Raw genomic sequence first — 230,686 nt, 5'->3', positions numbered from 1 at the left:
CATGGACTGTGCCCCAAGCCGGGCACGTCGCCGGAACTCCTCCGCGAGCAGATCAACGATCTCTACCGCTTCGAAATCCGCCGCCTGCGAGACCGCTGCCGGGCCGGCGAGTTCAGCATCCGCGAGCTGCCGGGGCACGTCGTCGAGTTGCGGCGCCGTTACATGCTGCTGTCGATCCCCACCCCCCAGTGGGTCGTGCTACCGTAGCCCCATGGGACGGATGACGCGTATTGTCCATCCGCTCGTTCGCGACACTCACGGCGGCCCGCTTCGGCAGGCGACGTGGGACGAAGCGCTGAAGCGCGCCGCCTCGGGACTGGATGCCGTGCGCCGCGCGCATGGCGGCCAGGCCTTCGGCCTCTTCAGCTGCTCGAAAAGCACGAACGAGATGAACTACGCCGCGCAGAAGTTCGCGCGCGTGGTGATGGGCTCGAACAATCTGGACAGCTGCAACCGCACTTGACATGCCCCAAGCGTCGCCGGTCTGGCGATGGTATTCGGGATGGGAGGCAGTACCAGCTGTTATCAGGAGACTGAGGAAACGGACTGCATCCTCCTCTGGGGTTCCAACGCCAGGGAGACGCACCCGATCTTCTTTCACCACCTGCTCACGGGCGTGAAGCGCGGGGCGAAGCTCTATGCCATCGACCCGCGCCGCACCGCGTCGGCGCAGTGGGCCGACGTGTGGGCGGGCCTCGACGTCGGCACCGACATCGCGCTGTCGAACACCATGGCCCGCGAGATCATCGCCGGCGGGCTGGCCAACACCGAGTTCATCGAGCACGCCACCACCGGCTTCGACGACTACCGCGCGCTGGTCGAGCCGTGGACGCTCGAGCGCGGCGCCGCCGAAACCGGTGTCCCCGCCGCCACCATCCGGCAGATGGCGCACGCCTACGCCACCGCGCCGCGGGCGATGATCTGCTGGACCCTCGGCATCACCGAACACCACACCGCGGTGCACAACGTGCTGGCGTTGATCAACCTGGCGTTGTTGACGGGTCACGTCGGCCGCTGGGGATCGGGGCTCAATCCGCTGCGCGGCCAGAACAACGTGCAGGGCGGCGGCGACATGGGCGCGCTGCCCGATCGCCTGCCCGGCTTCCAGCACGTCGAGAACGACGAGGTCCGCGCCAGGTTCGATCGCCACTACGGTGTCGCGGTGCCGCCGAAGAAGGGCTTCCACCTGGCGGGCATGTTCGACGCGATGGAACGCGGCGACCTGCGCGCGGTCTACGTGATTGGTGAAAACCCGGTTCAGTCCGAGGCCGACCAGCATCGGGCGACGCGGCTGCTCGAGGGGCTCGAGATGCTCGTTGTGCAGGACATCTTCCTGACCGAGACGGCGCTGCGCGCCGACGTCGTGCTGCCCGCGGCCGCCGGTGCGTTCGAGTCGGAAGGCACCGTCACCAACAGCGAGCGTCGCGTCCAGCGCGTGCGGCGGACCCTGAATCCGCCCGGTGAGGCCCGCGAAGATCTGGCGATCATCTGCGACCTGGCGCGCCTGCTCGGACACGACTGGCAGCCCGACGCCGAGGCGATGTGGAACGAGCTGCGTGCGCTGTCGCCGATGCACGCCGGCATGAGCTACCAGCGCCTCGAGGAACGGACGGGCATTCAGTGGCCCTGCTACGACGACAACCACCCCGGTGAGTTGTTCCTGCACAGCCGGCTGTGGGAGCGCCCGGTGCGCGGGCCGCGGGCGCCGTTCTCGCTGGTGCGCCACGAGCTGCCGTTCGATCAACTGAACGAGGAGTTTCCGCTGCGGCTGACCACCGGCCGCCGGCTCGCGGAATACAACACCGGCGTGCAAACCGGCTCGTACGCGTCGCCGACGCGGCGGGGCGAGACCATCGATGTCTCGCCGGAGGACGCCAATCGCCTCGGGCTGGTGGAAGGCCAGCCGGTTCGCGTCACCTCGCGGCGCGGCGCGGTCATCGCGCCCGTGCACATCGACCACGCGCTGCGACCCGGCCTGACGTTCATGACGTTCCATTTTCCGGATGACGTGCCCACCAACATGCTGACCAACGACGCCATCGACCCGCTGGTGGGCACCGCGGAGTTCAAGGCCACGGCCATACGGATCGAGCAGGCCTGACATGGACCTTCACATCGTCGGGGCCGACGCGAGCGAAGCCGAACGGGCCGCAGTCGATCGGCTTCTCGGGCCGCCCGCCACTGGATGGGGGGGCGGCGCGCGGAACATCGAGCGCGACGGCCGCATGGCCATTGGCGGCCGGCAGGTGTCGGGCGAGCGCGACCTGCTGCTGCCGGTGTTCCATGCCGTGCAGGACGCCGTCGGCTGGATCAGCCACGGCGCGCTCAACTACATCTGCACACGCCTGTCGGTGCCCCCGGCGGAGGCCTGGGGCGTCGTCACGTTCTATCACCTGCTGGCAACTGAACCGCGCCCGGCCGCGGTGGCGCATGTGTGCGACGACATCGCCTGCCGGTTGAATGGCGCGGATCAAATGTGCCGCGATCTGGAAGCGCAAATGGGAGCGGCCGTCCACCGGTCGCCCTGTCTCGGGCAGTGCGACCGCGGGTCTGCCGCTCTCATCACTCGCGCCGGTCTTGCGCCGCAACGCTTCGTCATCAGCCCTGCCCCCACCGCCAAAGCCGTGATCGATGCGCTGGCCAACGACCGGCATGAAGGTGTTGCGCCACCTGCCGCACGTGGATCGAAGATCCTCAGGCGCGTCAACCAGGCCGCGCCCGGCCGCCTGGCCGACTATCAAAAACACGGCGGCTACACCGCGCTGACCAAGGCGATCGCGATCGGTGCGGCGGCGGTGATCGCGGAAGTGACCGCGGCGAAGCTGCTCGGACGCGGCGGCGCCGCGTTCCCGACCGGCCGCAAGTGGGACGCCGTGGCGCGCGAAGCCGCGCGGCCGCACTTCGTGGTCTGCAATGCCGACGAATCCGAGCCCGGCACGTTCAAGGATCGCGTGCTGATGGAGCAGGATCCGTTTGCCGTGATCGAGGCCATGACCATTTGCGGCCTGGCCACCGGCGCCGAGCGCGGGTTCATCTACATTCGCGGTGAGTATCCTGAGGCCGAGGCGGCGATCGGCGCGGCGATGGCGCAGGCGCGGGTCGCGGGGTTGCTCGGCCCGGACGTCGCCGGGGCGGGAGCGGCGTTCGACATCGAGATCCGGCGCGGCGGCGGCGCCTACATTTGTGGTGAAGAGACGGCGCTGTTCAACTCGATTGAGGGCCAACGCGGCGAGCCGCGCTCGAAGCCGCCGTTTCCCGCCCAGGTCGGTCTCTTCGGCAAGCCCACCGTGGTCAACAACGTCGAGACGCTCGTCAACGTGCTGGACATCCTGGTCGAGGGCGGGGCGTCGTGGGCGCGGACCGGGACGCCCGGTTCCACCGGTACGCGGCTGTTTTGCCTGTCTGGCCACGTGGCCCGGCCCGGCCTGTATGAAATTGAATGCGGCCAGACACTGCGGCACGCCATCGATCTCGCCGGCGGCATTCCCGAGGGCCGGGCGCTGCAGGCCGTCCTGCTCGGTGGCGCCGCTGGCACGTTCGTGGGGCCCGACACGCTCGACATGCCGCTGTCGTTCGAAGGCGCGCGCGCGGCCAACGCCACGCTCGGCTCCGGCGTGATCATGGTGTTCGACGAGACCGCCGATCTGAGGGACACCCTGGCGCGAATCGCGCAGTTCTTCCGCGACGAGTCATGCGGACAGTGCGTGCCCTGCCGCGTTGGCACGGTGCGACAAGCCGAACTGTTAGACAGTAGATCTGCGTCATCTGTGTTATCTGCGGCCCTGGTGGATTCGTCGGCGCCATCTGTCTTGCTATCTGAGTTGGGACAGGCCATGCGAGACGCCTCCATCTGCGGCCTTGGGCAAACGGCGGCGTCGGCCATCGAATCGGCGTTCGCCAACGTGCCTTCCCTCCAAGGACGGGTGAAACCATGAATGCTGACGCGATCTGGTTCCGCCTGCCGCCGCCCGCGGCGGTGATTCCCGCGCCGCCACCAGAGCCGGCGCCCGTCATGGTGGCGCTGACCATCGATGGCCGCTCGGTGGAGGCGCCCGCCGGTGCGACCCTGCTCGACGCCTGCAAAACGCTGGGCATCGACATCCCGACGCTGTGCTATCTCGAAACGCTGACGCCGGTGAACGCCTGCCGCGTGTGCATGGTGGAAGTGGAAGGCGCCCGCGTGCTGGCGCCGGCGTGCTCGCGCAAGGTCGAGGCGGGCATGGTTGTGAAGACCCGTTCGCCACGGGTCGATCTGTCGAGAAAAGTTGTTCTTGAGCTCTTGGGATCGTCCGTCGACTTGAGTACGGCCCCTGGCCTGGCTGAGATGATGGTGGAGTACGGGGCTCGTCCGGAACGATTCCAGGAGTCCCTGAATTCTGCGTCATCTGTGTCATCTGTGGCCCCGGTATCTGTGTCCTCTGTGGCTCAACCGGTCAAGGTGGACAACGAGCTGTACGTTCGCGACTATGGCAAATGTGTTCTGTGTTACAAGTGCGTGGAGGCCTGCGGCACCGATGCGCAGAACACCTTTGCCATCGCCGTGGCGGGGCGGGGATTCGCGGCGCACATCTCCACCGAACACGACGTGCCACTGCCGGATTCCGCGTGCGTCTACTGCGGCAACTGCATCGCCGTGTGCCCGACCGGCGCGCTGATGGCGACGCCGGAGTTCGAGTTGCGTCAGGCAGGGGAGTGGCGGCCAGAGACCCAGGCCGTAACCGATACGATTTGTGCTTACTGTGGTGTGGGCTGCACGCTCACCGTGCACGTCCAGGATCAGCAGATCGTCAAGGTCACGTCGCCATTCGATAACGACGTCACCCGTGGCAACCTGTGCGTGAAGGGCCGGTTCGGCTTCGAATACGTGAACCGCACAGATCAGGAGTAAACAGGAGATTAGAAGATCAGAAGAAATCTCTTCACAAGACTTCTCCTGATCTCTTGGACTCCTGTGGACTTGGGCTCTACTTGCCGGCGGCGCCGCCGTCTGCCGGCCGCCGGTCAACCCCGCCTTCGAGCATGTTCTCTTTCTGGTTGAGCACGATCACCTGGGCCGCGCCCTGGCCGCCGCCTTCCTGCACGGTGTGGCCCATGGCCTGCAGCATCTTGATGGTGTCGGCCGAGAACCCGAAGCGCTCGATGCTGATGCGATCCGGCAGCCACTGGTGGTGCATGCGGCCCGCATCGACGGCTTCCTGCGCGTTCATCCCGTAATCAATCACGTTGAGGATCGTCGTCAGGACGGTGTTGATGATGGTGCGGCCGCCGGGCGTGCCGGTGACCATGAACAACTGGCCGTCTTTGCTGATGATCGTCGGCGCCATGCTCGAGAGCATGCGCTTGCCGGCCCGAGCCAGGTTCGGGTTGGTGCCAATCAGGCCGCGCTCGTCGGTCAATCCCGGCGCGCCGTTGAAGTCGCCCATCTCGTTGTTGAGCAGGAACCCGGCGCCCGGCACGACGATGCGCGAGCCGTAGCCGTATTCGAGGGTGTAGGTCATCGCCACCGCGTTGCGCTTGGCGTCCACGATCGACAGGTGGGTCGTCTCGGGCGACTCGCTCGTCCACGTGAACGAGTTGGTGGCCGACTTCGAGGCCTTCTTCGGGTCGATGGTCTTGCGCAGGCCGGCGGCGTAATCCTTCGAGATCAACATCGGCAGCGGGATGTCCTTCTCGAAATCCGGGTCGGCCAGGTAGCGGGCACGATCGGCGAAGGCGCGGCGCATCGCTTCAGCGGTGTAGTGGATGTTCTGGGCCGAGCCGTAGCCGCCGGCCTTGAGGTCGTAGCCCTCGAGCACGTTCAACATCTGCACGATCGCCATGCCGCCCGAGCTCGGCGGCGGCATGCCGATGATGTCGTAGCCGCGGTAGGTGCCCTTCACCACGCCGCGCTTCTTGGCCTGGTAGGCCTTGAGGTCGCCGGCGGTGATGAGGCCGCCGTTGGCCTTCATTTCCTTCTCGATCAGCGCAGCCGTCTCGCCTTCGTAGAACCCGGCGGGGCCCTGGTCGGCAATGCGCGTCAGCGTGCGGGCGAGGTCGCCCTGCTTCAGGAGTTCGCCCGCCTGGTAGGGCGTGCCGTTCTTGGAGAACTGCGCCAGCGACGCCGGGTACTTCTTGAACTCCGGAATCATCGACTCGAGCGACCGCGCCAGGCCGTGCGAAATCTCGAAGCCGTCGCGCGCCAGCTTGATGGCCGGGGCCACCAGGTCCTTCCAGGGCTTCGAGCCGTGCTCCTTCCAGGCCAGGTGCAGGCCGGCGACCGTGCCGGGCACGCCGACCGACAGGTGGCTGTTGTGGTGCGTCTCGAAGTCGTACTTGCCGTCTTTCAGCCACATCTCCGGCGACGAGCGCGACGGCCCGACTTCGCGGAAGTCGTACGACACCGGCTCGCCGGTGGCCGGCCGATAGACGATGAAGCCGCCGCCGCCGATGTTGCCGGCGGTGGGGTGCGTCACGGCCATGGCGAAGGCGGTGGCCACAGCCGCGTCGATCGCGTTGCCGCCGCCCTTGATGACCTCAAAGCCAATCTGGGATGCGATGTCACTTTGGGTGATGACCATGCCCAGCTTGGCGCGGGCGGGGGTCGAACCGGCCTGAATCGTCAGGGACGACAGGGCGAGGGCGGCGAGCAGAACGACAAATGCGCGGCGTTTCATTTCAAGAGCCTCCGCGCGGAATTATAGTGCCTTCGACACCCCAGGCACCCCAGGCACCTTCGGCACCCCAGGCACCTTAGGCACCTTAGGCACCTAAGGCACCTTAGTCTTGATAGGCGTGTCGTCGCGGTTGCCCCATTCCTCCCAGGCGCCGTAGTAGTTGCGGAGCCTGGTCAGGTCGTGGCCGATCAACGCCAGCGTGAAGATGTCGTGCGACGCTCGCATGCCCACCTGGCAATACACCGTCACATCGTCCGATGGCACGACCCCTTTGTCGCGGTAAAGCTTCGTGATCTCCGCGGCCGGCTTGAAGGCCTTGGTCACCGGGTCCAGGGTGTCTTCCCAGTACACCGGCACCGACGACTCGATGTAGCCGCCGCGCTTGATGTTGCGGAGGTCCTTGCCGTCGATCTCGCCCTGCGTGCGCGCGTCGAGCAACTTGACACCGGGCTGGTTGATGGCCGCTTTCACTTCGTCGGCGGTGGCCACCTTCACGGTGCCGGGCTTCACCTTGAACGTGGCGGCGGCCGGCGCCGGGACCGCCGCGGTGGTGGCGCGTTGTTCGGCCGTCCACTTCACCCAGCCGCCATCGAGCAGCGCCACGTTCGAGTGGCCGTAATAGTTGAGGATCCACCACAGGCGCGCCGCGAAAATGCCGCCGCGCTCGTCGTAGGCAATCACCCGGGTGGTGTTCGAGATGCCCAGCCGCGACATCAGCGCCTCGAACTCCTGCGGCGTCGGCAGGAACGTGGGCGGCGCCTTCGGATTGCGAATCCAGTTGCTGTCCACGAACACGGCGTCCGGGATGTGCCCGGCGGCGTAGCCGCGGCCGCGGATGTCCACGATCCGGACGTTGGGATCGGTCAGATGCTGTGCGAGCCAGCCGGTATCCACGAGAAGGTCGGGGCGGGCGTAGCCGCCGGCGGATTGCGCGCCGAGGAGCAGGGCAAGCAGGAAGGCCATGCCGGTGATTGTAACGTCGGCCGCCGCTATCGGCCGTGTCAGAATGGCGGGAACGTCATGACATCGGCCGTTCCCGTCACCTCCAAGCTTCCAGATATTGGGCTCAGCATCTTCGCGGTGATGACCCGCCTGGCCAACGAGCACAAGGCCATCAACCTGTCGCAGGGCTTTCCCGACTTCGACTGCGACCCGGCCCTGGTGGACGCGGTGGCCAGGGCCATGCGCGAGGGCCACAACCAGTACGCGCCGATGCCCGGCGTGCTGGCGCTTCGCGAGACCGTCGCGGCCAAGGTCGAGCAGATCTATGGCCCGCGCTACGACCCGGCGACGGAAGTGCTGATTACGTCCGGCGCCACCGCCGGGTTGTACGCGACGCTGACCGCCCTGGTGCACCCGGGCGACGAGGTGGTGCTGTTCGAGCCGTGCTACGACTCGTACGTGCCGGTCATCCGGTTGAGCGGCGGTGTCCCGGTGTTCGTCAGCCTGCGCTATCCGGATTACGCCGTGAACTGGGACGAGGTCCGCCGCGCGATCACGCCGCGCACCCGCGCGATCCTCGTCAACACGCCGCACAACCCGACCGGGGCGATGTGGTCGGCGGATGACCTGCGGCAGTTGCAGTCGATCGTGGACGGCACCGGCATCATCCTGATTGGCGATGAAGTCTACGAGCACATCATCTTCGACGGCCGCCGGCACGAGAGCTTGCTGCGCTACGAAGGCCTGCGCTCGCGTTCGCTGGTGATCAGCTCATTCGGCAAGACGTTCCACACCACCGGGTGGAAAGTGGGCTACTGCGTTGGGCCGCAGGCGCTGATTGCGGAGGTGACGCGCGTGCACCAGTTCGTGACCTTCACCGTGCACACGCCGTCGCAGATCGCGTTCGCGGAGTTCGTGCGGCGTGATCCCGGCGCCAAAGACCTGTCGGGGTTCTACCAGCGGAAGCGCGACCTGTTCCTGCAACTGACGGCCGGCTCGCGCTTCCGGCCGCTGCCGTGCAGCGGCACCTACTTCCAGTTGCTGGACTACTCGGCGATCTCCAACGAGACCGACAAGGAGATTGCGCACCGGCTGATCGTCGAGCACGGCGTCGCGTCCATTCCCGTGTCGGCGTTCCTCTACAAGGACACCGGCGGCCCGGTGTTGCGGTTCTGCTTCGCGAAGCGTGACGAGACGCTGCGTGCCGCCGCCGAGCGTCTGCTCAAGGTGTGACCAGGGTTCCCGCGCCGTAACCTCGGCGAAGCCGGGCGCGCCTGGTTGTCTTAGCCGCAGATTACGCCGATTTCGCAGATTGGCTGGGGCCCGCGGACGCCGGCGAAGCCGGCGTCGAGCCACGCAGTAGAAGACGCGAATTGAGAGAGACACTCGGTAAATCGCAGGTCTCTCTCAATTCGCGTCTTCTGCTCCGTGGCAGCGGCCTACGGCCGCTCCGCGGGCCCGAGTCTCAATGCGAGTGCGCGCCAGCCGACATGGCTGAATCGGCGCAATCGGCGTAATCTGCGGCCAAAGCATTTGTCTTTAAAGGATGCGGCGAAGGTAGTGCTCCAGGCCTCGTGACTGGTTCCATTGCTTGGGATAACCGAGCGAGACCTCCTCGAATTTGACGCCGTCAATCTCACGCGACGACCGCATGTGCAGGTGTCCCGAGACGACGGCCTCGAAGTTGTAGCGGCGATGCCAATCGTTGGTGCGCATCGTGCCGCACCAGATCGAGAAGCGGGGAATCCGCGGCAGCACCGCGAGGTCGCGTCGCAGCGGGTAGTGGTTGGCGACAATCAACCGCGCATCCGGCGGCAGCGCGTCCAGGCGCGACTCGGTGGCGGCCACGCGGGCCGCGCACCACTCGTCGCAGGTGGGATAGGGATCGGGCGCCAGCAGGTCCTCGTCGGCCGAGCGCACGCCTGACGCCGCGGCCCAGGCAACGGCGTCCTCGCGCGTGATGTGGTCGGGCCGGAACGAGTAGTCGAACAGCAGGAAGGTCGGGACAATCGCGCGCAGCGGACCATCGCCCGGCCACCGTGCGTACGGATCTTCAGGAGTGAGCACGCCGTGCTTCCGGCACAGCGCGACCAGCCGTTGGTAGTGCGCGACCCCGCGCTGTTCCACCGGTAGCGTGTTCGGCGTCCACAGGTCGTGATTGCCCGGCGTCCAGATCACCTGGGCGAACTTCGGCCCCAGCGTTCGCAACACGAAATCCAGGTGCGCCGGCGTCTCGCCGGTGTCGCCGGCGACGATCAGCCAGTCGTCCGGAAACGCCGGCACGGCTTCCACGGCGCGGCGGTTCTCTTCGTAACCGACGTGCAGGTCACTGGTGGCCCAGAGTCTCACGGCGCGGGTTGCGGCACGACCGCGCGGATGCGGATCGGGAGGTCGGCGCCGGTGCGGCGGATCGCCAGGCCAAGGCGGTGCTGGGGCGTGGGCCAGCCCTGCTCGAACTGCCACGTGGCCGGGTCGTCTTGCAGCGACGGCTCGAAGGTGATCGCCGGCGCCCGGTCCGGCGAGAGATGGAAGGCGAAGTCGCCGAGCGGGAGCGCCAGGCCGAAGCCGCGGGCCTTGATGTAGGCCTCCTTCAGCGTCCAGTAATCGAAGAACACGCGCGCCTGCTCGTCTTCCGGCAACGCCTGCAGGGCGGCCACCTCAGCGGGGGCGAAGAACCGCGCCGCCACGTCGTGCGTCAGGCGGCGGCCGGCGTGCTCGACATCCACGCCCACCTCGCGCCCAATCGTGACCGCGCACGCAATCAGGCCGTCAGTGTGGGAGATGTTGAACCGAAGGTCGGGCACGCCCGCCGGCCGGTTGAGAATCTCCGGCCGGCCGTGGATGTTGGCGGTGAACTGCCAGGCGGCGGGTGGCACCGCCGAAGCGTATCGGGACAGCATGGTCCGCACCAGCGCGCGGGTGAGGAGGAAGCGATGCCGGTCGCGCTCGAATACGAAGCGCGCCATGCGCACGTGTTCGTCAGGGTTGAGCAGGGGCAGGTACTGGTCGAGCCGGGCCAGCGCCTCGGCGTTGTCGGTCAGCACCAGGTCGATGTGAACGGACCGCAGCGGCAGCAGCTCGATCACGCTGCCGCCCGCCCCCGCCGGCGAATCAGCACCACCGCGACCCCGGCCAGCACCGCGAGCGTGGCGAGGCCGATGCCGATCTCGGCGCCGTAGGCCTTCATCAGCTCAATGGCGTGCTCGCCGTAGACCACGGCGAGGTAGCCCTGCCCGAAGTAGCGGATGCCGCGGCCGATCAACACCGCCAGCGCGAAGCGCCACGGCGCCACCGAGGCCGCGCCGGCCAGCACCACGAACACCTTGAACGGCACCGGCGGCGGCAGCAGGGCCGGGACCACCACCGCGAGCAGGCCGAACCGCTGGTAGAGCCGCAGGGCGCGATCGACGTGCGAGCCCTTGAGCCACTTGCGGATGAACACCTCGCCGCCGCGCTGCGCCACGGTGAACAGCATGAAGCAGCCGAGCAGCGAGCCGGCCGTGGTCATGCCGGCATAGTACGGCATCAGTTCCGGGAACTTCGTGCTGAGCACGATGATCAGCAGGTCGTTGACCTGCGGGAACGAGAGGAACGACGAGTCGAGCACCGCGATGACGAACAGGCCGAGGCCACCCCACTCGGTGGCCCACCCCTGGATGGCGGCGATCAGTTGCGCGAGGATCATGGCGTGTCAGCCTCGAGCGGCGGGGCCACGGTATCGCGCGGGTACATGGCCAGGCCGGCGGTGGCGAAGATCAGGCTGCGGACGCGGCGGAAGAGCGCGAGTGTCCCGCCCCCCACCAGGCCAAGCGCCTTCACCACCGCCACGTTGGACGCCTCGAGCGCGCCGAGGTTGCCCGGGATGGCGCCGCCGGCGACGCTGGCCGACCGCGTGAAGGTTTCGACGATGGTCCCGACCCATGGGGAGATGGGCTGGCCGATGGCCCAGAACACCAGGTACACCTCCATCGCCATCAGCGCGTAACACGCCACGCTGAGGGCGACGAGCAATTCGATCCGGCGGGGATCGGTCCGCGCCAGTTTCAGGAACAGGTCCTCGACGGCGCTGATCGCATGCACGGTGCGGCCGCCGGCCCAGCGCCAGCCGGTGCGACGGTGAATGCCCTCGATCAACGGGCCGAAGTAGCGGCCCGTGCGCATCAGGAAGAGCAGTGATAAGACCAGGACCACGAGCGCCGTAATCGCAATGCCGCGGAACACGCCTTGCCACGCCGCCGGCAGCATGTCGGACGACACCGCCACGGCCGCGAACAGGCCGACGCCGACCACGCTCATGATGCCCATCGCCGTGCGCTCGAGCACCGACGCCGCCGCCGACACCACGGCGGGCACCTGGCCCATGAGCAGCACCACGCGGAGCGGTTCGCTGGCCACGCCGCGAATGGTGAAGTAGCCGACGCCGTCGGCGGCCAGGCGGACGCGGAACACGCGCCAGAACGACGGCCGATGCTCGGGCGGAAAGCAGATCCACCAGCCCGTGGCGCGCAGCAGGTGCCAGCCGACGCTGGGCAGCAGCACCAGTGGCAGCGCCAGGCCGATGGCGCGCGCCTCGCTCAGGGTTTCGTCGCGATCCAGCCCCATCATCGTGATGATGAACAGGGTGAAGCCCACCACGATGGCGATGAGCGAGATGACCTGCGGAACCGTCCGTTTCATCAGCGGAGGTTCTCGGGGATGACGCGCTCCACGATCACCGCGTCGCGCCAGACCCCGTCGAGCTTGCCGTGCTTTTCGTAGATGCCGACTTCGCGGAACCCGACCCGCGCCATCAGCCGGCGGCTGGCCGTGTTCTCGATGAAGATCCGCGACACCAGCTTCCAGAAGCCGGCCTTGGCGGCGGCGGCGATCAGGGCCTCCATCGCCACGAAGCCGGCGCCCTGCCCGCGCATCGCGCGCGAGACGTAGACCGAAAACTCGGCGATGCCGGCGTAGCAGTCGCGGTTACGATAGGTCGAGGTTGACGCGAACGCGACCACGCGCCCGCCCTCGGCCTCCACCACGACGATGGGATGGACGTCGTCGAACCACGCGCGCACGTCATCCACCGTGCGCGGACGGGTCTCGAAGGTGCCGACGCGGTCTTCGATGCCTTCGTTGTAGATTTGGGCAATCGCCGGGACATCACCCGGAGATGCCGCTCGTGCGGACAACGTCATGACAATAGGGAAGCACACATGTTAACCCGGACTGCCGCGCTGGTTCTCGCCCTCTGTGTAGGTTTCGTGTCGCTGGCGGAGGCGCAGCGCCGGCACCCGGTCAGTGGCCGCGTGCTGGCGCCGGTGATGGGCGTCGGCGGCGCCCCGTGGCTCGAGCGCCCGGAGCGGGAATCCGAAGAGGCGCCCTCCAAGGCGCTGGCGGCGCTCGACCTCAAACCGGGGATGGTGGTGGCTGACATCGGCGCCGGGTCCGGCTACTACACGTCGAGGATGTCCAAGCTGGTGGGCGCGACCGGCCGCGTGTATGCCACGGACATTCAGCCCGGCATGCTGGAACTGCTCACCCGCCGCATCCAGGCCGAGGGCCTGGCCAACGTCACGCCGGTGCTGGGCGGCATGGATGATCCCAAGCTGCCGCCCGGATCGATCGACCTGGCGATCATGGTGGACGTGTACCACGAGTTGCAGTCGCCGCAGCTGTTCCTCCAGCGCCTCCGCGGGGTGTTCAAGCCGGGCGGGCGGCTGGTACTGTTCGAGTTCCGCAAGGAAGACCCCCAGGTCCCCATCCTCCAGGTCCACAAGATGAGCGTGGCCGAAGTGAAGATGGAGTTGGAGGCCGAGGGCTTCATGCTCGACAAGGTCATCGACGTGCTGCCCTGGCAACACATCATCGTGTTGAGGGCCAAAAACTAATAGAATCCCGCGCATGCTCAAAGGCACAGCGCGGGAAGCCGCGGCGGAATTCTTCGGCACCTTCATCCTGATTGCGTTCGGCGCCGGCGTCGTGGCGCAAACGGTGCTCAGCAAAGACGCGAACGGGTCCTACCTTGCCATCAACATCGGCTGGGGCCTCGGCGTGATGCTCGGCATCTACACGTCGGCGGGCGTGTCGGGCGCCCACCTGAACCCCGCCGTCACGGTCGCCCTCGCCGTTCACCGCACCTTCCCCTGGATCAAGGTCATCCCATACGCGCTGGCGCAGACGGCTGGCGCCTTTGCCGCCTCCGCCCTCGTCTTCCTCACCTATCGCGAGGCGTTCACGGCGTTCGACGGCGGCGCGCGCATGATTGAAGGCGCCACGGCCACGGCCGGCATCTTCGCGACCTATCCGCAGCCGTATTTGTCGCTCGCCGGAGGGTTCGTGGATCAAGTGGTCGGGACCATGCTGTTGATGGCGGGCGTGCTGGCGGTGACGGACCAGCGCAACGTCGCGCCGCCGGCCTGGCTGACGGCGCCGCTGGTCGGCTTGCTGGTGGTCGCCATCGGCGTGGCGTTCGGCTTCAATGCCGGGTACGCGATCAACCCGGCGCGCGACCTTGGTCCGCGCCTGTTCACCGCCCTGGCGGGTTGGGGGCCGGGCGTCTTCACGGCGGGCGGCGGCTGGTGGTGGGTTCCGGTGGTGGCCCCGTGCGTGGGGGCGATCCTCGGCGCCTGGCTCTACGACGTCTTTATCAACAAGCACCACGTCGCGCCGGAGGCGGGTCGATGAGCCCTTCGACTTCGCTCAGGGCAGGTTCCTTTGTTCTCGCCCTTGACCAGGGCACCACGTCCAGCCGCGCGATTGTGTTCGATCGATCCGGCAAGGCCGTGGCGACGGCCCAGCAGGAGTTCCCGCAGATCTTCCCGGGTCCCGGGCACGTCGAGCACGACCCCGAGGCGATCTGGTCCACGCAGTTGCAGACCGCGCGCGACGCCATCAGCCGCGCCGGCATCACCGCCGCGGACCTGGCCGCGATCGGCGTCACCAATCAGCGCGAGACGACGGTGCTGTGGGACAAGGCCACCGGCAAGCCGATCGCCAATGCCATCGTCTGGCAGAGCCGCGTGACCGCGCCGATCTGCGATCGCCTCAAGGCCGATGGTCACGAGCCCACGTTCCGCAAGAAGACGGGCCTGGTCGTCGATGCCTATTTCTCGGGTACCAAGATCAAGCACCTGCTCGATTCGCATGATGGCCTGCGGGCCCGCGCCGCCAGAGGCGAGGTGTTGTTCGGCACCATCGATACCTTCCTGATCTGGCGCCTGACCGGCGGCCAGGTCCACGTCACCGACGTGAGCAACGCCAGCCGCACGTTGCTGTTCAACATCCACACGCTGCAGTGGGACGACGAGTTGCTGAAGCTGCTGGACGTGCCGCGCGCGATGTTGCCGGAGGTGAAGTCGTCCAGCGAGGTGTACGGCCACACGGATCCGTCGTTGTTCGGCGCCGCGATTCCCGTGGCCGGCGACGCCGGCGATCAGCAGGCGGCGCTCTTCGGTCAGGCCTGCTTCGAGGCGGGTTCCGCCAAGAACACCTACGGCACCGGGTGCTTCATGCTCCTCAACACCGGCACCAAGCCGGTGCCGTCGGAGAAGGGCCTGCTCACCACCGTGGCGTGGAAGATCGGCGGCGTCACCACCTACGCGCTCGAAGGCTCGGTGTTCGTGGCCGGCGCCGCGGTGCAGTGGCTGCGCGACGGCCTCAAGGCGATTGACTCCTCGGCCGACGTCGAGCGTCTGATGGCTGAAGTGCCCGACACGGATGGTGTCTATCTGGTGCCGGCGTTTGTCGGCCTTGGCGCGCCGTATTGGGATCCACGCGCCCGCGGCGTGATCGTGGGCCTGACGCGCAACACACAGATGGCGCACATCGCCCGCGCGGCTGTTGATGCGATGGCGTATCAAACGCGCGATGTGTTGGAAGTGATGCAGTTGGAGTCGGGCCTGCCGCTCACCACGCTGAAGGTCGACGGCGGCGCCGCCGCGAACGCCACGCTGCTGCAGTTCCAGGCTGATCTGCTCAATGTGACCGTACGGCGTCCGGTGGTGGCCGAGACCACGGCGCTCGGCGCCGCGTATCTCGCGGGCCTGGCCGTGGGCTACTGGAAGGGCCTGGACGACGTGGCCGCGAACTGGGCGCTCGATCGCGAGTTCCGTCCGTCGATGGACAAGGCCAAGAGCGAGAAGTTGTACGCGGGATGGAAGAAGGCGGTGGGGCGGTCGCTCGACTGGGAAGTGTAGGGGATGGCGGCATGGGCGATCGACTGATTGCCGGTTATTGGGTGACCGCGCCACTGGGCCAGAGTCGTCCGCTTGATGTGATCTTATATATCTGTATAATAAGATATATATACTAGAGAGCGTCCTCGAGTCGTGTCGGGGCGTCCCTAGTCGTCACACGTTGACGCACTCGGGCAATCGACTCCCTATGGCAACCAGCCAGCTCCAGACGTTTAAGGCCCAGTTCTTCCGGGCGCTCGCCCATCCGGTCCGCATCAAGATTCTCGAGATCCTGGCCCGCGGCGATCGGTCGGTCCAGGAACTCCAGGAGAGCCTGGGATTGGGTCAGCCGGTCGTGTCCCAGCAGTTGACGGTGCTGCGGAATCAGGGCCTCGTCACATCGCAGAAGCAGGGCGTGTCGGTGCGCTACGCGCTGCGAGACCCAACCATCAACGACCTGCTCGACGTGGCCCGTCGCATCTTCAACAATCATCTGGTCGATACCGGAGGAAAGCTCCGCGAAATGCGGCGGGAGGCCCGCCGGGGCTGACCAGCGAAGGCCCGCGCCAGGGCCCGTCGCTGTTGATATATTCAAATATCGTATTATATTAATACAACAGAGGGCGGGAGGATCGCCCCGGGCCGGCAATTGGGAGGGAGAGCGCGATGAATGAACTTCACCTATCGGTTCCAGACACGCGACGGATCGACGCCGCCGTAATCGACGGTTGCTCCTGCGCCGCCGACCCCGTACGAAGCTGTCCCGCCGGTCACGCCCTGACCCGCGCGCGCGTGAGACACCTGCGGCAATCGGCGTGGGTCGTGTTGACGGCGGGTGCCACTCCCATTGGTCTGGCAGCCTATCGGGCGGTCGACAGCGACGTGCGCGTGGTGCACGAATTCCTCGTCGATCGGACCCTGCCCGGCGCCGGCACCGCCCGCGCCGCCGAGTTGCTGCTGGCGTCGGTCGAACGCGTGGCCCGCGCCGATGGCATCGGCTGTTTGATGTTGCTGCTTGATGGCGATGAAGCCCTGGTGCCGTTCGAGCGGCACGGCTACACCGCCGTCGTCGTCGACCCGGCGGTGGCGTGGATGCGGAAAACGCTCGACCGGCCTGGCCGCGCGAACCAGAACCAGACGCACTGACACGGACTAGCACACCGATGAAAACGCTCCGTTATCCGCCGACGTCTGGCGGGATCAACCTCGAGGACATCAAGGCGCCTGATTACCTTGCCGTCGAGCTGGCCGTGAGCCCGCGGGCCGAAAAGGAGCTACGATGTGCCTTCCGACGCGGCAGTTTGACGAGGTGAATGGTCATGACAGATCGTCACAAGTCGGCGCCCCAGCCCCTCCCGATCGATCCGACTCAACGAAAGAGGATTGCCACTGTGTTGATCCTGCTGGCCGTGCTTGCCGTGATCGCCAGGATTGTCTCGACTGTCGCTCGATGAGCCGCGAGGGGCGCCGCTAGTGGACGACGCCGGGCAGGCGAAACCATGACGCCATTCGAGCCGACGATCGGCCCGCCCGCAGTGCTTGCACTCCGGTTTGCGGTCGTCGCGGTGACTCTGCTGGTGTGGCGGCGGCGCGCCGCGGCGCGTCGGGTCGCGTTCCTTGGATCCGCTCTGGCCTCGCTCGTCACCGGCCTGATGGCGGCGGATGTGCTGCGCACCGGCGTGCCGGTGGATGGGGTGCTGTTTGTCCAGCAGGCGTCCGGGTTCTCGTCGGCATATTCGGTGGACGGGCTGGCCGCCTGGTTCCTGGCGGTTCTGTCAATCGTCGCCGCGCCGATCGCGATCTTCAGCATCGGATATGTCGGGCATCCGCATCTCAGCCGGCGTTCGGTCTTTCTCGGGGTGGCGTTCAATCTGCTCGTCGGTGCCGTGGAGGTCGTGTTCACGGCCGCCGACGTGCTGACCTTCCTGGGCGCCTGGGAACTCATGACCCTGGTGACGGCGGCGCTCGTCGCCACCGATCACGAGGAGCGTGCGAGCCGGCGCGCCGCGTACCTTTACCTGGTGATGTCGCATGTCGCCACCGGCTGCCTGATCGCCGGGTTCATGACGCTGGCCGCCGCCTCGGGGTCGCTCTCGTTCTCCGCGATCCTGTCAGGCGAGGCCACGCCGGCACCGATGCGGCACTGGCTCTTCGCCCTCTTCTTCATCGGCTTCGGCCTGAAGGCGGGCATCGTGCCCCTCCACATCTGGCTCCCCGAAGCCCACCCGGCGGCGCCGTCCAGCATCTCCGCTCTGATGTCCGCCGTGCTCATCAAGACGGGGATCTACGGCATGGTGCGGGTCTGCGCGTTCGGTTTGGGCGTGCCGCGGCTGTCGTGGGGCGTGATCGTGGTGGTCGTCGGCGGGCTGTCGGCGGTGATGGGCGTGTTGTACGCCCTCATGCAGCACGATCTCAAGCGCTTGCTCGCGTACCACAGCATCGAGAACATCGGCATCATCCTGTTGGGGCTTGGCGCCGGGATGATCGGCCTGTCCTACGGCCGCGCCGATCTGGCCGCACTGGGGATCGCGGCCAGCCTCTACCACGTCCTCAATCACGCGATCTTCAAGGGGTTGCTGTTTCTTGGGGCCGGCGCCGTGGTGATGACCACCGGCACACGCCAGATCGAACACTTCGGGGGCTTGCTGCGCCGGATGCCGTGGACGGGGTTCTTCTTCCTGGTTGCGGCCATGGCGATTTCCGGTCTGCCACCCCTGAATGGCTTTGCCAGTGAATGGCTGGCCTTCCAGGCTCTTCTCTTCGGTTTCCGCGGGTCGTCCGAACCGCTGATCCACCTGCTGTTCCCGGTGAGCGGGGCCCTCCTCGCCCTGACGACCGCGCTGGCGGCGGCGTGTTTCGTGAAGGCCTTCGGCATCAGTTTCCTGGCGCTGCCGCGGAGCAATGAGGCCGCCACCGCGCACGAAGCCCCGGCGGTGATGCTCGTCCCACAGGCCTGGCTCGCGGCCTGGTGTGTCGGCCTAGGCGTGTTCCCGGGCGCGGTGCTCGCGACGATCGAAGGCGTGATGTCGTCACTGCCGGGCCTGCGTCCGTCACCCGGCCTGGCGCCCGGCGCGCTGGGGATGTCGTCGGGGCTCGAATCGTTCGACCACGTCATGCCGATCCTGCTCGGTGTGGCGCTCTTCTCCGGGCTTGCGCTGGCGGCCCTCCTGACGTCGCGGCGAGGCCTGGTGGCACGGCGAGTGCCGACGTGGGGATGTGGAGGCGTGCTGACGGCGCGCACCGAGTACACGGCGACGGCCTTCTCGAAACCGCTAATGATGATCTTCCGGGGCGTCTATCGTCCCACTCGCGCGGTCGACGCGTTGGCCGAGGTCTCGCCGTACTTCCCTCAGGAGGTTCGCTACCGCTCCGAGATCGAGCCGACCTTCGAGCGTTTCGTCTATGGCCCCCTCGTGCGAGCGGTGCTACGGGTGGCTGACGGCATGAAGGTGCTGCAGGCCGGAAGCCTTCACGCCTACCTCGCGTACGTGATTGCCCTGGTGGTTGGACTGGTTCTCACGGTGTGGTGGCAAAGTTGAGCGTGTTCGGTGTGGTGGCGGTTGGCGTGCCGGCGGCACTCGTGATTCGCCTGGTGACGATGGCGGTGACGATCGGGTTGGCGCGCCGTCCCAGGGTCGCGCGATGGACGGCGCTGCTGGGGTCGCTGCTGGCGTCGATGCTGACGATGGGCGTGGCCCTGTACGTGATCGGGTCGGGCCGTCCCGTCGAGGGCATCCTGGTGCATCACGGGGCATCCGGCATCGTGTTCAGCTACGCGGTGACGCCGTTGTCGGCCTGGTTCCTGATGGTCTTGGGATTGATCGCGGCGCCGGTCGCGCTCTACAGCGCCGGCTATTTTGCCCACGCCGTCGCCGCCGATCGCATCGCCGTTGTCGGCGCCGCGTTCAACCTGATGCTCGGCGCCGTTGAGGTCGTGTTCGTCGCCGACGGCGTGATCGTGTTCCTGTGCGCGTGGGAGTTGATGACCCTGGCGACGGCGGCGCTGGTGGCGACCGAACACGAGGCGCGCGCCAGCCGCAGTGCCGCCTACCTCTACCTGGTCATGTCGCACGTCGGCACCGGCTGCCTCGTCGCCGGGTTCCTGCTGCTCGCGGCGGCGTCCGGCTCGATGTCGTTTCCGGTCCTGCTGTCGGGGCACGTCGTGTCGGGGCCCCTGCGTGACGGCCTGTTCGTGCTGTTCTTCCTCGGGTTTGGCGTGAAGGCCGGCGTCATCCCGTTTCACATCTGGCTGCCAGAGGCCCATCCGGCGGCACCGAGCAGCATCTCAGCCCTGATGTCGGCCGTGCTCATCACTGCCGGGATCTACGGCCTCTACCGGGTGTGCGCGTTCGGCCTTGGCGTACCGGACGTCAGCTGGGCGTTCGCCTCCATGGTCGTCGGGATGGTGTCGGCGATCCTGGGGGTGCTCTACGCGCTCACCCAGAACGACCTCAAGCGCCTGCTTGCCTACAGCACGATCGAGAACTCGGGGATCATCGTCCTGGGCCTGGGGGCGGCGATGATGGCGATGGCGCAAGGCCAGCCTGCGCTGGCCAGCGTGGCAGTGGCCGCCAGCCTCACGCACGTGTTGAATCACGCCGTGTTCAAGGGGTTGCTGTTCCTGGGCGCAGGGAGCATCGTGATGGCAACCGGGACGCGCCAGCTCGAGCAGTTTGGCGGCCTGCTGCGGCGAATGCCGTGGACCGGGCTGTTCTTCCTGGTCGGAGCGCTGGCGATTTCAGGCCTGCCCTTCCTGAACGGGTTCCCGAGCGAGTGGCTGACGTTCCAGGCGCTCTTGCTCGGATTCAGCTCAACGCCTGGCCTGATGCGATTGAACTTCCCGGTGGCCGGGGCAATGCTGGCCCTGACCACCGCGCTGGCGGCGGCGTGTTTCGTCCGCGCGTTCGGTATCAGTTTTCTGGCCCTGCCGCGGAGCGCCGCCGCGGCGAACGCGGAGGAGTCGCCCGCCGTGATGCTCGCGCCGCAGGCGTTTCTCGCGGTGCTCTGCCTTGGGTTGGGTCTTCTGCCGGGTGTCGTGCTCGGGGCGCTGCAGGGCGTGATGGCGTCGCTCCCAGGGTTGCAGCCCGCGGCGCGGATGGCCGACGGAAGCCTCGGCATGGCGTCGGGCCTCACGTCGTTCGACCACGTGGCCCCCGCGGTCTTTGGCGTGGCGCTGCTTGGTGGCCTGGCCGTGGCTGGTCTGCTGACGGCGCGTCGCGGTCTGGCGGCCCGGCGGGTGCCGACGTGGGGCTGTGGCGGCGAGCTGACGGCGCAGAGCGAATATTCGGCGACGGCGTTCTCGAAGCCGATGACGATGATCTTCCGGGCGGTTTATCGGCCCACGCGCACGGTCGACGCGCTGGGGGAGGTGTCACCGTACTTTCCGCGCGAGGTGCACTACCGCTCCGAAATTGAGCCGACCTTCGAACGGTATGTCTATGGCCCGCTGGTGCGCGCGGTCGTCCGGGCGGCGACCGGCATGAAAGTGCTGCAAGCCGGCAGCCTCCACGCCTACCTGGCGTACGTGCTGGTGCTGGCGGTCATCCTGCTGATGTGGCTTGGAGGAACGGCGTGATGGCATCGAATCCCGATGCGGTGGCGGCGATAGCCGGGGCGGTCCTGCAGATCGCAGGTCTGCTTGCCGTGGCACCACTGCTCAAGACCGCGATCAAGAAGATGAAGGCGCGGCTCCAGAACCGCCAGGGGCCGCCGCTAATGCAGGGCTACTACGACCTGGCCAAACTGCTGCGCAAGGAGACGGTCCGATCCGAGACCGCGTCGTGGGTCTTCGTGGCAGGGCCCCGCGTCTACTTCGCGGCGGCCCTGGCCGCCACCACGCTGGTGCCCGTGCTCGTCGCCGCGGCGCCGCTCGAGGCCGCCGGCGGCATCCTGCTGCTGGTCGGCACGCTTGCACTCGGGCGCTTTGCGCTGGCGACAGCCGCGCTCGACACGGGCAGCCCCTTCGGCGGCATGGGCTCGAGCCGCGACATGACCATCGCCGCACTCGCCGAGCCCGCCCTCATGCTGGGGTTGTTCGCCTCGGCGCTGGCTGCCGGTTCCATGAACCTCGGCGTGCTCGTCCGCAGCCTGGTGGAGCACGGGCCATCGTGGCATCCGAGCGACCTGCTGGCCTTCGCCGGCCTCTTCATCATCGTGATCGCCGAGACCGGCCGCATTCCCGTGGACAACCCCGCCACCCACCTCGAGTTGACGATGATCCACGAGGCGATGGTCCTTGAGTACGCCGGACCCGACCTCGCGCTGGTCGAGTGGGCGTCGGCGGTCAAGGAGTTGCTGTACCTCACACTCCTGGTGGACCTGTTCATGCCGGTGGGAATTGCGACGAACCTCGCGCCGGGGGCGGTGGCAGTGGCGTTCCTGGCGTGGGGCGGAAAGGTGCTGTTGCTGGCGGTGGCCGTGACCATCGCCGAAAGCACCAACGCGAAGCTCCGCCTGTTCCGTGTTCCGGAGCTGGTCTCCATTTCCCTGGGCCTGGCGTTTCTGGCGCTGGCGATCCGATTCCTGTGAGGCCTTGCGTATGAGCGCGAATGTGTTGATTCTGTGCGCCGCCGGCATGCTGGTGAGCGCCTACCTGATGGTGGGCCAGAAGGCCTTGTTCACCGCGATCAGGCTCTATGGCGCCCAGTCGCTGCTGCTGGGCATTGTCGCCGCGACCATGGCGATCTCCGAAGGCCGGCCCGAGCTGTTCGTCACGGCGGTCCTGACCGTGGCGCTGAAGGCCCTGCTGATCCCGTGGTTTCTGATGAGGATGGTGGATCGCATCGGCATTCACCGCGAGATCGAGCCCTTTCTCAACGTCCCGGCCTCGTTGCTGGTCTGCCTGGGCCTCACCGTGGTCGGCTACCGGGTGAGCACGGGCTTTGAAGCGGGCGCGCGCGGGGTGAGCCACCACCTGATCGGCGTCGCCATGTCGCTGCTGTTGATCGGCCTGTTCCTGATGGTGACGCGCAAGAAGGCGATCACCCAGATTCTGGCGCTGATGACGGTGGAGAACGCGGTCTTCCTGGTGGCTGTGGGCGTCACCTCCGGCATGCCTCTCATCGTCGAGTTGGGAATTTCGTTCGACGTGATTCTTGCGGTGCTGGTCCTCGGCGTCCTGGTCCAGCGCATCGTCGGCCGGTTCGAGTCGATGGACGTGAGCCGTCTGTCGAAGCTGAAAGGGTAGTTGTGAACCTTCTCGTCTGGACACTTGTCGTTCCGCTGCTCACCGCCGTCGCCGGAGGGCTCGGTGGGCCGCGTCCGCTGAAGGAAGCCACCATGGTCGGCGGCCTGGCGCTGACGTTTGGTCTGTGCCTCGGCACCGCCGCGCAGTTTCTGGCGGGCGGCATCCCGGCGGCGTTCTCGGACGCGGTTCGCGTGGACGGCCTGTCGGCCCTCGTGCTCGTCCTGTGCGGGTTTGTCGGCCTGGTCGCGAGCGCCTACGGCGTCGGCTACCTGCGACGCAACGAGTCACGGGGACTGGTGACGCCCCGGATGCGCCGCGAGTTCTACGGCCTGATCCCGGCGTATGTGTTCGCGATGCTGCTCGTCTCGGTGTCGAACAATCTCGGTGTCATGTGGATCGCCGTGGAGTTGACCACGCTCGCGTCGGTGTTCCTCATTAGCTTTCACGACCGGGACACGTCGCTCGAGGCGGCCTGGAAATTCCTAATGCTCGGCAGCCTCGGTCTGGCCTTTGCGCTGCTCGGCACGGTGCTGCTGTTCGCCTCCGGTCAGGGCTCCCTCGGTGAGGGCATGCCGGCGCTTCACTGGACGCGCTTCATGCAGGTCGCCCCGGAACTGCATCCTTTCACGCTGCGGCTCGGCGTCGTGTTCGCGCTGATCGGCTACGGCACGAAGGCCGGGCTGGCGCCGATGCACACCTGGAAGCCGGACGCGTATCGTGAGGCGCCGTCGCCCGCCGTCGCGCTCATGGCCATTGGCATGTTGAACGGCGCCTTGTACTGCATGCTGCGTATTCACCTGATTTCCAAGGCGGCCATTGGGCCAGACTTCTCGGGCGATCTCCTGCTGGCACTCGGTCTGCTGTCCGTGCTCATCGCCACGCCGTTCATCCTGATTCAGTGGAACCTGAAGCGCCTGCTCGCCTACTCGAGCATCGAGCATGTGGGGATTATGGCGATCGGCGTGGGCCTCGGCGTCGAGGCGGGAGTCTTCGGGGCGCTCCTGCACATGACGTATCACTCGCTGGCCAAGCCCGTCGCGCTGTTTTCCGCGGGCACGCTCGCACAGTTGCACAGCTCTTCGGACTTCGACCGGATCGGGAACGGGACGTTCAGTCGCGTGCCGGTCGCCAGCGCGTTCTTCGTGCTGGCGGCGGTAATGATCACGGGCTCGCCGCCGTTTGGTCTCTTCTTCAGTGAGATGACGATCCTGCAGGCCGGCTTCTCCGGATCGCACGTGATGGCGACAGCAGTGTTCCTGGGTGCGTTGATCGTCCTGTTCTGCGGTTTCGCGTATCAAGTCGGGCGCATCGTAATTGGGCCGCCGCGTGGGGCGGCCGAGGTGGTGGCGGATCCGGAGCGCTTCGACATGGGCATGGCGACAACGGCGACCGTTGCGGTACTGGCCGTGGTGTCGGCGTTCTACCTGCCGGCCCCGCTGATCGCGCTGATCCGTGCCGCCACCGGCGTGGTCTGGGGGGGCGTATGAATGCGATCGTGTCGAACGCGCTGGAAGTGGCCGCCAACGCCGTCCGCGAATTGCGCCCCGGCGAGCTGGTGATCGATGCGAGCGCAACGGCGCTGCCTGGACTCGCCGACCGTGCCATCAGCGGCCTGGATGCCCGGCTGATGTCACTGTTCGCGAGCGACGAGCGCGAGGTGGCGGGCCGCTTCTTCCTGCACCACGTCTGGTCGTTGCCGCAGCTGAAGAGGTTTCTGCGCGTCATCGCGCCGATCGATCCCGCCGAGCCGTCGTTCCCTTCGATCTCGGCGAAGCATCCGGCGGCCAACTGGTTCGAGCGCGAGGTCATGGACCTGTTCGGGCTCGTGCCGACCGGGCATCCCAATCCCGCGCGCGTCGTCCTCCATGACGACTGGCCAGAACGCGCGTGGGCGCTGCGCAAGGATTTCCCGGCTCAGGGCGCGGTGGCACGAGTGCCGGGTGACTATCATCCCTTCCGGCCGGTGACCGGCGAGGGCGTGTTCCAGGTTCCCGTGGGGCCGGTGCATGCGGGGATCATCGAGCCCGGCCATTTCCGGTTCGGCGTGGCCGGCGAACCCGTCCTGTACCTGCAGATGCGGCTGTTCTACGTTCACAAGGGCACCGAGAAACGTTTCGAGCACCTGCCGTGGCGGCATGGGGTGTTCCTGGCGGAATCGATCTCCGGCGATACGGTGGTTGGTCACGCGCTGGCGTTCGCGCACGCGGTGGAGCGTCTCGCGACCGTGACCGTGCCGCCTCGGGCGCAAGCCCTGCGCACGGTGCTGCTGGAGCTCGAGCGCATCTACAACCACACGGCCGATATCGGCGCCGTGGCGACCGACGTCGCTTTTACCGTGCCGGCCAGCCGTGCCCAGGCGCTGCGCGAAGGCCTCCTGCGCATCCAGGATCGGCTGTTCGGCACGCGGCTGCTGCGGGGAACGATCGCCCTCGGCGGGGTCCGGCATGACCTGACGTCCCAGGGCCGCCAGGTCCTCAGCGCCCATCTGCGAGTGTTCGCAACGGAGTTCGACGCGTTGATTGCGCTGCTGATTGACGCCGGCACATTCACCGACCGCGTCGACGGTACCGGCATTCTCACGCACCAGGCCGCGCGAGACCTCGGAGTTGTCGGCTTGGCCGCCCGGGCCTCTGGAGTGGATGCCGACCTCCGGCGCGACCATCCGCACGACGGCTATGCGGGGGTGCGCTTCGAGGTACCCGTGGAAGACGGCGGGGACGTCAGGGCGCGGCTGATGGTGCGCGCGCGAGAGGTGGAGCAGTCACTCCTGATCCTGCACCAGGTCCTCGACGCGATGCCCGACAGCGCCATCGCCGCGAGCATGCCCGAGCGGTTGCCCGCGTTGGCGTCGGCCCTCGGGTGGGCGGAAGCGTGGCGCGGGCCGTGCACGCATTGGGTGGCGACCGACACGCGCGGCGAAATTGCGCGCGTGAAGGTGACCGACCCCAGCTTCCTGAACTGGCCAGGGGTCATCCAGGCGGTGCCGGGCAACATCATCCCGGACTTCCCGGTGATCAACAAGAGCTTCAACCTCTCGTATTCCGGCAACGACCGCTAGGCTATCGACGCGCGGCTGTCGCGCGCGGGGGCCCGGCTACAAGTGAGGACGCGACCGCATGTTGGGAATCATCGCCAAGAGCCTGGGGACCGGAGTACTCACCGAAGCCGACCCGTTTGGCGGGCGTGCCTCCTTCGGGTTTCCGGTGGTCGACTTCAGCCGCTGCACCGCCTGTGGCGAGTGCGCGCAGTCGTGTCCGAGCGGCGCAATCCAGGCCGCGACGCCGACCGAGGGCTGCAAGACGCTCTCGTTGTCGTACGCCGCGTGCATCCAGTGCCGTGCGTGCGTCACCGCGTGCCCCGAGAAGGCGATCGGCGTCTCGGACGGCGTCGAAGTCGCCGCGTATACGCGCGAACAGCTCGCGCAGACCGCGTCGTTCACTGTCGACCCGGAGACCGGCCGAGCCACCTTTTCTCAAGATGCGGTCCACCACGGGCCCGGCCTGGCCGAATCCGCGTTTCGCTTACGCGACCGCATTCGCGGCCGGCTCGGGCGGTCGCTCCATGTGCGCCAGGTGGACGCCGGGAGCTGCAACGGCTGCGAGTTGGAGATTGCCGCGACCGCCAATCCTCTGTACGACCTGGAGCGCTTCGGGATCCACCTGGTCGCGAGCCCGCGGCACGCCGACGTGCTGCTGGTGACCGGGCCGGTGACGCGCAACATGGAGATTGCCCTGCGCCGAACCTACGATGCGGCGCCCGAACCGCGGGTCGTCGTCGCAGTCGGCACATGCGGGTGCAGCGGTGGGATCTTTGGCGAGGGTACCTATGCCGCGATCGGGGGCGTCGACCGGGTGCTGCCGGTGGACGTCTACATCCCGGGGTGTCCGCCGCGCCCACAAGCCATTCTCAACGGCCTGCTCGTGGCGATGGGGGTTCGCGAGGCGCGAATCCTACCCAGCCGGGAACAGTAACGCGCGCGCCCACTCGTTTTTCGCCGACAGGTGATACACCAGCGCGCGTGACAGGCCCGGGATGTGCGCCGCCGCGGGCACGAAGCCGGTGAACATCAGCCCGCGCTCATCATCCACGCACCACGCGCCGAGCTGGTGCGCGTCCGGCTCGAGGCACTCGTTGGCGTTGAGGCGCTGGGCCACCATCGCATCCGGATCCACCGGGAGGATCAGGCGCATCTGCAGGCCGCTGCCGAGTGCCGGGTGCCGCTCTTCAGCGTCGAGTTCCAGCCGGGCGGGCAGGTTGGTCGCAAACTCCAGGTCGGCGTCCACGCGATAGACGTCGTTGGCCGCGAGGAGCCACGGCCGCGGCTCGACGTGCACCAGTTGGGCGAGCTCCTCCGGTGTGAACGGAGATTCCGCCTCGCCGCGCTGTTGGTAGATGTCGAGAATCCCCACCATCTCATCCGGCGTCGTTCGCAGGCCCTGCCGCGGGTGCGGCGTGCCATCCACGCGACCACCAAAGGCTTCGGCCAGCTCAGTGGCCTCGGCATAGGCATCCGCCATCTGCAATGCCATCGCGTGCAGCGCGATGTTGCGGGCGAGCATCCAGTTGTCGCCGGTCAGCGACACGGACGAATGCAGCTTGATGGTGCCCGCGGCCGGGTCGGCCACGTAGGCGCTCAGCGACGCGAACCGGTTCACGCCGGCCAGCCGCGCCCAGGTGGTCACCTCCATCGGCACGTCGGCCAGCAGGTCGGTTTCCACGTGAAGCGTAATGAGTGGCACGCCCTGGAATTCTCGAGCCGGCGCCACCCACACGCGTTGCGCCAGCGTCGAGGCCCACCAGGTGAAGGAGGTTTGCTCCTGGACGGCCCACTCCGCTTCGATCTGCATGCGCGCGGTCAGAAAGCGCAGCACCTCTTCGACGAATTCCACGTTATTCCTGCCAGCAATGGTACATCGCAATCGACGCCGCGGTGGTCACGTTCAGCGAGTCGATGGCCGAGGTCATGGGAATGCGCACGCGAAAGGTCGCGGCGGCCATCGCCGCCTCGCTCAGGCCGTCGCCCTCGGCGCCCACCAGCAGGGCGAGCTTGGCGTGCCGCGAGACATCCCTCAGCGGCACCGCTTCGTGATGAGGAGTGAGGGCAGCCACGGTGAAGCCATCGGTCCTGAGGTCGGCAATCGCCCCCGGCCACTGCGGTGCGGTCACGAACGGCACGACCAGCGTGGCGGCCATCGAAGTGCGGATGGCCTTGCGGTAAAGCGGATCACCGCAGGCCGGCCCGAGCACCACCAGGTTCACACCGAAGGCGGCCGCGGTGCGAAACAGGCCGCCGACGTTGTCGGGGTTGCTCACGCCCTCCATGAGGAGGACGCGCGAGAGCGGTCCGCTGGCAATGCGATCCAGTGTCGCGGCAACGGGACGGCGCGCCAGGGCGAGGCAGCCGCGATGGATGTTGAACCCGGCGATGGCATTCATCAGGTCCTGATCGACGACGTAGACTGGCGCGTCGGTCAGGGGCAGCACGTCGCTCAGGTTGTCGGCCGCGGCTGGAGTCAGGAGGATGGAGTGGAGCGTCCAGTGCCGCAAGTCCAGCAGTTTGCGCACCACCAACCGGCCTTCGGCGACGAAGAGCGAGCGCTCGGCGAGATGCTTCGGGTTGGCCGTGTGTTGATAGTCGGCGACACGGGGGTCGTCGAGGGTGTCTACTGGGATGATCGACACCTGTTTCTACGTCCATTCGTTCTTTTGTACCACCGGCATTTGCAGCGCGCGTTCGCGATCGAGGTCCAGCGAGCCGACGTGCAGCGACAGCGGCGATTGCACCCACTTGTAGATCGACTGTGAGAAGAGGACGGTAAACCGCGTCGCGCTCTGGTCGAGTGCGGCGGGATCCATCTGCGGGAACAGCGCCTTGAGCGCGGTGCCCACTTCCGCCGGCGACATCTTCTCGCCGGCATACAGGTGCAGGCAGGCATCGAGCACGGGGAAGGGCATCAACTCGTGCTCGGCGACCTGCGCATCCGCCAGTTCGGGACCGGGATCGGTGTCGAGCGTGGCCGCCACGCCCTTGAAGGCGTAGCGCCGCTCCAGCCGTTCGAGCAGCGCGATCACCACCGTCTTGGGTACGTTGGCAATCACCGACAGCGCGCCTTCGAGGTCGCCGCCAATGGTGGTGTAGCCCACGGCCTTCTCGCTCATGTCGCCGGTCTGCAGGAACAGCGCGCCCGACGAGTTGGCCCAGTTCCACATGCGCTGCCCGCGCACGCGCGCCTGGATGTTCTGGCGCGTCAGCTCGGTCGGCGCCTGGCCGCCCAGCATCTCGGTGGTGGCGGCCACTTCGCGATCCGTCGCTTCGTCGATCGCGATGGTCTGGAGGGTCACGCCGAGCTCGTCGGCCAGCTGCTGCGCCGCCAGCTTGGTGCCCGGCTGCGAATGCCGGCTCGGCATGTAGAACGCCGAGATCTTCGCGCCGCCCGTGATCAACTGCGCCGCCCGCCACGCGACCAGCAGCGTGAGCATGGAATCGCGCCCACCCGACAACGCGATGCCGAGCGAGCTGAAGGCGCCGGTCTTCTCGTAGTAGCTCTTCACGCCGTGGGCCAGCGCCTCGAACAGGTCGTCCAGCGCGTGGTCGCGCGGGTCGGCCGCCGGACCGCGGCTGGCCGGCAGGAAGAAGCTGCCGCCCTCCGGCGACGGATAGGCGAGCGCGGAGCGATCGGCGGTGGGCGCGGTCACGCGGATGGTGGGCACGGTCTCGCGCTGCAGGCGGAACGCCTCGCAGTCGCTGCGCCACGTCGTGTTCTCCATGCGCAGGCGTCGCGTGCGGTCGAGGTCGACGACCGCCGACCACCAGCCTTCCTCGAAGCGCGGCGCCTCGAACACCAGCCGCCCGTTCTGGAAGATGAAGCCGCCGCCGTCGTAGATCAGGCCGTCCTGCCCGCCGACGGCGTTGGCGTAGAGCAGCACGGCCTGGTTGTCGGCCGCGCGGGTGGCGAGCATCTCGCGGCGGGTGGAGTCGATGCCCATCCGATACGGCGAGCTCGACACGTTGACCACGATCTCCGCGCCGGAATAGCAGCGCCGGCGCATGGGGCCATCCGGCGACCACGCGTCTTCGCAGACCTCCACGGCCACCTCGCCGAAGTCGAACGAGAACAGGTAGTCACCGAGCGGCACGCCGCCGGCGTCGAGCGCCAGGCCGGGGCCGCCGCGCGAGAACGTGCGGCCCTCGTAGAACACGTTGTAGGTCGGGAGCTTTTCCTTGGGAACCAATCCGACGATGGTGCCGCGATGGACGACGGCGGCGGAGTTGAAGAGTTGGCCGCCGACCGAGACGGCGAGGCCGAGCACGTAGACCGTGTTCGAGCCGGCGGTCTCGGCGGCGAAGCGCTCGAGCTCCCGCCGCTGGCCGTCGAGAAAGCCGCGCCACTGCACCAGGTCTTCCGGCGGGTAGCCGCCGATGGCTTGTTCCGGAAAGGCGCCAATGGTGACATCGGCCTCGCCCATGGCGCGCGCCGCCACGATCAGGCGGTCAACGTTGGAGCGTACCGCGCCCACCGTGGGGCTGACGCTGGCTACCGCCAGTTTGGCCAGACGCATATCTGAAACAGCTTAACAGACGGGGAGGCCCGTCTTGACGGGGCGGCACATCATGACGGGACGTGCACATCCTGGCGCGGAAACAACGCGGCGACTAACCCGCAAGGGGGTTTTCGCCCAGCCACCGCGAGGCGCGAGGCACCTTCCGGCGCTTGAGACCGAAGTGCTCGACCGCAAAGCGGTCGAGGTGTGCCATGGCGTCTGGCACCGAGTCGGTCACCAGCATCAGGTCCAGATCGGCGGCCGAGACCGTGCCGGCCTCGACCATGGTGTGGATCATCGCCAGGAATGGCGCCCAGTAGTCGCGGCCCATCAGGACGATGGGGAACTGGAGGATCTTTCGCGTCTGGATGAGCGTGAGGGCTTCGGACAGCTCGTCGAGAGTGCCGAACCCGCCGGGCATCACCACGAAGGCATAGGAGTACTTGAGCAGCAGCACCTTGCGCACGAAGAAGTAGTGCGACTGCACGTAGCGATCGAGGTACGGGTTGGGTTGCTGCTCCATCGGCAGCTTGATGTTGCAGCCCACCGAGCGGCCGCCGGCCTCGCGGGCCCCGCGATTGGCGGCTTCCATCACGCCGGGGCCGCCGCCGGTCATCACCGTGAACCCCAGTTTCGCCAGGCCGGCGCCCACCTCGCGGGCCATCGCGTAGTAGCGATGGTGCTCCTCGAAGCGGGCCGATCCGAACACCGTGACGCACGGCCCCACGAAATGCAGCGCGCGAAATCCCCGGATCAGGTCGCGTCCGGCCCGCAGCAACAGGAGGAGTTCCCGGCTACGGGAATGGGGACCTTCGAGCAGTACGCGATCGGCTTCAGCCATGAGGTAATGGTGTAAAGTCTACCTCCTATGATCCGACAGTCTCGCTTTGTCCTCGCCGGCAGCCTGGTGTCGGCCTTGTTCGTCGCCCCAGTGCCGGCGTTCACGCAGGCCCCCGCACCCACGGCCGCACAGGCCGCCACCACGCGTGGCAACGTCGTGGATATTTCCGGGGCCGTGATTCCAGACGCCGAAGTGGTCGTGCGGACCAGGGACGGGCGGTCGATCACCGTGCGGACCGACGGCTTCGGGAATTTTGAAGCCGGCACACTGGCCGCCCAGATCCGCGTGACGTCGGAGGGGTTCGAGCCGGTTGACGTGACCGTCAGCGGTTCCGGCCTGGTCTACGTGGTGTTGCGCCCGCTCAACTTCGCCGACTCGGTCGTGGTCACCGCCACCCGCGGCGCCGAGCGCCTGCCGAGCGCCGCCAGTTCCACCGTGATTACTTCGGCCGAATTGAGCAACATGGCTGCCGGCTCGCTGGATGACGCGCTGCGCTCCACGCCCGGCTTCACGCTGTTCCGCCGCACCTCGTCGCGGGTCGCCAACCCGACGACGCAGGGCGTGACACTGCGCGGCGTTTCCGGGTCGGGAGCGAGCCGTACGCTGGTGCTCGCCGACGGCGTGCCCCTCAACGATCCGTTTGGCAGCTGGGTCTACTGGAACCGCGTGCCGCAGGCCGCGGTTGATCGCGTGGAAGTGGTCCGCGGCGCCACCGGCGATCTCTACGGCGCCGGCGCCCTGGGCGGCGTCGTCCAGGTGCTGACCGTTCAGCCGAGCCGCACCCGCGCGCGGGCCACGTTCGACGGCGGGTCGCACGACACTTTCCGCGGGTCGTTGTTCGGAGCGGCCGAGCGCGACGGCTGGTCCGCCACCGGCGCCTACGAAGGCGTCCGCACCGACGGCGCCTACCTCGTCGCCTCCGAGGCGCGCGGCGTGGCCGACCAGAAGGCCGACAGCGACTACCAGACCGGGTTCGCCACCGTGGGCCGGCGCCGCGACAACTGGCATGTGACGCTGCGCGGCGCGGGCTACACCGAGGCGCGCGGCAATGGCACCAAGGTCCAGGTGAACAACACCGATTGGCGCCAGTTCTCGGCGGACGGCGGTGGCCTGGTCGGCGGCGGCGTCCTCCAGCTGCAGGCCGCGGCCAGCAGCCAGGACTACTACCAGACCTTCTCGTTCGTGGCGGCCGGCCGCGCCACCGAGCGGCTGACCTTCGCGCAGACCATCGATACGACGCATGGCATGGCCAACGGCCAGTGGACGCGCCCCGTCGGCCGCGTCACCATGATTGTCGGCGCCGACTATCGCCGCACCAAGTCGTCGCAGGACGAAATGCGCTACATCCTCGTCAGCGGCGTCAACACCCCGACCGGCCCGTTCGTGTCGGGTGGCACCGAGAGTGTCGCCGCCGGCTACGCCCGGGCCAGCGTGACTGCGACCGACAGCTTGACCTTCGAGCTGGGCGCGCGCGCGGACCACTGGACCTCGGATCCGCAAGACCCCGCACAGGCCACCAAGACGGTGAACTTCGTCAGCCCGCGCGGCGCCCTGGCGTGGCGCCGGGGCCGCTACCAGATGCAGGCCTCGGCTTACTACGCCAACCGCACGCCGAGCTTGAACGAACTCCATCGTCGATTTGCCGTCGGCAACGCCGTGACCAACGCTAACCCGCAGCTCGAACCCGAGACGCTGACCGGGGTCGAGGGCGGCGTGCTGACCCAGTTCGCGCGCGCCTCGATTCGCGCGACCGCGTTCTACAACGACCTGGATGGTGCCATCGCCAACGTCACGCTGTCGCAAACGCCGACGCAGATCATTCGCCAGCGGCAGAACTCCGACAAGATTCGCGCAACGGGCGTCGAATTCGAGCTCGACACGCGCCTCACGAACTCGCTGAGCTTCAACGGCCAGGTCGTGCTGACGTCGAGCCATTTCCGCGGGTCGGTTGCCACGCCGGCGTTGAAGGACAAGCACGTTCCGCAGGTGCCCGTGTTCCAGGGCGGCTTCGGCCTGACGTGGGCCGAACCGCGGTGGTTCACGGCCGCGACGCAGGTCCGCTTCAGCGGCGAGCAGTTCGACGATGACCTCAACACGGAGGCGTTCACACTGGGATCGTATGCCGTGTGGGACGCCACCGTCAGCCGCGCCATCGTCCGCGGGCTGAACGCCTTCGTGGCGGTGGAGAACATCACCGACACCGAATACGACGCCGGCCGCACGCCGATTCGCCTGGTGGGCTGGCCGCGGACGGTGCGCGTCGGCGCGCGGGTGAGCTGGCAATAAGCCGCAGAAATGCAGCCGCAGATTAGACGCAGATTTCTAATCTCTTTCTTTTCCAGTCTCGTTTGTCATCTCTGACAGTGGGGGAACCGATGATGCGTGGTGTGGTGCTGACGGCAATCCTGTTCACGGCCCAGGCGGTGATGGCGCAGCAGATCGAGCGCATCAACCCGCCTGGCCTCAGCACGCCGGCCACCTATTCGCACATCGTCAAGGCCGGTGGCATTCTCTACATCGCCGGCCAGGTCGGCGCCGACGCGCAGGGCAAGGTCGTTGGTCCCGGCATGGTCGAACAGGTCGAGCAGGTGATGAAGAACCTGCAGATTGCGTTGAAGTCACAGGGCCTGGATTTCTCGCACGTCACCAAGATCAACATCTACGTCACCGACGTCGACGCCTTCCGTGCGCCAGACGCGGCCGCCGTGCGCGCCAGGTATTTCGGCACGAACCGACCCGCCAGCACGCTGGTCGGTGTGACGCGCCTCGCCAGCCCAGACTACAAGGTCGAAATCGAAGCCACCGCACACCTGCCCGGCGGCGCCCGCCTGCTGAAGCAATAGCAGCGTTGGTCGCGAACGCCGCTCATTGCCCGCCTAATCTGCGGCGGTAATTGTGTGCGTCATCCACCTTCGCGCTGCGCGCTTCGGCGGACAAGTCTGCGACCCTATTCCCGCGCGTCAAACTTCCACGTTGTCTTGAAGTCTGCGGCCAGCAGTTGCTTGGTCAACGAAGCGCGTACCAGTTCCACCGGCATGCTGCCGGCTTGCAGCACCGCATCGTGAAACTGACGGTTGGTCATCCGTTTTGAGCCCACCAGTTCCGCCTGCATGGCCCGGAACTGGAGCCCGCCGATCATGTAGGCGAGCTGGTAGAGCGTGGGGTAGGTGCCGTTGAACGAACGGCGCACTTCGGCTTCGGCGTTGGCGCGCTCGTGGCCGACGCGGGTGACCAGGAAGTCGATGCACTCCTGCGGCGTCATCGTGCCGAGGTGGAACCGCAGCGAGAAGATGATGCGGGCCTGGCGATGCATGCGCCAGAACAGCATGCCGACGCGGTTCTCCGCTGTCTTCGGGAACCCGTCGTCCCACAGGAACATCTCCCAGTACAGCGACCAGCCTTCGGTCCAGAAGGGCGTGGCGAAGGCGCGGCGATGCGGGTTGTAGCGCGCGGTCATGAACTGCTGCAGGCCGTGGCCCGGAATCAGCTCGTGGAACACGGTCGAGCGCGAGAAGTGGATGTTGTTGCCGCGCATGCTCATCAGCTTGTCGGCCTGGTCCATGGCGTCGGTGGGGAACGACACCTGGATGACCTCGCCGCCCAGGAAGAACGGGTTCACCTTCTGCCGCTCGGGCGACATCATCGTCATGCGCCAGGTCTCGTCGGCGAGCGGCGGCACGGTGACGAGGTCGCGCCTGGTGACATATTCCACGGCCTCGCGGGCCTGGTCGCGAACCAGGTCGGTCTGCTTGCCGGGCTCGGCGTGCAAGGTCTTCACCTTCTCGAGGGCGGCGCGCCAGTCGTCGCCGAATCCCATCTCGCGCGCGGCCTTCAACATTTCGCGGTCGCACCATGCGAACTCGCGCTCGGCGATGGCGAGCAGGTCTTCCGGAGAGTAGGGGATGAACTCGGAGGCGAGGTCCTCGACCAGCGCCGCCTTGCCAATCGGGTTGCCGATGATCGGCTCGTCGTCGCCCTCCTTGTAGCCGACGATCTTCTCGCGCAGCACCTTGATGTAGGCGGCGAGGGCCTTGTCGGCTTGCGCGTACGGCTTGGCGGCCCACCACGTGAACATCGGGTCGTAGCCGCTGTAGTAGCGGTTCCAGGCGGTGAGGTCGTCGCGCAGACTGCTCAGGATTGTGGCGGCGCGATAGGCGTTGATCTGGCGGCCGCGCGCCGGGTCGGCCACGTTCGCGACGGCGCCCGGCTTGGCTGCGGCGTCCAGGGCTTTCGTTGCCGTGTCGATGTCGCGCGACAGCCGGTCGAGCGCCGTCGCGGTCTTCGCCGCGTCCATCGTCTGCAGCCGCCCTCGCGCCTCGAGCAGCCCGGTTATCGTGGGTGCGAAGGACGCCAGCGACGCCGCCTCCGAGACCCACTGTTGCTCACGGGCGAGGAGGCGCAGTTCGTACTCCAGCCTCGCACGCATCAGCGTGTAGTCGATTCGGCCTTCGGCGCTGAGCGTATCGAACTTCACGCGCGACAGGTCCTGCTGCCAGTCCTGGTAAAACCTGGTGAATCGCTGGTAGCGCTCCGGCGAGTACTCCACGTCGTAGCGGCGAAACAGGGCGCCGCGATCGACGTTGTAGCGGTCCACGAGTGACGCCAGTTCGCTGCCCGGCGCGGCCGGCGGCGGCACGGCGGCTACTTGCGTCGACACCGGCACGGTGGTCAGCGCCACCAGGATAAGGCAGGCCGTGAGCGGGAAGTAGCTGCGCATCGCATGAGAATAGCGCAATCGATGCGGCGGTCTACAGCGTGGTCTCGGCCGTGCGGGTCCGCATTGCCGGACAGTCGAACGCCTGCGAGATTCCCCCGCCCGAGATACGCGCGCGGATGATCTGAGACGTCGATGCCGCCACGGTCAGGGCCGCAGATGACACACCAGGGCCGCAGATTACGCAGATGACGCAGATCTCACAGGCTCGTCAGCGAAGAACTCGCGCCCGGATCGTGGACTGGTTCGGGGGCCCCGACGTCCACACCGCGAACAGCCCATTCGGACGCGCCGCCAGCATCGGGTAGGTGCCGGCGCCGGTGGCGAGCGTCTGGACCGGGCCAAACGTCGTCGTTCCGGCGGCCGTCACCGTCATCGATCGGATCGCGGCGCCGCGAATGCCGTTGCTGACTTCATCCCAGGCGACGTAGATCTGGCCCGTGCCGTCGATCGCGATCTGTGGATGCGACGGCTTGGCCCCCCCAGCGTCGGAATCCGTCGCCGCGGCGTGAACCGGCGCCCGTCCTTGGTGGAGGCATAGAACAACGCGCCCTCGGGATTGTCGCCGCCGATCACGGTCGGCCACACGATGTGGACGACGTTGTTCCGGTCCACCGCCATCGCCGGCCCATCGTCCGGGCAGCCATCCAGCTGCCAGCCGTCTTCGCTGATGCGCGCGGCGGCACTGAAGGTCTTGCCGCCGTCGCGCGATTGCATGAAGGCGATGTCGCGGATGTTGCCGGCGTAGACGTGGCGCCACGCCGCAAACAGCGAGCCGCCGGTGCCGGCGGCCAGCGCCGTCTTGCAGCAGTAACACACACCCTTGGTCAATTCGCGCTCGCCCGGGCCTCCCGCCTGCGCGTAATACAGTGCCGACTTCTGGGCGGTCGCGACCCCGTCGCGCTGAACCGGCGTGGAGGCGGACTGGCCATGGCCGGAATGCTCGCCGGCCCCGGCCGCCTCAGCGAGTCCCCGATGATCGAGCCAGATGGCGTGCGGTGTGCCGGCGGCGTCCACGGTGAGCGCGGGCCAGCCGCGGTCGCCGGCGGCCGATGGCGACGACAGCGTCGTGGACGGCGTGAAGGTGCGCCCGCCGTCAGTGGATCGCGCGGAGCGAATGGAGGTGCGTCCGTCCGCGCGTGCGGTCCACAACACGACGATGAGTGGATCGGCGCCGCGAGGCTGGCGGGCGAGGGCGACGCGCGGCGGCATCTCGCCGCCGAGGCGAGCCTCGCCGGCCGTTCCCGCGACGGCGACCGGCTTGGCGAACGTCACGCCGGCATCCCGGCTGACCGCGACGTAGACATCGGTGGCGCCGCCTGGCGTGCGGGCGCCCCACGCGACGGCGATGAATGACCCCTCGCTCGCCACCCACGGCGTCTGGTTGGTGCGCCCCTCAATCGCCAGCACGACATCACCACCCTGGGCCGACGGCGTCAGCGGCAGCAGGGCGATCGCGGCGATCAGGAACGGAATCTTCAAGCGTGGCATCATGACTGGACCCTTCAAAAGCGCACGCGGGCGCCGAGCTGCATCGATCGCGGTTCGCCCACGGCCGTGATCTGACCGAAGGTCGCCGACGGACTCGCCGGATAGGCGCCAGCGCCGAAGTTGGTGTTCCGTGTGACGACGTTCGCGCGGTCGGTCAGGTTGAAGCCCTCAACGAGCACCTCGAGCTGCAGGCGCTGGGTCAGCCGGAACGAACGGCTGATGCGCGCGCTCACGGTGAAGAACGCCGTGCCCTCACCGGCGTTGCGCGCGATGAAAGCGCCGTCGACCAGGGGCCGGCCGGCGGTCCCCTGGATGGTCGTCACCCCCGAGCTGATGTTGAAGGGCGGCGCCGAATACGCCTGCAGCATGCCGCCAATCTGGAACCCATGCGTCAGGTGTTCCCAGGCGGTGTCGGCCGGTTCCATGGACGTGTGGATGGATCCGTTCACGGCGAGCCGGTGCCGCTGGTCGTTGTCGGATCGCCCCCAGTCCTTCGACAGGTCCGTGGGATCGATCGGAGAGCTGAAGAAGAATTCGCCGAGGTTGTTCATCGCCTTCGACAGCGTGTACGAGACGCGATACTGCCCCCAGCGCACCGTGTGCTGCGACAGCGACACGTGCAGCCCGTGATGGGTGGACTCGCCGGCGGACGAGTACTGGCTGTTGTTGGCGTAGGTCGCATTCGGGCGGCATCCGTTGTTCGTGCCCGCGGCGACGCAGGCCGGGACGTTCCGGTTCACCGACATCAGCAGGTCGCGGCCGTCCAGGAACTGGTAGCCCACGCCGAGCGTGGTGCGGGCGCCGAGCTGCTGCTCGACCTCCGCGCTCAATTGCCGCGACGACCCGCTCTGCAGATTGCGGTCCATGGTGGTGAGGTTCGGCAGGGTCACGGCCGGCACCGCGGCCTGGAGGATGTTCGGGAACACGGGGGCGCCGGCCTGGGTGGGCGAGAGGCTCACCACGAACTGGCGGAGCGCGGTCACGTCGGTGGTGTTGCCGGCCGACATCAGCGCGTTGGCGAGGGCGCGCAGCGGCACGCGGTCGTAGAAGACCCCGGCGCTGCCGCGGACGATGGTACGGCGCGACTCGAACGGCGACCACGCCAGCCCGACCCGCGGTGAGACGTTGTTGGTGTCGGTCCGGATGGTCTCGAGGTACTGCAGGTCGTACCGCACGCCGGCGTTCAGGGTGAGGGCAGGGGTGACCTTCCATTCGTCCTGCAGGTAAGCGCCGACATTGGGATTGGTCTGTGCCAGCTCGGTGATGCCGAAGGTCTGCGAGAAGCCCGCGTTGTTGTAGGCGCCGGCCTGGAAGTTGGCGAAGGACGAGAAGGTGTAGCTCCCGCGCCGCGATCGGGGGAAGGTGATCAGGTCGTCGTTGTAGAGAATGTCGACGCCGGCCCGGAAGGCATGGGCGCCGGCCTGGTGCGACAGGTTGTTGACGATCTGGAACATCGAGTTCAGGCGGCCGGTCGGACTGCTCGAACTGGTGCCGAACGAGGCCACGCCGGCAATGCTGACCGCCGGGCCAATCGGGTCGGAGGGCAGCGCGTCGAGACGTCCGCGCGCGAACTGCGCGCGGGTTTCGAGGACCGTGCGCGATGAAAGAATGAGCGTGTTGGCGACCGCGAATGCCTGGTCGGTATTGTCCAGCCCGGACGAGGCCGACGTGGCGCTCAGGCCGCCGGCGCCGCGCGCGTTGTCGGCGGCAACGTCGTAACGGCTGTAACGGATGCTCAGCTGATCGCGGCCGTTGACCTGGTGATCGAGCTTGGCCAGGACGTTGGTGGAGTCCACGGGGTTGCGATAGATGCCGGTCGCGATCCGCGGTCCCGGGTAGCCGGCGGCATCCAGCCGCGCGTTGACCGCGCCGACGTTGGCGCCGGCAATGGTGGCCGGGCCGGTCGGGCTGAGCGCGCGGTGCTCGAGGTTGGCGAAGTAGAAGGTCCGGTTGGCCGCGATCGGCCCGCCGGCGCTGCCGCCGAACTGCGATTGGCTCATCGGCAGCTTCGTGCCGGAGAGGGCGTTGCTCGCGTTGAAGCGATCGTCGCGAACGAAGTCGTAGGCGGTGCCGTGAAGGGCGTTGGTCCCGCTCTTGGTCACCACGTTGATGTAGCCGCCCAGCGCGCGTCCGAGTTCCGCTTGCGCGCCCGAGGTGATGACCTGGAACTGCTCAATCGCATCCACTCCATAAGTCATCCCGCTCAGCCCGGCCGCATCGTCATTCGCCGACAAGCCATCGACCACGAAGTTGTTCGAGAGGTTGCGCTGGCTGCCCACGGAAATGCTGATGCCCGGAACGGCGGACGTCTCCGGGAACAGTTGCGTGCTGGCAATGTTCGTCGGCGAGACGCCCGGCACCAGCAAGGCCAGCTCGAGGAAGTTGCGGCCGTTCATGGGCAGCGCCTTGACCTCGGCTTCCGACACGGTGGCCGCGATCTGACTGCGCGCGGCCTCGAGGACGGGCGCTTCCGCCATGACCGTCACGTTCGACTCGACGCCGCTGAGCGCCAGGCTGAATGGCAGTTCGTAGGCGCCGCCGGCGGTGAGCGTCAGGCGGCGTCTGGCGTCCTGGAACCCCGACAGGCTGACGGTGATCTCATAGGGACCGATGCGCAGGTACGGGAACCGGAATCGGCCGTCCTGGTCCGTGGTGCCGCTGGCGACCACGTTGGTGTCGAGCTGCGCCGCCGTGACCTGGGCGCCGGGCACGGTGGCGCCACTGGCATCCACCACGCGGCCGCCGACGCTGGCCACGTCAACGGTTTGCTGAGCGGTAACAGGAGAAGTAAGCGCCAGGACACAGCCGAGCGCGACCGACAATCGCACGAACAAGTACATGAGACCCCCGAAACAAAGAAAGCCGAGATAGCTGTGCGCAGCCGACGGTCCATGACGGACCGGCGACGACAGGGCTGAAGGCGAGAGGGCCTAGGCTTTGGGGGGTGGCGCGTCGGGTCGGACGAGACGGCCGAGCGAGAGTGGGGGTAGTTCAGCCGCGGCGGCGCTCGACGCCGGTGGCGTGATCGACGACGAGGGCAGGTCGAGCACGCCGACGAACGAGAACAGGTTGGCGAGCGGCCGGTTGGGGCCACCGCACCCGTTGCTCATGCCGCAACAGTCGGCCGATTGCGTACGGTGCATCGGGCAGGCGGCGCCGTCTTCCTGGTGCATCGGGCAGGCATCGCCCGGCTTCGGCTCAGGAGCCTTTTCGGTTTCGTGACACGCCGATAACGCGGCCTTCTTCGCTTCGGCGATCGCCGTGTGCGTCATGCAGCAGTCTTCCGGTGCGAACGCGGACAGCGACGCCACCTGGCACAAGAGCCAGGCAACGGCAACAACGCGCAGGCGCGACCGGAAGGCCGACATCAGGCGCTAGGTTATCGGAAAGGGAGCCGTCGGGCAAATTGGGGATAGGATGGCGAACGAATGCTCAGCCGATTCGTGCTCCTGCTTTGCGCCGCCACCACGGTAGCCGCCTGCAACATCGACCAGTCGCCGACCGCGCCGACCACGACGGTCGTGCCGCCGTTGGCGCCGATTGTCGTGGCGCTGCCCACCACCGTGCCGGGCGTGCTGACCCTCGCGATGCCGGTGGATCTGGCGGACCTGGCGACGACCGCCTTCGGCCTGACGCCGTATGGCTACCACGGCGCCGATCACGCGGATGACGGGCATCCCGGTTGGGATGTTGAGTATCGCGTCGGCGGCGTCGTGCGCGCCGCCGCGGCCGGCACCGTGCAGAGCGTCTTTCCCGATCCATCGGTGGCGGGGCGGAGCACCGTTCAAATCGAGCACGTGGTTGGCACGCACTTCTATCGCACCGTCTATACGAACATCGCGACCGTGAACAGCGAGGTCATCCCGGGCGCGACGGTTCGCGCCGGCCAGTCGCTGGGCGTCGCCGGCACGGTGTCGCAGACCGTGGACACCACGCCCATCACGTATGCGATGACGCATTTCCAGTTGGACGACTTCGAGTACTACCGCGAGATCCCGAATCCCAACGCCGTCAGTCCGGAGCCGTTCCTGGGGGCCGACGCCAGGTTGTTCTTCGACCGCATCTGGACCAGCGCGGTGTTCAGCCACGAACTGGTGGAACCGTTCGCCAGCAATCCGCGCGACCTGCGCTTTCCGGCGTCGCGGACCTGGACGCGCGTGGCCGGAGACGGCCCGGCCGGCATCCGGTTCACTCGCCGGATCGCGCGTAATCCCGACTACGAGTACGCCATCCTGACCGAGTCCGGCACGGCGATCGAGACGGGCACCGTCACGCTGCGCCTGACGTCGAGGCCCTTTCCGGCGATCGACCTGGTCTCGCCGACCGGCCAGCGGCTCGGCGTCTACGACATCGTCTCGGGTCAGATGAGGCTTGCGCTGGCCAACGCCGGCGCCAGCCGGCCAACCGACCTCGGCGCCGCCAGCACGTATCGCACCTCACGTCAGTAGGACCAGAAAAGGTCAAACCTTTCTCCTGATTCTCCTGGACTTCTGTATTTGTATTGGGGTTACGGCAGCACAATCCGTGTTCGGCCCGCTCCGAGGGGCGACTGCCTCGTGTAGAAGTGGGCGTAGAGTGTCCCCGCCACGAGATCTTCCCGATCCCGTCCGCGCAAGGTGAGCGTGCCCGCGCCCGCGATCTGGTTCGGCCCCAGGAGGTGCGCGATGATCGGGCCCGGCTTGCCGCCGTCGCTGCGCTGCAGCGTCAAGGCCAGCACTCGGTCGGTTCCCAGCGGTGACGTCGTCGCGTCGTAGCGCAACGCGCCGGTGGTCCGGTCGTAGGTGAACTTCACGGCGCTGGCGCCGGCCAAAATGTCGACGCTCGTGGGCTGCGGCGCCAGGCCGTTGACGAGCGGAGGCGTGCTGAACGGCGCCCGGCGCGGCTTGGTGGACTGCTCCCATCCGTACGCGAACTTCAGCAGCGTCGCCTCGGTGAACGCGCCGCCCAGCAATTCCACGCCCACCGGCAGGCCGTCGGTGGTGAAGCCCGCCGGCATCGAGATGGCCGGCAGTCCGGTGGTGGCGCTCAACTGGCAGTTGGTGCCGCCCTGCGCCTCGCCGATCAGCGTCGGCTTGCGCCGCAGCGTCGGATAGGCGAGCGCGTCGATGCGCTGTTCCTCGAGCGAGGCCAGCACCGCGGCGCGCAGGGCGCGGCGCTTCACCAACGCCTGGCGGTAGTGCTCGCTCTCCTTCTTCTCCGGCGCGTTGCGGAGCCGGAACGTCGCGTCGAGCTGATCGTGGTGCAGGCCGCGTTCGATGATCTCGCCCAGCGACTTCACCGGGGCGTTGGGCTGTTTTGCCAGATAGGCCGCGAGATCGAACTTGAACTCATCCGCAATCACGCTGCTGTCGCGCAGCAAGTCGTCCAGGCCGGGCACCGTGACGTCCACGACCTCCGCCCCTTGCGCCTTCATCGCGTCCAGCGCCTTGCGCACCAGGTTGCCGACCTCGTCGTCTTCAGGCGCGTTGCCGAAGAGCCCTCGCAGCACGCCGATGCGCGCGCCCTTGAGGCCGTCCGCCGTCAGCGCGTCGCGATACGACTTGGGGATGCGCGACGCGCCCTCAGCGGTGATCGCATCGGTCTGGTCGGGGCCGACCGTCGCGTCGAGCATGATCGCCAGGTCGGTCACCGTGCGCGCGAGCGGTCCGGCAATGTCTTGCGTGGACGACAGCGGCATCACGCCGGTGCGGCTCGACAGGCCGTGCGTGCCGCGCAGGCCCACCAGGTTCTGGTTGGCGGCGGGAATGCGGATGGAGCCGCAGGTGTCGCTGCCCATGCCGGCGGCCGCGAAGCTGGCGCCGATGGCCGCGCCGGTGCCGCCACTCGAGCCGCCCGGCACGCGCAGCAGGTCGTACGGGTTGCGCGTCTGGTTGGTCAGCGACGAGATCGTCGTGATCCCCGCCGCCAGTTCGTGCATCGTCGTCTTGCCGAGGATCACCGCGCCGGCCTGGCGCAGCTTGCGGACCTGGAATGCGTCGGCCGCCGGTTGCATGGTCGCGAGGCCCAGGTTGCCGCCCGAGGTGGGCATGTCGGCGGTGTCGTAGTTGTCCTTGATCAGAACCGGGATGCCGTGGAGCGGACCGCGGACGCCCTTCTCGGCGCGTTCGCGATCGAGCGCGTCGGCCTCTTCGCGCGCGCGGGGGTTGATCGTCACGACGGTGTTCAGTCGCGGTCCCGCCTGGTCGTAGGCCTGGACGCGCGCCAGGTACGAGTCCACCAGCCCGCGGGAGGTGACCCGCCCCGCGGCCATCGCGGTCTGCAGATCGAGGATGGATTGTTCGTGGACCTCGAAGAACGTCAGCACCGGCGCTGGTTGCGGCCGCACGGCCGGCTTGCGCCCGCGCCCGCGCTGGTCACCGGCGAAGGGGCCGGCGCCGAGCGAACCCTGGCAGAGGAGCACGGTCAGCGTGATCGCGACCGCCACGGTGCGCGGCCGGGAAAAGGGATGAGGCGAATGCATGCGCCATATTCTAGGCGGAGCACGGCTTCACCTTGACACCCTTGTCTAACGAATGTCAGCATCACCGCCAAGTTGGAGGGTTCGTGATTGCTCCGAGGGTGGTGAGGGAACTGTCGATCGCGTTGGTGACGGCCGCCGTGGTCGCCGCCGGCTTCCTGACGACTGCGCCGGCCACCGGGCAGGCGGCCCGGCCCGCGCGCCTGGCCGACGGCAGGCCGAACCTGAACGGCGTCTGGCAGGCGCTCAACACCGCCAACTACGACGTGCTGTCGCACAACGCCAAGGCGGCGTTGGCGTTTCGCCCGGGTCCCGTCGTGCCGGTCCCCGCCGCGCCCGTGATCGCGTTCGGCGCCGTCGGCGCCGTGCCGGGTGGTGTCGGCATTGTCGAAGGCGACGCGATCCCCTACCTGCCCGAGGCCGCGAAGAAGCAGAAGGCCAACCAGGAAGACTGGTTGAACCGTGATCCCGAGATCAAGTGCTACCTGCCCGGCGTGCCGCGCGCCAACTACATGCCGCACCCGTTCCAGATCCTGCACAGCGACAAGGCGATCTTCTTCTCGTATGAGTACGCCGGCGCCGTGCGCAACATCTACCTGAAGGACCCCGGCGAAGCGCCGGTGGATTCGTGGATGGGCCAGTCGGTGGGCAAATGGGAAGGCGACACCCTCGTCGTCACCGTGACCGGCTTCAACGACCAGACCTGGTTCGACCGCGCCGGCAACCATCACTCCGAGCAGATGAAAGTGGTCGAGCGCTACACGCCGCAGGGGCCCGACCACCTGTGGTACGAGGCCACCATCGAAGACCCGCAGACCTTCAGCCGGCCGTGGAAGATTCGCATGCCGCTCTACCGGCACATCAACCCCAACGCGCGGCTCAACCAGTTCAAGTGCGTCGAGTTTGTCGAAGAGTTGATGTACGGCAAGTTCCGGAAAACCCCGGTTCAGTAAGAGGACGACATGAAGCTCGATGCGCGGCGTTCACAGTTCAGGATCGTGGCGGGCGTGCTCGCGGCCGCTGGCCTGGCGTCGGTGGCCGGCGTCCACCTGTCCGGCGAGGGGCAGCAGGCTCCGTCCGCCATCGCCAGGCCCGCGCGAACCGCCGACGGCAAGCCGGATCTCACGGGCACGTGGAGCAATGCCACCATCACGCCGCTCGAACGTCCGCAGGGCGTGTCGAACCTGGTGCTCAGCGCGGAGGAGGCCGCGCGCATGGAGAAGACGACCGCCGATCGCGTCGAGCGGCTGAACCAGGACAGCGATCCGAATCGCACCGCGCCGCCACAAGGCGGTGACGGCTCGACCGGCGCGGCCGGCAATGTCGGCGGCTACAACAACTTCTGGCTCGACCCGGGCGAGCGCGTCGCCGTGGTCGATGGCCAGTTCCGCAGCTCGCTGATCATCGACCCGCCGGACGGCCGGGCGCCCGCGCCCACGCCCGAAGCCCGGGCGCGGAACCAGGCGCGGATGAAGATGATGGAGGGGCGTGGCCAGTACGATCACCCCGAGTTCCGGCCGCTGGCCGAGCGCTGCCTGCTGTCGTTCGGCCCGACCACGCCGCTGATTCCCAACTACTTCTACAACAACAACATCCAGATCGTGCAGACGCCCGACCACGTCATGATCCTGATGGAAATGGTGCACGACGCGCGCATGGTCCGCATTGGCGGCACGCACGTGCCCACGCACATCCGCCCTTGGATGGGCGACTCGATCGGCCACTGGGAAGGGGACACCCTGGTGGTAGACACCACCAACTTCCCGCTGCAGCAGCCGTTCCGCGGATCGGCGGAAAACCTCCATGTCATCGAGCGTTTTCGCCGGGTGGACGCCACGACCATCAACTACCGGTTCACCGTCGACGACCCGACCACTTTCGCCAGGCCGTTTACCGGGGAGATTCCCTTCCGTGCCACCGACGAGTTAATCTATGAATACGCGTGCCACGAAGGCAACTACGCCCTGGCGAACGTGCTGAGCGGTGCGCGCAACGAAGAAAAACGCCAGGGGACCAAGAAATGAAGACGCGAACAACCGTTAGCGTGCTGTTACTCGGTGCAGGCCTCTTGCTGGCGGGCCGATCGGTCATCGCCCATCATGCGTTCGGCGCCGAGTTCGACCCGAACGCGCCGATCCGCCTGCAGGGCAAAGTCGTGCGGCTCGAGTGGGTGAACCCGCATACCTGGATCCACATCGAGGTCACCAACAAGGACGGCCAACCCGAGGTCTGGATGATCGAAGGCGGCACGCCGAACACCCTGCTGCGCCGCGGCGTGACCCGGGAGACCGTCAAGGTTGGCACCGAGGTCATCGTCGATGGCTACCAGACCAAAGACCACTCGCTGAAGCGCGCCAACGGCCGCGACGTGACCTTCGCCGACGGCCGCAAGCTGTTCATGGGATCGTCGGGCACCGGCGCGCCGAAGGACGGCAAAGACCCGACGGAGGCGCCGAAAAAGCCCGGCGGCAGATAGAAGAAAATAGGAGATAAGGAGTCAAGGAGAAACCAAGTGGTTTCTCTTGCTTCTCCTGATCTCTTGTTATTACGAGAACCCGATCCACCGTCCGGCCGCGGCCACGGTGAACCACAGCGCAATCGACAGCGCGCCGACCAGCTTCTGGCGGCGCGCTGTGTTACGTACGGACTCACTCTGCGTGACGCGGGACCGCACCGTGAACGCGAACGCCACCGCAACCGGGAGGGTCGTGATCTTCACCCAGAACGCGGTGCTGTAATAGCACTTGATGGGCTCCGACAGGAACAGCGGGATGCCGGTCGCGATCAGGACGACGATGGCGGCGATCATCCAGGGCCGCGCGTCGCGCGCCAGCTCCGACACCTCGCGGTCCTTCAGGCCCAGGCCGAGCAGCCGGAAGTCCACCAGCAGGATGGAGCCGCCCAGCAGCGCCAGCGCCAGCAGGTGCGCCGACTCGATCACCGGGAACAGCCAGAGCGAGCCGACCACGAACTGACCCAGCCACAGCGATTCACACCACTGGAAGAACGGCAGCAACATTGCGGATGTCCCTCAGGGCGTCGGCGGCAGCACCACGCAGCCCGCCGCCCAGTTGATAATCGCCGGCTGCGGCTGGATGTCGCAGTCGAACCAGTTGTAAGCAATCAAGCGGCCGGTCACGATGATGCCGGCCCACAGGATCAGCGACAGCAGGCCGGCGCGTCGTGCCGCCTTCGGCGTGATCACGTCATGGCCCCACTCCGCCACACGGGGATAGACGCGGGTGTGGAAGTACCAGACGTTGATCCCGGCCAGGATCAGCATGATCACCTTGGCGCGGAAGAAGACGCTCTGGTAGCTGCGCACCGGGATGGCGTAGAAGAGCAGCACGCCGGTGATCACCATCACGACGAAACCGCCAATGGTCCATGGCAGCAGCCGTTCGGCGACGTCCCGCACCGGCACACGCGTGAGCCCGAGACCGAGGAGCCGCAAGTCGAGGAAGACGGCAAACCCCACGAACAGGCACAGCGCGAGCACGTGGGTGGATTCCACGATCGGGTACATGTACATCGACTCGTGGAGCGCGATGCTGCCCTCGGTGGCCGCCAGCCACTCACTGAACGCCAGCAGTGACATGGCTAGGGCTTCACCAGCGCCGGCATGAACTTCTGGTGGCAGTTCGTGCAGACGTCGTAGATGTCGCCGCCCACGGTGAACAGCGTGTCCTTGTCCTTGGCATCAATCGCCTTCAGGGCGCGGCCGCTGGTTTCGATCAGCGCCTGGGCGTCCTTGATCCATTCCGCCGATCCGCTGGACCGCGCCGGCAGCATCAGCAGGTTGCCCGACTCGGCCAGTTGGATGGCAGACCCGCGCACGCCGGCCCATTCATCGTCGGTGGACGGGGCCTTCTCGAAGGTGCCCTCCATGGTCATGACCGTGCCGACGGATTCCCAGAGGCCGTCAGCGGCCGGATCGATGACGTTCAGCATCAGGTCCTTCATGGACGCCGTTGTTTGAAACGGCGGGGGAGGGGGAGGCGGCGCTGCAGTGCAGGCCGAGGCGCCGAGCACGGCAAGGGGGACAAGCCACGCGAGCGTTCGCATTGGCCGCCATCTTAGCCGAGCGGCCGGTTTTATGGGAGCGTGATTTCGGTGGCCGGCGGTCCCGGCCTGGCGATGAACCACGGCACGGTGCCGACGCCCGGCATGCGCCGCTCGTAGGCGCGGGTCCATTCCTCGGCAAACGCCTGGGCGTCGCGCGCCGTCGTCAGGGCCCACACGCTGCCGCCGAAGCCGGCGCCGAAGCTGCTCGACGCAAACGCGCCCACCTCGCGGGCGAGGTTCGCGAGCGCCACGGTCTCGGGAATCTGGTTGCCCAGCAGGGACTCGGCCTCGAGTTGCGAGGCGCGGGACAAGTCGCCGAGAGCGCCGCGGTCGGCCGCCGCGAACGCCTGGGCGGCGAGCGGCGCGCGCGCGTCTTCGTTGACGAAATGGCGCAGGCGCCGGCGCAGGTCCGCGGGCGAGAACGGCGCCGCGCCGTCGTCGAGCCAGCGGTCGAAGCGGGCGAGGGCATCCGGGGCGCTGGTCACCGCCGCCGACAGCGAAGGGGCCGGCGCCCCGGCGCGCTGGTTCCAGATCGCGTGCAGCGCGCGCGCCGCGTTCGAGGCGCGGTTGTAGCGCGCCATCACCGAGCCGGCCTTGTCGGCCTGCACGCCGCTCGACGCGATCACGAAGGTCCAGTCATCGGGCATCGGCACCTCGCCGAGCGCGGTGACCGGCACGAACCGGTAGAGGCTGGCGTGTCCCAGCCGGCAGGCGAGAATCGCGGTGTGGTCTTCGCTGCCGCCGTGGGTGCCGACACCCGCGGCGCCCGGCAGGCCCTCGTAGTCCAGGCCGTTCTCGACGCAGCCGAGGTACCACGCCAGGTGTTGCACGGTGGGCAGGTGGCGATGCCACTCGTCGCGGTGCTTGAGCCCGGCGCGCGTGATCAGCGCGGAGGCGACCCCGACCACCAGCGCGCTGGAGCTGCTCAGGCCCGAGGCGCGGGGGAGGTCGCTGGCAATGGCGATCTCGGCGCCCAACTCGCAGCCGGGAAAGTTCAGGAAGAATCGTCGCGCCACCACGTGGACGTAGCGGCGCAGGCCGCGATACTCGGGCGGCGCCTCGGCCGACGGATCCACTTCCACGACCTGGCCGTCGCGGATGTCGCCGACCCGGACGATGCCGTCGGAACGGGGCCGGGCCACCAGCGCAATGCCGCGCGGCACCGCCGCCAGCAGGGACTGCCCGCCGGCGTAGTCGGTGTGCTTGCCGAAAATCTCGACGCGGCCAGGGGAGAACCGGTACCACTCGGGTGGGCCGTTCAGGACGGCGGAGCCGCGCTCGTCGAGTTCGCGAAAGAGCGCCGCGCGGGATTGGGCCTCGGTAGTGGTCATGCCGATGCCTTCGAAGTGCGCGGCGAAGTCGGTCATGGCCGTGGTTCCAGTCCGGCCAGGCGGGCGGAGACGAGGGGCACGTCGGCCTGGCGCGACAGGTCGAGCACCGCGCCGTGTGCGCGCACGACGCGGAACGGCATGCCGGTGGTGATGGCCAGCCCCACGGCTTCCGGCAGCTCGAACTCGCCGCGCGCCGACATCGGCACGTCGCGGCAGGCGGGGAAGATGCGGTGGTCGAATCGCCAGACGTTCATGCTGACCAGTGCCTGTCCGCCGGCGGCCGCGAGCCGCGCCGCATCCGGCTTCTCAATGATGCCGCACAAATGGCCGGCCGCGTCCACGTCCAACAGCGCGAACCCGGCCACGCGATCCGCGCGAAACCCGCTCTCGCGCACCAACGCGTCCCGTTCGAAGGCCGGAAGTCCGGGGCCATCGAGCGCCACCAGCGCCTGCAACACCTCGACGGGATAGAGGTTGTCGGCGTTGAGGACCAGGAACGGGTCGTGGCCGGCGAACGACTGCCCGGCCAGCACCGCGCGCGCGGTACCGTCAGCCGACGGTTGCACCGCGAATGACAGTCGCACGCGTTCCGGCCGGCCCGCTCCGGCGAAGTGGTCGCGAATGCCGTCGTGACCGGGCGCCACGATCAGGCAGACGTCGTCGCATCCGGCATCGGCCAGCGCGCTCAGCACGTAGTCCACAAATGGCCGCTGCGCCTGGCCAACCGGCATCATCCCCTTGGCGCCGGCGGCGGCCGCGGCGTGCTGGCCGGCCGTCAGGGTGCCGGTGCCGCCGCTCGCCTGCATGCGGCGGCCAAGGCCGCGGGCGAGGAGGAGCGCTTTCATGTGGGGAGAAGGGTGCGGTCGAGGCTGGGCACGCGCATCAATGTTACAGTGCGCGGCAGGAGCCGGGCCATGAGTCTCAGACTGTGTTTCGCGATGGTTGGAGTTACGCTGGTTGCGGGCGCGCTGACGGTAAACGCGCAGAACCCGCCGCCACCTCGGCCCTCAGCGCCGGCGCCGCAAACGCCGGCTCCGAACGCCGACCCCTACGCCAACAACCCGAATGCGGGCGCGACGCAGTTTCCGCTCGCGGCAGCGGCCGGAAAAGATAGCGGCGCCAAAGCGACCGCGCCGCCCGGCGCCGTCAACCAGGGGGCCTTCGACCCGGCGACGTGGAAGTACGGGTCCGCATTCGCGCCGCCTGCCGCCGCGGCCGTGTGGAACCCGGCGAAGCTGAAGCTGATGCAGGGCGGCAAGGTGACCGGCGGAACGTTGTTCGCGGCCACCGACCCATCCACCTACTGCGCCATGGCCAACGCCGGCTACGACTTCATCTGGACCGAGATGCAGCACGGGCAGACCGACTGGCAGGCGGTGTCGCGGATGTGGCGCACGTGCCCGAATGCCAAGGCGGTGCCGGGCGCGCGCGTGGCGTACACCGACGAGCGCGAGATCCAGCATGCGCTGGATGCCGGCGCGCTCGTGGTGGTGGTGCCGACGGTGGATACGGTGGCCGAGGCGATCCAGGCGCGAGACTGGACCTACTTCCCGCCGCTCGGCCGTCGCAGCAACGGCGGCGGCCAGGCCTTTGACGCCGCCATGTGGGGCGGCGTCCCCGGCGGCTACCGCAATACCGCCAACGACAACGTTGTCTTGATCCTGATGATCGAGACGCTCGAAGGTTTGAAGAACGCGGATGAGATCGCCAAGGTCGCGGGCGTCAGCGCCATCTTCGCGGCCAGCGGCGATCTCGGCAACTTCTCCGGCTACCGGCAGGGCACGCCCGACTACGAACGCGCCATCAACATCGTCCACGACGCGGCGGTGAAGGCGGGCGTGAAGTTGTGCGGGCCGTTCGCGTGGCGCGATCGCCCCGACTTCAGTTGCTTCCAGGCGGGCAGTGAAACAGCGGCGATTGCCCGAGGGGCCGCGGCGGAACTCGGGGCGCTGGCGAACACGCAGGGGCAGCCGGCAGTCGGTCCGTTCGCGGTGAATCCGAAGGCCCAATAGCCACCCTGGCACGCTGGGGCCTGGCGCCGGCAAAAGGATTCGTCACAAGAGGTCGGCCGGGTGTAGTATTCCCCGCGTGAGGGCCTATACATGTCACAAATAGATGGACTGAATCGACGAGCATTCCTGAGGAACGCGGGTCTGACGGCCCTGGCTGGTGCCGCCGCCGGCAGCAGCAATCCCCTGATGGCGGCCGCAGCCGGCACCGCTTTCCAGGCTCCTGCCAACGGCAGGTACGACTTCGACACCATCTACAACCGGTTTGGCTCCCACTCGGTCAAGTTCGACCAGCAGATCCGCGCCTACGGCAAGGGCAGCGTGGACGTGGGCATGGGCATCGCCGACATCGACTTCAAGGCGGCGCCGTGCATCACCGACGCCCTCAACGCCCGCATGAAGCACGAGAACTGGGGTTACCTCGACATGGGCGAGGCGACCGCGATGATGACCGAAGCGGTCGCCGCCTGGAACAAGAAGCACTACGGCATCGACATCGATCCGAAGACGATTCTGCTCGCCACCGGCGTGCACCCCGGGCTGATTGCGGCGTTGCAGACGTTCTCGCCGCGCGGCAGCAAGGTGCTGTTGCAGACACCGACGTATAACGGCTTCTACTCGGACCTCACCTTCACGCAGACCAAGGCCGAGGATGTTCCGCTCAAGAACGTCAACGGCAAGTTCGCGATGGACTTCGAGGAGTTCGAGCGTCGCATCAGCATCGACACGCACACCTTCATCCTGTGCAACCCGCAGAACCCCACGGGCAACTGCTGGTCGGCGGAAGACCTCACCCGCATCGGTGAAATCTGCCTGAAGCACCGTGTCGTGGTGTTGGCCGACGAAATCCATTGCGACTGGGTCGGCAAGGGGCAGAAGTACACGCCGTTTGCCAGTCTTGCGAACCAGGCCGTCGTCAACAACAGCCTCACGTTCAAGGCCGCCAGCAAGTCGTTCGGCCTCGCCGCCCACAAGGTGGCGTGGCTCCATTCGACCAACCCGGACCTGCTGGCCCGCGTGAGGGTGAACCTCCGCGCCGACCTCAACACCATGGGCATGGTCGCCAACCAGGCGGCCATCACCCAAGGCGCCGACTGGCAGCAGCAGGCCAATGAGTACGTGGACGGCACGCACGACCTGGTCGTGAACTACGTCGCCGACAAGATCCCGATGATCAAGACCGGCCGTCCGCAGGGCACCTACCTGTCGTGGCTCGACGTCACCGCCGTGGCCGAGAAGATCAACTCGAAACAGCTGGCGGCCGACTACAACAAGAACAAGCCCGCCAACATGCCGACGCTCACGCCCGAACAGATGGTGGAGCGGTTCTTCGTCAAGTACGCCAAGGTGCACCTGAACCAGGGCGCGTCCTATGGCACCGGTGGCCAGAACCACATGCGCATGAACATCGGCACCTCGCGCAAGCTGGTGGAAACGGCGCTGAACAACATCGCCAATGCCTGCAAGAGCGCCGGCACCAACACGAACCTGGTCTAACACCAAATCACCAAGTCGCGAGATCGCCAAATCGCGAGATGATCCCGGGGAGACGGCCATGGCGGCCGCCTCCCCTGTTTCTTTTTGCCGAGTAGACTGTCCCGATGACCGGCAGTCCCGACCTCCTGAAGGGCCGCACCCGCCGCGTCAGGAAGAACCTGCAGAAGGGCCTGGCCCTGGCGTGGGCGGCGTCGCCGAGCGCGCTGGTTCGCTACACCGTGCTGGGGATGATCTCAGCCGCCATGCCCCCGGTGGCGGTCTACCTTGGCGCGGTGCTGGTCAACCGCATCGCCGAGGCGCGTCAGCTGAACCTGCAGTGGACCGACCTGCTGCCCATCGTGATCGGGTTGTGGGTGGCCACCGGCGTGCAGCGCGCGATTGGCGCCTACATGGGCTACGGCCGCAACCTCTTCGTGCGCCGCGTCCAGCTCGAAGCGGAACGCCGGTTGCTCGAGCAGGCCTCGAAGGTGGACCTCGGCCACTTCGACAACTCCGACTGGCACGACCGCCTGGCCCGCGCCAAGCGCGACGTCTCGTGGCGGCCCGGCGACCTCACCTGGTCCGTGCTCGGCCTGTCCGGAAACATCGTCACCATCGTGCTGATGGCCGGGTTGCTGGCGAGCCTGCACTACGTGCTCGTGGTGCTCGCGGCGGTGGCCGCCCTGCTGTCGCTGGCGCTCGAGCGCCGCGTCACGGCGCGGCTCTACGAATTCTTCTACAAGGAGACGCCCGAGGAGCGCGAGCGCGAATACCTGGGCGACCTGCTCGTGCAGCCCCGCACCACGAAAGAGATTCGCGCCTACGTGCTGGCCGACTACCTGTTGGGCCGGCACCGCGAGCGTTCCGAAGAGCTCTACCGCCTCCGCGAGCAGATGTACCGGTCCGGCACGCGGATCTCGATGCTCACCGGCCTGGTGACCGGAACCGCGCTGGCGCTGGCGTACATGTTCGTCGCCATCCAGGGCGTCGCCGGCGCCATCGATCCCGGTGGCGTGGTGCTGGTCATCGGTGCCTTCTCGTCGGTGTCCGGGACGCTGGCGCAGATCTCCAGCACGTTCGTGTCGGTCGATCAGCACACGACGTTTCTCGAAGACTATTTCTCGTTCCTGTCGATCGATCCGCTGGTGCCGGTCGCCTCGCCGGCGCGCCCGGTGCCGGCCTCGCTCGCGGCGGGCATCGAGTTCGACGACGTCGCGTTCACGTATCCGGGCGGCACCGAGCCGGCCGTGGCGGGATTGAACCTGCACATCCGCAGCGGCGAGCTGATGGCGTTGGTGGGGGAGAACGGCGCCGGCAAAAGCACGCTGGTCAAGTTGCTGTTGCGCTTCTACGACGTCGACCGGGGCGCGGTCCGCGTCGGTGGCGCCGATGTGCGGGAACTGAATCCCGGGGAGCTGCGGAATCACATCGGCGTGCTGATCCAGGACTTCGCCAGTTACGAGCTGACCGTCCGCGAGAACGTCGCCATGGGGCGGCCGGACGGCGCCGTGGACGACGAGCGCGTGCTGGCCGCGCTCCGGGACTCACGGAGCGAATGGCTGGTGAAGAAGATGCCGAACGGCCTCGACTCGAAGGTGGGCCGCCTCTTCGAGGGCGGCCACGACCTGTCGGGCGGCGAGTGGCAGCGCCTGGCGCTGGCCCGGATCATGTACCGCAACGCCGACATCTGGATCCTGGACGAACCGACCGCGTCGCTGGATCCGGAAGCGGAGGCTGCGATCTTCGCCGAACTCAAACAGATGCTGCATGGCCGCATCGGCATCGTCATCTCGCACCGCTTCTCGACGGTGCGCATTGCCGATCGCATTGCGGTGATCGCGGATGGGAAGGTGACCGAGCTGGGCTCGCACGAGGAGCTGCTGAAGGCGGGCGGCCGCTACGCGCAGCTGTTCGAGTTGCAGGCGGCGGGGTACCGGTAGCCTGCAGCTGCACTGCGACGTACACGGCGCGCAGGCGCCGATGACCGTTGGGTGGTGTGGGAAGTGGCTTGCCAACCGAAGCCCTATCGTTTCAAGGGCGAAGGTTGGAGCCGGCGATCCGGATTGAACGGACGACCTGCTGATTACGAATCAGCTGCTCTACCAACTGAGCTACGCCGGCTTCCGAGCGAGGGCCGCCTTCGCGCGTGGCGGTCAGCGGACAAGACAGACAGCTTATCAGAAGACTCCGGCAGGGCCAAACGCCAGACTGGGGCCATGCTAGCGGTTATCGGGAACAGGCCCGTCAGGAGGTCGGATCGCCGGCTCCAAAATAACTCCCCTGCAATCAAGCAGTTCCGGGCGCGGTGGTCGCGCGTGCGCGGGATTGCATTTGCGGCCCTGTGGGGATGTTGCCCATGGTGTTCGCAAATCACCGATCATCTTTGTCCACCGGGCCAAGGTCCTTGCGGATACAGTAGGAGGCGTCTCATTGCCGTCAGCCACTGACAAATTCCCCCTGACAAATTTCCGAGCTACGCATCGTCAATAGACCTGCGGTTGACGGCGCTCCCACGATGAACGCGAGCCCTGGCATGCCTGACCATCAGGCACGCATTCTGATCGTGGATGACAAGCTCCCCAACCGGCTGGTTCTGGAGGGCATGCTCCGGCCAGAAGGCTTTCTCCTCCAGAGCGCTGCCAGTGGCCAGGAAGCACTCGCCATGGTCGCCCAGCAAGCGCCCGACCTGGTCCTGCTCGACGTGCTGATGCCAGGGATGGACGGGTACCAGGTGGTGGGCGCGATCAAGGGCAACCCCGCCACGAAGAACATTCCCATCATCATCATCACCGCCTTGGACGATCGCAACGCCAGGATGCTCGGGCTGAGCGCCGGCGCCGAGGACTTTCTCGCCAAACCTGTTGATCGCGCAGAACTGTGCGTGCGGGTGAGGAACCTGTTGCGCCTCTCGCGCACGGCGGAGTTGGTCGAGAGCGAGCGGCTGCTGCGGGCATCGAGCGAGCAGTTGCGGCATCTTGCGGCGCACTTGCTGTCGGTGCGAGAAGAGGAGCGGACCAGGATCTCCCGAGAAGTCCACGACGAGCTGGGCCAGTCGTTGACCGCGGTGAAGATGGACCTCGCCTGGCTGGAGGCGCGGATGCCGAAGGACGGCGAGATGCTCGAGAGGATTCGCGCCACGCGGCAGTTGGCCGACAGCATCATCCAATCCATTCGCAGAATCTCAACAGAACTCCGGCCGGCGGTCCTGGATCTGGGCCTGGCGGCCGCCGTGGAATGGCAGGTCCAGGAATTCCAGGCTCGATCTGGTATTCAGTGCACGGTCCGGCTGCTCACCACAGACGTTGTTGCGGCGGACGCATCGACCGCCATGTTTCGCATTTTCCAGGAGACGCTGACCAATGTCGCTCGCCACGCCGAAGCCACGCGGGCCGAGGTGGTCCTGCAGAAGCAACGCGACCGGCTGGTTCTGCTGATCAGGGACAATGGCCGCGGTTTTGACCAGGCGGATCCCTCCCTGTCCAAGTCGCTCGGCTTGCTGGGGATGAGGGAACGCGCGGCGATTCTGGGCGGCCGCGTGAACATCTCCAGTGCTCCGGGCAAAGGGACCACCGTCACCGCCTGGATTCCGATCCCATGATTCGAATCCTGATCGTCGATGACCACGCGATTGTCCGGCGGGGTGTGAGGGCGCTGCTTTCCGATGAGTTCCACGGCGCCACATTTGGCGAAGCCGCCGATGTACGTCAGGCGCTCGAACACCTTCGCGACCACACGTGGGATGTCGCGCTGCTCGACATCACCATGCCGGGAAAAAATGGCTTGGAGTTCCTCAAGGAAGTGGAGGCCGAATGGCCCAAGCTCCCGGTGCTGGTACTCAGCGGCCACCCGGAAGATCAATTTGCCGTTCGTGTCCTGAAGGCGGGAGCGGGAGGCTACATGACCAAGGAGAGCGCTCCCGAGGAGTTGGCGAAGGCCATCCACAAGATCCTGGCCGGTGGCCGATACGTCAGTCCCGCGCTGGCCGAAAAGCTCGCCCTGGGCGTCAACAAGGATGTCACGCGCGCGCCGCACGAGACCCTCTCCGACCGTGAGTATGACGTCATGTCCCGGATCGCCGCGGGCAAGACCGTGACCGAAATCGCCGACGAGCTGGCACTCAGCGTCAAGACGATCAGCACCTATCGAGCGCGCGTGCTGGTGAAGCTCGGCGTCAAGAACAGCGCGGAAATCGTCCAGTACGCGATCCGGAACGACCTGGTGATGTGACCGGCCCTTCAGCCTCCCTGTAAGACAAACCCTGACAGACCTTTCAGCCTGCTTCCTACGACAGCTTCAGCCTCCGGCTGATTTACACGGCTGGCGTCGGGATTTACTCTCCAGTCCGACACTAAGAAGCGCCGAGCTTCTCACGACGAACTTAATACGGAACAGGGAGTGTTCGAACAATGACCAAACCTCTAATGTGGTCCACGGCTTTACTAATCATGGTCGTATCCAGCAACACCAGCGCGCGTGAGCGCGGCCTCGGTCCGGTGCCGGTGAACCTCGGCACGGCGGGCACCTTCGCCATCCTGAGCAAGAGCGGAATCACCGACGTCTATGCCTCCGCCGTTGTCGGGGATGTTGGCACGAGCCCGATCACCGGTGCAGCTCTGCTGCTGACGTGCGGGGAAGTGTCGGGGAAACTGTTCGTGGTCGACGCGGCTGGTCCGCTTCCCTGCGCGACAAATGATGCCAGCTTTCTCGACTCGGCGGTGCTTGACATGGGATTCGCTTACGACGACGCGGCTGGACGAGTCTTCCCCGACTTCACGGAACTGGGCGCCGGTGAAATTGGCGGACTGACGCTCGAGCCTGGCCTCTACAAATGGGGGACCGGCCTCTTGATTACGACCGATGTCACCCTCACGGGTGGCCCGGACGATGTCTGGATCTTCCAGGTGGCGGGCACCTTGAATCAGGCCAACGGCACGCGGGTGACCCTGGCCGGCGGTGCGCGGGCCAAGAACATCTTCTGGCAGGTCGCTGGCGCGACAACGCTGGGAACCACCGCACACTTCGAGGGTATCCTGCTGGGCAAGACGCTGATCGCGGTCAACACCGGCGCATCGGTGAACGGCAGGCTGTTGGCGCAGACGGCGGTCACGCTTCAGATGAATGCGGTAACTCAGCCCGCCAAGTAAGGCGCCTACGTCTCATGTGGGTCCACGCCTACCCACCACGGCCGTATCAGGGGCTACAGATTTCGGTCTGTAGCCCTTTCTTCGACGCTGCCTTCGGTTGCTATACTGGGGTCCTCCGTTCGACCCCATCTCTCGCTCTCACCGTAGCAAACCAGCCGAAGGCGTACGTCGTGTCAGGCGGCTCCACGCGGCGCGCACGTCCAAAGGACATCAATGACCAGCCGGCTCCTCCGCGAACCGACACGGCGCAAGGGCGACACGCGCGGTACGACGGCCAAGAGCGCGTCGCCGACCACTAAGCTCTCGCGCCGACCGGCCACGCCCAAGAAGCTTCCCACTGCAATTGGCAATTCCGCCGCTGGCACGGCGGCGGGCATCATCGAGGTGCGGCGCCAGGAAACCCTGCTCAAGACCGGCGCCTTGCAGAATGCGATTCTCAATAGCGCCAATTTCTCGAGTATCGCCACCGACGCGAAGGGCGTCATCCAGATCTTCAACGTCGGCGCCGAGCGGATGCTGGGCTACGCGGCCATCGAGGTGATGAACAAGATCACGCCGGCCGACATTTCCGATCCGGACGAAGTGATCATTCGCGCCAAGGCCCTCAGCGTCGAACTCGGCACCCCGATTGCGCCGGGGTTCGAAGCGCTGGTGTTCAAGGCCTCGCGCGGGATCGAGGACATCTACGAACTGACCTATTTCCGCAAGGACGGCAGCCGCTTCCCGGCGGTGGTGTCGGTCACGGCGCTGCGCGACGCGCAGGACGCCATCATCGGCTACCTGTTGATTGGCACCGACAACACCGCGCGCAAGCAGGCCGAAGAGGCGCTGCTCAAGGCGGGCGCCCTGCAGAGCGCGATTTTCAACAGCGCCAATTTCTCGAGTATCGCCACCGACGCCAAGGGCGTCATTCAGATCTTCAACGTCGGCGCGGAACGCATGCTCGGCTACGCCGCCGCCGACGTGATGAACAAGATCACGCCGGCCGATATTTCCGATCCGCAGGAGGTGATCGCGCGTGCCAAGGCGTTGAGCGTGGAGCTCGCCACACCGATCACCCCGGGCTTCGAGGCCTTGGTGTTCAAGGCGTCACGCGGCATCGAGGACATCTACGAGCTGACCTACATTCGCAAGGACGGCAGCCGCTTTCCGGCGATTGTGTCGGTCACGGCGCTGCGCGATGCGCAAGGCGAGATCATCGGCTATCTCCTGATCGGCACGGATAATACCGCGCGCAAGCAGGTTGAAGAGGAACAGAAGAGACTGGACCAGCGCCTGCGCGACCAGCAGTTCTATACGCGCTCGCTCATTGAATCCAACATCGACGCGATCATGACGACCGATCCGTCCGGCATCATTTCAGACGTCAATAAGCAGATGGAGGCGCTGACCGGCTGCACGCGTGACGAGTTGATCGGCGCGCCGTTCAAGAACTACTTCACCGACCCGGAGCGGGCCGATGCGGCCATCAAGCTCGTGTTGAGTGAAAAGAAGGTCACCGACTACGAGCTGACCGCGAGCGCCTGGGACGGCACCGAAACCGTCGTGTCCTACAACGCGACGACCTTCTACGACCGGGATCGGCGGCTGCAAGGCGTCTTCGCGGCCGCGCGCGATGTCACCGAGCGAAAACGCTTCGAGCTGGCACTCCAGGAAACCAACGTCGAACTGGAGAGCGCCAAGTCCGCGGCGGAGAAAGCCAACCTCGCGAAATCAGATTTCCTGTCCAACATGAGCCATGAGCTTCGCAGCCCGCTCAATGCCATCCTCGGCTTCGCCCAGCTCCTGGAGTCGACCTCGCCGTTGCCGACGCCCTCCCAGAAGGACAGCATTGGCCACATCCTGCAGGCGGGGTGGCACCTGCTGAAGTTGATCAACGAAGTCCTCGATCTCGCAGTGGTCGAATCGGGGATGCTGTCGATCTCGCCGGAACCGGCGTCGCTGGCCGAAGTCTTGGCCGACTGCGAGGCCATGATGGAGCCGCAAGCGCAACAGCGTCACATCAGCATGACCTTTCCCAAGTTGGACATGCCGCACTTTGTCCTCGCCGATCGAACCCGCGTGAAGCAGGTGCTGATCAACCTGCTGTCCAACGCGATCAAATACAACCGGGAGCAGGGCACGGTCGAGGTGAAGTGCGCCGTCAGCACGCCGGGACGCGTGCGCATCAGCGTCAAGGATACCGGCGCGGGATTGCCTCCAGAAAAGCTGTCGCAGCTGTTTCAGCCGTTCAACCGTCTCGGACAAGAGAGCAGCACCGAGGAAGGCACCGGCATCGGCCTCGTGATGAGCAAGCGGGTGGTCGAGCTGATGAAAGGCGTGATCGGCGTGGAAAGCGCGGTCGGGGTAGGCAGCGTATTCTGGTTCGAACTGCTGCTGACTCCCGCACCACAACCGACCGCGGCCAGCGCCGAATCCACCGTCGTCGTGCCGGCGCGAGAGGTGTCCAGCGCACCGCTGCGCACATTGCTCTATGTCGAGGACAACCCGGCGAACCTGGCGTTGGTCGAGCAGTTGATTTCGCGCCGATCCGACATTCGCTTGATGACCGCGGTGAATGGTGCCGTCGGCATCGAGTTGGCGCGAGCCGCTCGTCCGGAGGTGATCCTGATGGACATCAACCTGCCTGGAATCAGCGGTATCGAAGCGCTGAAAATCCTGCGCGATGACCCGGCCACCGCGCACATCCTCATTGTGGCCCTCAGTGCCAATGCCATGCCGCGCGATATCCAGAAGGGCCTGGAGGCGGGCTTCTTCCGATATCTCACCAAGCCGATCAAGGTCAACGAGTTCATGGGGACGCTCGATTTGGCCCTGGAATCTGCCACCATGGGAGCCAGGGCCAATAGGGCGGCGGAATCAGCATGATAAGCGCATCTGACATTCTTCGCGCCAAGGTGCTGATCGTCGACGACCGGAAGGTCAATGTCCTGCTGCTCGAGCGGATGCTGGCCGGCGCCGGCTACGTGTCGATCACGTCGACCACCGATCCGGGCGAGGTCTGCCGGTTGCACCGCGAGAACCGCTACGACTTAATCCTCCTCGACCTCGTGATGCCTCGCCTGGATGGTTTCCAGGTCATGGCAGGCCTGCAGGACCTCGAAGCCGACGGCTACCTGCCGGTGCTGGCCGTGACCGCCAATCCGGCTCACAAGTTACGGGCGCTCGAGTGCGGTGCCAAGGATTTCGTCAGCAAACCATTTGATCTGACCGAGGTGTTGATGCGGGTTCGCAACATGCTCGAAGTCCGGCTGGTCTACGAGGCCTCCCGCCATCACGGCAAGACGCTTGAATCCCTGGCCCTCAGGGACCCCCTGACGGGTTTGGTGAACCGACGACTTCTGGCCGAAAGAATCGCAATGGCCCTGGTCCATGCGCGGAGGAACTCGAGCACGATGGCAGTGGTCTATCTGGATCTGGACGGATTCAGGGAGATCAACAACACGCTGGGGCACAGCGCCGGCGACGCCCTGCTGCGCATGGTCGCGGGGCGCCTGGTGGCGACCGTGCGCGAAGAGGATACGGTGGCGCGCCTCGGCGGTGACGAGTTCATCATCGTGCTGTCGCACCCCAGCGGGACCGGCGGTGCGGCCAAGGTGGCGTCAAAAGTGATCGGGGCGTTGTCGCAACCGTACCGGGTCGAGGGCCAGACCGTCAGCATCACCACCAGCGCAGGTATCAGTATCTATCCCGTGCACGGTGAGGACGCGGACACGCTGATGAAGAGCGCGGACGTGGCCTTGTACGAGGCCAAGCGCGCGGGCAAGAACGGCTATCGAGTCGCTGAGTGCACGGACCTATCAGCGGTGGCGCTCACTCCTGCCGGCTCCAGATGTGCCTCCTCATGATCAGGCCCCGACGTCCGGGCTATCGGTTCGGCTAGAATTCCTGGCATGCTAGCCACCGAACTCGCCGCCTTGTATGCCCGAGACATCGCGCGCCTGATCCAGGAGCTGCGCGCCTTTCCCGATACCGCGACCCTGTGGCAAACCCTGCCCGGGGTGACCAACCCCGCCGGCAACCTCGCCCTGCACCTGGAGGGGAACCTCCGCGAATACATTGGCCGGCAGCTCGGCAAGGTGGACTACGCCCGCGAGCGGCCGCTCGAGTTCAGCCAGAAAGACACCGACAAGGACGAACTGGTCGCGCGGCTCGAAGAGGTCCACGCGTTGGTGCCGCGGGTGGTCGGCGGACTGTCGGAGGAGGCGCTCGCGACCGCCTATCCGGAGCCGTTCTACGGGTCGTCGGTGTCGACGCAGCAGTTCCTGATCCACCTCAATGGGCATCTCAACTACCACTTGGGGCAGATCGATTACCTGCGACGGGCCCTGACGGGCGATGGTGCGATTGCGCTGACCGGGCTGTAGGGCTACGGCCGCCTCTTCGCGTCGGCAACCAGCTCGTCACCATCCGCCTGCGTAATGAAGCGAGCGGCGACCAGGGCCTTCACGTTGGTTTCCACGGCCCGCGCGTAGTCGCCCGGCTTCGGGTACAGCTCCGCGAGCCGCGCCGCATCAAATGGCACCTCGTGCCCGGCAATGCGGCAGAACGACTCACCGGTCGAATTGCCGTTCCACGTGCTGGTCGGCACATCCACGAACGGCGAGCGCACGCCACCCGCCACGTTGCCGAACCTGTCGAGCACGGGCTTGCCGTCCACCACCTTGATTTGCTCCGCCTTCGGCGGCGGCGTGCCCTTGCGGACCCAGAGATCCAGGTTCTGCAGGATCGCGTTGAACGCGATGCGGCTGGGAAAGCGGCTGCGCGGTCCCTCGTTGCACGACATCGGCGGCACCGCGCGCCCCGCCTTGACGATGTCGGCCGGCGCGGCGGCGTAGGTCAGCTCGTCGGGCGTGGCGTGTCCCGAACCGGCGATCTCGTAATTCCGCGTCAGGTTCGGCGCCGCATCGCTGTCGGGCAGCCGCGCAGCCACTGACGGCAGATAGTCGGACTGGCTCATCACGCGCACCACCGGTACGCCCACGTCCTTGATCACGCGGCGCGGATCGCCGGCCGGTATCGGCGGCACGCACTGGTTGATGGGCGACGGCCCGCTTGCCACGGCAATCACGTAGGCGTCGAAGAGCGGCTTGCCGAGTTGCTTCACGTCGAGCGGATGGATGGCGTTCACGTAGGTGTAGAGAAAGCCGCCCGTCTGCGAGTAGCCCCACGCATACAGGCGCTCCACCGGATGCGCGCCGGTCGCCGCGCCGTACGTGAACGGGTTGTTGGCGCCGCGCCCGCGCAGCCACTGGCCGATCTGGCGGTGCATGTCCCAGATCAACCCGTTCTCGGTGGCGCGGTCGCTGTCGCGATCCACCGTGTCGCAGTTGTCCGGGTCGTTCGCCTCCAGCGGATTCGGCCACGACAGCGCGGCGTAACGCGCCGGGTTGAACGCCTGGAGCGACGCCACCGCCACCGGCTTCGCGGTGATGCCGACCCAGGCGTCGCCGTTGCGGACCAACTGCGCGTTCGAGACCGCCCAGCCGATGTTCAGGTCGAACAGGTTCGACGGGTTCAGCATCTCGACGACGATCGTGCCGCTGAACTTCGCGCGCGCGGCGGGACGCCGCACGAGCACGCGCGTCGTGTACGGCACACCGGGCGTGCGGACGACGGCCGGGCCCGGCTCTGGCCGGTCGTAGACGTTGGCGGTCCCGCTGAACAGGAACTCTTCTTCGACGTAGCCCGCCTTGCTGAGGTCGGAAGGCGTGCGCGTGTGATCCGCGGCGCCAAAGGGATACGACTGCGCCGACACGGGCAGCGGCCCGTCCGCCCGAAACGCGGGCGATTGCGCGGCCAGGGAGACGGCGCCGGCGAGCAGCAGAACCGCGGCGATTCGGGCGGATGTGATCATGACGGCGTAGTGTAACCTGAGCCGTTTAAACCTTCCGAGGGGCCCGCCGTTCTAAGCATTCAGGAAGGGCGAGGGCCCGCCAAAGGAGTCCGCCATGAAACGCGCAATGCTGCTGGGTGTCGCACTGCTTCTCTCATCCGCCGGGCTCGGCGCGGCGGTCGATAGCAGAGGGTTCGAAGGCCGTCCCGTGTTCCGTGAGGGCGTGGACCGCGGCTACTACGTGTGGTCCGACGGCAACCAGTGGCACGTGCGCTGGACCACGCCGGGCAAGCTCCTGAACTTCAGCGGCCAGGTGATGGCCGAGGGCGGCAAGCTGCGCGACCTCGATCGCGTGGATCTCGAGAAAGAGAGCCGCGTCGTCCGCACCGGCTCGCGCCCGGTGGTGGTCCGCGGCCCCCGTGGGCGCCTGCACACGGAGCGCCGCGTGACGACCGCGGTCGTCACGCACGAGCAAGACAAGGTGGAAAAGGACGGCGACCGGACGATTCGCTTCCGGGCCCGCACCGACGCCGACATCGACGGTTTTGATTTCGAAGTGGACAAAAACGTCACCGCTCTACGGTTTGTGCTCGAGATCGACGGCCAGAGCCGGCCGGTGGATGTCGAGGTGGGCCGGGATAACGCCAGGCCCGATGGCAATCCGTTCACGGTGGCGCTGCGGTAGTTGAACCCCCCAGGCGCAGGAGGTAGTATTGAAGGTTACAGGCGCGATCAAATTCGCGCCTGTAAGCCTTCAGCCTTCAACGAACCCATGCCGCCTGAATCCGAGAGCCCCTCACTGATCATTCGCGGCGCCCGAACTCACAACCTCAAGAACGTCGATCTGACGCTGCCCACCGGCAAGCTGATCGTGTTCACCGGGGTCAGCGGGTCCGGCAAATCGTCGCTGGCCTTCGACACCATCTACGCCGAAGGGCAGCGCCGCTATGTGGAGTCGCTCTCCGCCTACGCCCGCCAGTTCCTCGAGCGGATGGAGAAGCCCGACGTCGATCGCATTGAGGGCATCTGCCCGTCGATTGCCATCCGCCAGAAGAACAGCGTCCGCAATCCGCGATCGACCGTGGGCACGGTCACTGAGATTCACGACTACCTGCGCCTGCTCTACGCCCGCGTCGGCCGCACCATTTGCCGCAAGTGCGGCCAGGAAGTGATCCGCGAGACGGCGGAAGTTGTCACGCAGAAACTCATGGCGTTGGCGGAAGGCAGCCGGCTGCTGTTGGGCTTCGACCTTCCCATCGTCCAGATGGGCGATGCGGACGAAACCAGGGCGGCAGATGACTCAGATGAATCGACCAGGGCCGCAGATGACACAGATGACACAGATCAGAAGAATTTGAATTCTGCGTCATCTGTGTCATCTGCGGCCCTGATTGATTCCTCTGTGCCATCCGCGGCCCTACTGGATGGGCTGCGACGAAAGGGATTTGGCCGGCTCCTGATAGATGGCAACGCCGTGGCGTTCGAAGACGTCTCGGCGGCTGCGTTGAAGACCGCATCGGTGTTGCGCGTGGTCGTCGATCGCATCAAGACCTCGGCCGACGCGCGCACGCGCATCACCGATTCGATCGAGACCTCGTATGCCGAGGGCGGCGGCGCCGCCTGGGCGCTGCAACTGGCGGACGCCGGCGAGCCGGTGTGGCATCTGTTCTCCGAGCGGTTCGAGTGCCGCACCTGTGGCATTCCCTATGAGGACCCGCAGCCGCGGCTGTTCTCGTTCAACAACCCGTTCGGCGCCTGCCCGACCTGTCACGGCTTCGGCAACATCATCGAGCTGGATCTCGAGCTGGTGGTGCCCGACCAGGCCAAGTCGATCAACCAGGGCGCCGTCGAGCCGTGGACCAAGCCGCATTACCGCTCGCAGCTGGCCGAGTTGAAGCGCGCCGCCAAGACCAGGGGCGTGCGGCTGGACGTGGCGTGGGCCGACCTCACGCCGGACGAAGTGAAATTCGTGGTCGATGGCGACCCGGCGACAGGCGCAGGGCGGGGGGCGGATTACGAAGGCATTCGCGGGTTCTTCCGCTGGCTGGAGCGCAAGAAATACAAGGTCCACGTTCGCGTGTTCCTGAGCCGCTATCGCGGCTACCTGACCTGCCCCGACTGCGGCGGCACGCGCCTGCGGCGCGAGGCCCGCGACGTGCAGGTGGGCGGCGTGACCATCGACAAGGCCTCGGGCCGGACTGTCCGCGAGGCCGAGCAGTTCTTCAAGCAGCTGCTGCTCACCGAGAAAGAAGCGGCGATTGCCGAGAAGGTGCTGAAGGAGATCCAGAAGCGTCTCGGCTTCCTGCGCGACGTCGGCCTCGACTACCTCACGCTGGACCGCCTGTCGTCGACGCTGTCGGGCGGCGAGGCGCAGCGCATCAACCTGGCGACCTCGCTCGGGTCGGCGCTGGTCGGCACCCTGTATGTGCTGGACGAGCCGTCGATCGGCCTCCACACGCGCGACAACCAGCGGCTGATCGACATCCTGCGCCAGCTCCGCGACCAGGGCAACACCGTGATCGTGGTCGAGCACGACGCCGACATGATCGGCGTCGCCGACTATCTCGTCGACATGGGCCTCGGCGCCGGCGAGCACGGCGGCCGTGTCGTGTTTGCCGGCACCCTCGACGCGCTGCTCAACGAGCCGCGCTCGCTGACCGCGAAGTACCTGCGCGGCGAGCTCAGCATCCCGGTGCCGCAGGCCCGCCGCAAGGGCGGTCCGCAGCGCATCCGGTTGTTCGGGGCCACCGAGCACAACCTCAAGGGCGTCGACATCGAGATCCCGCTGAACACGCTGACGTGCGTGACCGGCGTGAGCGGGTCGGGCAAGTCCACGCTCGTGCACGACGTGCTCTACGCCGCCATCAAGCGCGCCAAGGGCGACTGGGACCGCAAGGTCGGCGCGCACCAGCGGCTCGAAGGCCATGACTACGTGAGCGACGTGGTGCTGGTGGATCAGACGCCGATCGGCCGCACGCCGCGCTCGAACCCGGTGACCTACTTGAAGGCGTTCGACCCCATTCGCGAGTTGTTTGCGACGACCAAGGACGCCAAGTCGCGCGGCCTCACGCCGAGCCATTTCTCGTTCAACGTCCCCGGCGGCCGCTGCGAAGCCTGCCAGGGCGAGGGCGAGGTGCGCGTCGAGATGCAGTTCCTCGCCGACGTGTTCGTGCCGTGCGAGCAGTGCGACGGCCGCCGCTTCAAGACCCAGGTGCTCGACGTGCGCTACCGCGGCAAGAACATCACGCAGGTGCTCGACATGACCGTGCGCGAGGCGCTGACGTTTTTCGCCAGCACGCCCAAGGTGCTGCGGCGCATGCAGGTGCTCGACGAGATCGGCCTCGGCTACCTGCGGCTGGGGCAGCCGGCGACGACGCTGTCGGGCGGCGAGGCGCAGCGCATCAAGATTGCCGCGCACCTGTCGTCACATACCGGCGAGCGCCTGCTCTACATTTTGGATGAGCCGACCACCGGTCTCCACTTCGACGACATCGCCAAGCTGCTGGCGGCGTTCCGCAAGCTGCTAGAAGCCGGGCACACGCTGGTGGTGATCGAGCACAACCTGGATGTGATTAAGGTGGCCGACTGGATCATCGACCTCGGCCCCGAGGGCGGTGAGGGCGGCGGCCGCGTGCTGGCCATGGCCACGCCCGAGCAGGTCGCGCACGTGAAAGAATCCCACACCGGCCGCTACCTCAAGGCCGTGTTGTCGTCGAACAAGGTCCTGTTGACGGTCGCCAAATGACAAACATGGTGCGCACGGCAGTCCTGATGGTGGCCCTGGGTGGCCTCGCCCCCGCGGCCGAGGCACAACCGATCCTGTTCGAGCTGATGGCTCGGCACGGCATCGAGTTGCCGGGCAGGAGCTTCGAGGCGGCGTTCGACGCCGGCCTGGCGCCGGTCGTGCCGGTCACGCCGGGGGCCTTCGCCACGCCGCTCGCCATGCTGTCGGCGACCACCGGCGCGGACCGCGTCGCGGCCGCCTACGCGTTTGGCATTCTCGCCGGCCGCTCGGCCCGGGCCGCCTCGTCGCCGGAGTTGGCGGCGGCAGGGCAGTCGCTCCTGCAGATGATGACGTCGGACGATCGGCGGACGCGGATTGCCGGCGCCCGCGTCGCCGGGCGCGTGCTCGCGGTGTCGTTCGACCCGCGTGGCTTCCGCCCGCCGGCCCCGGCCGGGCTGACCGACGGCCTGTTCGCGCTCCTGAATCGGTCGAATGAGGTCGAGCAGCTGGCGGCGATGGACGCGCTGGGTTTGATCCGCGCTGCGAGCGCGGTGGCCTCGCTGACGGAGCGCTACTACTTCTATCGCGACGGCGGCAAGCGCGCGCTGGCCGGCGGCGCGCTCGAAGCGCTGGCGCGCATCGGCGATCCCGCCACCGTTGAGATCGTGAAGCTGGTGGCCGTGGACAAGTGGGCGGAAGGCCGCGACGCGACGGCACTGGCCGTGGCCTTCGCGCGCGAGCGGCTGCTCAAGGACGGCTCGATCGTCATCATCCAGCAAGCCGTTGACGACAAGTCCCGGCGCGTCCAGGCCCGCGGCTACCTGGACGAACTGGGCGCGCCGGTTCCGTGATCTTGCCCGCCGGTTTCTACCACCGGCCCACGCTCGACGTCGCCCGCGATCTGCTCGGCAAGGTCCTCGTCTGCCAATCCCAACACGGTGTGGCCTCCGGGATGATCGTCGAGGTTGAGGCCTACATCGGCGAAGCCGATCCCGCCTGTCATGCGGCGGCGGGGCGGACCGTCCGCAACGCGCCGCTCTACGGACCGCCCGGCCGGGCGTACGTCTACCTGAACTACGGCCTCCACGACATGGTGAATGCGGTGACGGAAGCGGCGGGGCATCCTGCCGCGGTGTTGATCCGGGCGCTTGAGCCGCTCGAAGGCCTGGCGTTGATGCAGCGCCGGCGGGCCAAGGCGCCGTGGCGGAAGGGGAAGGCGTCCGTGCCGGAGCACGAGCTGTGCCGCGGTCCTGGCAATCTGACCCGTGCCCTCGGGATCACCGTCGCCGACAACCTGCGCCCGCTGACGCGCGGGCGGCTGACGATTCGAGACGAGGGGCTGGTGACCGCGGCGATCGTGTGGGACACCCGCATCGGCATCCGCGTCGGCACCGAACACCCCTGGCGCGCGACGGTCGCCGGCCACCGCTCCGTGTCCGGCCACCGCCAGGGATGATTGGGGTCAGGCCACGAAAATCACCCTTCGGGGAATGCCCAAAAGGGTGATTTTCGTGGCCTGACCCCAATCATCCCTGGCGTAGCGTGACGTCCATCTTGGGGCCCGGCAGCCGGATGCCGCGGGCCTTGAACAGGCGCTTGACCCGCCGCCGCAGCTCGCGGCCGACCTCCCACTGCCTGAGCGGCAGCGTCTTGATGCGGAACCGCAGCGTGACCTGCGTGGCGTTGAAGTCTTCCATCCCGAGCACCTCCAGCGGCTCGAGAATGTGCGGGCCGAACGCCGGATCCGACTCCAGCTCCGCCGCCGCCTCCTTCACCGCCGCCACCGCGCCGTCCGAGTCATCGTCGTAGTCGATGCCGAGCGTGAGCACGTAGTAGGCGAAGTCCTTGGAGCGGTTGGCGAGCGTGCGGATGTCGCCGTTTGAGATCGTGTAGACCACGCCTTCGAGGTTGCGCAGGACGATGGTCCGCAGGTTGATTTCCTCGACGGCGCCCTCGATGCCGTTGACCACCGCGACGTCGCCGACGCGCACCTGGTCCTCGGCAATCACGAAGATGCCGGAGATGATGTCCTTCACCAGCGTCTGCGCGCCGAAGCCCACGGCCAGGCCGATGATGCCGGCGCCGGTGAGCACCGGCGTGATGTCAACGTCGAGCTCGCGCAGGATCACGAGGACGGCCGTGCTCCAGATCAGTGCCGACAGGAAGCGGCGGAACGTGGCGCCCAGCGTCTGCGCGCGCTTGCGCCGCTCGTCCCCCGACGTTGCGCGGGACGCCCCTGAACCTGCCGAAGGGTCGAAGCCCCGCGCGTCGCCGGTCGTCACCACCTCGTGTTCGAACCGCCGGATCACCGAGGCCGCAAAGCGGTTGGTCGCAAACGCCAGCAGGATCAGGAGCGCGACGCGGATGCCGATGCGCACCGCCCACCGCGCCACCTCTTCGTCGCTCAACCCGACCCGCAGGTCCACACCCGCGAAATCCAGGGCGGGAAACGCCACCACGAGCAGGGCGATGGCGAACGAGATGCGCCGGACAATGCCGACGGTGGCGTCGGCGATGGGCTGCACCGAGAAACGCTCGCCCTCGATGGAGCTGAGCAGGCGGCGCGTGAGGCCGCCAGCCAGCAGGGCCACGGCACCGGCAACCAGCACGGTCAGGGCCAGCGCCAGCGTGATTTCGAGCGTGTTGTGGGGAAGGGTCGCGGCGGACGAGGCCTGCATGCCTACTGGCGCCTTTGCCGACGTTCCTGCTGCGCTTCGATCGGGATCCGCAAGGTCGACCGGGCTCCGTCTCGCAGTACCTCGATGCGAACGGTGGACCCGATGGCGCTGTCGGCGATCAGGCGGACGAACTGCGAGGGATCGGCGATGGCCTGGCCGTTGGCCGACAGGATGACGTCACCCGGCTGCAGGCCCGCGCGATACGCGGCCGAGGCCCGGGCCATCTGGTTGACGACTATGCCGTCGGTCTTGGGCGCGCGCAATTCGTCGGCGAGGCGCGAGGTCAGCGGCATCACCTCGACGTATCCGATCGAGCCGCGGCGCACCTGCCCGTACTTCATCAGGTCGCCGACCACGCGTCGCACCAGGTTGCTCGGCACTGCGAACCCGATGCCCTGGTAACCGCCGCTCTGCGAGAAGATGGCGGTGTTGATCCCGACCAACTCGGCGCGGCTGTTGATCAGCGCGCCGCCGGAGTTGCCGGGGTTGATGGCGGCGTCGGTCTGGATGAAGTCCTCGTACTGCGTGATGCCGACGTTGGCGCGGCCGAGCGCGCTCACCACGCCGACGGTGACGGTCTGGCTGAGCGAGAACGGGCTGCCCACGGCCATGACCCATTCGGCCACCCGCAGCTTGGATGAGTCACCGTACGGAATCACCGGCAGGCCGGTGACGTCGATCTTGAGCAGCGCCAGGTCGGTCCACGAGTCCACGCCGACCACCTTGGCGCGCACGTCGCGATAGTCGCCGACGGTTACCGTGACCTCGGCATCGCCGTCGCCGACGACGTGGTTGTTGGTGACCACGTAACCGTCCTGCGAAATGACGACACCGGACCCGAGGCTCGATTCGGCGCGCGGGCGCCCGAACATCTCGCCCTGGTCGCCGAAGAAATACTGGAAGAAGGGATCGTTGGCGAAGGGCGAGGTCTGGCGCCTGACGACCTGCACCGACGAGATGTTGGTGACGGCCTTGACGGTCTGCGCGGCGACGCGCGTGAAGTCGGGTCCGCCCACGCCCGCCGCCGGCAGGGCAGGAGCCGCCGCCGGCTGTGCGGCCGGGGCCTCGGCGCCGGGCCGCGCGAGCACGCTTTCGCGATTGTCGGCGGTGCCCGACAACACGAGGCCGGCGACCAGGCCGGTCAGCAGGAGGAGGGCAATCAACGAGAAGCGCCGCATCACGACACCTCGACGTGGCGCGGACCGGCTTCGGCGGCTTTCGGCACGGTGATGGTCAGGACCCCGTCACGCATCTCGGCGGCGATGCTGGTGGTGTCCACGGCCTGGGGGAGGACGAAGCTGCGGCAGAACTCGCCGTGGCCGCGCTCCACCTGGTGGTACTGCTCGCACGACACCCGGGCCTCGCGCCGCCCCTGCAGGGTCAGCCGGCCATCGCGGATGTCGATGCGGACCTGATCACGGGTGACGCCGGGAAGTTCGGCGGTCAGGATGAACGCGTTCGCGGTTTCGCAGAGATCGACCGCGGGCGTCCAGCCCTGCGGCCCGGTCGACAGGCGCTCGAGCCGATGCTGGATGGTCAGGAGATCGCGGAATGGGTCCCAGCGAGCAAACGCCACGATGTCTGGCATCGTAGCACGCCTGTCAGGCTGGCCGGCCCGCGGCCCCTATGCTAAACTCGCAAGGTTCTACTAACTGATAACAAAGGCTTTATGGCAGACAACCTCCTCGCAACCCAGCTCCGCAAGGGCATGATCGTCAAGATCGAGAAAGAGCTCTACCGGATTTTCGACCGCCAGCACGTGACCCCCGGCAACCTCCGCGGTTTCGTGCGCGTGAAAATGCGCAACATCCGCACCGGCACCATGGCGGAAGAGAAGCTCCGCTCGGAAGACATCGTCGAGCGCGTGTCGCTGGAACAGAAGGACATGCAGTATCTCTACAACGACGGCGATGGCTATCACTTCATGGACACCGTGTCGTACGAGCAGGTGCAGCTGTCGGCGGAACTGATGGGGGATTCGGTCGGCTTCCTGAAGCCCGAGATGAACATCCAGGTGGAGTTCTACGGCGAGAACCCGATTGGCATCGAGCTGCCGCAGTCGGTGGACCTGAAGGTGATCGAGACCATGCCCGCCATCAAGGGCGCGACGGCCACCAACCAGACCAAGCCGGCCACGCTCGAGACCGGCGTCGTCATCCAGGTGCCGCCGTTCATCGGTGAGGGCGACATCATTCGCGTGAACACCGAAACCGGCGAGTACCAGACCAGGGCGTAGGCTCGGCCGCTTCGCGGCCTCGTAGGGCTCGGCCCTGCGGGCCTCGTAGGGGTCGCTCGCTGACGCTCGCTTCTGGGGTTTGGCCTCGGTCGTGGGAACCACGAGGGCCGAAGGCCCGAGCCCCACCAAGGCGGCGCAGCCGCCGAGCCCGACGCGCGCCGGCAGGCGCGTGCCCGACCGCGCGCACAAAGCGGCGCGCGGCCCATATAATCACCCCATGGACGTCGTCCGCACCCCCTCCACCGGCTGGATCGAGGTCATTGTCGGCAGCATGTTCAGCGGCAAGAGCGAAGAGCTCATCCGCCGGCTGCGCCGGGCCCAGATTGCCCGCCAACGCGTGCAGATCTTCAAGCCTGCCGTTGACACCCGCTTCTCCGAAGACCACATCGTCTCGCACAGCGAGCTGCGCATCCCGTCGGAGAGCGCCCGCACGGCGGCGGAGCTGCTGTCGAAGGTCAAGCACGACACCGAAGTGGTGGGCATCGACGAAGGGCAGTTCTTCGACGCCGGACTCCCGGGCGTCGCCGCGGACCTCGCCGCGCGCGGCGTGCGCGTGGTGGTCGCCGGATTGGACCAGGACTACCTCGGCAAGCCCTTCGAGCCCATGCCGCAGTTGCTGGCTATCGCCGAGTACATCACCAAGACCCGCGCCATCTGCATGGTGTGCGGCAACCCGGCCAACCACACGCAGCGCCTGGTGCACAGCCAGGACCGCGTGCTGCTCGGCGCGACCGGCACCTACGAGGCGCGCTGCCGGCACTGTTTCGATCCCACCCTCTCGCGCGAAGACGAAGCCAAGGCCAAGGCCGTCGAGGCCGACGCCACCAAGGCCGAGGCGCGATGAGCGCCGAGGAGCTTGCCGGTGCGTTACGGCAATCCCTCCTCGCTCTCGGTGTGCTCTTCGTCATGGTTGACCTTCGCGTCGGGTGGCAGCTCGTCACCTGGATGCGCCGCCGCCGCGACGTGGTGCTGTCGTGGGCGCCGCCGAAGCCGCCGTTCTACGCCATCAATCTCGCCATCGGCGTGATGCTGGGCGTCCTCCTGCTGGTCACCGCGTATCGCATGCCCCGCGGGTTCGCGTCGCTCTTCGGCATTGCCATGATGTTCGTGTATTACGGCTACCTGCTGCCGCTGTCCGCGCGCATCCGGCCCGGGCTCTACCGGGACGGCATCTGGACCGACAGCGGCTTCATGCCTTATGTAGACATCGGCGGCCTGACGTGGAAGAGCGGCGACACGCTGGTGCTGGCGTCGCGGCAGAAGGCGCTGGCCCGGCGGTTGACCGTCCCAGGCCCGCACCTCGGAGAAGTGCGGCACCTGCTGCGCGAGGAGATTGGCCGCCATACCATCGCGTTCGACGAGGGGCCGGGGCTGCACCTCGGCACGCGTGATACGCGCGAATCCGCGTAGATCTGTGAAGTGTCTATCCGCCTGAAGGCGGATGCTACTCCGACTGCCAAACGGGCCGATAAGAGGGAGACCACCCATGGCCGCACGTCCAACCTGGAAGGGTTACATCAAGGTCAGCCTCGTCACCATTCCGGTGCGGGTCTATCCCGCCACCGAGTCGAGCGCGACGATCTCGTTCAACCAGCTCCACGCCGAGTGCCAGACCAAGATCCAGCAGAAGAAGTGGTGCCCGAAGTGCGAGCGTGAGATCACGGCCGCCGAAGTGGTGAAGGGCTACGAGTTCGAGAAGGGCCGCTGGGTGGTGATGGACGAGGAAGACATCGCCAAGGTCAAGACCGAGTCGACCAAGGTCATCAACCTGATGCAGTTCACGGACGAAGACCAGATGGCCCCGATGTACGTGGACAAGGCCTACTACCTGGCGCCCGAAGGGCCGATGGCCGCCGGCGCCTACGCGGTGATGCGCGAGGGCATGCAGGGCAAGGCCGGCATCGGCAAGGTCGCCATTCACGGCCGCGAATACCTGGTGGCGGTGAAGCCGCACAAGCAGGGCATGGTCATGTACACCCTGCACCATGCGGCGGAGATCCGGACCATCGACGCGATCGACGAGTTGCGCGAGGTGCGCGGCGAGGTCAACCCGGCCGAGATGAAGCTGGCGCGCCAGGTGATTGAGAGCATCGAGGGCGACCTGAACCTCTCGGACTACAAGGACGAATACCAGGAAGGCCTGCGCGCGATCATCGACGCGAAGATCGCCGGCGAGGAGTTCGTGGCGCCGGAAGAACAGGCGCCGCCGAAGGTCGTGGACCTGATGGAAGCACTCCGCAAGAGCCTGGATCAGGTGAGCTCGGGCAAGAAGAAGACGGCGAAAGCCGATTCAGAGGTCGCGTCGAAGAAGGTCACCAGCCTCAAGTCGGTGGCCAGGAACGGCGCGAAGAAACGCAAGGCATCGTAGGGCACCCCTGTCAGGGGTGCCGTTGGAGGATCAATGGCCCGGAAAGCCGTGTGGGGTAGTTACAAGCCGATCAAGAAGTCGAAGAAGAGAGCCGCCGCTACCTCAGGTAGCCGAGCAGTCCCATGCCGGCCGCCGTCGGGTCGCTGATCCAGTCGGGCGGCACCAGCCACACGAACGCCAGGATTGCGATCACCCAGATGTCGTAGGGCAGCGTGGCGCGCTCGTCGCGCCAGAAGAAGAAGCGCGCGAACAGCCCCGCGGGCATCGGCTTCTTATTCAGCGCCAGGTAGGTGTAGTGAATCCGGTTGCTCACCGTGATGATCGACAGCACCAGGATCACCCAGAGCACGCCCGCCATGCGGTCGGTGAAGGCGCCGATCATGAACAGCACGATCCGCTCGGGGCGCTCCATGAACCCGACCTTGCATTTCTGGATCAGTGACTCGGCGCGGGCCCTGGCGTAGCTGGTCATGATCGAGAAGATCAGGGCCAGGGTCGCGATCAGCACATAGCCGTTGCGGCCCAACTCGGCATACAGCCAGATCAGCCCGGTGAACAGCGCCAGGTCGGAAAAGCGATCCAGCGTCGAGTCCCAGAAGGCGCCGAACTCCGACTGCTTGCCGGTGAGGTGCGCCACCTTGCCGTCGATGAAGTCGAAGATGTTGGCGACGATCATGATCACGCCGGCCAGCGCGAACCGATCGACGGCCAGCGCCCAGGCGGCCACCACGTTGATCAGCACGCCGATCAGGGTCAGGACGTTGGGATGAATGCCGAGGGCCACCGAGAGGTTGATGATGGCCCGCAGCGGGAACATGCAGACGGCGCCAATCGCGCCAGTGAAGGTCATGGGACGGGCCTAAGCGTAGCCGATGACCGGCGCCTTCACAAGGCGCGCACATGGCCCCGCGGTTTTGGACTACGCTTTCACCTGGAGGGTGCCTTATGCGCCGTTCTCGGGTTGACCTGTGTTGTTGCCTGTTCCTGCTCCTGGTTGCCCTGGTCCCGTCCGCCGCTCACGCCCAGGAAACCACCGCCACCATCATCGGCACCGTCACCGACCAGAGCAAGGCCGTGCTGCCCGGCGTGGTCGTGGTGGTCAGGCACCTGGCCACCGGCCGCATCTTTGAGCGCACCACGTCGGGCGACGGCCAGTACGTGGCGCCGCTGCTGCCGGTGGGTGACTACGAGGTGTCCTTCGCGCTGCCCGGCTTTCAGTCGCGGGTCGTCCAGGGCGTAAGGTTGTCGGTCAACGACCGCGTGGTCATCGACACCACGCTGGCGGCCGGCGGCGTCGCCGAAGTCGTCCAGGTGACCGGCCAGCAAATGGTGCAGGCGACGACCGCCGTGCAAAGCCTGATCAGCGCCCGCCAGGTGCAGGAACTGCCGATCAACAACCGCAACTTCGCCAAGCTCGCGGAACTGGCGCCGGGCGTCTCCAGCGACCTGGCCGACGAGGTCGGCGTCGGGCTGACCAGCGTGATGAGCCTGTCGATCAACGGCGCCCGCCGCAATGCTGTCAACTGGCTCGTCGACGGCGTCAGTAACGTCGACGTCGGGAGCAACATCACGCTGCTGTCGACGCCGACGCTGGAGTCGATCCAGGAATTCAAGATCATCACCTCGAGCTATTCCGCCGAGTGGCCGCGGTCGGGCGGCGGCATCATCAACGTGGTGACCAAGTCGGGCACGAGCAAGTTCTCGGGCAGCGGCTACGAGTTCTTTCGCAACGACAAGTTGAACAGCAACTCCTACTTCCGCAAGCAGAGCACCGCCCCCGCGGTGCGCGACAACCCGCCGTACCTGCGCTACAACAACTTCGGCTACACCTTGGGCGGGCCGGCCCTGAAGTCGAAGGAGCGGTTGTTCTTCTTCTGGTCGCAGGAATTCCGGCGCATCACGCGGGCGCCGGCGTCGCTGACGGCGACGGTGCCGAACCCCGAGTGGCTGACCGACCCCGCCAGCCCCAACTACGTGCCACCGGCCGAGCGCGACCCCAACGCCGTGCGGCTGCTCGCCGGATACCCGACGCCCAACAGCCCGCCGCTGGCGGCGGGAGCGGCCGGCCGCTACCTGGTCAGCTCACCCAGCATCAACAACACGCGGCAAGAAGTGGTGCGCGTGGACTTCGATCTGTCAGCGTCGCAACGTCTGTGGGGGCGGTACACGCACGACCTGAGTGAAACGCGGGAGCTGGGCGGACTGTTCCTCGGCACGCCGATCCCGGGCATCGCCACCACCGACACCGCGATTCCGGGCCAGGTGGCGGCGTTCGGCCTGCGCAGCATCCTGGGCGACAAGCTGAACGAACTGCACTACCACTTCAGCAGCAACAACATCTCGTCCACCAATCCCGACGGCACCAGGAACCGCCGCTCGGACTACGGTCTCACCATTCCCGAGATCTTTCCGGAGAACGCGTCCGGGCAGATGCCGGTGATCGAGGTCGCGGGCCTCAGCCTGCTGGGTGCCAACCAGTTGTTCCGCATCCAGTACCTCAACCACACGGTGACCGACAACTTCTCGTGGCAGAAGGGTAACCATGGCTTCAAGGCCGGCGGGTTGATGACCTTCGAGCAGAAGAACGAAAACGCCGCCAGCCGCAGCCAGGGTGGCTTCTCGTTCGTGGCCACCACCAACGGCCCCACCGCGTTCCAGAGCTTCCTGCGCGGCAACGCCAACGGCGTCTGCACCGGGTGCAGCTACACCGAAGCGGAGCGCGACATCGACATGCACCTGCGCTTCAACCGGTTCGAGTTCTACGCGCAAGACACCTGGCGCCCGCGCTCGAACGTCACCATCGACTACGGGGTGAGGTACTCGCTCTATCCGCCGATCACCGACACCAACAACCTGCTCGTTACGTTCGACCCGCGCGCCTACACCGCCGCGGCGGCGCCGCCGTTTGCCAACGCCACCGGCACGCTGATCGACCGGACGCGAGGCAACCTGCTCGACGGCATCATCCAGGCCGGCGTCAACTCGCCGTACGGCGACGCCATCTACGAGTTCCAGAAGAATGGCCTGCAGCCGCGGGCGGGCGTGGCGTGGGACCTCTCGGGCGAGGGCAACACGATTGTCCGCAGTTCCTTCGGGATCTACTACGACCAGCCGCTGGTCGGCACGTTCGAGCAGAACGCCTTCACGATGCCGCCCATCGTCAACAACGTCACCTTCACCAATCCGACGTTGAGCAACCCGGCGTCCGGCCAGACCTCGACGACGACGGGCGTGCGGACGATCATCGGGACCGCCACCGATTTCAAGAACCCGCGGATGATGCAGTGGAACGTCGGCGTGGCCCGGCGCCTCTGGAGTGATGCCGCCATCGACGTCAGCTACGTGGGCAGCCGCGGAGATAACCTGATCCGGCCCACCGACATCAACCTGCCGCAGCCGGCAGCGGTGGTCGCGCTGCAGGCCGTCACCCCTGGCGCCGTCAACGCGGCCCGGCCATACCAGTCCTACGGCACCATCACCTACCGCGAGACGACGGCGCGGTCGCGGTACCACGGCCTGCTGACGTCGTTCAAGTACGAGGGCGGGGAGCGGGGCGGCAGCGCCACGCTGAACTACACCCTCAGCCGCAATCGCACCGATGCCACCAACGATCGCGACGCAGTGGACATCCCGCAGGATCCGCTCAACCCGGATGCCGACTATGCCGATGCGCGGACCGATCGCCGGCATATCTTCAATGCCAGCTACATCTACGAGTTGCCCTTCTTCAAGTCCGGCAGCACGCTCGCCAGGGCGGTGCTCGGCGGCTGGCAGGTTGCCGGCATCGTCAACGTCAGCTCGGGCCAGCCGGTGTCGCGCATCCTGGTGTCGAGCGACACCTTCCGCCGCGGCGTGTTTGCCGACCTGGTGGGCTCGATCAACGCCGGCGAGCAGTACATCAACGGCATTCCGTACTGGTTCAACCCCGCGGCCTTCGCGCCGCCGGCGGCAGGGACGTTCGGCAACTCCGGGCGCGCGCCGTTCCGCCAGCCCGGTCGTCACCAGTGGGACATCAACCTGTCGAAGAACTTCTACCCGGCCTCGACGGTCCGGGTGCAGGTGCGTGCCGAGCTCATCAACGCGTTCGATCAGCGGCAGTGGCTGGCGGACCCGAACGTCGGCGGCATCGACAACACCTGCACCGTGTCCACGACCACGTGCCAGGTCGCGTCGGACCGCTTCGGCCAGCTGATCGCCACCCGATCGCCCCGCGAGATCCAGCTTGGCCTGAAGGTCTACTGGTAGGGCATGGTACGATCGGCCTGAAGGCCGATGCCCATCCAGGATCTGAAGGATCAGATCGCCCGGCTGCCGGAACAGCCGGGCGTCTATCTCTACTACAACGCCCAGGGCGAGACCATCTACGTCGGCAAGGCGCGGGCCCTGCGCGACCGCACGCGCTCGTACCTGGGCGCCTACGGCAGCAGCCCCAAGACCAACGCCCTGCTGGACGAGGTCGCCGGCCTCGAAGTGATCGTCACCGACTCGGTGGTCGAGGCGCTGGCGCTCGAAAACAACCTGATCAAGCAGCGGTCGCCCAAGTTCAACATCCTGCTGCGCGACGACAAGAACTACCCGTACCTCCAGTTGACCACCGCCGAGGCCTTCCCGCGCGTACTGGTGGCCCGCTCTGTCGAGCGTGACGGCAATGTCTATGCGGGCCCGTTCCTGCCGGCCAAATTCGCGCGCCGGACGATGTCCCTCACGCACAAGATCTTCGGCATCCGATCGTGCAACGAGGTGATCACCGGGCAGCGGCACCGGCCCTGCCTCGAGTACGACATCAAGCGCTGCCTGGCGCCGTGCGTCGCCGCGATCTGCTCGCCCGCGCAGTACACCGTGGCGGTGGCGGATACCAGGCTGTTCCTCGAGGGCCGCAACGACGAACTCGCGGATCAACTGCGGGCGCGAATGATGGCAGCGGCCTCGGACGAGCGCTTCGAAGAGGCGGCCCACCTGCGCGACGCCATGCGCACCGTGGAAACCATGCGGGAACGCCAGCAGAAGATGGCGTCGGCCGAGCTCGGCGATCGCGACGTGTTTGGCGTGAAGCTGGGCGCCAAGGGCGCGGTGGTGCAGGTGTTCCTGGTCCGCGGCGGCCGCGTCATCGAGCGCGTCGAGTTCGTGACCGACGCCGTGGAAGGCGGCGAGTCGGACAGCGAGGTGGTCGAAGCCGCGATTCAGCAGTTCTACTGGGACCAGGCGCCGCCGCCGGATATCCACATCCCGGTGCTGGTGGCCGAGCAGGACCTGCTGGAAGCCTGGCTCACCCAAAAGGCGGATCGCAAGGTCCGCATCGTCGTGCCCCAGCGCGGCGACAAGAAGGGCCTGCTGGAACTGGCGATGCGCAATGCCGCGCTCGCCTACCGCACGCGCTTCGATGCCAACGCCACCGCCAACTTCGACGCGCTGGAAGTGTTGCAGTCGGCGTTACGGCTGCCGAAACTCCCTCGTCGGATTGACTGCTTCGACATCTCCACGATCCAGGGCAGCGAGACCGTGGCGTCGATGGTGGTGTGTGACGACGGGCGGATGAAGCCGTCGGAGTACAGAAAATTCAAGATCGCGGGCGGGGAGACTCCCGGCACGTTCCTTGATGACTTTGCCGCCATGGAACAGGTCGTGCGCCGGCGCTATGCGCGCGTGCTGGAGAACGGCGGGCCGTTCCCGGACCTGATCGTGATCGACGGTGGCAAGGGCCAGTTGAACGCGGCCTACGCGGCGCTCGAGACCGTGGGACTGTCGAACCTGGTGGCGGTCGGCCTGGCCAAGAAGGAAGAGCTGATCTTCACGCGCGACAGCATGGCGCCGCTCGCCCTGGATCCGCATGGCGCCGCGCTGCGGCTGTTGCAGCGCATCCGAGACGAGGCGCACCGGTTCGCGATCACCTTCCACCGGCTGTCGCGGACGAAGCGGGACCTGCGCTCCGAACTGGACGGCATCCCCGGCATCGGGCTGCGCCGCCGCAAGACGCTGCTGACGACCTTCGGCAGCCTGTCGGGGGTGCGCCGGGCGACGCGCGAGGAGCTCGCCAGCGTGGTGGGCGCCAAGACAGCGGATGCGGTGATCGGTTACTTTGCGACGAACCCATGAGCGAACACGGAATCGAGCTGCCGGCGGTCGAGCGTGAGCAACTGGGGCGCGCGGCGCTGGCCTGGGCCCTCGACTACTTCGGCACCACCGCGGAGCCCCCCGTCTATCCGCCGGTGCGTCCGCAGGAGCTGTCGGCGCTGGTGCGCGAGGCGATGCCTGAAGAGCCGCAGGCCCTCGACGCGGTGATGGATCAGTTCGCGGCGCTGGCGGCGCTGGGCCGCAAGAACGGCCACCCGCGGATGTTCGGTTACGTGCAGTCGTCCGCGAGCTTCGCCGGCGTGGCCGCCGACTTCCTGGCGTCGGCGCTCAACCAGAACGTCACCTCCTGGCGCTCGGCGCCGTCGGCCACCACCGTGGAGCACCAGGTGATCGACTGGCTCAAGACCATGGCCGGCTTCGACCCGGCCGGCACGGGCGTGTTGCTGAGCGGTGGGTCGTTCGCCAACTTCGCGGGCCTGGCCGTGGCGCTGCGTGCCAGCACGGACCGCGACCTCAACCAGCATGGGGTGGCGGCGTTGCCGGGACCGCCGCGCATCTACACGTCGGCGATGACCCACATGTCGACGCCGAAGGCCGCCGCCATGCTGGGCGTGGGTCGCGGCGCCGTCGTGCAGATTCCGGTGGATGCCGATTTCCGGATGGACGTCACCGTGCTCGCGGAGCGCATCGCGGCCGACCGCGCCGCCGGCTGTCACGTGGTGTGCGTTGTTGCCACCGCGGGAGACGTGAACACCGGCGCCATCGATCCGCTGGACGCGATTGCGGACGTGTGCCGGAACGCGGGTGTCTGGCTCCACGTTGACGGCTCGTACGGCGGTTTCGCCGCGGGTTCTCCGCACGTGGGGGGCGCCCTGGCCGGACTGGGGCGCGCCGACTCGCTGTCGCTGGACCCGCACAAGTGGCTCTTTGCCCCGCTCGACGTGGGCTGCCTGCTGGTGCGTGACCCGAAGCGCCTGCGCCAGGCCTTCACGCAAGGCGCCGCCTACATCGACGTGATTGCCGGCGCCGACATGCCCGAGTACGCGTTTTGGGACTACAGCCCCGAGCTGTCACGCCGCTTCCGGGCGCTGAAGATCTGGTTCATCCTGAAGTGCCACGGCGCGCGGGCCCTGCGCGCGGCGATCGACGGCAACATCGCGGTGGCGCAACAACTGGCCGGCCTGATCGACGCCAGCGACGACTTCGAACGCCTTGCCCCGGTCCCGCTGAGCATCGTGTGCTTCCGCTACGTGCCGGCGTCGTTGCGCTTGGCCCGCCGAAGCCCTTGGGCGAAGGCGGCCGGTCCGGGCGACCACACCGAGGCGCTGAACGCGTTCAATCGGGCGTTGATGGTGGCGGTCCAGCGCGACGGCGATTCGTACCTGTCGAACGCCATGATCGGGCCGCACTTCGCCCTGCGCGCCTGCATTGTCAACTTCCGCACGACGGCGGCCGACGCCGGGCATCTGCTGGCCACCATCCGTCGCGTCGCCGCCCGGACGAGCGCGCCCGTGTGGTAAACTTTTGAGTTCTGGCCGGCATCGATCTCACTCAGGTTCTCATTCAAATCGCCGTGCTGATCGCCTCGCTGTCGGTGCACGAGGCGGCGCACGCGTGGGCGTCCGATCGACTGGGCGATCCCACGGCGCGGCGGCTGGGCCGGTTGTCGCTCAACCCCGCGGTTCACGTCGACCCGATCGGGACGCTGCTGTTCCCGTTGATCGCCATCATGACGAGCCTGCCGTTGATCGGGTGGGCCAAGCCCGTCCCGGTTGACTTCCGGTTCCTCAAGCACCCGAAGCGGGATTTTGCCCTGATTGCGGCGGCTGGCCCGGCGAGCAACGTGGCGATGGCGGTGATCGGCGCCGGCGTCCTCTTGGTCCTGCCCGGCGTGGCCCCAGGCGACCTCGCCGGCCGTGTCGTGATGACGCCGCTGTTTCAGTTCCTGGATTTCTTCGTCGTCATCAACGTGCTGCTCGCGCTGTTCAACATGGTGCCGGTCCCGCCCCTCGACGGTGGCAACGTCCTGATGGGCATCCTGCCACCGGCCGGCGGCCGCCTCGTCGCCCGGATGCGGCCATATGGCTTCATGATTTTGTATGCTTTGATGCTAACCGGTGCCCTGAGCACGCTGCTCGGGCCGGTCGCGTATTTCATGTTGAGTCTGCTAGGAGTCCGGTGACGAAGCAACGGGTGTTGTCGGGCATGCGCCCGACGGGAAAGCTCCATCTCGGCCACCTCGTCGGGGCGCTGCACAACTGGGTCGCGCTGCAGGACAAGTACGACTCGTTCCACTGCGTCGTCGATTGGCATGCCCTGACCACCAACTACGCCGACACGTCCGACATCGTGGCCAACGGCCTCGACAACGTCGCCGACTGGATTGGGTCCGGCCTCGATCCGGAGAAGAGCACCTTCTTCGTCCAGTCGCTGGTGCCCGAACACGCCGAGCTCTACCTGCTGTTCCAGATGGTGACGCCGATTCCGTGGCTCGAACGGGTGCCCACCTACAAGGAGCAGATGGAGCAGTTGACCGATCGTGACCTGTCGAGCATCGGGTTTCTCGGTTACCCGCTGCTGCAGGCGGCCGACATCGTGGTCTACGACGCCAACTGGGTGCCGGTCGGCGAAGACCAGGTGCCGCACATCGAGCTGACGCGCGAAGTGGTTCGGCGCTTCAATAACTTCTATCCGGCGGCGGCGCTGGTCGAGCCGCAGGCGTTGCTCACGCCGACGCCGCGGCTGCCCGGCCTCGACAACCGGAAGATGAGCAAGAGCTACAACAACACCATCGACCTGTCAGACGACACCAAGACGGTGCAGAACAAGGTGCGGCAGATGTACACGGACCCCAAGCGTGTGCGCGCCGACATCCCGGGCACGGTCGAGGGGAACCCGGTGTTCATGTACCACGACGCCTTCAACCCGAATGTGGCCGAAGTGGACGACCTCAAGGCCCGCTACCGCGAGGGCAAGGTCGGCGATGTCGAGGTGAAGACCAAGCTGGCCATCGCCATCAACGCCATGCTCGATCCCATTCGCGAGCGCCGCGCCCAGGCCCTGGCCAAACCGGGCTACCTGCGCGAGGTGCTGATGGACGGGTCCAGGCAGGCGCGCGTGGTGGCGCAGGCGACCATGGAACGCGTGCGTGAAGCCGTGAAGCTGAAGTACTAATGGCCGATACCCCCGAGATTCCGCCCGGCGCGCCGGTGCCGCCCGACGAGGCGTTCGAGTCGCAGCTCGACTCCATCCATCTCAAGCTGCAGTCGTTCGAGGGCCCGCTCGATCTGCTCGTGCATCTGATCAAGAAGAATCAGATGAACGTCTACGACATCCAGATCTCGGTGATCACGAAGCAGTACCTCCAGTATCTCGACCTGCTGCAGGAACTGAATCTCGACGTCGCCAGCGACTTCCTGGTGATGGCGGCCACGCTGATCCACATCAAGAGCAAGATGCTGCTGCCGCGGCCAGAAACCGCGGCCGGCGACCCCGGCGAGGAAGAGGATCCGCGCGACCTCCTGGTGCGCCGGCTGCTCGAGCACCAGAAGTTCAAGGCCGCCGCCGAGCTGCTGCACGACAAGGAAACGCTGCGCAGCGCGCAGTGGGGCCGGCCCGATTCGCGCCTCGAGGACATTGCCGGCGACGACTACGAGCCCGAGTTCGAGGTGGACCTGTTCAGCCTGCTGTCGGCCTTCAAGCAGGTGCTCGAGCGCGCCCGCGAGCGGCCGCCGGTCGTGCTGCCGGGCGAACAGGTCTCGATCGAGTCGCGCATTGACCAGTTGCTCGAGCGGTTGTCTGAAACCGAGGCCTGCGGCTTCGAAGACCTGTTCGACGATGTCGCCGGGCGGGGCGAGATGATCGTCACCTTCCTGGCGCTGCTCGAGATGATCCGGCTGAAGCTGATCCGGGTGTTCCAGACCGGCGGGGTCGGCGGCGCCATCCGCATCTACAAGCGGGCGCGGCCCAGCGACGCGCCACACCCGATCCACGATCCGGAAGACGAATACAAGGCGCACCACCCGCCTGCCCAGCGAAGCGATCTTCGCGACGGTGGGTCGGAGGAAGAAGAGAAGGAATGAGCGACGAAAACCCGGTTGATGAAACGCCGGTGGATGCCGCGGCGGTTGACGAGCAACCGGCCGGGGAGCAGCCCGCCGAGGAGCAGTTGCCGCGGATGGAGCTGTCGCAGCTCAAGGCCGTGATCGAGGCCCTGGTGTTTGCGTCGCCCGACCCGCTGACGCCGCGCATGCTCTACAAGCTGCTCAACGACGAACCGAAGGAAGACGTGCTGGCCGCGCTCAAGGCGCTGCAGGCCGACTACGTCGAGCGCGGCGGCCTGCACCTGGCCGAAGTCGCCGGCGGCTTCCAGATCACGACCCGTCCCGAGTACCACGAGTGGGTGCGGCGGTTGTTCCACGAGCGGTCGTCGAACAAGCTGTCGGCCGCGTCGCTCGAGACCCTGTCGGTGATCGCCTACAAGCAGCCGGTCACCGCCGCCGAGATCGGCGAGATCCGCAGCGTCAACACCTCGGGCGTGCTCGCGACCCTGCTCGAGCGCCACTTGATCAAGATCGTGGGCCGCAAGAACGTGATCGGCCGGCCGTTCCTGTACGGCACCACCAAGGAGTTCCTGATCCGCTTCGGCCTGAACGACCTCAACGACCTGCCGAAGATCGAAGACATGGCGCAGCAGCTCGGGTTCGATCCGCCGGCGGTGTGGCTGGCGCGGCGGGTGCCCGAGGAGATGTTGCCACTCGACGAGGGCGACGTGCCCGAGGGGTCGCCGGAGTGATAATGGGCGCGCATTGACTGCGCGCCCCGCCCCATTCTGGGCTCCCCCAGAGCCCGCCCTCGCCATCGCCGCCGCGGACGGCGAGTGGACCGTCGCCCGAGTGCGCCTCCTGGCGATGGCGTTACTGCTGGTGTCGCCGACCATCAAGATCATTCGAGCGCCGGATGTCCCGATCAATGCCTGGGGCTTCGGCATCACCGTGCTGGCAGCGCTGGCCGCCCTCGTCGTCGCGTGGATCTTGCGAACCCGCCCATGGCATCCGGCCATCGGGTTTGCCTCGAGCGCCCTGGACGCCTCCCTCGTGACGACCGCGCTGGCCAGCTTCGCGCTGGTCAGCTCGCCGCTGGATGCCGTGAATTCGAAGGTCACCTTCGAGATGTATTTCCTGGCGATTGCCGCGACCAGCCTGCGATACGACCCGCGCATTTGCCTGGCGATCGGCGCCCTCGCGGTGGCGCAGTACGGCGGGCTGTGGTTGGTGCTGGCCGCGCTGTATGACCTGCGCGACCCGGCGCTGGTCACCGATTCGGGTTCGTACGTCGCGCTGGACCAGGTCACGCGGCTTATCCTTCTCGGTGTCGCCGTCGTGCTGTCAACCACGCTGGTGCGCCGGGCGCAGCGGCTGCAGGACGTCAGCACGCGCGACCGCCTGACGGGCCTCCACAACCGCCTGCACTTCGAGCGGGCGCTCGAGGTCGAAATTGCGCGGGCGATGCGCTACGACCATCCCCTGGCGCTGGCCATCCTCGACGTCGATCACTTCAAGGCGATCAACGACGCCTACGGGCATGCGGCGGGCGACCGCGTCCTGCGGGCGCTCAGCGCCAGGCTGGCCGGCAGCCTCCGCCGTACCGACGTCGTCGCCAGGCACGGCGGCGAAGAGTTCGTCATCCTGATGACCGAGACCACCTCGGCTCAGGCCACCGAGCGCATCGAGCAGGTGCGCCGGGCCATTGTCGCGGAGCCCACGGCCTTCGAGGGCGAGCGCTCGATCGCGATCGATTTCAGCGCGGGCGTGGCCGGCATGCGTGGGCGAGACGATCGCATGGGTGCGGCCACCTTGCTGGATCGGGCGGATGCCCGGCTGCTGGCGGCCAAGCGCGCCGGACGGGGGCGCACCATCGGTGATGCCGCGGACGAGTCAACGGACCCCGTCCGGGAGCAGCCAGACGGCGCCGACTAGAGCAACAGCGCGTCCACCCGGTGGGCGTGCACGAACTGCTCGCGCGGGGACCACTTGAAGATGGTGAAGCGGCCGTCCTGGGAGGCGACCAGCGCCGTGGCATCCCGCTGGTCGTGCACGAACTGCGCAGCCGAGAGGTGCCGGGTGCCGCCCAGTTGCGCCGGCGTGGTCCGGATCGGGACGCTGCCCTCCACAGGCTCGGTCACGTTGATGTGTTCAACCTGCGTGCTGCCGCGCCGCCGGGTGATCTTGGCGCCAAAGGCCAGCACCTCGTAGCGGTCGGTGATCAGGGTGGCCCCGTCAACGGCGGTCAGTCCCGCAATCGCGTCCACGGCACGCTTCAGGTCGTCGGTGTCGGGCGCGGCGGTGCCCATCAGGTCGGCCAGTTCCGAGAACGGCGGGTCGAGGGCGTAGAGGAGGGGCGTGATCACCGATTCGCGCCAGGCGTCAGAATCCGGCGGCACCACCAACAGCGCGCCGCCCCGTCCATGCAGGCGCATCGACGCAGCCATCTGCACCAGGACGGCATTGACGCCGGCGGCCACCGGCCGATCGAGGGCGCCGATCAGCGTGTTGACCAGCGAGGGGCAGTCGGGGACGACCTTGCCGCCGCGCTCGTCCACGATCTTGATCTGATCGCCTTCGAGCACCGCGACGTTGGCGAACTTGCCGAACGGTTCGCTGCGATGTTTCACCACCAGCAGGCCGGATGCCACCACTTCCACCACGAGGCAAAACGCCGGCACGTCACGGGTGGTACCCCACACGTGATAGCCCTCCTCCGATCGCCAGACGCCGACGTGAATGCCGGGCCGCTCCACGGCGGGCGCTACCTTCGCGAGCATCGGCGGCCCGAGCGGCAGGCTGGCGTGGAAGACGAGCGGGTGCCGCGCGTGTTGCGGCGGCAGGAACGCCAGCGAGATGCGCGGCGTGTGACCCTCTTCGCGACGCAGGCTGGCCCAGAACGCCGCGTCGATCAGCGCTTCGATCGCCTCCGGCCCCGGCGCCTCGGCAATCGCGAAACCCTCGCGCGTGCTGGCCGCGGCGATGTGGCGCATGAAGTGGGCGTTGACCGACGCCGCTACGGCGCGGGCGGCCGGATACGTGGGCTGCGGCATGTCCCTTGGATTGTCCCACGCCCCGCCGGGTTACGGCAGGGCCACGGAGGGTCGCACTCGATGGCACGGCCTGGCCACAGGCACCAGGACGAAACACAGCCACGGATTAGGACGAAACACCGCCACAGATTAGGCACTGATCAGTCACAGATAGAAAATCAAATCTGTGTTCAATCTGCGTCAAATCTGCGGCTGTCATGTCTTCTGCGGCCTAGAGCGGGTAGCCAAGCGTCATGCCCAGCACGGTCACCAGGATTAACACGACGGGCGTCAGCACCAGGAAGACCACGAACGTATAGCCCATGACGTCGCGAGCGCGGAGGCCCAGCATCCCGAGGATGGGCAGCATCCAGAACGGCTGCAGCAGGTTGGCCAATGCTTCGCCGAGATCGTAGGCCACCACCACCCAGCCCAGGTGCACGTTCAAAGAGTGCGCCGCGGCCATCACGTAGGGCGCCTCGATGATCCACTTCGACCCGCCGGACGGCACGAACACGCCGAGCACGGCGGAGTAGAGCGCGACCACGGCGGGAAAGGTCGTCTTGGTCGAGACGCCGACGAAGAGCGCGGCCAGCTGCTGGCTCAGGTGCGTGCCGGTGATGACCGCCGCAATGCCCGCGTAGAACGGGAACTGCAGCAGCACGCCCCACACCGCCGGCGTGGCGCCCTGCACGGCGTGCATCAGCCGCGCCGGTGTCTGGTGGAGCAGGATGCCCAGCAGCAGGAACGACAGGTTCACGATGTCGAGGTTGATGGCGTTGAGGGCGTCGGGGGCGCGCGAGAAGTAGCGCGCGAGATAGACGGCGCCGAGCGCGACGACGAAGAGCGGCAGGATGATCGAGTGCTCGAGCCACGCGCCGGGTGTCAGGTCGCGGGTGGCCGGCGCCGGGGCGTGGCGGTCGGTAAGGTCCACGCCGAGGTCGGCGGCCGTGCGCGCGCGGCCGGCCGGCGGCGTCGCCAGCCACATCACCAGCGTGACCACGGCGATCTCGATGGCCACCGACAGCAGGCTCTGCCAGAGAAAAATGGTGTGGGTGAAGGGGATGATCCCGCCGGGCACCAGGCCGCCGCCCGCGACGATCTCGCGGATCTGCGGCTGCAGGGCACCGGCCGTCGCCATCTGCAGGGCGGCGGACCCGCTCAGGCCCTGGGCCCAGATGCTGCCGAGGCCCAGGAAGCTGGCGGCCGCGAGGGCGCGGTAGTCCACGCCCGTCACCCGGCGCGCGACCTCGCGCGCCAGCACGGCGCTGAAGATCAGCGAGAAGCCCCAGTTGAACCACGAGCTGGTCATGGCGAAGAAGGCGACCAGCGCCACCGCGCCGCGAGGGGTCGCCGGCCAGGCGGCGATGGCGACAATCACCGTCCGCATCGGCGCCGAGGTCGCCAGCACGTGGCCGGTGATGATGATCAGCGCCATCTGCATCGTGAACGGGATGAGGCCCCAGAAGCCGGCGCCCCAGATGTCCACGACCTGCGCCGGCGTGGCCGGCGTCCACGCCAGGGCGGCGACGACCACGATCACCGTGGCCAGCAGCGCGAAGATGAAGGCGTCGGGAATCCAGCGTTCCGTCCAGGCCGTGAGGGCCAGGGCGGCGCGGCCGATGATTCCGGGCTCGTCCGCTCCGGGATCGGCCACGCGCTCGCGAGATGGCATGTCCGGGAACCTTAGCACTGGTGCCGCCTTTGGCAAATCCCGGAGGCGATCGGGCGCCTCGCCCCGCTGTTCCTGAGCGTGCGATAACGATTCTGTCGTTCGTCCGCGGTGGTTTCCGCGGTGCCAGGCGGGAATGGCCCTGTTTCGCGTTGGCAGTAAACCTGCAATGTCTCGGCAAGGCATGGTCACCACCGTCGGCAAGTACGCACGTTATGGCGCCATCGCCGTGTGGATCATCACCGGGGGGTGGATGGTGGGCGCCACCGCCGGCGAGTTGCGCACGCTCTGGATGGTCCTGCCCACCCCGCCCGAGGTCTTCCAGGACGTCACCGTGAGGAATGCGGAAGACGCCCAGGGCCGCCGCACCTCGTTCCGCATCCTGCTGTTCAGCGACGAGTTCCGCTGGCGCATCAATTCCTACGACGCCGTCGAGCACGGCGCCACCCGCCCGCGGTTCACCGAAGAGATGAAGGCCGTGCTGAACAGCGCGCGCGAGGTGATCTGCGTCGGCGCGAGTTCCGAAGAGATCCCCGCCGGCGTGTCGTTCGCCGCCGGTCGATTGCGCGAAGAGCGGCGCGCCGCGCTGCGCGCGGAGAAGATTGCGGTGTGGGTGCGCGAGGTGCTGCGGCGGCCGGTCCCGGTCCGCAAGCTGAATGTCGGCCATCATTCGCCGACCGGCGGCGACGACACGTCCGATCAGCGTCGCGTCGTGATCATCCTCGTGCTCGACCAGGACGAAGGCGCCGACATCGACCAGGCGCTGCGATCGGCAATGGCGGGGGAGAGCGTGCGCGCCCCGATCTTCGAGGCGCTGCTGACCAAGTACTCCCTGGGCTCAGGTCCGTCTTTCACGTGGGTGCCCTGACATGAGCGACATACTCGACATGCTTCGTGACGTGCCGCCACCGCTGGTAACGATGTGGGGGGCATGGCTGGCAACCGGCCTCGCGCTGGCCCTCTGGCACGTCAGGGCGAGGGAAGGGGAACGGGAGTACGCCCTGCAACGGGCCGAGGAGGCGCGACGGCCTCGCACCAAATCCGGCGTGCGCCCGCCGTCCGGTGTGCGGTCGTCGGCGCGGCCCAAGATGCCGGCGGCCGATGCCTTTGGCGAGCTGGAAGCGCTGATCGGGCCGGCGCCCTCCACGGGCAACCTCAGCCGCCGCCCCGGCGACTAGAGCGTCGCAAGCAGCTGCGAGATCCTTCTCGCCTGGTTCGTGCGGCCAAAGAAAAAGGCGGGAGCCAGTGGCCCCCGCCTTTTTCCAACCTCTAAGGTCTCACTTCAAGCCTAGCGCGGCAGCCTCAACGAGATGTACTCGCCGGTGTAGTTGCCACCGCTGACGCCGACGACGATGTACTGCTGGCCGTTGATCGAGTAGGTCATCGGCATGCCGAGGACGGGCGCCGGGAGCAGCACTTCGCCGAGCTGCGCCCCCGTCTGCTTGTCATAGGCGCGGAGCATCGCGCCGCGGGCGCGGCCCGGAGGCGCCGTGAACTGCGGATCGCCGACCACCACCAAGGTCTTGGTGATGAGCACGCCGACGCTACCGCCCTGACCGGTCTTGCCGATGTTCAGGCCCTTCAGCAGCGGGTGGTTGCGAATCGCATCGGGCGTGTCGCCGTGGGGTACCTGGAACATGAGCTTGTCCGGGTTCTTCAGGTCGATCGCGGCGAGCACGCCGTAGGGCGGCTTGACGATCGGCAGGCCCTCGAGGCCTTCAGCGAGGGCGCGCCGGCCCTGGCCGCCGGGGAAGTTGATGCCGGCGGGCGGCGCCGCGGGCGCACCAGGCGTGGGCGCGGGACGCTCCACGCGGAGGCCGTAGTTCGGCTCGGCTTCCCAACGCGGCGTGCGGTTGCCCTTGTTGGTCGGCGTCACCTTGGCGAACTCTTCCTCGTCGTAGTGCCCAACGGTGACGTTGGTCATGTTGGCCTGCGAGTAGAAGATGCCGGTCTCGACGTCGAAGCCGGCGCCGGGCCAGTTGGTGCCACCGCTGGTGTTGCCGATGTTGATGCCGCCCAGCAGCTTGGACTCGGGACCCGTGGGCGGCACGTACGGCGTGGGCTCCCAGCGGAACAGCTTGAGGTTCTTCAGCGCCTGCGCGCGCAGCGCGGGCGTGAAGTCGATCAGGTCGCTCTCAGCCACGTAGGTGCGGGCGTACGGGGCCGGCTTGGTCGGGAAGGGCTGCGTCTTCGCCGTCTGCTCGTGTTCCATCGTCGTCTGCGGAACGGGACGCTCTTCGATCGGCCAAATGGGCACGCCGGTGATGCGGTCGAAGCAGTAGAGCCAGCCCTGCTTGGAGGGCACGGCCACAATCTTGCGCGGCTTGCCGTCGATCGTCGTGTCGATCAACAGCGGCGCCGACGACATGTCGTGGTCCCACAGCGGGTGATGCACGAACTGGAAGTGCCACTTGCGCACGCCGGTCTTCAGGTCAACCGCGACGAGGCTTTCGGCGAACAGGTTGTCGCCGGGGCGGTTGCCGCCGTACTCGTCGATGGTGGGCGTTTCAACCGGCAGGTAAACGAGGCCGGCTTCCGGATCCGCGGTGATCTGCGTCCACACACCGTTGTTGCCGGTGTAGCCCGCCGATTCCTTTTCCCACGTGTCGAAGCCGAACTCGCCGCGGCCGGGGATGCCCTTGAAGGCCCACAGCAGCTTGCCGGTCTTCGCGTCGAACGCGCGGGCCTGGCCCTGCACGTTGGTGGCGTACTCGTAGCCGAGGCCTTCGAACATCGACGACCCGACGAGGATCACGTCACCGACGACGGTGGGCGTCGAGTGGAGGCCGATTTCCGACTTCTCGAGGTCGGCCTGCTTGCCGTTGATCATGATGCCGACCTTGAGGTCGACAATGCCGCCCTTGCCGAAGCCGGCCACGGGCTGGCCGGTCTTGGCGTTGAGCGACACCAGCTGGTAGCCGGTCGTGACATAAACGACGCGGTCGTCGCCCTTGCCGTCGGTGTAGTAGGAGAGGCCGCGGCCCGACAGCTGACGGGGAGCCCAGCGCGTCGCGCGCTCGCCCTCATCGAGGCTGTAGGTCCACTTGATCTCGCCGGTGCGCGGCTCGACCGCCACCACGGCGCGGCGCGTGCCGGCCGTCGCATACAGCATGCCCTTGACCATGATGGGCGTGCCTTCGAGCTTGGTCTCGGGCCGGGGACCGAAGTTGTCGGTCTTCAGGCGCCAGGCCACTTCGAGCTTGCTGAAGTTCGTGCCGTTGATCTGATCGAGGGGCGAGTACTTGCTGCCGCGAAGGTCCGCGGTGTACATCGGCCACTCGCCGTTCCTGGTGCTCGGCATCGGGCTGGCCTGTCCGGATACGAGTGGCGCGACCCACGCGTAAGCCGCGACAAGCAGCACCAAAGCGGGCACAACCCGAATTACGATGCGCTTCATGCGTTTTTACTCCTGCAAACTGGGAAACTGACGTCCGTTGGACCGAATCCTTCCCGATTCGATCGCGACATAATAGCGTCTTTCTTGGCAAATGGGACGGCGAAGTGGGCCTAAACGCTGGCTTTGAGCTGGCGGACTTCGTCGGGGGTCAAGTCCCGCCACTGGCCGGGTTTGAGCCGGCCCAGGCCAATGGGGCCCATGCCAATTCGGCGCAAATCCCGCACCGGGAGCCCCACGCTCCGGCACATCTTCCGAATCTGGCGGTTCCGGCCCTCCCGCAGCGTGATGGTCAACAGGGTGGTCGGGCGCGGGCCCTTCACGGTGGTGCCGGCATGGACGTCGGCCGGCGAGGTGCGCCGGCCATCGATGAACACGCCCTTGCGCAGCTTCTCCATCGCCTTGGGATCGGGCAGGCCCAGCACGATGACCTCGTAGACCTTGTCCACCTCGTGCCGCGGGTGGGTGAGACGCGCCGCGAGATCGCCGTCGGTCATCATCAGCAGGAGGCCTTCCGAGTCGAAGTCCAGCCGCCCCACGGGATAGATGTAGGCGCCCTCGCCAATCAGGTCCATCACCGTCCGCCGGCCCTCGGGATCGCTCCGCGTCGTGACGTAGCCTTTCGGCTTGTAGAGGATGATGTAGCGGTCCTTCACGTCGAGCTTGATGCGGCGGCCGTCCACCTTGATGGCGTCGGTGGCGGGATTGGCCTTGGTGCCGAGCGTGCGCACCGTCTCGCCGTTCACCGTCACGCGCCCCTCGAGAATCATCTGCTCCGAGGCCCGGCGCGACGCCACGCCCGCGGACGAGAGAATCTTCTGAAGACGAACGCCCGGACCGGTTTCTTTCACTGGTTCATTATGCCGCGCCAGAACTGGGCGAGGCGCCAAACTTCGGTGAGGCTGGCCGTGCGGTCCACTTCGGCGTGGGTAATCAGCCCGCTCAGCAGGCCATGCACCTCGACCTTGCCCTGCAGGTGCTCCGCGAGCAGCACGGTTTCAACGGAGGGGATGACGTTGTCGTCCACGCCGTGCAGCAGGTACACGGGCGCCAGCGGTGGGACGGCGCGTTCGGCGGAAAGCGTCGGCATGGCCGGGTGGTCCTTCAGCGCGTCGGCAATGGGCAGCAGGATGGGCCCGAGCTTGTCCACGGCGCGGTCGTTCACGTAGGTCATCAGGGTGCGCGAGGGCTCCGGCAGCGTCGCGGCGTAGGCCTTCATCTCGTCGAACACCTTGATGGCGGCGGGCGGGTCGGTGATGGCCAGCGACGAGGCCAGCAGGAAGCCGTCGATGCCGCGGCTGAGCGCGGCCACCTGGTCGGCCGGCACCACGCGGTCGGCGAGGCTCAGCAGCACCACCGCCACCCCGTAGTCGTGCGGCGGGTGCACCGTCACGTGGCCGGCGCCGGCGACCGCCGAACTGTGCTTCGCCCGCTCGAGGTCGCCCAGCACCTCGCCGGAACACAGGTAGTGCATCACGCGGGCGAGGTCGCCGTGCCCGCCGAACGACATCACGAACGCGATTCGATCGCGAATGGACGTGCGGCCGGCCGCCACCACCGACAGCCCGCCCGAAAAGCTGATCCCGAGCAGGCCCACCTTGCCATCGGGCGCGTACTGCGGCTGCCCGCTGGCCCAGATCACGGCGTCTTCAATCACGTCGGTGACCTGCGGCGTGATCTTGAACTTCTGCAGATCCGGGGCGGCAATCGTGAGCACGCCGAACCCGGTCGCGGCGAGGTCTTCGGCCAGGCCCACCAGCCGCGATTCGTTGATGCCGTCGCGATGCACGCCCGGCATCAGCAACACGGTGCGGCGCACGCGGCCCGCCGGTCGATAGAAGCGCGCCGGCACGTCGCCCGCCCGCGTCGGCACGCTGAACAGCGGCTCGCGCGCAAAGGCGGAGGCGCGCCACCCGGCCACCGTCGCGGGCGCGCCGGGAATGTCGGCGGCACGAATGATGAAGCCGAGGGCGTCGAGGTACGGAAGGGTCAGCGCGCCGAGCGCGACGACCAGTGCGATGACAATCGCCGCCTGGCTGCGGCGCGAGAGGGACACGCCGGAATGGTACACTGAACCTTTGTGAAGAACCTCATCATCGCGATTGATGGACCGTCCGGCGCCGGCAAGGGCACCCTGGCCCGCACGCTGGCCGGCCGGCTCGGCTACCAACATGTTGACACCGGCGCCATGTACCGGGCCGTGGCCTGGAAGGCGGCCCACGACGGGCTGTCGCTCGACGACGACGGCGCGGTGTCGGCCGTGGCGACCAGCGCCGTGCTCGATCAGGACGGCGGCCGCATCACCATTGACGGTCACGACGTGACCCGCGCCATCCGCACGCCGGAGATCGACAAGGCGGCGGCGGCGGTCGCCCGCCTCCCGCATGTGCGCGAAGTGCTGGTCGGGCGCCAGCGTGCCCTGGGGGCGGCGGGCGCCGTGGTGATGGAGGGACGTGACATCGGCACCGTGGTGTTTCCGGACGCCGACATGAAGATCTATCTGGATGCCTCCGCCGAAGAGCGGGCCCGCCGCCGCGCCTCGGATGGCGCGCATACCGGCAGCCAGGCCAGCCTGGCGAACGTGCAGAGCGATCTGGTCGCCCGCGACAAGACGGACTCCACGCGCGCCGTGGCGCCGCTGACCCTCGCCAAGGACGCGATCTACATCGACACCACGGAGATGCCGATCGAGGTGGTCGTGAACCACGTGATGATGCTCCTGCACGAGAAGATGCTCGGATGACGCCCGACGAGTTCCGCAAGGCGGGTCACGCGCTGATTGACTGGATCGCCGACTATCGGGCGACCGTCGAGTCGCGGCCGGTTGTTGCCCAGTCCGCGCCGGGCGACATCAAGGCGAAGCTGCCGCCGGCGCCGCCCAAGCACGGCGAGTCGTTCGACACCATCGCCGCCGACATCGACACCGTGGTGATGCCTGGCATCACCAACTGGCAGCACCCGCGCTTCTTCGGTTACTTCCCGTCCAACGGCCTGTTCGCGAGCGTGCTCGGCGACCTGCTGAGTTCGGGTCTCGGCGTGATCGGACTGGCGTGGCAGTCGAGTCCCGCCCTGACGGAAGTCGAGGAGGTCACCCTCGACTGGATGCGCCAGATGCTCGGCCTGTCGCCGGCCTGGAGCGGCGTGCTGAACGACACCGCGTCCACCAGCACCCTGGTGGCGCTGTTGTGCGCGCGCGAGCGGGCCACCAATTACAGCCTTGGCCGCGGCGGCTTGCAGGCCGAAGCCAGGCCGCTGATGGTCTACACCACGGCCCACAGTCACAGCTCGGTGGAGAAGGCGGCGCTGCTGGCCGGCTTCGGCCGTGAGCACGTTCGCGTGGTGCCGCACGACACCGCCTACGCGATGCGGCCGTACGCGCTCGACGCGCTGATCCAGGCCGACCTCGCCGCCGGCAATCGCCCGTGCGCGGTCGTGGCGACCACCGGCACCACGACGTCCACGGCGCTCGATCCGCTGGCGGCCATCGCCAAGGTGACTACCGAGCACGGTGTGTGGCTGCACGTTGACGCCGCCATGGCCGGCTCGGCGATGATCCTCCCCGAGTGCCGCTTCATGTGGGAAGGCGTCGAACAGGCCGACTCGCTCATCGTCAACGCGCACAAGTGGCTGGGCGCGGTGTTCGACTGCACGCTCTACTTCGTGCGCGACCCGGAACACCTGGTGCGCGTGATGTCCACCAACCCGAGCTATCTGCAGACGGCCGCCGACGGGCGCGTGAAGAATTACCGCGACTGGGGATTGCCGCTGGGCCGCCGCTTCCGCGCCCTCAAGTTGTGGTTCCTGATCCGCGAGCAGGGCGTCGAGGGCCTGCAGGCCCGCTTGCGCCGCGACATCGCCAACGCCGAGTGGCTCGAAGGACAGATCAAGGCCACGCCCGGCTGGAAGGTGCTGGCGCCGGTGCCGCTCCAGACGTTGTGTGTCCGCCACGAGCCGGGCTGGCTCAGTGAGGAAGCGCTCGATCTGCACACCCAGGCCTGGGCCGCGCGCGTGAATCAATCAGGCGCCGCGTACCTGACACCCGCAATCCTGGACGGCCGCTGGATGGTCCGCGTCTCGATCGGCGCCGAGCAGACGGAACGCGTCCATGTCGAGCAGCTGTGGGCATTGATGCAGCAGGCAGTAGTGCCAGAAGGGCGGGACTTCAGTCCCGCCGGGAATCAATCATGACATTCGACGTCTTCAATCCCGCGACCGGCGCCGTCCTTGACCATGCGTTCGATGCCGGCCCCGACGACGCGCGAGCCGCCATCGAGCGGTCGGTCACCGCCTTCCCGTCATGGAAGGCGAAGACCGCCTTCGAACGCGCTGACATCTTGCGCCGCTGGCGCGACCTCATCCTCCAGAACGAAGACGCGATCGCGCGACTCATGACCGGCGAGATGGGAAAGCCGATTACCGAGGCGCGCGGCGAGGTGAAATACGCCGCCGGGTTCGTGGACTGGTACGCCGACGAAGGCAAGCGCGCCTACGGTGACATCATCCCCACCCATGCGGCCGGCAAGCGGCTGTTCGCCATGCGGCAGCCGGTCGGGCCGGTCTACGCGGTGACGCCGTGGAACTTCCCCGCGGCCATGGTCACGCGCAAGGTCGCGCCGGCGCTGGCTGCCGGATGCACCGTGGTGCTCAAGCCGGCGGAGCAGTCGCCGCTGACGGCCGTGCGCCTCGCGGAGCTCTGGGTCGACGCCGGCGGGCCCGCCGACGCGTTCCAGGTACTGACGACCTCCGATCCGGCCGCCGTCTCCGCGCCCTTCTTTGACGACGCGCGTGTGCGCAAGCTGACGTTCACGGGCAGCACCGAAGTGGGAAAGCTCCTCTACGCGCAGGCCGCCCGCACCGTGAAGCGCGTGTCGCTCGAACTGGGCGGACACGCGCCGTTCCTCATCTTCGAAGACGCCGACGTGGCCCAGGCGGTCCAGCAGGTGATGGCCACCAAGTTCCGCAACGCCGGCCAGACCTGCGTGTGCGCGAACCGGATCTACGTGCACGATTCCATTCGCGAGGCGTTCGTGGCGCGCATGGCCGAAGCGGTGCAGGCACTGCGCGTGGGCGATCCGCTGAACGACGCCACGCAGGTGGGACCGCTCGTGGATCGGGCGGGGCTCGACAAGGTGACCGCCCACGTGGCGGATGCGGTGTCGAAGGGCGCCCGCGCCGTGGTCGGCGGTCGCGCGCGCGAGGGGCTCTACTTCGATCCGACCCTGCTCGTGGGCGTCGCGCCGGGCATGCGCATCCTCGATGAAGAAACGTTCGGGCCGGTCGCGCCCATCGTCGGGTTCACCTCGGAAGCGGAGGTGGTGCAGGCGGCCAACGACACGCCCTACGGGCTGGCGGCGTACTTGTGGACACGCGACCTCGGACGCGCGTTCCGCGTGGCCGAGGCGTTGGATTATGGAATTGTCGGAGTCAACGACGGCCTGCCGGCGACGCCCCACGCGCCGTTTGGCGGCGTGAAGGCATCGGGCATCGGCCGCGAGGGCGGCCGGTGGGGTCTGGATGAGTATCTGGACGTGAAATACGTGTCGATCGCGTTGCCCAGCGGCGGCTAAAGCCGCCGCTCTCCGAACGTTCGGAGGGCGATGGCTTCAGCCATCGCCGCGCTATTCCTGCTCGTCGAAGTCGTCCTTCGAGGCCGGGTCGAGTTCCCAGCGGTGGCGGTCGCGGTCCACGATCTCCTCGCCGCCCTGCAGTTCTTCGTCGTCCGCGTACTCGACGCCGAGGGCGCGGCCGATTTCGTCCACCACATCCTGATCAGGCGTGGGGTTGTCGCCGCCCGGGGCCTCGTCGCCGACGGCCTCGGCGGACTGCCAGTCGGCGTCCACATCCCCCGCGGTGAGGGCGGGGCTCGCGGCGTTGTTCCGCTGCATCTTCTGGTTCATGTCTTCCCGCCCGCTGTGCGCGGCGGAGGCCATCCGGCCGACCATGCCGAGGCTGGAGGGCAGGCCGTGGATGTCGGCCACGGTCTTGCGCGGCCGGTCGAGGTTGGCCTTCTTGGGCGGCGTGAACGCCGCCTTGACGCCGGCCTTCACGGCCTTGGCGGTGACCACGGCCTTCCTGACGGACTTGACCGCCTTATTCCTGGTGGCCACTATCTTCTTGCCGGCGGCGGATTGCTTCACCTTCTTCACGACCACCTTGGCCTTCGCCTTGGCGACCTTGGCGCCGGCCTTGGCTCTCCTGGTGGCGGCGGCCCTCGCGCCCGCGGCCTGCCGTGACGCCTTCTTCAGCGGCTTTTTGGCCTTGCGGGCCACCGCTTTCGCGGCCTTCACGCCTTTTTTGACCGCTTTCTTGACGGCTTTTCGGACCGCGGCACGGGGCGCGGCCTTCTTGGTAGCCTTCCTGGCAGCGGGCCTTGCGGGCTTCTTGCGGGCCATGGCGAAATCCTTTCGGCGTTCTTGACAGTTAGCGCTAAGTAACGTAACCTCTATCGGTTACGCGGGCTGCCAGTTTCCAGTTCACTTCACAAGTTCCGCTGTGATCACGACGCTGGCACCCTGACAGTAGCAAATCTGAGAGTAAAGGACACGCACCGCAAATGGCAATTTCGCAGGACGAACAAAACCCCGCTTCGGAGCCTCAAGGCGCGGCGACCCCCGCGGCCCGGATCCCGGGGAAGCAGGCGCTCAAAACCACGTCACCCTGGGGTCATGACGATGATACCGACCCACAGGAGTATGCCCGCCTGCTGGACCTTTACGATAACAGCTTCCGCAACCTCGCGGAAGGTGAAGTCGTCAAGGGCACCGTTCTCAAGGTCACCGCAAATGAAGTCGTAATCGACGTCGGCTACAAGTCCGAAGGCGTGATCGCCGTGGACGAGTTCCTGGACGAGACCGGCCAGGTCATCGTTCGCGAAGGCGACGTGGTCGACGTGCTGCTCGAGCGCACCGAAGACCGTGAAGGCCACATCGTCCTCTCGCGCGAGAAGGCCGAGAAGATGAAGATTTGGGACGAAGTCGAGCGCGCCTTCCAGGAACGGAAGGTCGTGATCGGCCGCGTCGTCGAGCGGATCAAGGGCGGTCTCGCCGTGGACATCGGCGTCCGCGCGTTCCTGCCCGGCAGCCAGATCGACGTGCGTCCCGTGCGCAACCTGGACGCCCTCAAGGGCCAGGAACTGCGCATGCGCGTGATCAAGGTCAACAAGAAGCGCGGCAACATCGTGCTGTCCCGCAAGGTGCTTCTCGAAGAGGAGAACGCCGAGAAGAAGAAGTCGACGCTCGAGACGCTGGCCGAGGGCAAGGTCCTCCGCGGCGTGGTCAAGAACATCACCGACTACGGTGCGTTCATCGACCTCGGCGGTATCGACGGCCTGCTGCACATCACCGACATGTCGTGGGGCCGCGTCGGGCATCCCTCGGAGCTGTTCAAGGTCAACGACGAGATCGACGTGGTGGTGCTCAAGTACGACCAGGCCACCGAGCGCGTCTCGCTCGGCCACAAGCAGTTGATGGCCGACCCGTGGACCACCGTGATGGATCGGTTCCCGGCCGGCGCCCGCATGAGCGGCAAGGTGGTCAGCCTGACCGACTACGGCGCCTTCATCGAGCTGGAGCCCGGCGTCGAGGGCCTGATCCACGTCAGCGAAATGTCGTGGAGCAAGCGCGTCAAGCACCCGTCGAAGATCCTCAACGTCGGGGACTCGGTGGAAGCCATGGTGCTCGGCGTCGATCCCGCGGCGCGCCGCATCTCGCTCGGCCTCAAGCAGGTCGAGAGCAACCCGTGGCACGAGCTGGCCGAGAAGTACCCGGTCGGCACGAAGATCAAGGGCAAGGTCCGCAACCTCACCGAGTTCGGCGCGTTCGTCGAAGTCGAAGAAGACATCGACGGCCTGATCCACATCTCGGACATGTCGTGGAGCAAGCGCGTCAAGCACCCGAGCGAAGTGCTCAAGAAGGGTGATGTCGTCGAGGCGATGGTGCTCAGCATCGACGCCGAGAACCAGCGCCTGTCGCTCGGCCTCAAGCAGCTGGCCACCGACATCTGGGAAGACTTCTTCGCCCGTCACCAGGTCGGCTCGACCATTGACGGCAAGGTGGTCCGCATGACCAACTTCGGCGCGTTCGTCGAGCTCGACGAAGGCATCGAAGGCCTGATCCATGTCAGCGAGTTCGACGATTCGCAGGGCGGCGAGAAGATCGATCTGGAAGTCGAGAAGAGCTACCAGATGAAGATCATCAAGCTCAGCCCGGCGGAGCGGAAAATCGGCCTCAGCATTCGCGCACTGACCAACGCCAACTACCGCGCCGACTACGAGTCGTTCTCGGAGGCGCAGGGCCAGGGCGGCGCGACGCTGGGCGATCACCTGAAGCACAAGTAACCGCGTTACTGACTGATATGACGAAGGCGGAACTGGTCGAAGAAGTCTCGCGTGTCTCGGACCTCACGAAGAAGCACTCGGAGGTCATCGTTGACACCGTGTTCGAGAGCATCATTGATGCGCTCAAGCGCGGTGAAAAGATCGAGCTGCGCGGATTCGGCAGTTTCCGCCTTCGTAAACGCGAGCCCCGCAAGGGCCGCAACCCCAAGACCGGCGACAAGGTGGACGTGCCGCCCAAGCGCGTTCCCTATTTCAAGCCGGGCAAGGAATTGAAGGACCTGATCAACCGGGAAACCGGGGAGCCGCCCGACGGCGCCCCGGTCCCACCGCCCACCGACGGCGCCTCCGGCCCCCTTTAGCGGTCTGCCGGGCACCCTCTCCGAACCGTTCGGGTAGGGCACCCCTTTATGGGGTGCCATGAGAGGCAAATTGGAACGCATCTGGTCTCCCTGGCGACATTCCTACGTGACCCGCGCTGAAGACGCCGCCGACTGCGTGTTCTGCGCCGCGCCGGCCTCCGAATCCGGACGGCAGCTGGTGGTGCACGAGGGCCAGCTCGCGTACGTCATTCTCAACCTCTATCCCTACAACGCCGGCCACCTGATGGTGGTGCCGCGCCGCCACATCGCCACGCTGGCGCTGCTGACGCCGGACGAACTGAGCGAGATGGCGCGGCTGACGCAACTCTGCGAGCAGGTGCTCACTGAGGCATTTCATCCGCAAGGGATCAACGTCGGCATGAACCTCGGCCGCCCGGCCGGGGCCGGCATCGTCGATCACCTGCACACCCACCTGGTTCCGCGCTGGAACGGCGATACCAACTTCATGACGGTGGTTGGTGAGGTGCGGGTGCTGCCGGAAGAGCTGCCGCGCACCGCTGAGCGACTGCGGCCAATCTTTCAAAAACTGTCGTAGCCTCCGGCTTTAGCCGGAGCTTCCGAAGTTAGCCACAGAGAACGCAGAGGACACTGAGCCTCCCTCGCCCCTTCATGGGTCTACTCGGACCGTGAACCTGAAATCGCCCAAATCGTGATTCGCGCCACCACAGAGAAGGCATAAGTTGTGATGCCGGCAACAAACGCCGCAAATCCAGCAAACGCATCCAGTGCCTGCGGCGCGTCATTCGCGATGGTGATCACGAGAATAGTCAGTCCTGCGGCCAGGATGGAGACGCCCAGCCAGGCAACCTCTCGCGCAAGTCTCTTTGTCATCGATCTCTTGAACTGACACCTAAACGCAGTCAAAACTCCACTCCGTGACACGAGCGGTCGTCAATCTCTCATCGACGAACATCGCGAACAGGCCGACCGAGTAGCGACCACAGCCCCAAACCGGGCTGCGCTCATTCGCGACTTCAATCCGGAGTTCCTTCACGAAGGTTCGCTCGTTATCCACTTCGTGCGAACGTTCAAACTTAACGTGCTTGGTTCGTAGGTACTCCTCGACTGCTTCCAGCGTCGTCCCAATCTTCACATCTCGAACAAACTCGCGTGTGAACTGCTCTGCTTTGAGCAGGTTCTCTGCATGGATGCGCTGCACCTCTTGCCTATCGTGCCGAATGAATACGGTGAGAGCGATGAGGGACGCCACGGCGAGCAGAGCAACCGCTTTCTTCGACATGCGTGGTTTCGTGCGCTCCGGCGGCATGACGGTATCGTAACGCTCCTTGGTATCAATGCTTCTAATACCCCTCTTCTGGTAGAGTTATATTGCTTGGCCTTCGCTGATGAGGTTGTGATCTCCACAACTGCCTCAGGTGCAATAGGCCCACTGACGCGGCGAAACCTGATGACCTTCGACCTGACCCCTGAACAGCAAGCTCTCGTTGACCATGTCCGCGCCGCCGTGGCCGCTGGTCCAACCCTGAAATCACTCCAAGCACTGCTTCAGCGCGAAGCCGTGCCGACGACGCTGGCCGTCGAGGAGGTGTCGATGAGCGATGCCGGACTCGGCGCGCAGCTCGGATTCGAGGCGCTCGCCGGAGAGGCCCCGGGAACGGTGCTGGCGCTGCCGGGGCTGCTCGGCAGCGAGGGGGCGCTGGCGGCCGTTGGCGCGGGCAATCTCGATCGCGCGCGGCTGGTCGTGGCCGCCGTGGCCCTGGGCGTCGGCCGTGCGGCCACGGCGCATGCGGTGGCCGCGATGAAGGCGGCTGGCGTGCGTCCGGGACCGGACGAGCGGGCGCCGCACTGGGTGTTCGCCAACGCCGCCACCGAAGTGGAAGCCGCGCGGCTGCTGACCTACGAAGCGGCGCAGGCTGTCGATCGCGGGGACGGGGAAGCTGGGACGATCGTGGCGCGGGCGAAGGTGTTTGCGGCGAAGGCGGCGGAGCAGGCGGTCGACGCCGCGATTCGGATCGAAGGCGCTGGCGGCTACGTGCGAGGCGGCGTGCTCGAGCGCCTCACCAGAGACGCCCGAACACTGGCCGTTGTCTTGGCACCTTAGGCCCGCCTGCGCTCGCCCCGACAAGACCGGCGAGCTACGGCGAGGTCTCGCCGTAGCGGCCTCCGGCCGCGAAGGCGGACACCCTAGGCACCCTGGCTCTTATCCGAGAATGTTTTTGGCGATGGTCATGAGTTGCATATTCGTCGTGCCTTCGTAGATCTGGCCGATCTTGGCGTCGCGATAGAGCTTCTCGACCGGGTACTCCTTGACGAAGCCATTGCCGCCGAACAGGTTGATCGCCATTGAGGCGACTCGCTCGGCGACCTCCGACGAATACACCTTGCACATCGCGGCTTCGGTCAGGAACGGCAGCCCCGCGTCGCGGAGCCGCGCCGAGTTGTAGACCAGCAGGCGCGTCGCCTCGACGTCGATGGCCATGCGCGCCAGCTGGAACTGCACGCCCTGGAAGTCGGCGATCGACTTGCCGAACTGCTTGCGCTCCTTGATGTACTTCACGGTGTGGTCGAGCGCACCCTGCGCCAGGCCGAGCATCTGCGCGCCAATGCCGATGCGCCCTTCGTTCAGCGTCTCGATGGCGACCTTGTAGCCCTTGCCAATCTCGCCGAGGATCTGCGACTTCGGGACGATGCAGTTGTCGAAGAGCAACTCGCAGGTGCTGCTGGCGCGGATGCCCAGCTTGTCTTCCTTCTTGCCGACGGTGAATCCCGGCGTGCCGCGATCGACGATGAAGGCGGTAATGCCGCGATAGCCGGCCTCGGGGTTGATGGTCGCGAACACGATGAACATGTCCGCTTCGTTGCCGTTGGTGATCCAGAGCTTGCGGCCCGTCAGCGCGAAGCCGTCACCCTGCTCGACGGCCCGGGTCGTGAGGGCGAAGGCGTCGCTGCCCGAGCCCGCTTCCGACAGGCAGTAGGCGCCAATCGTGTTCGTCGCCAGCCTGGTGAGGTAGGTCTTCTTGATGGCGTCGGTGCCCCAGCGCATCACCGCGTTGATCACCAGCGTGTTCTGCACGTCGACGAGGACGCCCACCGAGGGGTCGACCCGCGACAGGCTCTCGACCGCGAGCACCGAGTGGAAGAACGTACCGCCGGCGCCGCCATAGCTTTCGGGCACCTCGACGCTGAGCATGCCCATGGCGAAGAGCTTCTCGATCAGGGCGGGGGACATCTTGGCGTGCTCGTCCATCTCGCGGGCGAGCGGACGCACTTCCTTGTCGGCAAATTCGTAGACGCTGTCGCGAAAGATGACTTCATCTTCGGCGAGCCTCGTCAGCGCAGGGACGGCGGCGATCGTCTGAGTCATGAAACCTCGGGGTTCATCGACAAACCCATGGTTTGTCGCCAAGAGAGCCGGGAAAAGACCAACTACTCGCGGAAAACGTCAATGTTATCATCGACCCCACGGCCATGCGCATCACGCCTTCGCGCTCGGTTCTGCTGCTGGCGGCCACTCTGGTGGCCGGCCTGGCCGTCGTGCGCGCCGCCGCCTCCGCCGAGGCGACGACGGACGTGACCGCGGACAGGCAGGGCACCGGTGCCGCCACGCCAACCCCTGCGGCGCCGGCGCCAGAGAAGCCCGCGCCTGACGGGCAGGCCCCAAGCCCCAGGCCCCAGGCCGAGCAACCAGTCTTCCGCACCGGCATCAACTTCGTCCGCGTCGATGTCACGGTGACCGACCGCCAGGGCAACCCGGTGGACGACCTCAAGCTCGAAGACTTCGAGATCACGGAAGACGGCAAGGCGCAGAAGGCCGAAACCATGCGGCTGGTGAAGATCGACGCCCTCACCGCGCCCAGCTACACGCAGCGGAGCATCCGCTCCCGCAACGACGAAGAAACCGCGGCGGCCGACGAGAGCTCCCGGATCTTCGTGTTCTTCCTGGACGACTATCACGTCCGCAGGGAGAACAGCATGTCGGTGCGCAAGCCGATCGTCGAGTTCATCGCCAACCAGCTGGCGCCCAACGATCTGGTCGGCGTGATGTACCCGTTGACGCCGATCGATGCCGTGGTGCTGACCCGCAATCACCAGGGCGTGATCAACACCGTCGAGAAGTTCGAGGGCCGCAAGTACAACTACGAGCCGATCAACGATTTGGAGCGCGCCTACGTCTACAAGCTCACGCCCGACGTCATCGAGCGGTTGCGCCGGCAGGTGTCGCTCTCCGCAATCCGCGGCATTTCGACCAAGCTCGGGTCGCTGCGCGAGGGGCGCAAGTCGGTGATCCTCGTGAGTGAGGGCTACTCGGCGCTGCTGCCGCCGCAGATGCGCAGCGACCAGCCCGGCGGCTTCAACGACCCGGGCCGCGCGACGCGGGACCCGTTCGCCGGCGACAACAATCCCCTGGAAGAACGCGCGCAGTTCACCGCCGGCATCGACCTGCTGCAGGAACTGCAGGACGTGTTCGCCGCCGCCAACCGCAACAACACGTCCATTTACGCGCTCGATCCCCGCCGCCTCTCCACCGGGGAGTTCGACATCAGCTCGAACATCTCGATGTCCACCAGCCAGGCGTACCTGAACTCGAGCGTCGACAGCCTGCGGTCGCTCGCGGAAAACACCGACGGCCGGGCCATCGTGAGCCGCAACGATCTCGGGAATGCGATGAAGCAGATCGTCCGCGACGCCAGTGCCTATTACCTGGTCGGCTACACCTCGTCGCCGGCGCCGGTTGACGGCAAGTTCCACGAGATCAAGGTCAAGGTGAAGCGGCCCGGCGTGCAGGTGCGCGCGCGGCGGGGGTACTGGGCCTACACCGAGGCCGACGTGAAGCGCGCGGCCGAAGGGCCGCGGGCCAGTCCGCCGACGGCCGTGTCGAAGGCGCTCTCGGCGATCGCGCCGATGACCAACCGCCGCTACGTGCGCACGTGGATCGGCACCGGGCGCGGCGCCGCCGCCGGGCTGACGAAGGTGACCTTTCTGTGGGAGCCGCTGCCGGCCACCCCCGGCGTGAAGCGGGACGAGGCGCGGCGGGTGACGCTGCTCGCCACCTCGCCCGCCGGTGACATCGTCTATCGCGGCCGCGTGCCGTCGACGCTGGCGCCGGCGGGCGCGGGCGCCGCGATCAGCTTCGACGCCAGGCCGGGCCGGCTCGACTTGCGCATCACGGTGGAGGGCGACGGCACCGGCACGCTCGACACCGAGAACCGCGATCTCGTGGTGCCGGACCTGTCGGCGCCCGAGGTGATGCTGGGGACGCCGAAGGTGTGGTTCGCCCGTAACGCGCGGGAGTTCACGGCGCTGGCGGGCAGCACCACGACGCCACCGGTGGCGACCCGGGACTTCCGGCGCACCGATCGGCTGCTGGTGCGCGTCGACGCGTTCGCGCCCGGCGCCGAGCCGCCGGCCGTCACCGCGCAACTGCTGAATCAGCAGGGTTCGAACATGGGGAATGTGACGGTGACCGCGCCGCCGGCGGCGGGCGAGGCCTACACGGTCGATCTGTCGCTGGCGAGTTACGCGGCGGGGCAGTATCTGCTGGAGATCACCGCAAACGCCGAAGGCCACAAACCCGTCACCGAGCTTGTGGCCTTCCGGATTGGTTCGTAGGGGTCAGACCCCTTCCCAGCAACCTTGAAGGGGTCTGACCCCTGCGCTAGGCGTACATCCCGCGCATCCGCGTGACCGTCGCCACGCGGCCAATGGCCACGATGTAGGCGGCGGCGCGCATGTCCACCTTGTATTTCTGGGCCGTCTTCAGGACCACGTGAAACGCCTCCATCATCTTGGCTTCGAGGCGCTCGTTCACTTCCTTCTCGGTCCAGAAGTAGCCGTGGCGGTCCTGCACCCACTCGAAGTACGACACCGTCACGCCGCCGGCGTTGGCCAGAATGTCCGGCACCACGAACACCCCGCGCTCGTGCAGCAGCTTGTGCGCCTCGGGCGTGGTCGGACCGTTGGCGCCTTCGACGATCAGCCTGGCCTTGATGTCGTTGGCGTTCTCGTCGGTGATCTGGTTTTCGAGCGCGGCCGGGATCAGGATGTCGCAGTCGAGCTTGAAGAGGTCGGCGGCCTCGAGCGGGTCGCCGCCGGCGAAGCCGTGGACCGTCTTGTGTTCCTTGACGTGGTCGATCAGCTTGGGCACGTCCAGGCCCTTGGGGTTCTGGACGCCGCCCTTCCAGTCGGTCACGCCGACAATCGTCGCGCCCTGCTGCGCGAGCAGCTCGGCGGCAATGGAGCCGACGTTGCCGAAGCCCTGCACCGCGACCCGCGATCCCTGCAGTTCGAAGCCGAGGTGCTTCGCCGATTCACGGGCCACGATCATCACGCCGCGGCCGGTGGCCTCGCGCCGCCCGAGTGAGCCGCCCATCTCGACCGGCTTGCCGGTGACCACCGCCGTCGAGGTGTGGCCGACGTGCATCGAGTAGGTGTCGGAGAACCACGCCATGATCTGCTCGTTGGTGTTGACGTCGGGTGCGGGCACGTCCTTGTCGGGCCCGATCGAGTCGATGATCTCCGCGGTGTAGCGCCGGGTCAGCGCCTCCAACTCGCGCCGCGACATCTTGGTGGGGTCGCAAATCACGCCGCCCTTGCCGCCGCCGAAGGGCAGTTGGGCCACGGCGCACTTCCACGTCATCCAGGCCGCCAGCGCGGTGACTTCGTCGAGCGTGACGCCGGGATGGTAGCGGATGCCGCCCTTCGCCGGCCCGAGCGTGACGTTGTATTGCACGCGATAACCGGTGAAGACCTGAATCTCGCCGTTGTCCATCTGGACCGGGCACGAGACGATGATTTGCCGCTTGGCGTGCGTGAGCATCTGCCAGAGGCCCGGTTCGAGTTTGAGAATACGTGCCGCCCCTTCGAACTCCTGGAGCATGGCGCCAAAAACGCTACCCTGTTGCGTCATCAAATCCTCGATTGAGAGACCAATCGACCGTTACTGTCTCGGTCAGTCCAAACGATCCAACGTACCGTCGAATCAGCCGAAATGTCAATTCGCTATCCGTAGCATGAGTTATTGGTATCGATTCCAGAGCTCCAACACGTCCGCCGATTGACTGTGCAAACGGCCGAGCAGGCCGCGAACCTCGCTGTTGTAGGATGCAGTCCGTTTTGGGGGGCCAGTCGGAAATGTCAGGCTGAAGGGAGTCGAACACATGACCCGCATACGCACTGTTGTCGCGGCCGTCGCCCTGCTTGTCTGCAACCCAATCCACGCGAGGGCTGACGTCGTGTCGGACTGGAACGCCATCGCGATCGCGACCTTGGTCAGCCAGGGGCAGAGCCCATTCGCTCAAGCGCGCCTCCTGTCTATTACGCAGCTCGCGGTGTTCGAGGCCGTCAATGCGATCGCCCATGAGTATGAGCCGTACCTCGGGACGGTGGTCGCGCCGCTCGGCGCGTCGGCTGATGCGGCGGCGGTGACCGCCGCATACCGGGTACTCAAGACCTACTTCCCAGCCAACGTGACGCTCGACCCTGCGTATGCGGCGTCGATGGCGGCCATTCCAGACGGCACGGCCAAGGCCGACGGCGCCGCGACCGGAGAGGCGGCGGCCGCGCAAATGATTGCCCTTCGCGTTGGCGACGGCTCGACACCGCCGGCGTTCTACCTGCCGGTGTCGGCAGAGCCGGGCGTGTGGCAGCTGACGCCCAGTTGTCCCGCCGCCGGTGGCGTCAATTTCCACTGGCAGGGGGTCACGCCATTCGGCGTTCCGAGCGATCCCGGCGACCAGGCGTGGATCGCACAATTCCGCCCGGCGCCGCCGCCGGCGCTCACCAGCAACCGGTATGCGAAGGACTACCACGAGGTGATGAGGGTCGGCAGCCTGACGAGCACGGAACGGCCGCAGGATCGTGCCGATGTGGCGCGGATCTACGCCGCCTCCTCGCCGGGGTTCGTGTTCAACCTGGCCGCCCGGCAAGTCGCCGCCGCGCAGGGCCGGTCGCTCTCGGAGAATGCGCGTGCCCTCGCCTTGATCAACATGGCCAGCAACGACGCGTTAGTCGCCTCGTTCGAGGCGAAGTATCACTACCAGCTCTGGCGCCCTGAGACCGCGATTCGCGCCGATACCGACGACAACCCGAAGACCGCCCCCGACTTCGCCTTTGTGCCGTACATCAGCACGCCCTGTTTTCCAAGCTATCCGTCGAATCATGCCAGCGGCAGCAATAGTGCGGCTGAGGTGCTGAGGCGGCTTTACGGCGCCGGCGGCCATGCCATCACGATCGCGAACCCCGCGGTGCCGGGCGTGATTCTCCAGTACACCAGGTTCGAGCAGATCACCGACGACATCGACGATGCGCGCGTGTATGGCGGCATCCATTTCCGGTTCGATCAGAGGGCTGGTGGCCGGCTGGGACGCGAGGTCGCGACATACGTTTACAAGCACAACCTGCGCAGGGTGCACCGGGACGACAACTGAGCGCAGAACCGGAGCGCCGGGACCGGCGGGACGGCCCTGTCACGTGCCGAAGGCGGCCAGGGCCGCCCTGATCCGTACGCACCCGGGCGCGGTTGCCGTGGGTCAGGGCCGCGTATCTCCCTATATAATTAGGGACGGTATGAAAAGCGTGGTCGATCGCACGGAGACTCGGAAGAACCGTTGGGAACGCGAGGTGGTCGAGCCGACCCTCCGCAAGTCGCCCGAGCGTACGGGCCCCTTCACGACCATCTCCGGCCGCGCGATCGAGCGGCTCTACACGGAAGAAGACGTCGCCGGCATCGACTACGACCGCGACATCAACAACCCCGGCGAGTTTCCCTACGTTCGCGGCATTCACCCGACCGGCTATCGCGGCAAGCTCTGGACCATGCGCCAGTTTGCCGGGTTCGGGACCCCGGAAGAAACCAACCAGCGCTACCAGGACCTGGTTGCCGCCGGCGGTACCGGCCTCAGCGTGGCGTTCGACCTGCCGACGCTGATGGGCCGCGACCCCGACCACGCCCTGTGCCTGGGCGAAGTGGGCAAGTGCGGCGTCAGCGTGATGTCGCTGGCCGACATGGAGCGCCTGTTCGCAGGCATCTCGCTCGCCGACATCACGACGTCGATGACCATCAACTCGCCGGCGCCGATGATCTTCGCGATGTACCTGGTGGTGGCCGAACAGCAGGGCGCCGACTGGAAGACCATTTCGGGGACCATCCAGAACGACATCCTGAAAGAGTTCATCGCCCAGAAGGAATTCATCTTCCCGCCGCGCGCCTCAATGCGGCTGATCACCGACATCTTCGCGTTCTGCGCGAAGGAAGTGCCGAAGTGGAACACCATTTCGGTGAGCGGGTACCACATCCGCGAAGCGGGATCGACGTCGTTGCAGGAGCTGGCCTTCACCTTGCGCGACGGCCTGGAATACGTGCAGTACGGCGTTGATGCCGGCCTCGACGTCGACGACTTCGTGCCGCAGATCTCGTTCTTCTTCAACTCGCACAGCGACTTCTTCGAGGAGATCGCGAAATATCGCGCCGCGCGCAAGCTGTGGGCCGAGGCCATGAAAAACCGGTTTGGCGCCAAGAACCCGCGGTCGTGGAAGCTGCGGTTCCACACCCAGACCGCCGGCGTCTCGCTCACCGCGCAGCAGCCGTACAACAACGTGGTGCGGACGGCGTTGCAGGCCCTGGCGGCGGTGCTCGGCGGCACCAACTCGCTGCACACCAACTCGCTGGACGAGGCGCTCGCGCTGCCGACCAAAGAGACGGCGACCATCGCCCTCCGCACGCAGCAGATCATCGCCCACGAGAGCGGCGTCACCAACGTCGTCGATCCGCTGGGCGGGTCCTACTTCATCGAGAAGCTGACCCAGGACATGATCGACGGCACCCTCAAGTACTGGGACACCATCGACCGCATGGGCGGCATGGTGGAGGCGATCGAGCGCGGCTATCCGCAGAAGGAAATCGCCGAGGCCTCGTACCTGTTCCAGCAGGCGGTCGAGCGCCGCGAAAAGGTCATCGTCGGCGTCAACGAATTCATCCAGGCCGACGACAAGCCGATCGAGATCCTCTACATCGACGACACCGCGTCAGGCGTCCAGTTGAAGCGGCTCGCCGAGTTGAAGCAGTCGCGCGACAACCAACGCGTGCGGCGCGCGCTCGCGGCGCTGAAAGAGGTGGCGCAGGGGAGCGGCAACACCATGGTGCCGCTGCTCGAGTGCGTCCGGGCCTACGCGACGGTGGGCGAGATGTGCGACACCCTGCGCGAAGTATGGGGCGAGTACGAAGAAGTGCCCGTCATTTAGTGATTTGGTGGTTTGGTGATCTCGTGATCGGGATCTTGTGAGCGTATGAGCCAAAAAATACGGGTGGTAATTGCCAAGCCGGGACTGGACGGCCACGATCGCGGCGCCAAGGTGATTGCGCGCGCGCTGCGTGACGCCGGCATGGAAGTGATCTATACCGGCCTCCGCCAGACGCCCGAGATGATCGTGGCGGCCGCGCTGCAGGAGGATGCCGACGTCATCGGGCTGTCGATCCTGTCGGGTGCGCACATGCACATTTGCCCGCGGGTGGTGGAGCTGTTGAAGGAAAAGGGCCTGGACGATGTCCAGGTGGTGATTGGGGGCATTATCCCGGACGTCGATTTGCCCAAGCTGAACGCCATGGGCATTCGCGGCATCTTCATTCCGGGCACCCCCATGCAGCACATCATCGACTACATTTCGGCGAACGCGCGCGCGAGGGTGGAGCCGGTGTGAGGGTGTTGATGCCGGCCGGTCCGTCCGATACGGGGAAGTAGCCCCGGGTACATGCGCACACTGTTGCTCGCCGACGACAGCGTCACGACCCAGCGCGTCATCGCCTTGACGTTTGCCGATGATGAATATCGCGTGGTGACCGTCTCGGACGGCCAGCAGGCCATCGAGAAAATGGCGGCGCTGCGGCCCGATATCGTCCTGGCCGGCACCGGGTTACCGCGCCGGAACGGATACGAGCTCGCGGAATACATGCGCGGGGTCGAAGGGCTTCGCAGCGTGCCGGTGTTACTGCTGTCGGGCGCGTTTGAATCAGTGGATGAGGCGCGGCTCAAGGCGAGCGGCGCCCGCGGGATACTCGAGAAACCGTTAGAGCCAACGACTGTGATCAGCCGAGTCAGAGAGCTTCTGGGCCTCAAGGACGCCCGCCCGGCAACGCCCGGGCGGCTGGTGACGACTGCCGACACGGCGGGCGGCAAGCGGGCGCCGGTCCGCCCGGCCGCATCCGCACCTGCCGCGCGGCAGACGCCCGCCTCGTCGTGGGATGAGCTCCGCCAGGCGTCGGGCCTCGAGCCCGACGCCCGATCCGTGGAAGGCGGCACGCCGGGCTCGGGTCGCGAAGATTATCTCGACACGCTGGACGCCGCGTTCGACTCGCTCGACCAGCAACTGGCCGGGCGTCACGCCGAGGCCCGCGCGCACCGCAATCCGTCGCCGCCGCTCGGCCAGGCATCGGGCGCGCCCGACCCGCGATCGCCCGGACGCCGGCCGACGCCCAAGGCCGATGGCGTCCCGCCGAATCCCATCTTCGAAGTGGATGCCGACTGGTTTGGGGACGATCCGAAGGCGCTCGACGCGGCGGCCGGACGCGACATGGTGTCCGACGCCAACGAGGTCATGCCGGAGCGTCCCGCGGCAGCGGGCACCCCGATCTTCGAAGTGGACGACCAGTGGTTTGCGGACGACGAGAAGACGCGCGAGGCGCAACAACGCGAACTGGCCGCTGAGATGGGCATTCACGACGTCGACCTGCCCGCAGGGGAGCCGGTGCCCAACGCGCCGTCGCCGGCCGACGGCCTCGACTTTGATTTCGGTATCGAGGACCTGCGCCCGCCCACGGCGGCGAAGCTGGGACCGGTCCCGGATTCGCCCTTCGCGCCCCCGTCGCCCGGCCCCATGCGAGTCCACAAGCCCACTGCCCCGGAGGCCCCGCCCCCCTTACCGGCCGAGCCCGTGGCACTCGCGGCACCTGAGGCGCCTGCGGCACCCGCGGCACCTGACGCACCCTCGGCACTTGAGGCACCCAAGGCACCTGAGGCACCTGAGGCACCCGAGGCACCCTGGGCACCTGAGGCACCCAAGGCACCTGGTTCAATGGCCTCCGTGGCCGACGACTTCGCCGCACTGCTGGCATTCGAGACCGGCGAGCAGGTGTACGAGGAGCCGCCGCCGCCCGTGGCCGCGGCGCCGCCGGCGCCGATTGTCGTGCAGGCGGCCGCCCCGGAAATCACTGACGCGATGCTCGATCAAATTGCCGAGCGCGTCGCTGACCGCCTCAATTCTGGCACTTTCGGCGCCGGCCTGCGCGACGCCATGACCGCCACGGTGCGCGACACGGTCCGGTCGGTGGTTTCGGAGACCTCCGAGCGCCTCGTCCGCGACGAGATTGCCCGCGTCAAGGCAGCGGCCGAACGGGATACGCCATAATGGTGAGATATGTCCGTTCCGGAAAAGCCCGCACTGGAAGGTCTGGAAGACGCGCTGTCGGCGCGATGGGAGCGTGACGGCACCTACCGCTTCGACCGCTCCAAGCCGCGCGACCAGATCTACTCCATAGACACGCCGCCGCCCACCGTGAGCGGCTCGCTCCACGTCGGGCACGTCTTCTCCTACACGCACACCGACATCATCGCGCGCTTCCAGCGCATGCGCGGCAAGGAGGTCTTCTATCCGATGGGGTGGGACGACAACGGCCTGCCGACCGAGCGCCGCGTCCAGAACTACTTCGGTGTGCGCTGCGATCCGTCGCTGCCGTACGACCCGTCGTTCGTGCCGCCCGAGAAACCGGAAAAGCATCCCATCTCGGTGTCGCGTCCCAACTTCATCGAGCTGTGCGTGAAGCTGACGGTCGAAGACGAAAAGGTCTTCGAGCACCTCTGGCGCTACCTGGGCCTGTCGGTGGACTGGTCGATGACCTACGCCACCATCGCGCCGCCGGCGCAACGGGTGTCGCAGATGATGTTCCTGCGCCTGCTGAAGAAGAACCTCGCCTACCAGGTGGAGGCGCCGACGCTATGGGACGTCGACTTCCGCACCGCGGTGGCCCAGGCCGAGCTCGAGGATCGCGAACAGCCGGGCGCGTATCACAAGATTCTCTTCGCGAAGGGCGATGGGTCCGGAACGGTCGCGATCGAGACCACCCGGCCGGAGCTGATTGCGGCGTGCGTCGCGCTCGTGGCGCATCCCGACGACGAGCGCTACCGGCCGCTGTTCGGCAGCGAGGTGATCACGCCGATCTTCGGCGTCCGCGTCCCGGTACTGGCGCACACGCTGGCCGAGCCCGAGAAGGGCAGCGGCATCGCCATGATCTGCACGTTCGGCGACACCACCGACGTGACGTGGTGGCGCGAGCTGCGGTTGCCGGTGCGCGCGATCGTGCAGCCCAACGGCACGCTCGGCCGCGTCACGTTCGGCGCGGCGGGATGGGAATCGGCGGATGCGGCACGGGCGCAGCTGGCCTACGACCAGCTGGCCGGCCTGTCGGCCAAGAAGGCGCAGGCGAAGATCGTCGAGTTGCTGCGCGAGAGCGGCGACCTGCAGGGCGACCCGAAGCCGATCACGCACAACGTCAAGTTCTACGAGAAGGGCGACCGCCCGCTGGAGATCGTGACCAGCCGCCAGTGGTTCTTCAAGACCATCGACCACCGCGAGGCCTTCATCCGGCGCGGGCAGGAGATCGCCTGGCATCCGGAATACATGCAGGCGCGCTATGACAACTGGGTGAACGGCCTCAACGGCGACTGGTGCGTCAGCCGCCAGCGGTTCTTCGGCGTGCCGTTTCCGGTCTGGTATCCGCTCCGCGCTGACGGCACGACCGACTACGCCAATCCGCTGGTGCCGGCCGAGTCACGCCTGCCCATCGATCCCTCCACCGACGTGCCGGATGGCTACACCGCCGCCCAGCGCGGCGCGCCCGGCGGCTTCGTGGCCGATCCCGACGTGATGGACACCTGGGCCACGTCATCGGTGTCGCCGCAGCTCGTGACCCAGTGGCAGACGGACGAGGACATTTTCGCGCGCACCTTCCCGATGGATTTGCGCCCGCAGGCCCACGACATCATCCGCACGTGGCTGTTCTCGTCCGTGGTGCGCGCGCACTTCGAGAACGCCTCGGCGCCGTGGACCAACGCCGCCATCTCCGGATGGGTGCTCGACCCGGATCGCAAGAAGATGTCGAAGTCGAAGGGCAACGTGGTGACGCCCCTCGGGCTGCTGCAGGAATACGGCTCCGACGGCGTCCGTTACTGGGCCGCCCGTGGCGGCCCCGGCGTCGATACCGCCTTTGACGTCGGCCAGATGAAGATTGGCCGCAAGCTCGCCATGAAGGTGCTGAACGTCTCGAAGTTCGTGCTGGCCGGCGAGCAGCCGGCCGGCGCGGTGACCGAGGCACTCGATCGCGGCATGCTGCAGAACCTCGCCAACCTCGTCGATGAGGCGACCGCGGAGCTCGATCAGTACGAGTATGCGAAGGCGCTCGCGAAGATCGAGTCGTTCTTCTGGGACTTCTGCGACAACTACATCGAGGCGGCGAAGTCGCGCCGCTACGGCGACTTCGGTCCCGAGGCCGCGGCGTCGGCGTCCACCGCCATGCGCCTCGCGCTCTCGGTGCTGCTGCGCCTGTTGGCGCCGTACCTGTCGTTTGCCTGCGAAGAGGTGTGGTCGTGGTCGAACGCCGGCTCGGTGCACCGGGCGGCGTGGCCGGGTCGCGACGAGCTCTTGGCGGTGTCCGGCACGGATGAAGGAGCGCGGCAGTCGGTGTTCCATCTCACCGAAGCGCTCAACGCGATCCGGAAGGCCAAGACCGATCAGAAGGTGTCGGTCGGCACCCCCGTGAAGGAAGTGCTCTACGTCACGACCGAGGCCGCGGCGCGCAGCCTGTCGTTGGTCGAGCGCGACCTCAAGGCGGCCTGCCGCGCCGAGGGGCTCGTGCTCAAGGCCGGCGAGCCCCGCGTCGAGCTCACGCTCAAGCCAGCGGAGGCCTGATGGGGATCTCGCCGCTGGCGGCTGACGCCTATCGCAGCCTGGTGCGCGACGCGCTCGCCGAGGATCGGGGGCGTGGTGACGCGACCAGCGCCGCCACCATCACACCGGGGCAGCGCGCGCGCGGCGTGATCGTCGCCAAGGGCGATGTCGTGATCGCCGGACTCGGGGTGGCGGCCGAGACCTTTCGCCAGGCGGATCCCGCCGCGGTGTTCGAGGTGCGCTGGGCCGACGGCGCGCGAGTCCAGCCGGGTGAGGTCGTGGCGTCGGTGACCGGCGAGGCGCGGGCGCTGCTCGCAGCCGAGCGGACGGCGCTCAACTTCCTCCAGCGGATGTGCGGCATCGCCACGCTGACCGCGAAGTTCGTGGACGCCGCCGGCGGCCGCATCACGATCCTCGATACCCGCAAGACCACGCCCGGTCTTCGCGCCCTCGAGAAGTACGCCGTGCGGTGCGGTGGCGGCACCAATCACCGCCAACGCCTGGATGACGGCATCCTGATCAAGGACAACCACAAGCGCCTCGCCGGCGGCGTGCGGGCCGCGGTGGAGCGCGCCATGCGCGGCGCCGGCGGCCTGCCCGTGGAGGTCGAGGTCGAGACCCTCGAGGAACTGGATGAGGTCCTGCCGACCGGCGTCCCGCGGATCCTGCTGGATAACTTCACCACCTACGACATTCGCGAGGCCGTGTCGCGAGTGGCGGGGCGCGCCGCGATCGAGATCTCCGGCGGCGTGACCCTCGCGCGCATTCCGGAACTGGCGACGACCGGTGCGCACTACGTGTCGGTCGGCGCCCTCACGCATTCGGCCCCAGCCGCGGACCTCAGCTTCGAGCTCGAGCCGGCCTGATGCTGCCGGATGACCTGGCGGCGGCGCTCGGCGCGCTGCGGGACCGTCGTCCCGGCCTGCGTCTCGACGTGCGCTGGCACGCGGCGGTGACGTCGACGATGGATGTGGCGGCGAACCTGGCGGCCGCGGGCGCGGAACCTGGGGTGGTGGTGGGCGCCGATCAACAGACCGCCGGCCGTGGCCGGCGCGGCCACGCGTGGGAATCGCCGCCCGCAGCCGGGTTGTATTTTTCGTTTATCGCCCGCCCGCCGTTGCAGGCGAACGCCTCGCTCCCGCTGCTGACCCTGGCAGCCGGGGTCGCTGTGCGCGACGGGGTTCTGGCGGCGGTTGGCTGGGCGCCGCAGCTCAAGTGGCCAAACGACGTGATGGTGGGCCGCCGCAAGCTGGCCGGGATCCTGGCCGAAGGGCTGGGGGTGGGCACCCCGGCGCAGGCCGTCGTGATCGGCGTGGGCCTGAACCTGTTGCCTTCGGCGTATCCGCCGGAGGTCGTCGCGCGGGCGACGTCGCTCGAAGCGGAACTCGGCCGTGCAGTCGACCGCGGCCAAGTGCTGGCCGAGGTCCTGGCCGCACTGACGGATCGCCTGGCCACGCTGGCCGGAAGTCCCGGTGATATTCTGCAGGCGTGGCGCGCGGCGTCCCCCAGTGCGACCGGCACCCGCGTCGAGTGGGACGGCCGCACCGGCACCACCGCCGGCATCGACGAGTCGGGCGCCTTGTTGATTCGCACGCCGTCTGGCATTGAACGCGTAATCGCCGGCGAGGTGCACTGGCACCTGGGCACCAACCCCTAGGCACCGTCGGCACCTGAGGCACTTTAGGCACCGTATTCTTATGCTTCTAGCAATCGACGTCGGCAACACCAACATCGTCATCGGCGCGTTTCGAGGGGAGACCCTCGTGCACAGCTGGCGGCTGACGACCATTCGCGAGCGCACGTCCGACGAGCTCGGGATTCTGATCACGAACCTGTGCGAGCGCTACGAGGTCCGCCACGAAGAGATCTCGGGCATCGTGATTGCGTCGGTGGTGCCGCCGCTGACGGGCACGCTGGTCACCATGGTCTCGGACTATTTCGACCGCGTGCCGCTGCTGTTCGAGCCCGCCGTCAACGGCGGCATGCCGATCCTCTACGACAACCCCGCCGAGGTCGGTGCCGATCGCGTGGTCAACGGCATTGCCGCCTTCGAGCAATACGGCAAGGGCCTGCCGATCATCGTCGTCGACTTCGGCACCGCGACGACGTTCGACGCCATTTCCGCGAAGGGCGAGTACCTGGGCGGCGTGATTTGTCCGGGGCCGCAGATCTCCGCGGACGCGTTGTTTCAGCGTGCCGCGCGGTTGCCGCGCATCGATTTGAAGAAACCGGCCCGGGTGATCGGGACCAACACGGTGGCGTCGATGCAGTCAGGACTGTTCTGGGGCTACGTGGACATGGTCGAGGGCCTGGTCCGCCGGATGAAGGCGGAACTGGGCGGCGCCGCGGTGGTCGTGGCGACCGGCGGGCTGGCAAAAATGGTGGCGCCGGAATCGACGCTGATCGAACACGTGGATCCCGAGCTCACGCTGCGCGGGCTCCGGCTGGTGTGGGAACGCCGGGCCGCCAATTAGGCGAAGACCAGCCACCGATTAGACACAGAAATACAGCCACAGATTAGACACAGATCAAATATTGTGACGGACGTTGACGCCTATTGCCGCGATCTGGAAGCGTATCTCTGCCGCAAGAACGACGGCCACCTGATCCGCATCACCGGTCCGGCGTTCGAGCGCATCGTGGCGTGGGCGCACCAGGGCATTCCCCTGAAGGTGGCTGAAGCCGGCATCGATCGGTACTTCGAACGCTACTATCGGAAGGGGCCGCGCCGCCGCCCGGTGCGGATCGACTTCTGCGAAGCCGACGTGCTGGATGCGTTTGACGACTGGCGGCGTGCCATCGGCGTCACCGCGGTGGTGCCGGATTCGGCCGGGGGCCCGGACGTCGAGGAGCCCGTGCAGGGCGCGGGCCGCTCGCGGCGGTCGCTGGCCTCGCAACTGGAATCCGCGGTGTCGCGACTCACCGTGCTGCGGGGCAGCGACCAGGCCGGTTCCGCCTTCGGCCCGGCACTCGACGCGGCGGTGCGGGCGCTTGATGCGGCGCAGCCGGAGGCCGCCCGCGCCCGCGGCGACGCCCGCGACGCGCTGCTGGAACGGATTGCCGCGGTCGAATCGGCACTCGTCGCCGCGGCGTCGGCCGCCCTCGGCGATCGGCTGGGGGACCTTGAACGGGAAGCGGACGCCGAACTGGCGCCGTTTCGTCCGCGCATGACGCCGGAGGCGTACGCGCAATCGCGCCGCGCCGCGATCGACCGGCTGGTCCGCCTCCACTTCGGCTTGCCAGAGATCGGGGTCTGACCCCGAGCAGAGAGTGCCGAGGGGTCTGACCCCAACGCAGGAGAACCATGCACAGAGGCGATCGACTCACTCTCACCATCGAACGGCCCGCCGCGGGCGGACGGATGATCGCGCGCCACGAGGGCGCCATCGTCTTTGTCGCCGGCGCCATCCCCGGAGAGGTGGTTGAAGCCGAGGTGGAGAAAGTCCAGCGCGGCACCGGCTGGGCGATCACCCGCACCGTGATTGAGCGGTCACCGGATCGTCTGCCCGACACCGCCGACGGCGTCTCGCCGTCGGACGGCGGCTGCGGCGGCTGCGTGCTGGCGCACATCCAGTACGACCGCCAGCGGGCCCTCAAGTCGGCGATCATCGAAGACACGTTGCGGCGCCTGGGCCGCATCACCCTCGCCGCGCCCGTGGCTGTCGCGGCGTCGCCGATCGACGGTTACCGGATGCGCGCGCGGCTCCACGTCCGCAACGGCCGCATCGGGTTCTTCCGCGAGGGCACACACTCGCTGTGCGAGGCCGGGCCGACGCGCCAGCTTCGCCCGGACACGCTGGCGGTGATTGCCGCGCTGGAGGCGTCGTTGAAGACGCTCGAGCGCGACACGGTCAGCGAGATCGAGTTGTCGGAGAACCTCGACGCCGCCGAGCGGGCCGTGCACCTCGAGCTGCTGCCCAACGCCGACCCGTCACGGCTGGCCGCCGTGACCCGCCTCGATGGCCTCACCGGCGCCACCTGCGCGCCGCCCGAGTCGCCGCGGACGATGGACCTATGGGGATCGCCGCTGGTGTCAGACACCGTGTCCGGCGCCAGGTTGTCGCGCCATACGCGGTCGTTCTTCCAGGGCAATCGCTTCCTGCTGCAGCCGCTCGTGGATCACGTGGTGTCGCAGGTGACGCAGGGGCCGGTGCTCGACTTGTACGCGGGCGTCGGCCTGTTCAGCCTGGCCACGGCTCACGCCGGTCACGGCCCGGTGGTCGCGGTGGAAGGCGACCGCTTCTCAGCCGACGACCTGCGGCGGAACGCCACGGGGCGGGACGACGTCCAGGCGCGGACGGAACCGGTGGAGCGGTACCTGGGGGCGGCGACGAAGACCGCGACGGTGATCGTCGATCCGCCGAGGACGGGCCTGTCGAAGGAGGCGTTGGCCGGCGTCGTGGCGCTGCACGCGGCCACCCTGGTGTATGTGTCGTGCGACATCGCCACGCTCGCGCGTGACGCCCGGCTGCTGATCGATGCGGGTTACCGGATGAGCGGCGCGCGCGCGTTCGATCTCTTCCCGAACACGGCGCACGTCGAGACGGTCATCGCGTTCGCGCGTTAGCCGCTTTTACCAAACCCTCGAACAGCGAGCGGAACTCGCCGGTGCGCCAGAAGTTCTCCGGGTGCCACTGCACGCCGATGCAGAACGCCGAGCCCGGCTTCTCCATGGCTTCGATCACGCCGTCGGGCGAGGTGGCGGTGACGACGAAGGCCGGGGCGACCTTGGCGACGGACTGGTGATGGCGGCTGTTGACGTGGCAGGTCTCGCCGTCTTCCATGTGATCGGCCAGCAGCGCCGACAGCTGCGAGTCTTTCGCCACCCACACTTCGTGCGCGACGTGGGCGCGCGGCTCCGGCACGGAGTGCTCGAGCGCCCCCGGCACTTCGGTCGGAATGTCCTGGATGAGCGTGCCGCCCATGGCGACGTTCAGCAACTGCATGCCGCGGCAGATCGCGAGGAACGGAATGTCGCCGGCCACGGCCAGGCGCGACAACTCGATCTCGAACGCGTCGCGCTCCGCTTCCGCGGCTTCGAACGTGGTGTGGGGCGTCGCGCCGTAGAGCGCCGGATCGACATCGCCGCCCCCGGTCAGCATGATGCCGTCAACGCGGGCGAGGATGTGCGCGGGCGACTCGCCGCCGGCCCCCACCTCGATCGGTTCGCCCCCGGCGCGGCGCACGGATTCCACGTAGTCGGACATCCGGCGGTTCCGGGCAATCGCAATCAGAGCCATATACGCAAGCGTCCTACATTCGAGGCGGAACGGCAACGCCCATTAGATCGAGCAGCCTGGTGAGCTGGAGGCGGAAATACGCCACCGCGGCGGCCCGCCAGCGGCGCACGTCGTCGCGCTCCTCGTTGAGAATCTGGGCGCGATGGTAGAAGGCGTTGAACATCTGCGCGAGGCCGAAGCCGTATTTCGCGAGCACCGCGAACTCCAGCGTCCGCACGACCTGTTCGACGACGTCGTCCAGCCGCGATGCCTCGAGCACGAGGGCCCACAGTTCATGGTCGCCATCGGCGCCGTTGATGGCGTCGGGCGGCGCCAGGGGCAGCGGCGCCAGCATGGCCGCTGCGTCGAAGCCGAGCCGGTCCTGCAGCTTCTGGAAGATGTTATTGGCGCGCACCACGGCGTACTGCAGGTACGGCCCGCTTTCGCCGTCGAAGCTGAGCGCCTCGTCGATGTCGAAGGCAATCACCCTCGTGCGCGAGTACTTGATCAGGAAGTAGCGCACCGCGGCGATACCGATGGCTTCGGCGATGCGGCGCCGATCGGCGTCGGTCAGCTCCGGCTGGCGGCGATTCACTTCCGACAGCGCCTTGTCGATGACGCGGTCGATCAGGTCGTCGGCCTTGACGCCCAGCCCCTTGCGACCCGAGACCTCGACGAACGGCCGCTTCGCGTCGTCGGACTCCGGCGGCGGCGCACACCCGAGTTCCTGCGCGGTGGCATGCGACAGCGCCACCATCTCGTACGAGAAGTGGGTGAGTCGATCGGCTTCCGCCGGATGCCCGATGGCCGACAGCGCCTGCTTCAGGAGTTTCTGCAGGTACGCCTGCCGCACGTCGATGACGTTGTAGGTGGCCGCCGCCGCGCCGAACGCCGGATGGTCCGCCACCGCCAGGGCCGGGTCGCTGGTGGTGGCCCACAGCGTCTCTCCGGTCATGCGCTTGGCGAACGGGCGGTAGTGGAAGTCGTGGCCGAGCAGGCCCGACTTCCAGAACTGGTAGGCCATGTCCTTGCCGACGTAGGTGACGGTGCCGTTCGAGCGGACGATCACCTTCTCCCGTTCCTCCGCCTCGTCCGCGGGCGCGTCATCGGCGCCCGCCGCCTCCACCGCGGGCTGGTCGTCGATCTTCATGACCCAGCAGCCGGCCAGCCGGCCTTCGGTCTGCAGGAACACGGCGCCGGTCTGCTTGAGGACCTCAAACGCCCGCGCCCAGAACTTGAGGCGCAGGATGTCGCCTTCCCAAGTCAGCAACTGGTAGTCGATGTTCAGCCGGGCCATGGTCTTGAGGTGCGCGCGCACGACCGTGTCGGCGATGAACGCGGCCAGGCTCGCCGTGGGTTCGACGCCGTGCTCGATGTCGTGCAGCGTGGCGGCGCGAATCTTCAGGCGTTCCTGGTCGCCGCCGTACCACTCGGTGACGCGGGCGTACAGGTCCCAGCAGTAGTAGTCGAACCGCGCCGTGGCGGCGATGCGCCTGGCCCCGGCCAGGTCGATCGACTCGATCTCGCGGAACCCCACCACCACGTCGGCGACCTGCACCCCGGTGTCGTCGATGTAGTTCTGCACCTCGACCGGCGTGCCGCGGAAGCGGAGGACGCGGACCAGCGTGTCGCCGAGCGCGGCGTTGCGCAGGTGGCCGATGTGCGCGGCCTTGTTCGGGTTGATCGCGGTGTGCTCGACGATGGTCTTGTCGGGGCGCGGCGGGGCCGCGGGCAGTTCGCCGGCGACGCCGAGCCGCGCCAGCAGGAACGCCGGGCGATCGAGAAAGACGTTGAGGTAGCCGTTGGGTGCCGCCTCGACCCGGGTGACGCCGGTGAGGGGACCGAGCGCGGCCGCGATCTCCTGCGCGATCACGCGTGGGGCCTTGCGCAGCTGCCGGGCGAGATCGAACGCGACCGGCGTGCCGAGGTCACCGAGCGTCCGGTTCGGCGGGTACTCGACGGGGATCTCCAGGCCGGGATCGGTGAGGTCGTATCGCTCGGCGAGCACGGCACGCACACGCGCCCTGAGCTGTTCGTGTAGGGGAAGAATCATGATGCTGGTTCGTTGACTCGGTCGCAGCGAAGCGGTACGATCACGTTATCAGATCCCCACGCCTTCGTCATGGTTGACGCTGGAATCGGCCGCCTGCTCATCTCGAGTCTGCACCAGGGCATCGCCGATGTTGCACCAAGCCGGCTCGATTTCTACGAAAACTGGTTGAGCCCATCGGGCATGCGGGATGGCCGCATCGGCCTCGCCCCGCTGGGCGCCGTCCTCAGCTTTCTCCATCGCGAGGAGCCGCCGTCGAACGACCAGATTGCCACCCGGGCTGGCGTCTGTGCCGCCGACTGGACCTTCCAGGATCTCTCGAGCCTCCGCCGGTGGTACATCCGGCGGCTGCCGTTGCGCCTGCGCTCGCGCGCGGCCCTCGGGCTGGGGAAGCGGCTGGTGCTCGCCACGGTGCGGCAGTCCAAGGTGAAGGTGCGGCTCAAGGGTTCGCAGGCCGTGGTCGACATCAAGTCGGCGCTGTGCGATCAGCTGCGGGATCCCGCCCCGGTCCCCATGCGCGGCTTTTACGCCGCGGCCCTCCAGCGCCTCCTCGCGCATTGCGCTGTCGATGCCGACGTCGGCCTGGCGGCCGGGCAGCCGGGCGGTTGGAGCCTGGCGATCACGATTAGCGGACCCCGCGCCGTGGAGCCGGCTGACGCAACGTGATGACCGGTCGAGGGGCCACGGCGTGCCTGCTCGCCGCGGTCGCGTTCTGGCCCGCGGCCGGCGCGGCGCAAGTCCCCGCCGGCGCCCCGGTCCTCGTCGTGCCCTTCGATAACGCCCGGCAAGAACCGCGGCTGGCGTGGATGCGCGAGGGCGCCGCGGTCCTGCTGTCAGACTTGCTCGAGGCGCCCGGCGAACGGGTGGTCGATCGCGCCGAGCGCTTGCGGGCATTCGACCGTCTGCAGTTGCCCGCCGCGGCGGATTTGAGCCGCGCCTCGTCGGTCAAGGTCGGCCAGGCCGTGGGGGCCAGCGCGCTGGTCATCGGCGCCCTGGAGATTGCCGGCGAACAGCTCACGGCGCGCGCGCGCGTGGTGCGACTCGACACCGGCCGGCTGCTGCCGGAAGTCCAGGCCTCGGGTCCGTTGGCGGATGTCTTCGGCGTGTTCGGCCGGCTGGCGATTCTCGTGCGCGGCCGCGGCACGCCGCCGTCGGCGGCGGATCGCCTGCCCCCATCGCCCCAGGTCTTCGAGTTCTACATCAAGGGTCTCGTCGCCGAGACGCCGGCCACGGCAATTGCGTTCCTCGAACAGGCGCGCAAGGCGGCGCCGCAGTTCGATCCGGCCCGGTTGGCGCTCTGGGACGTGCACACGGACGCCTCCGACCATCAGCGCGCGCTGGATGCCGTATCGGGCATGCGCGCGGAGGGCCGCTATTCGCGGGAAGGCCGCTTTCGCCGATCGCTGTCGTTGCTGAGCCTCAAGCGCTTTGATGACGCGTTGCAGACGCTGCGGGCGTTGCAGGGCGAAGGGCGTTCGGCCGCCGTCACCAACGCCATTGGCGTCGCGGAACTGCGTCGCACCGCGACGCCGCAGCCCGGCCGCGCCACCTACTACTTCAGCCAGGCCAGCGAGATCGATCCGGCCGACGGCGACCTGTTCTTCAACCTGGGCTACGCGTATTGGCTGGATCGCGATGCGCGCGCCACCATCTATTGGCTGCGGGAGGCCGTGCGCCGGGATCCGGGCGACGGCGACGCGCACTTCATCCTCGGCGTGGCCCTCCACCAGACCGGCGCCACCGCCGAAGCCGCGCGCGAGCGTGAGCTGGCCACCCGGCTGTCGTCGAAGTACGCGGGGTGGGAAGCGCGGGCCGCCGGTGGCGACCCCGTGCCTCGCGGGCTCGAACGCCTCGCCGAGGAACTAACGCCGTCGGCCATTCGCGTCGATAACATGCTCACGACCGCCGGACAGCGCGACCAGGACGCCCTCGCGGCCTTCCATCTCGATGCCGGCCGCCGCGCCTATCAGCGAGAGGCGGATCGCGAAGCGACCCAGGAACTGCGCCGGGCCCTGTACCTGTCGCCGTACCTGGCCGAAGCCCACCTGATGCTCGGCCGGCTCTACTTGCGGGGCGGCCGCGCCGAAGAGGCTGTGGAAGCCCTGAAGATTGCGCTGTGGAGCGAAGAGACCGTGGCCGCGCACGTGGCCCTGGCCGAAGCCTACCTGCAGGTTCAGGACACGGCCGCCGCCCGAGGCGAGATCGACCGGGCGCTGGCCCTGGATCCGAAAGCGGCAGACGCGCTGGCGGTGAAGGTTCGGATTGGCGAAGGCCCATGATAAAATTCTGCCCAGATCTGCACTGATGGCTACCACTCAAGACGACGCGTTTCGCGAGATACAGCTCAACGGCAAGCAACTGGTCTTCATGGGCATGGCCATTGTGGTGATCGCGGTCGCGATCTTTCTGATGGGCGTGCAGGTGGGCCGCGGGGTCCGCGCCGAGCGCGGGCTGCCCGAAGGGGCCGAGGCGTCGGTGGCCGCGGCCGAGTCGGAGCCGCCTCCGCCTCCCACGTCGGCCGGACAGGGGTCGAGCGCCTCGCCGGTGACCGCGGGCGAGAAGCTGAGTTATGCCGAGCGCCTCGGCGGCACCGAGCCGGCCGCCGAGCCGCTCAAGAGGGAAGCTGAGCCGGCGCCCGCCGCCGAAGCGCCCACGCCGAAGTCGGAAGCACCGGTGGCCGCCCCGCCTGCGGCAGTACCCGCGGCGGCCGCGGCTGCGCCTGCACCGGCGGCCACGCCCTCGGAACCGGCCGGCACCGGCTTCGCCATCCAGGTCGCGGCCCTGCGCGAACGCAATGAGGCCGACACCATCGTGAAGCGCCTGGCCAGCAAGGGCTATCCGGCCTACGTGCTCGCGCCCGCGAAGGGGGCGCCGTCGGTCTTCCGCGTCCGCGTCGGCAAGTTCAATGAACGCCGCGAAGCCGACACGGTCGCCGCCCGGCTGCAGAAGGAAGAGCAGTTCAAGCCCTGGGTCGTCCGCTAGGACGCCGATGGGTACCACCTCGAAATCTCGACAGCCTCTCTGGCAGCTGATGGGCCGCTTGTTCCGGGCCCATCCCTGGCATGGCGTCCGGCTGGGCGAGAAGGGCTCCAGCATTGTCACCTGCTACATCGAGATCACGCCGTCCGACACGGTGAAGTACGAACTCGACAAGGCCACGGGCCTGCTCAAGCTCGATCGGCCGCAGCGTTTCTCGAACTTCTGTCCGGCGCTCTACGGCCTGCTGCCGCAGACCTACTGCGGCACGCGAGTGGCCGAGCTCAGCGCGGAGAAGACCGGGCGTTCGTCGATTGCCGGCGATCAGGATCCGCTGGACGTGTGCGTCCTCTCGGAACGGCCGGTGTCGCACGGCGACATCCTCCTGCAGGCCGTGCCGATCGGCGGCCTGCGGATGATCGACGGCAACGAAGCGGACGACAAGATCGTGGCCGTGCTGGTCGGCGATTCGGCCTACGGCGGCTTCCGCGACATCAAGGATTGTCCCGAGGCGCTGGTCTCACGGCTGATTCACTATTTCGAAACCTACAAGCTCGTGCCCGGCACGAACGAGAACCCGTGTGAGATCACCCACGTCTACGGGCGCGACGAAGCGTTCGACGTGATTCGGAGGGCGCAGGCCGACTACCACGAGAAGTTCGGCTCCCTCGAAACGCTGCTCGATGCTGCGATGAAAGCCTAGCCGTTTGACAAGATTCCGGTCTGCGTTGTCTGCGTCATCGGTGTCATCTGCGGCCGCCTCCGGCGTGCTGCTGGCCCTGTCGTTCCCGAGGTATGGCCATCCGGCGGTGGCGTTTGTCGCGCTGGTGCCGCTGTTGGTCGCCCTGACCGGGTTCAACGGCCAGCTGGGGCGGACGCACGGCGTCAGCGCCGGCCGCGGGTTTAGCCTGGGCCTGATCGCCGGCTTCGTGCATTTTGCCGGCACCGTCTACTGGACCGGCGCCACCGTGCAGACCTTCGGCGGGCTGCCGATGCCGGTGGCCGTGTTCGTCACGGGCCTGCTGGTCCTCTACATGGCGACCTTTGTGGCGGCGGCGTCAGCGCTGACGGCCACCTTCGTCCAACGGTTCGGGCTGATCGGCCTCGCCCTGGCGCCCGCCGCGTGGGTGGCGACGGAGTACACGCGCGGCTTCCTGTTTGGCGGCTTCCCGTGGATCCCGCTGGGCAACACGATGGTGACGATGCTGCCGATCGTCCAGGTGGCCAGCCTGGTCGGCGTCTACGGGCTGTCGATGTTTGTCGCCCTCGTCAACGTCGGGTTCGCCGTGACCGCCCTGGCTGCCGGCCGCACGCGGGTATGGGCCATCGCCGGCACCCTCGCGCTGATCGTCGTGGTCTCGGTCTGGGGTGGTCAGCGTCTCGCCGCCAACCGCCTGACCCAGGGCGAGCCCGTTCGCGTGGGGTTGATCCAGGGCAACATCGCGCAGACCGACAAGTGGAACCCCGCGCGCGCGGACATGATCGTGGACCGCTACCTGCAGCTGACCCGCCAGGCCGCCGCCGACGGCGCCGACTTCCTGCTGTGGCCCGAGTCGGCGACACCGTTCTTCTTCCAGGACGATCCCGGCGGCGAGCTGATCCGGTCCGCGGTCCGGGAACTCGGCAAGCCGCTGCTGCTCGGCAGCGACGAACTCGAGCGCGGCCCGCCGGCCAATCACTATTACAACTCCGCGTTCATGCTCGACACCGCCGGCGCCACCGCCGCCGTGTATCGCAAGATCCATCTGGTGCCGTTTGGCGAATACGTGCCGTTCCAGCGTGCCCTGTTCTTCGTCGCCCCCCTGGTCGAAGCGGTGTCGGCATTCACGGCGGGCGAGCGCGTCACGATGCTGCCGGTGCGCGAGCACATGATCAGCACCGCCATCTGTTACGAGGTCACGTATCCCGGCCTGATGCGCGAGGCCGTGCGGCAGGGCAGCGAGATGCTGACGACCATCACCAACGACGCCTGGTACGGCGAGTCATCGGCCGCCTACCAGCACTTCGAGATGGCCGCGATGCGAGCCGTGGAGCAGGGCCGCTACCTCGTGCGCGCGGCCAACACCGGGGTGAGCGGCATTGTCGACCCCTACGGCCGCGTGCTGGTCCGGACCAGGCTGTTCGAAACGGTGGCGGTGGTCGGCGAAGCCCGGTTCGTGCAGGAGCGGACGCTCTATGCCAGAATTGGTGATCTGGTCGCGCAGGTGTCCACCGTGCTCACGGTGCTGGCGCTGGCGGCGGCCGCCTGGCTGAAAGCCGAACGCTGACGGCCGCAAGGAGAGTCTCTTGGCACTCGCGATTGATGACCTCGTCCGCCGCTCCACCGACCTGCTGAAGCGGGCCTCCGACATGCGGAGCTATCTTTGACGATGCGCACGATCCCGGGGAACTGGCGCAGCTCGAACTGAAGGTCGCCGCACCGGACTTCTGGAACAACCAGGCCGAGGCGCAGAAGACGCTGCAACGGCAGCGGCGCCTGGCGCAGGACATCGAGCTGCGCGACAGCCTCACCAAGAAGATCGACGACATCGGCGTGCTGCTCGAGTGGGCGCAGTCGGGCGAAGATGTCGTGGCCGATCTCGCCAGGGCGCTCGACGCGCTCGAGGCGCAGGTGGACGCCGCCGAAACCAAGAAGATGCTGAGCGGCGAGCACGACCTCGCCAACGCCATCATCACCATTCATCCGGGCGCGGGCGGCACCGAGTCGCAGGACTGGGCCGAGATGCTGCTCCGCATGTACCTGAAGTGGGCGGAGCGGAAGGGCTTCAAGCGCGAGATCCTGGATTATCAGCCGGGCGAGGAAGCCGGCCTCAAGAGTGTCACCTACACGCTCAGCGGCGAGTATGCCTTCGGCCTGATGGCGGCCGAGGCCGGCGTGCACCGGCTGGTCCGCATTTCACCGTTCGACCAGGCCGCCCGCCGGCACACGTCGTTCGCGTCGGTCTACGTCTGGCCGGAATTCGACGACGAGATCGAGATCGACATTCCCGACAAGGAACTCCGTATCGACACGTTCCGATCCAGCGGCGCCGGCGGCCAGCACGTCAACGTGACCGATTCCGCCGTCCGCCTGACGCACCTGCCGACCGGCATCGTCATCTCCTGCCAGAACGAGCGGTCCCAGCACAAGAACCGCGACGTGGCGATGAAGGTGTTGAAGGCGCGGCTGTACGACCTGAAGCAGAAGGAGCAGCAGGACAAGCTGTCGCAGATCGGCGGCACCAAGAAGGAGATTGCCTTCGGCAGCCAGATCCGCAGCTACGTGCTGCAGCCGTATCAGATGATCAAGGACCACCGGACCAAGTATCAGGAGGGGCAGGTGGACAAGGTGTTGAACGGCGACCTCGACGCGTTCATCAAGACCTATTTGATGCAGAAGGCGTCGGGTACCCTGGGCCAGCCGTCGACTGGGGACGACGACGAGTAGGGGCCTGGCGGAGCCGCGCCACGATCGCGGCTACTGGCGGGAGGGCTGGGTGCCCGAGATGAATGCCTCGGTGATCGCGCGGGCATTGGCGTCGCCGGTGGCTTCGCCGGTGTCGCGGTCCACCGTCATGAACACGATGTTGCCGGGCGGGTCGAACGTCGGCGGGTGTTGGCGGTCGGCGTAGAGATCGAGATAGTCCTTCATGAAATCGATCCACATCGGCAACGCCGCCGTGGTGCCGGTTTCGTTGCCGCCAATCGGCTTCTTTTCGTCGTGGCCCATCCACACGCCCACGGTGACGTTGGGATCGAAACCGACGAACCAGGCGTCGGTGTTGTCGTCGACGGTGCCGGTCTTGCCGGCGAGCGGCCAGTTGAGCGACTGGGCCGAGGCGGCGGTGCCGCGCTGCACCACGCCCTGGAGCAGGTTGGTCATGACGTAGGCGGTGTCGGCGCGGATGGCGTCTTTCGGCTGCGGGCGGCGTTCCTCGAGCAGCGCGCCCTCGCGGTCGGTGATCGCCTGGGCCAGGTACGGCTCCATGCGGATGCCGTGATTCGGGAAGGCCGAGAAGGCGCTGGTGAGCTCCATCAGCGTCACTTCCTGGGCGCCGAGGGCCATCGACAGGAACGGGCGGAACTCTTGCGCGAAGCCGAACTTCTTGGCGTACGACGCCACCTGGCCCGGCCCCAGCATGTCGATGACCTTGACCGCGGGGATGTTGCGTGACTGTTCGAGCGCATGCCGCAGGGTCATCGTTCCCTGGAACTTGCGATCGTAATTGCGCGGCCGGTACGGCGGCTGGCCGGCGCCGGCGTCGAAGGCGGTCGGTTCGTCCACGAGGATGGTCGTGGGCGTCAGGCCGCGGTCGATGGCCGCCGTGTACAGGATGGGCTTCACCGTCGAGCCCATCTGGCGATACGCCTGGGTCGCGCGATTGAACTTGCTGCGGCCGAAGCTGTAGCCGCCGACCATCGCCAGCACCTGGCCGGTGTGGTTGTCGATCGCGACCAGCGCGCCTTCCAGCAGCGGCGTCTGCTCCAGCGTCACCACCGCCGTGGTGTCGTCCACCTTCGTCAGCTCGACGTCAATCAGGTCGCCGGCCTTGACCAGCTCCGCGGGCGACGTGCGGCGCGTCCATTGGATGCCGGCTTTGGTCAGCTCGCCGTGGAGTGGACCGATGCGCAACAGGGCGCTGGTGCTGTTTACCGAGCGCACGACGGCGGGGACGATGTCGCCGGCGGACATGCGCTGGGCCCAGCGATCGTGCTTGAAGTTGTCCACCGTCCGGCCTTCGGCGATGACGTTGCGCCGCGGCTTGCGGAACCCGCGGCGCTTGTCGACGCGGCGGAGGCCGCGGTCCACCGCGTGGTTGGCCGCCTGCTGCAGCCGCAGGTCGAGCGCGGTGCGCACCGTAAGGCCGCTCTCATACAGGGCCTTGGCGCCGTAGCTGGCTTCCAGGTACTTGCGCACTTCTTCGAGGAAATACGGCGCCTGGCTGGTCTCGGCCGCCGGGTCACCGGCCACGACAATGGGCTTCTGCTTGGCGGCATCAGCGAGGGCCGTGGTGATGAAGCCTTCCTCGGCCATGCGGTCGAGGGCGTAGTTGCGGCGGCGCCGGGTCGCTTCCGGGTTCACGAACGGGCTTTGCCGGACGTTGCCCTGGATGATCCCGGCGATGGTCGCGGCCTCTTCGAGGGCCAGCGCCCTGGCCGGCTTCCTGAAGTAGAGCTGAGAGGCCGCCTCGACGCCGTAGGCGCCGTGACCGAAGTAGATCTGGTTGCAGTACATCGTGAAGATTTCCGGCTTCGTGTACCGCTTCTCGATCTGGACGGCGACGAGCGACTCCTTGACCTTGCGCTCCCACGATCGGTCGCCCGTCGTGAAGCCGATGTTGGACGCGAACAGGTTGCGCGCCAGTTGCTGGGTGAGGGTGCTGCCGCCCGGCGCCCGGCCGCGCGAGATGACGTCGCGGACCAGCGCGAGCATCATGCGCGAAATGCTGAGGCCGGCGTGGTCGAAGAAGCTGCCGTCCTCGGCCGCGAGGATCGCCTGGCGCAGGTTTTCGGGGATGTCGTTGTAGTGGATGACCACCCGGCGCTCGACGGCGAATTCGCCGACGACCTGGTCGTTCTTGCCGAGCACGCGGGTGATGGTGTTCGGGGCGTAGTCGTCCAGCGCGCTCACTTCCGGCAGGTCACCGGAATAGGCGAACAGCACGCCGCTCAGGGTGCCGAGCAGGGCCGCCGCCACGAACAGCGCAGCGATACCGGCGTGGCGGGCGTAGCGAATGGCGAGTGTCATGACCTGGATGCGAATTGGGACCCGCCGGCGCATCGCAGGTCGCTAAATCCCAGTATACCCGTCGGTTCCGCGGCCATGGGCCGGCGGCAGCCGCGGAACTGGTTGACAGCAATGCACTCACATTTCATACTAAGACCATGAGCAAAATCATTGGCATCGATCTCGGCACCACCAATTCCGTCGTGGCAGTGATGGAGGGCGATCAGCCCACCGTCATTCAGAACGCGGAAGGCAGCCGGATCACCCCGTCGGTCGTCGCGTTCAGCAAGGCCGGCGAACGGCTCGTCGGCCAGGTCGCCAAGCGCCAGGCCGTGACGAATCCCGAGAACACCATCTTCTCGATCAAGCGCTTCATGGGCCGCCGCTTCGACGAAGTGAACGAAGAAATGAAGATGGTGCCCTACCGCGTGGAGCGCGCCGGCAACGGCGACGTGCGCGTCAAGGCGCAGGAGCAGGACCTGGCACCGCCGCAGCTGTCGGCGATGATCCTGCAGAAACTCAAGCAGGCCGCGGAAGACTACCTGGGCCAGCCGGTCACCAAGGCGGTGATCACGGTGCCCGCCTACTTCAACGACGCTCAGCGGCAGGCCACCAAGGAGGCCGGTCAGATCGCCGGTCTCGAGGTCATGCGCATCGTCAACGAGCCGACGGCCGCCGCGCTCGCCTACGGCCTCGACAAGAAGAAGGACGAAACCATCGCCGTCTACGACTTCGGCGGCGGCACCTTCGACATCTCGATCCTCGAAGTGGGTGAGGGCGTCGTCGAGGTGAAGTCCACCAACGGCGACACCCACCTGGGCGGCGACAACCTCGATCAGCGTGTGATCGAGTGGATCATCGACGAGTTCCGCAAGAGCGACGGCATCGACCTCGGCAAGGACCGCATGGCGCTGCAGCGTCTGCGCGAGGCCGCCGAGAAGGCCAAGATGGAACTGTCCTCGGTGATGGAGACGGAGATCAACCTGCCGTTCATCACCGCGGATGCGAGCGGGCCGAAGCACCTCGCCATGAAGCTGTCGCGGGCGAAGTTCGAGTCGCTGGTCGAGGAGCTGTTGCAGAAGACCGTCGGCCCGACCAAGACCGCGCTGACCGATGCCGGCATCGATCCCTCGAAGATCGACGAAGTCGTGCTGGTGGGCGGCTCCACGCGCATTCCGCGCGTCCAGGCGATCGTCAAGGAGATCTTCGGCAAGGAACCGCACAAGGGCGTCAATCCGGACGAAGTGGTCGCCATCGGCGCCGCTATCCAGGCGGGCGTGCTCGCCGGCGAGGTCAAGGATCTGCTGCTGCTCGACGTGACGCCGCTGTCGCTGGGCATCGAGACCATGGGTGGGGTGATGACCCCGCTGATCCAGCGCAACACGACGATTCCCACGCGCAAGAGCGAGGTGTTCTCGACCGCCTCCGACAGCCAGACCAGCGTGGAAGTGCACGTGGTGCAGGGCGAGCGCCCGCTGGCGCGCGACAACCGCACGCTCGGCCGGTTCCACTTGGTGGGCCTGCCGCCGGCGCCCCGCGGCGTGCCGCAAATCGAGGTCACCTTCGACATCGACGCCAACGGCATCGTCAACGTCTCGGCCAAGGACCTCGGCACCCAGAAGGAACAGAAGATCACCATCACTGCCTCGTCCGGCCTCAGCAAGGACGAAGTCGATCGGATGATGCGCGAGGCCGAGGCGCACTCGGATGAAGACAAGAAGCGGCGCGAGGAAATCGAGATTCGCAATCGCGCCGACCAGTCGATCTACACGGCCGAGCGGATGCTGAAGGACGCCGGCGAGAAGATCCCGATCGCCGACAAGAACGCGATCGAGAACGCGATGGCCGAGCTCAAGACGGCGATCGACGCCAACGACACGCCGGGCATGAGCAAGGCGATGGACGTGCTGATGACGTCGCAGCACAAGGCGTCGGAAGCGCTCTACAAGCAGCAGGCGGAGGCGGGTGCGTCGGGTGCGTCCGGTGCATCAGGTGCATCAGGTGCGGGAGGTGCTGGTGCAGCGGAAGGCGGCGCCAAGCCGGACGGCGACGTCATCGACGCTGAAGTGGTGGAAGACGACAAGAAGTAGGGCGTTGGCAGCCAGCAGTTAGAAGGACCCGACGATGGACCTCTACATCGTTCTTGGCATCGAGCGTGGCGCGCCGTCCGGCGATATCAAGAAGGCCTATCGCCGGCTGGCGCGGCGCCTGCACCCGGACATCAACCCGGGTGATCGGGAGGCGGCGGCGCGCTTTCGCCAGGTGCTGGATGCCTACGAGACGCTGATCGATCCGGATCGGCGGCGGCGCTACGACGCCGGCCAGTTGAACGGGATCGCCGAAGACGAGGTGGCGTCGTTCGGGTTTGCCGGGTTCGACTTCTCCAGTCGCGTGCACGCCGAGCGCACGACCACCTTTGGCGAGCTGTTCGAGGAGGTATTTGCGCGCCGCGCCGGCCGCGAGCAGCCGGAAGGCGCCGAGCACGGCGCCGACATCCATGCCCGGACGGCGCTGACCTTCGAAGAAGCGTGGCACGGCGTGCAGCGCGCGGTCACGGTGACGCGGCAAGACACCTGCCGCGCCTGCACGGGCAGCGGATATCAGCGGGTCGCCGAAACGCGGTGCGTGGCCTGCGAGGGCACCGGCGCGGTGCGGTCGGTTCGCGGCCACATGGTGTTCGCCAAGAACTGTCCGACCTGCGGCGGCTCCGGACGGCTGAAACAGGAAGAGTGCCTGCCGTGCCACGCGCAGGGTGTGGAACCCCGAACCGAAACGCTGAACGTGCGGATCCCGGCGGGCGTCGCCGCCGGCGCGCGCGTGCGCATTGGCGGGAAGGGCCATGCCGGGGTTCGTGGCGGACTCCCGGGCGACCTGCTCATCGACGTGGACGTACTCGAGCATCCGGTTTACCGGCGCGAAGGCGACGAATTGCACATGACGGTGCCGCTCGCCATCCACGAGGCGGCGTTGGGCGCCAAAATCGACATTGAGACACCGGACGGGTCGGTTCGGCTGCGGGTGCCGCCGGGTACGCAGTCAGGACAACGCTTCCGCATGCGCGAGCGCGGCGCGGTCGGGCGCAACGGCCGGCGCGGCGACCTGGTGGCAGAAGTGCGCATGCGCCTGCCCAGGGTGCTGGACGAGCGGTCGAAGGAATTGCTCCGGGAATTCGGCCGGATCAACGGCGAAAGCGTCAGGGAGCAATGACCAAGCGACAGGGCAAGGCGTATTTCATGATCAGCGTGGTGGCCCAGCGCTACAACATTCACCCGCAAACCTTGCGGTTGTACGAGCGGGAAGGATTGCTCAAGCCGTCACGCACGGAAGGCAACACGCGGCTCTACTCCGAAGAGGATCTCGAGCAGTTGGAGACGATTCTGTCACTTACCCGAGATTTGGGCGTGAACCTGGCCGGTGTTGAGATCATCCTGAATATGCGCCGCAAGATGGAGCAAATGCAGGGTGAAGTGAACGAGTTCATGGAATACGTGAAGCGTGAACTGGCGCGCGGCATCGACGATTGGGAACAACGGCTGGGCACGGCACTGGTGAAAGCGTCGCCGGCCGATTTGGTGCGCGCCGCGCATCCGGGACCTGATGCGACCGTGAGCAAGAGTGACACGACAAAAAAAAGCAAGGCACCCAGCTAAGGGTTTATCCCCACATGCGTCGGTGGTAAGATTCGCTCGTGGTCAGGAAGTTCGAGTCACTGGCATCCGAATCGGAAACACTGCACGCCTACCTTCGCGAGATTTCCAGCTTCCCGTTGCTCACGCCTGATGACGAGCAACAGCTCGGCCGTCAAATTCAGCAACACGGCGACGAAGACGCGCTGGGCCGGCTGGTGCAGTCGAACTTGCGCTTCGTGGTTCACTACGCGAAACGTTTTCGCCGCCTCGGCGTGCCGCTGCTCGACTTGATCCACGAAGGCAACCTCGGCTTGATCGAGGCCGCGCGCCGGTTCGACCCCGTGCAGTCCGAGACGTTTCAGGCCTCGGCGCTCTGGTGGATCCGTCAGGCGATGATGCACCTGCTGGCGGAGGCGTCGCGCTCGCCGGAGGTGAACTCCGAGAGCCTGACGGCCGCGTCGGTTTCGGGCCGGCAGGTTGATGCGATTCGCGTGGCGATGGAATACGCGCACACCGCGGCCACCGGCGGCGAAGTGCGCGAGCCGGCGACCAGCGACGCCGAAGACCTCGAGATTCACCTGCAGAACGAAGGCCGCAAGCGCCGCAAGGCGCGCAAGTCGGGCAAGGGCCCGCTGAAGTTCGACACCGGCGCCCCGCACGCGCTGCGGCAGCCCAGCGTGCTGCGCAGCTACTTGAACTAGTCGCCATCCGTCAGCCCCAGTTGTCAGCCGAGATCGAGCCCGCCGCCATGGAATGCCCCATCTGCAACGGATCACGCTGGAAGAGCGTGGAAGTCGACGGCATCGAGCGCTTGACGCGCTGCGACTGCTGGCGCGGCGCCGTGGTCGATCGGCTCATGCAGGAAGCGCGCGTGCCGTCCCGCTACGCGCGTTGCGAACTGGCCACCTTTGAACACGACATGAACACGCAGCGCGAGGCGTTTCGCCGCGCGACCAAGTTCGTCGAGGCGTTTCCCGCCGTGGACAAGGGCCTGTTGTTGTTTGGTCCTCACGGCGTCGGCAAGACGCACCTGGCCGTCGGCATCCTGAAGGAAGTCGTGCGCACCAAGGGCGCCCGCGGCTACTTCTTCGAAACCCGCGAGTTGCTGCGGCTGGTGCGCGACACCTACAACCGGTCGGTCGAAGAGACCGAAATGGATGTGCTCGGGCCGGTGCTCAACGCCGACCTGCTGGTGCTGGACGACCTGGGCGCGGAACGCACGTCGGAATGGGTGCAGGAAACACTCGGCCTGGTGGTGAACACGCGCTACAACGCGCGGCGGCCGACCATCTTCACCAGCAACCTGGTCGATTCTCCCGACAACACCGACCCGCAGGGCTTCATCTTCCAGCTCGGCGCGCGCACGCGCTCGCGCCTCGTCGAGATGTGCGACTGGGTGGAAATCCAGGGCGCCGACGTGCGTGAAGTCGGCCCGCACGCCTCAGCGGAAAAGATCGCGGAGTGGCAGAAGAACTCGCCCGCCTCGCCGCAGAACGCGCGCCGCTCGTCGAACCTGCCCCCCAAGACCAAGGGCATGGCACGCGCGCGTCTCAAGGATTCGGGGACCCAGTTCGAGCTGAATTGGTCCGGGGGCAAAGCCGGAAGCAAGTAGTGCCAATCGGGATCTACCTCCACATTCCGTTCTGCGCCGCCATCTGCAACTACTGCAACTTCAATCGAGGCCTGCACGACGAGGGCCTGCGCCGCCGCTACGTTGACGCGCTGATCGCCGACATCCGCGGCAGCGCGGCGCCCGGCGTGGCGGCCGACACCATCTTTTTTGGCGGCGGCACCCCGTCGTTGCTCGAGCCGGCCGAGGTCGCCGCGATCATCGCCGCGTGCCGCGACAGCTTTGCCGTGGCGGACGACTGCGAGATCACCCTCGAAGCCAACCCCGAGTCGTCCACTGCCGCCATGCTCGACGGCATTCGCGCCGCCGGCGTCAACCGCCTGAGCTTCGGCGTGCAGTCGTTTCACGATGCCGAGCTCGCGCGGCTGGGCCGCCTGCATACCGCCGACACCGCCCGCGGCGTGGTCCGGCTGGCGCGCGCCGCCGGCTTCGACAACGTCAGCCTCGACCTGATGATGTGGCTCCCGGGCCAGCGCCCGTCCGACTGGCTGGCATCGGTGGACGCGCTCATCGACGTGGGCCCCGACCATGCGTCCCTTTACCTGCTCGAGATTTATCCCAACGCGCCGCTGAAAGAGGCGATGGCGCGCAGCGGATGGTCGGTGGCCCCGGATGACGACGCGGCGGACATGTACATGGATGGCCTGGGCCGCCTGGACCGCGCCGGCTATGACCAGTACGAGATCTCGAACGTGGCCCGCCCGGCCGCGCGCCGGTCGCGCCATAATCTGAAATACTGGCAGCAAGGGCAGTGGCTTGGCTTTGGCTGCGGGGCGCATGCGACCTACGCTGGTGAGCGCTGGCGGACCCTGAGCTCGACGACGGAGTACGTCGAGCGCATCGGGTCGGGCGCCGATGTGCGCCTCGATCGGAGGACCCTGGAACCGCAGGAACGCCTCGAAGAAGCGCTGTTCATGGGCCTGCGGCTGGCCGATGGCCTGGACCTCCCGCGCATGCGGGTACAGCATGACGTTGATATTTGGGCACGATACGGGCAAGACTTAGCAGCGTTCATCGGGGCGGGGCTGCTGGTGCATGAGCCGGACCGGCGCCTGGCCCTGACGAGGGCTGGCATGCTTCTAGCTAACGAAGTGATGTCGGTGTTCATCGGACGTCCAGTACGGTAAAGTAGCGAACTTTCGTTTGAAGGAGGCTGTTCAATGCTTCGAGGATTGCGGGTCTTTGTGTCGGGAATTGCGCTGGCGACGTTCACGCTGGCTGGGGCGGGCGTGGCGGCGGCTCAGGAGCCGGCGGCTCCGGCCAAACCGGTCCTGACACTCGACGGCGATGCTGCCGTCATCACGTTTCTCATCAAACCCGATAAGACGGCGGACTTTGAGGGTGTGGTTGCCAAGCTGAAGGAATCGCTCGGCAAGAGTGACAAGGCCGAGCGCAAGCAGCAGCTGGCCGGCTTGAAGTTCTTCAAGTCCCCTCAGGCTGTGAACAACAGCGCGGTTTACGTGCTGATGGTTGATCCGGTGATCAAGGACCAGGAATACGACATCACCCGGCTCATCGCCGAAGTGTTCCCGGTCGAGGTCCAGGAGGTGTTCCAGAAGTACAAGGACGCTTTCGCCGGTCGCGCCATCACCATCCTGAACAAGGTTCAGTAGGCCCATTCCGACAATTCAGCGGGCCCTGGAGTCAACGCACTCCAGGGCCTGCCCCCTACCTGTCGCGGTATGCTGGTTCCTGTGACCGCCGCGCTCGCCCTCATCGTGCTGCTGGCCCAGGCCGTGGCGCCCACTCCGCAAGCGACCGTTCCGCCCGCCGCGACGCCGCCGTCGCCGGATCCGGCCACGTCCGCTTTCGTTGGGGAAGCCGGCCTGATCCTCGTGGCGATCAAGCCAGCGGCGACCGCCGACTACGAGCTGGTGATTCAGACGCTGCAGGCCGCGCTCGCCAAAGACGCGGATGCCTCGCGTAAGGCCGCCACCAAGGGCTGGCGTGTGTTCAAGGCGGCGGCGGCCGACACCAAGGGCAATGTCCTCTACATCCACGTGATGTTGCCGGCGGTGCCGGGCTTCGACTACCGGCCGTCGTTGCTGGTTGACGCCCTGGTCCAGGACCTCGCGCCGGAGATGCTGAGCAAGTACCAGGACGCGTTCGCCGCGCCGCCGTCAAAGCTCGACCTGACCGAACTCGCGAACATGGCGGTGGCGCCCATCGCCCCTCCCGAAGTCAAGAAACCCGGCGGCCGCTAACCCGCGCGTCAGAAGGCGATGTTCGCGCCGGCGTAGAAGCGCTGGTAGGTCGAATAGAGGGGCTCGCCGCGCAACTGGAACACTCGGTAGTCCAGCCTGAGCCGCACAGGACCCAGCACGCGAATCTTGACCCCGCCACCCACGTTGACCCCGAAGTGGGTTTCCTGGCGCGTGCCGAGGTTCTCGCGATAGCCGCTGCCCCCGGCGGTGGCGTAGAACTGGGTGCCCTTCACCTCGACCGGCGTCTGGACAAACACGTTGCCCGAATAGGTCTTGAGCCCCGGCAGCGCGTCCAGCGTGTCTTCACCGAGGTCGCTGAATTCCACCTCGAACCCGACCACCAGCAGTGACAAGCCGCCGCTGAATCCCTTGACCGTGTGCCGTGCCGGTGTCGGCGAGAGACCGAGAAACGCCGTGATGTCGGCGTGGGCCGGGCGAACGCTGCCGGCCAGGAACAGGATGGTCAGGGCAATCACGGGTGCGAGCGTGGTCCGTCGGGTCTTAAATGTCATTCCGCCTCCGATGCTATGATCCCACGACTCCCTTGCAAGAGCCACGCCGCTGCAAAGGGCATGAAATTCGCAATAGTCGAGGTCAATCTCGAAAGACTGTCCCGAGGAGGTTACAGATGGTTCCCCAACGCTGGATCGCGCGCGTGGCCCTTGTGCTGGCGCTACCCATTAGTCTGCAAGCCGACACCCTGATCCTGCGCGATGGCTCTCGCGTGCAGGGCGAGCTCATCTCGTTCCGCAACGGCACCATCGAATTCGAAGAGCGGCGCGGCTACAACTCTGGCCGCACCTTGCGCTTCGACCGCGACGAAGTGGTCCGGATCGAATTCGAGAACAGCCGCACCAGCACCAGCGGCTTGTCGACCAGCTTCGACCGGCCGTCCGGCATGCGCGAAAAGCAAGTTATCGTGTCAGCCGACGTGGCGTGGAATGACACCGGCATTGATGTTCGCCAGGGACAGACCGTCTACTTCGAGGCCCAGGGCCAGGTGCGCTGGGGCCGCGACCGCCGCGATGGTCCCGCCGGCGAGCGCAACTCGCCGCCCAACCCGGGCCGCCCCATGGGCAACCGCAACGCCGCCGCGCTGATCGGCAAGATCGGCACTGACTCGGGCGACCTGTTCTTCATCGGTGACGAAACCGGTGCGGTACGCCTCCGCGGCAGCGGCCGCCTCTACCTGGGCATCAACGACGACGTGCTGACGGACAACTCGGGGAATTTCCGGGTCGTCGTTTACTACTAGTCCGGCTAAAGCCGGACTCTACATCGACGAAGCCGGGTGCTACAGCTGTAGCATCCGGCTTTAGCCGGATTTCTCCTCCGGCTTTAGCCGGATATCACCCCGCCAGCTATAATCGAGCCAATGGATTTCCGCCTCAGCGACGAGCAGCACCTGCTCCGCAAGTCTGTCCGCGAATTCGCCGAAACCGAGATGCGCCCCCACATCATGGAGTGGGACAACGCGCAGCACTTCCCGCATGAACTGCTGCCCAAGCTCGCCGAGCTGGGGCTGATGGGGATTCAGTTTCCCGAGGCCGCCGGCGGCGCCGGCATGAGCGGTGTGGATTACTGCATCTGCATCGAAGAACTGGCGCGCGTCGACCCGAGCGTGGCGTTGTCGGTGGCCGCGCATAACGGATTGGGCGCGGCGCACATCTCGATGTTCGGCACCGAGGCGCAGAAGCAAAAGTACCTGATTCCGCTCGCCAAGGGTGAGACGCTGGCGGCGTGGGGACTGACCGAGCCCGGCTCGGGGAGCGACGCCGCGGCGATGCGCACCGTCGCGGTTCGCGACGGCGATCACTACGTCCTGAACGGCTCCAAGGCGTTCATCACGCACGGCACCTCGGCGCACACGATGGTCGTGATGGCGGTGACCGACAAGGCGAAGGGCCCCAAGGGCATCTCCGCCTTCATCGTCGAACGCGGCGCCCCTGGACTGCTGGCCGGCAAGAAGGAAGACAAGCTCGGCATGCGCGCCAGCGAGACGGCCGAGGTGATTTTTCAGAACTGCCGGATTCCGGCGTCGCAGCTGATGGGCGAGGAAGGCCAGGGCTTCATCCAGACCTTGCAGGTGCTCGATGCCGGCCGCATCGGCATTGCCGCGTTGTCGGTGGGCCTGGCCCAGGGCGCCTATGAGGCAAGCGTGAGCTACACCGCCCAGCGCAAGCAGTTCGGCCGCGCCATTGGCACCTTCCCGTCCATCGCGGAGCGCCTCTCGGAACACGCCTCACGGGTGGAAGCGGCGCGCCTGCTGACCTATCGCGCCGCCTGGCTCAAGGACCAGGGCCGCCGCATGACGCTCGAGTCGGCCATGGCCAAGTTGTATGCCAGCGAGGCCGCCGTGCGCGCCTCGGAAGACTGCGTACAACTGCACGGCGGCTACGGCTTCGTGAAGGACTATCCGGCGGAGAAATTCTTCCGCGACGTCAAGCTGCTGACGATCGGCGAGGGCACCAGCGAGGTGCAGCGCCTCGTGATTGCCCGCCAGTTGTTGGCTGCCTGACGGCCACCGATTAACATCGATTAGACACCGACGACAGAGATGCCCCTGACACTTGCCGAGCGTGTGCGGTCCGGCGACGTGCGGGCGATCGCCCGCGCCATCTCGTTGATCGAGGACGAGGCCGCGAGCGCGGCCGGCCTGGTTCGCGACATCTTCCCGCATACCGGCCGCACCTACCTCGTCGGGGTGACCGGGCCCCCGGGCGCCGGCAAGAGCACGCTGGTCGATCGGCTCACCACCGAGACGCGCGCCGCCGGCGAGACCGTCGGCGTGATCTGCGTGGATCCGACCAGTCCCTTCACCGGCGGCGCCATCCTCGGCGATCGGCTGCGCATGCAGGCCCACGCCCAGGACGACCAGGTGTTCATTCGCAGCATGGCGACGCGCGGGCACATGGGCGGCCTGGCGCGGGCCACCAGCGATGCGGCGCTCGTGCTCGACGCCGCCGGCAAGTCCCTCGTCATCATCGAAACCGTCGGCGTCGGCCAGGACGAAGTGGACATTGTCCGCACCGCCGACGTCTCGATCGTCGTGCTGGTGCCCGGCACCGGCGACGACGTGCAGGCGCTCAAGGCCGGGATCATGGAGATTGCCGACATCTTCGTGGTGAACAAGTGCGACCGCGAAGGCGCCGACCGCATGGTGACGTCGATCGAGTCGAACCTCGCGCTCCAGGCCTACGGCGAGGGCGAATGGCGGCCGCCGATCGTGAAGACCGAGGCCACCACCGGCCGCGGCGTGGCCGAGTTGTGGGCCACGGTGCGGCAGTTCCGCGCCCACTCCGAGCATGCGGTGTCCGGCTCCCCGGCCAATGTGGCGTCCGGCTTCCTGACCGCCGAAGCCTCGGCGAAGGCGGTTAGCCGGACCAACCGGCTCCGCCGTCTCAAGGCGAGGAACGAGTTCCGGCTGCGGGATCTGCTGACCCATCGCTTCATGGAGATGGTGGAGCAAGAGCTGCTGGGCCCGGGGGAGTTCGAGGCGCTGGTGGCTCGCATTGCGGCGAGGGAGGTGGACCCCTACACCGCCGCGTCGGATATCCTGTTACGGGCCCTCAGGCCCAAGCCGTGATGAAAGCCGTCCTCGATCACCTTGGGATCGCCGTGAGCGACCTGCCGGCGTCCCTCGCGTTCTTCCGCGACACGCTGGGCCTGCACGTGGAGACCAGCGAAGAGATTGCCTCGCAGAAGGTCCGCGCGCATTTCCTTTCCGTTGGGCAGTCGAGGCTGGAGTTGCTCGAGGCCACGGCCGCCGAGTCGCCGATCGCGAAGTACCTGGAAAAGCGCGGCCCTGGCCTCCATCACGTGGCGCTCCGCGTGGACGACATTGAGGCGGCACTTGCGCACCTGAAGGCGCGCGGCATCCGCCTGATCGACGAGCGGCCCCGGTCCGGTGCGGAAGGCGCGCTGGTCGCGTTCATCCATCCCTCCGCGGCGCACGGCGTGCTGGTGGAGCTCAAGCAGCCGGCGCCCCGCGTGCCCCTGTTCCACACCGTCGGCCGCCACACGCTCGGCAGCCTCGAGCTGATCTCGTTGTCGGACGGCTTCTTCCGGCTCGACGGCGGCGCCATGTTCGGCGTGGTCCCGCGCACGTTGTGGGAGAAGCGGCTGCCCCCGGACGACGCCAACCGCATCCCGCTGGGCATGCGCCCGCTGATTGTCCGTGGCGAAAAGACCATGCTGATCGACGCCGGGTGCGGGGACAAGATGGACGCCAAGAGCGCCGCCATCTACGGACTGGACCGCCGCTATCACCTCGATCACGCGCTGGCTGAAGCCGGGCTGACGCCCGACGACATTGACATCGTGCTCGCCAGTCACCTGCACTTCGATCACGTCGGCGGCTTCACGGCCCTGGCGAAAGACGGGACCATCGTGCCGCGCTTTCCCAAGGCCAAATACGTCGCGACCCGCGCGGAATGGGAAGACGCCACGCACCCGCACGAGCGGAACCGGGCGAGCTACCTGCAGGAGAACTTCGTCCCGCTGAAAGACGCCGGCGTCGTCACGCTGGTGGACGATGGGGCGGAGATCATGCCGGGTGTGACCTACCGAAAGTCGGGAGGGCACACGCCGAATCACCAGGTCGTGATGATCGAGTCGGGCGGGCGAACGGCGGTGTTCACCGCCGACATGTATCCGACCACGGTGCACATTCCCGATCCCTGGCTCATGGGCTACGACCTGTATCCCATGGATACGCTGGCCTTCAAGCGGGCCTTCGCTCGAGAGGCCATCGCGCGTGACTACCTGCTGTTCTTCGAGCACGAGCCCTCGATGGCGGCCGGTTACCTCCGCGAGAAGGACGGGAAGCGTTTCGTGGAGCGCGTGATTTGACAGGAGATACGTAATGTCGGCGCGGATTGGAATCATCGGCGGCAGCGGCCTGTACGACATGGCCGAGCTCACCGATCGCGAAGAGAGAGTCGTGACGACGCCGTTCGGCGACCCGTCCGGGCCGTACGTGCTGGCGACGTTACGGGGCAAGCGCGTGGCGTTCCTGTCTCGGCATGGCGCCGGCCACCGGCTGACGCCGACCGAGCTGAACTATCGTGCCAACATCTTCGGCATGAAGCTGCTCGGGGTCGAGTGGATCGTGTCGGCGAGCGCGGTCGGCAGCCTGCAGGAACAGTATCGGCCGATGGACCTCGTGTTCCCCGATCAGTTCATCGATCGGACGCGCGGGCGCATCAGCACGTTCTTCGGCGGCGGCGTGGTGGCCCACGTCGGCTTCGCGCATCCGCTGAGCCACCACCTGTCATCGCTGGCCGCCGGCTGCGCGGCCGAAGCGGGCGCCACGGCCCACCGTGGCGGCACCTACGTGTGCATGGAAGGGCCGCAGTTTTCCACGCTGGCGGAATCACGGCTGTACCGCGCGTGGGGCGGCGACATCATCGGCATGACCAACCTGCAGGAGGCGAAGCTCGCGCGTGAAGCCGAAATCGCCTACTCGACCATGGCGCTGGTGACCGACTACGACTGCTGGCACGAGGATCACGACACGGTGACCGTGGAGATGATCATCAACAACCTGACCCAGAACGCGAAGATGGCGCAGCAGGTGATCGCGAAAGTGGTGGAGCGGCTGGAGGTTGACCATCGCGACCCCGCGCACAGCGCCCTGGCCACCGCCATCATCACGCACGCCGGCGCCATTCCAGAGAAGACCCGGCGCGATCTTGCGCCCATCATCGGCAAGTACATCAAATGAAACTCATCGTCACTGGTTCGATCGCGTTCGACTACCTGATGTCGTTCCCCGGCAAGTTCACCGAGCACTTCCTGCCGGAGCACATGCACCGGGTGTCGCTCAGCTTCCTGGTCGATACGATGGACAAGCGGCGCGGCGGCTGCGGCCCGAACATCGCCTACACGCTGGCGCTGCTGGGCGAGCGGCCGTTCCTGATGGCCACGGCCGGGCAGGACGTTGGCGACTACAAGGCCTGGATGGAAGGCGCCAACATCGACACCTCGCTCCTCAAGATCGTGGACGGCAAGTTCTGCGCGTCGTTCTTCTGCAGCACGGACGATTCGGCCAACCAGATCGCGTCGTTCTACACCGGCGCGATGGCGAATGCCGGTGAGCTGTCATTCCGGACGCTGCCGGACCTGGGCAACGCGCTGGTGATCATCTCGCCGAACGACCCCGGCGCCATGGTCCAGTACGCCGAGGAATGCGCGGCCATGGGCCTGAAGTACATCTGGGACCCGGGCCAGCAGTGCGCGCGCATGGAAGGCGACCAGCTCGCCGACGGCGTCACCGGGGCGTTCATGGTGATCTGCAACGACTACGAGTTCGAATTGATCCGCCAGAAGACCGGGATGGGGGAGGCCGAGATCCTGAAGCACGTGCCGCTGCTGGTCGTGACCCACGGCGAAAAGGGCTCCGCGATCCACACCCGCGACGGTGTCGTGCAGGTGCCGGCGGTCACGCCGCACCGCATCGAGGACCCGACCGGTGTGGGCGACGCCTTCCGCGGCGGCTTCATGAAGGGGTTGGCGATGGGGGCCTCGTACACGGTGTGCGCGCAGCTGGGCAGCGTCGCCGCCACCTATGCACTGGAACACCTGGGCGGCACCTCCCATGCGTATACTTGGGACGAATTCTCGGCCCGTTACGAACAGCACTTCGGCAAACTGCAGGCATAACATCATGATTCGCACAGTCATCATCGCAGCAGGCACGACCCTCGCCCTCACCGTGGGCGCGGTGGCCCTCAACGGCCAGACCCCGCAGAAGTCCACCAACGATGGCGTCTACACGGTGGCGCAGGCCGGGCGCGGCAAGGAGGCGTTCGACAGCAAGTGCACCACCTGCCACGAGCCGGCGCGGTTTGCCGGCGACACCTTCCTCGACGCCTGGAGCGGCAAGCCGCTGAAGGACGTGTGGGACATCGCCAGCGGCACGATGCCGGAAGACAATCCGGGCAGCCTCAAGCCGCAGGAGTATGGCGACATCCTGGCCTACTTCCTCCAGCTCAATGCGTTCCCCACCGGCGAGGGGGAGTTGCCGGGCAACGCCGGCGCGATGGCCAACATCAAGGTCGAGAAGCCGAAGAAATGATCCGCCTTCGCGCCTGCGGCGCTTCGGCGGGACTGGCCGTCTGCGCCGTGCTCCTGGTAACAGCCTCGTCGCTCGCGATGAACGGCCAGGGCCAGAAATCGGTACAGGCCGGGGTGTACACGGCCGCCCAGGCCGACCGCGGGCAGGTCTTGTTTCGCAGCAAGTGCGCCAGCTGCCACGCACCGAATCGCTTTACCGACGACCTGTTCTACACGAGCTTTGCGGGTAAGCCGATGTGGGAGATGTTCGACGTGATCAGCGACACGATGCCGGAAGAGGCCCCCGGCAGCATGAAGCCGGAAGAGTACGTCGACGTGATGGCCTACCTCTTGAAGCTCAATAACTTTCCCACGGGCGAATTGGATCTGCCGGTCGGGAAAGAGGCGTTGAGCGCGATCAAGATGGAAAAGCCGCAGCGTTAGGACGACACCCCGGCCGCGACCTTGGCCCGGGCCGCCGCCGTGATGCGCGAGTACTTCGCCTGCATCAACAACCACTCCGTCTGCAGCAGGCGAACCTGCGCGTCGTTCAGTTCGGCCGACGTGATCACGCCGTTCTCGTACGACACCTGCGCAATCGACACGCTCTCGCGGGCCAGTTCCAGCGCCTTTTCCTGGGTCGCCACCACTTCAGCAGATGATTCCAGCGCGGTCCACGCCGACTCCAGTTCGAGTCGCGCGTTGTCGGTGGCGTAGCGGAGGCCGTGTTCGACCTGGCGCATCTGTGACTGGGCGATGCCGCGGCGGGCGGCGGCGCCCGGCGCCGAGAACAGCGGCACGTTGAGACTCAGGCCGAACGCGTAGCTCTGGTTGTCGCGCGACAGGAAGTTGTTCAGCGAGTCCTGCTGATACTGCATGTTGCCGGTGAACGACAGGCTCGGCTTCCATTCACTTTGCGCCAGGTTCGACGCGTACTCCGCGGCCTGCCGCCGCGCCGCGTACGCCTGGAGGTCCGGGCGCTTGGGGAGTTCCTCGTCGAGCTGCGCGCGGGCGTGGCCGGCCACCGGCTCGTCCAGCGAACCCTCGAGTTCGAGGCGCTGCGTCTGCGGCATCGACAGCACGCCGCGTAGCGCCTGGATCGACGTGTCAACCTGCGCCCGGGCCTGGATCCGCCGGGCCTTGGCGTTGGCCAGCTCGACCTCGGCCTGCAGCACGTCGAGCCGGGCCACGGTGCCGGATTCGAAGCGCGCCTTGGCCAGCTCGAGCTGCCGTTCGGTCAGCCGGACCTGTTCGTCGGCCACCGCCACGCCGCGCTTGTTCATCAGCGCGGCATAGAAGCTTTCGACCACCCGGTATTCAATCTCCTGCCGGGTCCGATCCAGGTCCAGCTTCGACGCGTCGAGCGACGAAGTGGTGATGCCGTAAGCGTGGTTCAGGCGGCCGCCGGTGTAGATCGGCTAGTTGATGTACAGCTGCATGGCGTTCTCGCGGCTGAAGGCGGCCTGGAACGTCTGCTCCTCTGGGCCGAAGACGCCGGCCGGAATGCGAATCACCGGGAAGCGCTGCGAGGGCAGGTAGGTGTAGCCGAGATTGACCTGCGGCAGGAAGCTGGTCTTCGCTTCCTGCACGCGGGCCTGGGTCTCGACGACCTTCTCCTGCGCCACCTTCAATCCTTCGTTGGCCGACAGCGCGCGCTCGAGGGCCTGGTTGAAGGTCAGGGTCACCACGTCGCTCGGTCGCGCCGGCGCCGTCGAGGCGCCGGCGGTTTGCGCAAACGCGCTGGTGGTGGACAACAGCCAGCCCATGAGCGCGACGATCAGCACCACGCCGGCGACGCGCACGGCCGGCGGCACGCCGGCCGACGGCTGCGCCCGCCAAGCGGCGACCCGCTCGGCGGCGCGCGCCAGCAGAAGGTAGGCCACCGGCACGACCACCAGCGTCAGCAGCGTGGAGGTGATCAGGCCGCCGATGGTGGCAATCGAGATGGGCGAGCGGAAGTCACTGCCTTCGCCCTGGCCCATGGCCGACGGCAACATGCCGAGGATCATCGCGATGGTCGTCATCAGGATCGGCCGCAGGCGGATCGGGCCGGCCTTGAGCAGCGCCTCGCGCACGCCCATGCCTTCGCCGACGTATTGGTTCGTGAGGTCCACGAGCAGGATCGCGTTTTTGGTGACCAGTCCCATCAGCATGACCACCCCGATCATGGCCGGCATGCCCAGGTTCTTCCCGGTCAGCAGGATGGCGAGCAGCGCCCCGACCAGGGCGAGCGGCAGCGAGATCATGATCAGGAACGGTTCGAGGAACGATTCGAATTGTGACGCCAGCACGATGTAGATGAAGGCGGTCGCCAGCAGCAGCGCCAGGCCCATGGCCGCCGCCGATTCCTGCATCAGCTCGACGTCGCCGGAGAAACCCCATTCGAAGTTAGGGGGCAGCGTGACGCCCGCCATCACCTTGGCGACGTCGGCGGTCACCTCGCCCAGCGATCGGTCGGCCAGCTCGATGTTGATCTTCGCCTGCCGCCGGCGGCCTTCGCGCTCGATCGCCGCGGGGCCCACTTCGGGCTCCAGCCGGACGATGTCACGCGTGCGCACCACCGCGCCGTTGGGCGAGTAGAGCGGCGTCCGCGCGATCGACTCGAAGTCGTTGCGGAACTCGGGCGCCAGCCGCACGCGGATGTCGTATTCCTTGTCGTGCTCGCGCAGGCGGGTCGGCACCACGCCCTCCACCATGCCGCGCAGCTGCATGGCCACCGAGCCGACGTCGAAGCCGAGGTCGGCGGCCAGCTCGCGGTTGACCTTGCCGACCATCTCCGGCTGGCCCGACTCGAGGGTGCTGTCGACGTCCACGGCGCCGGGCACCGCCTTCACCTTCGCGACCACTTCGTCATTCAACCGCAGCAGCTCGGCGATGTCGTCGCCGCGCACGAACACGCTGAGCGGCGCCTGGGTGGGCGCGCCCTGCATCATCTCCGGATCCGCGACCGTCATCTTGAGCAGCGGGATGGTGGTGAGCCGCTGGCGCATGTCGTCCTTGAGCGCGGCCAGGCCGCGTTCCCGCTCGTGCTTCTTGCCGGCCTTCACCCGCAGGTTGGCCTTGAGCGTGCTGCCTTCGAAGCCGACCGTCGAGAAAATCTGCCGCACTTCCGGCAGCGCCCTGACGACGTGTTCCACCTGATCGACGTAGGCCACGGTCTGCTCGAACGACGTGCCGGGCGGCGCCTCGACGTTGACCACGAACTCGCCGCGGTCCTCCGCCGGCACGAACTCGGTGCCGATGACGCTGAGCGTGGACATGCTGGCCAGGAACACCACCGTCGCCGTCGCCACGATCTTCCAGGGGTGGTTCATCGCCCAGCCGAGCAGGCGGTGGTAGTGCCGGTCGATGCGGTCGTAGAAGCCGCCGACCCGCTCCAGGAAGCGGCCGAACCGCGTGCGCGTGCGTTCCTCCAGCGGGATGAACCGCACGAACCGCGACGACAGCATCGGGTCGAGCGTGAACGCGACCAGCAGCGAGATCGACACCGCGAACGCAATCGTCAGGGCGAACGACTTGAAGAACTGCCCGACGATGCCGGTCATGAAGCCGACCGGGAGGAACACCGCCAGGATCGTGAACGTGGTGGCCATCACGGCCAGGCCGATCTCGGAGGTGCCGCGGCGGGCGGCAGTCACCGGGTCTTCCCCCATTTCCATGTGGCGATAGATGTTCTCGCGCACCACCACCGCATCGTCGATCAGGATGCCGATGACCAGCGATAGCGCCATCAACGTCATCATGTTGATGGTGAAGCCGATCGCATACATGAAGAAGAAGGTCGCAATCACCGAGGTCGGGAGCGCCAGCGCGGTGATCGCGGTGGAGCGCCAGTCGCGCATGAACACGAACACCACGAGCACGGCCATGATGCCGCCGAAGATGATGTGGCCGCGCACGTCGGTCACGTTCTCCATGATCGCTTCGGCGTCGGTGTGCACCGTCTTGATCTGCAGTTGCGGGAAGCTGGTGGCCGCCCTGGCGAGCGCCGCGTCCACCTTGGTCTGCACTTCAACCGTGTTGGCGCCGGACTGCTTGCGGATCGAGAACGACACCGCGTCGGCGCCGTCGAGGCGCGTGGTCGAGGCGCGATCCTCGTAGCCGTCTACCACCGTGCCGACGTCCTTCACGCGGACCGTGGAGCCGCCGACGGAACGCAGGATGACGTCCTCGATTTCAGACGCCGACTGGTACTGACCCTGGGTGCGCAGCGACACGGCCTTGCCGTCACGGCGGACCAGCCCGCCGGGCACGTCCAGGTTGTCGGCCGCCAGCTTCGCCGCGACCTCGGTGAGCGGCAGGTTCAGCGCCTCGAGCCGGCGGGGATCGAGGTTGACCTGCAGCTCGCGCACCTGGCCGCCGTTCACTTCGACGGCGGCGACGCCGTCGATCTGACCGAGCAGCGGCTTGATGTCGTCTTCCACGGTGCGCCGCGTCACGTCGGACGGCTGGGTGGAACCGACCGCGTAGATGGCAATCGGCAGCGCCGCGACGTCGAAACGCTGAATCGTCGGGTCCTTGATTTGCTCGGGCAGCCGCTCGCGGATGGCGGCGACCTTCTCGCGAACCTCGGCGGTGGCCGCCTGCGGGTCCACCTCGAGGCGCAATTCGATGCCGACGCGAGAGAACCCCTCGGTCGAGGTCGAAATCACGCGCTTCACGCCGTTGATGCCGGCGACCGCGTCTTCGATCGGGCGCGTCACCAGCGTTTCCACTTCTTCGGGGCCGGCGCCGGGGTAGACCACCGACACGTTGACGAAGGGGAAGTTCACCTCGGGAAACAGGTCGATGCCGAGGCGCGTCATCGAGACCGCGCCCAGCACCATGAAGCTGACGATGACCATCGTCGCGAAGACGGGCCGCTTAATCGAGGTATCGGAAATCCACATGATCGGTTCTCAACTCTTCAGGTGTTCGTCGCGGCTAGCGCGCCGCCGGGATGCCGCGGATCTTCGCGCCGGCCGGCAGCTGCCGTCGCGCGTCGGCCATCACCGTGTCGCCGGCGGCGACTCCAGCCACGATCTGGACGCGGGTGCCGTCGGCCAGGCCTTCGGTGACCTCGACCGCCGTGACCGTGTCGCCCTGGACCTTCTGGACGATTCGCTTGCCGTTGCTGGTCGTGACGGCTTCCTTAGGCACCAGCACGGCATCGGCGGCGGTCGCCTCGATGATGCGGGCGGAGGCGTACATCCCGGACAGCAGGGCCCGCGAGTCGTTCGGCACACGCACGTCGATCATGAAGTGACGGTTCCGCTCGTCCACTTCGGGGGCAATGGCGGCCAACCGGCCCTGGAAGGTCTGGCCGGGCTTGGCCTGCACCGAGACGTTGGCCTTGAGGCCGACGCGCAGCCGGCCGGCTTCCAGTTCCGAGACGCCGGCTTCGAGCTTCATCTGGCGCATGTCGGCGACCACCACCACCGGCAGATCGCCGGGAATCGCGCCCGCATCGTAGTTGCGCTCCACCACGTAGCCGGTCACCGGCGAGGTGATGGTGGCGTTGCGCTGCACCTCGCGCGCGCGACGCAGCGCCGCCTGGGCCTGGGCGAGGTTGGCGGTGGCCAGGTCGCGCTGGGCGACGGCGGAGCGGTGCGCGGTCTGCGCGCCGTCGAGGCGCTGGCGCGGCAGGGCGCCCCGGTCGAACAGGTTCTTGGCGCGATCGTGCTCGAGCACGGCATTGGCGAGCGCGGCCTCCGCGGTTTCCAGCGCCGCCTGGCCAACGGCGACAGCGGCGACCGCCGAATCGGCCTGCGCGTCAATCTCGCGCCGATCGATGGTGGCAATGGTCTGGCCCATGGTGACGGCGTCGCCGATGTCCACGAGCATGCGCTCGATGGCGCCCGGCAGCTTCGGCTTCACGGCCACGCGGCTGAGCGGCGCGAGCGTGCCCGAGATCTCGAGCGAGGCCTCGACCGTGCCGACGCTGGCCGTGACGGTGGGGACGTCGATCGCGACGACGGCCGGCGCCGTGGTTTCGGGTGCGGCCTGGGCGGTCGTCTCCGGCGCTCCGCAGCCGGCGGCAATCAACGACGACGCCAGCAGGGCGACGGCAGGGAGAATCTTGATCACGACAACACTACGATTCATGACGGGTCGCTCCAGCAGGCACCAGTGCGCCCGCGATTCCTTCTTCAGCACACTTGCAAGACACAAAGGTAGTGTTGACGCCGGCTTGCAGGCCGGCGATGGTGGCGTTGAGTACGTCGCGCGCGAGCGCGTCGTAGTCTTCGCCGGAGGCCAGGCGGTGGCGGATGCCGAGCATGGCCGGACCCAACAGGCCGGCCCACAACATGTGCATCGCCGCATCGGGATTGAGCGTGGCGGGGAAGGCGCCGGCGTCGATGGCCTTCTGGATGGCTGCCACGGCACCGGCCAGCAACTGCTGCAGGAACTCGAAGCCCTCCCATTGCTGTGTGATGCGCGGCACCGATCGGTCCACGAACATCAACAGGAAGTATTCCGGTTGTTCCTTGGAGAACTCGAAGAAGGCCCACCAGCCGGCGCGCACGTTCTCGAGGGCATCGCCGGACGCCATCGCCGCGCGCACCTTGATGTCGAGGCGATAGAAGCCTTCCTTGGCCAGGGCCAGGAAGATGTCGTCCTTGCTCGGGTAATAGCTGTAGATCGCCGCAGGGCTGTACTCGATGCGTTCAGCGATCTTTCGAATCGAGACCCGTTGGTACCCTTCCGCAAGAAAGAGTTCGCGGGCGGCGTCGAGGATGGAGTCGGTAACGGCTTGGCGTTCGCGGTCGCGTCGGTCTTCAATACCCATATTGAACAGTGTTTAGTATTCTAAGGGTGTTAGACGACGGGGGGACAAAGCAAGTTCCAAATTTCACAAGAGACCATGGGATTAATGGTAAAAATGGTGCAAATTGGCTGTTCTATTGGCTTTTCTCGCCGCGTTTACCTATTCGATTGGCGGCGTGGTCTGCCACCAGTTGCCCGACCGCTCGTTCTTTCTCGCCGGACGGCAACTGCCGGTCTGCGCCCGATGCACCGGCCTGTATCTGGGCGTCGCCGCCGGCCTGCTCGCCTGGTTCCTGGTCCGCCGGCTGCGCGCCAGCCGGCCGGTCAACCCGCGGGTCGCGTTGAATGCGTTCGCGATTGCTGTCGTGCCGACGGCCATGTCGTGGGCGACCGGCATCATCGGCGCGTGGGATGGTTCGAACGTGACCCGCGCCGTGCTCGCCGTGCCGCTCGGTGTCACCGCCGGCGCCATCGTCGCGGCGGTCGCGGCAAAAGACCTGAGGTAAACTCGCTGTCGTGCCGCCTGCCGTTGTGTGTGTTGTGTCGTGGCTGGTGCCGGGCGCCGGTCACCTGATGCAAGGACGACGGCAGAAGGGCCTGATCTTCCTGCTCGCCCTGCCCGCCATGTTTGCCATCGGCCTTGCCCTCAACGGGCGCTTGTTCCCGTTTGTGTTCTCCGAACCGCTCGTCGGCCTCGCCGCGCTGGCAAACGTCGGCGTGGGGCTGCCGTACGTGATCGCGACGGTCCTCGAACTGGGCAAGGGCGTCGTCACCGACGCCTCCTATGAATACGGCAACGCGTTTCTGATCGTGTCGGGGCTCCTGAATACCCTGGTGGTGATCGACGCTTACGACGTCCGGCTGGGCCGCAAGTAATGACCAGCCACTTCGGCCTCCTGGTCCTGTTTGCGGCGTTTGTCTCGCTGATCTTTGCGACCATCGCGAAAGAGACGCCCACGGACCAGGTGAAGATGGGCCTCTCGCTGTTTGGCAGCTTCGTCGGCGCGGCCCTCGTGTTGGGATGGCTGATGCGCGCGCTCCCGCTTTGATCCCCCTCTGGACCCCGGTCGCCCTCTACATGGCGGCGATCTTCTACGGCTCGTCCCTGAGTTCGGTGCCCGGGCCCGTCGGCTCGTGGTTTTCAGACACGGTCCTGCACATGACCGGCTACGCCGGCCTGGCCCTGGTGACGCTGCGGGCGGCGGCGGGCGGGCGGTGGTCGGGCGTCACGCGGCGCGCGCTCCTGGCGGCCTGGCTCATCGCCACCGCCTACGGCGTGACCGATGAGTGGCACCAGATGCACGTGCCGGGCCGGACCGCCGAGTTGCGCGATTTGGGCAACGACGCGACCGGGGCGCTGCTCGCCCTCGGCGTGGCAGGGGCGTGGGGTATCATGAAGGCTGCGCCGCGGGCCGATTGACGCCTGCGGACGGGGCTCTCATGACCTTTGACAACCTTCTGCTCGAACGTGACGGCGCGGTCGCCGTCGTAACCCTCAACCGACCCAAAGTCCTCAACGCGCTCAACGGTCAAACCCTCGCCGAACTCGCAACGGTGATGGCGGCCCTCAAGGCCGATGCCGGCGTGCGCGCCGTCATCCTCACCGGTGCGGGCGAGAAGTCGTTTGTGGCCGGCGCCGACATCAACGAGCTGGCGATGCTCTCGCCCGTGCAAGGCAAGGAGCACGCCCGCCACGGCCAACTGATCTTCGATGCGATCGAGCAGCTGGGCAAGCCGGTGATTGCCGCGATCAACGGCTTCGCGCTGGGCGGCGGCTGCGAGCTGGCCATGGCGTGCACGATGCGCCTGGCGGCCGACACCGCGCGCTTCGGCCAGCCCGAAGTGAACCTCGGGCTGCTCCCTGGCTACGCCGGCAGCCAGCGGCTGCCGCGCCTGGTGGGCAAGGGCGTGGCCCTCGAGATCCTGCTGACCGGCGACCTGGTCTCGGCACAGCGTGCCTACGAGATTGGTTTGGTCAATCGCGTGGTGCCGGCGGCCGAGTTGATGGCCGAGGCGAACAAGCTGGCGCAGGCGCTCGCCGCGAAGGCGCCGATCGCCGTCCAGTACATTCTCGAGGCGGTGAACCAGGGAGCGGAGATGCCCTTCGCCGCCGCGGAGTACCTGGAAACCACGCTGTTCGGCACCATCGCGTCGTCCGCAGACATGCGCGAAGGCACCAAGGCCTTTCTCGAGAAGCGCCGCGCCGTTTGGCAAGGCAAGTAATGCGTATTGCCATTGTCGTCGCCCGTTTCAACGACTTCATCACCGAGCGGTTGCTCGAGGGGGCGACGGCGGCGCTTGCCGACGCGGGTGTGAGCGGCGCGGCGATCGAGGTCGTGCGGGTGCCGGGCGCGTTCGAGATTCCGATGGCCGCGCAGCGGATCGCGGAGACCGGACAGGTGGCGGCGGTGATCTGCCTCGGGTGCCTGATTCGCGGCGAGACACCGCACTTCGAGTACATCGCCTCGGCGTGCGCGCATGGCATTACCGCGGCGGCCGCGAGCACGGGCGTGCCGATGTCGTTCGGCGTGCTGACCACCAACTCGGCGGAAGAAGCGCTTGAACGCGTGGCGCCAGGTCCGGCCCACAAGGGGCGCGAGGCCGCGGCCGCGGCGCTCGACATGGCGCGGCTGTTCGCGCGGCTCGGGGATGGCCGGCTGTGAGCAGTGAAGCACCTGACACCGGCTCGCGCTGGACGGGCCGGCATAACGCCCGCGCCGCGGCGCTGCAGGCCCTGTACGAATGCGAAATCGGCGGCCTCACGCCTCAGCAGGCGCTCGGCGTGTTGCATCACGCCGGCCCGCCGGACGTGACCGATCCGGGTGAAGACCAGCACGCGTTCGTCATCGCCCTGGTCAAGGGCGCGCTGGCCAAGCGAGACGTACTCGACGAACGCATCGGCGACGCCGCCAAGAACTGGCGCGTGGAGCGCATGGCGGTACTCGACCGCCTGGTCATGCGCCTGGCCGTCGAGGAGATGATGACCCATCGCGAGAGCCCGCCGCGCGTGGTGATCAGCGAGGCGATCGAGCTCGCCCGCGCCTACAGCGGGGACGAAGCGGCCAAGTTCGTGAACGGCGTCCTCGACGGCGTGTATCGCAAGTTGAAGGACGAAGGACTCGTTAATGAGTAGTGAAGTTGTCCAGACCGAGCAGCGGAAGGCCAATCTCGAGGCGATTACCCGCCTCGGCTTTGCCGCCTACCCGAACAAGTGCGACACCACGCACACGGTGAGCGACCTGGTCGAGGCCTACAGCCGGAAGACCGTCGACGAGCTCGAGAACCCCAGGGTGCACACGATCGCCGCCGGGCGCATTGTCAGCATCCGGAGCTTTGGCAAGGCCAGCTTCCTGGTGCTGTCGGACGGCCGCTCGCGCCTGCAGGTCTACCTGCGCCAGGACGCGCTCAGCGAGCGCGACTACCAGTTGTCGAAGCTGCTCGACATTGGCGACCAGGTCGGCGTGAGCGGACACCTGTTCCGCACCAAGACCAACGAGTTGTCGATCTGGGCCGCGCGGCTGGACTTCCTGGCCAAGTGCTTCCTGCCGCTGCCGGAGAAGTGGCACGGCCTGCAGGACGTGGAAACCCGCTACCGCCAGCGCTACCTCGACCTCATCGTCAATCCGGACGTGCGGCGGGTGTTCGAGATCCGCACGCGCACGGTGTCGGCGGTTCGCGACTTCCTCACGGCGAGCGGCTTCCTCGAGGTGGAAACGCCGATGATGCAGCCGATCGCGGGTGGTGCCCTCGCGCGCCCGTTCGTGACGCATCACAACACCCTCGACATGAAGCTCTACCTGCGCATCGCGCCGGAGCTGTACTTGAAGCGCCTGACGGTGGGTGGTGTCGAGCGGGTGTTCGAGATCAACCGCAACTTCCGCAACGAAGGCATCTCGACCCAGCACAACCCCGAGTTCACGATGCTCGAGTTCTACTGGGCGTACGTGGACTACCAGCGGCTGATGACCTTCACCGAGGAGCTGCTGGCAACCGTGGCCCAGCAGGTCATCGGGACGACGCGGTTCCCGTTCGGCGATCACGAGATCAACTTCGCCGCGCCGTTCCGGCGGCTGTCGCTGCGGGATGCGGCCGCGCAGAAGGCGGGCGAACGGCTCGGGACCACCGTCCTGGTCGAGGAACTTCGCCACCTGGATTCGGCCCGGCAGATTGCCTCCCGCCTCGGTGTGGATGCGCCCAAGGGCGCCGGCGCCGGCAAGATTGCCAGCAACATCTTCGAAGCGCTGTGGGAGAAGGACCTCATTCAGCCGACCTTCGTCCACGATTTCCCGACTGAAGTGTCACCGCTGTCGAAGCAGCGGCCCGACGATGCGGACACGGTGGAGCGGTTCGAGTTGTACGTCGGCGGCTTCGAAGTGGCCAATGCCTTCAGCGAGCTGAACGACCCGGTCGAGCAGCGGCGCCGCTTCGAGGCCCAGCTCGGCGACCGCGCCGCCGGCGACCAGGAAGCGCACGCCATGGACGAAGACTACGTGCGCGCGCTCGAATACGGCATGCCGCCGGCCGGCGGGGAAGGCATCGGCATCGACCGCCTGGTGATGCTGCTGTCGAACTCGCAGTCGATCCGCGACGTCATCCTGTTCCCGCTGATGCGGCCGCGGGCCGACGAGTAGCCATGCCCTTCGAACTCCAGGTCGCGCTGCGCTACTTGTTGGCCAAGCGCCGCCAGGTGTTCATCTCCGTCATTTCACTGGTCTCGACCGCCGGCGTGATGGTCGGGGTCATGGCGCTGGTCATCGCGCTGGCGCTGATGACCGGCCTCCAGCAGGAACTGCAGTCCCGCATCCTCGGCTCGTCCGCGCACGTCTTCGTGTGGAAGCCGGCCGGCATCACCGACTACCACGCGGAAGTGGCGAAGCTCCGGGCCGTGCCCGGCGTGATCGGCGCGGCGCCGGCGGTGGAAGCCAAGGCGATGATCACCAGCACCAAGGGCGAGGGCTTCGTGCAGATCAAGGGCATCGACCCGGCGCTCGAGCCCGGCGTGACCGACATCGGCCGCGTCCTGACCGACGGCTCGCTCGATCAGCTGACGCCGGCCTCGGCGGATGAGTTCCCCGGCATCGTGCTGGGCAAGGACCTCGCCGGCTCGATTGGCGCGATGGTCGGCGACACCGTGACGCTGCTGACGCCCAACGGCACGCTGTCGCCGATGGGCGTGATGCCGCGGCAGCGCCGCTTCAAGGTGGTGGGCACCTTCCGCCTCGGCCTCTATGAGGTGGACAACGGCACCGGCCTCGTCTCGCTCGACACGGCGATGCGGCTGTCCGGCACCGATCACGTCGATCGCATCGAGCTCAAGGTGGCCGACGTCTACGACGCGCCGCGGATCGCCGACGACATCGCCGTTGACTTCGGCACCGAGTACGTCACCTCCGACTGGGGCGACCTCAACCAGCAGCTCTATTCGGCGCTCCTGCTCGAGAAGATCGGCATGGGCATCGGCATCGGCCTGATCGTGATGGTGGCGGCGCTGAACATCGTCGCCTCGCTGATCCTGCTGGTCATGGAGAAGACCCGCGACATCGCCATCCTGAAGACGATGGGGGCGTCGGCCCGGAGCATCACGCTGATTTTCCTGCTGCAGGGCACGATCATCGGCGTGCTCGGCACCATTGTCGGCGCCACGCTGGGCACGGCGGCGGCCTACGTGCTCGATCGCTACCGTCTGATTACCATTCCCAGCGACGTCTACCAGGTGAGTTACCTGCCGTTCAAGCTGTTGCCGTGGGATCTGGCCATGGTGGTGATAGCGGCGATCCTGGTCTGTTTCGCGGCCACGCTATACCCGTCACGACAGGCGGCGCGCCTCGATCCGGCGCAGGCTCTTCGCTATGAGTAGGGCTCGCGCCTTCGGCGCTCGTGGGGCTCGCGCTTCGCGCTCGTAGGGATTATGGCGTTCATCACTGTGTCGGAGTTGAACAAGTATTACAGCGTGGCGGGGAACCGGCTCCATGTCCTGCGCGATCTCGACCTCTCGGTCGAGAAGGGCGAGATGGTGGCCATCATGGGCGCCTCCGGGGTCGGCAAGAGCACGCTCCTGCACGTGATGGGCGGGCTCGACACCATCGACGGCGGCACGGTGCGGGTGGGCGAGCACGACATCACCGGCATGAGCGATGAGGCGCGCGTGGCGTTCCGGAACCGGCACATCGGCTTCGTGTTCCAGTTCCATCACCTGCTGCCGGAGTTCACGGCCCTCGAGAACGCGATGATGCCGATGCGCATCGCGCGGCTGTCGGTGGGGGCGGCGCGGCCGCGCGCCGAGGCGCTGTTGCGCCGCGTCGGGCTCGGCGAACGCCTCGATCATCGGCCCGGCATGCTGTCCGGCGGCGAGCAGCAGCGCGTCGCCGTGTCGCGGGCGCTGGTGATGCAGCCGTCGCTGCTGCTGGCCGACGAGCCGACCGGCGACCTGGACGAAGCCACGGCCGATTCGCTGCACGAGCTGCTGCGCGCCATGCACGCCGAGTTCGGCCTCACCGCCGTCATCGCCACGCACAACCCGCGCCTGGCGGCGCGGTGCGACCGCACCCTTCGCCTCGAGGGCGGCCGCCTGACCCCGGCATGAAAAGGCGTCGCGGGTTGAGTCTCGGTTAACGGACCTTTCCGACTACGGCAGCGATGACGCCGCCCGCGATCGCGCCGGGCACGAGCTCGAGCAGTGGGTCGAGGACGGCGCTCGTCAGGTTTCCGACGTTGCTGATGCCGTAGAACATCAAGTCCGCCGTGAGCCAGAGGAGGAAGCCGGCGAGCGCGCCGATCCGGATTCCTGCGCCGATGTTCACGGCGCCGGCCCGCGTCCCGATCGCGAGGGTGACAAGCGCGCTGTATGAGAGGGCCCCCAGGGCCACCGCCCAGAGCAACGGCGAATCCCGCTGCACGCCCGTTGCCGACCCGGAGGTCATGGCGTCGGCGTAGAACTCTCGGAAGGGTGGCATCGCGAAAATCAGGTAGCCGGTCGCGAGCACGGCGATGCCGCCGGCAAGGGTGCCAATCACGAATCGCTTTGCGTCCATCTGGCCCTCCTGTGTTGTCCTAACGGACCCGGCGCAGCGTCTCCACTTCAATCGCCGCGAGCAGCGCCATGGCGCCGCCGCGATCGTCGGCGCCGTTCACGACAGGTCTGTTCAGGTAGTACTCCTTCGTCGGCCCGGCACCCGTGCCCGAACACACGTCGCGCACGCTGCCGTCGTCCATCACCCGTGCCGCCACCGCCTTCCATCCGCGATCGATGATCGGCCGATACGTGGCGCGATCGATCCAGCCGCGGGCGACGCCACGTGACATGGCCGCCACGATCATCGCCGTGGCCGTGAGCTCGCGATAGCTCGCCGGTTCATCGATCACCTGGCGCCAACTGCCGTCATCGGACTGGTGCTTGACCAGCGCCGTGACGTGCCTGCGGTAGATGTCGAGGACCATCGCCCGGTTCGGCCACGACTCCGGCAGGTGGGTGAGCGCCTCGGTCAGGCCGAGCAGCGCAAAGCCGTTGCCGCGGCCCCATGGGTGCGGCCCGTTTGGGGCGTGATTGAAGAGGCCGTCGGGCCGTTGCAGCTTGTTCGAGTAGGTCGTCAGCATGACGCGCACCAACTCGCCGTATGTGCCGCTGTCGGCGCGCAACAACACCGAACTCAACATGAACATGTCGTCGGTCCAGTGCGTCGAGAAGCGAAAGCCTTCGTCGGGCGCCTCTGAGACGATGAAGGCCGCTGCTTTCCGGGCCAGGGCTCCGGCCGCGGCGTTGCCGTCCAGCGTGGCGGCGTCCGCAAAGGCCAGGTGCCCGGCCAGGCTCGTCAGGCGGTGCGGTTCGGCAATCGCCGGAGCCTGGCCGGAGAGGAACGCCGCCATCTGTGCCCGCGGTTTGTCGCGCCATTTCTCTTCGCCGGTCAGGGCGGCCAGCCGGAACGACCCGGACCAGGAGAGCGCCGGGATGTAGCTCATGATGGGGTCGGCTGGATAGCGCGCGGCCAGCACCTGGGCCACCTCCAGCGGCGGCCGGTCCGTCATGGGTTGGGCGGTTTGGCGGGCAAATCCGGCCCCAGACGCCGCCAGGAGCACCATCACCGCCACGGCCGTGGTTGCCGAGAATCTCATGCGCATCGCCTCGCTGTCGGGCATCCTACACCCGCCAGTAAGCACCGGGGCGAGTCGCCACGTATAGACACCATACCGTCGAGTTCTCCGGCGCCTGCGGATCGAGGCACCGAGGACTCGCTGAAGGAGACAGGAATGATTCGCAAGACCGTTCTATTTTTCGCGGCGTGCGCCATTGCGTTGACCATGCCGTCGCTGGCGGCTGCCCAGGGCAAAGCGTCGGCTCTCGACACCGCCAAGGCCAAGGCGTTCGTCGGCGAGTGGGTGCTGACCATTGAAGGGCGTCGCGGGCCCCAGGAACGTCCGCTGAGCATCACCGACGTGGGCGGCAAGGTGGCGGCGGAACTGGGCGGCGGCCGCGGCGGTCCGGTGAGCATCACCGACATCACCATGCCGGGCGCCGACCTCGTGCTGAAGTGGAACCAGGAAGGCCCGCAGGGCGCCATCGACGTGGTGATGACCGTCACCTTGAAGGACGGCGCGCTGGTCGTAAAGCAGGACATGGCCGGCGGCCAGTTCAGCCAGACCGGCACCGGCAAGAAGAAAGGCTAAGGCTGCGGCGCGTACCAGCGCCGCAGTTGCGCTTCGAGTTCGGCGGACGCTACGAACAGGTCCGCCGGATATTTCCGGTACTTCAGCATCGCCTGGAAGATCAGGTAGCGCTCGTCAACATTGGCCGCCAGGCCGGCCAGGTATTGCAGCCGCAAGTGTCGCTCGCGATTGATCTCGGCGCCCGCCAGCCACGGCGCGAGGTCTTCGCGTCGCCCCGCGTAGGTTCCCAGGATGGCGGCGGCTGATTTCAGCGTCACATCCGCCAGTGACTTCCGCACTACCGCGCTCGCGGCGAGACGTGCGTCGATCGCCGCCTCGCTGATCGGCGCGGGTGCCACGCGTCCGAGCGCCACCAGGTCGTAGCCTTCTTCCAGCATGTCGGGATTCCACAGTGTCGTGTCAGGGAAGACCTGCGCGAAGGTGGCGATCTCGCTCTTCACGGACCGCTCGTCCGTTTCATACAGCGGAATCCACTGCGTGACGACGCCCCCGGGGTTGAGGTGCGCGCGCGCCAATTGCAGGTACTCGAGCGAGTAGAGGGTGGCCGCACCGCGGACCCACGGATGAATCGGATCCGAGGTGATGATGTCGAAGCGCTCCCGCGTCGTCTGCAGGAAATGCCGCGCGTCATCGAAGATCAACTCGACGCGCGGGTCGTCGAAGACGTGATGGTTCTCCTCCCCGAAATACAGCCGGGCGCTCTGCGGCACCATCGGCTCAATCTCGCAGATGACGATGCGCTCGACTTCGGGGTGAATGGAGAGCGCGCCGGCGGTGACGCCGGCCCCGACACCGACGATCAGAATCGAGCGCGGGCGCGGGTGGATCAGGGCCGGCACATGCCCGAGCATCCGCTCGAGCCGCATGTCCACGTCGAGGTCCGAGGCCTCGACCTTGCCCGCAATGTGGAACTGGCGCGTGCCGCCGACGCCCTCCGTGACCGCCACTGAAGCGGTGGCGCCTTCCGCGAGATAGAGAAAGCGCTTGATCGACGCCCACGAGTTCACCGATCGGCCGTACGCGATCAGCCGGCCGGGCACCGGCGGGACGATGGCGAAGGCGGCCGTGGCAATGATCAAGGCCACGGCCATGGTCAGCAGCCGCGGGCGAGCCGTGGCCCTCCAGAGGAGGGCCGCGCCGGCGGCGGCCGACACCAGGACCAGGAACTGTTGCGCGCCCTGGCTGCCGAGGTACGGAATGCCCACGAGTGTCAGCGCCAGCGTGCCCGCGAGGGCGCCGGCCGTGTTGATGGCGTTGACGCGGGCGACGTGCCGCCCGAAGCCGGAGCCTCCCTGTCCCGCGCGGAGTCGAGGGGCCGCGGCGAGAGTGAGCGGAAAGCTCGCGCCCCACAACAGCGTGGCCGGCAGCAACGCCGCCGCGCACCGGAGCGCGTCGAACGTGAATGCGTACGACGGTGTCGATCGCACCCAGGGAAGAAACTCCCGCGTCGGTTGCCACAACGGCAACGCGTGCACGATCATCCAGGCGCCGAAGCCAATCGCCGCGGCGAGCAGGACCTGGATGCGGCCCAGCATGCCGACCGGGTCCCGGGTGCGTCGCGCGATTACCGATCCGCCGAAGCTGCCCGCACCCAGGCCGGCCAGAAACACGGCGAGGATCAGCGAGAACGTGTAGACGCTGGCGCCGAAGAGCAGCGAGAGTTGCCGCGTCCACACCACTTCGGCGCCGAGCGCCGTCAGGCCCGACAGCGCGGCGACCAGGTAGATTGGCGCCGCGTGCAGGTGGACCCGCGATGTGGCGTCCGGCCCTTCGGATGTGGCGTCCGGCTTCTTGACCACCGTAGCCTTGGCGAAGGTGGATAGCTGGACCATGGTCTCGGTAGCCGAAGCCGCCGGGTCTGGCCGGGGCTGGTAGGCGTGGCGCGCGGACATCCGCCAGGCCACGACGGCCACGACGGCGTTGATGGCGACCGCCACCGCGCCGGCAATCACGGTGTCGTAGACCCGCAGCAGGTAGAAGCCCGCGAGCACGGTGCCGACGGCGCCGCCCGCGATGTTGGCCGTGTACAGCAGGCCGGTTTCCGCAGCGCCCTCACGCGCGGACGCCAGCCAGCGCGAAATCGCCGGCAGCGTCGCGCCCATCAGCATGGTCGGCGGCGTGAGAATCAGCGCGCACACCAGCGCCCTGAGCAGGACGCTCCCGTAGCCGTAGCCGACGATGGCCACGTACGCCTGCTGAACGAACGGGAGCGCCAGCGGAATCAGGATCCCCAGCACGCCGATGCCCGCTTCGAGCGCCGCGACCACGCGCAAGGGGTGGGCCGTCGCCGGCACCAACCGTGGCAGCCAGGCGCTGCCGAGCGCCATGCCGCCCATGAAGCTGCACAGCAGCACCGCCACCGAGATGGAGGAGGCGCCGACCACCAGTTGGACGAGGTGAAACCAGACCGTTTCGTAGATCAGCGCGGCGCATCCGCTCAGGGCGAACAGGATGAGGAGCCAGGTCCGATCCCAGCCCCGATATGAAAACTCGCGCGACGCACTCACTCGGTGGCATCCTACACCGCGCATGGGGTCCATCGGTGAGGCGTCCGGCTTCGACGTGATCGTGATCGGGCTTGGCGGCATGGGCAGCGCCGCGGCCGCCCATGCGGCGTCTCGCGGCCAGCGCGTGCTCGGCATCGAGCAGTTTCAGCCCGCGCACGCGAACGGGTCGAGCCACGGCCGCTCGCGCGTGATCAGGCTGGCTTACTTCGAGGATCCCGCCTACGTGCCGCTGCTGCGCCGCGCCTACGAGTTGTGGCGGCGTCTCGAGACCGACACCGGGCGGCGGCTCCTGCAGATCACCGGCGGGCTGATGATTGGCGCGCCCGACAGCGACGTGGTCAGCGGCAGCCTCCGCAGCGCCCGCGAGCACGACCTCGCTCACGAAATGCTCGACGCCGCGGAAATCCACCGCCGGTTCCCGCCCTTCACGCCCCGTCAAGGAACTGTCGCTTTCTACGAAAAGGAAGCAGGTTCACTTTTCCCGGAAGAAGCGATTCGGGCCCATTTGGATGTCGCGGTCGATAACGGCGCGCACCTGCATTTCGACGAGCCGGTCACAGACTGGCGCATCACGTCGTCGGAGACGGTCGAAGTCACGACCACTCGATCGAAGTACGAGGCCGGGCGGCTCATCCTGGCGCCCGGCTCGTGGGCGTCTCAGCTCTTGAAGCTGGATTGGCTGCCGCTCGAAGTCGAGCCGCAAGTGCTGTATTGGTTCGATCCTTCGGGCGGGGCGGCGCCGTATGCCGCGGATCGCTTCCCGATCTACATCTGGGACCTCGGTGAGGGGGGGCAGTTCTATGGCTTTCCGGCGGAGGAGGATGGCCGCGTCAAGGTGGCATTCTTCAGGACCAGGAACGGTGACGAGCCCTCGATGCGGGCCGCGCTGGCGCCGTGCCTGCCGTCGCTCGCGTCCGGAGCGCTCGTCGAGACCGCCTCCTGCAAGTACACGCTCACGCCCGATCATCATTTCGTGATCGGCCTCCATCCGGATCACGAGCAGGTGGTCATTGCCTCGCCGTGCTCGGGTCACGGCTACAAGTTCGCGAGCGTGATTGGCGAGATTCTCGCCGACCTGGCCACCGGCGGGGCAACACGCCACGCCATCGCATTGTTCGATCCACGACGATTCCGGTGAAGGCTATGATGCGGCATGCGCGCATCATTGGTGTCCCTCGTCTTGTTGGTGTCGATGGCGGCCTGTGCGCCGAAGCAGGCGCCGGTCGCCACTGGGCCCGCCCCGCCGCCCGCCGCGGCAACCGCGACGCCCGCCGCTCCCGACAGCGTCCGCTGGGTTCGTGAGTCCGCCGAGTACCGCGCCGCCCTCTACCAGGTGTACCGGCTCGCGACCGCGCGCGTGGAACAGGCGGCCGCGGCGCGGCCGCCAGGGAGCTGGGCCGTGGTCCTCGATGCCGACGAAACCGTGATTGACAACTCGACCTATCAGCTCGAGCGGGCCCGTCTCGGTCTCGGCTTCACGGCGCCGAGCTGGAATGCGTGGGTGAAGCGCCGCGAGGCGACGCCGCTGCCGGGGGCCGCGGCGTTCCTGTCGCGCGTGAAAGCACTCGGCGGGCGCATTGCCATCGTCACCAACCGGCTGCAATCCGAGTGCGAAGACACGCAGGCCGTGTTCACCGCGCATGCGCTGGTGTTCGACGCGATGCTGTGCCGCGAGGACGGCACGCCGTCCGACAAGAACCCCCGCTTCGACGCGGTGGCCGCCGGCCGATCGCCGGCCAGCAGCGCGCCGACCGACATCGTCGCGTTCGTCGGCGACAACATTCTCGACTTCCCGCGGCTCGCGCAATCGAGCAAGGCGCAAGGGGCGCCGGCGTTCACCGATTTCGGCGTCAGGTATTTCCTCGTCCCGAACCCCATGTATGGGAGCTGGCAATAACGTGTCTCGTCACCGTTGCACAGCTGTAGACTGGCACTCCCCCAGGAGGCTGTGAAATGAAGCTCATCGGTGTCGTCTTCGGAATTGTCCTGGCACTCCCCGCATACGCCGTTGCGCAGCACGAGCAGCACGCCGCTCAAGGCGAAATGCTCGGCACCGTGAATTTCGAAACCTCGTGCAGGCCGGACACCCGCGGCGACTTCAATCGCGCCGTCGCGCTCTTGCACTCGTTCGAGTTCCGGCCCGCCATGGAGACGTTTACCAAAGTCCTGGCCGCCGACCCCGGCTGCGCCGTGGCGCACTGGGGCATCGCGCTGTGCCATTGGGGTAACCCCTTTGCCGGCGTCAAAGCCGGTCCGCTGCTCGAGCGCGGGCGCGACGCGGCGCAAAAGGGCCTCGCCACCGGCTCGCCGACGCCGCGCGAGCGCGGTTATCTCGCGGCCGTGAACGAGCTCTACAAGGACGCGGCCACCGTGCCGCATCGTGACCGCACGATTGCCTACGCCAAGGCGATGGAAGTGCTGCAGCGCGAGAATCCGCAGGACGTCGAGGCTCGCATCTTCTACGCGCTGGCCGTGAACCAGACCGCGGCGCCTACCGACAAGGCATACAGGGCGCAGCTCGAGGCCGCGACCATCCTCGAGCCGCTGTGGGCGAAGTACCCGGATCATCCCGGCCTGCCTCACTACATCATTCACGCCTACGACCATCCGCCGCTGGCCGCCAAGGCGCTCGACGCCGCCCGCCGCTATGCCAAGGTCGCGCCGTCGGCGCCGCACGCGCTCCACATGCCGTCGCACACCTTCACGCGCGTCGGCTACTGGAAGGAGTCGGCCGAGACCAACATCGCGTCGGAGAAGACCTCACTGCAACAGAACGTGATGGCTGAAGCGCTGCACGCAATGGATTACCAGGCCTATGCCTACTTGCAGATGGCGCAGGATCAGAAGGCGCGCGCCGTCCTCGACCGCGTGCCCGGGGTGGTCGCCAGGCTCGACATCACCGCCATGGGCGGCGCCGCGCCGCCGGTCGCGGGCATCTACGCCCGCAACGCCATCGCGGCGCGCTACGCGCTCGAACGCGGCGCCTGGGCAGAGGCGGCCGCGCTCCAGGCACAGTCGACGCCGTTTCCTTACGCCGATGCGATCACCCATTTCGCGCGCGCCCTCGGCGCCGCGCGCAGCGGGCGCGCGGCCGATGCCGCGCCCGACATCGCCCAACTGGTCACGCTGCGCGACAAGCTCGTCGCGGGCAAGGATCCGTACTGGACGGAAATAGTCGATATCCAGCGTCAGGTCGCCACGGCTTGGATTCGATTCGCGGAGGGACAGAAGGACGAAGGCCTTCGCTTGATGAGCGCGGCGGCCGACGCCGAGGACGCGACCGATAAAGCCGCGATCAGCCCCGGACCGATTGCGCCGGCGCGGGAACTCTACGGCGAGATGCTGCTCGACGCCGGCAACGCGAAGGACGCCCTGGTCGCCTTCGAGGCGACGATGCAGAAAGAGCCGAGGCGCTTCCGCGGGGCGTATGGCGCCGCACGCGCGGCCGAGGCGCTGGGCGATCGCGCGGCGGCCACGCGCTTGTATCGCCAGGTGCTGGAGATCGCGAAGGAGGCGGACTCCGCGCGCGCCGACCTTCAGCGCGCGCGTTCGTTCGTCAAGTAGACCTACAGGTTCGCGAGCTTGAAGATGGCCTTGGCGAAGCCCGAGTAATCCTCTTCGCCCTCGCCGGCGGCGATCTGCGCGTTGACCAACTGCGTGACGACGGCGCTGGCCACTGCCGGCACGCCGTTGTCACTCAGCGTGTTCATGGCGATGCCGAGGTCCTTCTTGAAGAACTTCGCCTTGAACCCCGGCTTCCAGTTGCCGGTGATCATGCGCTCGCCGTGGACGTCGAGGACGCGGCTTTGCGCGAAGCCGCCCATCAGCGCGGCGCGCACCTTCATCGGATCGACGCCGGCCTTGCGCGACAGCGCGATGGCCTCGGCCACCACCGCCATCGTGCCGCCCAGCACGATCTGGTTGCACGCCTTGCAGATCTGCCCGGCGCCGGAGTCGCCGACGTGGACGATCTTCTCCGGCGAGCCCATGGCCGAGATCGCCGGCCGCATGGTCTCGAGGGCCGACGCCTCGCCGCCGACCATGAAGGCGAGCGTGCCGGCGATGGCGCCGATCTCGCCGCCGCTGACCGGCGCATCCAGGAACTGCCCGCCACGTTCCGCCGTCGCCGCCGCCAGGCGCTTCGCGGTGGCCGGCGCAATGGTCGATGAGTCAACGATCACCGTGCCGCGCTGCATGGCGCTGAAGATCCCGTTAGCGCCTTCGAGGACGAGGGCCACGTCGGGGCCGTCCGGCAGCATCGTCACGATTCGCGATGCCGCCTTCGCGACCTCGGCGGGGGAGTTGACCGCCGTGGCGCCCGCCGCCACCAGTTCGTCCACCGGACCGCGGCTGCGGCTGTGGACGACGACGGGGAAGCCCTTCTTCAGGAGGTTGAGGGCCATGGGCTTGCCCATGAGGCCCAGTCCGATGAAGCCAATGGTGTTTGCCATGGCGACAGGATAACGATCCAAAACTCCGAAGTCTCGCAATTTCTGCCACTTACGGGCGCTCGTGGCGCGAAACCTGCCCATCCTGCCGTATAATGTCGTCAAGGGGGCAGCGGCGGCGGATTAGTCCCCGTAGCCGTTGGCGGAGGCGGATGTTCGAGCGATATACCGAACGAGCCAGGCGGGTTCTATTCTTTGCCCGCTATGAAGCGAGCCAGCTCGGAAGCATCTCGATTGAAACCGAGCATCTGCTTCTGGGGTTGATCCGTGAGGGCAAGGGCCTCACGAGCCGGATCTTTGCCCGCTCGCACCTGTCCCTCGAAAACATCCGCAAAGACATCGAAGGCCGCACGGTCTTCCGCGAGAAGGTTTCGACGTCGGTCGAAATCCCGTTCAGCGCCGAAACCAAGCGCGTGCTCCAGTACGCCGCGGAAGAGGCCGATCGGCTCCTGCACAACTACATCGGCACCGAACACCTGCTGCTGGGCATCCTCCGCGAGGAGCGCTCGGTGGCGGCGACCATCCTCATGGAAAAGGGGATGCGCCTCCACCAGGTGCGCGAAGACATCGTCCAGTTGCTGAACGAGAAGACGTCGCTGACGCGCGTGAAGGAAACGCCGCTGCTGGCCGAGTTCAGCCGCGACCTGACCGAGGCGGCGATGAAGAACTCGCTCGATCCGCTGGTCGGCCGCGACTACGAATTGGAGCGCGTGCAGCAGGTGCTGTGCCGCCGCACCAAGAACAACGCCGTGCTGATCGGCGAGCCCGGCGTCGGCAAGACCGCGATTGTCGAGGGCCTGGCGCAGAAGATCGTCTACGGCGACGTCCCGCACTTCCTCGCCGACAAGCGCCTGCTGGCACTCGACATCTCGCTGATCGTGGCGGGCACCAAGTATCGCGGCCAGTTCGAAGAGCGCCTCAAGGCGATCATGAAGGAACTGACCGACAACCCGCACATCATCGTGTTCATCGACGAGCTGCACACGCTGGTCGGGGCCGGGTCGGCGGAAGGCTCGCTCGACGCCGCCAACATCCTGAAGCCGGCGCTCAGCCGCGGCGAGATCCGCTGCATTGGCGCCACCACGCCGGCCGAGTACCGCAAGTACATCGAGAAGGACCGCTCGCTCGAGCGCCGCTTCCAGGCGATCAAGGTCGATCCGCCGTCGGAAGGGGAGACGATCTCGATCCTGCTGGGGATCAAGGATCGCTACGAGCAGTTCCACCACGTCGAATACACGCGCGAGGCGCTGGAGGCCGCGGTCTACCAGTCGAGCCGCTACATCACCGACCGCTTCCTGCCCGACAAGGCCATCGACCTGGTGGACGAAGCGGGCGCGCGCGCCAAGCTGCGCGAGGCCGGCTACAGCGAGGAATTCGGCGAGATCAACAAGAGCATCCGCGTCGCCGTCGAGCAGATGGAAAGCGCGGTGTCGCAGAAGGACTTCGACAAGGCGCAGTTCTATCGCGAGCAGGAGCAGGTGGCGCGCGAGAACCTGCAGTTCGTGCGCGAGAAGTTCGACGTGCGGTCGAGCGCGCGCAAGGTCGTGGTGTCGCGCGCCGAAATCGACGAAGTGGTGTCGAAGTGGACCGGCGTGCCGCTGTCGTCGATCAACCAGGACGAAAGCGACAAGCTGATTCGCATGGAGGCCGACCTCCACAAGCGCGTGATCAGCCAGGAGCGCGCCATCTCGGCGGTGTCGCGCGCCATCCGCCGTTCGCGGGCCGGGCTCAAGAGCCCGAACCGCCCGGTCGGCAGCTTCATGTTCCTCGGGCCCACGGGCGTCGGCAAGACCGAGCTCGCCCGCGCGCTCGCCAGCTTCCTGTTCGGCAGCGAAAACGCCCTGATCCGCTTCGACATGTCGGAATACATGGAGAAGCATTCGGTGTCGAAGCTGATCGGCTCGCCTCCGGGCTACGTCGGCCACGAAGAGGGCGGCCAGCTCACCGAAAAGGTGAAGCGCAACCCGTACTCGGTGGTGCTGCTCGACGAGATCGAGAAGGCGCACCCGGACATCTTCAACATCCTGCTGCAGGTCTTCGAAGACGGCCACCTCACGGACGGCCTGGGAAACCGCGTCAACTTCAAGAACGCGATCCTGATCATGACCTCGAACATCGGCGCCCGCTTCATCCAGAAGAAGGCGTCGATGGGCTTCCAGTCGGACAACTCCGGCGATGCCGCCAAGGGCGTGCAGGAAATGGTGCTCGGCGAGGTGAAGCGCACCTTCAACCCCGAGTTCATCAACCGCGTGGACGAGCTGATCGTGTTCGAGGCGCTGACCGACGACGACCTGCGCAAGATCCTGTCGTTGCTGGTCGAGCTGCTGAACGTCAACCTGCTCGATCGGCGGATGAAGGTGATCATGTCGCCCGAGGTGGCCGACTGGATCATCGACATCACGTGTAAGGACCGTTCCTACGGCGCGCGCCCGTTGCGCCGGGCCATTCAGCGCTACATCGAAGACCCCCTGGCCGAGGAGCTCATCCGGGGCAACCTGCAGGGCGGCGAAATCGAGGTCTACCTGGAAGGGGGCCAATTGGCCTACCGTCCGGCAGGCCAGCCGGTCGTCGCAGGCCGCCGATTGAGTTCGAACGTCTAATTTTTTGCTGTCCCGCCTCCGGCGGGGTTGCGGTAGCATTAAGGGTTGATTAGCCAGCGTTCGGCAGGTGTGTACGCTTTGATTCCAAGAATTCTCGTCCTTTTGGCGGTTTGGGCCGTTTCCTCGACGTCCGCCTCAGCGCAGACGCCGGCTGCGGGGCAAGCTCCGGCCACGCCCCAGGCTCCGGCGGCCCAGCCGGCCAGGCGCCAGCCGCCTGCCGATTCGGGGCCGGTGGTGTCGCAGACCGAATTGCGGTTCCACCCGGTCAACGAGTCGATCATCGAGCCGCAGACCTACCTCTATTACATCCAGACGCCGTTCAGCCGCCCCTCCGATGGCGCCTGGACGCCGTACAACGAGGCGACCGAGAAGTCGCTGTTGGACGACTTCAAGCGGTTGTGGGCCACCGGCTTCCTCGACAACCTGTGGATTGAAACGCTCGACGAGCCCTTCGAGAACGGCGTGATGGGCAAGCGCGTGATTTACCACATGGAAGAGCGCCCGCGCGTGAAGATCGTGGACTACACCGGGTCCACCAAGGTCGAGCGCACGAAGATCGACGAGAAGATGAAGGAGCTGGGCATCTCGCTCCGGCTCGACTCCTTCCTCGATCAGGCCGTGGTCAAGCGCGTGCAGGGCCTGGTCAAGAGCTTCATGGCCGAGAAGGGCTACGAGTTCGCCGAGGTCACGCCGCTGGTCGAGCCGCTGCCGACCGGGCCGAAGCTCGTGAAGGTGACCTTCGACGTCAAGGAAGGCCCCAAGGTCAAGGTCCGCACCATCAACTTCAACGGCAACGTCGCCGTCAGCGACCGCACGCTGGGCCGCCAGATGAAGTCCACCAAGGCGCATAACTGGCTGTCGTGGATCGGCGGCAAGGGCACCTACCAGGAATCAAAGTTCGAGGAAGACGCCGAAAAGATCGTCGAGTACTACCGCAACAAGGGCTACATCTCGGCGCGCGTCGGCTCGCCCGAGATCAAGACCCTGGAAGACAGCGTTGACAAGGAGACCCGCTGGGTCGAGCTCAACGTGCCGGTGGACGAGGGCCCGCGCTTCAAGGTGGGCGTGTTCAAGTTCGAGGGCAACAAGGTCGTCAAGACCGAGTTCCTGGAGCCGCTGTTCAAGTTGAAGCCGGGCGACTGGTACAGCGACAAGCCGATCCGCAACGGCCTGATCAAGTCGCGCGAAGTCTACGGCGGCGGCGGCTACTTCGAGTTCACCGGGTTCCCCGACCTCGAGCCGGTGGCCGCGGCCGAAGGGCCGGTGGCCGGCCCGGCCGAGCCCACCGTCAACGTCACGATGCGCATGCAGGAGGGCGAGCAGTACTTCGTCAACCGCCTGACCTTCGTCGGCAACACCACGACCCGCGACAACGTGATTCGCCGCGAGGTGCGGCTGGTCGAGGGCGGCGTCTTCAACACTGAGTCGCTGAAGTACAGCGTCAAGCGGCTGAACCAGCTGGGCTACTTCAAGCCGCTGGAAGAAGGCCAGGGCATCGACGTCCAGAAGACGCCCGGCTCGAAGAACGAAGTGGACGTCACGCTGAAGCTGGAAGAGCAGAACCGCAATCAGCTGACGTTTGGCGCCGGCGTGTCGCAGTTCGAGGGCTTCTTCGGTCAGCTCTCGTTCCAGACCTCGAACTTCCTGGGCCGCGGCGAGGCGCTCACCGTGTCGCTGCAGATGGGCTCACGGTCGGAGAACTACCAGATCGCCTTCTCGGAGCCGTTCCTGTTCGACCGCAACATCACGGGCGGTGTTGACGTCTACAAGCGGACCCTGCGCTACATCGACCAGTTCACGCAGGAAGCGACCGGCGGCAACGTGACCATGGGCTTCCCGTTGGCCGGCTTCTCGCGCATGTTCATGGTCTACAGCTACGAGGCGGTCAAGGTCTCCGACCTGAACCCCGTCTATTATTCCGACGAGCTCGTCCGCCGCAATCCCTATCTGGCCGATTCGCTGCTGATCGGCGAGGGCGGCCGCCGCACGATCAGCAAGGTCACGCCCAGCTTCGTGCACAACACGGTGGACAACCCGATCTTCCCGAACAGCGGCACCCGCCTCACCGGCTCGATCGACCTCGCCGGCCTCGGCGGGAACACCAACTTCCTCAAGCCGCGATTCGAGTACGCGCGGTTCCAGCCGCTCAACCGGCGGACCTCGTTCGGGTTCCGGACGCAGTTGGAGTGGATCAAGCCGTACGGCAGCACGACGAGCATCCCGATCACCGAGGCGCTGTATCTTGGCGGCGAGTACACCATCCGCGGCTACGACATCCGCTCGATCGGTCCTCGCGACCCGCAGAATCAGTACTTGGTGCTGGGCGGCAACAAGAGCATGCTCTTCAACGTCGAGTACCTGATCAACATCGCCGGTCCGGTCCGCCTGGTGTTGTTCTACGACACCGGCCAGGTGCGGACCATCGGCCAGAAGTTCGCGATGAAGGAAGACATCACCGAAACGGTGGACCCGAGCGCGCCGACCCTCTACGACCCGTACACGACGACGACGCTGGTGAACCCCAATGCGCCGCCGACGTTCCAGCAGGTGGTCGGGCAGACCAGCGCGTTCAAGACTTCCACGGGCGCCGAAATCCGGTTCTTCATGCCGGTGCTGAACGTGCCGTTCCGCCTGATTTTCGCGTATAACCCACAGCGGTTCGGCGTGCTCGACAACAGCCTGCGCCCGGCCAAGAAGTTCACGTTCAAGTTCGCGGTGGGCTCGACGTTCTAGCCCGGATCGGTACCAAGGAATCTCATGCGTGCATTCAAGTTCGTCGTGTTGGTATTGCCCCTGATGTTCGCCGGGGCCTGTTCGGGCGACATCGCCGACATCCCGACCACGCCGGACCCGGTGACGGTGACGGAGACGTTTTCGGGCACCGTGAACATCAACGGCGCGGCCACCCACACGTTCTACACGAGCGCCACCGGCTCCGTGACGGCGACGCTGACCTCGCTCGGTGAGACCCCGCCGGACCTGATCGGCTTGAGCATGGGCACCCTGAGCGGATCCACGTGCACGATCGTGCTGGCCAACGACCGGGCCGTGGTGACCAGCGTGATTACGGGCACGGTCACGACGTTGTCGGGGAGCCTGTGCGTCCGGATTTACGACGTGGGGAGCCTCACCGCGTCGGTACCCTACGAAATCAAGGTCGAACACAAGTAGTGTAAAATCTCCGGCTTAGCGTTACGCCCTGAAAGGACCTTTGTAATGAGAGTTTTTGCTGTCGTTGTTGCGCTCAGCATGGTGCTGACCGCGTCTCCCTCGTTCGCCCAGGCCCCGGCGGCCCCGGCCAAGCCTGCGGCTCCGGCCCCGGCCCCGGCTCCGGCCGCGGCGGCCCCCCAGGCGCCCGCGCCGACGCCGGCCCAGCCGCCCGCGCCGCGCCCGTTCCCGCAGGGTGCCAAGGTCGCGTACGTCGTGCTGCAGCGGATCGCCAACGAATCGGCCGACGGCCGCGTCGCGACCACCCGCATCCAGGCGCTCCAGCAGAAGAAGGCGGCCGAGCTGACCAACAAGCAGCAGCAGCTGACCACCCTCCAGGCCAAGCTCGAAAAAGAAGGCTCGGTCATGAGTGCGTCGGCGGCGGCCGATCTGCAGAAGCAGATCGAGAAGATCAACGTCGAAGTGCAGCGCTTCACGCAGGACGCGCAGGCCGAAGTGCAGGAACTGCAGCAGGCGCTGCAGAACGAGTTCCAGCAGCGCCTCGAACCGGTCCTCCAGGTGGTGGCCCAGGAGATGGGCCTGCAGTTCATCTTCAACGGCCCTGACGCCGGCCTGGTGTGGGCGGATGCCGCTCTCGACATCTCGAGCGAAATCATCAAGAAGCTCGATTCGGCCAAGCCCGTCACGGCGAAGCCGGCTGCGCCCACCAAGCCGCCCGGCCGGTGATTGCCGGATTCCCCGCGGTTCTCGATCGCCTGAACCATCGCTTTCCCTCGCTCCTCGTCGACAGCATCGACGAGCATGAGCCGGGAAAGCGGATGGTGGCGGTCAAGAACGTCACCGTCAACGAAGACTTCTTCCAGGGCCACTTCCCGGGCAAGCCCCTGATGCCCGCGGTGCTCATGATCGAAGCGCTGACGCAGGTCGCCGCGGCGCTGCTGCTCGATCGCGGCGGCGCCTATGCGACGTCGCGGGTCCACCTGCGCGGCGTCGATGGCGCCAAGTTCCGCCGGCAGGTCGTGCCGGGGGACCGCCTCAAACTCACCGTCACGCTCGCCGAACCCACGGGCTCGCTGGTTCGCGCCGCGGCCGTGGCTGAAGTGGACGGGCAGACCGTCGCCGAGGCCGAGCTGCTCCTGATGCTCACGCCCGGCGCCCAGATCGATCCGTCGGCGCGCGTGCACGAGGGCGCCGAGGTCGGCGCCGGCACCACGGTCGATGCCTTTGCCACCATCGGTCCCAAGGTGCGCATCGGCCGCAACTGCAAGATCGGCGCCTCGGCCGTCATCGACGGCAACACCACCATCGGCGACGGCACCGAGATCTATCCGTTCGCCTCGATTGGCCTGCCGCCGCAGGACCTGAAGTACCGCGGCGAAGACACCCGCCTGGTGATCGGCCAGAACAACATCTTCCGCGAGTTCGTCACCATCCACCGCGGCACCGCCGGCGGCGGCGGCGTGACGACCATCGGCGACCGCAACCTGTTCATGAACTACGTGCACGTGGCGCACGACTGCCACGTCGGCAACGAGACCATCTTCGGGCCGCATGCGACGCTCGGCGGCCACGTCTCGGTGTCGGACTTCGTCAACGTCAGCGCCGGGTCGGCGGTGCACCAGTTCTGCCGGGTCGGGCCCTACGCGTTCATCGGCGGTTATTCGGTGATCACCAAGGACGCGCTGCCGTACGGGCGCACGGTGGGCAGCCGGCCGGCACGCGTGTTCGGCCTCAACCTGATCGGCCTGCGCCGCCGCGGCTTCACCGACGACTCCCTGAAGAAGCTGCGTGCCGCCTACCGCTACCTGACGCAGTCGAAGCTCAATACGTCCCAGGCCCTGGCCCGCATCGAGACGGATCCGGCCCTGGCCTGTCCCGAAGTCGAGAACCTCGTGCAGTTCATCCGCACGGCGTCGCGCGGCGTCATTTTGCGCCGCGCCGGCAAGAAGGCGGAAGAGTCCGGCGAAGACTGATGAAGATCGGCCTTATTGCGGGGAACGGGCGGTTCCCGTTCCTGGTGCTCGACGCCGCGCGCTCCCTCGGCTACGACGTCACCATCATTGCCCTCAAGGAAGAAGCGTCGACTGAGCTCGATGAGGCGGCCGCCCGCGAGCCCAAGGCCGTGGTGCACTGGATCTCCATCGGCCAGTTGGGCACCTTTCTCAAGATCCTCAAGGACGCCGGCCTGACACAGGCGGTAATGGCCGGCCAGGTCAAGCACATCAAGATTTTCGGCGGCTTCGTGCCCGACATGACGGCCATGTCGCTGCTGTCGCGGGTCAAGGCGATGAACACGGACGCGCTGATCGCCGCCGTGGCCGACCTGATGCGCGAGCACGGCGTTGAGCTGATCAACTCCACGGCGTTCCTGGAGCCGCTGCTGGCCGGCGCGGGCCAGTTGAGCAAGCGCGCGCCGACCGAGAACGAGCGCAAGGACCTCGAGTTCGGCTATCGCATGGCCGACGCGATTGCCGGCCTCGACATCGGCCAGACCATCGCGGTGAAGCACCAGGCGGTGGTGGCGGTGGAGGCCATGGAAGGCACCGACGAAACCATCGGCCGGGCCGGGCACCTCGCCGGCGACGGGGTCGCTATCATCAAGGTGGCCAAGCCGAACCAGGACATGCGCTTCGACGTGCCGATCGTCGGCCTCGCCACCATCCAGGCGATGCGCGTGGCCGGGGCCAAGGTGCTGTCGCTCGACGCCGGCCGCGCCTTGATCTTCGACCGGGACGCGTTCTTCGCGTCGGCGAATGAAGCCGGCATTGCTATCGTCGGCAGGAGCCTGTCGCGCCGAAGCGATAGCGGAGGCGGGCGATGAGGGCGGTCGTAATCGGCGTGGGACACCTCGGCAGGCACCACGCGCGCATCCTGGCGTCGATGCCGGGCGTGACGCTCGCCGGCGTGGTCGACACCAATCAGGAGCGCGCCGGCCAGATCGCGGCGGAGCGCGGGACCACCGCCTATGCCGACGTGCGGGAGGTGCCGGGCAAGATCGACGTCGCCGTGGTCGCGGTGCCGACCGAGCGCCATGCCGCCATCGCCATGCGGTTGATTGAGGCGGGCGTGCACACGCTGGTCGAGAAGCCGGTGACGCAGACCATTGCCGAAGCCGACGCGTTGATTGCCGCGGCCCGCAAGGCGGGCGTGGTGTTCGCGGTGGGCCACAGCGAACGCTTCAACCCGGCGGTGGTGGCGGCGCGCCCGCACATCAAGGACCCGCGCTTCATCGAGGTGCACCGGCTCGGCCAGTTCCCGGATCGCAGCCTCGACATCGACGTGGTGCTGGACCTGATGATCCACGACATCGACCTGATCCTGAGCCTGGTGCCCAGCGAGGTCGAAGGGGTGGAGGCGGTGGGCGTGCCGGTGCTGACGCCGCGCATCGACATCGCGAATGCGCGCCTGCGTTTCGCCAACGGCTGCATCGCCAACCTCACCGCCAGCCGGATCAGCCGCGAGCCGGTCCGCAAGATTCGCTTCTTCCAGCAGGACGCGTACGTGTCGATCGACACCGCGGCCCGCGAGGTGGAGATGTGGCGCCTGGTGCCGCAGCCCACCGGCCTGCCCAAGATCGGCGGCGGCAAGCTGGAAGTGCCCGGCGACGAGCCGCTCAAGGGTGAGCTGGAAGACTTTCTGGGCGCCGTGCGCGACGGCCGCGCGCCGGCGGTGACCGGCGAGCAGGGCCGCGCCGCGCTGGCGCTGGCGACGAGGATTGTGGAACTGATGGGACACCAGCCGTGAACATCAACTTGGCAATTGCCGACCGGGCCCGCGCCGGCGAGGCGTTGACGCCTGCAGAACTGGACGAACTGGCGTCGGCGGACGTGCTGTCGCTGGGCATGCTCGCCGACGAGGTCCGCCGCGCCCGCGTCGGCGACGTCGTGACGTTTGTCCGGGTGGAAGAAATATCGGGCCCGCCTTCGCGGCCGGAGGCCGCTACGGCGAGGTCTCGCCATAGCTCGCCGGAAATTTCGCGAGCGGAGGCGGATGCCTCAGGTGCGTCGGGTGCAACAGGTGCGGGGGAAGTTCGCATCTGCCAAATGCCGGCCACACTGTCCGAGACAATCGCGCTCGTCGAGCAGGTCAAGGCGGGCGCCGGGAGCTGCCTGGTGACCGGGTTCTCGCTCGCCGACATCGTCGATCGAAGCTGGGGCGACCTGGCAGAGGTGCTGACGCAGCTGAAGCGCGCCGGGCTCGACGCCATGGTCGAGGCGCCGCTCGACCGCCTGGCCGACGCCGGGGCCGTGCTGCAGGCGTGCCAGGACGCGGGGTTGAAGGTCGGCTGTCTGTCGCTCCAGAAGCCCGGCGGTGTGGAGCGCACCCCGATGTTGATCCAGGTGCGCGCGCTGGCCGCCAGGTTTCCCTGGCTGACCACGATTGCACCGCTCTCTCGCGAACAGTCGGTCACCGTCCCGACCACGGGCTACGACGATGTGCGCGCCGTGGCGATGGCGAGGCTGGCCCTCCCCGGCGTGCCGAACGTGCAAGTGGATTGGTCGCAGTACGGGCCGAAGCTGGCGCAGGTGGCGCTGACGTTTGGCGCCAACGACCTCGATCGCGTGTCGGTCGTGAACGACGAATCGTTGGGCCGCCGCCGCTCCTCCGTTGAAGACGTCATGCGCAACATCACGGCGGCGGGTTTTCAACCGCGCGAACGGAATACGGGCGCATGACCCGGCTCCGCCTGGGCGCGGTGTCGTACCTCAATACGAAGCCGCTCGTGTATGGCCTCGACGCCCATCCCGATCAGTTCGACGTTCGCTTCGACGTGCCGGCGAAGTGCGCGACGCTGCTGCACGAGGGCGCGGTGGACCTCGGCCTGATTCCCGCAATCGAATACCTGCGGGGCGCCGAGGACTACTGGATGGTGCCGGGCGTCTCGATTGCGTCCGAAGGCGACGTCGCCTCCGTCGCCGTGTTCTCGAAGAAGCCGATCGACCAGGTCGAGACCATGGCTCTCGACCTGAGTTCGCGGACCTCGGTGGCGCTGACCCGCATCCTGTGCGCCAAGCGGTGGGGCATTGCCCCGGCCTTCACGCCCGCCGAACCGGACGTGACCGCCATGCTGGCCCGCGCCGATGCCGCCCTGGTGATTGGCGACCCCGCGATGGCCATCGACGCCGACGCGCGCGGCCTGCTCAAGATCGACCTGGGCGGCGAGTGGGACGCCCTCACGGGCCTGCCGTTCGTGTACGCCATGTGGACCGGCCGCCAGGGCGCGGCATCGCCCGGGCAGTGCGCCGCGTTGCGGGCGGCCCGTGACCACGGCGTGGCCAACCTGTCGCGAATCGCGGACGAGGCCGGCCAGGGCGACGCCGGCCGCGCCGGGCGGGCGTTGCGGTATCTGCGTGATAATCTCAAGAATGGATTAGGCGAGCGCGAAGCCGCCGGGTTGCGGCGCTTCCACGAACTGGGCGTCGAACTGGGATTAGCCCCCGCCCTCAAGCCGCTCAACTTCTACCCATAGACATGGATCTCAAGGCGTTCGAGCAGCGAATCGAGTCGGGTGGCCGTCTCACCGCAGACGAGGCGCTGCAGCTGTATCGCCACGCGCCCACCTACTGGCTGGGCCGCATGGCCGACGGCGTGCGGCGGCGCCGGCATCCCGAAGGCCTGGTCACCTACATCATCGATCGCAACGTCAACTACACGAACGTGTGCGTGGCGCGGTGCAACTTCTGCGCGTTCTATCGCGAGGTCGGCCACGGCGACGGCTACGTGCTGGGCTTCGACGAGATCGCGCGGAAGATCGAAGAGACGCAGGCGCTCGGCGGCATCCAGTTGCTGCTGCAGGGCGGCCACAATCCCGACCTGCCGATCGCGTGGTACGAGGACCTGTTCCGCTCGGTGAAGCAGCGCTTCCCGGATTTCAAGCTGCACGCGCTGTCGCCGCCGGAAGTGCTCCACCTGTCGCGGATGTCGAAGCTGCCCGTGCCCGAGGTGATCAGCCGGCTGATTGCCGCCGGCCTCGACAGCATCCCTGGTGGCGGCGCCGAGATCCTGGTGGACCGCGTCCGCAAGTTGCTCAACTGCTTCAATAAGGCCAGCGCCGACGAGTGGCTGGAGGTCATGCGTCACGCGCACCGGGCCGGCCTGCGGACCACCGCGACGATGATGTACGGCACCGTTGAGACGGACGAAGAGCGCATCGAGCACATGGCGCGGCTGCGCGCCGTGCAGGACGAGACCGGCGGCTTCACCGCGTTCATCGCCTGGAGCTATCAACCGGAGCATACCGAGCGCGGCGGCGTCGAAGCCACCGGCATCGAGTACCTCCGCACGCTGGCGATCTCGCGCCTGTTCCTCGACAACTTCGACAACATGCAGGCGTCGTGGGTCACCCAGGGCGGCAAGGTCGGCCAGTTGAGCCTCGCGTTCGGCGCCAACGACATGGGCAGCGTGATGATCGAGGAGAACGTCGTGCGGGCGGCCGGGGCCAGCTACTGCATGGACGAAGTCGAGATTGTTCGCAATGCCGAGGACGCCGGTTTCGTCGCCAAGCGCCGCAACATGCATTACGACATCCTGGGCGGCCCGTTCTTCCGCGAGCACGCGGTCCCGCGCACGCTGGAGCTGTCGACCGCGCGCGAGGCGGGCGATAACTCGGTGCCGGCGGAACTCGTGAACTATCCCGCCCGCAGCGCCGCCGGCAAGCGCCAACGCTCGCAGCCGCCGGCGTCGCCGGTCGCATGACCGCCTACCGGGCGGCCTGGGTCTGCCCGATCGACCAGCCTCCCATCAGAGACGGCGTCGTCACGGTTCACGGCGGACGGATCGTTTCTGCCGGGAGTCGGGAGTCCTTCGACTGCGCTCAGGACACCCGCGATCTTGGGAACGTTGTCCTCCTGCCTGGCCTCATCAACGCCCATGTTCATCTCGAGCTGTCGTGGTTGCGCGGGCGCGTACCGCCTGCCGCGAAGTTCACCGATTGGGTCAAGCAGCTGGTCGCCACGCGGCGGAGCGTGGAGCGGCCCGATGATCCAGCGGTGGTCGGGCCGCTCAAGGCCGCCATCAGGGAACTGCAGGCATCAGGAACGGTGGCGGTGGGGGACATCAGCAACTCGCTGGCCTCGCCCGGGCCGATGCGCGACGCCGGCCTCGACGGTCTCGTCTTCCATGAGCTGCTCGGCTTCAGGGAACGTGATGGCGCCTTGATCGATCGCGCGCGCGCGGAGCGGGCGGCGGCCGCCACGCGCGTGTCGCTGGCGCCGCACGCGCCGTACTCGACCTCGCCCGAGTTGTTCCGGGCCATTCGGAAAGCGGTCAACGAGTCGGGCTGCCCGATCATGAGCGTCCACCTCGGCGAGTCGGCCGAGGAGAGCGAGTTGCTGGCCACCGGCACGGGACCGTGGCGGGGCATGCTGGAGTTGATCGGCGTGTGGCGCGACGACTGGACGATCCCCGGTTGCGGGCCGGTGGAGTACCTCGATGGCCTGGGCGTCATCGATGACAAGACCCTGGTGGTGCATGGCGTGCAGTTCGACGACGCCGCGCTGGCGCGGCTCGCGGCGCTGGGCGCCACGCTCGTGACCTGTCCGCGAAGCAATCAATGGGTCGGCGTGGGCATGCCGCCGATCGAGCGCTTTTATCAGTCGGGCGTGGCCGTGGCCATCGGCACCGACAGCCTGGCCAGTGTCGAGGACCTCAACCTGTTCAGCGAGCTGAAGACCATGCGCTGGCTTGCCCCGAATGTCCCGGCGCCGGCGCTGCTCGAAAGCGCCACCCTCGTCGGCGCCCGCGCCCTGGGATTGGCCGACGAGCTCGGTTCCCTGACGCCAGGCAAGCGAGCGGAGATTCTCGCCATCGAACTCCCCGGGCCGGTGGATGATATTGAAGAGCATCTGGTGAGCGGCGTTGACGCGTCTCGCATTCAGCACCTAGGCACCTTAGGCCCCCTAGGCACCCGCGGCACCCTAGGCACCTAGGCAAGATTCCCGTGAGCAAAGTCGCCACCTACCTGTCGTTCGTCCGCTTCTCCCATTCGGTGTTCGCGCTGCCGTTTGCGCTCACCGGCGCGCTGCTGGCGTGGCGGGAGGCGCCGTTCCACTGGAGCCAGGTGCTGTGGGTGATGGTGGCCATGGTGTCGGCGCGCAGCGCGGCCATGGGCTTCAACCGCCTCGTGGATGCGCGGCTCGACGCCCTCAATCCGCGAACGGCGATGCGCGAGATCCCGCGAGGCGCCATGAGCCGCGGCGAAGCCACCATCTTCGTCGGCGTCTCGTCGGCCGCCTTCATCGCCGCCTCCGCGCGCCTCAATCCGCTGTGTGGCCTGTTGTCGCCGGTGGCGCTTGGCATCGTGTTCTGGTATTCGGTGGCGAAGCGTTACACCTCTTACACGCAAGCGTTCCTCGGCCTGGCCATGGCGGTGGCGCCGGTGGGCGGGTGGCTGGCGGCCGGCGGGCGCGGGGGATGGGAGCCGTGGCTGCTCGGGCTGGCGATCGGCCTGTGGGTCGGCGGATTCGACATCCTGTATGCGTGCCAGGATCTGGCGTTCGATCGCGCGCACGGCCTCCACTCCATTCCGGTCCGCTTCGGTATCGCGCGGTCGCTCCTGATCTCGCGCGTGATGCACGTCGCCACCATCGTCTGCATGGCGGCGCTGGCCCGGGTGCTGCCGCTCGGTCCTATTTACCTGGGCGGCGTCGCGCTGGTCGCGGCGCTGCTGGCCTACGAGCAGTCGCTCGTGAGTGAGCATGACTTGTCGCAAGTGAAGCGGGCGTTCGATCTCAACGGGTGGGTGGGTATTTTGTATTTCGTGACGATGGGCATGGCGTTGTATGTCGGCTAACGTGGACAAGTCGCCCGAGAAGATCTCGGGCATGTTCGACGCCATTGCCGGGCGGTACGACCTCCTGAACACCGTGCTGTCGGGCGGCCTCGATCGCTATTGGCGCCGCCGCGCGATTGCCACCCTCAAGCTGACCGGGCGCGAGCGGCTGCTCGATGTGTGCACGGGGACCGCGGACGTGGCGCTGGGCGCCGCGCGCAAGCCGGCCGGGGCCGCGCGCGTGGTCGGCGTGGACTTCTCGGGCGCGATGCTGACGCACGGCCTCGAGAAGGTGCGGCAGGCGGGACTGGGAGCCCGCGTCCACCTCATTCGCGGCGACGCCATGGGGCTGCCGATCGCCGGCGCGTCGGTGGATGCCGCGACCATCGCGTTCGGCATTCGCAACGTGCAGCGTCCGGCCGAGGCCTGCCAGGAGTTGTTGAGGGTGCTGCGGCCCGGCGGCCGGCTGGCCATCCTCGAGTTTGGCTTGCCCGTGATTCCGGCGGTGCGCCCGCTGTATCTCTGGTACTTCAACCACGTGCTGCCGCGCATCGGCCGCGCCGTGTCTCAGCACAACGCCGCCTATACCTACCTGCCTGAGTCGGTCGGCACCTTCCAGTTCGGCGACGAATTCGCCCGCATCCTCACTGTCACAGGATTTTCACAGGTGAGCTCCCGGCCTTTGGCGTTCGGTATCGTCTATCTATATACGGGGACGAAACCGTCGGCTTGAGACTTGAGACCTGAGGCTTGACCATGAGGTCTCGATTCTGGAGCCCAAGCCCGAGGCCCCAAGTCCAAATCCACCATGTATAATCGCGTAACCTACTGATGCACTTCGACTTCGACGATCGCTATCGCGACATCGAACCCGTCGGGTCGGCGATCAACCGGCGCGACGGCGTCGCCGTGTCGATCATTTTCCACACCGCCCTGATCCTCGTGCTGCTGTTCCTGCCCCAGTACTGGCCTGATCGATCTCAAGAGGCGCAGGCCGTTCCGCCGCCGCAACAGCGTCCGGAGAACCAGCCGACGTTCGTCTTCGTGCAGCCGAAGATGGATCTGCCGCCGACGCGGCAGCCGGAACGCGCCGAGATGTCGGACGTCGATCGCAGCGCGCGCACGCCCGAGCGCGTGCCGGAGATGACCAACCCGTTGCCCGCCGCGCGCGGTAACTCGACGGAACGCACGGAAGCCTCGGCTGAAGAGAAGATGCGCGGCGAGGGCCCCGCACCGCAACCGGCGCCGCCGGCCCCGGCCGTCGAAACCCCGCCGGTCTCCGATCCGCGGACCGACCCCCAAATGGCGATGATGCAGCGTCCGCAGCAGCAGCCGCCGGCCGGCGGGTCTCTCGGTGAAGCGCTGAAGAACCTCCAGAAGTACGTGCAGAACGATTCGTTCAACAACCAGAAGGGCCAGACGCAGGAGTTTGGCCCGCTGCAGTTCGATACCAAGGGCGTCGAGTTCGGGCCGTGGATCCGGCGGTTCGTGTCGCAGGTCCGCCGCAACTGGTTCGTGCCGTATGCCGCCATGACCATGCGCGGCCGGGTAGTGATCACCTTCAACGTGCACCGGAACGGCCAGTTGACCGACGTGACGGTGCTGCGCCCGTCAGAAATCGAGTCGTTCAACACGGCGGCGGTCAACGCGCTGCTCGCCTCGAACCCCACCACGCCGCTGCCGCCGGAGTATCCGGACGACAAGGCGTTCTTCACGGTCACCTTCTTCTACAACGAAAACCCTCCGGGCCAATAGGCTGGTAGGGCGCCCCTTCATGGGGCGCCGGATACTCCGTGAAACCACTCATCGCAGTTCTCGGACCCACGGCTACCGGCAAGAGCGCCCTGGGCATCGCGCTGGCCGAATGGTTCGGCGGTGAGATCATCAACTGCGATTCGACCGCGGTGTATCGCGGGTTCGACATCGGCACCGATAAGGTGCCGCTGGCCGAGCGGTGCGGCATCCCGCACCACCTGATCGACATCGCCGATCCCACCGACGAATACACCGCGGCGCAGTTTGCGCGCGATGCCGCGGCGGCGGTCCGCGACATCCACGCCCGCGGACGCGTGCCCATCCTGGTGGGCGGTACCGGTTTCTACTACCGGGCGCTGACGCGCGGCCTGTTCCCCGGGCCAGGCAAGGATCCGGAATTGCGCGCCCGGCTGGAAGGCATTGCGGCGAAGCGCGGCGTTGAAGCGCTGCACCGGATGGTGACGCGGGTGGATCCGGAATCGGGACGGCGGATCCAGCCTCGCGACCTGAAGCGGCTGGTGCGGGCGTTGGAAGTGTATTTCCAGACCGGCCGTCCGCTGACCGCCCACTTCGAAGACACCCTATCGCTGCTCGACCCAGAAGTGCAGGTGATGCCGATCGGGCTTCGGGCGCCGGCGGAGTGGCTCGCCGATCGACTGGCCCGGCGGGTCGATGCACAGTTCGACGCAGGACTGCTGGACGAGATCCGCGCGCTGCTGGCCGCCGGTGTCCCGCCGGAGGCGCGGCCGTTCGGGGGCCTCGTGTACCGACAGGCCATGGAGCACCTGCAGGGCAAACGCGACGAGGCGGCGACACGCGCGCTAATTGCGCAAGAGAACCGGAAATACGCGCGCCGGCAGTTGATCTGGTTCCGAAAAGAGCCTAACCTTGTCTGGTTTGAAGGCCCCGGCACTAACGCCGAAGTGCAGGACAGCGTGATTAACGAGCTGACCGCGCGGGGTCTTTTGAAGGACGGGAAAAATGTCGCCGCTACCTGAAGCCAAGACCGGCGCGCCGAACATTCAGGACGTCTTCCTGAACTATGCACGTCGCGAGAAACTGCCCGTCACCGTCCACCTGCTCGATGGACGCGAGTTCGAAGCCCGCATCAAGAACTTCGACCGCTTTGCCTTGATCGTCGAGCACGCGGGGATGGATCACCTGATCTTCAAGCACGCCATCGCGACGATCCGGACGCCCCGCAGCGTCCCGAATTACTTCTCGTCTCACCATCCCTGACGCGTGTTCGCGCGCGCCATCGTCATCGTTCTCGACAGCGTCGGCATCGGCGAATTGCCGGATGCCGCGCTGTACGAGGATCAGGGCAGCAACACCCTCGGCAACATCGCCGCCGCGGTCCCCCTGCGCATTCCGACGCTGGCGGCGATGGGCCTGCCGCGGTTGCTGCCGCTGGCCGGCATTGCCGCGCCGGCGTCGCCGACGGCGGCCTTCGGGCGCATGGCGGAGCGATCCGCCGGTAAGGATTCCGTCACCGGTCATTGGGAACTGATGGGCGTGGTCCTCGACCGCGCCTTCCCGACCTTCCCCAACGGCTTCTCACCAGAGTTGATCCACGCGTTCGAACAGCGCATCGGGCGGCCGTCGATTGGCAACGTGGTGGCCTCCGGCACGGCGATCATCGACGAACTCGGTCCCCGGCACATGGAGACCGGCTATCCGATCGTCTACACCTCGGCCGACAGCGTGTTTCAGATCGCCGCGCACGAGGGCATCGTGCCGGTGCCGCAGTTGTACGAGTGGTGCGACGCCGCCTACGACCTGGCAGTGCGCGGACTCGGCCTGGGCCGCGTCATCGCCAGGCCGTTCATCGGCCTGCCGGGTTCCTTCGCGCGCACGTCGAACCGTCACGACTACGCGATGCCGCCGGTCGCGGAAACCCTGCTGGACCGCCTGGTCGCCGCGGGACACCCGGTCACGTCGGTGGGGAAGATCGCTGACCTGTTCGCCGGCCAGGGCGTGACCGCGTCTCACCCGACCAAGAGCGACGCGGAGGGCGTGGATTACATCGAGGCGTTGATGGCCACGCAGGCCCGCGGGCTGATCTTCGCCAACCTGGTGGACTTCGACACGCTGTACGGTCACCGTAACGACACCGCCGGATACGGCGCGAACCTGGACCGGTTCGACGCCCGGCTGGCGCAGTTGCTGCCCAGACTGCGGCCCGACGATCTGCTGGTGATTACCGCCGACCACGGCAACGACCCGACCACGCCCAGCACCGACCATTCGCGGGAGCACGTGCCGGTCCTGCTGTACGGGGCCGGCGTGCGCGGCGGCGTGGATCTGGGCACCAGGACCACGTTCGCCGACCTCGCGCAGACGCTGGCCGAGGTGTTTGGCGTCGGCCCGATGGCCCACGGTGCGAGCTTCCTTCGACAGATCCTGCGCGAGCATGGTCCGGCTCAAGCCGGACGCCACATTTGATGGCCCGGCAAAGGCGGACGCTACAATAGTGAGATGACCAGCGCAGGGCGGGCGGTGATTCGCGAACAACTCGAGGCGCGCGAGCGCGAGATCCTGGCCCCAGAGGCCTCGAAGAGCGGCGCCAGCAAGGGGCGCGTTCGCCCCGAGGCCGAGGATCCCATCCGGCCCGCGTTCCAGCGCGATCGCGACCGCATCATCCACACCAAGGCGTTCCGCCGCCTCAAGCACAAGACGCAGGTCTTCTTTTCGCCCAAGGGCGATCACTACCGCACGCGCCTCACGCACACACTCGAGGTGTCACAGATCGCACGGACCATCGCCAAGGTCCTTCACCTGAACGAGGAACTGACTGAGGCCATTGCGCTGGGACACGACCTCGGGCATACGCCGTTCGGCCATGCCGGCGAGCGCGTGCTGAGCACGCTGGTGCCGGGCGGCTTCAATCACTACGAGCAGAGCCTGCGCATTGTCGATGTGCTCGAAAACGATCGCCGGGGACTGAATCTCACCTGGGAAGTGCGCGACGGCATTGCCCGCCATTCCAAGGGCAAGCACGGCATGCCGGTCGGCGCGGCGCCGGAACATCGCGCCAGCACCATTGAGGGGCAGGTGGCCCGCGTCGCCGACATCGTCGCCTACGTGAACCACGACATCGACGACGCCGTGCGGGCGGGGATCCTGTCGGAGTCGAGCCTCCCCGGGCATGCGGTGGACCTGCTGGGGCACTCCCCGTCGGAACGCATTGGCCGGCTGGTCAGCGACGTGGTGCACCAGACTCTGGACGGCGGCCTGACCGAGATCCGGATGAGCGAGCCGGTCCTGACCGCCCTGGTGGACCTGCGCAGCTACCTGTTCGAAGCCGTCTACGAGAACCAGGTTGCCACGGCCGAGTTCGCAAAGGCGGCGGGCATCCTGGGAGGGTTGTGGGAAAAGGTCCAGCAGCGGCCCGAGGAATTCCTGGACGTCCGGACCATTGCCGCCGAGGGGGTGGACGTGGCCGCCCAGGACTTCGTGGCCGGCATGACCGACCGCTTTGCCGTGGACCTGTTCCAGAACCTGTTCATCCCCAAGCCTTGGGTTGGCCCCCGCGTGGTATACTGAAAAGTCTTGTCTGGCTGCGAGATAGCCGGAAGTACATGTAGCGTCCGGCTTTAGCCGGACCGACAGATCTTGCGATGCGCCTCGAACTTGCCCATATTCGTCTGCCCGAGACCGAGTTCTCCAGGGTCTTTGCCCCGGCCGACCTTCCGGGTGGGGATGAGGACTATAAGGTGATTGCCCCGGTCAGCCTTCAGATGGTGGTCCACATGGATCACGATCGGTTCCGGCTGGTCGGCACGGTGAAGACCGCTCTCGAGCAGGTGTGCAGCCGCTGCCTCGAGCCGTTTGTGTTGCCGGTCGATCGCGAATTCGACTTGCGGTTCCTGCCGTCCGCGGTGGTTGATGCCGACAAGGACGAAGACGAAGAGGCCGAAGTCGAGGAAGACGACGTTTCGATAACGTTCTATCGGGACGACGAGATCGACCTGAACGAGTTGTTGCGGGAGCAGTTCTACCTGGCCTTGCCGATGAAGCCGCTTTGCAAGTCGGCGTGCCTGGGGATTTGCCCGCAATGTGGTACCAACCGGAATCTGGCCCCCTGCGATTGCAATCCGCAGATGGCGGATCCGCGGATGGCTGGTTTGAAGACGTTGATTACGAAGCGAAAGCCCGACGATGCCTAATCCAAAACGCAGACACTCCAAGACCCGCGGCCGCAAGCGCCGCACTCATGACGCGCTCAAGGCCACCACGCCCGGCCTGTGCCCGCAGTGCAGCGAGCCCAAGGCCGCGCACCGCGTGTGCGCGTATTGCGGTTTCTACCGCGCGCGCCAGGTGCGTCCAGTCAACGAAGACTAGCGGCGGATTGCGCAGATGCGCAGATTGGTCTCGCGCATAAGCAGCTTCAGGGACAATGCGCATCGCGGTTGACGCGATGGGCGGCGATCACGCGCCCGGGCGGCCGGTGGACGGCGCCCTGGCCGCCGCGCGCTACCTGGGCCTGGGCATCGACCTGGTCGGCCGTGCCGGCGAGATCCGCGCCGAGCTCCAACGCCATCCCGACGTCGCCACCCTGGATGTGCGCGTGATCGACGCGCCAGACGTGGTCGACATGGCCGAATCGCCGGCCCAGGCCTTGCGCCGCAAGCCCAAGGCCTCGATCCGCGTGGCTGCCGATCTCGTCGCGTCCGGCGAGGCCGCGGCGCTGTTCAGCGCCGGCCACACCGGGGCGTGCGTCGTCGCGGCCCACGCGGCATTCGGCATGTTGCCGGGTGTCGATCGGCCCGCGCTCGCCCCGACCGTGCCGACGCGGCGCGGTTCGGCGGTGTTGCTCGACGTTGGGGCCACGGTCGCGTGCCGGCCCTCGCACTTGCTGCAGTTCGCCCGCATGGGGGCGGTCTACTCGAAGGTGGGGCTGGGGGTGGAGCGGCCGCGGATCGGGTTGCTGTCGATCGGCGAGGAAGAGACGAAGGGCAACGAGCTGACGCGCGAGGCGCATCAGCTGATCAAGGCCTCGTCGCTGGCCTTCATCGGCAACGTCGAAGCCCGCGGCATCTTTTCGGGCGACGCCGACGTGGTGGTGTGTGACGGGTTCACCGGCAACGTCGCGCTGAAGTTGAGCGAAGGGCTGGTCGAGATGGTCGAGGACCTCCTGAGCGAGGAGCTGCAAAGCACCTTCTCGAGCCAGATGGGGTACTTGCTCTCGCGTCGCGCGTTTCGGCGCTTCCGCAAGCGCGTGGACTACTCGGAGTTTGGCGGCGCGCCCCTGCTGGGCGTGGCCGGCCTGTGCATCGTCGGTCACGGGCGTTCGTCGGTGAAGGCGGTTCGCAATGCGGTGGCGATGGCGTCGCGCATGGCGGGCCATCAAATGGTGGAGCGGCTTCGACTCGAGATGGCGACCTTTGCGGTGACACAGTCGTGATTGCTTGTCTCTTCCCCGGACAGGGTTCCCAGGCCGTTGGCATGGGCCAGGCGCTGGCGGATCAGTTTCCCATTTGCGCGCGCACCTTTGCCGAAGCCGATGCGGCGCTCGGCGAATCCCTCAGCGACCTGATCTTCAACGGCCCGGCCGATCGGCTCACGCTGACCGAGAACACCCAGCCGGCCATCCTGACGATGAGCGTGGCGGTGTGGCGGTTGCTGCACGAGCGCGGGCTGTCGCCGGCCTTCGTCGCCGGGCACAGCCTGGGCGAGTACTCCGCACACGTCGCGGCCGGAACGCTGGCCTTCGCCGACGCCGTGCGCCTGGTCCGCCACCGCGGCCGTTACATGCAGGAGGCGGTGCCGGTGGGGCAGGGGGCGATGGCCGCCATTCTCGGGCTCGACGAAGCGGGCGTCGCGCAAGCGTGCGCGGAAGCGGCGCAGGGCGACGTCGTCAGCCCGGCCAACCTGAATAGCCCCGGCCAGATCGTCATTGCCGGATCGGCGGCGGCCGTGGCGCGCGCCAGCGAGCGGGCCAAGGCGCTGGGCGCCAAGCGGGCGATTCCGTTGCCGGTGAGCGCGCCCTTCCATTGCGCGCTGATGAAGCCGGCGGAAGAGCGGTTGGCGCCGGAACTGCGCGCCGCCGCGTCGCACGACCCGCGCGTGCCGGTGGTGGCCAATGTTGACGCGGAACCCAAGCGGACCGCCGCGGCGTCGATCGAGGCGTTGATCCGGCAGGTGTCGTCGCCGGTACGGTGGGAAAACGTCATGCAGCGCCTTGCGTCGGAGGGCGTCACCCGATATGTTGAAGTAGGTCCGGGGAAAGTGTTGAGCGGTCTGGCCAGGAAGATCGCTCCGGGCGCCACCATTCTGAACGTCGAGGGTCCCGCTGACCTCGCCGCGATCGAGGGACTGCTCTGACACAGTTCGACGGCAAGATTGCGATTGTGACGGGTGCGTCCCGCGGCATTGGCCGGGCGATTGCGCAGCGCCTGGCGGCGGGTGGCGCCACGGTGGTGTGCGTCGCGCGCGGGTCGAACGCCGACGAGACCGCCGCCGCGATCACCGCCAGCGGCGGCAAGGCCGTCGCCCACGGCGCCGACGTCACCGACGCGGCAGCGGTCGAGTCGCTGATCAAGGGAACGGTCGAGCGCCACGGGCGGCTCGACATCCTGGTCAGCAACGCTGGCATCACCCGCGACCAGTTGATGCTGCGCATGAAGCGCGCCGACTGGGACGAGGTGATCGCGACCAACCTGACGGCGGCGTTTACGCTGTGCCAGGCCGCGCTCAGGCCGATGATCAAGCAGCGCGCGGGCCGCATCATCGCCATCAGCTCGGTGGTCGGGCAGATGGGCAATGCCGGCCAGGCGAATTACGCGGCGTCGAAGGCGGGATTAATCGGGTTTTGCAAGGCCCTGGCGCGTGAAGTCGCGTCGCGCCAGGTGACGGTGAATGTGGTGGCGCCAGGGTTGGTCGAGACCGACATGACGCGCGCGATCACCGCGGATGCCAAGACCGAGTGGGCGGCGCAGATCCCGCTGGCCCGCCTGGGCACGCCGGACGACATTGCGGCGGCGGTCGCGTTTCTGGCTTCCGACGATGCGGCGTATATTACTGGTCAAGTTCTCGCCGTTAACGGCGGGATGTACATGTAGGAGGAATCGTGGCCGTTGCCGACAAAGTAAAGAGCATTATCGTGGAGCAGCTGGGCGTGGACGAGGAAGAAGTCACCCCGGATGCTTCGTTCGTGGACGACCTGGGCGCCGACTCGCTCGACACCGTCGAGCTGGTGATGGCGTTCGAGGAAGAGTTCGGCATCGAGATCCCTGACGAGGAAGCGGAGAAGATCACGCGCGTCAAGGAAGCGGTCGACTACATCGAGTCGCACGCCAAGAAGAAGTAGCGCGGGCCGTGTCGGGCACCCCCTTTGGGGGTGCCGTTGCTTCTTCCGGAGGTCAAGTGAGCAGGCGAGTCGTAGTGACCGGCGTGGGTCTGGTGTCGCCGGTCGGCATGGGCACTCAGGCAAACTGGGACGCGCTGTGCGCGGGTACGAGCGGCATCGGCCCGATCACGCGCTTTGATGCAACAGCATTCTCGACGCGCTTCGCGGGCGAAGTGAAGAACTTCGATCCGCTGCAGTTCATCGAGAAGAAAGAGCTGAAGAAGATGGACATCTTCATTCAGTTCGCGGTCGCGGCGTCGCAATACGCCATGGACGATGCACGCCTGACGATCACGCCCGAGTTCGCCGATCGGGTGGGCGTGTTCATCGGGTCGGGCATCGGCGGGTTCACCACCATCGAGAGGGAGCACATCTCCTATCTCGAAGGCGGCCCGCGCAAGATTTCCCCCTTCTTCATCCCGTCGTCCATCATCAACCTGGCCGCCGGCCAGGTGTCGATCCGCTACGGCGCCAAGGGCCCGAACCTGGCCACCTGCACCGCGTGCACGGCGTCGGCGCACGCCATCGGCGATTCCTACGAAATCATCAAGCGCGGCGCCGCGGATGCCATGATCGCCGGCGGCGCGGAAGCGGCCGTCTGTCCCATGGGCGTCGGCGGCTTCGGCGCCTTGCGCGCGCTGTCAACCCGCAACGACGACCCGTCGCGCGCCAGCCGTCCGTTCGAAAAGGACCGCGACGGCTTCGTGCTGGGCGAGGGCGCCGGCGTGGTCGTGCTCGAGGAACTCGAGTTCGCCAAGCGCCGCGGCGCCACGATTTACGCCGAGATGGTCGGCTACGGCATGTCGGGCGATGCCTATCACATGACCGCGCCGTCGGAAGACGGCGACGGCGCCTATCGCGTGATGAAGACGGCCATTGCCTCCGCCGGCATCCGTCCCGATCAGGTGAACTACGTCAACGCCCATGGCACCTCGACGCCGCACAACGATCGCATCGAGACCACCGCGATCAAGCGCGCGTTCGGCGACCACGCCTACAAGCTGGCGATTTCATCGACCAAGTCGATGACCGGGCACCTGCTGGGCGCCGCCGGCGGCCTCGAAGCCGGCATCGTCGCGCTGTCGGTGCGGCACCAGAAGGTGGCGCCGACCATCAACCTCGAGAATTCGGACGAGGGCTGCGACCTCGACTACGTGCCGCACACGGCGCGCGAGATGAAGATCGACTACGCGCTGTCGAATTCGTTCGGCTTCGGCGGGACCAACGGAGCGTTGCTGTTCAAGAGATACGAGGCTTGAGACCTGAGGCTCGAGACTTGGGGCGCGCCGCCAGCCAAGCCCCAAGCCCCAGGCCCCAAGCCATGAAGGTTCCATGAAAATTGCCGTCTGCATCAAGCAAGTGCCTACCCGCGAGTGGCAGCCGCGTCTGAACGACGACAAGACGTGGGTGCGCGAGCAGGATGTCAGCTACGAGATGAACGAGCCCGACGCCTACGCGCTCGAGGAGAGCCTGCGCCTCCGCGAGAAGCATGGCGGGGAAGTCGTGGTGTGCTCGGCCGGTCCGGCCCGCGTGCAGCAGGTGATCCGCGAGGCCCTGGCCCGCGGCGCCGACCGCGCGCTGCACGTCGAAGACGACTCGCTCGGCGCCGCCGATGCCTTCACCGCGGCCGCGGCTCTCGCGCCGGCCATGGCCGGGCAGGCATTTGATCTCATCCTGACCGGCCTGCAGTCCGACGACCAGGGCCACGCCCAGTTCGGCCCGGTGCTGGCCGAGAAGCTCGGCATCCCGCACTCGACGATCATCATGGAAGTGCAGGTCACCGAGGCGACGCTGAAGGTGAAGCGCGAGCTCGAAGGCGGCTGGTTCCAGTACGCGACGATGCCGCTGCCGGCGCTGCTGACCATCCAGAGCGGCATCAACCAGCTGCGCTACGCCACGTTGAAGGGGATCATGGCGGCGAAGAAGAAGGAAATCATCAAGGTGGCGGCGCCGGCCGGGCTGACGCCGCGCCTCAAGGTGGTGGCGCTCAGCGCGCCGCAGAAGTCGAAGCAGACGGTCATGATCGGCGGGTCGCCCGCCGAGGCCGCGAAGGAACTCGTCAAGCGCCTTCGCGAAGAAGCGAGGGTCCTATGATTCTCGTGATCGCGGAACAGACGAACGGCAAGCTCAATCGCGCGAGCTGGGAAGCCATAGCGGCGGCCCAGCAGCTCGCCGGCGGATCGATGCCGGTGAAGGTCGCCGTTGCCGGGCAGGGCGTCGCCGCCGTGGCCGCGGAGCTGGCGCAGGCGGCGGTGGCCGAAGTGATCACGGTCGAGCACGCCGCGCTGGCGATCTACACGCCCGACGCGTTCGTGCAGGCCTTGCAGCAAGTCATCACGCAGGTATCGCCGGCGTACGTGTTCTTCCCGCACAGCTATCAGACCCGCGACTTCGCGCCGATGCTCGCCGGCCGCATGGATCGCGCCCTCGTCACCGACGTGATCGCGATCCGGCAGGCCGGCGGCGCCACCGCGTTCGCGCGGCCGATGTTCCAGGGCAAGCTGGTGGCCGAGGTCGTGCCGCAGGGGCCGGCGCCGCATTTCGCCAGCATCCAGATTGGCGCCTATCGCGCCGACGCCGCGGCGCGCGGGAGCGCGGCCGCGCCGATCGCGGCGGCCGGCATCACGATCGACGAGTCGAAGATCCGGCAGAAGCCTGAAGCGCCGTTCCAGGAGGCCAAGCAGGCCGTGGACCTGTCGCAGGCCGAGCGCATTGTCTCGGTGGGCCGCGGCATCAAGTCGCAGGAGAACATCGCCGTGGCGGAACAGCTGGCCAAGGCGTTCGGCGCCGAACTGGCCGCATCGCGGCCGATCTGCGACAACGGCTGGCTGCCCATGGAGCGCCAGATCGGCAGCTCCGGCCAGACGGTGGCGCCGAAGCTGTATGTGGCCCTGGGCATCTCGGGTGCCATCCAGCACCTGGTCGGCATGAAGGGTTCGCGCGTGATCGTGGCGATCAACAAGGACGCCGACGCGCCGATCTTCGAAGTGGCCGATTACGGCATCCAGGGCGACCTGTTCGAGCTGGCGCCGGCAATTATCGCGGAACTGCAGAAGTCCTGAGGCCGAAGGCTGATGGCTGAGCGTGAGACCCTCCAAGTAGACATCCTGATTGTCGGAGGCGGGCCTGCCGGCTTGTCGGCGGCCCTGCGCCTCGCGCAGCTGCAGAAGCAGAAGGGCGGGGAGCCGCTGTCGATCGCGGTGATCGAAAAGGCCCGCGACGCCGGCGTGCATCAGCTCTCGGGCGCCCTGCTCGACCCGTCCACGCTGCGCGACCTCATCCCGGACTTCCAGGCCAAGGGCGCGCCGCTGGCGGCGGAAGTGCACCAGGACAACATCTACTTCCTGACGCCCGAGCAAAAACTGCGGCTGCCGATCACGCCGCCGCCGTTCCAGAATCACGGCAACTACATCATCTCGCTCAACCAGTTCACGAAGTGGCTGGCGGGGCAGGTGGAGGCCGAAGGCATCGACCTGTTCATGGGCTTTGCCGGCCAGCACGTGCTCTACGACGGCACCCGGGTGATTGGCGTGCGCACGGGCGACCGCGGTATCGGCAAGGACGGCCAGCCCAAGGGCGCCTTCGAGCTCGGCGCCGACATCCATGCCAAGGTCACAATCTTCGCCGACGGCGTCCGTGGCCACCTGACCAAGCAGTTGATGCAGACCTTGGAGCTGGGTCTCGAATCCGAGCCGGCGCAGTTTGCCCTCGGCATCAAGGAACTCTGGGACATCCCGAAGGATCGGCTCGCGCCGGGCACCGTCATCCACACGCTCGGCTACCCGCTGCGCGACGAGGAGTTCGGCGGCAGCTGGTTGTACGCGATGCCTGAAGGCCGCCTCTCGATCGGCTTCGTGGTGGGCCTCGACTACAAGGACCCGCTGTTCGATCCCCACGCCGCCTTCCAGCATTTCAAGCGGCACCCGTTCATCAGCGGCATTCTCGACGGCGGCCAGGTCGTGCGCTACGGCGCCAAGGCGCTGCCGGAAGGCGGCTGGAACACGCAGCCGCGCCTGCATGTCGATGGCGGCCTGATTGTCGGCGATGCCGCCAACTTCGTGAATTCGATCCGGCTGAAGGGCATTCACCTCGCCATGCGCAGCGGCATGCTCGCTGCCGAAGCGGCGTTCGACGCGGTGCGCGCGGATGACACGAGCTCGGCGTCGCTGCATCGCTACAAGCAGCTGGTGGATGCGAGCCCGATCAAGACCGAGCTCTATCCGGTGCGCAACGTGCACCAGGCGTTCGGCGCCGGCACCATGGCGGGCGGCGCCTACGCCGGCATCGCGATGTTCACCAACGGCAAGGGCCTGCCCGACCTCTCCGGCCATCCCGGCCACCAGGCGATGCAGACGATCGAGCACTACTACGGGATGGCCAAGCGCGACATCCTGGTGCCGTCCAACACCGCGCCCATCGATCGCCGCATCACGTTCGACAAGGTGACCGGCGCGCACTATTCGGGCACGCACCACGACGAGGATCAGCCGGTGCACCTCCTGGTGCAGACCGACGTGTGCCACAGCATCTGCGGACCCGAATACGGCCACCCATGCGTGCGCTTCTGCCCGGCCAGCGTCTACGAAATGGTCGACAACGGTGCGGGCGGTCTGAAGCTGCAGATCAACGCGTCCAACTGCGTGCATTGCAAGACCTGCGACATCATGGACCCCTACGCGGCCATCACGTGGGTGGCTCCTGAAGGCGGCGAAGGCCCTTCCTACGACGGGATGTAGGGTGCCTAAGGTGCCTAAGGTGCCTAGGGTGCTACGCTTCCGCTAGCTGATGGCTGAAACTACCGACTGGCGGCAGTCCCCGCGCAAGCGCGCTGAAGTGGCTGCGATCGCCGCGCTGGGGTACCCAGTCGTGCGCGCGCTGTGCTCGACGTGGACGTGGAAGGTCACCGGCGCCGAGCACGTTGACGCCATCACCAGGGCCGGTCACCAACCCATCCTCGCGCTCTGGCATGGGCGCATCCTTGCGGCCACTCCCTACTTTCAGCGGCGCGGCATTGTCGCCATGGCCTCCGAGAACTTCGATGGCGAGTGGATTGCCAGGCTGCTCGGCAAGTTCGGCTACGGCGCCGCTCGTGGCTCCACCTCCAGGGGCGGTCCTGCGGCCCTCAGGCAGCTTGTGAGGGACGTGAAGGCCCACGGGGTGGCCTTCACTCTGGATGGACCCCGCGGGCCCGCAGAGGTCGCGCAGCCGGGCGCGGTGTGGCTGGCCAGGGCCACGGGCCAGCCCTTACTGCCGTTCCATTCCGAGGCCGCCTCGAGCTGGACGCTCAACAGCTGGGACCGGACGCAGATTCCGAAGCCGTTCACGACCGTGGCGATGGCGATCCGCCAACCGATCTACGTGCCGCGAGACGCGGACGCCGCTGCGCTGGAAGCGTGCCGGCGTGAGCTGGAGGCGTCCCTTGCAGCAGCACGATTGGAATGCCGTCGGCAATTGTCCTAGCGACCGCCCGGTCGCGGATTGACGGGCCGCAGATTTCGCAGATTCACGCAGATGACTGAGGCGGCCCGACGCGGAGCTTCGCTCCCGCGGACCGAGCAGGCAGAGGCCAGAAACAAGAGTGTTCACACAACACAGCCACTCTTGTTTCTGGTCTCTGTCTGCTCGGTCAGGCCGGTTGGAAAGAACGCCAACCGGCCTGCGTCGGGCCGCCGTGTCTTGGCGCGGTTCGGCGGTCGCCGTCCAATCAGAATCTGTGTCAAATCGGCGTCTAATCTGCGGCTGTCTTTGGTTGGGCTAACCTATACGGATGCCGTTGGTCCTCGTCAGCTCGCCTCGCTTTGTCGATCACGTGACTCCAGCGGAACACCCGGAACGGCCCGAGCGCGCCGAGACGTTGGAAGCGGTGGCCGCCCGGTTTCGCGAGCAGGGTGGAACCGTGCTCGAACCGCGATCTGCCACCGACGACGATCTCGCGCGGGTGCACACTCGCGAACACATCGCCGCCATCGTGGCGACGCGGGGCCGGGCCACGATGATCGACGAAGACACGTTTACGTCGCCGGATTCCGACGACATCGCCCGGCTGGCCGCCGGAGCGGTGCTCACCGCGGTGGACCATGTGCTCGATGGCGCACGTGGTTCGCGCGCCCTGGCCATGGTTCGGCCGCCGGGCCACCACGCCGAGGCTGACAGGGCGATGGGGTTCTGTCTTTACAACAACATCGCCGCTGGCGCAGCCTACGCCCGCTCGCGCGGCCTGTCTCGCGTGGCCATCGTCGATTTCGACGTGCACCACGGCAACGGCACCCAGGCGATGTTCTACGAGGACCCCAGCATCCTGTTCGTGTCGTCGCACCAATACCCGTTCTGGCCGGGCAGCGGCGCGGCGGGCGAGACCGGGCGCGGAGCGGGCGAGGGGTTCACGCTGAACGTCCCGCTGACCATCGGCGACAAAGATGGAGTGGTCGAGCGCAAGTATGCGGAGGTGGTGCTGCCGCGTCTGCGCGAGTTCAAGCCGGAGCTGTTGATGGTGTCGGCGGGCTTCGACGCTCACGAGCAGGACCCCTTGGGACAGCTGCGGATGACCACTGCGGGCTTCGGCCGCCTTACCAAGGCGCTGCTGGACGTGGCGGACGACGTCTGCGAGGGGAAGGTGGTGTTCGTGACCGAGGGAGGCTACGACCTCCGCGCCCTGTCGGACAGCCTGGATGCGGTGATTGCCGTCTGTCGGTAGTAAAATCAACGGATCACCGTGGCCGAATATCATCCGCAAGACCTCGACAAGAAATGGCAGAAGCACTGGGCCGACACCCAGGCGTTTGAAGTCACCGAAGACCCCTCGAAGCCGAAGTTCTACTGCCTCGAGATGTTCGCCTACCCCTCGGGGCACGCGCACGTCGGGCACGTCCGCAACTACATCATCGGCGACGTCGTTTCGCGGCTGAAGCGGCTGCAGGGCTTCAACGTGCTGCACCCGTTCGGGTGGGACGCGTTCGGCCTGCCCGCGGAAAACGCCGCGATCAAGAACGGCATCCATCCCGAGACCTCCACGCTCGGCAACATCGCCCACATGAAGGGGCAGTTGCAGCGCCTGGGCATCAGCTACGCGTGGGGACGCGAGCTGGCGACCTGCCAGCCCGAGTACTACCGCTGGAACCAGTGGCTGTTCACGCGGATGTTCGAGAAGGGCCTGGCCTATCGCCGCCGCTCGACCGTGAACTGGTGCCCGGTCGACAACACCGTGCTGGCCAACGAGCAGGTGGTGGACGGCGCGTGCTGGCGCTGCGGCACTGCCGTGACGCAGAAGGATCTCGAGCAGTGGTTCTTCCGCATCACCGCCTACGCCGACGACCTGTTGCACGCCGCCGAGGGGCTGTCGAAGTGGCCTGAAAAGGTCCTGACCATGCAGCGGAACTGGATCGGGCGGTCGGAAGGCGCCAGGGTCAGGTTCCCGATCCAGGGTGAGGACGCGTTCATCGAGGTGTTCACGACGCGCATCGACACCATCTACGGCGCCACCTTCGTGATGCTGGCGCCCGAGCACGCGCTGGTCACGTCGTTCGCCAAGGAATCGGCCGACGAAAAGGCATTCACGGCGAAGGCGCAGCGCTTTCGGGGGCAGGACCGCGCCGGCCGAATGACCGGCGAGGTCGCGAAAGAGGGGTTCTTCACCGGCCGCTTTGCCATCAATCCGTTCACCCGCAAGCCGGTGCCGATTTGGGTCGCCAACTACGTTCTGGGCGAATACGGTACTGGCGCCGTGATGGCGGTGCCCGCCCACGACGAACGCGACCTGGACTTCGCCACCAAGTACGAGCTGCCGATTGTCCGGGTGGTGAACGACGATGAGGTCCTGGTTGACTCAGGCCCGTACGACGGGATGCCCGCGGACGAGGCTCGCCGTCAGATCACCGCCGAAGCGGAAGAGCGCGGCATCGGCCAGGGCACGGTGCAGTTCCGGCTGAAGGACTGGGGAATCTCGCGCCAGCGCTACTGGGGCACGCCCATTCCGATGATCCATTGTTCGGTGGACGGCGTGGTGCCGGTGCCGGACGATCAGCTCCCGGTGACGTTGCCGAAGATCACCGAGTTCACCGGCCGCGGCGACTCGCCGCTGGCCAGCGTGCCGGAATTCGTCAATGTGAAGTGCCCGAAGTGCGGCGGTCCGGCCCGGCGCGAAACCGACACCATGGACACCTTCGTCGATTCGTCCTGGTACTTCTACCGGTTCGCCGACGCGCACAACGACCAGATGCCCTTCGACCCCAAGAAGGTGGCCTACTGGTGCCCGGTGGACTTCTACAGCGGCGGCGTCGAGCACGCCATCCTGCACCTGATCTACTCGCGGTTCTTCGCGCGCGTGTTCCACGACCTCGGCATGGTCGAACACACCGAGCCGTTCACGCACCTGCTGACGCAGGGCATGGTGCTGAAAGACGGCGCCGTGATGTCGAAGTCCAAGGGGAACGTCGTCGATCCGGACTCGATGATCGAGAAGTACGGCTCCGACGCGCTGCGTCTCTACGTGATGTTCGTGGCGCCGCCGGAGAAAGAAGTCGAGTGGAGCGACTCGGGCCTGGAAGGCAGCTTCCGCTTCCTGGCGCGCGTGTGGCGCGCTGCTGATCAGTGGCGCGACGAGGCGGTCGCCGCCGGCGGCGGCTTCGAACACGCGCGTCTCACCGCCGCCGAGCGTGGCTTGCGCCGGAAGACCCACGACACGATTCGCCGCGTCACCCAGGACATCGACGTCCGCCAGCAGATGAACACCGCGGTGTCGGCGATGATGGAACTGGTCAACGAGCTCTACCTGTTCACCGACAAGGGCGAGCGCTCGGCGCAGGCGCCGAAGGTGGCGCGCGAAGCCGTCGAAGCGCTGATGGTGATGCTGTCGCCGTTTGCGCCGCACACGATGGAAGAGCTCTGGCAGATGTACGGCCATGCCGACGGATTGGCGGGCGCCCGCTGGCCGTCGTTCGACGCCGACGTGGCGAGGGCTGAAGAGCTGGAGATCCCGGTGCAGGTCAACGGCAAGCTGCGCGGGCGCGTGACCGCGGCGCCCGACATCGCCGACCAGGACCTCGAGGCGCTGGCGCTGGCCGATCCACACGTGCAGGCGCACATTGCCGGCAAGACGATCAAGAAAGTCGTGATTGCCAAAGGTCGCCTGGTCTCGATTGTTGTGGCCTAATAGCAGAGATGAATACCACCAGGCGACAGGTGCTTCGCGCGCTGCCGGTGCTGGCCGCCGGGGTCGGCGCCGCGTCCTGCGGCTACGCGCTGGCCGGGCGCGGCTCGTTCCTGCCGGCGTACATCCGCACGCTCGGCATCCCGATGTTCGGCAACACCACGCCCTATCCGACCATCGAGCAGACCTTCACGCAGAAGGTCCGTGAGGAGTTCCAGGCCAGCGGCCGTTACACCGTGACGCCCACCGACGCCGGCACCGACGGCATCGTGCGAGGCGAGATCCAGTCGGTGTCGAGCCAGCCGGTGGGCCTGAACGACGCCCAGTTGGCTTCGCGCTACCGCTTTACGGTGATCGTGAAGGTCGCCTTCGAAGACGTGAAGCAGCAGAAGACGCTGTGGGAAAACCCGGCGCTGGCGTTTTCGGATGAGTATGACCTGGCCAACCCCGCCGCCGGCGGCGTGGACGTGGCGGCCTTCGCGGGCAACGACCGGGCGGCATTCGAGCGCATGGCGACGGACTTTGCCAAGTCGGTCGTCAGCGCGATCCTGGAAGCGTTTTGACCCTTCGACTCGCGATCGTCAATGCGCGTCGCCGATCGCTCGCTCAGGGCGGGGGCGGCTGAGTCATGTCAACAGTTGCTGACGTCCGCAAGCAGATCAAGTCCGGCAAGACGGCTCCGCTCTATCTGCTCGAAGGCGACGACCTGCAGTCGCGCCACGACCTCGCGCTCGAGTTCGCCGGCGTCGTCGACGAGGGCCTGCACGCCTTCAACGTCGAGAGCCTGTACGCCAACGAAGCCGGCAACGCCTCGGGCCGCGACGCCCTGATCGGCGCCATCCTCTCCACCGCGCGGACGCTGCCGATGATGTCGCCGCGGCGGGTCATCATCATCCACGAGGCCGAACGCCTGCTGGCGCCCAAGCGCGGCAAGGACGAAGACGAGTCGCAGGGCGACCTGGACCTGGTCAAGAAGGGCAAGCGCGGCTCGACGCCGGTGGAGGAGCTCGAGGCGTACTTCGAGAAGCCCGAGCCGATGACCACCCTGGTGTTCGTGGCCGGCGGGCTGGACGCCAATCGCCGCCTGGTCAAGATCCTGCGGAAGCGCGCCGATTGCGTGGATTGCGGATCGCTCGAGACCGCGCGCGACGCGGAGCAGTGGATTCAGAAGCGCCTGGACAAGGACGAACTGACCATCGAGCCCAAGGCGCTCCAACTCCTGCTGGCGACGACCGGACTCAGCCTCGGCCGCATTCGCGCGGAAGTGGAGAAGCTGGTGCTCTACGCGGCAGGGGAGTCGGCCATCACCGCCAACCACGTGCGCGACCTGGTGATGCCGCAGAACGAGCCGGGTGAGGATTTCGCGCTCGGCAAGGCCATCTGGAACGCGGATGCGGCCGGCGCGTTGCGGGAGATCGCCGCGCAGATCGACGCCGGCGCCCAGCCGCCGATGCTCCTCGGGCAGATCCGCGCCGCGGCCATCCGCCTGCGGCCCGACACGCGCGTGAAGCACAGCCTCGACGCCGTGTTCCGCACCGACCTGGCCATCAAGTCGTCGTCGGGCGCGCCAAGATTTCTCCTGGAGCGTCTGGTCGTGGAGATTTGCGGCAGGTGAGAGAGGGTCTGACCCCGAGCGGGACGTGCCGAGGGGTCCGACCCTAGCGCACTACTTCGGGATGCGCGCGGAGACCCGCGACTTCAGCCTGGAGGCGGTGTTGCGGTGGATGATGCCCTTGGTGGCCATCTTGTCCACGAGCGACTGCAACCCCTTGAGGGCGGCCTTCGCCGCGTCCATGTTCTTGTCGTCGAGCGACTTGCGGACGGCCTTGAGGCCCGTGCGCAGCTTCGAGCGCAACTCCCGGTTGTGCTCGCGACGCTTGATGTTCTGCCGATTGGCCTTCAGGGCCGACTTGTTTCTCTTCGCCACGTCTCTAGGACCTCGATGTCAGTAGGATGCCGAACACGTAATCATAGCACGCACTTAGCAGGTGGGCCGCCCCTTCATGGTGCCCCGGCCCAACGACGGCCTGGCGGCGGGCCTGCCGCGCCGTAGCCCCGTCAGGGGCGAAGGCGGGAATTGACGACTTCGTAGGCGCCCGACTCCGGGCGCTTGTTTGAGTAGCGGGTCACGGGCTTGCCGCTCACCACCTCCATCCACTTGTAGATGGTGTTGGGCGGCGCCGCCGGGGCCGCGCCGGTGATCTTCTTGACGTAGTTGCGGGTTTCCTCGAAGGGCGGCACGGCGCCGTACTTCTCCACGTTGCCCATGCCGGCGTTGTAGGCCGCCAGCGCCAGTTCCACCTTGTGGTCGTAGCGAACGAGCAGGCGCTTCAGGTAGGTCACGCCGCCGCGGATGTTCTGGTCGGGCTCGAATGGATTGCTCACGCCCAGTTCCAGGGCGGTGGCGGGCATCAACTGCATCAGGCCCATCGCACCCTTGGTCGAGACGGCCGTGGGGTTGAAGGCCGATTCCACCTGAATGACGGCCCGCACCAGGTCCGCCGACACGCCGATGCGGCGGGAATGTTCGTTGATGGAGTCGTCGAAGCGCGCGCTCTTCACGCTGGGCACCAGCGGCTTGGTGGCGCGCACGGTGGTGGCTCCGGATACCGCGTAGGTGTTCATCTCGCCTTTGTCCACGCGCGGCTGATCCGACAGCACGAGCTTTCCGTCGGTGTCGCGCCAGGTGTAGATCTGGGCGGCGGCGGGCGAAGCCAAGCCGATGGTCAGGGCGAGTAGAACCAGGCTGCGTATCAAGGATCTTCAGTGTACCTTATCGGCGCTAGTGCCCCGGGGGCTCAGGCGAGGAGTTTCTCAACCAGTAGCCTGGCTTCCTTGAGCAAATCCGTGATCTTCGCCGGTTCTTTGCCCCCGGCCTCCGCGAAGTCCGGGCGGCCACCGCCGCCGCCCCCGACGATGGGGGCGAGCTGCTTGAGGAGCTGGCCGGCCGGCGCCTTCTTGGCCAGGTCAGGCGTGACCGAAGCGATCAGCGAAACCTTGCCGTCGGGCATGGCCGCGGCCAGCACGATCACGCCGCTCTTGAGCCGGGATTTCAGGGTGTCGGCGAGGGCGCGGAGCGACTCCTTGTCCACGTCCTTCACCTCGCGCGCGATGAACGTGGCGCCCGCGATCTCGACCTTGTCCTCATCCGCGGCGCCGCTGCCGCCGGATCCGCCAAGGGCCAGCTTGGTCTTGAGCTGCTGTATTTCCTTCTGCGCCTTACCGGCCAGGGCCTGCTGGTGCCGGACCCAGTCAACCAGGCCTCCGCGCCTGGCGCCGGACTCGGCGGCAATGGCCCTGGTCTCGGCGAGCGCGCTGCGCGCGAGGTCGAGGGCGCCGAGGCCCGTCACCGCCTCGACGCGGCGCACGCCCGCTGCCACGCCCGACTCGTCGGTGACCAGCAGCGACCCGATGTCTCCGGTCGCGCGCACGTGAGTGCCGCCGCAGAGTTCCGTGCTGAAGGCGCCGTCGCCGACCGCCACCACCCGGACCTTGTCGCCGTATTTCTCGCCGAACAGCGCCATGGCTCCCGCCGCAATGGCCTCCTGCGTGTTCCTGACGGCGGTGTTCACCGGGTCGTTCTTCACGATGGCCGCGTTCACCAGCCGCTCGACCTCCACCAGCTGCTCCGGGGTCACGGCGGAGAAGTGGACGAAGTCGAACCGCAGGCGATCGGGGGCCACGAGTGAACCGGCCTGCTTCACGTGCGGGCCGAGCACCCTGCGGAGCGCCGCGTGCAGCAGGTGCGTGGCGGTGTGGTTGCGGCGCGTGGCGTCGCGCAGCTCGACGTCCACGTGCGCCGTCACCAGGTCGCGCAGGGCAATGCGGCCTTCGATGCCCTCGACGCGATGGACGCGCGGGAGGCCGGGGCCGAGCCGCGACACGCCGGTGACGCGGGAGCGCTGGCCCGAGGCCGGCGCGATCCAGCCGTGGTCCGAGACCTGTCCGCCGGCCTCGAGATAGAAGGGCGTCCGGCCGAGCGCGATGTATCCGCTGCCGCCGCTGTCGAGGGCCTCCACTGATTTCTTCTGGTCGTTGAAGAGGGCCAGCACCGGCACACCCTTCAGCGTGGTCTCGGCGTAGCCCTCGAACGTGTCGCCGACGGCGCGCAGTTCTTCGCGCTCCTCGTCCGACATGAACGTGAAGTCTTCGCCCTTCTTGCTTTCGAACGAACTGCCGGCCCGTGCTTTCACACGCTGGCCTTCCATGGCGGCGTCGAACCCTTCGCTGTCGAACGTCAGGCCCTGGTTGCTGGCCAGGTCTTCGATGAAGTCTCGCGGCAGGCCGAAGGTGTCGTAAAGCTTGAAGGCCTCGTCGCCCGGGACCACCTTGGTGGTCTTGGCCGCGCGCTCGAGAACGTCCTCGAGGCGGGGGAGTCCGCCCGTGAGCACGGCGTCGAACCGTTCCTCTTCGCTCTTGATCACCTGCACCACGGCGTCGCGCCCGGCCTTCAACTCGGGATAGGCGTCGCCCATCTCGCGCACGACGACGTCGGCGAGGGAGAACAGAAACGGCTCGTGCAGGCCGAGCTTGCGCCCGTGCCGCATGGCGCGGCGCATGATCTTGCGCAGCACGTAGCCGCGCCATTCGTTCGACGGCACCACGCCGTCGGCAATCAGGAACGTGGCGGCGCGGGCGTGGTCGGCGACCACGCGCATCGAAACGTCGCTGGGCGACATCGACTGGCCGTAGCGGTGCCCGGACATCTCGCCGATGGCGGTGAGCAGCGGCATGAACAGCGGCGTGTCGTAGTTCGACATGCTGCCCTGCATGACGGCCGAGATGCGCTCGAGGCCCATGCCGGTGTCGATCGACGGCGCCGGCAGGGGCGTCAGCGTGCCCTGGTCGTCGCGTTCGAACTCCATGAACACGTTGTTCCAGATCTCGACGAAGCGCTCGCTCCCGCCCTCGACGTCTTCGACGAAGCGGCCGGTGCCGGGGACCTTGGCGCCGCGGTCCACGTAGATCTCGGAGCAGCGTCCGCAGGGGCCGGTGTCGCCCATGGCCCAGAAGTTGTCGGCCATGCCGAGCTCGCCGATGTGGTCGGCCGGCACGAAGTCGAGCCAGCGCTGGTAGGCCTCCTCGTCACGCGGAATGCCGGGCGCGCCCTTGAACACCGTCACATACAGCGTGGACGGGTCGAGCTGCCATTCCTTGGTCAGCAGGTTCCAGGCCAGCTCGATGGCGTCGTGCTTGAAGTAGTCGCCGAACGAGAAGTTGCCGAGCATCTCGAAGAAGGTGTGGTGCCGGAGCGAGGGGCCGACGTTGTCGAGGTCGTTGTGCTTGCCGCTGACGCGCATGCACTTCTGCGACGAGGCGGCGCGCGTGTAGTCACGCTTCTCGCGGCCGAGAAACACGTCCTTGAACTGGTTCATGCCGGCGTTGGTGAACAGCAGCGTGGGGTCGTCGCCCGGGAGCAGGGGGCTGCTGGGGACCACGCGGTGCCCGTGTCTTTCAAAGTATTTCAGGAAGGAAGTGCGTATCTCCGCCGGATGCATCTCTCTATTGTAAGCTCCGCAAGCGCCTCATGATGGCTTCGAACGGGAACCCTTGCGCGGCCAGGCCGCGGACGATGCGGGCGCGGGCGTTCTGGTCGAGGTCTTTCGGGTCCTGGCCGCGGAGGCGCCGGGCGAAGGCGCGGTCGAGCAGAGCGCCCTCGTCCACCTCCTCGAAGACTTCGTTGACGGCGGATTCCGCGACCTCGCCGGCGATGCCGAGCGTCCGCAGCTTCTGCAGGACGCGGGAGCGGCCGCGGTGGCGGATGGTGCTTTCGATACGTGCGGCGGCCAGGGCCACGCGCCGGTCGTTGATGGTGCCGTCTTGACGGAGCCGCTCGACGGCCGCCTCGATGGCGTCGTCTTCGAACTCCTTGCGGGCGAGGCGCGTGCGGACCTGTGCCTCCGACAACTCGCGCCGGGACAGCATGGTCAGCGCGACGATGTAGGCGTCTGGCACTTCTCGATTATCCGCCTAAAGGCGGATGCTACATCGATGTGGCGTCCGCCTTTAGGCGGACCTCACTTGCCAAACCGCGTAATCTCCGGCGCCTTGGCCGCGGGCTTGGCGGCCGGTGCCGCCGGCTTGGCCGGCGCCGGCGCGCCGAAGATGGTGCCGGCCATCTGGTCCCGCGACATGTCCGACGTGGTCGAGATGCCCTGCACCCGGAGCTTGAACTCGTCCACGTTCGACGCCCACCGCAGCGCCTCCTCGTAGCTGATCAGGTCTTCCTGGAACAGGCTGAAGATCGACTGGTCGAACGTCTGCATCCCGTACTGCGAGGTGCCCTGGGCAATGGCGCCGGCGATCAGGTGCGTCTTGTCCTTGTCGACAATGCAGTCCTTGATGAAGGGCGTGGCCACCAGCACTTCCACGGCCGGGGCGCGGCCGGTGCCGTCCTTGCGCGGGATCAGGCGCTGGGCGATTGAGGCCCTCAGCACCGATGCCAGCTGCAGGCGGATCTGCTTCTGCTGGTGCGGCGGAAACACCGAGATGATGCGGTTGATGGTTTCCGTGGCGTCGAGGGTATGCAGCGTGGAGAACACCAGGTGGCCGGTCTCGGCCGCGTGCATCGCGGTCTCGATGGTTTCCATGTCGCGCATTTCGCCGACCAGGATGACGTCGGGGTCCTGGCGCAGCGCGCTGCGCAGGGCGTGGGCGAACGACCGCGTATCGACGCCGATCTCGCGCTGGTTGATGATGCACTGGTTGTCGCGGTGCAGGTACTCGATCGGGTCCTCGATCGTGATCACGTGCGAGGTGCGGGTCTTGTTGATGTGGTCGATCATCCCCGCCAGCGTGGTGCTCTTACCGCTGCCGGTGGTGCCGGTGACCAGCACGAGGCCGCGTTCTTGTTCGGAAATCTTCTTCAGTACCGGCGGCAGGCCGAGTTGGTCGAGGCTCTTGACGTTGACCGGAATGACGCGGAGCACGCAGCCGATGGTGCCGCGCTGCTGGAACACGTTGCAGCGGAAGCGACCGAGGCCGGGGACGCTGTAGGCCAGGTCCACTTCCTGCGAGTCCTTGAACTTCTGGCGCTGCGCGGTGGACATGATCGAGGCGGCCATCTCGACCAGGTCTTCGTGGTCGAGTTGCTTTTCGTCCGACACCGGGGCCAGGTGGCCGTGAATGCGGGCCATCGGATAGCTGCCGACCTTCAGGTGCAAGTCGGACGCGCCCTTTTCGACGGCCAGCTTCAGCAGGTCATTGACGTGCATCGAGTCTCCCTCCTGTCAGCGGACGCCCACGGCGGCGTTCACCGGGGTGAGCCAACCGTGCGTGTCCGGCAGGTCCCCTCGAAGAATGCCGAAGAAGCGCTGCTGCAGCGCCTCCGTGATCGGGCCGCGTTTGCCGTTGCCAACGGTGATCTTGTCGATCGATCGAATGGGGGTGATCTCGACAGCCGTGCCGCAGAAGAACGCTTCGTCCGCCAGGTACAGGAACTCGCGCGGGAGGGACGTTTCCCGGACTTCGTAGCCGAGGTCCGTCGCGAGGGTGATGACGCTTTCGCGGGTAATGCCCTGCAGCACCGACGATCCCAGTGAGGGCGTGTAGATCACGTTGTCGCGGACCAGGAACAGGTTCTGTCCGCTGCCTTCGCTCAGCAGGCCGCTCTCGTCGAGCGCAATGCCCTCGGCGTAACCGTCAATCGACGCCTGCATCTTGATCAGGCCGGAATTGGCGTAGTTGGCCGAGCCCTTGGCCATGGCCGGCAGCGTGTTGGGGGCCAGCCGGGTCCACGAGCTGACACCGGCGTCGATGCCGTCCTCGAGCGCGCCGGCGCCGAGCATCTGGTTCCATTCCCAGACGATGATCGAGGCGTCGACCGGGCAGGGCCGGGGATCGAGGCCGAGTTGTTCGTAGCCGCGATAGACCAGCGGCCGGATGTAGCAGCTCTTGAAGCCGTTGACACGCACCGTGTCGAGCACCGCCTGCGACAGTTCGGCCTGCGACCAGCGCGGCTCCATGCGATAGACCCGGCACGAGTCGATCAGCCGGCGCATGTGCGGCTCGAGGCGGAACACGTTGGTGCCCGTCCTGGAGTCGTAGGCGCGCAGCCCTTCGAAGACGCCGGTGCCGTAATGAATCGCGTGGCTGGCGACGTGGATCGTCGCGTCTTTCCAGTCCACCAGCGACCCGTTCATCCAGATCTTGCCCGTTCCCGCAAATGCCATGCGGGAATTATCCCTTACTGGCGCTCGGAACAGAAGGGACAGGCGTCGGCGCGGGCGGCCAGGGCCTTGCCGCACTTCCAGCAGAAGCGCGCCTGCACGGTTTCGCGCGCCTTGAGCCGCGCCTGGATGTCCTGTTGTTCCTCCGACGCCGCCATCGCGCCGGTGCCGCCCGGGGCGGCACGCCAGGGGCGCCGGGAGGCCGGCGACGGCGTGCGGGCGGCCAGCACGGCATCGAGCAGGTCGGAGGCGCGCTGGTAGCGCGACGGGATGTCGGCGGCGATCGCCTTCATCACGATGTCGCTGATCGCCTTCGGCAGCTTGGGGTTCTTCAGCTTGGGCGGCGACGCCAGTTCGCCGCGCATCAGCCGGTCGAGGTCGGCCGGCATCGGCGTGTCGTAGGGCAGCACGCCGGTGAACATCTGGTACATCGTCACGCCCAGCGAGTAGATGTCGGACGCGAACACCGCCTTGCCCTGGAACTGCTCGGGCGCCATGTACGGCGGGCTGCCGATCACCGTGGTGCCGTGCGCGGCAATCTCCAGGAAGCGTGAGGTGCCGAAGTCGGCCACCTTGATCAGGCCCTGGTCGGTCACCATCACGTTGCCCGGGCGCAGGTCGCGATGGATGACGCCGTGCTTGTGCGCGTGGTCCATCGCGTTGCAGATCTGGCAGGTGTAGTCGAGCGCCCGCGCCAGGTCGAGCGTGCCGTCGCGATCGATCACGGCTTCCAGCGTGTCGCCGGGCACGTACTCCATCACGATGAAAAACACGTCGTCTTGCTTTTCCGCGGTGAGCACCGTGACGATGTTCGGATGGCTGAGGGTGGCGAGCAGCCGGGGCTCGCGGAGCAGTTCGCCGAAGTCGAGGTTCTGCCGGTGCGGAACCTTGATCGCGACCTTCTTGTCGATCCAGGTGTCTTCCGCGAGGTAGACGCTGCCAAAGCCACCGCTGCCGAGAGGGGAGAGGATGCGGTATTTTCCGACGGTTTGTCCCCGGAAGAACATCTGTGCGGATGAGTATACTCTCCGCGTGCGCCCCCGCTTCCACGTACCCGACTTCGATGCCGCGTCAGCGCGCGTACCGCTGCCGGACGACGAGGCCGAGCACCTCGCGCGCGTGCTGAGACTGGGGGTGGGCGCCGAGGTCGATGTCTTCGACGGACGTGGCGGATTGTGGCGGGCCGAAGTCGTCGAGGCGGGGAAGCGCTCGGCCTCGGTGCGCGCGGTCGAGCCGCTCGCGCCGGCCCCTGAGCTCACCGTGCCGGTCGTGCTGGTCATCAGCGTGCTGAAGGCCGACAAAATGGACGACGTGGTTCGCGATGCGGTGATGCTGGGCGTGACCGGCATCCTGCCGGTGGTCAGCGAGCGATCCGAGATCAGCCTGGCGGCCGTGGAGAAGAGCCATCGCGTGGCGCGATGGCAGCGCATCGCCGTGTCGTCGGCGAAGCAGTGCGGACGGGCGGTGGTGCCGGTGGTGGGGCCGGCGGGCGGATTCGCGGCGTACCTGGCCGAACCCGTGAGCGGCGTGCGGCTGATTTGCGTCGAGCCATCCGTGATGCCAGGCGGCGCGCGCAGCGTGCAAGCGGTCGCCAAACCCGCCGCGGCCCATGTGATAGTGGGGCCAGAAGGCGGCTGGACCGCGGATGAATTGGGCGCCGCGCTGGCCGCCGGCGCCGTGCCGCTGTCACTCGGTGGACGAACGCTGCGCGCGGATGCCGCCCCGATTGTTGCCTTGACCGCGCTGTTAACGACTTGGAGTGAACTGTGATGAAGCGACTCTTGATGATTCTGGCGGCTGCCGGCACCTGCGCGGCCGTGGGCGCCGCGCTTCCGCGCGGCGTAAAGGCGCAGGGCGTGGACCAGCAACTGCCGCCGACCGTGGCGACGTTCTCCATTCTTGGGTTCGACCCTGAAACCGGCGAAGTGGGCGGGGCCGTGCAGTCGCGCGTGTTCACGCTGACCGGTGTGCTGACCGCCGATGCCGACGCGGGCGTCGTCGCCACGCAGGCAATTGTCGATGTCAGCTACGGGCCGAAGGGCATTGCGCTGCTCAAGGCCGGGATGAAGCCCGACGCGATCATCAAGGCGATCTGGGACAGCGACCCCGATCCGCAGCCCGAACGTTGGACCAAGCAGGGCCGGCAGTTTGCCGTGATCGATCTGCAAGGCAACACCGCGACGTTTACGGGCCCCAAGGCCACGACCTGGGCGGGTGGCAAGCAGGGCAAGTTCTGCACCGCGCAGGGCAACATCCTCGCCGGTCCGGCGGTGGTGGAGGGCATGGTCAAGGCGTTCGAGGACGCGAAGGGGCACCTGTCGATGCGCCTGATGGCGGCGCTCGATGCCGGTCAGGCGGCGGGCGGCGACACGCGGGGCATGCAGGCTGCGTCGATGGTGATCGTCAAGAAGGGCGGCGGCGTGTGGCTGAACAACGACACCGTGCTGCGGTTCCAGGTGGATGACAGCCCGAACCCGTTCAAGGAACTGCGCCGGGTCGTCGAAAGCTGGAACGCCGCGCGGGAGAAGGGCAGTCAGCGCCCGGTCAAGTGAGCCGCTGATCCAATACAGCCGCAGATTGGACGCCGATTAGACACAGATCAAATCAAATCAAAACAGGGCAGGGCCGCAGATGACGCCGATGACACAAACTACTCAAGCCTTACAGGGATCGTGGCGGCGCGCCCTCGCGCACTTGGTTGTGGCGGTGGCGGCGATTGGCCAGGAGATGACCTTCATCGAGCATCTCGAGGAGCTACGGAAGCGCATCCTGTGGGCGGTGGTATGCGTGGCGGCCACGTTCGCAATCTGTTGGGTGTTCTCGCGGGAGCTCTACGACATCGCCAGCGCGCCGATTCGCTCCAATCCCGCCGTGACCCTGTCGGTGTCGCGGCCACAGGACATCTTCGGTCTCTATATGAAGGTCACGCTGGTGGCATCGATCTTCTTCTCGTCACCGCTGATCCTGACGCAGGCCTGGTTGTTCATCTCGCCGGGTCTCCACAAGCACGAGCGCCGCTATGCCATTCCATTCGTGCTGTCCGCGTCCGTGCTCTTTATCACCGGCGGAGTGTTCGGATATTACGTGGCGTTTCCGACGGCGCTGGGATTTCTCCTGAACTGGATTGTCGAATCTCGGCTCACGCCGATCATCGATGCGGTTGACTACTTCGATCTTTTCTTCAGCATCATGGTGGCGCTGGGCATCGTGTTCCAGATACCCGCCGTGGTCTTCGTCCTGAGCCGCATTGGCCTGATCACGGCGCGCATGATGGTGCGATATCTCAAGCATGCCGTGTTGGCGTGCGTCGTGGTGGCGGCCATCATCACGCCGACCACCGACTTCGGCAACATGCTCGTCGTCGCCGGACCGATGCTCGTGTTGTACGTGGTGGGTATTGGCGTGGCGTGGGTGTTTGGGCGTCGGCGCGTTGCCGAGAGCGCGGTGGATTAGAGTTCTGTGTCTAATCGGCGTCTAATCTGCGGCTGTCTTCCGTAGGTGGAGTGCAATCCAGGTGTCTTCGGTCAGGCGGCTCACCTCGACAAAGCCTGGGAACGCCGCGATGACGCCGTCCACCTCGGTGTGATCGAAGCCGCTCAGAATCATCTGGCCGCCGGGCTTCACCAAGGTGGCGATCACCGAGCCGGCCGACTTCAGCATCCCGCCGGTCAGGTTCGCCAGCACGACCTCGGCGGCCGCCGGCGGCGACGAGCGGAAGTCTGACACCTGGAACTCGATGGTGTCGGGAAGAGTGTTCAACCGGGCGCTGGCTTCCGCGGAATTGATGGCGTCGACATCCACGTCGATGCCGACGACGCGGCGAGCGCCGCTGAGGGCGGCGGCCATGGTCAGCACGCCCGAGCCGGTTCCCAGGTCCAGCACCGTCAGATCCGACACATCGAGGTCAGTCAGCAGCCGCAGGCACATCCTCGTGGTGGCGTGGTGGCCAGTACCGAAGCCCATCGATGGCTCGATCACGATCACGGTGGCATCCACATCCGCGGCGGGCATGTCCCACGGCGGCGCGATGATGAAGCGGCCGGCGTGGACCGCGGTCAGCGCGGCTTGCGAGCGTGCGGCCCAGTCTTCATCGGGCAGGTCGACGGCCTCAATGGCGAGATTGGGCAGTGCGGCGCGAATGGCGTCGGCGGCCTGTGCGCGCTCATCGGCGTCGTTGAAGCAGACGTTCCAATGCAGCGGGGTAGGCGGCGGATCGGGGATGGGCGGGTAAGTGGGATCCCACAGCCCGCCCGGCGGCAGCGGCCGCTCCGCGAGATCGTGGATCGCAACTGGAGAGAAGTCGGTGAGGACGGCCGAGATGATGTCCTCGGAGTCGTCTACGGCGCCGGCGCGCAGCATCAGCGCCGGCCAGGTCCGGTTACCCAAAGATGTCCTTCACCTTGCCGAAAATGCCGCGATCGTCTTCATCGCGCGCGGTCGGCGAGACCTTCTGCTCGGGCAGCGTGGCGGCCAGTTGTTCGAGCAGTTTCTTCTGCTCCTTGGTGAGCTTCTTCGGCGTCACCGCCTGCACCGTGACCAGGATGTCGCCGCGGCCGCGGCCCGACACGTCGGGCATGCCCTTGCCGCGCAGGCGATAGGTCGAGCCGGTCTGCGTGCTCTCGGCAATCTTGATGGTCTCTTCACCGTCGATGCCCGGCACCTTGATCTCGCCGCCGAGGGCGAGCGTGGTGAACGGGAGCGGCACGGTGCAGTGCAGGTCGTTGCCGTCGCGCAGGAAGAACTCGTGCTCCTGCACGAAGATCACGACGTAGAGGTCTCCCGACGGCCCGCCCTGCGTGCCCGCTTCGCCTTCGCCGGTCAGGCGCAGCCGCTGGCCGGTGGCGATGCCGGCCGGGATCTTCACGGTCAGCTTGCGGGTCTGCTCAACGGTGCCGGCGCCACGGCAGGTCTGGCACGGCTTGCTGATCACCTTGCCGGCGCCGCGGCACTGGCTGCAAGTGCGGGCCATGGTGAAGAAACCCTGCTGGAAGCGGATCTGGCCGGCGCCCCGGCAGCCCGGGCAGGTCGTCGGGGACGTGCCGGGCGCCGCGCCGGAGCCCTTGCAGGTGTCGCAGGCTTCCTGGCGGGGAATCTGGATGTGGGTCTCGACGCCCTTCGCCGCCTGCTCGAACTTGATCTCGAGGTCGTAGCGCAGGTCGGAGCCGCGCTGCGGGCCGCCGCGCCGTGAGCCGCCGAACCCGAAGATGTCGCCGAGCCCGCCGAAGATGTCTTCGAAGCCGGTGAACTGCGACGGGTCGAAGCCCTGCGCGCCGCCGCCAACGCCCTGGTGGCCGAAGCGATCGTAGCGCGATCGCTTCTCGTCGTCGCTGAGGATGGCGTAGGCTTCCGCCGCTTCCTTGAACTGCTCTTCGGCCGCCTTGTCGCCCTGGTTCCGATCGGGATGGAACTTGAGGGCGAGCCGCCGGTAGGAACTCTTGATCTCCTGGTCGGTGGCGGTCTTCGAGACTTCGAGGATCTCGTAGTAGTCGCGCTTGCTCACGATGCCTTGGCCACCTTGACGATGGCGGGGCGCAGCAGGCGCTCCCCGAGCTTGTAGCCCTTGGCCAGCACCGCCACCACTTCGCCGTCACGCGCGCCGGCCACTTCTTCGTAGGCCACGGCCTGGTGGACGTGCGGGTCGAAGTCGGCGCCGAGGGCGTCGAGGGTGGTGACGCCGCGCTTCTTGAGCAGGTCGGCGAGCTGCCGCTGGATCAGTTCGAGGCCGGCCTTGTATTGCTGTGCCTGCGGTGGCGCGTCAGCGGCAAGGGCGCGGTCGAAGTCGTCGGCAATCGCGATCACGTCGTTGAGCACCTCGGCGGCCGCCCACTCGATCATGTCCTTGCGGTCGCGGTCGACGCGCTTGCGGAAATTGTCGAATTCCGCGGTCTTGCGCAGCAGCCGATCGAGCAGGTCGTCGCGCTCGCGCTTGACGGCCTCGGGGCTGCCGGCTTCGGGCGCTGGCGCCTCGGCGGCGTCGGGCGCAATCGCGCCGGTCTCAATCGGGTCGTTCGGTTGATCGCTCATGGTTGGACGACTGAATTGTAGGATACCGAATGGTAGGGCATCCCTGAAAGCGGTGCCCTACGGTCGTAACTAATTAACGTCGCGCAGAACCCTGGCGACGGCCAGTGCGGCGATGTCCACCACGGTGATGGCCTTGGAATAGCGCATGCGGGTCGGCCCAATCACGCCGACCGTGCCGGTGCTGCGGCCATCGAAATAGGTCGCCGCAATCAGGCTGAACGGCCGCAGATCCGGGTCGCTATGCTCGGCCCCGATGACCACCGTCAGTCCGGGGCCGTCGATGTATTCGGTGAGCATGCGGACCAGCCGCTGCTTTTCTTCCACCATGCGGAGCAGCCCGCGCAGGGTCGCCGCCGAAATGCCGCTGGCCTGCACGACTTCATCGAGCAGGCTCGAGGCGCCGTCGATGTAGACGGCGGTCGGCCGATCCAGGTTCGCAAACGAGCTGCTCGCCAGCCGCAGCGCCAGGCCGAGCAGCTGATCGTAGAGCGTGCGTTCCTGCTTCAACCGGTCGGCGACGCCGTTGCGCACTTCTTCGAGCGTGCGGCCGCCGAATTCGGAATTCAGGAAGTTCGCCGCCTGCACCAGTTCCGACGCGGTCACCGACTCGCCGATGTCCACCGTCTTCTGCGACACCTGGTTGCCGCTGGCCACCACGACGACGAGGATGCGGTTGCCGCTGAGGGGCACGAACTCGATGTGCTGGAACAGCGCGCGCGCATTGGGCGGCGCAATCGCAAAGCCGACGCTGCGGCTCGCTTCCGACAGCACGTGCGAGGTGGAGGAGAGCAGGTCGTCCATGAGCGGCGCGTCGCCGGCTTCCTGCCGCAGGCGCGCTTCGACGGCCGAGACGTCCTTGGTCGCGCGGCGCCCTTCGATCAGCATGTCCACGTAGCAGCGGTAACCGGTGTCGGTGGGCACGCGGCCCGCCGAGGTGTGGGGCTGCCACACGTAGCCCATCTCTTCGAGCTGGGCGAGCACGTTGCGCACCGTTGCCGACGACAGGTTCAGGCCCGCCTTTTGGGCGAGCGTCCCCGAAGCCACCGGTTCGCCCGACTCGATATACGAGCGGACGAGCGTAGCCAGGATACGGCGCGTGCGGTCGGAAATAGCCGGTCCGGTCATTAGCAGTCGAATACTTGGACTGCTAGGAATTGTAACACGCCGGGGTCATTCCGCCCGAAGAGCCTCGGCCGGACTGGCTGTAAGTGCCCGTCGCGCAGGCAGATAGGTCGCAACGGTCCGGCTGAAGCCGGACGCCACATCAAAACCCGGCGCGGGCGGCCAGGGCGGCGGCTTCGGTGCGGGCGTCCCTGGCCACCTCGGCGGGGTCCCAGCGGGTGGGACGAAACGCATCGACGAGGATTTCGCCGTCCACGACGGTGGTGCGGACGTCAGTGCCGCGGGCGGAGTAGACCAGGGTGGAGTAGGGATCGTGGCTGGCCATGAAGTGCGGGCGGTCGCGGTCCACCAGCAGGAAGTCGGCCCGCTTGCCGGGCTCGATGCTGCCGAGCTCGCGCTCGAGGCCAATCGCGCGGGCGCCCTCGCGCGTCGCCATCCACAACGCGTCGCGGGCCGTGAGCGCGCCCGGCCCCTTGCGCACCGATTGCAGCACCGCCGCCAGGCGCATCTCCTCGAACATGTCGAGGTGGTTGTTGCACGCCGCGCCGTCGGCGCCGAGCGACACCGAGATGCCCTTGGCCCGCATCTCCACGACCGGCGCGAGACCGGAGCCGAGCTTCAAGTTCGAGCCTGGGCAGTGCAGCACCTTCACGTCATGCTCGGCCATCACGTCTTGTTCGTGATCGTCCACCCACACGCAGTGGGCCAGGCACAAACGGGGAGACGTCAGGCCCGTGTGCCGCAGGTAGTCGATGTTCGATCGACCCGTGCGCCCGCGGATCAGCGCGATCTCGTCGCGGCTCTCCGAGGCATGGGTGTGGACGACGAGGCCGTGTTCCTTCGAGAGGCCGGCCACCGCTTCCAGCAACTCCTGTGAACAAGACACCGCGAAGCGCGGCGCGAACGCCGCCCGCAGCCGCCCGTTGGCGCGGCCGTGCCACCGCCTGGCGATCGCCACGCTCTCGTCGAGGGACCGCGTGGTGTGTTCCACCAGCCGCGCCGGCACCGCGGCGTCGTTCGCGTCCATCATGCACTTGCCGACCACGGCGCGAAGGCCCATCGGCTCGAGCGCCTCGAACACCGCGTCGGTGTCGTGCACCGTCTCCATGGTGAGCACGGTGGTGGTGCCGCTCATCAGCAGTTCCGACGCGGCCTGGCGCGCGGCCGCGGCCAGCGACGCCGGCGTGTGCGCGGCTTCCATCGGCCAGATGCGCGTCTTCAGCCAGTCGAGCAGCGCCAGGTCGTCGGCGTAGCCGCGGAACAGCGTCTGGCACAAATGAATGTGGGTCTGGATGAAGCCGGGGACCAGGAACGCGCCATGCGCGTGAATGGTCCGGTCCGCGCGCTCATCCGCCGGCACCTCGCCGATCGCGACAATGCGGCCGTCGCGCACCAGAACGTCGCCTTCGATCACCTCGAAGGCATCGTTCATGGTGACGATGGTGGCGCCGCGAATGATTAGCGAAGAGCCTTGAGGTTGGGGAACCATTGCAGCGAGGCGGCCTTGAGCGTCTCCGCCTTGCCGCGCCTGACGGCGATCAGCTCCGCCGTGATGCTGACGGCGATTTCCTGCGGCGTGACGGCGCCGAGGTCGAGTCCAATCGGCGCGTGGATGCGGGCCAGGAGGTCGGGGTCGATGCCGCCTTCCGCCATGACTTGTTCGTAGAGGCGCGCCACCTTGGCGCGGCTGCCGATGAGGCCGATGTAGCGCAACTCGCGCGGCGCGAGGGCGCGCAGGGCGTCGAGGTCGTTGCGGTGCCCGCGCGTGACGATGACGGCATACGCCGTCGCCGGCAACTGCGCCGTGGCCAGCCACTGCGGAATGTCGTCCACGACCACCGACGCCGCGAACGGGAAGCGCTCGGTGTTGGCGAACGCCGCGCGATCGTCGATCACGTGGACGCTGAACCCGGCGTCGTGGGCCATCCGGGCCAGGTAGTAGCCGACGTGCCCGGCGCCGAAAATGTAGACCGCGGGTGAGGCTTCGATCGGCTCGATGAAGACCTCCATCTGCCCGCCGCACACCAGCCCGGTCTCCTCCGCGAAGTCGTCGTTGAGGTCGTACTTCACCGTGGTGGGCTGGCGGGTGGCGAGCACGTGCTTCGCCTTGCCGATGGCGTCGTGTTCGTAGCAGCCGCCGCCGACCGTGCCGACAATGCGGCCGTCGCCGAACACCAGCATCTTGGCGCCGACGCGCTGGGGCGTGGAGCCGTTGGACGACACGATCGTGACCAGCGCCGCCTCTTCGCCGCGGGAGAGCGCCTCCCCGAGCGCAGCGAAGACCTCATGGTTCATGGGCTGGAATTGTACCGCAGCCACCGACAGCCGCAGATTAGACGCAGATTAGTCACAGATTTTGGAGCTCTACGGTGACCGCCGAACGGTGCAGAGACACGGCGGCCCGACGCAGGCCGGTTGGTGCTCCTTCCAACCGGCCTGACCGAGCCAACAGAAGCCAGAAACAAGAGTGCTGGTGATCGTGACCACTCTTGTTTCTGGCTTCTGTCGGCTCGGTCCGCGGGAGCGAAGCTCCGCGGCGGGCCGCCTCGCTGATCTGCGTAAATCTGTGAAATCTGCGGCTGTTTATGACCTCCCGCGCGGCGGTCGCGGGCAGCAGCCTCAGTGTTACTGGAATCGATGCAGCTCGCAGCCGGCCAGCGGCTCGGTGCCCGAGAGGAACGCTTCCATGGTGACGCGGGGGCAAGCCGGCGTCGCAATCTTCCCGGTGTCGCGGTCCACTTCCACGAAGCTCACCCCGCCCGGCGCCTCGAACCCGACGTTGGGGTGGCCGGCGAGGGCCTTCATCATGAACGAGGTCCAGATCGGGAGCGCCGCCTGCGACCCGCTCAAGCCGAGCGGCTGGTTGTCGTCGAGGCCCACCCACACCACGGTCAGCAATTCGGGGGTGAAACCGACGAACCAGGCGTCGCGGAGGTCGTTGGTGGTGCCCGACTTGCCGGCGGCGTCGAGCGTGAAGCCCATGCCGCGGGCGCTGGCGCCGGTGCCCTCGTTCAGCACGCTGCGCAGCATGTGGGTCACCAGGAACGCCGCGGCCGGCCGCGCCACGTTCGGCCCGGCCTCGACCTTGGGGCCGGCGCTCTGCTCGCCGCTTTGCACGCGGATGATCGACCGCAGCTTCTTGATGGTGCCGTGGTTCGGGAACACCGTGTAGGCCTCGGCCATTTCGAGCGGCGTCAGTTCGACAATGCCGAGCGCGACGGAGGGATACGGCTTCACCTGGTCCTGTTCGCCGATCTTGGTCTTGCGCCACAACGCGACGACCCTGTCGTACCCGGTCTGCTCGGCTACCTTGATGGTGGCGATGTTCCTGGACATGGCGAGCGCGCGCCGCAGCGTGATGCCGCCGTCGTATTCGCCGTCGTAGTTGCGCGGCGTCCACGCCTGGTTGTCGAAGCGCCACGTCGTGGGTTCGTCGTAGACGATGGTCGCGGGCGTGATGTCGCCGGTGCCTTCGTCGGCGGCCTTTTCGAAGGCCGCCAGGTAGACGAACGGCTTGAAGGTGGAGCCGGTCTGCCGCCGCGCGTTGGCGGCGCGGTTGAACTGCGACTGGTTGTAAGAGCGGCCGCCGATGAACGACAGGATCTCGCCGGTCCGCGGATCGATCGCGACCAGCGCGGCCTGGGCCACGCGCCGGGGGCCGCGCTTGCGGCGGGCCAGCGCGGCATCGACCTTGGCAATGCCCTCGCGGACCGCCTCCTGGGCGTGACGCTGCAGGTTGAGATCCAGCGTGGTGTAAATGTCGAGCGTGCCGGGCTTCGAGGTGGCGCCGGGGAACAGGTCGTCGAGCGCCGAGCCGAGGTAGTCGACGAAGTACGGCGCCTCGTTGTCGACGGCGCGGGCCACCACCGCGATCGGTTCCCTGGTCGCGCGTTCGGCGGCATCAGCGGTGATGTAGCCGCCGTCGGCCATGGCCCGCAGCACCACGTTGCGGCGGTCGCGCGCGCGGTCGGGGTTGTTGAACGGCGAGTGATAGAACGGCGACTGGATGACGCCGGCGATCAGCGCCGCTTCGCTCAGCGTCAGGTTGCGCACGTCCTTGCTGAAGAAGATTTTCGACGCCTCGGCCACGCCGTGCAGCGCGAACGACCCGCGGTGCCCGAGGTAGACGTCGTTGAGATACAGCTCGAGGATCTCGTCCTTGGTGGCCTTGGTCTCGAGGATCATGGCCATGAACTGCTCGAGGATCTTGCGGCGCAGCGAGCGCTGGCGGGTCTGCTGCTCGACGGCCATCTCGTCGGTCAGGAAGAAATTGCGGGCCAGTTGCTGGGTGATGGTGCTGGCGCCCGAGAGGTAACCGCGGTTGCCGAAGACGTTGCTGGCCAGGGCGCCCACCATGCGGATGGGGTCGACGCCCGGGTGGTAATAGAAGCGGCGGTCCTCGATCGCCAGCACGGCCTCCTGCATGCGCGCCGGAATGGCGTCGAGCGCCACCCGCCGGCGCTTCTCGCGGGTGCCGGTCATCAGGCCGGTGAGCAGCGGCGCGTCGAGCGTGACGCGCTCCACGGACCGGCCCGAGACGGCGAGCTTCGCGATGCGCTGCGCCACCGGCGGCGGGGCGGCGGTCTTCTTCTTGACGACCGGCGGCTCGGGGAAGGTCACGACCAGGGGCTTGGACGATTGATCGCCGCCGCGCGAGATCAGCACCACCGTGTTCTTGTCGATGGCGAACTCGCCCGGGCGCTCGACGCGGGCGCGTTGCGCGTAGCCGACGTCGTTGAGGCGCGCCACCAGCTCGAGCTGGTTGATGTTCTGGCCGGTCTGCAGGGTGAGCGGGCGGCCGAACACGCGCGGCACGGCGCGGTCGCGCTCGCCGTGCAGGCGGGCGTCGATGATCCGGCCGTACGACACGTAGAGATAGGTCAGCGAGCCGAGTGCGACCAGCGCGATCACGCCGAGGCCCATGAGGATCTGGCGCCGCCACGGCGCCAGCCACGCGGGCCAGCGGAGCCGGGCCAGGCGCAGGCGCCAGCCGGATTTCTTCGTTCGCTTCGTCAAATCGTCAGGACCCAGTGGTGGCCCATCTCGAGCGGGAGCTCGTCGATCAGCCGGTCCACCAGGGCGGGCCCGTAGCGGTTCAGGAACCACACGAATCCGACTTCACGCTCCTGCGGGTGGCCCTGGGGGAAGGTGAGGGCCTGCGCGCGCTGGAACTGGCGGCGCAGCGTGTCGTCACGCCGCTTGGCCGCCTGGATCACCTTGTTGTGCAGTGCGTGCACTTCGTGCTGCAGCTTGCCGAGCGTGGACTTCACCGCGCCCTCGAGTGTCGGATCGATTTGCGGGACGGCGGCCGACACCGCGGCCATGCGTTCGTCGATGACCGCCGACACCGCGGTGAGCGACTGCTCGACCGTCGGCGGCAGCTGGCTTTCGAGCAGGTGGTTGAGGGCCGATTCGTCCTGGGCGCGCAGCGCCGTGAGCGGCAGCTCGTACCTGGTCAGGAAGCGCAGTGTCGCTGAATCCGCGAGCGTGGCGGTGGCGCGCTGGTACATCAGCGGCATCGGCACGCCGAAGTGCGCGTAGACCTCCTGGAGCTGTCCGAGGTAGGCCAGCTCGTTCGGTCCCGCCACGTAGCAAATCGTCGGGAACACCGTGTCTTGCACGATCGGCCGCAGCAACACGTTGGGGCTGAAGTGCTCGGGGTGCTCCCGCGCCTCGTCCACCAGTTGCGGCAGGCTCATCGCCTGTTCGCCGATGAACGCCTGGTTGCCGTCCACCCGGACCGCCAGCCGCTCGGCGTTGAGGTGGAACACCGAGACCGTGCCGTCGGCCAGCGTGGCCTGGGCGTGGTAGCCCTTGGCCACCAGCGCCTCGCCGGCGCGGGCGGCGAGGCGAGCGGTGTTGCCGGGCTGGCTGACCTCGGTGACGAAGACGTCGCGGGCCAGCGGCTTGGCGGCCGGATCGGCCGAGTCGTAAACCACCAGGCCGTGCGGGCCGAGCACGTCTTCGAGCCACTTCCCGAAGGCGGTGGCCATGCCGAGGCCAGGCGCATAGGCCGTGCGGAGCGAGTCGATGATGCCGGCCCTGAACTCCGAATCGGGGAGCGCGGCGGCGAGTTCGTCGATGGCGGTCGTGATGTCGGCGGTGAGGGAGAGCTTGGCGATGGGCAGGTGGCCGGCGCCGGCCAGGTCCGCGAGGCGGATGGTCGTCGGCGCCAGCTCGGCGTCGAGCACCGTACACCCGCTCACTTCAGGCCAGTCGTGATCCTCGGCGTCGATCCAGAACACCGGCACCACCGGCACCTTGTGCTCGCGTTCCACCTTGGCCGCCAGCTTCATGGCGGTCAGCGCCTTCAGCAGCGTGAACAGGGGGCCGCCGAACACGCCGGCCTGCTGGCCGGTAATGACGACGCGGGTGGCCGGGTCGGCCAGCCTGGCCGCGGACGCACGGGACTCCGCGGGCGCGCCGCGCAGTAACTGCTGCGCGGCGATGACGCGGGCAATCTCGGCCGGTTGGCGCTTGAGGCCCTGCGAACGCGTGATGGTGTCGGCCCAGGCAGCGGGCGTAGCGGGATCGCCGGCGAAGAACGGCGCCACGTTCGCGTACGCGAACGCATAGTCGGACGCCAGCCGCCGAATCCACGGAAATGTGCGAATGTCCACCGCTAATGAGGCGGAGACGGGCGAGACGTCGGAAGGCACCGCCACGTACTCTCTCAAACGGTCACCAACACTGTCAACCGTGCGTGCTAACATTGCGAGTCGATAAGTGAACCAAAAAGCTCACCCTTCGACGTCCTCCCGCGGCATCCGGCCGCTATCGTGTGCTGCAGCAACCACACGGCGTCCTGACCGTTCCCGTGGCTGGAGGGTTGGATGAGCCGACATCGGATTTGGTTACAGACGTAGTGGACGGCGACTCCCTCGAAGCGGCCTTGCGCGAATTCGGTCCCGCGGCGATTGAAGACCTGTTGCCGCGCCTCCGGTCGATCGCCGAAGAATTGGACGAGGCTCACGCCGCCGGTCAGATCCACGGCTCCCTTCATCCCCGAAATATATTCGTCGCCGAGGAGCGCACCCAGGTCACGGGTCTCGGCGACGAGCCCGGTGCCGGCGTCGAAGAACCCGCCGGCCCGCCCTATTCAGCACCGGAAGTGGCCAGCGGCGGCGCCCCGGTCGCGGCCTCCGATCAGTTCGCCCTGGCGGCCATCACGTTCGAGTGGATGTTCGGCCGCCGGATTTCAGGTCCCGCCAGGCGCCCGGTGGAAGTGCGCGCGCTGCCCGGCGTCGATCGCGACGCGATGTCCAGGGCCTTCACGCGCGCGCTCGCGCCTGAAGCGGCGGCTCGCTTTGCGTCGTGCACGGCCTTTTGCCAGGCCCTGGCCGCGTCGGTCATCCCGGTGCTGCCGCTTGGCGGCGCCGCGGAGGATGTCGATCCGGTGGAGCCGTTCGTGCCCGACGAGCCACCGGTGGATGTCGTGATGGCTCCGCCGGCCGCTGTCGCCGTCATCGATCAGGACTTATCGATCGACGAGTCGCGCTTTGCCGCGATCGAGCCGAAGCTGTCGCCGCCGGTCGAACCGGTGAGGTCGTGGCAGCCGAGTTCGGCCTACACGCCCCCGAAGGCGGTGGAGCGGTTCGGTGGCGGCTGGTTGATCGCGGCGTTGCTGGTGGGCATGGTCGTCGGTTTCGCCGCCGGCTACATGGCGCGGCCGCGAGCGCTGCAGTCAGGGCCTATCCAGACCATGCTCGCGCCGTCGCGCACCGAATCCGCAGTGGCGCCCGCACCAGCAACATCGACACCCGTGGCACCTGCGCCTGTGGCATCCGCCTCCGCTCGCTCAGAATCTGGCGAGCTACGGCGAGACCTCGCCGTAGCGGCCTCCGGCCGCGAAGGCGGGCCCCAGGCACCATCGGCCGTAGGCCGTTTGTTGGTTCATTCGACGCCGAGCGGCGCCAGCGTGGATGTGGATGGGGTGACGAAAGGCGTGACCCCGTTGGCCTTGCGCGATATGGAGTTGGGATCGCGTACGATCACGGTGGCTGAGCGCGGCTATATCGCGGAGACGCGGCGGGTGCTGCTGACCCGCGCCCGCCCGTCGCGGTCGCTCGACGTCCGGTTGGCGGCGGCGGCGGCCACCGGCACCATGAGTGTGGAGTCACGGCCGTCTGGGGCGGCCGTCACGATCAACGGGAAGCCGAGCGGCAAGACGCCGATGACTCTCGACGCCCTGGCGCCGGGTGACTATCGCGTCACCCTGTCCCTGGCGGGTTACCAGACTTTTGTGACCACGGTGCGCGTGGTTGCCGGCGAGCGCACGCGCGCGGCCGCATCGTTGAGCGTACAGGAGTAAGGATGAACGCGATTCTGGCACTGGAAGACGGCACCTGGTTTCAAGGTGTCTCGGCGGGCGCACCGGGTGAGACCACGGGCGAGGTGGTGTTCAACACGAGCATGACGGGGTACCAGGAGATCCTCACGGATCCCTCGTACGCCGGGCAAATCGTGACGATGACCGCGCCGCAGATTGGCAATTACGGCGTCGCCGCCGCCGACACCGAGTCGTCGCGGCCGCAAGTGGCGGGATTCGTGATGCGCGACGCCTCGCCGGTGTCGAGCAACTGGCGCTCGACCGGGACGCTGCGCGACTACCTGGTGCGCCACAACATCGTCGCCATCGGCGACATCGACACCCGCCAGCTGACCAAGGTGTTGCGGTCGGCGGGCGTGATGCGGGGCGTGATCGCCACCGGATCGGTGGAGCCGTCGGAGCTGATCGAGCGCGCGCGCCGCGTGCCGCACATGGAAGGCCGCGACCTGGTCAAGGACGTGACCACCGCTGAAGCCTACGACTTCGAGACCTCGCTGGCCGATGCGGTGACCGACGCCAGCTTCGGGATCGCGCCGCAGCACCGCGCCACGCGCCCGCTCAAGGTCGCCGCCTACGACTTCGGCATCAAGACCAACATCCTGCGCCGGCTCGCCGCCTACGGCTGCCAGGTCCGGGTGTTTCCGGCGTCCACTTCCGCCGCCGAGGTGATGGCGTGGAAGCCGGACGGCATCTTCCTCAGCAACGGCCCCGGCGACCCGGCGGCCGTGACCTACGCGATCGAGAACATCAAGGAGCTGATCAACGGCGAGGTGCCGATATTCGGCATCTGTCTCGGTCACCAGTTGATGGGCCTGGCCCTGGGCGCCAGGACCTACAAGCTGAAGTTCGGCCATCGCGGCGGCAACCATCCGGTGAAGCAGCTCGACACCGGCGCCATTGAGATCACCGCGCAGAACCACGGGTTCTCCGTGGATCCCGATTCGGTGCCGGCCACCGCGCGCGTGACGCACCTCAACCTCTACGACGGCACGGTTGAAGGCCTGCGTCATCTCAGCAAGCCGATCTTCTCGGTGCAGTACCATCCGGAGGCCTCGCCGGGACCGCACGACGCCGACTATCTGTTCCAGGAATTCCTCGACGAAATGGAAAAGAACTAAGTGCCGAAACGTACTGATATCAAGCGGGTGCTGGTGATCGGGTCGGGCCCGATCGTGATCGGGCAGGCGTGTGAGTTCGACTATTCAGGCACGCAGGCCTGCAAGGCGCTGAGGGCCGAAGGCCTCGAGGTGATCCTGGTCAACAGTAACCCGGCCACGATCATGACCGACCCGGAGCTGGCCGACCGCACCTACGTCGAGCCGCTCACGCCGGACGCGCTGGAGAAGATCATCGAGCGCGAGCGGCCGGACGCCATCCTGCCGACGGTGGGCGGGCAGACCGCGCTCAACCTCGCGGTGCAGCTCGACGACCTCGGCATCCTGAAGAAGTACAACGTCGCGCTGATTGGCGCGTCGATCCCCGCGATCAAGGTCGCCGAAGATCGGCTGCTGTTCCGCGACGCGATGACTGAGATCGGCGTGGCGGTGCCCGCGAGCGGCGTGGCGAAGACGCTCGAAGAGGCGCTCGTCATGGTTGCGCAGACCGGGTTCCCGTCGATCATCCGGCCGTCGTTCACCATGGGCGGCGTTGGCGGCGGCATCGCCTACAACCTCGAGGAGTTCAAGGAGATTGCCGGCCGCGGCCTACACCTGAGCCCGGTCCACGAGATCCTGGTCGAAGAGTCGGTGATCGGCTGGAAGGAATTCGAGCTCGAGGTGATGCGCGACGGCGCCGACAACTTCGTCGTCATCTGCTCGATCGAGAACATCGACCCGATGGGCGTCCACACCGGCGACAGCATCACCGTGGCGCCGGCGCTGACCCTCACCGACAAGGAATACCAGCGCATGCGCGATGCCGCCCGCCGCATCATCCGGCGCGTCGGCGTCGAGACCGGCGGCTCCAACATCCAGTTCGCCATCAACCCGGACGACGGGCGGATGGTGGCCATCGAGATGAACCCGCGCGTGTCGCGATCATCGGCGCTGGCGTCGAAGGCCACCGGCTTCCCGATTGCCAAGATCGCCGCCAAGCTGGCGCTCGGCTATCACCTCGACGAAATCCCCAACGACATCACCCGCGTCACGCCGGCGTCGTTCGAGCCGACCATCGACTACGTGGTGGTCAAGATTCCGCGCTGGAACTTCGAGAAGTTCCCGCAGGCCGATCGCACGCTGACCACGCAGATGAAGTCGGTCGGCGAGGCGATGGCGATTGGGCGCACGTTCAAGGAAGCGTTCCTGAAGGGCATCCGCTCGCTCGAGCTGGGCAAGGAAGGCCTGCTGTTCCGCCGGCCGCAGATGGACGAGAACGAAGAAGACGCGGGATCGAGCGACGACGAAGACACCGAGCTGCGCCGCAAGCTGGTGATTCCGACCGACCGCCGCATGTGGGCGCTGTTCCGCGCGCTCGACAAAGGCTGGGACCTCGAGAAGCTGCACGAGCTCACCAACATGGACCCGTGGTTCCTGCAGCAGTTCAAGGAGCTGGTCGAGCTGCGCCAGACCGCGGAGATGGTCGGCCTGCGCGACATGTCGTACGACCTGATGCGCACGCTCAAGCGCGGCGGCTTCGGCGACGGCGAGCTGGCCGACATCCTCGGCGTGGACGAGGCCGCGGTCCGCGAGAAGCGTAACGAGCTGAAGCTCAAGACCTCGTTCAAGCGCATCGACACCTGCGCGGCGGAATTCGAGTCGTTCACGCCCTACATGTACAGCACCTTCGAGCAGACCTGCGAGGCCGACCCGACCGACAAGCAGAAAGTGATCATCCTGGGCAGCGGCCCGAACCGCATCGGCCAGGGCATCGAGTTCGACTACTGCTGCTGCCACGCCGTGTTCGGCTTCAAGCGGGAAGGCTTCGAGACGGTGATGATCAACTGCAACCCCGAAACCGTGTCAACCGACTACGACACGGCCGACCGGTTGTACTTCGAGCCGCTCACGTTCGAAGACGTCATGGCGGTGGTGGACCGCGAGCGCGACGGCAACGTTGACGTCTCGTGCGTCGTCCAGTTTGGCGGTCAGACGCCGCTCAAGCTGGCGCTGGCGCTGCAGGAGGCGGGCGTGACCATCCTCGGCACCTCGCCCGACTCGATCGACCTCGCGGAAGACCGGCAGCGGTTCAACCAGTTGCTGTGGGACCTCGGCATTCCGCAGCCGGCCAGCGGCACGGCGACCTCGAAGGCCGAGGCCCGCGAGGTGGCGGCCAAGGTCGGGTTCCCGGTGGTGGTGCGGCCGTCGTACGTGCTGGGCGGGCGGGCGATGGCGATCGTGTATGACGTGGCCACGCTCGATCGCTACATGACGAGCGCGGTGGACGTGTCGCACGATCGGCCGATCCTGGTGGACCGCTTCCTCGAGCACGCGAAAGAAGTGGACGTCGACTGCGTCGCCGACGAATCCGGCGCCGTCGTGATCGGCGGCATCATGGAGCACATCGAAGAGGCCGGCATTCACTCGGGCGACAGCTCCTGCGTGGTCCCGCCGCCGGGTCTGGGCGATCGGCACCTGGCGACCATCCGCGATTACACCCGGCGCATCGCGCGGGCGTTGAAGGTGGTCGGCCTGATGAACACGCAGTACGCCATCAAGGACGACACCGTCTACGTGCTCGAAGTGAACCCGCGCGCCTCGCGCACGGTGCCCTACCTGTCGAAGGCCAACGGCGTGCCGCTGGCCCAGGTGGCCGCGCGCGTGATGGCGGGGAAGTCGCTCACCGAACTCGGCATCACCGACGACATGCAGCCGGCGGGCGTGTTCGTGAAGAGCCCGGTGTTCCCGTTCGTGCGCTTCCCCGGCGTCGACACCATTCTCGGGCCGGAGATGAAGTCCACCGGCGAGGTGATGGGCGGCGCCGACAGCTTCGGCATGGCCTTCGCGAAGGCCATGCTTGGCGCTGGACAGCGGTTGCCTGAACAGGGTTCGGTCTGCATCAGCGTGAACAACGAGGACAAAGGCGAGGTGCTGCCGATCGCGAGAGGCTTCGCCGAGCTCGGGTTCCAGGTCATTGGCACGCGCGGGACCGCCGCCTACCTGCGCGCCAACGGCGTGGAATGCTCAGTGGTGTTCAAGGTCAACGAGGGCCGGCCGAGCCTCGCCGACGAGATCGTCAACCGCAAGATCTCGCTGGTGGTCAACACGCCGCACGGGCGCGAGTCATTCTTCGACGACAAGGCCGTGCGCCGCGCCGCCATGATGGCGGGCGTGCCGTGCATCACCACCATCACCGGCGCCGCCGCGGCGCTCGAAGCCATCCGCGCCCTCAGGACGGAAGGGCTCGACGTGCGGGCGCTGCAGGATTACTACGCCGCCGTCGCGAGTTCGTAAAGAGGGTGCCTAGGGTGCCTAAGGTGCCTGGGGTGCAGGAAACGCCACGTCTTCCCCGTTGAAGCGTGGCGTTTTCTACGTACTCCGAACGCCCGTTCTGAGGTTTCTGCCGGTTTTCGTATGCCCCGCCGTTTGCTTCTGGTTGGGGCATGTCACTCTCCCTTGCGCTCGCCCTGGCTGCCGCGGCAGGCACTGCCATTGGCGTGTTCGCCGACCCGTCGTGGATGGCCCAGGTCCGATGGCTGCTCGGGGGCGCCGCCGTCACCGCGTTCGTGTGCGCCTCGCGGCAGCGGCGAGACTGGACGCTCCGCGCCGGCCTTGTCTGCCTCGCCGCGGCGTGCGCGCTGCTGGCGGCCGCGG

At 67.1% G+C, this 230,686-nt stretch carries 207 protein-coding genes, 1 tRNA gene and 1 pseudogene (2 of these 209 cut by a window edge); 144 read left to right on the top strand and 65 right to left on the bottom strand.

All coding sequences use genetic code 11. The features are described from left to right. The 4 genes in view from WC815_12425 to WC815_12410 are tightly spaced (at most 4 nt apart) and all read left to right on the top strand, a layout consistent with a single transcriptional unit that may run on beyond the window. Positions 1 to 207, top strand: the 3' portion of a protein-coding gene (locus WC815_12425; GenBank protein ID MFA5909577.1) for a hypothetical protein. It extends 45 nt beyond the left edge of the window; only the last 207 of its 252 coding nucleotides appear in the window; the start codon falls outside the window, past its left edge; it ends in the stop codon at positions 205 to 207. 4 nt (positions 208 to 211) lie between these two features. Then, the gene (locus tag WC815_12420) at positions 212 to 2,101 is read left to right on the top strand and encodes a molybdopterin-dependent oxidoreductase (protein ID MFA5909576.1); all 1,890 of its coding nucleotides are present in this window, start codon (positions 212 to 214) and stop codon (positions 2,099 to 2,101) included. Position 2,102: 1 nt separating this feature from the next. Further along, entirely contained in the window at positions 2,103 to 3,935 is a 1,833-nt protein-coding gene (locus WC815_12415) for an NAD(P)H-dependent oxidoreductase subunit E (GenBank protein ID MFA5909575.1), read from the top strand. Beyond that, positions 3,932 to 4,888, top strand: coding sequence for a 2Fe-2S iron-sulfur cluster-binding protein (locus WC815_12410; protein MFA5909574.1), 957 nt, complete (start codon positions 3,932 to 3,934; stop codon positions 4,886 to 4,888). The genes WC815_12415 and WC815_12410 overlap by 4 nt, the downstream gene beginning before the upstream one ends. A 76-nt stretch (positions 4,889 to 4,964) precedes the next feature. Here the strand turns inward: WC815_12410 and ggt are convergent, their stop codons facing one another. Next, entirely contained in the window at positions 4,965 to 6,653 is a 1,689-nt protein-coding gene (ggt, locus tag WC815_12405) for a gamma-glutamyltransferase (GenBank protein MFA5909573.1), read from the bottom strand. Positions 6,654 to 6,746: 93 nt separating this feature from the next. Beyond that, positions 6,747 to 7,616 carry a sulfurtransferase gene (locus WC815_12400; GenBank protein ID MFA5909572.1) on the bottom strand — a complete coding sequence of 290 codons (870 nt, stop codon included), beginning with the start codon at positions 7,614 to 7,616 and terminating at the stop codon, positions 6,747 to 6,749. 57 nt (positions 7,617 to 7,673) lie between these two features. Between WC815_12400 and WC815_12395 the strand changes: the two genes are divergently transcribed. Then, positions 7,674 to 8,828: a methionine aminotransferase gene (locus WC815_12395; protein MFA5909571.1), complete on the top strand. Its 1,155-nt coding sequence runs from the start codon at positions 7,674 to 7,676 to the stop codon at positions 8,826 to 8,828. Between the two features lie 306 nt (positions 8,829 to 9,134). On the opposite strand, the gene WC815_12390 is transcribed toward WC815_12395, so the two are convergent. The 5 genes from WC815_12390 to WC815_12370 are packed head-to-tail and all read right to left on the bottom strand — an operon-like array spanning position 9,135 to position 12,772. Further along, positions 9,135 to 9,944: a metallophosphoesterase gene (locus WC815_12390; GenBank protein MFA5909570.1), complete on the bottom strand. Its 810-nt coding sequence runs from the start codon at positions 9,942 to 9,944 to the stop codon at positions 9,135 to 9,137. After that, positions 9,941 to 10,681 (bottom strand): 4'-phosphopantetheinyl transferase superfamily protein, encoded by a 741-nt coding sequence (locus tag WC815_12385; GenBank protein ID MFA5909569.1) that lies wholly within the window; start codon positions 10,679 to 10,681, stop codon positions 9,941 to 9,943. The genes WC815_12390 and WC815_12385 overlap by 4 nt, the downstream gene beginning before the upstream one ends. After that, positions 10,678 to 11,280, bottom strand: coding sequence for a VTT domain-containing protein (locus WC815_12380; GenBank protein MFA5909568.1), 603 nt, complete (start codon positions 11,278 to 11,280; stop codon positions 10,678 to 10,680). The genes WC815_12385 and WC815_12380 overlap by 4 nt, the downstream gene beginning before the upstream one ends. Beyond that, complete coding sequence (locus WC815_12375; protein ID MFA5909567.1) at positions 11,277 to 12,272, bottom strand: lysylphosphatidylglycerol synthase transmembrane domain-containing protein; 996 nt, start codon at positions 12,270 to 12,272, stop codon at positions 11,277 to 11,279. Before WC815_12375 ends, WC815_12380 begins: the two co-directional genes overlap by 4 nt. Further along, complete coding sequence (locus WC815_12370) at positions 12,272 to 12,772, bottom strand: arsinothricin resistance N-acetyltransferase ArsN1 family A (GenBank protein ID MFA5909566.1); 501 nt, start codon at positions 12,770 to 12,772, stop codon at positions 12,272 to 12,274. The genes WC815_12375 and WC815_12370 overlap by 1 nt, the downstream gene beginning before the upstream one ends. A gap of 18 nt (positions 12,773 to 12,790) precedes the next feature. On the opposite strand from WC815_12370, the gene WC815_12365 reads away from it, so the two are divergent. The 12 genes from WC815_12365 to nuoB all read left to right on the top strand — a co-directional run bounded on the left by WC815_12365 (position 12,791) and on the right by nuoB (position 26,908). Then, positions 12,791 to 13,465, top strand: coding sequence for a methyltransferase domain-containing protein (locus WC815_12365; GenBank protein MFA5909565.1), 675 nt, complete (start codon positions 12,791 to 12,793; stop codon positions 13,463 to 13,465). Positions 13,466 to 13,478: 13 nt separating this feature from the next. Next, on the top strand, positions 13,479 to 14,261 hold the full coding sequence (locus tag WC815_12360; protein MFA5909564.1) for an MIP family channel protein: 783 nt from the start codon (positions 13,479 to 13,481) through the stop codon (positions 14,259 to 14,261). Further along, positions 14,258 to 15,772: a glycerol kinase GlpK gene (gene glpK / locus WC815_12355; protein ID MFA5909563.1), complete on the top strand. Its 1,515-nt coding sequence runs from the start codon at positions 14,258 to 14,260 to the stop codon at positions 15,770 to 15,772. The genes WC815_12360 and glpK overlap by 4 nt, the downstream gene beginning before the upstream one ends. Before the next feature lie 187 nt (positions 15,773 to 15,959). Then, entirely contained in the window at positions 15,960 to 16,301 is a 342-nt protein-coding gene (locus WC815_12350; protein ID MFA5909562.1) for a metalloregulator ArsR/SmtB family transcription factor, read from the top strand. A 116-nt stretch (positions 16,302 to 16,417) separates the two neighbouring features. Next, positions 16,418 to 16,897, top strand: coding sequence for a hypothetical protein (locus WC815_12345; GenBank protein MFA5909561.1), 480 nt, complete (start codon positions 16,418 to 16,420; stop codon positions 16,895 to 16,897). Between the two features lie 353 nt (positions 16,898 to 17,250). Then, complete coding sequence (locus tag WC815_12340; protein ID MFA5909560.1) at positions 17,251 to 19,290, top strand: proton-conducting transporter membrane subunit; 2,040 nt, start codon at positions 17,251 to 17,253, stop codon at positions 19,288 to 19,290. A gap of 2 nt (positions 19,291 to 19,292) precedes the next feature. Then, positions 19,293 to 21,326: a proton-conducting transporter membrane subunit gene (locus tag WC815_12335; protein MFA5909559.1), complete on the top strand. Its 2,034-nt coding sequence runs from the start codon at positions 19,293 to 19,295 to the stop codon at positions 21,324 to 21,326. Further along, entirely contained in the window at positions 21,326 to 22,279 is a 954-nt protein-coding gene (locus WC815_12330) for an NADH-quinone oxidoreductase subunit H (GenBank protein ID MFA5909558.1), read from the top strand. Before WC815_12335 ends, WC815_12330 begins: the two co-directional genes overlap by 1 nt. 22 nt (positions 22,280 to 22,301) lie before the next feature. Further along, complete coding sequence (locus WC815_12325) at positions 22,302 to 22,937, top strand: hypothetical protein (protein MFA5909557.1); 636 nt, start codon at positions 22,302 to 22,304, stop codon at positions 22,935 to 22,937. A gap of 2 nt (positions 22,938 to 22,939) precedes the next feature. After that, positions 22,940 to 24,424 (top strand): proton-conducting transporter membrane subunit, encoded by a 1,485-nt coding sequence (locus WC815_12320; GenBank protein ID MFA5909556.1) that lies wholly within the window; start codon positions 22,940 to 22,942, stop codon positions 24,422 to 24,424. Between the two features lie 8 nt (positions 24,425 to 24,432). Then, entirely contained in the window at positions 24,433 to 25,995 is a 1,563-nt protein-coding gene (locus tag WC815_12315) for an NADH-quinone oxidoreductase subunit C (GenBank protein MFA5909555.1), read from the top strand. A 58-nt stretch (positions 25,996 to 26,053) separates the two neighbouring features. Further along, positions 26,054 to 26,908 (top strand): NADH-quinone oxidoreductase subunit NuoB, encoded by an 855-nt coding sequence (gene nuoB / locus WC815_12310; GenBank protein ID MFA5909554.1) that lies wholly within the window; start codon positions 26,054 to 26,056, stop codon positions 26,906 to 26,908. Here nuoB and WC815_12305 read toward each other — a convergent pair. From WC815_12305 to WC815_12290, 4 genes are all read right to left on the bottom strand, one after another. After that, the gene (locus tag WC815_12305) at positions 26,888 to 27,826 is read right to left on the bottom strand and encodes a hypothetical protein (GenBank protein ID MFA5909553.1); all 939 of its coding nucleotides are present in this window, start codon (positions 27,824 to 27,826) and stop codon (positions 26,888 to 26,890) included. The two genes, nuoB and WC815_12305, sit on opposite strands and share 21 nt — an antisense overlap. A gap of 1 nt (position 27,827) precedes the next feature. Beyond that, positions 27,828 to 28,619, bottom strand: coding sequence for an RNA methyltransferase (locus tag WC815_12300; protein MFA5909552.1), 792 nt, complete (start codon positions 28,617 to 28,619; stop codon positions 27,828 to 27,830). Between the two features lie 6 nt (positions 28,620 to 28,625). Next, on the bottom strand, positions 28,626 to 30,497 hold the full coding sequence (nadE, locus tag WC815_12295; protein ID MFA5909551.1) for an NAD(+) synthase: 1,872 nt from the start codon (positions 30,495 to 30,497) through the stop codon (positions 28,626 to 28,628). Between the two features lie 94 nt (positions 30,498 to 30,591). Further along, complete coding sequence (locus WC815_12290; GenBank protein ID MFA5909550.1) at positions 30,592 to 31,320, bottom strand: TIGR00730 family Rossman fold protein; 729 nt, start codon at positions 31,318 to 31,320, stop codon at positions 30,592 to 30,594. 27 nt (positions 31,321 to 31,347) lie between these two features. Between WC815_12290 and WC815_12285 the strand changes: the two genes are divergently transcribed. Both WC815_12285 and WC815_12280 read left to right on the top strand, forming a co-directional pair. Continuing rightward, positions 31,348 to 33,606 (top strand): TonB-dependent receptor, encoded by a 2,259-nt coding sequence (locus tag WC815_12285; protein ID MFA5909549.1) that lies wholly within the window; start codon positions 31,348 to 31,350, stop codon positions 33,604 to 33,606. 101 nt (positions 33,607 to 33,707) lie between these two features. Continuing rightward, positions 33,708 to 34,163, top strand: a complete 456-nt coding sequence (locus WC815_12280) for a RidA family protein (protein ID MFA5909548.1) — start codon at positions 33,708 to 33,710, stop codon at positions 34,161 to 34,163. 104 nt (positions 34,164 to 34,267) lie between these two features. Here WC815_12280 and WC815_12275 read toward each other — a convergent pair whose 3' ends face one another. The 5 genes from WC815_12275 to WC815_12255 form a co-directional block, all read right to left on the bottom strand. Next, positions 34,268 to 36,037 carry a DUF885 family protein gene (locus WC815_12275; GenBank protein MFA5909547.1) on the bottom strand — a complete coding sequence of 590 codons (1,770 nt, stop codon included), beginning with the start codon at positions 36,035 to 36,037 and terminating at the stop codon, positions 34,268 to 34,270. A 208-nt stretch (positions 36,038 to 36,245) separates the two neighbouring features. Further along, a complete protein-coding gene (locus WC815_12270; GenBank protein ID MFA5909546.1) occupies positions 36,246 to 36,410 on the bottom strand; it encodes a hypothetical protein in 165 nt (54 codons plus the stop codon). Then, positions 36,407 to 37,528: a sialidase family protein gene (locus WC815_12265; protein MFA5909545.1), complete on the bottom strand. Its 1,122-nt coding sequence runs from the start codon at positions 37,526 to 37,528 to the stop codon at positions 36,407 to 36,409. The genes WC815_12270 and WC815_12265 overlap by 4 nt, the downstream gene beginning before the upstream one ends. 11 nt (positions 37,529 to 37,539) lie before the next feature. Continuing rightward, positions 37,540 to 40,353 (bottom strand): TonB-dependent receptor, encoded by a 2,814-nt coding sequence (locus WC815_12260; GenBank protein ID MFA5909544.1) that lies wholly within the window; start codon positions 40,351 to 40,353, stop codon positions 37,540 to 37,542. A gap of 102 nt (positions 40,354 to 40,455) precedes the next feature. Next, a complete protein-coding gene (locus WC815_12255; GenBank protein ID MFA5909543.1) occupies positions 40,456 to 40,893 on the bottom strand; it encodes a hypothetical protein in 438 nt (145 codons plus the stop codon). 60 nt (positions 40,894 to 40,953) lie between these two features. Here WC815_12255 and WC815_12250 point away from each other — a divergent pair, with 60 nt between their 5' ends. Further along, a complete protein-coding gene (locus WC815_12250; GenBank protein ID MFA5909542.1) occupies positions 40,954 to 41,973 on the top strand; it encodes a M23 family metallopeptidase in 1,020 nt (339 codons plus the stop codon). 59 nt (positions 41,974 to 42,032) lie between these two features. Here WC815_12250 and WC815_12245 read toward each other — a convergent pair whose 3' ends face one another. Beyond that, positions 42,033 to 43,985 (bottom strand): amidase family protein, encoded by a 1,953-nt coding sequence (locus WC815_12245; protein MFA5909541.1) that lies wholly within the window; start codon positions 43,983 to 43,985, stop codon positions 42,033 to 42,035. An 83-nt stretch (positions 43,986 to 44,068) separates the two neighbouring features. Here WC815_12245 and WC815_12240 point away from each other — a divergent pair, with 83 nt between their 5' ends. Genes WC815_12240 through WC815_12230 form a run of 3 tightly spaced genes read left to right on the top strand, consistent with a single transcriptional unit; the run spans position 44,069 to position 46,458 of the window. After that, positions 44,069 to 44,935: a hypothetical protein gene (locus WC815_12240; protein MFA5909540.1), complete on the top strand. Its 867-nt coding sequence runs from the start codon at positions 44,069 to 44,071 to the stop codon at positions 44,933 to 44,935. Positions 44,936 to 44,944: 9 nt separating this feature from the next. Next, positions 44,945 to 46,006: a hypothetical protein gene (locus WC815_12235; GenBank protein MFA5909539.1), complete on the top strand. Its 1,062-nt coding sequence runs from the start codon at positions 44,945 to 44,947 to the stop codon at positions 46,004 to 46,006. Next, positions 46,003 to 46,458, top strand: a complete 456-nt coding sequence (locus WC815_12230) for a DUF6152 family protein (GenBank protein ID MFA5909538.1) — start codon at positions 46,003 to 46,005, stop codon at positions 46,456 to 46,458. Before WC815_12235 ends, WC815_12230 begins: the two co-directional genes overlap by 4 nt. Before the next feature lie 69 nt (positions 46,459 to 46,527). Here the strand turns inward: WC815_12230 and WC815_12225 are convergent, their stop codons facing one another. The 5 genes from WC815_12225 to WC815_12205 form a co-directional block, all read right to left on the bottom strand. Then, positions 46,528 to 47,001 carry a DUF6644 family protein gene (locus tag WC815_12225; GenBank protein MFA5909537.1) on the bottom strand — a complete coding sequence of 158 codons (474 nt, stop codon included), beginning with the start codon at positions 46,999 to 47,001 and terminating at the stop codon, positions 46,528 to 46,530. A gap of 12 nt (positions 47,002 to 47,013) precedes the next feature. Further along, on the bottom strand, positions 47,014 to 47,580 hold the full coding sequence (locus WC815_12220) for a DUF6644 family protein (protein MFA5909536.1): 567 nt from the start codon (positions 47,578 to 47,580) through the stop codon (positions 47,014 to 47,016). Between the two features lie 2 nt (positions 47,581 to 47,582). Beyond that, on the bottom strand, positions 47,583 to 47,945 hold the full coding sequence (locus WC815_12215) for a hypothetical protein (GenBank protein MFA5909535.1): 363 nt from the start codon (positions 47,943 to 47,945) through the stop codon (positions 47,583 to 47,585). A gap of 131 nt (positions 47,946 to 48,076) precedes the next feature. Further along, positions 48,077 to 49,414, bottom strand: coding sequence for a galactokinase family protein (locus tag WC815_12210; GenBank protein MFA5909534.1), 1,338 nt, complete (start codon positions 49,412 to 49,414; stop codon positions 48,077 to 48,079). Next, a complete protein-coding gene (locus WC815_12205) occupies positions 49,411 to 50,223 on the bottom strand; it encodes a sugar phosphate nucleotidyltransferase (protein MFA5909533.1) in 813 nt (270 codons plus the stop codon). Before WC815_12205 ends, WC815_12210 begins: the two co-directional genes overlap by 4 nt. A gap of 69 nt (positions 50,224 to 50,292) precedes the next feature. Here WC815_12205 and WC815_12200 point away from each other — a divergent pair, with 69 nt between their 5' ends. The 3 genes from WC815_12200 to WC815_12190 all read left to right on the top strand — a co-directional run bounded on the left by WC815_12200 (position 50,293) and on the right by WC815_12190 (position 54,803). Next, positions 50,293 to 51,390 (top strand): aldolase/citrate lyase family protein, encoded by a 1,098-nt coding sequence (locus WC815_12200; GenBank protein ID MFA5909532.1) that lies wholly within the window; start codon positions 50,293 to 50,295, stop codon positions 51,388 to 51,390. A gap of 186 nt (positions 51,391 to 51,576) precedes the next feature. Beyond that, positions 51,577 to 52,884 (top strand): aminotransferase class I/II-fold pyridoxal phosphate-dependent enzyme, encoded by a 1,308-nt coding sequence (locus WC815_12195; protein ID MFA5909531.1) that lies wholly within the window; start codon positions 51,577 to 51,579, stop codon positions 52,882 to 52,884. A 104-nt stretch (positions 52,885 to 52,988) separates the two neighbouring features. Further along, a complete protein-coding gene (locus WC815_12190; protein ID MFA5909530.1) occupies positions 52,989 to 54,803 on the top strand; it encodes an ABC transporter ATP-binding protein in 1,815 nt (604 codons plus the stop codon). Between the two features lie 105 nt (positions 54,804 to 54,908). Here the strand turns inward: WC815_12190 and WC815_12185 are convergent. Further along, positions 54,909 to 54,984, bottom strand: a tRNA-Thr gene (locus WC815_12185). Positions 54,985 to 55,396: 412 nt separating this feature from the next. Between WC815_12185 and WC815_12180 the strand changes: the two genes are divergently transcribed. From WC815_12180 to WC815_12155, 6 genes are all read left to right on the top strand, one after another. After that, complete coding sequence (locus WC815_12180) at positions 55,397 to 56,461, top strand: response regulator (protein ID MFA5909529.1); 1,065 nt, start codon at positions 55,397 to 55,399, stop codon at positions 56,459 to 56,461. Continuing rightward, a complete protein-coding gene (locus WC815_12175; protein MFA5909528.1) occupies positions 56,458 to 57,090 on the top strand; it encodes a response regulator transcription factor in 633 nt (210 codons plus the stop codon). Before WC815_12180 ends, WC815_12175 begins: the two co-directional genes overlap by 4 nt. A 218-nt stretch (positions 57,091 to 57,308) precedes the next feature. After that, complete coding sequence (locus WC815_12170) at positions 57,309 to 58,007, top strand: ice-binding family protein (GenBank protein ID MFA5909527.1); 699 nt, start codon at positions 57,309 to 57,311, stop codon at positions 58,005 to 58,007. A 213-nt stretch (positions 58,008 to 58,220) separates the two neighbouring features. Further along, a complete protein-coding gene (locus tag WC815_12165) occupies positions 58,221 to 60,875 on the top strand; it encodes a PAS domain S-box protein (protein ID MFA5909526.1) in 2,655 nt (884 codons plus the stop codon). Between the two features lie 29 nt (positions 60,876 to 60,904). Continuing rightward, positions 60,905 to 61,855, top strand: coding sequence for a diguanylate cyclase (locus tag WC815_12160; GenBank protein ID MFA5909525.1), 951 nt, complete (start codon positions 60,905 to 60,907; stop codon positions 61,853 to 61,855). Positions 61,856 to 61,900: 45 nt separating this feature from the next. After that, positions 61,901 to 62,374, top strand: coding sequence for a DinB family protein (locus tag WC815_12155; protein ID MFA5909524.1), 474 nt, complete (start codon positions 61,901 to 61,903; stop codon positions 62,372 to 62,374). A 2-nt stretch (positions 62,375 to 62,376) separates the two neighbouring features. Here WC815_12155 and WC815_12150 read toward each other — a convergent pair whose 3' ends face one another. After that, positions 62,377 to 63,864: an alpha/beta hydrolase domain-containing protein gene (locus tag WC815_12150; protein ID MFA5909523.1), complete on the bottom strand. Its 1,488-nt coding sequence runs from the start codon at positions 63,862 to 63,864 to the stop codon at positions 62,377 to 62,379. A gap of 94 nt (positions 63,865 to 63,958) precedes the next feature. Here WC815_12150 and WC815_12145 point away from each other — a divergent pair, with 94 nt between their 5' ends. The 4 genes from WC815_12145 (at position 63,959) to WC815_12130 (ending at position 69,023) form a co-directional block, all read left to right on the top strand. Continuing rightward, a complete protein-coding gene (locus WC815_12145; protein MFA5909522.1) occupies positions 63,959 to 64,528 on the top strand; it encodes a hypothetical protein in 570 nt (189 codons plus the stop codon). Positions 64,529 to 64,615: 87 nt separating this feature from the next. After that, entirely contained in the window at positions 64,616 to 67,588 is a 2,973-nt protein-coding gene (uvrA, locus tag WC815_12140; GenBank protein MFA5909521.1) for an excinuclease ABC subunit UvrA, read from the top strand. A gap of 5 nt (positions 67,589 to 67,593) precedes the next feature. Continuing rightward, positions 67,594 to 68,418 (top strand): hypothetical protein, encoded by an 825-nt coding sequence (locus WC815_12135; protein ID MFA5909520.1) that lies wholly within the window; start codon positions 67,594 to 67,596, stop codon positions 68,416 to 68,418. Then, positions 68,415 to 69,023, top strand: coding sequence for a DNA-3-methyladenine glycosylase (locus WC815_12130; GenBank protein MFA5909519.1), 609 nt, complete (start codon positions 68,415 to 68,417; stop codon positions 69,021 to 69,023). Before WC815_12135 ends, WC815_12130 begins: the two co-directional genes overlap by 4 nt. Before the next feature lie 70 nt (positions 69,024 to 69,093). On the opposite strand, the gene WC815_12125 is transcribed toward WC815_12130, so the two are convergent. From WC815_12125 to WC815_12115, 3 genes are read right to left on the bottom strand one after another with little or no spacing between them, the layout of a single operon-like run. After that, positions 69,094 to 70,245: a mechanosensitive ion channel family protein gene (locus WC815_12125; GenBank protein ID MFA5909518.1), complete on the bottom strand. Its 1,152-nt coding sequence runs from the start codon at positions 70,243 to 70,245 to the stop codon at positions 69,094 to 69,096. Positions 70,246 to 70,247: 2 nt separating this feature from the next. Next, the gene (locus tag WC815_12120) at positions 70,248 to 71,423 is read right to left on the bottom strand and encodes a trypsin-like peptidase domain-containing protein (GenBank protein ID MFA5909517.1); all 1,176 of its coding nucleotides are present in this window, start codon (positions 71,421 to 71,423) and stop codon (positions 70,248 to 70,250) included. Beyond that, complete coding sequence (locus WC815_12115; GenBank protein MFA5909516.1) at positions 71,423 to 71,821, bottom strand: Hsp20/alpha crystallin family protein; 399 nt, start codon at positions 71,819 to 71,821, stop codon at positions 71,423 to 71,425. Before WC815_12115 ends, WC815_12120 begins: the two co-directional genes overlap by 1 nt. 93 nt (positions 71,822 to 71,914) lie before the next feature. Here WC815_12115 and efp point away from each other — a divergent pair, with 93 nt between their 5' ends. From efp to WC815_12095, 4 genes are all read left to right on the top strand, one after another. After that, positions 71,915 to 72,481 carry an elongation factor P gene (gene efp, locus WC815_12110; GenBank protein MFA5909515.1) on the top strand — a complete coding sequence of 189 codons (567 nt, stop codon included), beginning with the start codon at positions 71,915 to 71,917 and terminating at the stop codon, positions 72,479 to 72,481. Positions 72,482 to 72,698: 217 nt separating this feature from the next. Next, positions 72,699 to 73,325 (top strand): thymidine kinase, encoded by a 627-nt coding sequence (locus WC815_12105; GenBank protein ID MFA5909514.1) that lies wholly within the window; start codon positions 72,699 to 72,701, stop codon positions 73,323 to 73,325. 62 nt (positions 73,326 to 73,387) lie between these two features. Next, positions 73,388 to 73,891, top strand: a complete 504-nt coding sequence (locus tag WC815_12100; GenBank protein ID MFA5909513.1) for a hypothetical protein — start codon at positions 73,388 to 73,390, stop codon at positions 73,889 to 73,891. 76 nt (positions 73,892 to 73,967) lie between these two features. Next, positions 73,968 to 74,849 (top strand): Ku protein, encoded by an 882-nt coding sequence (locus WC815_12095; protein MFA5909512.1) that lies wholly within the window; start codon positions 73,968 to 73,970, stop codon positions 74,847 to 74,849. Between the two features lie 97 nt (positions 74,850 to 74,946). On the opposite strand, the gene WC815_12090 is transcribed toward WC815_12095, so the two are convergent. Then, positions 74,947 to 75,699, bottom strand: coding sequence for a CDP-alcohol phosphatidyltransferase family protein (locus WC815_12090; GenBank protein ID MFA5909511.1), 753 nt, complete (start codon positions 75,697 to 75,699; stop codon positions 74,947 to 74,949). Between the two features lie 95 nt (positions 75,700 to 75,794). Between WC815_12090 and WC815_12085 the strand changes: the two genes are divergently transcribed. The 8 genes from WC815_12085 to WC815_12050 are packed head-to-tail and all read left to right on the top strand — an operon-like array spanning position 75,795 to position 86,899. Beyond that, positions 75,795 to 79,094, top strand: coding sequence for a carboxypeptidase regulatory-like domain-containing protein (locus WC815_12085; protein MFA5909510.1), 3,300 nt, complete (start codon positions 75,795 to 75,797; stop codon positions 79,092 to 79,094). Between the two features lie 27 nt (positions 79,095 to 79,121). Next, entirely contained in the window at positions 79,122 to 80,942 is a 1,821-nt protein-coding gene (gene uvrC / locus WC815_12080; protein MFA5909509.1) for an excinuclease ABC subunit UvrC, read from the top strand. Beyond that, positions 80,939 to 82,441, top strand: coding sequence for an aminotransferase class V-fold PLP-dependent enzyme (locus tag WC815_12075; GenBank protein ID MFA5909508.1), 1,503 nt, complete (start codon positions 80,939 to 80,941; stop codon positions 82,439 to 82,441). The genes uvrC and WC815_12075 overlap by 4 nt, the downstream gene beginning before the upstream one ends. 53 nt (positions 82,442 to 82,494) lie before the next feature. Further along, positions 82,495 to 83,103 (top strand): site-2 protease family protein, encoded by a 609-nt coding sequence (locus tag WC815_12070; GenBank protein ID MFA5909507.1) that lies wholly within the window; start codon positions 82,495 to 82,497, stop codon positions 83,101 to 83,103. Beyond that, positions 83,100 to 84,095 carry a tryptophan--tRNA ligase gene (gene trpS, locus WC815_12065; GenBank protein MFA5909506.1) on the top strand — a complete coding sequence of 332 codons (996 nt, stop codon included), beginning with the start codon at positions 83,100 to 83,102 and terminating at the stop codon, positions 84,093 to 84,095. The genes WC815_12070 and trpS overlap by 4 nt, the downstream gene beginning before the upstream one ends. Beyond that, complete coding sequence (locus WC815_12060; GenBank protein MFA5909505.1) at positions 84,095 to 85,003, top strand: segregation/condensation protein A; 909 nt, start codon at positions 84,095 to 84,097, stop codon at positions 85,001 to 85,003. The genes trpS and WC815_12060 overlap by 1 nt, the downstream gene beginning before the upstream one ends. Continuing rightward, a complete protein-coding gene (scpB, locus tag WC815_12055; protein ID MFA5909504.1) occupies positions 85,000 to 85,716 on the top strand; it encodes an SMC-Scp complex subunit ScpB in 717 nt (238 codons plus the stop codon). Before WC815_12060 ends, scpB begins: the two co-directional genes overlap by 4 nt. A 13-nt stretch (positions 85,717 to 85,729) precedes the next feature. Continuing rightward, complete coding sequence (locus WC815_12050; GenBank protein ID MFA5909503.1) at positions 85,730 to 86,899, top strand: GGDEF domain-containing protein; 1,170 nt, start codon at positions 85,730 to 85,732, stop codon at positions 86,897 to 86,899. Here WC815_12050 and WC815_12045 read toward each other — a convergent pair. Together WC815_12045 and WC815_12040 are read right to left on the bottom strand one after the other, a co-directional pair. After that, entirely contained in the window at positions 86,896 to 88,017 is a 1,122-nt protein-coding gene (locus WC815_12045) for a putative sensor domain DACNV-containing protein (GenBank protein ID MFA5909502.1), read from the bottom strand. The two genes, WC815_12050 and WC815_12045, sit on opposite strands and share 4 nt — an antisense overlap. Before the next feature lie 211 nt (positions 88,018 to 88,228). Beyond that, positions 88,229 to 89,671 carry a TIGR00366 family protein gene (locus tag WC815_12040; protein ID MFA5909501.1) on the bottom strand — a complete coding sequence of 481 codons (1,443 nt, stop codon included), beginning with the start codon at positions 89,669 to 89,671 and terminating at the stop codon, positions 88,229 to 88,231. Between the two features lie 166 nt (positions 89,672 to 89,837). Here WC815_12040 and WC815_12035 point away from each other — a divergent pair, with 166 nt between their 5' ends. Next, positions 89,838 to 90,536, top strand: a complete 699-nt coding sequence (locus tag WC815_12035; protein MFA5909500.1) for a hypothetical protein — start codon at positions 89,838 to 89,840, stop codon at positions 90,534 to 90,536. Between the two features lies 1 nt (position 90,537). Beyond that, entirely contained in the window at positions 90,538 to 90,846 is a 309-nt protein-coding gene (locus tag WC815_12030) for a hypothetical protein (GenBank protein ID MFA5909499.1), read from the top strand. A 110-nt stretch (positions 90,847 to 90,956) separates the two neighbouring features. Here the strand turns inward: WC815_12030 and WC815_12025 are convergent, their stop codons facing one another. The 3 genes from WC815_12025 to WC815_12015 all read right to left on the bottom strand — a co-directional run bounded on the left by WC815_12025 (position 90,957) and on the right by WC815_12015 (position 95,118). After that, complete coding sequence (locus tag WC815_12025) at positions 90,957 to 93,065, bottom strand: PQQ-binding-like beta-propeller repeat protein (GenBank protein MFA5909498.1); 2,109 nt, start codon at positions 93,063 to 93,065, stop codon at positions 90,957 to 90,959. Positions 93,066 to 93,175: 110 nt separating this feature from the next. Beyond that, a complete protein-coding gene (locus WC815_12020) occupies positions 93,176 to 93,913 on the bottom strand; it encodes a pseudouridine synthase (protein ID MFA5909497.1) in 738 nt (245 codons plus the stop codon). Continuing rightward, on the bottom strand, positions 93,910 to 95,118 hold the full coding sequence (locus WC815_12015; GenBank protein MFA5909496.1) for a hypothetical protein: 1,209 nt from the start codon (positions 95,116 to 95,118) through the stop codon (positions 93,910 to 93,912). The genes WC815_12020 and WC815_12015 overlap by 4 nt, the downstream gene beginning before the upstream one ends. Before the next feature lie 24 nt (positions 95,119 to 95,142). Between WC815_12015 and cmk the strand changes: the two genes are divergently transcribed. Genes cmk through WC815_12000 form a run of 3 tightly spaced genes read left to right on the top strand, consistent with a single transcriptional unit; the run spans position 95,143 to position 98,629 of the window. Next, positions 95,143 to 95,805, top strand: coding sequence for a (d)CMP kinase (gene cmk, locus WC815_12010; GenBank protein ID MFA5909495.1), 663 nt, complete (start codon positions 95,143 to 95,145; stop codon positions 95,803 to 95,805). Beyond that, positions 95,802 to 97,250 (top strand): pyridoxal-dependent decarboxylase, encoded by a 1,449-nt coding sequence (locus tag WC815_12005; protein MFA5909494.1) that lies wholly within the window; start codon positions 95,802 to 95,804, stop codon positions 97,248 to 97,250. The genes cmk and WC815_12005 overlap by 4 nt, the downstream gene beginning before the upstream one ends. After that, positions 97,247 to 98,629, top strand: a complete 1,383-nt coding sequence (locus WC815_12000) for an NAD-dependent succinate-semialdehyde dehydrogenase (protein MFA5909493.1) — start codon at positions 97,247 to 97,249, stop codon at positions 98,627 to 98,629. The genes WC815_12005 and WC815_12000 overlap by 4 nt, the downstream gene beginning before the upstream one ends. A 51-nt stretch (positions 98,630 to 98,680) precedes the next feature. Here WC815_12000 and WC815_11995 read toward each other — a convergent pair whose 3' ends face one another. Next, the gene (locus tag WC815_11995; GenBank protein MFA5909492.1) at positions 98,681 to 99,454 is read right to left on the bottom strand and encodes a DUF6335 family protein; all 774 of its coding nucleotides are present in this window, start codon (positions 99,452 to 99,454) and stop codon (positions 98,681 to 98,683) included. A gap of 161 nt (positions 99,455 to 99,615) precedes the next feature. Between WC815_11995 and WC815_11990 the strand changes: the two genes are divergently transcribed. From WC815_11990 to WC815_11980, 3 genes and pseudogenes are all read left to right on the top strand, one after another. Continuing rightward, positions 99,616 to 101,397: a 30S ribosomal protein S1 gene (locus WC815_11990; GenBank protein ID MFA5909491.1), complete on the top strand. Its 1,782-nt coding sequence runs from the start codon at positions 99,616 to 99,618 to the stop codon at positions 101,395 to 101,397. Positions 101,398 to 101,414: 17 nt separating this feature from the next. Then, positions 101,415 to 101,681, top strand: a pseudogene (locus WC815_11985) (integration host factor subunit beta). A gap of 181 nt (positions 101,682 to 101,862) precedes the next feature. After that, the gene (locus tag WC815_11980; protein MFA5909490.1) at positions 101,863 to 102,312 is read left to right on the top strand and encodes an HIT domain-containing protein; all 450 of its coding nucleotides are present in this window, start codon (positions 101,863 to 101,865) and stop codon (positions 102,310 to 102,312) included. Between the two features lie 80 nt (positions 102,313 to 102,392). Here the strand turns inward: WC815_11980 and WC815_11975 are convergent, their stop codons facing one another. Both WC815_11975 and WC815_11970 read right to left on the bottom strand, forming a co-directional pair. After that, positions 102,393 to 102,608 carry a hypothetical protein gene (locus WC815_11975; GenBank protein ID MFA5909489.1) on the bottom strand — a complete coding sequence of 72 codons (216 nt, stop codon included), beginning with the start codon at positions 102,606 to 102,608 and terminating at the stop codon, positions 102,393 to 102,395. A 19-nt stretch (positions 102,609 to 102,627) separates the two neighbouring features. Continuing rightward, positions 102,628 to 103,044 carry a hypothetical protein gene (locus WC815_11970; protein MFA5909488.1) on the bottom strand — a complete coding sequence of 139 codons (417 nt, stop codon included), beginning with the start codon at positions 103,042 to 103,044 and terminating at the stop codon, positions 102,628 to 102,630. A gap of 141 nt (positions 103,045 to 103,185) precedes the next feature. On the opposite strand from WC815_11970, the gene WC815_11965 reads away from it, so the two are divergent. Further along, entirely contained in the window at positions 103,186 to 103,839 is a 654-nt protein-coding gene (locus WC815_11965; protein MFA5909487.1) for an acyl-CoA dehydrogenase family protein, read from the top strand. Positions 103,840 to 103,938: 99 nt separating this feature from the next. Here WC815_11965 and WC815_11960 read toward each other — a convergent pair whose 3' ends face one another. Then, on the bottom strand, positions 103,939 to 105,102 hold the full coding sequence (locus WC815_11960) for an acyl-CoA dehydrogenase (protein MFA5909486.1): 1,164 nt from the start codon (positions 105,100 to 105,102) through the stop codon (positions 103,939 to 103,941). A gap of 104 nt (positions 105,103 to 105,206) precedes the next feature. Here WC815_11960 and WC815_11955 point away from each other — a divergent pair, with 104 nt between their 5' ends. After that, positions 105,207 to 107,348 carry a VWA domain-containing protein gene (locus tag WC815_11955; protein ID MFA5909485.1) on the top strand — a complete coding sequence of 714 codons (2,142 nt, stop codon included), beginning with the start codon at positions 105,207 to 105,209 and terminating at the stop codon, positions 107,346 to 107,348. A 46-nt stretch (positions 107,349 to 107,394) separates the two neighbouring features. Here the strand turns inward: WC815_11955 and WC815_11950 are convergent, their stop codons facing one another. Then, positions 107,395 to 108,645 carry a Glu/Leu/Phe/Val dehydrogenase gene (locus tag WC815_11950; GenBank protein ID MFA5909484.1) on the bottom strand — a complete coding sequence of 417 codons (1,251 nt, stop codon included), beginning with the start codon at positions 108,643 to 108,645 and terminating at the stop codon, positions 107,395 to 107,397. A 250-nt stretch (positions 108,646 to 108,895) separates the two neighbouring features. Here WC815_11950 and WC815_11945 point away from each other — a divergent pair, with 250 nt between their 5' ends. The 10 genes from WC815_11945 (at position 108,896) to WC815_11900 (ending at position 121,239) form a co-directional block, all read left to right on the top strand. After that, on the top strand, positions 108,896 to 110,164 hold the full coding sequence (locus tag WC815_11945; GenBank protein MFA5909483.1) for a vanadium-dependent haloperoxidase: 1,269 nt from the start codon (positions 108,896 to 108,898) through the stop codon (positions 110,162 to 110,164). 139 nt (positions 110,165 to 110,303) lie between these two features. After that, a complete protein-coding gene (locus tag WC815_11940; GenBank protein ID MFA5909482.1) occupies positions 110,304 to 111,977 on the top strand; it encodes a methylmalonyl-CoA mutase family protein in 1,674 nt (557 codons plus the stop codon). 63 nt (positions 111,978 to 112,040) lie between these two features. Beyond that, entirely contained in the window at positions 112,041 to 112,433 is a 393-nt protein-coding gene (locus tag WC815_11935; protein ID MFA5909481.1) for a cobalamin B12-binding domain-containing protein, read from the top strand. A 51-nt stretch (positions 112,434 to 112,484) separates the two neighbouring features. Further along, positions 112,485 to 114,137: a response regulator gene (locus WC815_11930; GenBank protein ID MFA5909480.1), complete on the top strand. Its 1,653-nt coding sequence runs from the start codon at positions 112,485 to 112,487 to the stop codon at positions 114,135 to 114,137. A 9-nt stretch (positions 114,138 to 114,146) separates the two neighbouring features. Then, positions 114,147 to 116,693, top strand: coding sequence for a valine--tRNA ligase (valS, locus tag WC815_11925; GenBank protein MFA5909479.1), 2,547 nt, complete (start codon positions 114,147 to 114,149; stop codon positions 116,691 to 116,693). After that, complete coding sequence (nadC, locus tag WC815_11920) at positions 116,693 to 117,538, top strand: carboxylating nicotinate-nucleotide diphosphorylase (GenBank protein ID MFA5909478.1); 846 nt, start codon at positions 116,693 to 116,695, stop codon at positions 117,536 to 117,538. The genes valS and nadC overlap by 1 nt, the downstream gene beginning before the upstream one ends. Continuing rightward, positions 117,538 to 118,329: a biotin--[acetyl-CoA-carboxylase] ligase gene (locus WC815_11915; GenBank protein ID MFA5909477.1), complete on the top strand. Its 792-nt coding sequence runs from the start codon at positions 117,538 to 117,540 to the stop codon at positions 118,327 to 118,329. The genes nadC and WC815_11915 overlap by 1 nt, the downstream gene beginning before the upstream one ends. A gap of 40 nt (positions 118,330 to 118,369) precedes the next feature. Beyond that, a complete protein-coding gene (locus WC815_11910) occupies positions 118,370 to 119,146 on the top strand; it encodes a type III pantothenate kinase (GenBank protein ID MFA5909476.1) in 777 nt (258 codons plus the stop codon). A 63-nt stretch (positions 119,147 to 119,209) separates the two neighbouring features. Next, positions 119,210 to 119,929: a hypothetical protein gene (locus WC815_11905; protein MFA5909475.1), complete on the top strand. Its 720-nt coding sequence runs from the start codon at positions 119,210 to 119,212 to the stop codon at positions 119,927 to 119,929. Between the two features lie 47 nt (positions 119,930 to 119,976). Next, positions 119,977 to 121,239, top strand: a complete 1,263-nt coding sequence (locus WC815_11900) for a TRAM domain-containing protein (protein ID MFA5909474.1) — start codon at positions 119,977 to 119,979, stop codon at positions 121,237 to 121,239. Here the strand turns inward: WC815_11900 and WC815_11895 are convergent. Continuing rightward, a complete protein-coding gene (locus WC815_11895; GenBank protein MFA5909473.1) occupies positions 121,220 to 121,912 on the bottom strand; it encodes a gamma-glutamyl-gamma-aminobutyrate hydrolase family protein in 693 nt (230 codons plus the stop codon). The two genes, WC815_11900 and WC815_11895, sit on opposite strands and share 20 nt — an antisense overlap. A 13-nt stretch (positions 121,913 to 121,925) precedes the next feature. Further along, the gene (gene argS / locus WC815_11890) at positions 121,926 to 123,944 is read right to left on the bottom strand and encodes an arginine--tRNA ligase (protein ID MFA5909472.1); all 2,019 of its coding nucleotides are present in this window, start codon (positions 123,942 to 123,944) and stop codon (positions 121,926 to 121,928) included. Positions 123,945 to 124,013: 69 nt separating this feature from the next. On the opposite strand from argS, the gene WC815_11885 reads away from it, so the two are divergent. From WC815_11885 to prfB, 6 genes are all read left to right on the top strand, one after another. Further along, on the top strand, positions 124,014 to 124,607 hold the full coding sequence (locus WC815_11885) for a hypothetical protein (protein ID MFA5909471.1): 594 nt from the start codon (positions 124,014 to 124,016) through the stop codon (positions 124,605 to 124,607). Further along, the gene (locus tag WC815_11880) at positions 124,607 to 126,220 is read left to right on the top strand and encodes a tetratricopeptide repeat protein (GenBank protein MFA5909470.1); all 1,614 of its coding nucleotides are present in this window, start codon (positions 124,607 to 124,609) and stop codon (positions 126,218 to 126,220) included. Before WC815_11885 ends, WC815_11880 begins: the two co-directional genes overlap by 1 nt. A 25-nt stretch (positions 126,221 to 126,245) precedes the next feature. Then, positions 126,246 to 126,923: an SPOR domain-containing protein gene (locus WC815_11875; protein ID MFA5909469.1), complete on the top strand. Its 678-nt coding sequence runs from the start codon at positions 126,246 to 126,248 to the stop codon at positions 126,921 to 126,923. A gap of 49 nt (positions 126,924 to 126,972) precedes the next feature. Beyond that, a complete protein-coding gene (locus tag WC815_11870; protein MFA5909468.1) occupies positions 126,973 to 127,620 on the top strand; it encodes an inorganic pyrophosphatase in 648 nt (215 codons plus the stop codon). Between the two features lie 25 nt (positions 127,621 to 127,645). Then, on the top strand, positions 127,646 to 129,184 hold the full coding sequence (gene lnt / locus WC815_11865; GenBank protein MFA5909467.1) for an apolipoprotein N-acyltransferase: 1,539 nt from the start codon (positions 127,646 to 127,648) through the stop codon (positions 129,182 to 129,184). Positions 129,185 to 129,266: 82 nt separating this feature from the next. Further along, positions 129,267 to 130,344 (top strand): peptide chain release factor 2 gene (gene prfB / locus WC815_11860; GenBank protein MFA5909466.1). Its coding sequence is split into 2 segments (ribosomal slippage): positions 129,267 to 129,281 and positions 129,283 to 130,344, totalling 1,077 coding nucleotides; the frame shifts between segments, so codons are not numbered across the junction. 30 nt (positions 130,345 to 130,374) lie between these two features. On the opposite strand, the gene WC815_11855 is transcribed toward prfB, so the two are convergent. Beyond that, the gene (locus WC815_11855) at positions 130,375 to 132,645 is read right to left on the bottom strand and encodes a PBP1A family penicillin-binding protein (GenBank protein MFA5909465.1); all 2,271 of its coding nucleotides are present in this window, start codon (positions 132,643 to 132,645) and stop codon (positions 130,375 to 130,377) included. A gap of 137 nt (positions 132,646 to 132,782) precedes the next feature. Between WC815_11855 and dnaK the strand changes: the two genes are divergently transcribed. From dnaK to WC815_11815, 8 genes are all read left to right on the top strand, one after another. Next, positions 132,783 to 134,714 carry a molecular chaperone DnaK gene (gene dnaK, locus WC815_11850; protein ID MFA5909464.1) on the top strand — a complete coding sequence of 644 codons (1,932 nt, stop codon included), beginning with the start codon at positions 132,783 to 132,785 and terminating at the stop codon, positions 134,712 to 134,714. A 34-nt stretch (positions 134,715 to 134,748) separates the two neighbouring features. Continuing rightward, the gene (locus tag WC815_11845; GenBank protein MFA5909463.1) at positions 134,749 to 135,831 is read left to right on the top strand and encodes a DnaJ C-terminal domain-containing protein; all 1,083 of its coding nucleotides are present in this window, start codon (positions 134,749 to 134,751) and stop codon (positions 135,829 to 135,831) included. Continuing rightward, entirely contained in the window at positions 135,828 to 136,274 is a 447-nt protein-coding gene (locus tag WC815_11840) for a helix-turn-helix transcriptional regulator (GenBank protein MFA5909462.1), read from the top strand. Before WC815_11845 ends, WC815_11840 begins: the two co-directional genes overlap by 4 nt. A 38-nt stretch (positions 136,275 to 136,312) precedes the next feature. After that, positions 136,313 to 136,954, top strand: a complete 642-nt coding sequence (locus WC815_11835; protein ID MFA5909461.1) for a sigma-70 family RNA polymerase sigma factor — start codon at positions 136,313 to 136,315, stop codon at positions 136,952 to 136,954. A gap of 20 nt (positions 136,955 to 136,974) precedes the next feature. Continuing rightward, complete coding sequence (locus WC815_11830; GenBank protein MFA5909460.1) at positions 136,975 to 137,865, top strand: ATP-binding protein; 891 nt, start codon at positions 136,975 to 136,977, stop codon at positions 137,863 to 137,865. Continuing rightward, positions 137,865 to 139,010: a radical SAM family heme chaperone HemW gene (hemW, locus tag WC815_11825; protein MFA5909459.1), complete on the top strand. Its 1,146-nt coding sequence runs from the start codon at positions 137,865 to 137,867 to the stop codon at positions 139,008 to 139,010. The genes WC815_11830 and hemW overlap by 1 nt, the downstream gene beginning before the upstream one ends. 33 nt (positions 139,011 to 139,043) lie before the next feature. Next, positions 139,044 to 139,496, top strand: a complete 453-nt coding sequence (locus WC815_11820) for a hypothetical protein (protein MFA5909458.1) — start codon at positions 139,044 to 139,046, stop codon at positions 139,494 to 139,496. Between the two features lie 81 nt (positions 139,497 to 139,577). Next, entirely contained in the window at positions 139,578 to 140,087 is a 510-nt protein-coding gene (locus WC815_11815; protein ID MFA5909457.1) for a hypothetical protein, read from the top strand. An 8-nt stretch (positions 140,088 to 140,095) separates the two neighbouring features. Here WC815_11815 and WC815_11810 read toward each other — a convergent pair whose 3' ends face one another. Next, positions 140,096 to 140,599 carry a hypothetical protein gene (locus WC815_11810; protein MFA5909456.1) on the bottom strand — a complete coding sequence of 168 codons (504 nt, stop codon included), beginning with the start codon at positions 140,597 to 140,599 and terminating at the stop codon, positions 140,096 to 140,098. Positions 140,600 to 140,715: 116 nt separating this feature from the next. Here WC815_11810 and WC815_11805 point away from each other — a divergent pair, with 116 nt between their 5' ends. From WC815_11805 to WC815_11770, 8 genes are all read left to right on the top strand, one after another. After that, complete coding sequence (locus WC815_11805; GenBank protein MFA5909455.1) at positions 140,716 to 141,342, top strand: LecA/PA-IL family lectin; 627 nt, start codon at positions 140,716 to 140,718, stop codon at positions 141,340 to 141,342. Between the two features lie 120 nt (positions 141,343 to 141,462). After that, positions 141,463 to 142,605, top strand: a complete 1,143-nt coding sequence (locus tag WC815_11800) for an acyl-CoA dehydrogenase family protein (protein MFA5909454.1) — start codon at positions 141,463 to 141,465, stop codon at positions 142,603 to 142,605. Positions 142,606 to 142,644: 39 nt separating this feature from the next. After that, positions 142,645 to 143,673 carry a methylmalonyl Co-A mutase-associated GTPase MeaB gene (gene meaB, locus WC815_11795; GenBank protein MFA5909453.1) on the top strand — a complete coding sequence of 343 codons (1,029 nt, stop codon included), beginning with the start codon at positions 142,645 to 142,647 and terminating at the stop codon, positions 143,671 to 143,673. Further along, positions 143,673 to 144,938 (top strand): methylmalonyl-CoA epimerase, encoded by a 1,266-nt coding sequence (gene mce / locus WC815_11790; protein MFA5909452.1) that lies wholly within the window; start codon positions 143,673 to 143,675, stop codon positions 144,936 to 144,938. The genes meaB and mce overlap by 1 nt, the downstream gene beginning before the upstream one ends. Positions 144,939 to 144,951: 13 nt before the next feature. Beyond that, on the top strand, positions 144,952 to 145,812 hold the full coding sequence (gene mtnP / locus WC815_11785; GenBank protein ID MFA5909451.1) for an S-methyl-5'-thioadenosine phosphorylase: 861 nt from the start codon (positions 144,952 to 144,954) through the stop codon (positions 145,810 to 145,812). Then, positions 145,809 to 146,750 carry a carbohydrate kinase family protein gene (locus WC815_11780; protein MFA5909450.1) on the top strand — a complete coding sequence of 314 codons (942 nt, stop codon included), beginning with the start codon at positions 145,809 to 145,811 and terminating at the stop codon, positions 146,748 to 146,750. Before mtnP ends, WC815_11780 begins: the two co-directional genes overlap by 4 nt. A gap of 4 nt (positions 146,751 to 146,754) precedes the next feature. Beyond that, positions 146,755 to 147,165 carry a cytochrome c gene (locus WC815_11775; GenBank protein ID MFA5909449.1) on the top strand — a complete coding sequence of 137 codons (411 nt, stop codon included), beginning with the start codon at positions 146,755 to 146,757 and terminating at the stop codon, positions 147,163 to 147,165. Further along, positions 147,162 to 147,587, top strand: coding sequence for a cytochrome c (locus tag WC815_11770; protein ID MFA5909448.1), 426 nt, complete (start codon positions 147,162 to 147,164; stop codon positions 147,585 to 147,587). The genes WC815_11775 and WC815_11770 overlap by 4 nt, the downstream gene beginning before the upstream one ends. Here the strand turns inward: WC815_11770 and WC815_11765 are convergent. From WC815_11765 to WC815_11750, 4 genes are read right to left on the bottom strand one after another with little or no spacing between them, the layout of a single operon-like run. Further along, positions 147,584 to 148,558: a TolC family protein gene (locus WC815_11765; protein MFA5909447.1), complete on the bottom strand. Its 975-nt coding sequence runs from the start codon at positions 148,556 to 148,558 to the stop codon at positions 147,584 to 147,586. The two genes, WC815_11770 and WC815_11765, sit on opposite strands and share 4 nt — an antisense overlap. 3 nt (positions 148,559 to 148,561) lie before the next feature. Beyond that, complete coding sequence (locus WC815_11760) at positions 148,562 to 152,032, bottom strand: efflux RND transporter permease subunit (protein ID MFA5909446.1); 3,471 nt, start codon at positions 152,030 to 152,032, stop codon at positions 148,562 to 148,564. A 34-nt stretch (positions 152,033 to 152,066) separates the two neighbouring features. Continuing rightward, the gene (locus WC815_11755; protein MFA5909445.1) at positions 152,067 to 153,227 is read right to left on the bottom strand and encodes an efflux RND transporter periplasmic adaptor subunit; all 1,161 of its coding nucleotides are present in this window, start codon (positions 153,225 to 153,227) and stop codon (positions 152,067 to 152,069) included. Continuing rightward, the gene (locus WC815_11750; GenBank protein MFA5909444.1) at positions 153,217 to 153,912 is read right to left on the bottom strand and encodes a TetR/AcrR family transcriptional regulator; all 696 of its coding nucleotides are present in this window, start codon (positions 153,910 to 153,912) and stop codon (positions 153,217 to 153,219) included. The genes WC815_11755 and WC815_11750 overlap by 11 nt, the downstream gene beginning before the upstream one ends. A gap of 115 nt (positions 153,913 to 154,027) precedes the next feature. Here WC815_11750 and WC815_11745 point away from each other — a divergent pair, with 115 nt between their 5' ends. From WC815_11745 to WC815_11700, 10 genes are read left to right on the top strand one after another with little or no spacing between them, the layout of a single operon-like run. Next, the gene (locus tag WC815_11745) at positions 154,028 to 154,396 is read left to right on the top strand and encodes a DUF2085 domain-containing protein (protein MFA5909443.1); all 369 of its coding nucleotides are present in this window, start codon (positions 154,028 to 154,030) and stop codon (positions 154,394 to 154,396) included. 10 nt (positions 154,397 to 154,406) lie between these two features. Continuing rightward, positions 154,407 to 154,766, top strand: a complete 360-nt coding sequence (locus tag WC815_11740; GenBank protein MFA5909442.1) for a DUF6677 family protein — start codon at positions 154,407 to 154,409, stop codon at positions 154,764 to 154,766. After that, positions 154,766 to 154,939 (top strand): hypothetical protein, encoded by a 174-nt coding sequence (locus WC815_11735; GenBank protein ID MFA5909441.1) that lies wholly within the window; start codon positions 154,766 to 154,768, stop codon positions 154,937 to 154,939. Before WC815_11740 ends, WC815_11735 begins: the two co-directional genes overlap by 1 nt. Continuing rightward, a complete protein-coding gene (locus tag WC815_11730) occupies positions 154,936 to 155,310 on the top strand; it encodes a VanZ family protein (GenBank protein ID MFA5909440.1) in 375 nt (124 codons plus the stop codon). The genes WC815_11735 and WC815_11730 overlap by 4 nt, the downstream gene beginning before the upstream one ends. A 20-nt stretch (positions 155,311 to 155,330) precedes the next feature. Further along, positions 155,331 to 156,113: an enoyl-CoA hydratase-related protein gene (locus WC815_11725; GenBank protein ID MFA5909439.1), complete on the top strand. Its 783-nt coding sequence runs from the start codon at positions 155,331 to 155,333 to the stop codon at positions 156,111 to 156,113. After that, complete coding sequence (gene ribH, locus WC815_11720) at positions 156,113 to 156,553, top strand: 6,7-dimethyl-8-ribityllumazine synthase (GenBank protein ID MFA5909438.1); 441 nt, start codon at positions 156,113 to 156,115, stop codon at positions 156,551 to 156,553. The genes WC815_11725 and ribH overlap by 1 nt, the downstream gene beginning before the upstream one ends. Further along, positions 156,550 to 157,023, top strand: a complete 474-nt coding sequence (nusB, locus tag WC815_11715) for a transcription antitermination factor NusB (protein ID MFA5909437.1) — start codon at positions 156,550 to 156,552, stop codon at positions 157,021 to 157,023. Before ribH ends, nusB begins: the two co-directional genes overlap by 4 nt. Then, the gene (lysS, locus tag WC815_11710) at positions 157,016 to 158,521 is read left to right on the top strand and encodes a lysine--tRNA ligase (protein MFA5909436.1); all 1,506 of its coding nucleotides are present in this window, start codon (positions 157,016 to 157,018) and stop codon (positions 158,519 to 158,521) included. Before nusB ends, lysS begins: the two co-directional genes overlap by 8 nt. Before the next feature lie 2 nt (positions 158,522 to 158,523). Then, positions 158,524 to 159,747 (top strand): lipoprotein-releasing ABC transporter permease subunit, encoded by a 1,224-nt coding sequence (locus WC815_11705; GenBank protein ID MFA5909435.1) that lies wholly within the window; start codon positions 158,524 to 158,526, stop codon positions 159,745 to 159,747. Positions 159,748 to 159,798: 51 nt separating this feature from the next. Continuing rightward, the gene (locus tag WC815_11700; GenBank protein ID MFA5909434.1) at positions 159,799 to 160,473 is read left to right on the top strand and encodes an ABC transporter ATP-binding protein; all 675 of its coding nucleotides are present in this window, start codon (positions 159,799 to 159,801) and stop codon (positions 160,471 to 160,473) included. 25 nt (positions 160,474 to 160,498) lie between these two features. On the opposite strand, the gene WC815_11695 is transcribed toward WC815_11700, so the two are convergent. Together WC815_11695 and WC815_11690 are read right to left on the bottom strand one after the other, a co-directional pair. After that, complete coding sequence (locus tag WC815_11695; protein MFA5909433.1) at positions 160,499 to 160,921, bottom strand: hypothetical protein; 423 nt, start codon at positions 160,919 to 160,921, stop codon at positions 160,499 to 160,501. A 19-nt stretch (positions 160,922 to 160,940) separates the two neighbouring features. Then, positions 160,941 to 161,999, bottom strand: coding sequence for a glycoside hydrolase family 88 protein (locus tag WC815_11690; protein ID MFA5909432.1), 1,059 nt, complete (start codon positions 161,997 to 161,999; stop codon positions 160,941 to 160,943). Between the two features lie 135 nt (positions 162,000 to 162,134). Between WC815_11690 and WC815_11685 the strand changes: the two genes are divergently transcribed. Next, positions 162,135 to 162,551: a hypothetical protein gene (locus tag WC815_11685; protein MFA5909431.1), complete on the top strand. Its 417-nt coding sequence runs from the start codon at positions 162,135 to 162,137 to the stop codon at positions 162,549 to 162,551. On the opposite strand, the gene WC815_11680 is transcribed toward WC815_11685, so the two are convergent. Continuing rightward, positions 162,548 to 165,058: a fused MFS/spermidine synthase gene (locus tag WC815_11680; protein ID MFA5909430.1), complete on the bottom strand. Its 2,511-nt coding sequence runs from the start codon at positions 165,056 to 165,058 to the stop codon at positions 162,548 to 162,550. The genes WC815_11685 and WC815_11680 overlap by 4 nt on opposite strands. Positions 165,059 to 165,080: 22 nt before the next feature. Here WC815_11680 and solA point away from each other — a divergent pair, with 22 nt between their 5' ends. The 3 genes from solA to WC815_11665 are packed head-to-tail and all read left to right on the top strand — an operon-like array spanning position 165,081 to position 168,622. After that, positions 165,081 to 166,196 carry an N-methyl-L-tryptophan oxidase gene (gene solA, locus WC815_11675; GenBank protein MFA5909429.1) on the top strand — a complete coding sequence of 372 codons (1,116 nt, stop codon included), beginning with the start codon at positions 165,081 to 165,083 and terminating at the stop codon, positions 166,194 to 166,196. A 15-nt stretch (positions 166,197 to 166,211) separates the two neighbouring features. Then, the gene (locus WC815_11670) at positions 166,212 to 166,955 is read left to right on the top strand and encodes an HAD family acid phosphatase (GenBank protein ID MFA5909428.1); all 744 of its coding nucleotides are present in this window, start codon (positions 166,212 to 166,214) and stop codon (positions 166,953 to 166,955) included. A 56-nt stretch (positions 166,956 to 167,011) separates the two neighbouring features. Next, complete coding sequence (locus WC815_11665) at positions 167,012 to 168,622, top strand: hypothetical protein (GenBank protein ID MFA5909427.1); 1,611 nt, start codon at positions 167,012 to 167,014, stop codon at positions 168,620 to 168,622. 2 nt (positions 168,623 to 168,624) lie between these two features. On the opposite strand, the gene WC815_11660 is transcribed toward WC815_11665, so the two are convergent. Then, positions 168,625 to 169,509: an NAD(P)-dependent oxidoreductase gene (locus tag WC815_11660; protein ID MFA5909426.1), complete on the bottom strand. Its 885-nt coding sequence runs from the start codon at positions 169,507 to 169,509 to the stop codon at positions 168,625 to 168,627. A 92-nt stretch (positions 169,510 to 169,601) separates the two neighbouring features. On the opposite strand from WC815_11660, the gene WC815_11655 reads away from it, so the two are divergent. The 33 genes from WC815_11655 (at position 169,602) to holA (ending at position 203,910) form a co-directional block, all read left to right on the top strand. Beyond that, complete coding sequence (locus tag WC815_11655) at positions 169,602 to 172,106, top strand: ATP-dependent Clp protease ATP-binding subunit (protein MFA5909425.1); 2,505 nt, start codon at positions 169,602 to 169,604, stop codon at positions 172,104 to 172,106. Between the two features lie 234 nt (positions 172,107 to 172,340). Next, positions 172,341 to 174,839 carry an outer membrane protein assembly factor BamA gene (gene bamA / locus WC815_11650; protein ID MFA5909424.1) on the top strand — a complete coding sequence of 833 codons (2,499 nt, stop codon included), beginning with the start codon at positions 172,341 to 172,343 and terminating at the stop codon, positions 174,837 to 174,839. A gap of 24 nt (positions 174,840 to 174,863) precedes the next feature. Further along, complete coding sequence (locus tag WC815_11645) at positions 174,864 to 175,277, top strand: hypothetical protein (GenBank protein ID MFA5909423.1); 414 nt, start codon at positions 174,864 to 174,866, stop codon at positions 175,275 to 175,277. 45 nt (positions 175,278 to 175,322) lie between these two features. After that, on the top strand, positions 175,323 to 176,000 hold the full coding sequence (locus WC815_11640) for an OmpH family outer membrane protein (GenBank protein ID MFA5909422.1): 678 nt from the start codon (positions 175,323 to 175,325) through the stop codon (positions 175,998 to 176,000). Continuing rightward, positions 175,997 to 177,247 (top strand): acyl-ACP--UDP-N-acetylglucosamine O-acyltransferase, encoded by a 1,251-nt coding sequence (gene lpxA / locus WC815_11635; protein MFA5909421.1) that lies wholly within the window; start codon positions 175,997 to 175,999, stop codon positions 177,245 to 177,247. Before WC815_11640 ends, lpxA begins: the two co-directional genes overlap by 4 nt. Continuing rightward, positions 177,247 to 178,095 carry a UDP-2,3-diacylglucosamine diphosphatase LpxI gene (gene lpxI, locus WC815_11630; GenBank protein MFA5909420.1) on the top strand — a complete coding sequence of 283 codons (849 nt, stop codon included), beginning with the start codon at positions 177,247 to 177,249 and terminating at the stop codon, positions 178,093 to 178,095. Before lpxA ends, lpxI begins: the two co-directional genes overlap by 1 nt. After that, complete coding sequence (locus tag WC815_11625) at positions 178,092 to 179,018, top strand: Gfo/Idh/MocA family oxidoreductase (GenBank protein ID MFA5909419.1); 927 nt, start codon at positions 178,092 to 178,094, stop codon at positions 179,016 to 179,018. Before lpxI ends, WC815_11625 begins: the two co-directional genes overlap by 4 nt. Beyond that, entirely contained in the window at positions 179,015 to 179,950 is a 936-nt protein-coding gene (locus WC815_11620; protein MFA5909418.1) for a hypothetical protein, read from the top strand. Before WC815_11625 ends, WC815_11620 begins: the two co-directional genes overlap by 4 nt. Then, positions 179,947 to 180,744: a menaquinone biosynthesis protein gene (locus WC815_11615; GenBank protein ID MFA5909417.1), complete on the top strand. Its 798-nt coding sequence runs from the start codon at positions 179,947 to 179,949 to the stop codon at positions 180,742 to 180,744. The genes WC815_11620 and WC815_11615 overlap by 4 nt, the downstream gene beginning before the upstream one ends. Positions 180,745 to 180,746: 2 nt before the next feature. Further along, positions 180,747 to 181,970, top strand: a complete 1,224-nt coding sequence (gene mqnC / locus WC815_11610) for a cyclic dehypoxanthinyl futalosine synthase (protein MFA5909416.1) — start codon at positions 180,747 to 180,749, stop codon at positions 181,968 to 181,970. Further along, positions 181,967 to 183,202 carry an amidohydrolase family protein gene (locus tag WC815_11605; GenBank protein ID MFA5909415.1) on the top strand — a complete coding sequence of 412 codons (1,236 nt, stop codon included), beginning with the start codon at positions 181,967 to 181,969 and terminating at the stop codon, positions 183,200 to 183,202. Before mqnC ends, WC815_11605 begins: the two co-directional genes overlap by 4 nt. An 11-nt stretch (positions 183,203 to 183,213) precedes the next feature. Next, positions 183,214 to 184,065 (top strand): UbiA-like polyprenyltransferase, encoded by an 852-nt coding sequence (locus WC815_11600; protein MFA5909414.1) that lies wholly within the window; start codon positions 183,214 to 183,216, stop codon positions 184,063 to 184,065. Continuing rightward, a complete protein-coding gene (ubiE, locus tag WC815_11595; GenBank protein MFA5909413.1) occupies positions 184,055 to 184,777 on the top strand; it encodes a bifunctional demethylmenaquinone methyltransferase/2-methoxy-6-polyprenyl-1,4-benzoquinol methylase UbiE in 723 nt (240 codons plus the stop codon). The genes WC815_11600 and ubiE overlap by 11 nt, the downstream gene beginning before the upstream one ends. 98 nt (positions 184,778 to 184,875) lie before the next feature. Next, entirely contained in the window at positions 184,876 to 185,799 is a 924-nt protein-coding gene (locus WC815_11590) for a cell envelope integrity protein TolA (protein ID MFA5909412.1), read from the top strand. Positions 185,800 to 185,837: 38 nt separating this feature from the next. Continuing rightward, complete coding sequence (miaA, locus tag WC815_11585) at positions 185,838 to 186,797, top strand: tRNA (adenosine(37)-N6)-dimethylallyltransferase MiaA (protein MFA5909411.1); 960 nt, start codon at positions 185,838 to 185,840, stop codon at positions 186,795 to 186,797. After that, positions 186,781 to 187,038: an RNA chaperone Hfq gene (gene hfq / locus WC815_11580; protein ID MFA5909410.1), complete on the top strand. Its 258-nt coding sequence runs from the start codon at positions 186,781 to 186,783 to the stop codon at positions 187,036 to 187,038. The genes miaA and hfq overlap by 17 nt, the downstream gene beginning before the upstream one ends. Before the next feature lie 3 nt (positions 187,039 to 187,041). Beyond that, complete coding sequence (locus tag WC815_11575) at positions 187,042 to 188,244, top strand: phosphopentomutase (GenBank protein MFA5909409.1); 1,203 nt, start codon at positions 187,042 to 187,044, stop codon at positions 188,242 to 188,244. Between the two features lie 33 nt (positions 188,245 to 188,277). Then, positions 188,278 to 189,345 (top strand): deoxyguanosinetriphosphate triphosphohydrolase, encoded by a 1,068-nt coding sequence (locus WC815_11570; GenBank protein MFA5909408.1) that lies wholly within the window; start codon positions 188,278 to 188,280, stop codon positions 189,343 to 189,345. 74 nt (positions 189,346 to 189,419) lie between these two features. Further along, positions 189,420 to 189,968, top strand: coding sequence for a DUF177 domain-containing protein (locus WC815_11565; protein MFA5909407.1), 549 nt, complete (start codon positions 189,420 to 189,422; stop codon positions 189,966 to 189,968). Then, complete coding sequence (rpmF, locus tag WC815_11560) at positions 189,961 to 190,143, top strand: 50S ribosomal protein L32 (protein ID MFA5909406.1); 183 nt, start codon at positions 189,961 to 189,963, stop codon at positions 190,141 to 190,143. The genes WC815_11565 and rpmF overlap by 8 nt, the downstream gene beginning before the upstream one ends. A gap of 55 nt (positions 190,144 to 190,198) precedes the next feature. Next, complete coding sequence (plsX, locus tag WC815_11555) at positions 190,199 to 191,206, top strand: phosphate acyltransferase PlsX (protein ID MFA5909405.1); 1,008 nt, start codon at positions 190,199 to 190,201, stop codon at positions 191,204 to 191,206. Next, a complete protein-coding gene (fabD, locus tag WC815_11550; protein ID MFA5909404.1) occupies positions 191,203 to 192,126 on the top strand; it encodes an ACP S-malonyltransferase in 924 nt (307 codons plus the stop codon). Before plsX ends, fabD begins: the two co-directional genes overlap by 4 nt. Continuing rightward, positions 192,123 to 192,863 (top strand): 3-oxoacyl-ACP reductase FabG, encoded by a 741-nt coding sequence (gene fabG / locus WC815_11545; GenBank protein ID MFA5909403.1) that lies wholly within the window; start codon positions 192,123 to 192,125, stop codon positions 192,861 to 192,863. Before fabD ends, fabG begins: the two co-directional genes overlap by 4 nt. Positions 192,864 to 192,868: 5 nt before the next feature. Further along, positions 192,869 to 193,111: an acyl carrier protein gene (gene acpP / locus WC815_11540; GenBank protein ID MFA5909402.1), complete on the top strand. Its 243-nt coding sequence runs from the start codon at positions 192,869 to 192,871 to the stop codon at positions 193,109 to 193,111. A gap of 8 nt (positions 193,112 to 193,119) precedes the next feature. Continuing rightward, on the top strand, positions 193,120 to 194,409 hold the full coding sequence (gene fabF / locus WC815_11535; protein MFA5909401.1) for a beta-ketoacyl-ACP synthase II: 1,290 nt from the start codon (positions 193,120 to 193,122) through the stop codon (positions 194,407 to 194,409). Positions 194,410 to 194,482: 73 nt separating this feature from the next. Further along, complete coding sequence (locus WC815_11530) at positions 194,483 to 195,244, top strand: electron transfer flavoprotein subunit beta/FixA family protein (protein ID MFA5909400.1); 762 nt, start codon at positions 194,483 to 194,485, stop codon at positions 195,242 to 195,244. Beyond that, positions 195,241 to 196,212: an electron transfer flavoprotein subunit alpha/FixB family protein gene (locus tag WC815_11525; GenBank protein ID MFA5909399.1), complete on the top strand. Its 972-nt coding sequence runs from the start codon at positions 195,241 to 195,243 to the stop codon at positions 196,210 to 196,212. The genes WC815_11530 and WC815_11525 overlap by 4 nt, the downstream gene beginning before the upstream one ends. Positions 196,213 to 196,224: 12 nt before the next feature. Next, a complete protein-coding gene (locus WC815_11520) occupies positions 196,225 to 197,886 on the top strand; it encodes an electron transfer flavoprotein-ubiquinone oxidoreductase (GenBank protein ID MFA5909398.1) in 1,662 nt (553 codons plus the stop codon). Between the two features lie 49 nt (positions 197,887 to 197,935). Further along, the gene (locus tag WC815_11515; GenBank protein ID MFA5909397.1) at positions 197,936 to 198,610 is read left to right on the top strand and encodes a lysophospholipid acyltransferase family protein; all 675 of its coding nucleotides are present in this window, start codon (positions 197,936 to 197,938) and stop codon (positions 198,608 to 198,610) included. A 307-nt stretch (positions 198,611 to 198,917) separates the two neighbouring features. Continuing rightward, entirely contained in the window at positions 198,918 to 199,844 is a 927-nt protein-coding gene (locus WC815_11510; protein MFA5909396.1) for a histone deacetylase, read from the top strand. Between the two features lie 18 nt (positions 199,845 to 199,862). Further along, the gene (leuS, locus tag WC815_11505) at positions 199,863 to 202,298 is read left to right on the top strand and encodes a leucine--tRNA ligase (protein ID MFA5909395.1); all 2,436 of its coding nucleotides are present in this window, start codon (positions 199,863 to 199,865) and stop codon (positions 202,296 to 202,298) included. 8 nt (positions 202,299 to 202,306) lie between these two features. After that, positions 202,307 to 202,858 (top strand): LptE family protein, encoded by a 552-nt coding sequence (locus tag WC815_11500; protein ID MFA5909394.1) that lies wholly within the window; start codon positions 202,307 to 202,309, stop codon positions 202,856 to 202,858. Between the two features lie 65 nt (positions 202,859 to 202,923). Further along, on the top strand, positions 202,924 to 203,910 hold the full coding sequence (gene holA, locus WC815_11495) for a DNA polymerase III subunit delta (GenBank protein MFA5909393.1): 987 nt from the start codon (positions 202,924 to 202,926) through the stop codon (positions 203,908 to 203,910). Between the two features lie 51 nt (positions 203,911 to 203,961). Here holA and rpsT read toward each other — a convergent pair whose 3' ends face one another. From rpsT to WC815_11460, 7 genes are all read right to left on the bottom strand, one after another. Continuing rightward, on the bottom strand, positions 203,962 to 204,222 hold the full coding sequence (gene rpsT, locus WC815_11490) for a 30S ribosomal protein S20 (GenBank protein MFA5909392.1): 261 nt from the start codon (positions 204,220 to 204,222) through the stop codon (positions 203,962 to 203,964). 131 nt (positions 204,223 to 204,353) lie between these two features. Beyond that, positions 204,354 to 205,052: a lytic transglycosylase domain-containing protein gene (locus WC815_11485; GenBank protein MFA5909391.1), complete on the bottom strand. Its 699-nt coding sequence runs from the start codon at positions 205,050 to 205,052 to the stop codon at positions 204,354 to 204,356. A 41-nt stretch (positions 205,053 to 205,093) separates the two neighbouring features. Beyond that, positions 205,094 to 207,793, bottom strand: coding sequence for an alanine--tRNA ligase (alaS, locus tag WC815_11480; GenBank protein ID MFA5909390.1), 2,700 nt, complete (start codon positions 207,791 to 207,793; stop codon positions 205,094 to 205,096). Between the two features lie 4 nt (positions 207,794 to 207,797). After that, positions 207,798 to 208,250, bottom strand: coding sequence for a regulatory protein RecX (locus tag WC815_11475; protein ID MFA5909389.1), 453 nt, complete (start codon positions 208,248 to 208,250; stop codon positions 207,798 to 207,800). Positions 208,251 to 208,312: 62 nt separating this feature from the next. Continuing rightward, positions 208,313 to 209,509, bottom strand: a complete 1,197-nt coding sequence (locus tag WC815_11470) for a type IV pilus twitching motility protein PilT (GenBank protein ID MFA5909388.1) — start codon at positions 209,507 to 209,509, stop codon at positions 208,313 to 208,315. 15 nt (positions 209,510 to 209,524) lie between these two features. Then, on the bottom strand, positions 209,525 to 210,466 hold the full coding sequence (locus WC815_11465; protein MFA5909387.1) for a branched-chain amino acid transaminase: 942 nt from the start codon (positions 210,464 to 210,466) through the stop codon (positions 209,525 to 209,527). Positions 210,467 to 210,480: 14 nt separating this feature from the next. Then, positions 210,481 to 211,470: a serine/threonine-protein kinase gene (locus WC815_11460; GenBank protein ID MFA5909386.1), complete on the bottom strand. Its 990-nt coding sequence runs from the start codon at positions 211,468 to 211,470 to the stop codon at positions 210,481 to 210,483. 25 nt (positions 211,471 to 211,495) lie between these two features. On the opposite strand from WC815_11460, the gene WC815_11455 reads away from it, so the two are divergent. The 3 genes from WC815_11455 (at position 211,496) to tatC (ending at position 213,916) form a co-directional block, all read left to right on the top strand. Further along, positions 211,496 to 212,233 (top strand): RsmE family RNA methyltransferase, encoded by a 738-nt coding sequence (locus WC815_11455; protein ID MFA5909385.1) that lies wholly within the window; start codon positions 211,496 to 211,498, stop codon positions 212,231 to 212,233. After that, positions 212,233 to 213,015: a DUF1028 domain-containing protein gene (locus WC815_11450; GenBank protein ID MFA5909384.1), complete on the top strand. Its 783-nt coding sequence runs from the start codon at positions 212,233 to 212,235 to the stop codon at positions 213,013 to 213,015. Before WC815_11455 ends, WC815_11450 begins: the two co-directional genes overlap by 1 nt. An 88-nt stretch (positions 213,016 to 213,103) precedes the next feature. After that, positions 213,104 to 213,916 (top strand): twin-arginine translocase subunit TatC, encoded by an 813-nt coding sequence (gene tatC, locus WC815_11445; protein MFA5909383.1) that lies wholly within the window; start codon positions 213,104 to 213,106, stop codon positions 213,914 to 213,916. Between the two features lie 21 nt (positions 213,917 to 213,937). Here the strand turns inward: tatC and WC815_11440 are convergent, their stop codons facing one another. From WC815_11440 to bshC, 8 genes are all read right to left on the bottom strand, one after another. After that, positions 213,938 to 214,849 carry a 50S ribosomal protein L11 methyltransferase gene (locus WC815_11440; protein MFA5909382.1) on the bottom strand — a complete coding sequence of 304 codons (912 nt, stop codon included), beginning with the start codon at positions 214,847 to 214,849 and terminating at the stop codon, positions 213,938 to 213,940. Then, complete coding sequence (gene dnaJ / locus WC815_11435; protein MFA5909381.1) at positions 214,842 to 215,963, bottom strand: molecular chaperone DnaJ; 1,122 nt, start codon at positions 215,961 to 215,963, stop codon at positions 214,842 to 214,844. Before dnaJ ends, WC815_11440 begins: the two co-directional genes overlap by 8 nt. Then, positions 215,960 to 216,487, bottom strand: coding sequence for a nucleotide exchange factor GrpE (locus tag WC815_11430; GenBank protein ID MFA5909380.1), 528 nt, complete (start codon positions 216,485 to 216,487; stop codon positions 215,960 to 215,962). Before WC815_11430 ends, dnaJ begins: the two co-directional genes overlap by 4 nt. Before the next feature lie 69 nt (positions 216,488 to 216,556). Continuing rightward, a complete protein-coding gene (gene hrcA / locus WC815_11425; GenBank protein ID MFA5909379.1) occupies positions 216,557 to 217,612 on the bottom strand; it encodes a heat-inducible transcriptional repressor HrcA in 1,056 nt (351 codons plus the stop codon). Positions 217,613 to 217,751: 139 nt separating this feature from the next. After that, the gene (locus WC815_11420) at positions 217,752 to 219,041 is read right to left on the bottom strand and encodes a 5'-deoxyadenosine deaminase (protein MFA5909378.1); all 1,290 of its coding nucleotides are present in this window, start codon (positions 219,039 to 219,041) and stop codon (positions 217,752 to 217,754) included. A 26-nt stretch (positions 219,042 to 219,067) separates the two neighbouring features. Then, entirely contained in the window at positions 219,068 to 219,904 is an 837-nt protein-coding gene (locus WC815_11415) for an XdhC/CoxI family protein (GenBank protein MFA5909377.1), read from the bottom strand. A 330-nt stretch (positions 219,905 to 220,234) separates the two neighbouring features. Next, the gene (locus tag WC815_11410) at positions 220,235 to 222,625 is read right to left on the bottom strand and encodes a PBP1A family penicillin-binding protein (GenBank protein ID MFA5909376.1); all 2,391 of its coding nucleotides are present in this window, start codon (positions 222,623 to 222,625) and stop codon (positions 220,235 to 220,237) included. Next, complete coding sequence (gene bshC, locus WC815_11405; protein MFA5909375.1) at positions 222,622 to 224,274, bottom strand: bacillithiol biosynthesis cysteine-adding enzyme BshC; 1,653 nt, start codon at positions 224,272 to 224,274, stop codon at positions 222,622 to 222,624. Before bshC ends, WC815_11410 begins: the two co-directional genes overlap by 4 nt. A gap of 185 nt (positions 224,275 to 224,459) precedes the next feature. Here bshC and WC815_11400 point away from each other — a divergent pair, with 185 nt between their 5' ends. The 4 genes from WC815_11400 to WC815_11385 form a co-directional block, all read left to right on the top strand. Beyond that, positions 224,460 to 225,920, top strand: a complete 1,461-nt coding sequence (locus WC815_11400) for a PEGA domain-containing protein (GenBank protein ID MFA5909374.1) — start codon at positions 224,460 to 224,462, stop codon at positions 225,918 to 225,920. 2 nt (positions 225,921 to 225,922) lie between these two features. Next, on the top strand, positions 225,923 to 227,056 hold the full coding sequence (carA, locus tag WC815_11395; protein ID MFA5909373.1) for a glutamine-hydrolyzing carbamoyl-phosphate synthase small subunit: 1,134 nt from the start codon (positions 225,923 to 225,925) through the stop codon (positions 227,054 to 227,056). Continuing rightward, a complete protein-coding gene (gene carB / locus WC815_11390; GenBank protein MFA5909372.1) occupies positions 227,057 to 230,326 on the top strand; it encodes a carbamoyl-phosphate synthase large subunit in 3,270 nt (1,089 codons plus the stop codon). A 149-nt stretch (positions 230,327 to 230,475) separates the two neighbouring features. Continuing rightward, on the top strand, positions 230,476 to 230,686 hold the start of the coding sequence (locus tag WC815_11385; protein MFA5909371.1) for a DNA internalization-related competence protein ComEC/Rec2. Its footprint extends 2,285 nt past the window's final position; the window shows 211 of its 2,496 coding nt (coding positions 1–211); the start codon lies at positions 230,476 to 230,478; its stop codon lies beyond the right edge, outside the window.

Source organism: Vicinamibacterales bacterium, from assembly GCA_041659285.1.
In the GTDB taxonomy this organism is placed as follows: domain Bacteria; phylum Acidobacteriota; class Vicinamibacteria; order Vicinamibacterales; family UBA2999; genus 12-FULL-67-14b.
The sequence above is the reverse complement of the archived record's forward strand: the minus strand, read 5'-3'. Positions and strand labels throughout refer to the sequence as shown.

What these genes read in the sequence shown, in the direction of transcription:
- WC815_12415 (MFA5909575.1), top strand. Translation starts at nt 2,103, where the DNA reads ATGGACCTTCACATCGTCGGGGCCGACGCGAGCGAAGCCGAACGGGCC.
- WC815_12410 (MFA5909574.1), top strand. Translation starts at nt 3,932, where the DNA reads ATGAATGCTGACGCGATCTGGTTCCGCCTGCCGCCGCCCGCGGCGGTG.
- ggt (MFA5909573.1), bottom strand. Translation starts at nt 6,653, where the DNA reads ATGAAACGCCGCGCATTTGTCGTTCTGCTCGCCGCCCTCGCCCTGTCG.
- WC815_12400 (MFA5909572.1), bottom strand. Translation starts at nt 7,616, where the DNA reads ATGGCCTTCCTGCTTGCCCTGCTCCTCGGCGCGCAATCCGCCGGCGGC.
- WC815_12395 (MFA5909571.1), top strand. Translation starts at nt 7,674, where the DNA reads ATGACATCGGCCGTTCCCGTCACCTCCAAGCTTCCAGATATTGGGCTC.
- WC815_12380 (MFA5909568.1), bottom strand. Translation starts at nt 11,280, where the DNA reads ATGATCCTCGCGCAACTGATCGCCGCCATCCAGGGGTGGGCCACCGAG.
- WC815_12375 (MFA5909567.1), bottom strand. Translation starts at nt 12,272, where the DNA reads ATGAAACGGACGGTTCCGCAGGTCATCTCGCTCATCGCCATCGTGGTG.
- WC815_12370 (MFA5909566.1), bottom strand. Translation starts at nt 12,772, where the DNA reads ATGACGTTGTCCGCACGAGCGGCATCTCCGGGTGATGTCCCGGCGATT.
- WC815_12365 (MFA5909565.1), top strand. Translation starts at nt 12,791, where the DNA reads ATGTTAACCCGGACTGCCGCGCTGGTTCTCGCCCTCTGTGTAGGTTTC.
- WC815_12360 (MFA5909564.1), top strand. Translation starts at nt 13,479, where the DNA reads ATGCTCAAAGGCACAGCGCGGGAAGCCGCGGCGGAATTCTTCGGCACC.
- glpK (MFA5909563.1), top strand. Translation starts at nt 14,258, where the DNA reads ATGAGCCCTTCGACTTCGCTCAGGGCAGGTTCCTTTGTTCTCGCCCTT.
- WC815_12350 (MFA5909562.1), top strand. Translation starts at nt 15,960, where the DNA reads ATGGCAACCAGCCAGCTCCAGACGTTTAAGGCCCAGTTCTTCCGGGCG.
- WC815_12345 (MFA5909561.1), top strand. Translation starts at nt 16,418, where the DNA reads ATGAATGAACTTCACCTATCGGTTCCAGACACGCGACGGATCGACGCC.
- WC815_12340 (MFA5909560.1), top strand. Translation starts at nt 17,251, where the DNA reads ATGACGCCATTCGAGCCGACGATCGGCCCGCCCGCAGTGCTTGCACTC.
- WC815_12330 (MFA5909558.1), top strand. Translation starts at nt 21,326, where the DNA reads ATGGCATCGAATCCCGATGCGGTGGCGGCGATAGCCGGGGCGGTCCTG.
- nuoB (MFA5909554.1), top strand. Translation starts at nt 26,054, where the DNA reads ATGTTGGGAATCATCGCCAAGAGCCTGGGGACCGGAGTACTCACCGAA.
- nadE (MFA5909551.1), bottom strand. Translation starts at nt 30,497, where the DNA reads ATGCGTCTGGCCAAACTGGCGGTAGCCAGCGTCAGCCCCACGGTGGGC.
- WC815_12290 (MFA5909550.1), bottom strand. Translation starts at nt 31,320, where the DNA reads ATGGCTGAAGCCGATCGCGTACTGCTCGAAGGTCCCCATTCCCGTAGC.
- WC815_12285 (MFA5909549.1), top strand. Translation starts at nt 31,348, where the DNA reads ATGATCCGACAGTCTCGCTTTGTCCTCGCCGGCAGCCTGGTGTCGGCC.
- WC815_12275 (MFA5909547.1), bottom strand. Translation starts at nt 36,037, where the DNA reads ATGCGCAGCTACTTCCCGCTCACGGCCTGCCTTATCCTGGTGGCGCTG.
- WC815_12270 (MFA5909546.1), bottom strand. Translation starts at nt 36,410, where the DNA reads ATGACGGTGACGGCCGCCGGAACGACGACGTTTGGCCCGGTCCAGACG.
- WC815_12265 (MFA5909545.1), bottom strand. Translation starts at nt 37,528, where the DNA reads ATGATGCCACGCTTGAAGATTCCGTTCCTGATCGCCGCGATCGCCCTG.
- WC815_12255 (MFA5909543.1), bottom strand. Translation starts at nt 40,893, where the DNA reads ATGTCGGCCTTCCGGTCGCGCCTGCGCGTTGTTGCCGTTGCCTGGCTC.
- WC815_12250 (MFA5909542.1), top strand. Translation starts at nt 40,954, where the DNA reads ATGCTCAGCCGATTCGTGCTCCTGCTTTGCGCCGCCACCACGGTAGCC.
- WC815_12245 (MFA5909541.1), bottom strand. Translation starts at nt 43,985, where the DNA reads ATGCATTCGCCTCATCCCTTTTCCCGGCCGCGCACCGTGGCGGTCGCG.
- WC815_12235 (MFA5909539.1), top strand. Translation starts at nt 44,945, where the DNA reads ATGAAGCTCGATGCGCGGCGTTCACAGTTCAGGATCGTGGCGGGCGTG.
- WC815_12230 (MFA5909538.1), top strand. Translation starts at nt 46,003, where the DNA reads ATGAAGACGCGAACAACCGTTAGCGTGCTGTTACTCGGTGCAGGCCTC.
- WC815_12225 (MFA5909537.1), bottom strand. Translation starts at nt 47,001, where the DNA reads ATGTTGCTGCCGTTCTTCCAGTGGTGTGAATCGCTGTGGCTGGGTCAG.
- WC815_12220 (MFA5909536.1), bottom strand. Translation starts at nt 47,580, where the DNA reads ATGTCACTGCTGGCGTTCAGTGAGTGGCTGGCGGCCACCGAGGGCAGC.
- WC815_12215 (MFA5909535.1), bottom strand. Translation starts at nt 47,945, where the DNA reads ATGAAGGACCTGATGCTGAACGTCATCGATCCGGCCGCTGACGGCCTC.
- WC815_12210 (MFA5909534.1), bottom strand. Translation starts at nt 49,414, where the DNA reads ATGACCGACTTCGCCGCGCACTTCGAAGGCATCGGCATGACCACTACC.
- WC815_12205 (MFA5909533.1), bottom strand. Translation starts at nt 50,223, where the DNA reads ATGAAAGCGCTCCTCCTCGCCCGCGGCCTTGGCCGCCGCATGCAGGCG.
- WC815_12200 (MFA5909532.1), top strand. Translation starts at nt 50,293, where the DNA reads ATGAGTCTCAGACTGTGTTTCGCGATGGTTGGAGTTACGCTGGTTGCG.
- WC815_12195 (MFA5909531.1), top strand. Translation starts at nt 51,577, where the DNA reads ATGGCGGCCGCAGCCGGCACCGCTTTCCAGGCTCCTGCCAACGGCAGG.
- WC815_12190 (MFA5909530.1), top strand. Translation starts at nt 52,989, where the DNA reads ATGACCGGCAGTCCCGACCTCCTGAAGGGCCGCACCCGCCGCGTCAGG.
- WC815_12180 (MFA5909529.1), top strand. Translation starts at nt 55,397, where the DNA reads ATGCCTGACCATCAGGCACGCATTCTGATCGTGGATGACAAGCTCCCC.
- WC815_12175 (MFA5909528.1), top strand. Translation starts at nt 56,458, where the DNA reads ATGATTCGAATCCTGATCGTCGATGACCACGCGATTGTCCGGCGGGGT.
- WC815_12170 (MFA5909527.1), top strand. Translation starts at nt 57,309, where the DNA reads ATGGTCGTATCCAGCAACACCAGCGCGCGTGAGCGCGGCCTCGGTCCG.
- WC815_12165 (MFA5909526.1), top strand. Translation starts at nt 58,221, where the DNA reads ATGACCAGCCGGCTCCTCCGCGAACCGACACGGCGCAAGGGCGACACG.
- WC815_12155 (MFA5909524.1), top strand. Translation starts at nt 61,901, where the DNA reads ATGCTAGCCACCGAACTCGCCGCCTTGTATGCCCGAGACATCGCGCGC.
- WC815_12150 (MFA5909523.1), bottom strand. Translation starts at nt 63,864, where the DNA reads ATGATCACATCCGCCCGAATCGCCGCGGTTCTGCTGCTCGCCGGCGCC.
- WC815_12145 (MFA5909522.1), top strand. Translation starts at nt 63,959, where the DNA reads ATGAAACGCGCAATGCTGCTGGGTGTCGCACTGCTTCTCTCATCCGCC.
- uvrA (MFA5909521.1), top strand. Translation starts at nt 64,616, where the DNA reads ATGCCGCCTGAATCCGAGAGCCCCTCACTGATCATTCGCGGCGCCCGA.
- WC815_12135 (MFA5909520.1), top strand. Translation starts at nt 67,594, where the DNA reads ATGGTGCGCACGGCAGTCCTGATGGTGGCCCTGGGTGGCCTCGCCCCC.
- WC815_12125 (MFA5909518.1), bottom strand. Translation starts at nt 70,245, where the DNA reads ATGCAGGCCTCGTCCGCCGCGACCCTTCCCCACAACACGCTCGAAATC.
- WC815_12120 (MFA5909517.1), bottom strand. Translation starts at nt 71,423, where the DNA reads ATGCGGCGCTTCTCGTTGATTGCCCTCCTCCTGCTGACCGGCCTGGTC.
- efp (MFA5909515.1), top strand. Translation starts at nt 71,915, where the DNA reads ATGGCAGACAACCTCCTCGCAACCCAGCTCCGCAAGGGCATGATCGTC.
- WC815_12105 (MFA5909514.1), top strand. Translation starts at nt 72,699, where the DNA reads ATGGACGTCGTCCGCACCCCCTCCACCGGCTGGATCGAGGTCATTGTC.
- WC815_12100 (MFA5909513.1), top strand. Translation starts at nt 73,388, where the DNA reads ATGGTTGACCTTCGCGTCGGGTGGCAGCTCGTCACCTGGATGCGCCGC.
- WC815_12095 (MFA5909512.1), top strand. Translation starts at nt 73,968, where the DNA reads ATGGCCGCACGTCCAACCTGGAAGGGTTACATCAAGGTCAGCCTCGTC.
- WC815_12090 (MFA5909511.1), bottom strand. Translation starts at nt 75,699, where the DNA reads ATGACCTTCACTGGCGCGATTGGCGCCGTCTGCATGTTCCCGCTGCGG.
- WC815_12085 (MFA5909510.1), top strand. Translation starts at nt 75,795, where the DNA reads ATGCGCCGTTCTCGGGTTGACCTGTGTTGTTGCCTGTTCCTGCTCCTG.
- uvrC (MFA5909509.1), top strand. Translation starts at nt 79,122, where the DNA reads ATGCCCATCCAGGATCTGAAGGATCAGATCGCCCGGCTGCCGGAACAG.
- WC815_12075 (MFA5909508.1), top strand. Translation starts at nt 80,939, where the DNA reads ATGAGCGAACACGGAATCGAGCTGCCGGCGGTCGAGCGTGAGCAACTG.
- WC815_12060 (MFA5909505.1), top strand. Translation starts at nt 84,095, where the DNA reads ATGGCCGATACCCCCGAGATTCCGCCCGGCGCGCCGGTGCCGCCCGAC.
- scpB (MFA5909504.1), top strand. Translation starts at nt 85,000, where the DNA reads ATGAGCGACGAAAACCCGGTTGATGAAACGCCGGTGGATGCCGCGGCG.
- WC815_12045 (MFA5909502.1), bottom strand. Translation starts at nt 88,017, where the DNA reads ATGCCGCAGCCCACGTATCCGGCCGCCCGCGCCGTAGCGGCGTCGGTC.
- WC815_12040 (MFA5909501.1), bottom strand. Translation starts at nt 89,671, where the DNA reads ATGCCATCTCGCGAGCGCGTGGCCGATCCCGGAGCGGACGAGCCCGGA.
- WC815_12035 (MFA5909500.1), top strand. Translation starts at nt 89,838, where the DNA reads ATGTCTCGGCAAGGCATGGTCACCACCGTCGGCAAGTACGCACGTTAT.
- WC815_12030 (MFA5909499.1), top strand. Translation starts at nt 90,538, where the DNA reads ATGAGCGACATACTCGACATGCTTCGTGACGTGCCGCCACCGCTGGTA.
- WC815_12025 (MFA5909498.1), bottom strand. Translation starts at nt 93,065, where the DNA reads ATGAAGCGCATCGTAATTCGGGTTGTGCCCGCTTTGGTGCTGCTTGTC.
- WC815_12005 (MFA5909494.1), top strand. Translation starts at nt 95,802, where the DNA reads ATGACGCCCGACGAGTTCCGCAAGGCGGGTCACGCGCTGATTGACTGG.
- WC815_12000 (MFA5909493.1), top strand. Translation starts at nt 97,247, where the DNA reads ATGACATTCGACGTCTTCAATCCCGCGACCGGCGCCGTCCTTGACCAT.
- WC815_11995 (MFA5909492.1), bottom strand. Translation starts at nt 99,454, where the DNA reads ATGGCCCGCAAGAAGCCCGCAAGGCCCGCTGCCAGGAAGGCTACCAAG.
- WC815_11990 (MFA5909491.1), top strand. Translation starts at nt 99,616, where the DNA reads ATGGCAATTTCGCAGGACGAACAAAACCCCGCTTCGGAGCCTCAAGGC.
- WC815_11975 (MFA5909489.1), bottom strand. Translation starts at nt 102,608, where the DNA reads ATGACAAAGAGACTTGCGCGAGAGGTTGCCTGGCTGGGCGTCTCCATC.
- WC815_11970 (MFA5909488.1), bottom strand. Translation starts at nt 103,044, where the DNA reads ATGCCGCCGGAGCGCACGAAACCACGCATGTCGAAGAAAGCGGTTGCT.
- WC815_11965 (MFA5909487.1), top strand. Translation starts at nt 103,186, where the DNA reads ATGACCTTCGACCTGACCCCTGAACAGCAAGCTCTCGTTGACCATGTC.
- WC815_11960 (MFA5909486.1), bottom strand. Translation starts at nt 105,102, where the DNA reads ATGACTCAGACGATCGCCGCCGTCCCTGCGCTGACGAGGCTCGCCGAA.
- WC815_11955 (MFA5909485.1), top strand. Translation starts at nt 105,207, where the DNA reads ATGCGCATCACGCCTTCGCGCTCGGTTCTGCTGCTGGCGGCCACTCTG.
- WC815_11950 (MFA5909484.1), bottom strand. Translation starts at nt 108,645, where the DNA reads ATGACGCAACAGGGTAGCGTTTTTGGCGCCATGCTCCAGGAGTTCGAA.
- WC815_11945 (MFA5909483.1), top strand. Translation starts at nt 108,896, where the DNA reads ATGACCCGCATACGCACTGTTGTCGCGGCCGTCGCCCTGCTTGTCTGC.
- WC815_11940 (MFA5909482.1), top strand. Translation starts at nt 110,304, where the DNA reads ATGAAAAGCGTGGTCGATCGCACGGAGACTCGGAAGAACCGTTGGGAA.
- WC815_11930 (MFA5909480.1), top strand. Translation starts at nt 112,485, where the DNA reads ATGCGCACACTGTTGCTCGCCGACGACAGCGTCACGACCCAGCGCGTC.
- valS (MFA5909479.1), top strand. Translation starts at nt 114,147, where the DNA reads ATGTCCGTTCCGGAAAAGCCCGCACTGGAAGGTCTGGAAGACGCGCTG.
- nadC (MFA5909478.1), top strand. Translation starts at nt 116,693, where the DNA reads ATGGGGATCTCGCCGCTGGCGGCTGACGCCTATCGCAGCCTGGTGCGC.
- WC815_11915 (MFA5909477.1), top strand. Translation starts at nt 117,538, where the DNA reads ATGCTGCCGGATGACCTGGCGGCGGCGCTCGGCGCGCTGCGGGACCGT.
- WC815_11910 (MFA5909476.1), top strand. Translation starts at nt 118,370, where the DNA reads ATGCTTCTAGCAATCGACGTCGGCAACACCAACATCGTCATCGGCGCG.
- WC815_11900 (MFA5909474.1), top strand. Translation starts at nt 119,977, where the DNA reads ATGCACAGAGGCGATCGACTCACTCTCACCATCGAACGGCCCGCCGCG.
- WC815_11895 (MFA5909473.1), bottom strand. Translation starts at nt 121,912, where the DNA reads ATGGCTCTGATTGCGATTGCCCGGAACCGCCGGATGTCCGACTACGTG.
- argS (MFA5909472.1), bottom strand. Translation starts at nt 123,944, where the DNA reads ATGATTCTTCCCCTACACGAACAGCTCAGGGCGCGTGTGCGTGCCGTG.
- WC815_11885 (MFA5909471.1), top strand. Translation starts at nt 124,014, where the DNA reads ATGGTTGACGCTGGAATCGGCCGCCTGCTCATCTCGAGTCTGCACCAG.
- WC815_11880 (MFA5909470.1), top strand. Translation starts at nt 124,607, where the DNA reads ATGACCGGTCGAGGGGCCACGGCGTGCCTGCTCGCCGCGGTCGCGTTC.
- WC815_11875 (MFA5909469.1), top strand. Translation starts at nt 126,246, where the DNA reads ATGGCTACCACTCAAGACGACGCGTTTCGCGAGATACAGCTCAACGGC.
- WC815_11870 (MFA5909468.1), top strand. Translation starts at nt 126,973, where the DNA reads ATGGGCCGCTTGTTCCGGGCCCATCCCTGGCATGGCGTCCGGCTGGGC.
- WC815_11855 (MFA5909465.1), bottom strand. Translation starts at nt 132,645, where the DNA reads ATGACACTCGCCATTCGCTACGCCCGCCACGCCGGTATCGCTGCGCTG.
- dnaK (MFA5909464.1), top strand. Translation starts at nt 132,783, where the DNA reads ATGAGCAAAATCATTGGCATCGATCTCGGCACCACCAATTCCGTCGTG.
- WC815_11845 (MFA5909463.1), top strand. Translation starts at nt 134,749, where the DNA reads ATGGACCTCTACATCGTTCTTGGCATCGAGCGTGGCGCGCCGTCCGGC.
- WC815_11840 (MFA5909462.1), top strand. Translation starts at nt 135,828, where the DNA reads ATGACCAAGCGACAGGGCAAGGCGTATTTCATGATCAGCGTGGTGGCC.
- WC815_11820 (MFA5909458.1), top strand. Translation starts at nt 139,044, where the DNA reads ATGCTTCGAGGATTGCGGGTCTTTGTGTCGGGAATTGCGCTGGCGACG.
- WC815_11810 (MFA5909456.1), bottom strand. Translation starts at nt 140,599, where the DNA reads ATGACATTTAAGACCCGACGGACCACGCTCGCACCCGTGATTGCCCTG.
- WC815_11805 (MFA5909455.1), top strand. Translation starts at nt 140,716, where the DNA reads ATGGTTCCCCAACGCTGGATCGCGCGCGTGGCCCTTGTGCTGGCGCTA.
- WC815_11800 (MFA5909454.1), top strand. Translation starts at nt 141,463, where the DNA reads ATGGATTTCCGCCTCAGCGACGAGCAGCACCTGCTCCGCAAGTCTGTC.
- meaB (MFA5909453.1), top strand. Translation starts at nt 142,645, where the DNA reads ATGCCCCTGACACTTGCCGAGCGTGTGCGGTCCGGCGACGTGCGGGCG.
- mce (MFA5909452.1), top strand. Translation starts at nt 143,673, where the DNA reads ATGAAAGCCGTCCTCGATCACCTTGGGATCGCCGTGAGCGACCTGCCG.
- mtnP (MFA5909451.1), top strand. Translation starts at nt 144,952, where the DNA reads ATGTCGGCGCGGATTGGAATCATCGGCGGCAGCGGCCTGTACGACATG.
- WC815_11780 (MFA5909450.1), top strand. Translation starts at nt 145,809, where the DNA reads ATGAAACTCATCGTCACTGGTTCGATCGCGTTCGACTACCTGATGTCG.
- WC815_11775 (MFA5909449.1), top strand. Translation starts at nt 146,755, where the DNA reads ATGATTCGCACAGTCATCATCGCAGCAGGCACGACCCTCGCCCTCACC.
- WC815_11770 (MFA5909448.1), top strand. Translation starts at nt 147,162, where the DNA reads ATGATCCGCCTTCGCGCCTGCGGCGCTTCGGCGGGACTGGCCGTCTGC.
- WC815_11760 (MFA5909446.1), bottom strand. Translation starts at nt 152,032, where the DNA reads ATGTGGATTTCCGATACCTCGATTAAGCGGCCCGTCTTCGCGACGATG.
- WC815_11755 (MFA5909445.1), bottom strand. Translation starts at nt 153,227, where the DNA reads ATGAATCGTAGTGTTGTCGTGATCAAGATTCTCCCTGCCGTCGCCCTG.
- WC815_11750 (MFA5909444.1), bottom strand. Translation starts at nt 153,912, where the DNA reads ATGGGTATTGAAGACCGACGCGACCGCGAACGCCAAGCCGTTACCGAC.
- WC815_11735 (MFA5909441.1), top strand. Translation starts at nt 154,766, where the DNA reads ATGACCAGCCACTTCGGCCTCCTGGTCCTGTTTGCGGCGTTTGTCTCG.
- WC815_11725 (MFA5909439.1), top strand. Translation starts at nt 155,331, where the DNA reads ATGACCTTTGACAACCTTCTGCTCGAACGTGACGGCGCGGTCGCCGTC.
- ribH (MFA5909438.1), top strand. Translation starts at nt 156,113, where the DNA reads ATGCGTATTGCCATTGTCGTCGCCCGTTTCAACGACTTCATCACCGAG.
- lysS (MFA5909436.1), top strand. Translation starts at nt 157,016, where the DNA reads ATGAGTAGTGAAGTTGTCCAGACCGAGCAGCGGAAGGCCAATCTCGAG.
- WC815_11705 (MFA5909435.1), top strand. Translation starts at nt 158,524, where the DNA reads ATGCCCTTCGAACTCCAGGTCGCGCTGCGCTACTTGTTGGCCAAGCGC.
- WC815_11700 (MFA5909434.1), top strand. Translation starts at nt 159,799, where the DNA reads ATGGCGTTCATCACTGTGTCGGAGTTGAACAAGTATTACAGCGTGGCG.
- WC815_11695 (MFA5909433.1), bottom strand. Translation starts at nt 160,921, where the DNA reads ATGGACGCAAAGCGATTCGTGATTGGCACCCTTGCCGGCGGCATCGCC.
- WC815_11690 (MFA5909432.1), bottom strand. Translation starts at nt 161,999, where the DNA reads ATGAGATTCTCGGCAACCACGGCCGTGGCGGTGATGGTGCTCCTGGCG.
- WC815_11685 (MFA5909431.1), top strand. Translation starts at nt 162,135, where the DNA reads ATGATTCGCAAGACCGTTCTATTTTTCGCGGCGTGCGCCATTGCGTTG.
- solA (MFA5909429.1), top strand. Translation starts at nt 165,081, where the DNA reads ATGGGGTCCATCGGTGAGGCGTCCGGCTTCGACGTGATCGTGATCGGG.
- WC815_11670 (MFA5909428.1), top strand. Translation starts at nt 166,212, where the DNA reads ATGCGCGCATCATTGGTGTCCCTCGTCTTGTTGGTGTCGATGGCGGCC.
- WC815_11665 (MFA5909427.1), top strand. Translation starts at nt 167,012, where the DNA reads ATGAAGCTCATCGGTGTCGTCTTCGGAATTGTCCTGGCACTCCCCGCA.
- WC815_11660 (MFA5909426.1), bottom strand. Translation starts at nt 169,509, where the DNA reads ATGGCAAACACCATTGGCTTCATCGGACTGGGCCTCATGGGCAAGCCC.
- WC815_11655 (MFA5909425.1), top strand. Translation starts at nt 169,602, where the DNA reads ATGTCGTCAAGGGGGCAGCGGCGGCGGATTAGTCCCCGTAGCCGTTGG.
- WC815_11645 (MFA5909423.1), top strand. Translation starts at nt 174,864, where the DNA reads ATGCGTGCATTCAAGTTCGTCGTGTTGGTATTGCCCCTGATGTTCGCC.
- WC815_11640 (MFA5909422.1), top strand. Translation starts at nt 175,323, where the DNA reads ATGAGAGTTTTTGCTGTCGTTGTTGCGCTCAGCATGGTGCTGACCGCG.
- lpxI (MFA5909420.1), top strand. Translation starts at nt 177,247, where the DNA reads ATGAAGATCGGCCTTATTGCGGGGAACGGGCGGTTCCCGTTCCTGGTG.
- WC815_11625 (MFA5909419.1), top strand. Translation starts at nt 178,092, where the DNA reads ATGAGGGCGGTCGTAATCGGCGTGGGACACCTCGGCAGGCACCACGCG.
- WC815_11615 (MFA5909417.1), top strand. Translation starts at nt 179,947, where the DNA reads ATGACCCGGCTCCGCCTGGGCGCGGTGTCGTACCTCAATACGAAGCCG.
- mqnC (MFA5909416.1), top strand. Translation starts at nt 180,747, where the DNA reads ATGGATCTCAAGGCGTTCGAGCAGCGAATCGAGTCGGGTGGCCGTCTC.
- WC815_11605 (MFA5909415.1), top strand. Translation starts at nt 181,967, where the DNA reads ATGACCGCCTACCGGGCGGCCTGGGTCTGCCCGATCGACCAGCCTCCC.
- ubiE (MFA5909413.1), top strand. Translation starts at nt 184,055, where the DNA reads ATGTCGGCTAACGTGGACAAGTCGCCCGAGAAGATCTCGGGCATGTTC.
- WC815_11590 (MFA5909412.1), top strand. Translation starts at nt 184,876, where the DNA reads ATGCACTTCGACTTCGACGATCGCTATCGCGACATCGAACCCGTCGGG.
- hfq (MFA5909410.1), top strand. Translation starts at nt 186,781, where the DNA reads ATGTCGCCGCTACCTGAAGCCAAGACCGGCGCGCCGAACATTCAGGAC.
- WC815_11570 (MFA5909408.1), top strand. Translation starts at nt 188,278, where the DNA reads ATGACCAGCGCAGGGCGGGCGGTGATTCGCGAACAACTCGAGGCGCGC.
- WC815_11565 (MFA5909407.1), top strand. Translation starts at nt 189,420, where the DNA reads ATGCGCCTCGAACTTGCCCATATTCGTCTGCCCGAGACCGAGTTCTCC.
- rpmF (MFA5909406.1), top strand. Translation starts at nt 189,961, where the DNA reads ATGCCTAATCCAAAACGCAGACACTCCAAGACCCGCGGCCGCAAGCGC.
- plsX (MFA5909405.1), top strand. Translation starts at nt 190,199, where the DNA reads ATGCGCATCGCGGTTGACGCGATGGGCGGCGATCACGCGCCCGGGCGG.
- WC815_11530 (MFA5909400.1), top strand. Translation starts at nt 194,483, where the DNA reads ATGAAAATTGCCGTCTGCATCAAGCAAGTGCCTACCCGCGAGTGGCAG.
- WC815_11525 (MFA5909399.1), top strand. Translation starts at nt 195,241, where the DNA reads ATGATTCTCGTGATCGCGGAACAGACGAACGGCAAGCTCAATCGCGCG.
- WC815_11520 (MFA5909398.1), top strand. Translation starts at nt 196,225, where the DNA reads ATGGCTGAGCGTGAGACCCTCCAAGTAGACATCCTGATTGTCGGAGGC.
- WC815_11515 (MFA5909397.1), top strand. Translation starts at nt 197,936, where the DNA reads ATGGCTGAAACTACCGACTGGCGGCAGTCCCCGCGCAAGCGCGCTGAA.
- WC815_11510 (MFA5909396.1), top strand. Translation starts at nt 198,918, where the DNA reads ATGCCGTTGGTCCTCGTCAGCTCGCCTCGCTTTGTCGATCACGTGACT.
- WC815_11500 (MFA5909394.1), top strand. Translation starts at nt 202,307, where the DNA reads ATGAATACCACCAGGCGACAGGTGCTTCGCGCGCTGCCGGTGCTGGCC.
- holA (MFA5909393.1), top strand. Translation starts at nt 202,924, where the DNA reads ATGTCAACAGTTGCTGACGTCCGCAAGCAGATCAAGTCCGGCAAGACG.
- alaS (MFA5909390.1), bottom strand. Translation starts at nt 207,793, where the DNA reads ATGCATCCGGCGGAGATACGCACTTCCTTCCTGAAATACTTTGAAAGA.
- WC815_11470 (MFA5909388.1), bottom strand. Translation starts at nt 209,509, where the DNA reads ATGCACGTCAATGACCTGCTGAAGCTGGCCGTCGAAAAGGGCGCGTCC.
- WC815_11465 (MFA5909387.1), bottom strand. Translation starts at nt 210,466, where the DNA reads ATGGCATTTGCGGGAACGGGCAAGATCTGGATGAACGGGTCGCTGGTG.
- WC815_11460 (MFA5909386.1), bottom strand. Translation starts at nt 211,470, where the DNA reads ATGTTCTTCCGGGGACAAACCGTCGGAAAATACCGCATCCTCTCCCCT.
- WC815_11450 (MFA5909384.1), top strand. Translation starts at nt 212,233, where the DNA reads ATGAAGCGACTCTTGATGATTCTGGCGGCTGCCGGCACCTGCGCGGCC.
- tatC (MFA5909383.1), top strand. Translation starts at nt 213,104, where the DNA reads ATGACACAAACTACTCAAGCCTTACAGGGATCGTGGCGGCGCGCCCTC.
- WC815_11430 (MFA5909380.1), bottom strand. Translation starts at nt 216,487, where the DNA reads ATGAGCGATCAACCGAACGACCCGATTGAGACCGGCGCGATTGCGCCC.
- hrcA (MFA5909379.1), bottom strand. Translation starts at nt 217,612, where the DNA reads ATGACCGGACCGGCTATTTCCGACCGCACGCGCCGTATCCTGGCTACG.
- WC815_11420 (MFA5909378.1), bottom strand. Translation starts at nt 219,041, where the DNA reads ATGAACGATGCCTTCGAGGTGATCGAAGGCGACGTTCTGGTGCGCGAC.
- WC815_11415 (MFA5909377.1), bottom strand. Translation starts at nt 219,904, where the DNA reads ATGAACCATGAGGTCTTCGCTGCGCTCGGGGAGGCGCTCTCCCGCGGC.
- carA (MFA5909373.1), top strand. Translation starts at nt 225,923, where the DNA reads ATGAACGCGATTCTGGCACTGGAAGACGGCACCTGGTTTCAAGGTGTC.